At 71.7% G+C, this 170,681-nt stretch carries 143 protein-coding genes and 2 pseudogenes (1 of these 145 only partly in view); 39 read left to right on the top strand and 106 right to left on the bottom strand.

Annotation, left to right across the window (positions count from 1 at the left end):
- Positions 1–271 precede the first annotated feature (271 nt).
- Positions 272–790: a hypothetical protein gene (locus IFY26_RS05080; protein ID WP_232547900.1), complete on the top strand. Its 519-nt coding sequence runs from the start codon at positions 272–274 to the stop codon at positions 788–790.
- 68 nt (positions 791–858) lie between these two features.
- On the opposite strand, the gene IFY26_RS05075 is transcribed toward IFY26_RS05080, so the two are convergent.
- The 6 genes from IFY26_RS05075 to IFY26_RS05050 all read right to left on the bottom strand — a co-directional run bounded on the left by IFY26_RS05075 (position 859) and on the right by IFY26_RS05050 (position 6,627).
- Complete coding sequence (locus tag IFY26_RS05075) at positions 859–1,911, bottom strand: alanine racemase (protein WP_232547899.1); 1,053 nt, start codon at positions 1,909–1,911, stop codon at positions 859–861.
- Positions 1,908–3,227, bottom strand: a complete 1,320-nt coding sequence (gene der / locus IFY26_RS05070; protein WP_232547898.1) for a ribosome biogenesis GTPase Der — start codon at positions 3,225–3,227, stop codon at positions 1,908–1,910. The genes IFY26_RS05075 and der overlap by 4 nt, the downstream gene beginning before the upstream one ends.
- On the bottom strand, positions 3,224–3,895 hold the full coding sequence (cmk, locus tag IFY26_RS05065; RefSeq protein ID WP_232547897.1) for a (d)CMP kinase: 672 nt from the start codon (positions 3,893–3,895) through the stop codon (positions 3,224–3,226). The genes der and cmk overlap by 4 nt, the downstream gene beginning before the upstream one ends.
- 70 nt (positions 3,896–3,965) lie before the next feature.
- Positions 3,966–5,030, bottom strand: a complete 1,065-nt coding sequence (locus IFY26_RS05060) for a prephenate dehydrogenase (protein ID WP_232547896.1) — start codon at positions 5,028–5,030, stop codon at positions 3,966–3,968.
- Positions 5,027–5,212, bottom strand: a complete 186-nt coding sequence (locus tag IFY26_RS18095) for a ubiquitin-like protein Pup (RefSeq protein WP_232547895.1) — start codon at positions 5,210–5,212, stop codon at positions 5,027–5,029. The genes IFY26_RS05060 and IFY26_RS18095 overlap by 4 nt, the downstream gene beginning before the upstream one ends.
- Positions 5,209–6,627 (bottom strand): proteasome accessory factor PafA2 family protein, encoded by a 1,419-nt coding sequence (locus IFY26_RS05050; protein WP_232547894.1) that lies wholly within the window; start codon positions 6,625–6,627, stop codon positions 5,209–5,211. Before IFY26_RS05050 ends, IFY26_RS18095 begins: the two co-directional genes overlap by 4 nt.
- A 427-nt stretch (positions 6,628–7,054) precedes the next feature.
- On the opposite strand from IFY26_RS05050, the gene IFY26_RS05045 reads away from it, so the two are divergent.
- On the top strand, positions 7,055–7,420 hold the full coding sequence (locus IFY26_RS05045; protein ID WP_232547893.1) for a DUF3054 domain-containing protein: 366 nt from the start codon (positions 7,055–7,057) through the stop codon (positions 7,418–7,420).
- A gap of 107 nt (positions 7,421–7,527) precedes the next feature.
- On the opposite strand, the gene IFY26_RS05040 is transcribed toward IFY26_RS05045, so the two are convergent.
- The 6 genes and pseudogenes from IFY26_RS05040 to metH all read right to left on the bottom strand — a co-directional run bounded on the left by IFY26_RS05040 (position 7,528) and on the right by metH (position 16,759).
- Positions 7,528–8,493, bottom strand: coding sequence for an L-lactate dehydrogenase (locus IFY26_RS05040; protein ID WP_232547892.1), 966 nt, complete (start codon positions 8,491–8,493; stop codon positions 7,528–7,530).
- Positions 8,494–8,532: 39 nt separating this feature from the next.
- Positions 8,533–10,113, bottom strand: a complete 1,581-nt coding sequence (gene arc / locus IFY26_RS05035) for a proteasome ATPase (RefSeq protein ID WP_232547891.1) — start codon at positions 10,111–10,113, stop codon at positions 8,533–8,535.
- A gap of 9 nt (positions 10,114–10,122) precedes the next feature.
- Positions 10,123–11,034: pseudogene (locus IFY26_RS05030) on the bottom strand (tRNA (adenine-N1)-methyltransferase); the annotation flags it as partial.
- A gap of 23 nt (positions 11,035–11,057) precedes the next feature.
- Complete coding sequence (locus tag IFY26_RS05025) at positions 11,058–12,545, bottom strand: ABC transporter substrate-binding protein (RefSeq protein ID WP_232547889.1); 1,488 nt, start codon at positions 12,543–12,545, stop codon at positions 11,058–11,060.
- Complete coding sequence (locus IFY26_RS05020) at positions 12,538–13,218, bottom strand: HAD family hydrolase (RefSeq protein ID WP_232547888.1); 681 nt, start codon at positions 13,216–13,218, stop codon at positions 12,538–12,540. Before IFY26_RS05020 ends, IFY26_RS05025 begins: the two co-directional genes overlap by 8 nt.
- A complete protein-coding gene (gene metH / locus IFY26_RS05015; RefSeq protein WP_332836145.1) occupies positions 13,208–16,759 on the bottom strand; it encodes a methionine synthase in 3,552 nt (1,183 codons plus the stop codon). The genes IFY26_RS05020 and metH overlap by 11 nt, the downstream gene beginning before the upstream one ends.
- A gap of 56 nt (positions 16,760–16,815) precedes the next feature.
- On the opposite strand from metH, the gene IFY26_RS05010 reads away from it, so the two are divergent.
- Positions 16,816–17,601, top strand: coding sequence for a PAC2 family protein (locus IFY26_RS05010; protein WP_232547887.1), 786 nt, complete (start codon positions 16,816–16,818; stop codon positions 17,599–17,601).
- Positions 17,602–17,673: 72 nt separating this feature from the next.
- On the opposite strand, the gene IFY26_RS05005 is transcribed toward IFY26_RS05010, so the two are convergent.
- On the bottom strand, positions 17,674–18,207 hold the full coding sequence (locus IFY26_RS05005) for a DUF1707 SHOCT-like domain-containing protein (protein WP_232547886.1): 534 nt from the start codon (positions 18,205–18,207) through the stop codon (positions 17,674–17,676).
- 676 nt (positions 18,208–18,883) lie between these two features.
- Between IFY26_RS05005 and IFY26_RS05000 the strand changes: the two genes are divergently transcribed.
- Positions 18,884–19,402, top strand: coding sequence for a barstar family protein (locus IFY26_RS05000; RefSeq protein ID WP_232547885.1), 519 nt, complete (start codon positions 18,884–18,886; stop codon positions 19,400–19,402).
- A 545-nt stretch (positions 19,403–19,947) separates the two neighbouring features.
- Here IFY26_RS05000 and IFY26_RS04995 read toward each other — a convergent pair.
- From IFY26_RS04995 to IFY26_RS04970, 6 genes are all read right to left on the bottom strand, one after another.
- Positions 19,948–20,760, bottom strand: coding sequence for a lysophospholipid acyltransferase family protein (locus tag IFY26_RS04995; protein WP_232547884.1), 813 nt, complete (start codon positions 20,758–20,760; stop codon positions 19,948–19,950).
- Positions 20,745–21,416, bottom strand: a complete 672-nt coding sequence (gene rpe, locus IFY26_RS04990; protein WP_232547883.1) for a ribulose-phosphate 3-epimerase — start codon at positions 21,414–21,416, stop codon at positions 20,745–20,747. The genes IFY26_RS04995 and rpe overlap by 16 nt, the downstream gene beginning before the upstream one ends.
- 26 nt (positions 21,417–21,442) lie before the next feature.
- Positions 21,443–22,891 carry an alanine/glycine:cation symporter family protein gene (locus IFY26_RS04985; protein WP_232547882.1) on the bottom strand — a complete coding sequence of 483 codons (1,449 nt, stop codon included), beginning with the start codon at positions 22,889–22,891 and terminating at the stop codon, positions 21,443–21,445.
- Between the two features lie 622 nt (positions 22,892–23,513).
- A complete protein-coding gene (locus IFY26_RS04980; protein WP_232547881.1) occupies positions 23,514–24,854 on the bottom strand; it encodes an RsmB/NOP family class I SAM-dependent RNA methyltransferase in 1,341 nt (446 codons plus the stop codon).
- A complete protein-coding gene (fmt, locus tag IFY26_RS04975; protein ID WP_232547880.1) occupies positions 24,854–25,807 on the bottom strand; it encodes a methionyl-tRNA formyltransferase in 954 nt (317 codons plus the stop codon). The genes IFY26_RS04980 and fmt overlap by 1 nt, the downstream gene beginning before the upstream one ends.
- 10 nt (positions 25,808–25,817) lie before the next feature.
- On the bottom strand, positions 25,818–26,639 hold the full coding sequence (locus IFY26_RS04970) for an HAD-IIA family hydrolase (RefSeq protein WP_232547879.1): 822 nt from the start codon (positions 26,637–26,639) through the stop codon (positions 25,818–25,820).
- Between the two features lie 70 nt (positions 26,640–26,709).
- Here IFY26_RS04970 and IFY26_RS04965 point away from each other — a divergent pair, with 70 nt between their 5' ends.
- Together IFY26_RS04965 and IFY26_RS04960 are read left to right on the top strand one after the other, a co-directional pair.
- Entirely contained in the window at positions 26,710–27,090 is a 381-nt protein-coding gene (locus tag IFY26_RS04965) for a PTS glucitol/sorbitol transporter subunit IIA (RefSeq protein WP_232547878.1), read from the top strand.
- Positions 27,083–28,408, top strand: a complete 1,326-nt coding sequence (locus tag IFY26_RS04960; protein WP_232547877.1) for a sn-glycerol-1-phosphate dehydrogenase — start codon at positions 27,083–27,085, stop codon at positions 28,406–28,408. The genes IFY26_RS04965 and IFY26_RS04960 overlap by 8 nt, the downstream gene beginning before the upstream one ends.
- A gap of 29 nt (positions 28,409–28,437) precedes the next feature.
- On the opposite strand, the gene IFY26_RS04955 is transcribed toward IFY26_RS04960, so the two are convergent.
- The 15 genes from IFY26_RS04955 to IFY26_RS04885 all read right to left on the bottom strand — a co-directional run bounded on the left by IFY26_RS04955 (position 28,438) and on the right by IFY26_RS04885 (position 44,941).
- Complete coding sequence (locus IFY26_RS04955; protein WP_232547876.1) at positions 28,438–30,405, bottom strand: primosomal protein N'; 1,968 nt, start codon at positions 30,403–30,405, stop codon at positions 28,438–28,440.
- 60 nt (positions 30,406–30,465) lie between these two features.
- Complete coding sequence (metK, locus tag IFY26_RS04950; RefSeq protein ID WP_232547875.1) at positions 30,466–31,656, bottom strand: methionine adenosyltransferase; 1,191 nt, start codon at positions 31,654–31,656, stop codon at positions 30,466–30,468.
- Positions 31,653–32,879 carry a bifunctional phosphopantothenoylcysteine decarboxylase/phosphopantothenate--cysteine ligase CoaBC gene (gene coaBC / locus IFY26_RS04945; protein ID WP_232547874.1) on the bottom strand — a complete coding sequence of 409 codons (1,227 nt, stop codon included), beginning with the start codon at positions 32,877–32,879 and terminating at the stop codon, positions 31,653–31,655. The genes metK and coaBC overlap by 4 nt, the downstream gene beginning before the upstream one ends.
- A 22-nt stretch (positions 32,880–32,901) precedes the next feature.
- The gene (rpoZ, locus tag IFY26_RS04940) at positions 32,902–33,240 is read right to left on the bottom strand and encodes a DNA-directed RNA polymerase subunit omega (RefSeq protein WP_269779066.1); all 339 of its coding nucleotides are present in this window, start codon (positions 33,238–33,240) and stop codon (positions 32,902–32,904) included.
- A 37-nt stretch (positions 33,241–33,277) separates the two neighbouring features.
- Entirely contained in the window at positions 33,278–33,835 is a 558-nt protein-coding gene (gene gmk / locus IFY26_RS04935; RefSeq protein ID WP_416046556.1) for a guanylate kinase, read from the bottom strand.
- Positions 33,826–34,137 carry an integration host factor, actinobacterial type gene (gene mihF / locus IFY26_RS04930; protein WP_232547872.1) on the bottom strand — a complete coding sequence of 104 codons (312 nt, stop codon included), beginning with the start codon at positions 34,135–34,137 and terminating at the stop codon, positions 33,826–33,828. Before mihF ends, gmk begins: the two co-directional genes overlap by 10 nt.
- Positions 34,138–34,213: 76 nt before the next feature.
- Complete coding sequence (gene pyrF / locus IFY26_RS04925) at positions 34,214–35,020, bottom strand: orotidine-5'-phosphate decarboxylase (RefSeq protein WP_232547871.1); 807 nt, start codon at positions 35,018–35,020, stop codon at positions 34,214–34,216.
- Positions 35,021–35,025: 5 nt separating this feature from the next.
- Positions 35,026–36,684, bottom strand: coding sequence for a quinone-dependent dihydroorotate dehydrogenase (locus IFY26_RS04920; protein ID WP_232547870.1), 1,659 nt, complete (start codon positions 36,682–36,684; stop codon positions 35,026–35,028).
- A 76-nt stretch (positions 36,685–36,760) separates the two neighbouring features.
- Positions 36,761–37,546 carry a type I 3-dehydroquinate dehydratase gene (gene aroD / locus IFY26_RS04915; protein ID WP_232547869.1) on the bottom strand — a complete coding sequence of 262 codons (786 nt, stop codon included), beginning with the start codon at positions 37,544–37,546 and terminating at the stop codon, positions 36,761–36,763.
- A gap of 2 nt (positions 37,547–37,548) precedes the next feature.
- Positions 37,549–40,932, bottom strand: coding sequence for a carbamoyl-phosphate synthase large subunit (gene carB, locus IFY26_RS04910; RefSeq protein ID WP_232547868.1), 3,384 nt, complete (start codon positions 40,930–40,932; stop codon positions 37,549–37,551).
- A gap of 1 nt (position 40,933) precedes the next feature.
- The gene (carA, locus tag IFY26_RS04905; RefSeq protein ID WP_232547867.1) at positions 40,934–42,088 is read right to left on the bottom strand and encodes a glutamine-hydrolyzing carbamoyl-phosphate synthase small subunit; all 1,155 of its coding nucleotides are present in this window, start codon (positions 42,086–42,088) and stop codon (positions 40,934–40,936) included.
- A 23-nt stretch (positions 42,089–42,111) separates the two neighbouring features.
- The gene (gene nusB / locus IFY26_RS04900) at positions 42,112–42,645 is read right to left on the bottom strand and encodes a transcription antitermination factor NusB (protein WP_232547866.1); all 534 of its coding nucleotides are present in this window, start codon (positions 42,643–42,645) and stop codon (positions 42,112–42,114) included.
- Positions 42,642–43,211 (bottom strand): elongation factor P, encoded by a 570-nt coding sequence (gene efp / locus IFY26_RS04895; RefSeq protein ID WP_232547865.1) that lies wholly within the window; start codon positions 43,209–43,211, stop codon positions 42,642–42,644. The genes nusB and efp overlap by 4 nt, the downstream gene beginning before the upstream one ends.
- A 128-nt stretch (positions 43,212–43,339) precedes the next feature.
- Positions 43,340–43,858 (bottom strand): phosphoribosyltransferase, encoded by a 519-nt coding sequence (locus IFY26_RS04890; protein ID WP_232547864.1) that lies wholly within the window; start codon positions 43,856–43,858, stop codon positions 43,340–43,342.
- A gap of 9 nt (positions 43,859–43,867) precedes the next feature.
- Entirely contained in the window at positions 43,868–44,941 is a 1,074-nt protein-coding gene (locus IFY26_RS04885; RefSeq protein ID WP_232547863.1) for a zinc-binding metallopeptidase family protein, read from the bottom strand.
- Between the two features lie 595 nt (positions 44,942–45,536).
- Between IFY26_RS04885 and IFY26_RS04875 the strand changes: the two genes are divergently transcribed.
- Positions 45,537–46,202 carry a hypothetical protein gene (locus IFY26_RS04875; RefSeq protein WP_232547862.1) on the top strand — a complete coding sequence of 222 codons (666 nt, stop codon included), beginning with the start codon at positions 45,537–45,539 and terminating at the stop codon, positions 46,200–46,202.
- Between the two features lie 264 nt (positions 46,203–46,466).
- On the opposite strand, the gene IFY26_RS04870 is transcribed toward IFY26_RS04875, so the two are convergent.
- From IFY26_RS04870 to IFY26_RS04820, 11 genes are all read right to left on the bottom strand, one after another.
- Positions 46,467–46,763 carry an addiction module antidote protein gene (locus IFY26_RS04870; RefSeq protein WP_232547861.1) on the bottom strand — a complete coding sequence of 99 codons (297 nt, stop codon included), beginning with the start codon at positions 46,761–46,763 and terminating at the stop codon, positions 46,467–46,469.
- Positions 46,760–47,071: a type II toxin-antitoxin system RelE/ParE family toxin gene (locus tag IFY26_RS04865; RefSeq protein ID WP_232547860.1), complete on the bottom strand. Its 312-nt coding sequence runs from the start codon at positions 47,069–47,071 to the stop codon at positions 46,760–46,762. Before IFY26_RS04865 ends, IFY26_RS04870 begins: the two co-directional genes overlap by 4 nt.
- A 242-nt stretch (positions 47,072–47,313) precedes the next feature.
- Positions 47,314–47,991 (bottom strand): FMN-binding negative transcriptional regulator, encoded by a 678-nt coding sequence (locus IFY26_RS04860; protein ID WP_232547859.1) that lies wholly within the window; start codon positions 47,989–47,991, stop codon positions 47,314–47,316.
- Positions 47,991–49,067: a 3-dehydroquinate synthase gene (aroB, locus tag IFY26_RS04855; protein WP_232547858.1), complete on the bottom strand. Its 1,077-nt coding sequence runs from the start codon at positions 49,065–49,067 to the stop codon at positions 47,991–47,993. Before aroB ends, IFY26_RS04860 begins: the two co-directional genes overlap by 1 nt.
- Positions 49,064–49,573 (bottom strand): shikimate kinase, encoded by a 510-nt coding sequence (locus IFY26_RS04850; protein ID WP_232547857.1) that lies wholly within the window; start codon positions 49,571–49,573, stop codon positions 49,064–49,066. Before IFY26_RS04850 ends, aroB begins: the two co-directional genes overlap by 4 nt.
- A complete protein-coding gene (gene aroC, locus IFY26_RS04845; protein WP_232547856.1) occupies positions 49,570–50,757 on the bottom strand; it encodes a chorismate synthase in 1,188 nt (395 codons plus the stop codon). The genes IFY26_RS04850 and aroC overlap by 4 nt, the downstream gene beginning before the upstream one ends.
- Positions 50,758–50,779: 22 nt before the next feature.
- On the bottom strand, positions 50,780–51,940 hold the full coding sequence (gene mltG / locus IFY26_RS04840) for an endolytic transglycosylase MltG (RefSeq protein WP_232547855.1): 1,161 nt from the start codon (positions 51,938–51,940) through the stop codon (positions 50,780–50,782).
- Positions 51,937–52,446, bottom strand: a complete 510-nt coding sequence (gene ruvX, locus IFY26_RS04835) for a Holliday junction resolvase RuvX (protein WP_232547854.1) — start codon at positions 52,444–52,446, stop codon at positions 51,937–51,939. The genes mltG and ruvX overlap by 4 nt, the downstream gene beginning before the upstream one ends.
- Positions 52,443–55,118 carry an alanine--tRNA ligase gene (gene alaS, locus IFY26_RS04830; RefSeq protein WP_232547853.1) on the bottom strand — a complete coding sequence of 892 codons (2,676 nt, stop codon included), beginning with the start codon at positions 55,116–55,118 and terminating at the stop codon, positions 52,443–52,445. The genes ruvX and alaS overlap by 4 nt, the downstream gene beginning before the upstream one ends.
- Complete coding sequence (locus IFY26_RS04825; protein WP_232547852.1) at positions 55,115–55,267, bottom strand: hypothetical protein; 153 nt, start codon at positions 55,265–55,267, stop codon at positions 55,115–55,117. Before IFY26_RS04825 ends, alaS begins: the two co-directional genes overlap by 4 nt.
- A gap of 25 nt (positions 55,268–55,292) precedes the next feature.
- On the bottom strand, positions 55,293–56,672 hold the full coding sequence (locus IFY26_RS04820) for a replication-associated recombination protein A (protein WP_416046550.1): 1,380 nt from the start codon (positions 56,670–56,672) through the stop codon (positions 55,293–55,295).
- Positions 56,673–56,718: 46 nt separating this feature from the next.
- Between IFY26_RS04820 and IFY26_RS04815 the strand changes: the two genes are divergently transcribed.
- Entirely contained in the window at positions 56,719–57,309 is a 591-nt protein-coding gene (locus IFY26_RS04815; RefSeq protein WP_232547851.1) for a PepSY domain-containing protein, read from the top strand.
- 43 nt (positions 57,310–57,352) lie between these two features.
- Here IFY26_RS04815 and IFY26_RS04810 read toward each other — a convergent pair whose 3' ends face one another.
- Positions 57,353–58,438 carry an alcohol dehydrogenase catalytic domain-containing protein gene (locus IFY26_RS04810; protein WP_232547850.1) on the bottom strand — a complete coding sequence of 362 codons (1,086 nt, stop codon included), beginning with the start codon at positions 58,436–58,438 and terminating at the stop codon, positions 57,353–57,355.
- A 64-nt stretch (positions 58,439–58,502) separates the two neighbouring features.
- Here IFY26_RS04810 and IFY26_RS04805 point away from each other — a divergent pair, with 64 nt between their 5' ends.
- The gene (locus tag IFY26_RS04805) at positions 58,503–59,354 is read left to right on the top strand and encodes a PadR family transcriptional regulator (protein ID WP_232547849.1); all 852 of its coding nucleotides are present in this window, start codon (positions 58,503–58,505) and stop codon (positions 59,352–59,354) included.
- Between the two features lie 97 nt (positions 59,355–59,451).
- Here the strand turns inward: IFY26_RS04805 and aspS are convergent, their stop codons facing one another.
- The 6 genes from aspS to IFY26_RS04775 all read right to left on the bottom strand — a co-directional run bounded on the left by aspS (position 59,452) and on the right by IFY26_RS04775 (position 66,051).
- Positions 59,452–61,254 (bottom strand): aspartate--tRNA ligase, encoded by a 1,803-nt coding sequence (aspS, locus tag IFY26_RS04800; protein ID WP_232547848.1) that lies wholly within the window; start codon positions 61,252–61,254, stop codon positions 59,452–59,454.
- Between the two features lie 227 nt (positions 61,255–61,481).
- On the bottom strand, positions 61,482–61,991 hold the full coding sequence (locus IFY26_RS04795; protein WP_232547847.1) for a universal stress protein: 510 nt from the start codon (positions 61,989–61,991) through the stop codon (positions 61,482–61,484).
- A 3-nt stretch (positions 61,992–61,994) separates the two neighbouring features.
- Positions 61,995–63,374 (bottom strand): MFS transporter, encoded by a 1,380-nt coding sequence (locus IFY26_RS04790; RefSeq protein ID WP_232547846.1) that lies wholly within the window; start codon positions 63,372–63,374, stop codon positions 61,995–61,997.
- Positions 63,371–63,838, bottom strand: a complete 468-nt coding sequence (locus tag IFY26_RS04785) for an SRPBCC family protein (RefSeq protein WP_232547845.1) — start codon at positions 63,836–63,838, stop codon at positions 63,371–63,373. Before IFY26_RS04785 ends, IFY26_RS04790 begins: the two co-directional genes overlap by 4 nt.
- 207 nt (positions 63,839–64,045) lie before the next feature.
- Positions 64,046–65,365, bottom strand: coding sequence for a histidine--tRNA ligase (gene hisS, locus IFY26_RS04780; RefSeq protein ID WP_232547844.1), 1,320 nt, complete (start codon positions 65,363–65,365; stop codon positions 64,046–64,048).
- An 8-nt stretch (positions 65,366–65,373) separates the two neighbouring features.
- Positions 65,374–66,051, bottom strand: a complete 678-nt coding sequence (locus IFY26_RS04775; RefSeq protein WP_232547843.1) for an MBL fold metallo-hydrolase — start codon at positions 66,049–66,051, stop codon at positions 65,374–65,376.
- A 65-nt stretch (positions 66,052–66,116) separates the two neighbouring features.
- On the opposite strand from IFY26_RS04775, the gene IFY26_RS04770 reads away from it, so the two are divergent.
- Positions 66,117–67,361 carry a DUF349 domain-containing protein gene (locus IFY26_RS04770; protein WP_232547842.1) on the top strand — a complete coding sequence of 415 codons (1,245 nt, stop codon included), beginning with the start codon at positions 66,117–66,119 and terminating at the stop codon, positions 67,359–67,361.
- Positions 67,362–68,337: 976 nt separating this feature from the next.
- Here the strand turns inward: IFY26_RS04770 and IFY26_RS04765 are convergent.
- The 12 genes from IFY26_RS04765 to IFY26_RS04710 form a co-directional block, all read right to left on the bottom strand.
- Entirely contained in the window at positions 68,338–70,620 is a 2,283-nt protein-coding gene (locus IFY26_RS04765; protein WP_416046555.1) for a RelA/SpoT family protein, read from the bottom strand.
- Positions 70,621–70,707: 87 nt separating this feature from the next.
- Positions 70,708–71,784, bottom strand: a complete 1,077-nt coding sequence (locus IFY26_RS04760; RefSeq protein ID WP_232547841.1) for a potassium channel family protein — start codon at positions 71,782–71,784, stop codon at positions 70,708–70,710.
- 3 nt (positions 71,785–71,787) lie between these two features.
- Positions 71,788–72,342 carry an adenine phosphoribosyltransferase gene (locus IFY26_RS04755; protein ID WP_232547840.1) on the bottom strand — a complete coding sequence of 185 codons (555 nt, stop codon included), beginning with the start codon at positions 72,340–72,342 and terminating at the stop codon, positions 71,788–71,790.
- Positions 72,339–73,535 carry a protein translocase subunit SecF gene (gene secF / locus IFY26_RS04750; RefSeq protein ID WP_232547839.1) on the bottom strand — a complete coding sequence of 399 codons (1,197 nt, stop codon included), beginning with the start codon at positions 73,533–73,535 and terminating at the stop codon, positions 72,339–72,341. The genes IFY26_RS04755 and secF overlap by 4 nt, the downstream gene beginning before the upstream one ends.
- A complete protein-coding gene (secD, locus tag IFY26_RS04745) occupies positions 73,535–75,220 on the bottom strand; it encodes a protein translocase subunit SecD (RefSeq protein WP_232547838.1) in 1,686 nt (561 codons plus the stop codon). Before secD ends, secF begins: the two co-directional genes overlap by 1 nt.
- A 37-nt stretch (positions 75,221–75,257) precedes the next feature.
- Positions 75,258–75,692, bottom strand: coding sequence for a preprotein translocase subunit YajC (gene yajC, locus IFY26_RS04740; protein WP_232547837.1), 435 nt, complete (start codon positions 75,690–75,692; stop codon positions 75,258–75,260).
- Positions 75,693–75,758: 66 nt separating this feature from the next.
- Positions 75,759–76,790: a Holliday junction branch migration DNA helicase RuvB gene (gene ruvB / locus IFY26_RS04735; RefSeq protein WP_232547922.1), complete on the bottom strand. Its 1,032-nt coding sequence runs from the start codon at positions 76,788–76,790 to the stop codon at positions 75,759–75,761.
- Between the two features lie 10 nt (positions 76,791–76,800).
- Entirely contained in the window at positions 76,801–77,409 is a 609-nt protein-coding gene (gene ruvA, locus IFY26_RS04730) for a Holliday junction branch migration protein RuvA (RefSeq protein ID WP_232547836.1), read from the bottom strand.
- On the bottom strand, positions 77,406–77,966 hold the full coding sequence (gene ruvC, locus IFY26_RS04725) for a crossover junction endodeoxyribonuclease RuvC (RefSeq protein WP_232547921.1): 561 nt from the start codon (positions 77,964–77,966) through the stop codon (positions 77,406–77,408). Before ruvC ends, ruvA begins: the two co-directional genes overlap by 4 nt.
- Positions 77,967–78,065: 99 nt before the next feature.
- Positions 78,066–78,830, bottom strand: a complete 765-nt coding sequence (locus IFY26_RS04720; protein ID WP_232547835.1) for a YebC/PmpR family DNA-binding transcriptional regulator — start codon at positions 78,828–78,830, stop codon at positions 78,066–78,068.
- Positions 78,831–79,610: 780 nt separating this feature from the next.
- On the bottom strand, positions 79,611–80,336 hold the full coding sequence (priA, locus tag IFY26_RS04715; protein ID WP_232547834.1) for a bifunctional 1-(5-phosphoribosyl)-5-((5-phosphoribosylamino)methylideneamino)imidazole-4-carboxamide isomerase/phosphoribosylanthranilate isomerase PriA: 726 nt from the start codon (positions 80,334–80,336) through the stop codon (positions 79,611–79,613).
- A gap of 213 nt (positions 80,337–80,549) precedes the next feature.
- Positions 80,550–82,634, bottom strand: a complete 2,085-nt coding sequence (locus tag IFY26_RS04710; protein WP_269779065.1) for a catalase — start codon at positions 82,632–82,634, stop codon at positions 80,550–80,552.
- Positions 82,635–82,836: 202 nt separating this feature from the next.
- Between IFY26_RS04710 and IFY26_RS04705 the strand changes: the two genes are divergently transcribed.
- Complete coding sequence (locus tag IFY26_RS04705) at positions 82,837–83,097, top strand: hypothetical protein (RefSeq protein WP_232547833.1); 261 nt, start codon at positions 82,837–82,839, stop codon at positions 83,095–83,097.
- Here IFY26_RS04705 and IFY26_RS04700 read toward each other — a convergent pair.
- The 5 genes from IFY26_RS04700 to hisD form a co-directional block, all read right to left on the bottom strand.
- Entirely contained in the window at positions 83,037–83,492 is a 456-nt protein-coding gene (locus tag IFY26_RS04700; RefSeq protein ID WP_232547832.1) for a hypothetical protein, read from the bottom strand. The two genes, IFY26_RS04705 and IFY26_RS04700, sit on opposite strands and share 61 nt — an antisense overlap.
- Before the next feature lie 428 nt (positions 83,493–83,920).
- Positions 83,921–84,541: an imidazole glycerol phosphate synthase subunit HisH gene (hisH, locus tag IFY26_RS04695; RefSeq protein WP_232547831.1), complete on the bottom strand. Its 621-nt coding sequence runs from the start codon at positions 84,539–84,541 to the stop codon at positions 83,921–83,923.
- Positions 84,538–85,149 (bottom strand): imidazoleglycerol-phosphate dehydratase HisB, encoded by a 612-nt coding sequence (hisB, locus tag IFY26_RS04690; protein ID WP_269779064.1) that lies wholly within the window; start codon positions 85,147–85,149, stop codon positions 84,538–84,540. Before hisB ends, hisH begins: the two co-directional genes overlap by 4 nt.
- The gene (locus tag IFY26_RS04685) at positions 85,149–86,267 is read right to left on the bottom strand and encodes a histidinol-phosphate transaminase (RefSeq protein WP_232547829.1); all 1,119 of its coding nucleotides are present in this window, start codon (positions 86,265–86,267) and stop codon (positions 85,149–85,151) included. The genes hisB and IFY26_RS04685 overlap by 1 nt, the downstream gene beginning before the upstream one ends.
- A complete protein-coding gene (hisD, locus tag IFY26_RS04680) occupies positions 86,264–87,571 on the bottom strand; it encodes a histidinol dehydrogenase (RefSeq protein WP_232547920.1) in 1,308 nt (435 codons plus the stop codon). The genes IFY26_RS04685 and hisD overlap by 4 nt, the downstream gene beginning before the upstream one ends.
- Before the next feature lie 24 nt (positions 87,572–87,595).
- On the opposite strand from hisD, the gene IFY26_RS04675 reads away from it, so the two are divergent.
- From IFY26_RS04675 to IFY26_RS04665, 3 genes are all read left to right on the top strand, one after another.
- Complete coding sequence (locus IFY26_RS04675) at positions 87,596–88,336, top strand: DUF554 domain-containing protein (RefSeq protein ID WP_232547828.1); 741 nt, start codon at positions 87,596–87,598, stop codon at positions 88,334–88,336.
- Between the two features lie 39 nt (positions 88,337–88,375).
- On the top strand, positions 88,376–88,885 hold the full coding sequence (gene ybaK, locus IFY26_RS04670) for a Cys-tRNA(Pro) deacylase (RefSeq protein WP_232547827.1): 510 nt from the start codon (positions 88,376–88,378) through the stop codon (positions 88,883–88,885).
- A 108-nt stretch (positions 88,886–88,993) separates the two neighbouring features.
- Positions 88,994–90,190: a calcium/sodium antiporter gene (locus tag IFY26_RS04665; protein ID WP_232547826.1), complete on the top strand. Its 1,197-nt coding sequence runs from the start codon at positions 88,994–88,996 to the stop codon at positions 90,188–90,190.
- Between the two features lie 127 nt (positions 90,191–90,317).
- Here the strand turns inward: IFY26_RS04665 and IFY26_RS04660 are convergent, their stop codons facing one another.
- Genes IFY26_RS04660 through dnaE form a run of 3 tightly spaced genes read right to left on the bottom strand, consistent with a single transcriptional unit; the run spans position 90,318 to position 95,843 of the window.
- Positions 90,318–91,745, bottom strand: a complete 1,428-nt coding sequence (locus tag IFY26_RS04660) for a CYTH and CHAD domain-containing protein (RefSeq protein ID WP_232547825.1) — start codon at positions 91,743–91,745, stop codon at positions 90,318–90,320.
- A complete protein-coding gene (locus IFY26_RS04655; protein WP_232547824.1) occupies positions 91,745–92,299 on the bottom strand; it encodes a hypothetical protein in 555 nt (184 codons plus the stop codon). The genes IFY26_RS04660 and IFY26_RS04655 overlap by 1 nt, the downstream gene beginning before the upstream one ends.
- 10 nt (positions 92,300–92,309) lie before the next feature.
- Entirely contained in the window at positions 92,310–95,843 is a 3,534-nt protein-coding gene (gene dnaE / locus IFY26_RS04650) for a DNA polymerase III subunit alpha (protein WP_232547823.1), read from the bottom strand.
- Positions 95,844–96,048: 205 nt separating this feature from the next.
- Here dnaE and rocF point away from each other — a divergent pair, with 205 nt between their 5' ends.
- Positions 96,049–96,984, top strand: coding sequence for an arginase (gene rocF / locus IFY26_RS04645; RefSeq protein ID WP_232547822.1), 936 nt, complete (start codon positions 96,049–96,051; stop codon positions 96,982–96,984).
- Between the two features lie 187 nt (positions 96,985–97,171).
- On the opposite strand, the gene IFY26_RS04640 is transcribed toward rocF, so the two are convergent.
- Together IFY26_RS04640 and IFY26_RS04635 are read right to left on the bottom strand one after the other, a co-directional pair.
- A complete protein-coding gene (locus IFY26_RS04640; RefSeq protein WP_232547821.1) occupies positions 97,172–97,399 on the bottom strand; it encodes an RNA-binding S4 domain-containing protein in 228 nt (75 codons plus the stop codon).
- 59 nt (positions 97,400–97,458) lie between these two features.
- A complete protein-coding gene (locus IFY26_RS04635; protein ID WP_232547820.1) occupies positions 97,459–98,880 on the bottom strand; it encodes an NAD(P)-binding protein in 1,422 nt (473 codons plus the stop codon).
- A 900-nt stretch (positions 98,881–99,780) separates the two neighbouring features.
- Between IFY26_RS04635 and IFY26_RS04630 the strand changes: the two genes are divergently transcribed.
- Both IFY26_RS04630 and IFY26_RS04625 read left to right on the top strand, forming a co-directional pair.
- A complete protein-coding gene (locus tag IFY26_RS04630; RefSeq protein WP_232547819.1) occupies positions 99,781–100,125 on the top strand; it encodes a hypothetical protein in 345 nt (114 codons plus the stop codon).
- Between the two features lie 13 nt (positions 100,126–100,138).
- Positions 100,139–100,417 (top strand): hypothetical protein, encoded by a 279-nt coding sequence (locus tag IFY26_RS04625; protein WP_232547818.1) that lies wholly within the window; start codon positions 100,139–100,141, stop codon positions 100,415–100,417.
- Between the two features lie 19 nt (positions 100,418–100,436).
- On the opposite strand, the gene IFY26_RS04620 is transcribed toward IFY26_RS04625, so the two are convergent.
- The 3 genes from IFY26_RS04620 to lgt form a co-directional block, all read right to left on the bottom strand.
- Positions 100,437–101,903, bottom strand: a complete 1,467-nt coding sequence (locus IFY26_RS04620) for a glutamate synthase subunit beta (protein ID WP_232547817.1) — start codon at positions 101,901–101,903, stop codon at positions 100,437–100,439.
- Positions 101,896–106,413 carry a glutamate synthase large subunit gene (gene gltB / locus IFY26_RS04615; protein ID WP_232547816.1) on the bottom strand — a complete coding sequence of 1,506 codons (4,518 nt, stop codon included), beginning with the start codon at positions 106,411–106,413 and terminating at the stop codon, positions 101,896–101,898. The genes IFY26_RS04620 and gltB overlap by 8 nt, the downstream gene beginning before the upstream one ends.
- 1,327 nt (positions 106,414–107,740) lie before the next feature.
- Positions 107,741–108,703: a prolipoprotein diacylglyceryl transferase gene (lgt, locus tag IFY26_RS04610; protein ID WP_416046554.1), complete on the bottom strand. Its 963-nt coding sequence runs from the start codon at positions 108,701–108,703 to the stop codon at positions 107,741–107,743.
- A gap of 132 nt (positions 108,704–108,835) precedes the next feature.
- Between lgt and IFY26_RS04605 the strand changes: the two genes are divergently transcribed.
- On the top strand, positions 108,836–110,065 hold the full coding sequence (locus IFY26_RS04605) for an MFS transporter (protein ID WP_232547814.1): 1,230 nt from the start codon (positions 108,836–108,838) through the stop codon (positions 110,063–110,065).
- On the opposite strand, the gene trpA is transcribed toward IFY26_RS04605, so the two are convergent.
- The 7 genes from trpA to hisI all read right to left on the bottom strand — a co-directional run bounded on the left by trpA (position 110,062) and on the right by hisI (position 115,864).
- Positions 110,062–110,901, bottom strand: a complete 840-nt coding sequence (gene trpA, locus IFY26_RS04600; RefSeq protein WP_232547813.1) for a tryptophan synthase subunit alpha — start codon at positions 110,899–110,901, stop codon at positions 110,062–110,064. The two genes, IFY26_RS04605 and trpA, sit on opposite strands and share 4 nt — an antisense overlap.
- A complete protein-coding gene (gene trpB / locus IFY26_RS04595; RefSeq protein ID WP_232547919.1) occupies positions 110,901–112,100 on the bottom strand; it encodes a tryptophan synthase subunit beta in 1,200 nt (399 codons plus the stop codon). The genes trpA and trpB overlap by 1 nt, the downstream gene beginning before the upstream one ends.
- A 194-nt stretch (positions 112,101–112,294) precedes the next feature.
- A complete protein-coding gene (trpC, locus tag IFY26_RS04590) occupies positions 112,295–113,092 on the bottom strand; it encodes an indole-3-glycerol phosphate synthase TrpC (RefSeq protein WP_232547812.1) in 798 nt (265 codons plus the stop codon).
- A gap of 49 nt (positions 113,093–113,141) precedes the next feature.
- A complete protein-coding gene (locus IFY26_RS04585) occupies positions 113,142–113,408 on the bottom strand; it encodes an HGxxPAAW family protein (RefSeq protein WP_232547811.1) in 267 nt (88 codons plus the stop codon).
- Complete coding sequence (locus IFY26_RS04580) at positions 113,405–113,962, bottom strand: Trp biosynthesis-associated membrane protein (RefSeq protein ID WP_232547810.1); 558 nt, start codon at positions 113,960–113,962, stop codon at positions 113,405–113,407. The genes IFY26_RS04585 and IFY26_RS04580 overlap by 4 nt, the downstream gene beginning before the upstream one ends.
- Before the next feature lie 4 nt (positions 113,963–113,966).
- Positions 113,967–115,490 (bottom strand): anthranilate synthase component I, encoded by a 1,524-nt coding sequence (locus IFY26_RS04575; protein ID WP_232547809.1) that lies wholly within the window; start codon positions 115,488–115,490, stop codon positions 113,967–113,969.
- Positions 115,487–115,864 (bottom strand): phosphoribosyl-AMP cyclohydrolase, encoded by a 378-nt coding sequence (hisI, locus tag IFY26_RS04570; RefSeq protein ID WP_232547918.1) that lies wholly within the window; start codon positions 115,862–115,864, stop codon positions 115,487–115,489. Before hisI ends, IFY26_RS04575 begins: the two co-directional genes overlap by 4 nt.
- A 27-nt stretch (positions 115,865–115,891) precedes the next feature.
- On the opposite strand from hisI, the gene IFY26_RS04565 reads away from it, so the two are divergent.
- The 3 genes from IFY26_RS04565 to IFY26_RS04555 all read left to right on the top strand — a co-directional run bounded on the left by IFY26_RS04565 (position 115,892) and on the right by IFY26_RS04555 (position 119,232).
- Complete coding sequence (locus IFY26_RS04565; RefSeq protein ID WP_232547808.1) at positions 115,892–116,524, top strand: TIGR03085 family metal-binding protein; 633 nt, start codon at positions 115,892–115,894, stop codon at positions 116,522–116,524.
- A 195-nt stretch (positions 116,525–116,719) separates the two neighbouring features.
- A complete protein-coding gene (locus IFY26_RS04560; protein ID WP_232547807.1) occupies positions 116,720–118,108 on the top strand; it encodes an ATP-binding protein in 1,389 nt (462 codons plus the stop codon).
- Entirely contained in the window at positions 118,105–119,232 is a 1,128-nt protein-coding gene (locus IFY26_RS04555) for a tetratricopeptide repeat protein (protein WP_232547806.1), read from the top strand. The genes IFY26_RS04560 and IFY26_RS04555 overlap by 4 nt, the downstream gene beginning before the upstream one ends.
- A 2-nt stretch (positions 119,233–119,234) precedes the next feature.
- On the opposite strand, the gene IFY26_RS04550 is transcribed toward IFY26_RS04555, so the two are convergent.
- The gene (locus IFY26_RS04550; RefSeq protein ID WP_232547805.1) at positions 119,235–120,527 is read right to left on the bottom strand and encodes an NRAMP family divalent metal transporter; all 1,293 of its coding nucleotides are present in this window, start codon (positions 120,525–120,527) and stop codon (positions 119,235–119,237) included.
- Between the two features lie 109 nt (positions 120,528–120,636).
- Entirely contained in the window at positions 120,637–121,710 is a 1,074-nt protein-coding gene (locus tag IFY26_RS04545; protein WP_232547804.1) for a PfkB family carbohydrate kinase, read from the bottom strand.
- Positions 121,711–122,111: 401 nt separating this feature from the next.
- Here IFY26_RS04545 and IFY26_RS04540 point away from each other — a divergent pair, with 401 nt between their 5' ends.
- Positions 122,112–122,774, top strand: a complete 663-nt coding sequence (locus IFY26_RS04540; protein ID WP_232547803.1) for a hypothetical protein — start codon at positions 122,112–122,114, stop codon at positions 122,772–122,774.
- Positions 122,775–123,084: 310 nt separating this feature from the next.
- On the opposite strand, the gene IFY26_RS04535 is transcribed toward IFY26_RS04540, so the two are convergent.
- The 7 genes from IFY26_RS04535 to IFY26_RS04505 all read right to left on the bottom strand — a co-directional run bounded on the left by IFY26_RS04535 (position 123,085) and on the right by IFY26_RS04505 (position 135,690).
- A complete protein-coding gene (locus tag IFY26_RS04535) occupies positions 123,085–123,468 on the bottom strand; it encodes a VanZ family protein (protein ID WP_232547802.1) in 384 nt (127 codons plus the stop codon).
- Positions 123,465–124,958: an Asp-tRNA(Asn)/Glu-tRNA(Gln) amidotransferase subunit GatB gene (gatB, locus tag IFY26_RS04530; RefSeq protein ID WP_232547801.1), complete on the bottom strand. Its 1,494-nt coding sequence runs from the start codon at positions 124,956–124,958 to the stop codon at positions 123,465–123,467. Before gatB ends, IFY26_RS04535 begins: the two co-directional genes overlap by 4 nt.
- Position 124,959: 1 nt before the next feature.
- Complete coding sequence (gene gatA, locus IFY26_RS04525; RefSeq protein WP_232547800.1) at positions 124,960–126,516, bottom strand: Asp-tRNA(Asn)/Glu-tRNA(Gln) amidotransferase subunit GatA; 1,557 nt, start codon at positions 126,514–126,516, stop codon at positions 124,960–124,962.
- Positions 126,513–126,809: an Asp-tRNA(Asn)/Glu-tRNA(Gln) amidotransferase subunit GatC gene (gene gatC, locus IFY26_RS04520; protein ID WP_232547917.1), complete on the bottom strand. Its 297-nt coding sequence runs from the start codon at positions 126,807–126,809 to the stop codon at positions 126,513–126,515. The genes gatA and gatC overlap by 4 nt, the downstream gene beginning before the upstream one ends.
- 108 nt (positions 126,810–126,917) lie before the next feature.
- Positions 126,918–127,346 (bottom strand): OsmC family peroxiredoxin, encoded by a 429-nt coding sequence (locus IFY26_RS04515; protein ID WP_232547799.1) that lies wholly within the window; start codon positions 127,344–127,346, stop codon positions 126,918–126,920.
- A gap of 126 nt (positions 127,347–127,472) precedes the next feature.
- Positions 127,473–133,136 carry an S-layer homology domain-containing protein gene (locus tag IFY26_RS04510; protein WP_232547798.1) on the bottom strand — a complete coding sequence of 1,888 codons (5,664 nt, stop codon included), beginning with the start codon at positions 133,134–133,136 and terminating at the stop codon, positions 127,473–127,475.
- Between the two features lie 85 nt (positions 133,137–133,221).
- Positions 133,222–135,690, bottom strand: coding sequence for a glycoside hydrolase family 2 TIM barrel-domain containing protein (locus IFY26_RS04505; protein ID WP_232547797.1), 2,469 nt, complete (start codon positions 135,688–135,690; stop codon positions 133,222–133,224).
- 170 nt (positions 135,691–135,860) lie between these two features.
- Between IFY26_RS04505 and IFY26_RS04500 the strand changes: the two genes are divergently transcribed.
- Together IFY26_RS04500 and IFY26_RS04495 are read left to right on the top strand one after the other, a co-directional pair.
- The gene (locus IFY26_RS04500; protein WP_232547796.1) at positions 135,861–136,496 is read left to right on the top strand and encodes an ACT domain-containing protein; all 636 of its coding nucleotides are present in this window, start codon (positions 135,861–135,863) and stop codon (positions 136,494–136,496) included.
- A gap of 563 nt (positions 136,497–137,059) precedes the next feature.
- Positions 137,060–137,587 carry a DUF2231 domain-containing protein gene (locus IFY26_RS04495; protein WP_232547795.1) on the top strand — a complete coding sequence of 176 codons (528 nt, stop codon included), beginning with the start codon at positions 137,060–137,062 and terminating at the stop codon, positions 137,585–137,587.
- A gap of 121 nt (positions 137,588–137,708) precedes the next feature.
- Here the strand turns inward: IFY26_RS04495 and IFY26_RS04490 are convergent, their stop codons facing one another.
- Both IFY26_RS04490 and ligA read right to left on the bottom strand, forming a co-directional pair.
- The gene (locus IFY26_RS04490) at positions 137,709–137,915 is read right to left on the bottom strand and encodes a hypothetical protein (protein WP_232547794.1); all 207 of its coding nucleotides are present in this window, start codon (positions 137,913–137,915) and stop codon (positions 137,709–137,711) included.
- Between the two features lie 28 nt (positions 137,916–137,943).
- On the bottom strand, positions 137,944–139,983 hold the full coding sequence (gene ligA / locus IFY26_RS04485; protein WP_232547793.1) for an NAD-dependent DNA ligase LigA: 2,040 nt from the start codon (positions 139,981–139,983) through the stop codon (positions 137,944–137,946).
- A 119-nt stretch (positions 139,984–140,102) separates the two neighbouring features.
- On the opposite strand from ligA, the gene IFY26_RS04480 reads away from it, so the two are divergent.
- From IFY26_RS04480 to IFY26_RS04460, 5 genes are all read left to right on the top strand, one after another.
- Positions 140,103–142,064, top strand: coding sequence for a M6 family metalloprotease domain-containing protein (locus IFY26_RS04480; protein WP_232547792.1), 1,962 nt, complete (start codon positions 140,103–140,105; stop codon positions 142,062–142,064).
- Between the two features lie 5 nt (positions 142,065–142,069).
- Complete coding sequence (locus IFY26_RS04475) at positions 142,070–142,786, top strand: hypothetical protein (RefSeq protein ID WP_232547791.1); 717 nt, start codon at positions 142,070–142,072, stop codon at positions 142,784–142,786.
- Positions 142,783–143,688, top strand: a complete 906-nt coding sequence (locus IFY26_RS04470; protein ID WP_232547790.1) for an ATP-grasp domain-containing protein — start codon at positions 142,783–142,785, stop codon at positions 143,686–143,688. Before IFY26_RS04475 ends, IFY26_RS04470 begins: the two co-directional genes overlap by 4 nt.
- A gap of 25 nt (positions 143,689–143,713) precedes the next feature.
- A complete protein-coding gene (locus IFY26_RS04465; RefSeq protein WP_232547789.1) occupies positions 143,714–144,040 on the top strand; it encodes a hypothetical protein in 327 nt (108 codons plus the stop codon).
- 102 nt (positions 144,041–144,142) lie between these two features.
- Positions 144,143–145,405: an S-layer homology domain-containing protein gene (locus tag IFY26_RS04460; RefSeq protein ID WP_232547788.1), complete on the top strand. Its 1,263-nt coding sequence runs from the start codon at positions 144,143–144,145 to the stop codon at positions 145,403–145,405.
- A gap of 51 nt (positions 145,406–145,456) precedes the next feature.
- Here IFY26_RS04460 and IFY26_RS04455 read toward each other — a convergent pair whose 3' ends face one another.
- Genes IFY26_RS04455 through IFY26_RS04445 form a run of 3 tightly spaced genes read right to left on the bottom strand, consistent with a single transcriptional unit; the run spans position 145,457 to position 148,668 of the window.
- Positions 145,457–146,425 carry a uroporphyrinogen decarboxylase/cobalamine-independent methonine synthase family protein gene (locus IFY26_RS04455; RefSeq protein ID WP_232547787.1) on the bottom strand — a complete coding sequence of 323 codons (969 nt, stop codon included), beginning with the start codon at positions 146,423–146,425 and terminating at the stop codon, positions 145,457–145,459.
- On the bottom strand, positions 146,425–147,498 hold the full coding sequence (mnmA, locus tag IFY26_RS04450; RefSeq protein ID WP_332836144.1) for a tRNA 2-thiouridine(34) synthase MnmA: 1,074 nt from the start codon (positions 147,496–147,498) through the stop codon (positions 146,425–146,427). Before mnmA ends, IFY26_RS04455 begins: the two co-directional genes overlap by 1 nt.
- Before the next feature lie 39 nt (positions 147,499–147,537).
- The gene (locus tag IFY26_RS04445) at positions 147,538–148,668 is read right to left on the bottom strand and encodes a cysteine desulfurase family protein (protein ID WP_232547786.1); all 1,131 of its coding nucleotides are present in this window, start codon (positions 148,666–148,668) and stop codon (positions 147,538–147,540) included.
- 118 nt (positions 148,669–148,786) lie between these two features.
- Between IFY26_RS04445 and glgX the strand changes: the two genes are divergently transcribed.
- From glgX to IFY26_RS04415, 6 genes and pseudogenes are all read left to right on the top strand, one after another.
- Positions 148,787–150,910 (top strand): glycogen debranching protein GlgX, encoded by a 2,124-nt coding sequence (glgX, locus tag IFY26_RS04440; RefSeq protein ID WP_232547785.1) that lies wholly within the window; start codon positions 148,787–148,789, stop codon positions 150,908–150,910.
- Between the two features lie 60 nt (positions 150,911–150,970).
- A complete protein-coding gene (locus IFY26_RS04435; RefSeq protein ID WP_416046548.1) occupies positions 150,971–153,031 on the top strand; it encodes a maltotransferase domain-containing protein in 2,061 nt (686 codons plus the stop codon).
- 23 nt (positions 153,032–153,054) lie between these two features.
- Complete coding sequence (locus tag IFY26_RS04430; protein ID WP_232547784.1) at positions 153,055–154,356, top strand: maltokinase N-terminal cap-like domain-containing protein; 1,302 nt, start codon at positions 153,055–153,057, stop codon at positions 154,354–154,356.
- Positions 154,356–156,248, top strand: a pseudogene (gene glgB / locus IFY26_RS04425) (1,4-alpha-glucan branching protein GlgB); the annotation flags it as partial. The gene IFY26_RS04430 and the pseudogene glgB, both read left to right, overlap by 1 nt.
- A 180-nt stretch (positions 156,249–156,428) precedes the next feature.
- Entirely contained in the window at positions 156,429–157,226 is a 798-nt protein-coding gene (locus IFY26_RS18090; RefSeq protein WP_232547782.1) for an NUDIX hydrolase, read from the top strand.
- A gap of 159 nt (positions 157,227–157,385) precedes the next feature.
- Positions 157,386–158,453 (top strand): glycosyltransferase, encoded by a 1,068-nt coding sequence (locus tag IFY26_RS04415; protein WP_232547781.1) that lies wholly within the window; start codon positions 157,386–157,388, stop codon positions 158,451–158,453.
- Here the strand turns inward: IFY26_RS04415 and IFY26_RS04410 are convergent.
- From IFY26_RS04410 to IFY26_RS04380, 7 genes are read right to left on the bottom strand one after another with little or no spacing between them, the layout of a single operon-like run.
- A complete protein-coding gene (locus IFY26_RS04410) occupies positions 158,450–159,568 on the bottom strand; it encodes a right-handed parallel beta-helix repeat-containing protein (RefSeq protein WP_232547780.1) in 1,119 nt (372 codons plus the stop codon). The genes IFY26_RS04415 and IFY26_RS04410 overlap by 4 nt on opposite strands.
- A gap of 35 nt (positions 159,569–159,603) precedes the next feature.
- The gene (locus tag IFY26_RS04405; protein WP_232547779.1) at positions 159,604–161,070 is read right to left on the bottom strand and encodes a lipopolysaccharide biosynthesis protein; all 1,467 of its coding nucleotides are present in this window, start codon (positions 161,068–161,070) and stop codon (positions 159,604–159,606) included.
- Between the two features lie 38 nt (positions 161,071–161,108).
- Positions 161,109–161,996 carry a glycosyltransferase family 2 protein gene (locus IFY26_RS04400; protein WP_232547778.1) on the bottom strand — a complete coding sequence of 296 codons (888 nt, stop codon included), beginning with the start codon at positions 161,994–161,996 and terminating at the stop codon, positions 161,109–161,111.
- Positions 161,993–162,436: a hypothetical protein gene (locus IFY26_RS04395; RefSeq protein WP_232547777.1), complete on the bottom strand. Its 444-nt coding sequence runs from the start codon at positions 162,434–162,436 to the stop codon at positions 161,993–161,995. The genes IFY26_RS04400 and IFY26_RS04395 overlap by 4 nt, the downstream gene beginning before the upstream one ends.
- A complete protein-coding gene (locus IFY26_RS04390; RefSeq protein ID WP_232547776.1) occupies positions 162,429–163,514 on the bottom strand; it encodes a glycosyltransferase family 4 protein in 1,086 nt (361 codons plus the stop codon). Before IFY26_RS04390 ends, IFY26_RS04395 begins: the two co-directional genes overlap by 8 nt.
- On the bottom strand, positions 163,511–164,824 hold the full coding sequence (locus tag IFY26_RS04385) for an O-antigen polymerase (RefSeq protein ID WP_232547775.1): 1,314 nt from the start codon (positions 164,822–164,824) through the stop codon (positions 163,511–163,513). The genes IFY26_RS04390 and IFY26_RS04385 overlap by 4 nt, the downstream gene beginning before the upstream one ends.
- A gap of 13 nt (positions 164,825–164,837) precedes the next feature.
- The gene (locus tag IFY26_RS04380) at positions 164,838–165,980 is read right to left on the bottom strand and encodes a hypothetical protein (RefSeq protein WP_232547774.1); all 1,143 of its coding nucleotides are present in this window, start codon (positions 165,978–165,980) and stop codon (positions 164,838–164,840) included.
- 502 nt (positions 165,981–166,482) lie between these two features.
- Between IFY26_RS04380 and IFY26_RS04375 the strand changes: the two genes are divergently transcribed.
- Positions 166,483–167,349 (top strand): hypothetical protein, encoded by an 867-nt coding sequence (locus tag IFY26_RS04375; protein ID WP_232547773.1) that lies wholly within the window; start codon positions 166,483–166,485, stop codon positions 167,347–167,349.
- A 31-nt stretch (positions 167,350–167,380) separates the two neighbouring features.
- On the opposite strand, the gene IFY26_RS04370 is transcribed toward IFY26_RS04375, so the two are convergent.
- A complete protein-coding gene (locus IFY26_RS04370; RefSeq protein WP_232547772.1) occupies positions 167,381–168,364 on the bottom strand; it encodes a glycosyltransferase family 2 protein in 984 nt (327 codons plus the stop codon).
- A gap of 380 nt (positions 168,365–168,744) precedes the next feature.
- Between IFY26_RS04370 and rfbF the strand changes: the two genes are divergently transcribed.
- The 3 genes in view from rfbF to rfbC are tightly spaced (each overlapping or abutting the next) and all read left to right on the top strand, a layout consistent with a single transcriptional unit that may run on beyond the window.
- Positions 168,745–169,527 carry a glucose-1-phosphate cytidylyltransferase gene (gene rfbF, locus IFY26_RS04365; protein WP_232547771.1) on the top strand — a complete coding sequence of 261 codons (783 nt, stop codon included), beginning with the start codon at positions 168,745–168,747 and terminating at the stop codon, positions 169,525–169,527.
- Positions 169,524–170,552 carry an NAD-dependent epimerase/dehydratase family protein gene (locus tag IFY26_RS04360; RefSeq protein ID WP_232547770.1) on the top strand — a complete coding sequence of 343 codons (1,029 nt, stop codon included), beginning with the start codon at positions 169,524–169,526 and terminating at the stop codon, positions 170,550–170,552. Before rfbF ends, IFY26_RS04360 begins: the two co-directional genes overlap by 4 nt.
- Positions 170,549–170,681 carry the 5' end (the start) of a dTDP-4-dehydrorhamnose 3,5-epimerase gene (gene rfbC, locus IFY26_RS04355; RefSeq protein WP_232547769.1) on the top strand. Its footprint extends 410 nt past the window's final position, so only the first 133 of its 543 coding nucleotides appear in the window; its start codon is at positions 170,549–170,551; its stop codon lies off the right edge, out of view. Before IFY26_RS04360 ends, rfbC begins: the two co-directional genes overlap by 4 nt.

Here is a 170,681-nt window from a genome sequence, read left to right as displayed (position 1 = left end):
CTGACAGGATTTGAACCTGCGACCCCTTGACCCCCAGTCAAGTGCGCTACCAAGCTGCGCTACAGCCCGCCTGGCGAAACCCGGAGGTCTCACCGGCGTCCTACCTTAGCGGCTGGTGCGTCGGTTGTCGCATCGAGATGGCGTCCGCCCCGGGCACGGTCACCGCGACCGCGACGGACGGCGTCCGATGCCGGCCAGGTTCCACCCTTGACAAGGGCCGACGACTTGGAAAGGCTGGCCATCCAGTGCACACGATGCCAAGGGAGGCACCATGACCGGAAACCATCCTGAGAGCGACGCCCTGGCCGCCGGGGTTGCGGCCAACCGCCGCGACACCCGTGATGACGGCCTCATCGACGACGGTCGCCGTGATGACGCCGTCCGCGACGACCGCGGGGTGATCGACGGGGACACAGGCTTCCTCAACACCGACGACACCGTGGCGGACGACCGCGTCGACCGCGACGTGGAACCCGGCGAGGACGCCGACCTGGTGGCGCGCGACCGTCCCGATCCCTCCGAGGGTGCCGTGGTGGACGGCGTCGCCAGCGATCCGCTGCTCAACGTGGTGGACGGCCGCCCGGAGACGGTCGGCGTCGACCCGATCGACGACCACAGGGGCACGACCACCACGACGCGGACCACCGACCGTGACGTCACGACGAACCCCGACCTCGTCGCCGCCGATCCCGACCTCGCCGCGAACGGACGCGACCTGCGCGCCACCGATCGAGGCAACGACGGAGGCGCCACGGCCGCCGGGTACAACCAGGAGCAGCCGCGCCGCTGAGCGACAGCCCTGACCCGCAGCGCCCCCGCAATGCCGCCCCCACGGCCTTGCGGGGGCGTTGTGCGTGCTCAGGAGTTCATGCCCCGGGCGGAGACCGCCCAGGTGTCGACGGGTTCTCCGCCGTGCACGATCACGAACTCCTCGGCCAGATTCGCCGCGTTGCAGGCGTGGTTGGGCACCAGGCGCACCGTCGACCCCAGCGCCGGCAACGCCGCCCCACCGAGGTCAGCCACCGCGTGGTGCTCCGAGAGCAACACGATTCGGGCGTCCGGGAAGTCCAGCAAGCGCCCGAACCCGGACGCCCACGCCGCCCGATCCGCGCCCAGCGCCTTCGAGCCGGCGTCCAGCACGAGGCGTCCGCCGGCATGGCTCACCACCGTGGCGTGACAGGTCAGCGCGATCTGTTCGGGCGCGCAGGCACCCAACTCCCACTGCTGGGCGTCGTTGAACACGTACACCCCGGGCCGCAGCTCGGTCGCCCCCTCCCCCGCTGCCGCCAGGCTGGGCGTTGAGCCGCCGCTGATCACGTCCGGCTCCACCCCCGCAGCCCGCAACGACGCGGCGGCGGACGCCAGCGCCTCGGCCTCCTGCGCCGCAGCGGCCTCCCGGGCCCCCAAGCCATAGGAGTGTCCCGGAAACGTGAACACCCCGGCCACGGTCAAGCCCGCGTCCTGCGCCCGCGCCGCCAGCTCGCCCGCGGCGTCCGGCGCCACACCGGTGCGGTGATGACCGGAGTCGATCTCGACGACGCCGATCGCCCCCGTCCCGGCGAGGCGGCGTGCGGCGTCCAGCGAATCGAAACCGACGCGCACGGCCGCGCGCTCGCACAGCCGCACCAACCGCCGACGCCGATCGTCGTCCACCCACAGCGGGTAGGCGACGAAGAGGTCGTCGAAGCCGTCCTGGACGAACACCTCGGCCTCCCCCAGCGTCGCCACCGTGATGCCGTGCGCACCGGCCTCCACCTGGCGGTGGGCGATCTCGGGCGACTTGTGCGTCTTCACGTGCGGGCGCAGCGCGACCGCTCGGGCGTCCGCCCAGGCCGCCACGCGCTCGACGTTGGCGTCCAACACGTCGACGTCCACCGCGAGGAACGGCGTCGCCGGCCAGCGGCCACTCACCGCTTGCGCTTCTCCCGCGCGCGGAGCTGCACCACCACGGGGCTGCCGACGAAGCCGAATTCCTCACGCAGCCGGCGCTCGACGAACCGCAGGTACTGCGGGTCCATCTGGCCGGAGGTGAACAGCACGAAGGTGGGCGGGCAGTTCTGCGCCTGCGTGCCGAACAGGATGCGCGGCTGCTTGCCGCTGCGCACCGGGTGCGGGTGCGCCGCGGCGATGCGGCCGAGGAAGGCGTTGAGCTGGCCGGTGGTGACGCGCGTCTCCCACCCGGCGAGCGAGGCGTCGATCGCCTTCTTGAGCTTGTCGACGTTGCGTCCCGTCAGTGCTGAAATGTTCACCGTCGGTGCCCAGGCGAACGCCTGCACGTCCCGCTCGATCTCGCGGGTGAGGTAGCGGCGGCGCTCGTCGTCGGTCAGATCCCACTTGTTGTAGGCCACGACCATCGCCTTGCCGGCCTCCTCGGCCATGGTCAAGATCTTGAGGTCCTGGTCGGAGATCGACTCGGCGGCGTCGATGACGACGACGCACACCTCGGCCCGCTCGATCGCCTGCTGGGTGCGCAACGACGCGTAGTACTCGTGGCCGGACGCCTCCTTGACGCGGCGGCGCAGCCCGGCCGTGTCGATGAAGCGGTAGACCTCGCCGCCCAGCTCGACCAGCTCGTCCACCGGGTCGACCGTCGTGCCCGCGACGTTGTCGACCACCGAGCGCTGCTGCCCGGTGAGCTTGTTCAGCAGCGAGCTCTTGCCCACGTTTGGCTTGCCGACGATGGCGATGCGGCGCGGCCCGCCGGTCTCCTCGAACGTCTCCGCCGGTGCCTCGGGCAGGGCGGCGATGACGGCGTCCAGCAGGTCACCCGACCCGCGGCCGTGCAGCGCCGAGACGGCGAACGGCTCCCCCAGCCCCAGGTTCCACAGCCCGGACGCCTCGGCCTCGAGCCGCTGGTCGTCCACCTTGTTGGCGGCGAGCACCACCGGCTTCTTCGAGCGGCGCAGCACGCGGACGACGGCTTCGTCCTCGTCGGTGGTGCCCACGGTGGCGTCCACCACGAAGAGCACGGCGTCGGCGGCACCGATGGCCAGCTCGGCCTGCTCGGCGATCTGCGCGGCCATGCCCTCCGCGTCGGACGCCCAGCCTCCGGTGTCCACGATGACGAATTCGCGACCGTTCCAGTTGGCGTCGTAGGAGACCCGGTCGCGCGTGACGCCGGGCAGGTCCTGCACCACCGCCTCGCGGCGGCCGAGGATGCGGTTGACCAGTTGCGACTTGCCCACGTTGGGGCGGCCGACGACGGCCAGGACGGGTTTGAGGCTCACGAGGTGGACTCCTTGACGAGAGTGAGGATGGCCTCCACGACCTGGTCGAACGTCAGGTCGGAGGTGTCGAGCAGCAGGACGCCGTCGGCGGCGGTCTGGAATTCCACGAGGGCCGAGTCGTCGCGGTCGCGGCGCAGCACCTGGTCGCGCAGCTCGCTGGCGCTGAGGCGTCCGCCGAGCTCGGTGCCGCGGCGGGCCAGGCGGGCCTCCTCGGACGCGGTGAGCAACAGGCGCACGTCGGCGTCCGGGTAGACGACGGTGGTGATGTCGCGGCCCTCGGCGACGACACCGCTGGGGGCGGCGTCCATCAGGGCGCGCTGGCGGGCGACGAGATCGGCGCGGCACTGCGGGATGCGGGCGACGGTGGAGACGACGGCCGAGGTGCGGGGTTCGCGGATCTCGGCGGTGACGTCGCGGCCGTTGACGCGGACCCAGCTCTCGTCGGGGTCGAGGGACAGCTCGATGTCGGCGCCCGTGGTGGCCGCGATGACGGCGTCGGTGTCGGCAGGGTCGACGCCGGCGTCCAGAAACGCCACGGCCACCGCGCGGTACATGGCGCCGGTGTCGAGGTAGGCCAGGCCGAGCCGGCGCGCAATCTCCCGGGAGGTCGACGACTTGCCGGACCCACTGGGCCCGTCGATGGCGATGACGAGTCGATCGGACGGCACCGGAGCAGTCTACTGGGGCGGCGCACCGGGGCGGCACGCCGCCCTGGGCGGCGACGTGCGTCGGCCGGTGTCAGGGGCGCACGGACCAGCCCGCGTCGGTGAGCGCGCGGCTGAGGCGGGTGGCGGCCGTCGGCTCGACGTGGACGGCCAACCAGCCGACGCGGCGGTCGACGTCGTGGTCGATCGTCACGTCCTCGACGTTGACGCCGGTCTCCTCGATGTCGGTGAACAGCTTGGCGAGCGCACCGGGGGCGTCCGGAATCTCGACGACCACCTGCACCCAGGCCGTCGCCGCACCCTGCTTGCCGGGCAGCGCGCGCACGCCGCGGCGTCCGCGATCGAGAAAGGCGTGGACGGCGTCCGGGTCGTCCAGCACCTCGATGAGCTCGCCCAGCGAGGCGTGGATCTCTTGCAGCTCGATGCGCACGGCGCCCGCGTTGGCGGCGATGATCTGCTGCCACAGATGGGGGTCGGAGCCGGCGATGCGGGTGACGTCGCGCAGCCCCTGACCCGCGAGGCGGAGGTGCTCGGGGGGCAGGTCGAGCAACCCGCCGCCGACCAGCGCGCTCACCAGCTGCGGCACGTGGGACACCTGCCCGACCGCCTCGTCGTGGTGCTGGGCGCCCATCGTCACCATGCGGGCGCCGCACAGCTCGGCGATGCGCTCCACCGTCAGCACGGACTGGGCGGCCGAGGTGTCGTGCGGGGTGATCACCCAGGTGCGGTCGACGAACAGATCGGCCCGCGCCGTGAGGGGGCCAGCCTTGTGGGAGCCCGCCATGGGGTGCGAGCCGCAGTAGCGGGCGAGGTCGAGACCGGTGGCGCGCAGGGCAGCCAGCACCACGCCTTTCACCGAGCCGACGTCGGTGACGGTGGCGTGCGGGTAGCGCTCGAGGGCGTCGGCGATGACGGACGCGAGCGATCCGGGGGGCACGGCGACGACGACGAGCCGGCAGGCCTCGGGGTCGATGGGCTCGATCGTGCCGGCGCCGCGGGAGGCGGCGACGAGCGCGTGGCTGGCCCGGGCGTCCGTGAGGTGGACCTCGACCCCGGCGTCGGTGAGCGCGTGGGCGACGGACGCGCCCACCAGGCCGGTCCCGATGACCAGGGCGGGCGAAAGGGTGACCTCGATCACTGGCCGCCCTTCTGCACGAAGGAACGGACGTATTCCTCCGCGTCGCTCTCGAGCACGGTGTCGATCTCGGCGAGCAGGGCGTCGAGTCCGGCGGCGTCGCCGGTGGACGTGAGCGGTTGGGGGATCTCCTGCTCGGACGCCCGTGCCGTCGCCCGGCGCTCGCGCTGGATGCGTTCGCTCACCTGGATCCTCCCTGTGCGAGGGCCTGCTGTTCGGCCCGGATCAGTGTAGCGATGGACGCCGACGCCGCCCGGTCGGTGGGTTCCGGTGAGCTGACCCCGGCGGCGAACGGGTCGGGCAGGTCGAGGGTGTGCAGCGCGCCGCGGTCGTCGCGCAGGAGCAGCGAATCCCAGGTGGCGGCGAGGACGGCTTCGGGGTGCTGGCCGATCCACCGGCCGCGGACGGCGGCGCGGGTGTCGCGGGGTGGGTGGGCGGTGGCGTGGCGGACGGCTTCGGCGTCCGGCGGAGGCACGAGGCGTCCGGCCCTGCGGACCGTGTCGACGATGCCACCGGGGGTGAGAGACGCCCAGGCGAGGTCGAGGGCGGTGAGTTTGGGATCGCTCCAGTCGAGCTGGTCGCGGGCGCGGAGGGCGTCCAGCAGGGTGCGCTTGGCGATCCAGTCGATGCGGTCGGCGAGCGTGGCGGGATCGCGCCGGAGGGCGTCCAGGACGCCGATCCAGGCGTGGAGCAGGGCCTCGCCCTCGGTGAATTCCCGGCGGTGGAGCAGGCGTTCCGCTGCGTCGGCCAGGCGCTCCTGGACGTCGATTGCGGTCGCCGAACCGTCGGTGAGCGGGAGCGGGGCCGTGCAGGTGGGGTCGCGGGAGACCGTCCTGAAGGCTTCGACGGGGTTGCGCAGGGTGAGGGTGGGCAGCAGGCCCTCTTCGAGGGCGGCGACGCACAGGCCGAGGGTGCCGACCGACAGCCACGTCGCGAAGGCGCTGCGGCGCGCGTCGCCGGTGATGACGTGCAGGCGGCGCCAGCGGCTCGGGCGGGCGTGGGGTTCGTCGCGGGTGTTGACCAGGCCGCGGTCACGCGTGGTGTCGAGGCTGGTGGTGCGGACGAAGAAGTCGGCGCGCTGGCTGAGCTGGAAGCCGGCGTCCTCGCTGCGCTGGCCGAGCCCGACGCGTCCGGCACCGGCGAACAGGGTGCGCGTGACGAGCACCGCGGGCAGGGCAGCCTCGAGGGCGGACCATGCCACGGCGCGGCTGACCAGCAGGTTCTCGTGGTAGCCGTAGCTGTGGCCCTTGCCATCGGTGTTGTTGCGGTAGAGCGTGACGGGGGCGCCCAAGGCGGCGGACGCCGACGCCGCGGCCTCGGCGAGCAGGGCGTCCCCGGCCGCCTCGTAGAGAACGATGTCGGACGCGGAGCGCACCTCGGGCGTCGCGTACTCGGGGTGACCGTGGTCGACGTAGAGGCGTCCGCCGTTGCCGAGCGTGCGGTTGTGGGTGTCGCTGACGGGCGTCGTGGCGGGGACGGCGGCGTGGTCGACGACGAGGGCGGCCAGCGCGTCGGCGTCGAGGTCGGGGCGTCCGGGGGCGGCGATGCCGTACTCGAGCTCGGTGCCGAGCAGCGGACGCGGCTCGCTCGGCTGGGGCATGGGTCCAGTGTGCCGCAGGGGTGCGCGCGCTGGAGCGGGCGCGGGGTCTCGCGGGTGGCACATCGCTCCCCGGCCATAGCGGTGCTCTCCGGACTGAACCACATCGCTCCCCGGCCATCGCGGCGCTCTGCCTGCACGAAGGGCGGCGCTACGCACGGGGAGCGAGGCGACCCACGCCGGCCCCCGCCAAGCTGGTCACTGCAGCAAACTGATCGCCGCCACCTGCCAAGTCAGCACACGGGATCCGGCCACGATCGTCACCGAGCCTTGGCGCCCTGCGGGGCAGCCCTTCCCGCGCCGCCAGCTCGAACTCCACTTTGGGCATCAAACGCCGTCACCGGAACCGGAGTTTGAGACCGGAGCGTGCGTGTCGCGGCCCTGCCGGGGGCGACTAGCATGGCCGGGCCCCCGAGGAGAGGAGTCCCGCATGGGACGCGTGACCGCCGCCGCCCTGGACGCCGTGTGCGTCGTTGCCTTCGCCGCGCTCGGACGAGCGTCCCACGGCGAAGCGCTCGACCTGGTGGGGGTGACGACCACGGCGTTCCCGTTCCTCATCGCGGCCGCGGTGGGCTGGGCGCTGGTGCTCCTCCGCAAGCGCGACGGGGTGGCCCCCACCGACGGTGTCTGGATCTGGCTGGTCACCCTGGCCGGCGGCATGGTGCTGCGCCGCCTGCTCGGCGACGGGACGGCCTTGGCCTTCGTGATCGTGGCCGCGCTCGCCCTCGCGCTGCTGCTGATCGGGTGGCGCGGCGTCGCGCGCCTAGTGCGGCGGACGCCGGCCCCCCGGGCCTGAAGCCCGGCAGCGCCGGCGCCCAAACACTCAGCACGCAAGCCAAGCACTCACGAGCCCAGCACTCACGAGCCCAGCACTCACGAGCCAAGCCCCCACGTGCCCAGCGCTCAGAAGCCCAGTTCCTTCAGCGACGCCCGCAGGGTCGTGGCGGAGTGGCGGAACCGCTCCAGCTCGCCGTCGGTCATCGGCACGTCCAGCACGCGCTCGACGCCCTTGTTCGACACGATCGAGGTCACCGACAGCGCCACGTCCGAGACGCCCTTGTAGTCGTTGAGCACGCTGGAGACCGGCAGCAGCCGCCGCGTCGGGCTGTGCAGCGCCTCGGTGAGGCGGGCACCGGTGAGGCCGATCGCGTAGTTGGTCGCGCCCTTGCCCTCGATGACCTTGTAGGCCGCGTGCATGGCCTCGTCGGCCAGCTCGTCCAGCAGCGCGTCGTTGAACACCTGGTTGCCGTGGTCGTCGGTCCACTCACGGATCGGGATCTGCCCGATCCGGGCCGTCGACCAGACGGGGAACTCGCTGTCTCCGTGCTCGCCCAGGATGTTGGCGTGCACGTTGGACTGGTGGATGCCACAGGTGCGCGCGATGCCCCACCGCAGCCGGGACGTGTCGAGCATCGTCCCGGTCGAGAAGCAGCGCCCGGCCGGGAGGCCGGAGATCTTCTGGGCCACGACGGTCAACACATCGCACGGGTTGGTCACGAGCACGTAGATCGCGTCGGGCGCCTGCTCGAGCAGCTGGGGCATCAGCGAGGAGAGGATCTTGACGTTCGTGGCCGCCAGCTCCAGCCGCGTCTGGCCGGGCTTCTGCGCGGCGCCGGCGGTGATGATGACGACCGAGCTGTTCTTGACGACGGAGATGTCCGCGCCGCCCATCATGGCGTTCGTGGGGGTGAACTGGGTGCCGTGCTGCAGGTCGGCGACCTCGGCGTTCACCTTGGCCTCGTTGATGTCGTAGAGGGCGATCTCACGGGCCGAGCCGCGGGTCAGTGCCGCGTAGGCGAGGGAGGAGCCGACCGCCCCCGCGCCGATCACGGAGAGCTTGGAGGGCTTCGACGACAGTTCAGGACTCATGGCTTCAGGCTAACGACGATTCCGCGCCCGCGCGGCCCCTCAGGTCACCTGTGGCGAACTCTGCGGGTCGCCCAGCGTCCGCAGGTGGACGACGCGCTCGCCGCGCCGCCCCGACAGCCGCGCCCACGCGTCCGGGTGGGACGTGTTCGGCAGGTCCTCCCCCGCCACCACCTCGGCCCGCACCCCCGCGAGCACGTGGGCCACCCTGAGGCCGTGGCCACCGGAGGTCAACTCCTCCTTGATCGCCGCCAGACGCGCCCGCCGGGCCACGTTGGCGAGCAGCGCCCCGGAGACGAAGTCGCCGGCGTACAGGGTCTCGGTCGCGCCCGAGGCGTAGGTCACCTCCACGAAGGCGTTGCGCGCGTCGCGGGCGAACAGCTCGGCCACCGCCTCGCTCACCGCCCGGTTCCGCAGCGCCTCCGCACCGCCGGCGTCCGCCGCCTCGCCCGCGTGCCACGGCCCGTCAGCGCCAAGGTGGCGCGCCAGGATCGCCGCCGCACCCGCCGGGGACGGCCGGTCGAGGCGGATCTTCACGTCGAGGCGTCCGGGGCGCAGGATGGCGGGGTCGATGAGGTCCTCGCGGTTCGTGGCGCCGATCACCATGACGTTCGGCAGCGCTTCGACGCCGTCGATCTCGGCGAGGAACTGCGGCACCACGGTCGACTCCACGTCCGAACTCACCCCCGAGCCGCGGGTGCGGAACAGCGCGTCCATCTCGTCGAAGAACACGATGACGCCGCGGCCGGCGTCCGCCAGCTCCCGCGCCCGGGCGAACGTGAGCCGTATCAGCCGCTCGGTCTCCCCCACGTACTTCGTGAGCAGCTCGGGGCCCTTCACGTTCAGGAACGCCGAGCCCACCGCGCGGGCCACCGCCTTGGCCACCATGGTCTTGCCGCACCCGGGCGGCCCGTAGAGCAGGACGCCCCGCGGCGCTCCCAGCCCGTAGGCGTCGAACAGGTCGCGGTGGGTGAACGGCAGCTCGACGGCGTCGCGCACCTGGGCGATCTGCGCATCGAGCCCGCCGATGTCATCCCACGTGACGTCGGGCACCTCCTCCAGCGTGAGCTCGGCCACCGGCGTCCGCTCGACCCGCCCGTGCGCCACCAGGGCGCGGGCGTCGACGAGCAGCGAATCCCCGGCCTCCACCGGGACCAGGCCGTCGGCCAGCACGACCACCAGCTCCTGGTCGGACGCCCCCAGCACCAGCGCGCGCCCGGCGTCCAGCACCTCGCGCACAACGGCGACCTCGCCGCCCGCCGGGGTGTCTGGCACTCCCACGACCGTCAGCGCCTCGTTGACCAGCACCGTCGCGCCCCGGACGAGCCCCGAGACACCCGGCCCACCGGCCGCCTCCACCAGATCCGCGGCCACTGGCACCCGCACCAGCCGGCCGCCGACGAACACGTCCATCAGGCCATCGCCCGGCACACCCACCACGCGCCCGAATTGCTGCGGCGGGCTCGCCAGCGCGTCCAGTTGCTCGCGCAGCGCCACGATCGTCGAGCGCGCCTCGCGCAGCGTCACCCCCAGCCGGTCGTTCGCGGATGCCAGCGCCCGGGCGTCCGACCGCGCCTCGGCGAGCCGGCGCTCGACCTGTTCGATGGCGGCGTCGGGGGTCATGGCGTCATGCTAACCCGCGTCCGGCTCCACCTCGGGAGCGGCCACGGGCTCCGGCAGGGGGTCCACCCACGGCGGACGCGGGCCGTGATAGTCCGGCCCGTAGGCCCCGGGTGCCGGACGCCGCCGCTTGCGCGGAGCCGTGACGCCGGGCGCCAGCCGCCGCGCGAAGATGAGGAAGCCGGTGTGGCCGCTGGTGGAGTGCCCGGGGCGGATCGCCAGCCCCTCGGCGTGCCAGTCGCGCGCCGAGTACTCCCGGCTCTCGGGCTCGGTGAAGCCGCCGTGGGTGCGCAACGTCTCGACCGTGCGCCCCAGCTGGGTCGCCGTGGCGACGTAGCAGGTCAGGACGCCGCCGGGCACCAGCCGCTCGGCGACCGCGGTCACGCACTCCCATGGCGCCAGCATGTCGAGGATCGCCCGGTCGATCTCCTCGGGCCCAATCGTCTCGACCAGGTCACCCAGGCGCACCTCCCAGGCCGGGTGGGGCGCGCCGTAGAAGTTCTCCACGTTGGTGCGCGCCACGGCGGCGAACTCCTCGCGCCGCTCATAGGAATACAGGTGTCCTCCCGCGCCGATCATGCGGAGCAGCGCGATCGAGAGCGCCCCCGACCCGACGCCGGCCTCGAGCACCCGCGCGCCGGGGAAGATGTCGGCCTGCATGAGGATGTGCGCGGCGTCCTTGGGGTAGATGACGGCGGCCTCGCGGGGCATCGACACCATGAAGTCGTGCATCAGCGGCCGGAACGCGAGGAACTCCGCGCCCCCCACCGAGGTCACCACGGTGCCCTCCGGCTGCCCGAGCAGGTCGGCGTGCGGAATGCCGCCCTTGGTGGTGTGGAACACCCCCTCCTCGCGCAGCCGCACCGAGTGGCGACGCCCCTTGGCGTCGGACAACGTGATGCGCTCGTCGGCCACGAACGGGCCGGTGCGCACTCCTGAGAACTCATTCATCGGCGAAAACTCCACAATCCCAACTGCCACCCGGGGCCGAACGGGCTGCCCTCCACGGACACGCCCTCGGCCATGAACACCACCTCGTCGCCCACCGCGATCGGCACCACCGTGAGGTCGACCGCGGCCTGCGCCTGCACCTCACCGAGCAGCGCCTCGCGCTCCAGCGGATCGGTGGTCGCGCGCGCCGCCTGCAGCAGGGTCGCGACCTTCTCCGCGCTGCCAGGCAGTGGGGCGTCCACGTAGGGCTGCAGCCAGCCGAAGGCGGTGTTCACCCAAGCCGAACCGTCCGCCAGCACCAGATCGGCGGACGCCGCGTCGGTCACCAGCTGCACCGACATGCCGCCCCGGGCCTCCAGGCGATCCCGGACCAGCCCCGCGAGATCACGCTGGTCCGGCGCCGCCGGGTCGTAGGCCAGCGTCAGCACGAGCCGCTGCCCCGGGATCTGCGGCACCTCGGGCGTCCCGCCCACCGCGAACGTGGCCGCGGAACCGGTCACAGCCGGGGGCACGAGCGATCCGACCGTCCGATCCGGCTGCAGCGCCGTGGCGACCGCCGCGCGCAGCGTCGGGTCGTCCCTCCGGGCACCGGCCGGGTTGAACGCCAGGGTCTGCAGGCGCGCCTGCTCCAGCGTCAGCCGGGTGACCCCCGGTTCGGACGCCGACGCGGCGGCCAGCCGGTCCCGCGCCGCCGCGTTCAGGCTCCGCCAGGCGACGTCGACCTCGTCGTCGACCAGCAGCGCCTCGGCCGCCGCGGAATCGGCGACCATGCGCAGCTCGACCGTGTCGATCACCCCGGTGGTCGCCCCCCGGTACTCCTCGTAGCGCTGGAAGACGAGGCGGTCGGCCGCCGTCGTCACCAACTGGTAGGGCCCCGAGCCAACGGCCTGGCCCTCGTTGGGCCGCACGGCGTCGGGGTCGTAGAGCTCCTCGTCGACGATGCTCGCCGCCGGGGTCGCCAGCGCGTAGCCGAACTGGGTGTCGGCCCACTTGAGCACGAAGTCGATTGTCTCGTCGTCCACGGCCTCCACGCGCTCCAGCGCGTCGAGCAGCCGCACCGACGACGCCGGCGCACCGAGGCGGTAGGCGCGCTCGATGCTGAACTTCACATCCGAGCTCGTCAGGGCGTGCCCGTTGTGGAACGTCAGGTCTTCGGGGAGCTGGCAGCGGTAGGTGGTGGGCGAGGTGTAGAGGCAGTCGGTGGCCAGGTCGGGCTTCAGGTCGGACGCCTCGGGGTGCACCACCATGAGCCGGCTGAAGACGTTGAGTGCCACGATCGCGTCCGCCGCCGTGGTGGCCGCGGCGGGGTCGAACGTCGCCGGGGCCTGGGTCGTGACCACGGTGAACGGTCGTTCTGCGGACGCCGTGGGGCTCGGCTCGGGGGACGGTTCGGGCGCGGGCGCCGGCTGCGTGCACGCGCCCAGCGCCACGGACGCCAGGGCCGCCAGCGCCACGGCCCGGCCGGTCGCGCGCGCCTCACGCATCGGTCAGCTCCCGCCACAGGGCGGACGCCTCGGCGAACCCCACGCCGTCGAGGGTGCGCACGATCCGTTGCCGCTCCCCCGGCGCCAGTTCCTGGGCGAACGGGATGCCGAGGCTCGGCACGCCCGCCGCCTCGGCGGACGCCAGGCCCGGTCGGGAATCCTCCAGCGCCAGGCAGGCACCCGGCTCCACCCCGAGCGCGGCGGCACCACGCAGGTAGGGCTCGGGGTGCGGCTTGCCATGGGTCACCGTGTCGCCGCCGATCACGGCGTCGAAGCTGCCCTCCGGCAGCTCCCGGGTGGCGCGCCGCAGGATGCGGGTGGACGAGGCGCTGACCAGCGCGCACGGCACGCCGGCCGCCCGCGCGTCTGCCAGCAGCTCGCGCGCGCCGGGCCGGAAGGGCACGAGTTCGGAGGAGATGACCTCGAACGCGTACCCCTCGACAAGCGCTCCCGCCGCGACCGGGTCGAAGTCGTCGCGTCCGGCCCAACCCAGCATGCGCGCCGCGCTCGCCTCGGTGCTCAGGCCGATCAGCTCGGTCTGTCGCACGGGGTCGACCTCGACGCCCAGCTCGGCCAGGAATCGGCGCTCGGCGATGCGCCAGCTCGGCTCGGTGTCGGCCAGGGTGCCGTCGAAGTCCCAGAGCAGGGCGGCGGGGGCGGCGTCAACGGGCATTGAAGTACTTCGCCTCAAGGTGGTGGACGACGAGCGCGTCCGTCGACTGCTCGGGGTGCAGCTGCAGCTCCTCGGAGAGCTCGACGCCGATGCGTCCCGGCTCGAGCAGCGCCACGAGCTTCGCCCGGTCCGCCAGGTCGGGGCAGGCGGGGTAGCCGAAGCTGTAGCGCGAGCCGCGGTAGGCCTGGTCGCGGATCATCGCCTCCACGTCGTCGTCGCCGGCCCCCAGCCCGAGGTCGGCCCGGACGCGGGCGTGCCAACGCTCGGCCAGCGCCTCGGTGAGCTGGACCGACAGCCCGTGCAGCTCCAGGTAGTCGCGGTACGCGTCGCCGGCGAACAGCCGTGCCGTCTCCTCGGCGACCCGGCTCCCCATCGTGACGAGCTGGAACGCGATGACGTCCGGGCCGTGGGCTGCGGCCTCGTCGGCGTCGCGGAAGAAGTCGGCCAAGCACAGGCGCCGCTCGCGGGACTGGCGCGGGAAGGTGAAGCGGGTGAGCTCGCGCCACGGCTGCCCGAGCGCCTCCCCGGGCATGGGCGCGTGGGTCGCCGGATCCTCCGCGAGCTCGTGCACCACCAGGTCGTTGCCCTCGCTGTGGCAGGGCCAGTAGCCGTACACCACGGCGAATTGGGCGATCTGGTCGGTCGCGATCCGGTTCAGCCACGAGCGCAGCCGCGGGACGCCCTCGGTCTCGACGAGCTCCTCATAGCTCGGCCCGCCGCGCGTGCCGCGCAGCCCCCACTGACCCATGAACGTCGCGCGGTGGTCCAGCCACCCCGCCACCTCCGCGAGCGGAATGCCCTTGACCACCCGGCTGCCCCAAAACGGCGGGGTCGGCACGTCGATGCCGCGCGCCACGTCCGAGCGGACGCCCTCGGCGTCGGCCCCGCTGTCGCCCCCCGCCGCGTCGGCGTCGGCTGCCCGGGCGGACGCCGCCCGCACCCGCCGCTCGCGCGGCGCCGGCAGGGCCTCGGCCTCGCCGCGCTTGACGGCCATGACGGCGTCCATGAGCGAGAGCCCCTCGAAGGCGTCGCGGGCGTAGCGGACCTCGCCGGCGAACAGGCCGTTGAGGTCCTGCTCCACGTAGGCGCGGGTCAACGCGGCGCCACCGAGCAGCACGGGCGTCTGCACGAGGCCGCGGGATTGCAACTCGAGAAGGTTGTCCTTCATCACGACGGTCGACTTCACGAGCAACCCGGACATGCCGATGGCGTCGGCGTTGTGGGCCACGGCGGCCTCGATGATCGTGCCCACCGGCTGCTTGATGCCGAGGTTGACCACCGTGTAGCCGTTGTTGGTGAGGATGATGTCGACGAGGTTCTTGCCGATGTCGTGCACGTCGCCCTTCACCGTGGCCAGCACGATGGTGCCCTTGCCGGACTCACCGGAGGACTCCATGTGCGGCTCCAGGTGCGCCACGGACTTCTTCATCACCTCGGCGGACGCCAGCACGAACGGCAACTGCATCTGGCCCGAGCCGAACAGTTCACCGACCGTCTTCATGCCGGCTAACAGGTCCTCATTCACGATCTCTAGCGCGGGCTTCTCGGCCAGGGCCGCGTCCAGGTCGTCGGTGAGACCCTTGTCGTCGGCGTCCACGATGCGCCGCTGCAGGCGCTCGGCCAGCGGCAGGGCGGCCAGCTCGGCGGCCCGCGCCTCCTTGGTCGCGGTGGTGGTGACGCCCTCGAACAGCTCCAGGAACCGGGCGAGCGGGTCGTAGCCCTCGCGGCGCCGGTCGTACACCATGTCGAGCGCGACCTCGCGCTGCTCGTCCGGGATCCGCGCCATGGGCAGGATGCGGCTGGGGTGGACGATCGCCGACGTCAGCCCGGCCTCGACGCACTCGTGCAGGAACACCGAGTTCAGCACCGCGCGCGCCGCCGGGTTGAGCCCGAAGCTCACGTTCGAGACGCCCAACGTCGTCTGGACGTCGGGGTACAGCCGGCGGATCTCCCGGATCGCCTCGATGGTCTCGATGGCGTCGCGCCGGGTCTCCTCCTGGCCCGTCGCGATCGGGAAGGTCAGGCAGTCGACGATGATGTCGGGCACCGCGAGGCCGTAGTCGTCGACGAGGGTGTCGATCAGCCGCTTCGCGACCCGCACCTTCCATTCGGCGGTGCGCGCCTGCCCCTCCTCGTCAATCGTGAGGGCCACCACCGCGGCGCCGTGCTCGACCACGAGCGGCATCACGGTGCGGAACCGCGAGCCCTCGCCGTCGCCGTCCTCGAAGTTGACCGAGTTGATGACGCAGCGGCCGCCCAGCGACTCCAGGCCGGCCTCGATGACGGGCGGCTCGGTGGAGTCGAGCACGACCGGCAGCGGGACGGCCGTGTTCACCCGGGACGCGAGCTCACGCATGTCGGCGACGCCATCGCGGCCGACGTAGTCGACGCACAGGTCGAGCAGGTGGGCACCCTCGCGGGACTGGCCCTTGGCGATGTCGAGGCAGGCGTTCCAGTCCTCGGCGAGCATGGCCTCGCGGAACGCCTTCGACCCGTTCGCGTTGGTGCGCTCGCCGACGCTGAGGTAGCTCGTGTCCTGCCGCAGCGGCACGTCGGCGTACAGCGACGCGACGTTGCCCCCGGCCGGGCGCGCGGCGGCGTCCGCCTTCCGGGTGAGCGGACGCCCGCCCACGGAGGCCACCAGCTGGCGGATGTGCTCCGGCGTCGTGCCGCAGCAGCCGCCGACCACGCTGAGACCGAACGCGTCCACGTAGTCGGTGAGGGCCGTGGTGAATCCCTCCGGGCCCAGCGGGTAAACCGCGCCGTCGGCGGTCAGCTCGGGCAGACCGGCATTCGGCATGCAGCCCACGCCGGTGCGGGCGAAGCGGGCGAGGTGGCGCAGGTGTTCGCTCATCTCGGCGGGGCCGGTGGAGCAGTTGAGGCCGATCACGTCGATGCCGAGCGGCTCCAGCGCCGTGAGCGCCGCGCCGATCTCGGAGCCGAGCAGCATGGTGCCGTTGGTCTCGACGCTGACATTCACCATCACCGGAATCTCGCGCCCCACCGCGCGCTGGGCCCGGCGGGCGCCCTGGACGGCGGCCTTGGCCTGCAACAGGTCTTGGCACGTCTCGATCTGGACGCCGTCGATGCCGCCGGCCAGCATGGCCTCGACCTGGCGCTGGTAGGCGTCCCGGAGCGCCGCGAACCCGATGTGCCCCAAGCTGGGCAGCTTCGTGCCCGGCCCGACTGAGCCGACGGCCCAGCGCGTCCGCTCGGGGGTGGACGCCGCGTCCGCCGCCCGCTTCGCGATGGCCGCGCCGGCCTCGGCAAGCTCGGCCAGCCGGTCGACGATGTCGTACTCCCCCAGCGCGGACAGGTTGGTGCCGAACGTGTTGGCGGTGACGAAATCGGCGCCGGCGTCGAGGTAGGCGGTGTGGATCGCCTCAACCACGTCGGGGCGCGTCACGTTGAGGATCTCGTTGCAGCCCTCCAGCCCGGCGAAGTCGTCCAGGGAGAGGTCGTGGCCCTGCAGCATCGTGCCCATGCCCCCGTCGGCCACGACGACACGGCTCGAGAGGGCTTCACGCAGCGGCTGGGTCACCGGGCAAGGATAGGCGATCCGGCCGTGCGCTGGGCACCGGCGATAGAGTGGCGCGCATGGTTCCGGTTGACCTCCGACACCTCCGCCGCCCCGTGGTGCTCGCCGCCTTCAGCGGCTGGAACGACGCCGGCGACGCTGCGACCGGTGCCGTCGACCACCTGTCGGGCCTGGGCGACACCGAGCTGGCGTTCGCGCTCGACCCGGAGGACCACTACGACTTCACCGAGACCCGGCCCGTGCTCGTCCGCGACGAGAGCGGCGAGCGCACCCTGCAGTGGGCGACCACCGAGGTGCTCGTCGTGCACCTGGAGGAGCGCGACCTCGTGCTGATCAACGGGCCCGAGCCAAACTTCCGGTGGAAGGCGTTCTGCTCCTCGTTGGTGTCGCTGGTGCGCTCGGTCAACCCCGAGCGCGTGATCGCGATGGGGGCCATGCTGGCGGACGCCCCCCACTCGCGTCCCACGCCGGTCTCGGAGAACGGCACCGACTACGAGGGGCCCACCGGCATCGTCGGCATCTTCGCGAGCGCCTGCCGCGACGCCGGGTTCGACGTGACGTCGCTGTGGGCGTCCGTGCCACACTACGTCTCCGACCCGCCGAACCCGAAGGCCACCGTCGCGCTGCTCAGCCGGGTCGAGGACCTCATCGACCAGACGATCGAGCTGGGCGACCTGCCCGAGCACGCGACGGTCTGGGAGGGCCGGGTCAACGAGCTCGTGGCCGAGGACCCGGACATCGCCGAGTACGTCACCGATCTCGAGGAGCGCTACGACACCGCCGAGGCCACCGGCGACGAGATCGCGCTGCAGTTCGAGCGCTACCTGCGGCGTCGGGAACGCTGAGCCGTCACGGGGACGCCCCCGGACGTTCGGCCACCGAGAGAAGCCACGGGCCACGGCCCAACCCGTACGGCTTCAGAGGATTGCTTGTCCCGGGTGATTGGAAGTCAGCCCTGGGAGCGGCTTGGGTGTGGGACGGGACCGACCGGATTCGATCTGGCCACCTTGGGTGCCGATCCATGCTGCGGGAATTGCAGTGAGCAGCATGGCCCACAGTGGCCAGTACTCGACTGCGGTGGGTGTGCCTTGGCCGAACCAGCTTGCGGTCCACAGCACGTTGAAGACCACCGCCGCGGCGACCCAAGCTGCGATGGCACGCCCTCGGACAGTTGACGGCCGGAGCCCAAGGTTGCGGCGAGGAGAACGGTGAGGCGGGTGGCTGAGGACCGCGACGTCGTCGAGCAGGGGCAAGAACTCACCCACCGTCTTGGCTGCCATCACGGCGGTGAGTCGCTGATCGTACTCGTCGTGATCGAGGCGACCCTCGGCGAACGCGGCCGCCAAGATCTGCGCGGCGGCATCTCGATCAATGTCACCGGCCCTGACTGTCGGATGGACGTGAGGGTCCACGGTGAACGACGACCACGGGTACCCAGCTTCACTCGTCATGAACGTTCCTTCCTCAGGTGCGCAGCATAGAGCACTGAGGTATGGAACCCGAGTGGACCCAGGAAGTGCTGGACGATCCCGACTGGCGTCGCTGGAGCCAGATCCCAAGTCGCGGATGAGGGCTATTTGCTTCATCGGCTACTCAGCCACGATAGGGCGGGTGTTGACGGTGATCGCCCCCCGCGACGGGGACGGAGATCTCCACCTGACCAATGCCTGGCCGGCCACCGGCGCAGACGAACCGCTGTGTCGAGAGGAGACCAATCAGGGCGAAGACGATGGATGGTGACCTTGCTGCTCGTCTGCGGGAGGAGTCCGAAGCCAGCCGCGAGCACGACTATCCGGCGGTTCGACGCCGGACCGCCCGAACCGGTCGAAGGTGTACGTGGGCTGCGTCGACGGATCGCTGAGCGCACTGTCATGCCGAAAGTCGGATGTTCGCAGATGCCGATGAGCGGGCGCGAGGAGACTCAGAGGCGAGAGGGCTGGGTCATGGTCCAAGCGACCAAGTCATGGTCGACGAGTGGTACGGGCATGGCCGTCGGCATACGGACGGGTGCGCGGGCAGCCTGAGGTAGGTGAATGCCCGTGTGGGGCGTGTCGTCGGCGACGACAGGTCTGCCCACTATTGTGGCAATCACCACGACTGGCGCCTGAAGTTCCGAGGTCCAACAGGATGATCGATGCACTTGCCCTGATGACGGTCGATGACGAGTTTCACCCGTTGCCGATGGAGGGCGACGCTCAAGTCGTCGGCTCGGCGGTGATGCGCTGGGTCGATTCCGGTTTGACCGCGCGCATCGTACGTGGCCGCAAGATGCGCAAGCGTGCTGGCGTCTTCGATGAGTTCGCATCCGCCCTCCAGTTCCCGCTGTACTTCGGCGAGAACGGGGATGCCTTCGATGAGTGCATCGCGGACTTGGGGACCTTACCCGCTGGTGCCGGTTACGTCGTGCTCATCACCGAGCCCGACCAAGTGCTCGCCGACGAGAGAGCTGGTTGCTTGGAGTGGTTCGCGTCCTCGCTCAAGTCGGCGGCGCATGGCTGGGCCCGACCAGTCGAGCTCGGTGAGTGGTGGGATCGCCCGGCAGTACCCTTCCACGTCGTGCTTGCGGGGAGTGGCGACGATCTCGAAGTTGCCATCCGCCGATGGTCAGATGCTGGCGCCACCCCGGCGCCGCTCGATCAGCCTTGAGTCAGCTGGCGCGGCGGGTGAGCAGGCGAAGGCTTAGCCTAGAGGATGCAGTCCCCTGCCCTCCCAATCCGACCAAGCTTGCATCCCCGGAGATCGGGGATACCAAACCTCCCCCGCGGTGGCTTCCTAACCGCGCAGGCAGACCTTCACTGCCTGGTCGTAGTGGCCAAGAGGTAGTCGGTACGTCCCCGCCCCGCGCGGAATGAGGGACAGCAGTGGGAGGCATCCGACGCCGACCACTCTCAGCCCGTGGTACCCATCACGACGCCATCTTCGCGCGCGACCTCCCGCCCGCGCTGCCGAACGCGCGCATCTGCCGCACTGCGGTTGTAGTCGGCGAAGCGGCAGTCGGGTGTCCAGCAGGGTTTACTCGGTCCGCCTCAGTTCGCATGAGCAGGCCCGGGTCGAGGCGGTCGCCGAGGCGCGGCACCTGCCCGCCTCAACGCTGGTGCGCTCATGGATCCTGGACCGGCTGGATTCGGAGAGAATCGCCTGAGCGCCAAGTGACGTGGCCGCGCGCCTCGAGGGGGGCATGTCACCCGGCGTCAGGACGGAGAGTGCCGGCGGCCTTTGGTGCCATCCCAGACACCGGCGGCGGGGCGGACCTCACGGCGCAGATCCTCTACGAGCGCCGTGATCGCCTCCATGATGCGGTCGGTGGCCTCGCGCAGGGCGGCGGCATCGTCCTGGCGTCCGATGAGGTCGTCGAGCGGAACCGGATCGCCCATCACGACGCGGACCTTGCGCTTCGGGACGATGCGCGGCACGGTGAGCCGGCGTCCGGGCATGACCTCATGGGTGCCCCAGTGGCCGACCGGGATCACGGGGACGCCGGTCGCGAGCGCCAGGCGCGCCACGCCGGTGCGGCCCCGCTGGGGCCACAGCTCGGGATCGCGCGTGCGCCCGCCCTCGGGATAGATCGCGACGCACTCCCCCGCCTCCAGCGCGGCGCGCGCGTTCGCGAGGCCGTCCTTGGCGCGCGAGGTGTAGCGGTCGATCGGGATCTGCCGGCAGCGGCGTCCGAGCCAGCCGATGGGCCATACGTTCCACAGCTCAGCCTTGCCGAGGTAGCGCGGCCAGCGGCCCGACCAGATCAGGTAGCGGCCGACGGCCAGCACGTCGAGATAGCTGACATGGTTGGCCACGACGAGGACGCCCTCGCCCTGGGGCGGCAGCGCGGCCGCGTCGTCCCACACCTCGCGCGTACCGAGGCGCATCACGAAGCCGACCAGTTGGCCGAGGTGGCGATAGGTGGGGCCCTCCCCCGGCGGGGTGGGCGTGCGGAGCGGCTCCCGGCTGCGGGCGACGCCGGACGCGTCCGCTGCGGCGTCGCGCCGCCGGCTCAGTGGGCTGCGCACCGGGCGTCCGCGATCTCGGTGAGGTGACGCACCATGGCGTCCGGGTCGTCGGCGCGGAAGACGGCGGAGCCGGCGACGAACACGTCGGCGCCGGCGTCCACGCACCGCTCGATGGTGGACTCGGACACGCCGCCGTCCACCTGGATCCAGATCTCCTGCCCGGACGCCCGCACCAGGTCGCGCGTGCGGCGGATCTTGCCGAGTTGGTTGTCGAGGAACGACTGGCCGCCGAAGCCGGGGTCGACGGTCATGACGAGCACCATGTCGAACTCGGTGAGCAGATCGGCCAGCGGCTCGACCGGGGTCTGCGGACGCAGCGCGATGGCCGCGCGCGACCCCAGCTGCCGGATCTGCCGGGCCGTCCGGATCGGCGCCGCCGACGCCTCGAGGTGGAACGTGACCGACTCACACCCCGCCTCGGCGTAACCCGGGGCCCACCGGTCGGCCTCTTCGATCATGAGGTGGATGTCGAGGAAGAGCTCCGGGTGGTTGGCCCGGATGCTCTCCACGACGGGTAGCCCGAGGGTGAGGTTGGGCACGAAGTGGTTGTCCATGACGTCCACGTGGATGCCGTGGGCGCTCGGGATGCGCGCCAGCTCGCCGTCGATGCCGGCGAGGTTGGCGTTGAGGATGCTCGGGTGGATGCGATTGGCCACCCGAGCAGCCTAGCGATCGCCGCGGGTCAGGAGGTCACCCTGGTGGGCGACGCCTCGCGCCACATGTCACCGGGGACCGCCTTGTCCAGCTTGCTGCCCGGTTCGATGACCAGCGTGCGCTCCATCGGGGGAAGACCCTTCTGGGCGTCGAAGTCCTTCAGCGCCTCGACGGCGCGCACGCCCAGGAAGGCGAGCGCGGTCAGGTTGATGACGGCCATGACGGACATGGCGACGTCGGCCAGCGACCACACGGTGCCGAGCTCCTGCAGCGCGCCCCAGAACACCGCGCCCACGGCCAGGGCCCGCGTCGCGTAGTTCGCCACGCGGCCGCCGCCGATGAAGTCCTGGTTGACCTCGGCGTAGGTGTAGTTGCCCAGCACCGAGCTGAAAGCGAACACAAAAATCAGCACGGCCATGACCGGCGCGACCCACGTGCCCAGCTCGGACGCCAGCGCCGTCTGCGTCAACGTGGCCGAAACGTCGCGCTGCGTGACACCGGGGGTGTAGACGTCCGGTGCCGACAGCAGGATCATCAGCGCGGTCGCGGTGCAGATGATGATCGTGTCGACGAACACGCCCGCGGATTGGATGAGGCCCTGCTGCACCGGGTGGGACGCGTTGGCGGTGGCCGCCGCGTTGGGTGCGGAGCCCATGCCGGCCTCGTTGGAGAACATGCCGCGGCGCACGCCGTTCAGCAGCGCGGCGAGGATGCCGCCGGCCGTGCCGGCGAGCGCCTGGTCCAGCCCGAACGCCCCGGCGAAGATCTGGCCCACGGCCTCGGGGATGTCACCGGCGCGGACGACGAGGACGGCCACGGCCAGCAGCACGTACACCAGCGCCATGCCCGGCGCGAGGAACTCAGCGACGCGGGCGACCGACTTGATGCCACCGAAAATGATGACGCCGGCCAGCAGGGTGAGCACGATGGCCGTCCAGAGGGGCTCGATGCCCCACGTGCCCTGCACCACGCCGGCGATCGTGTTGGCCTGCACCATGTTGAAGGCGAAGCCGAACGTGAAGATGAGCGCCACCGCGAAGACGATGCCGAGCCAACGAACGCCCATGCCCGCCTGGATGTAGTAGGCCGGGCCGCCGCGGAAGGTGTGGTCCTCCCCGTGGCGGATCTTGTAGAGCTGCGCCAGGGTCGCCTCGATGAACGCGGTCGCCATGCCGAACAGGGCCATGACCCACATCCAGAAGATGGCACCCGGGCCGCCGAGGGTCAGCGCGACGGCGACGCCGACGATGTTGCCGGTGCCGACGCGGGAGGCCAGCGAGATGGCGAAGGCCTGGAAGCTGGAAACTCCCTGGCCGGCATTGCCACGGGAGGAGAAGATCGTGCGCCACATCGTGCCGAAGTGGCGGAACTGCACGCCACGGGTGAGGACGGTGAAGAGCACACCGGCGGTCAGCAGGGTGACAATGAGCACCCAGCCAAGCGATTCGTTGAGCCAGGCGATGATCTCGTCGATCATGAGGGCACCCCCTTTCAGGAAATCGTGGGCCGGACGTCGGACCGTGGAGAAACGTTAGACAGACCGTGTTCCGCTCATGTTTCAGTCCGCAGGGTGAGCATCGACGCTTTCCGTGGCCTTTCTCCCGGGGTGCCGTCCCGTCATCGCTGGTCCGAGGCTGCCGTGCCGTGGCCACAGAGCCCTGTGGTGTGGTGGGGACACCCTCCCAGACTCACCCGGCGCACGCCACCCCCACGTGGCGCACCTGGGGATCATCTGGCGCAGTGGAGCTCACGTGGAGGGCCTTGGACGGGCCGCCACGTGAGCTCCACTGCGCCAGGTGGCTCCGAGGTGCGCCACGTGATCCCCAGGTGCGCCACGTGATGGGGTCGTGGGGCGCGTCCGGGACGCCTCCTTGCACGCTGGTGCCGGTCGAATCGCCCCAGATACAAGGCAACGGCGACGAAAAGGCTGCACTCGATCACACGAGCGGGCCACCAACATCAGTCCCACTGATGTGGTGCAAAATCGAGTGCCGCCTTTTCGTCGCGCGGCCGTGTCGCCGCACCCGACGGGGCGACGAGGTGAGCTGACGGCGGCGCTCCCGGGCGGGGTCGACGCCGACGGACGTGCGGCACCAGCGTCAGCGCGCGTCCTTGCGCAGCATCGCCAGGAACATCGCATCGGTGCCGTGCCGGTGGGGCCACAGTTGCACGAACGGCCCCGACGCGGTGTGGGCGACACCGGGCAGCAGGGCGGGGGCGTCAAGAATCGTCACGTCCTCCCGGGACGCCGTGACCGCCGCGACCACCTCGCTGGTCTCGGCTCGGTGCGGCGAGCAGGTCGCGTACGCCACCACACCGCCGGGGGCGGCGGCGTCCAGCGCCGAGCCGAGCAGGGCGCGTTGCAGCGGAACGAGATCAGCCAGGTCGGCGGGGCTGCGCCGCCACCGCGACTCCGGGCGCCGGCGCAGCGCTCCGAGCCCGGTGCAGGGGACGTCGGCGATCACCCGGGCGAAGGTGGCCGGACGCCACGCCGGCCGCGTGCCGTCGGCGGCGAGCACCACCGGCACGTTCGGCTCCGGGTAGGCGCGCAGCGCCTGGGCGACGAGCTGGGCGCGGTGCGGGAGCCGCTCGGCGGCCAGCAGCAGCTCGTCGCGCTCGCGGGCGAGGCCGGTGAGCAGCGCCGCCTTGCCGCCCGGCCCGGCGCACAGGTCGAGCCACGGGCCGGCGGGGGCGTCCGCCTGGGCCAGCGCCCACGCCACCAACTGGCTCCCCTCGTCCTGGACGCCGGCGCGGCCCTCGCGAACGGCGGGGACGTCCGCGGGGTTGCCGGCGCGGCGGGCGCCGAAGGGTGAGTACGTGGTGGGCTCGCCGTCGAGTTCGTCGACCCGGGCCAGACCGGGCCGCACCACGAGATGCGGCACGGGGGTGACGTTGTTGGCGGCCAACGCGGCCTCGGCCTCCTCCCCCAGGAGATCGACGTGGGCGTCGACGATCCAGCGGGGGTGGTGGGTCCGCAGGGCGAGGGCGTCCAGGGGGTCGAGGCCCACGGAGAGGTGGTCGATCCACCCCGGCAGGTCGCGGGCGGCGACCTTGCGGAGCACCGCGTTGGTCAGGCCCGCCACGCGCTCGCCGACCTCGGCCGCGGCAAGGTCGACCGTCGCGGCGAGAGCGGCGTGGCTCGGCACGCGCATGCCGAGCAGCTGGTGGGCGCCGAGGCGCAGGGCGTCGCGCAGCGGGGGGTCGAAGGTGTCGCGTCCCGAGGCGGCGGTGAGGATGCGGTCGTAGGTTCCCTGCAGCCGGCACGTGCCGAACACCAGCTCGGTGACGAAGGCGGCGTCGCGAACCGGCAGGCGCGCCTCCCCCAGCACCTTGGCGGTCTCGAGGTTGGCGTAGGCGCCCTCGCTCACTGCGCGGAGGGCGGTGAACGCGGCCCGGCGCGCGGCGTCCGGACGCCGGCGGCGCAACGTGCGGTTCGGCATCAGGCCCTCGCTTCTGCCGGGCCCGCTGAACCGGGTGCGATGTCGAAGCCGCGCCCGGATCCGTGCAGGCCGCGGCCCCAGTCGGCTCCGGCCATCTCCTTGCGGCCCTGGGGCTGGACGCGGAGCAGCTCCAGCGCGCCCGCGCCGGTGCCGGCGAGCACGCGGCGCTTCTCGGCGCGGATCTCCCCCGGCGCGAGATCACCGACGTCGACGGGCCGAGCCAGCGCCACGGTGAACCGCTGGCCGTCCAGGGTCGTCCAGGCCATCGGCTCGGGTGAGCAACCGCGGATCAGCCGGTCGAGATCGATGGCCGGACGCCGCCAGTCAAGCTCTGCCTCCTCGACGCTCAGCTTGGGGGCGACGGTGACGCCGGCGTCTTCCTGCGGACGCGGCTCGGCGTCCCCGAGGGCGTCGATGGTCTGCAGCAGCAGGCGGGCCCCGGAATCGGCCAGGGTGGCGAGCACGTCGCCGGCCGTCTCCGTGCCGGCCAGCGGAAGCTCGAGGGTGTGGTGGACGGGGCCGGCGTCCAGCTCGCGCACGAGTCGGAACGTCGTGGCACCGGTGACGGTGTCGCCGGCCATGATGGCCCGTTGCACGGGGGCCGCGCCCCGCCAGCGGGGCAGCAGGGAGAAGTGCAGGTTGATCCAGCCGTGGGCCGGGATGTCGAGGACGTGTTGCGGCACGAGCGCGCCGTAGGCGACGACGGGGCAGGCGTCCGGCGCGAGGTCGCGGAGCGTGGCGACGAAGTCGGCATCCTTGGGATGCACGGGCTTGAGCACGGGCAATCCCTGATCGGCGGCCCATTGCGCGACGTCGCTGGGCACGGGACGGCGGGACCGGCCGCGGGGGGCGTCCGGCCGGGTGACGACGGCGACCACCTCGTGTTCGGAGGCGAGGAGGGCCGCCAGCGACGGCACAGCGACGGCCGGGGTACCGGCGAAGACGAGACGCACGGCGTCCACCCTAGCTGCGCTGGTTCGTTCTCCCCTCCGGGAGCAGGTGGTCGATGCGTTCCACGACCCAGGTGGGGCGCTGGTCGGGCGGCCGGGCCGCGACGTCGTCGCGGGTGGACTCGCCGGTGAGCACGAGGGCGGAATCCATGCCGGCGTCCAGCGCCATCTGGATGTCGGTGTGCAGCCGATCGCCCACCATGAGGCAGCGCGACGGGTCGAGGTCGTGGCCCCGGAGCGCCTCGGCGAGCATGAGCGGCGACGGCTTGCCGAGGCTCACCGCGCAGGTGACGCCGGTGCAGGCCTCGATGGCGGCCGTGATGGCCGCGCAATCGGGCTCGCCGCGTCCGCCGGGAAAGGGGCAGAACCGGTCGGGGTTCGTCTGGATCAACACCGCCCGGCGATGGAACCACAGCGCGTCGAATGCGATCTGGAGCTTGCGGTAGTCGAACGTGCGGTCGTAGGACGCGACGACGACGTCGATCTCGGCCGGATCCTCCGACAGCCGGAAGCCCGCCTCGCGCAGCGCCCGGCACAGCGGCTCCTCGCCGAGGACGAACAGGACGGCGTCCGGGTGGTGCTCACCGAGCCACCGCGTGGTGGTGACGAGGGTGTTGGCGATGTCGGCCACCGGCGTGGGCAGGCCCAAGCGGGCCAGCTTGTCGGCGTACATCGCCGGATCGCGGGTCGGGTTGTTCGACAGGAAGCGGACCAGCTTGCCCCGCTCCCGGAGCGTCTGCACCAGATCGGACGCGCCGGGCAGCAGCTCGTCACCGAGGTAGATCGTGCCGTCCAGGTCGAAGACGTAGGCGTCGTAGAAGGTGGTGGGTCGCATGGGTCCTCCGTTCGGGCACCAGCCTGCCAGCCGCACCGCCGCGGGCCCACCACTGGCTAGGCTGACCCCGATGAGAAGGGAGCCGCCGATGGCCTACGTCACGACTGTCATCGAGGTCGGTCACGACGCCGATGCCACGCTCGACGAGGGCCTCGCGCTGACGTTCGGAGCAGATGTTCCCGACGCGTTGCGGCCGTTCTGCTTCATCGTCGAGAACGCCGCGATGGAGGGGGATCTCGTCGCCGGCCAGCAGGTGCTGATCGGCGACCAGGCCTGGACGCTGACCGCGGTCGGCTCCGTGGCCCGCAAGAACCTGGCCGACCTGGGGCACGTCACGATGGTGTTCGACGGCAAGGAGTCTCCTCGCCTGCCCGGCGCCCTGCACCTCGGGGGGGTGGACGAGACACCCGCGCTGGGTCTCGGCGTCACGGTGGTGTTCGGTCATGAGTGACGCCCTGGACGCTGCGTTGGCGCGGGCGACCGACACCCGGGACGTGGTGGTCGGCCGCGGCGTCCTGACGGAGGCGGGACGCCGGATCGCCGACGTCCTCGGGCAGGGGCCCTACGTGGTGGTCGCCGACGAGAACACCTGGGCCGTCGCCGGCGAGGCGCTCACCGCCTCGCTGCGCGCGGCAGGGTGCGCGCTGGCCGAGCCCCTGGTGTTCCCGGGCCGCCCGGCGCTGTACGCCTCCTACGACAACTGCCTCACCGTGGGCGAGCGGCTGGGGGACGCCACAGCGATCGCGCTCGGGGCGGGAACGCTCAACGACCTGAGCAAGCTGGCCTCGCACGAGCACGGCCGGCCCTACGCCGTGGTCGGCACGGCGGCGTCCATGGACGGGTACACCGGTTTCGGTGCGCCGATGGAGGCGGACGGCGTCAAGATCACCCGGCCCTGCCCCGCTCCGGCGGTGGCGGTGCTGGATCTGGACGTGGTGGCGGCCGCGCCGGGCTTCCTGACGGCGTCGGGGTATGGGGACCTGGCGGCGAAGATCCCCGGCGGCGCCGACTGGATCCTCGCCGACGTCACGGAGGTGGAGCCCATCGACACCGCCGTGTGGGGCATGGTGCAAGGTGGTGTCGCCATGGCGTTGGCCCGGCCGAGCGATCTGGCGGCCGGCGATCCGGACGCCTTCGCCGGCCTGGTCGAGGGGCTCGCGCTCTCGGGTCTGGCGATGCAGGCCTACGCCGGAACGCGACCGGCGTCCGGTGCGGAGCACTACTTCAGCCACCTGTGGGAGCTGGATCACCTGGGCGCCGACCTCGACCCGCCGCTGTCGCACGGGTTCAAGGTGGGTATCGGGTCGCTGGCGATGTGCGCGTTCCACGAGGTGCTGGTGGAGCGCGATTTCGCTGCCATCGATCTGGAGGCTGCCGCCGCAGCGCGGACGCCGTGGGACCGGATCGAGGCCGACATCCGCGACACGTTCACCGGGGCCCTGGCCGACAATGCGGTGAAGGAGACGCGGGCCAAGTACGTGACCGGCGATGATCTGGTGGCGCGGCTGCGCCCGCTGGTGGATGACTGGCCCTCGGTGCGCGAGCGGCTCCGGACCCAGCTCGTGACCAGCGCCGAACTCGCCGGCATGCTGGCCGCCGCCGGAGCCCCGTCGCGTCCGGAGGACATCGGCCTGACGGCGGCCGACGTCCGGGCGACGTTCCCACGCGCCATGTACTACCGCTCCCGGTACACCGCGCTCGACGTGGCCTGGGAGCTGGGGTTGTTCCAGGAGTTGGTGGACGACACCTTCACGCGCCTCTGGGTCTGAGCCCACCACCCTGCTGACCCGATCTCGGATCAGCCGATCGCCGCCGGATCGACGCGGAGCCGGACGGACCCCGGGGCCTTGCGCGACGAGCGCTCGGCCAGGTAGCCCTTCAGGGCGCCAACCAGCTCGGACGCCTCGGCCACCGGGGCCCGCAACGTCAGCCGCCAGGCGTCGTCCTCCGGCAAGGGCACGGGGCCGAAATGCTCCACCCCCGTCACCGGACGCCATGCCGCCTCCGCGTCGGTGAGCGCGGCCTGCGGACCGTCCAGCGTCACCAACCGCGCCGCGGGCGGAAAATGCGTCTCAAAGCGCTCGGCAAGCTCGCGCTCGGCGAACCCGGCCGGATCCAGGCGCACCAGCGCCTGCACGGCGCGGGCCTCCGGCTCCCCGACCACCGTCACGGTGCCGCCCTCGGCCGCCGGCCGCACCAGCGCGCACACCGCCAACCAGCGCCGCAACGCCTCCTCTGCGGCCCGCAGGTCGGGACGCCCCAGCATGAGCCCGGCGTCCATCAGCACCGCCGCCGCGTACCCCGCCGACGGGAACGGCTCGGCGCCCGGTGTCGCCAGCACCAGCGCCGGGGCGTCGTCCACCGCGTCCACCAGGTGCCCCGACCACGACGTCACCACCCGCACCTGCGGGAACGCCCGGCCCAGTTCTTCGGCCGTCCGCGTCACCCCGACCCGTGGCGCCCGCAGCCGCCCGTCACCGCACTCCGGGCACGCCCACACCCCCTCCAGTGGCCCGCACAGCGCGCACGCCACCGCGAATCCGTCCCGAGCCCGGTCACCCCGCAGCGGCTGGGAGCAGTTCGGGCACCGCGCCAGCGTCCGGCAGCGCTGGCACGCCAGCGCCGGGGCATACCCCGCCCGCGGCACCTGCAGCAGCACGGGTCCGGACGCCAACCCGGCACGGATCACGCCGAACACGTCCCTCGGCAATCGGGCGGCGTGGGCATCCGGATCGCGCTCCAGCGCACGGTCGGTGTCCGCGGCGACGCGCACCGCCGGGCCCAGCCGGCGCGCCTCCTGCGCCGGCACCCCCAGCGGCACCAGCCAGCCGCGCTCCACGAGGGCCTGCACCTCCGCCGTCCGCCCGAACCCCGCGAGCAACAGCGCGCACCGCTCCCGGGACGCCCGCAGCACGGCCACCTCTCGGGCGTGCGGGTAGGGCGCGCGCGGCTCGGCCAAGGAGTCGTTGCCCTCGTCCCACACCACCACCAGCCCCAGGTCGTGCACCGGCGCGAACACGGCCGCGCGCGTCCCGATCACCAGCCGGACATCCCCGCGCGCCACCGCCAGGAAGTTCCGGTACCGGGCCGCCGGGCCGGCGTCCGCAGCCAGCGTCGCGAAACTCCCCGCCCCCAACACGTCGGTCAACCGCGCCGACAGCCGGGCCAACGCGTCGGCGTCCGGCACCACGACGATCACGCCGCGCCCGGACGCCAGCGCCGCCCCCACCGCGTCGGTCAGCCCCCCGGCCCAGTCCCCCGGCCCCCCGAAGACGCCGACCGGGTTCCACACCGCGCGCAGCGGCTCGCCGCGCCGCACCCCGGCGAGATACCGCTCCCCCGCGGCCGAGCCACCCAGCACCCCCGGCAGCACCTCCCACCGGGGTTGCGGACGCTCCGGCGGCTCAGCCTTCTCGGTGGCGGCGTGCCGGGGCGGCACGGCCAGCCGCACGACGTCGGAGAACGTGCCGCCCCAGTGGTCGGCGACGGCTCGCACCAACCCCGCCACCGCCGGGCTCAGCACCGGCTCCGGTGACGTCACCCGCTCCAACGGCGCCAGCTTCGCGTCCACCTCGGTGGTGTCGGCGACCTCCAGCACCCAGCCGTCGCGCAGGCGTCCGGCGAACTTCACGCGCACCCGCACGCCAGGCGTCACGTCGGCGGCCATCGCCTCCGGCACGAGATAGTCGAACGGACGGTCCAAGTGGGCCAACGGCACGTCCACGGCCACGCGCGCGATGCGCAGGTGGTCGGGTTCGGTGGGCATGCACGCGATCCTAGGCTCAGACTCCGACAATCGGACGCCGGCGCCGATCCGCCCGCGGGCTCAGCCCCGGACGGCCGCGGCGAGGGCGTCCGCGCGGTCGGTCCGCTCCCAGGTGAACTCGGGCAACTCGCGGCCGAAGTGGCCGTAGTTGGTCGTCTTCGAATAGATCGGCCGCAGCAGGTCGAGGTCCCGGATGATCGCGGCCGGGCGCAGGTCGAAGGTCGCCAGCACGGCGTCGTTGATCTGCTCCACCGGCACCTGCTCGGTGCCGAAGCACTGCGTGTAGAAACCCACCGGGTGGGCGCGGCCGATGGCATAGGCCACCTGCACCTCGCACCGCTCGGCGAGCCCCGCGGCCACCACGTTCTTCGCCACCCAGCGCATCGCATAGGACGCCGAGCGGTCCACCTTCGACGGGTCCTTGCCCGAGAACGCCCCGCCCCCGTGGCGGGCCATGCCGCCGTAGGTGTCGACGATGATCTTGCGGCCCGTGAGCCCCGCGTCGCCCATGGGGCCGCCGATGATGAACTTGCCCGTCGGGTTGACGAACGTCTTCTTGTCACCAGAGGCGATCGCGTAGTCGGCCAGCACCGGGTTCACGACATTCTCGACGAGGGCCGACTTGATGATGCCGTCACGCCACGCGTCCTCGGTGTGCTGGGTCGACACGACGACCGTGTCCACCCGCACCGCCTGGTCGCCGTCGTACTCGATCGTCACCTGCGTCTTGCCGTCGGGCAGCACCCAGGGCAGAATCCCCTCGCGACGCACGAGGGCGAGCCGCTCCGACAGCCGGTGGGCGATGTCGATCGGCAGCGGCATCAGCGACGGCGTGTCGGTGCACGCGTAGCCGAACATGAGGCCCTGGTCACCGGCACCCTGCAGGTCGAGATCCTCCACCCCGGTGCCGTCGCGCGACTCCTCCGCCCGGTCGACGCCCTGCGCGATGTCGGGGCTCTGGTTGCCCAGCGACACCAGCACGCCGCACGACTTGCCGTCGAATGACGCCCCGGCGTGGTCGTAACCCGTCGCCAGGATCCGCTGCCGCGCGATGCCCGCGATGTCGGCGTACGTCTCGGTCGACACCTCACCGGCGACCACCACGGTGCCCGTCGTCACCAGCGTCTCCACCGCGACCCGCGACCGCGGGTCGTCGGCGAGCAGCGCGTCGAGGACGGCATCGCTCACGGAGTCGGCCAGTTTGTCGGGGTGGCCTTCGGTCACCGATTCCGACGTGAACAGACGGCTCAACGGTCCTTCTCCTTCTCCGACGCCACGACGGCGTCCCAGATGCGGTGGGCGATCACGGACTTGTCGCCGGCGGCCTCGCCCACGACGCCCTCGGCGGACACGATGACCACGCTGTTCTCCGCCCGGCCGAACACCGCGCCCCCGCTCACGTCGTTGCAGACGAGCAGGTCGCAGCCCTTGCGCGCCAGCTTGGCGCGGCCGAGCGCGACCAACGCGTCGGCCGACGCCGCGGTCTCCGCCGCGAAGCCCACGATCGTCTGCGGACGCGGCCGGTGACGGCTCAGCGTGGCGAGCACGTCGGTGGTCTGCACCAGGTCGATGCTCAGCCCGGCGTCGCCGTCCTTCTTGATCTTCCCCTCGCTCGGCCGCGCGGGGGTGAAGTCGGCCGGCGCGGCAGCCATGACGAGGGCGTCCGCCTCGCCGGCCAGGCCGGTCATGGTGTCTGCCAGGTCGGCGGTCGACGACACCCGCTGCACCTGCACCCCCGCGGGCAGCGCGGCGGTGACGTGCGCGGCCACCAGCGTCACCGTCGCGCCGCGCAGCGCCGCGGCGCGCGCCAGGGCGACGCCCTGCAAGCCGCTCGCGGCGTTGCCGAGAAAGCGGACGGGGTCGAGAGCCTCGTGGGTGCCGCCGGCGCTGACCACCACATGGCGGCCGTCCAGGTCGCGGCGCCGCACGGCGTCCACCGTGGCCGGGTCGTCCAGCAGCGAGGTCGCCACCGCGACGATGTCCACCGGCTCGGGCAGCCGCCCCGGGCCGGAATCGGCGCCGGTCAGGCGTCCGTCGGCCGGATTCATGACGATGACACCCCGCTCCCGCAGCGTCGCCACGTTGGCCCGGGTCGCCGGGTGCAGCCACATCTCGGTGTGCATCGCCGGCACCATGAGCACCGGGCAGGACGCGGTGAGCAGGGTGTTCGTCAGCAGGTCGTCGGCCCGTCCGGACGCCGCCCGCGCGAGCAGGTCGGCGGTCGCCGGCGCCACGACCACCAGCTCGGCCTGCCGGCCCAGCCGCACGTGGGGCACCTCGTGGACGTGCTCGAAGACCCCGGTCGCCACCGGACGCCCCGACAGGGCCGCCCACGTGGCCTCGCCCACGAACATCAGCGCGTTCGGCGTCGGCACGACCGTGACCTCGTGGCCGCCCTCGGACAGCCGACGGAGCACCTCGCACGCCTTGTAGGCGGCGATTCCCCCGGAGACCCCGAGGACGATGCGGCTCACGCTGGCGTCAGACGGCCGGCGCTCAGGCCAGGTCGTCGGGGTCGAACGGGTCGAACGAGAACTCGGGGTCGCTCTCGGCCGCGGCGCGGGCCTGCGCCTCGGCCTCGGGGTCGATGTCGCCGCACTCCAGCAGGTCGGAGTTGATCTCGCGCAGCGCGATCGTCAGCGGCTTCTCCTGCACGGTGGTGTCGACCAGCGGGCCAACGTTCTCCAGCAGGCCCTCACCGAGCTGGCTGTAGTACGCGTTGATCTGCCGCGCGCGCTTGGCGGCGAACAGCACCAGGCGGTACTTGGAGTCGACCTTGGTCAGGAGCTCATCGATCGGGGGATTCGTGATCCCCTCGGGAACATGCGTGCTCATTCAACCTTCTCGCAAATGTGGGATGGGGGGCTTGTGACTACAAGCCCAGCAAGCTTACCAGCTGCCCGACGGTGCCCTCGACATCGTCGTTGACGACCACGTGGTCGAACTCCTGGGCCGCGTCCAACTCCACCTTGGCGGTCTGCAACCGGCGCTCCACCTGTTCGCTGGTCTCCGTGCCCCGGCCGGCGAGGCGCCCCACCAGGGTGTCCCAGTCCGGCGGAGCCAGGAACACCGAACGCGCCTCCGGGAGCGCCTTGCGCACCTGGCGGGCCCCGGCCAGGTCGATCTCCAACACCACGACGCGGCCGGCGTCCGCCGCGCGACGCACCGGCTCCGCCGGCGTCCCGTAGCGGTGGCGGCCGTGCACGACGGCCCACTCGAGCAGGCCGTCGCCGGCGACGAGCGCATCGAAGTCGCTCTCGCTGACGAAGTGGTAGTGGCGGCCCTCGACCTCACCGGGGCGCGGCGGGCGCGTCGTCGCCGACACCGACACCCAGATCTCGGGGTGCGCGGCGACGAGGTGTGACACCACGGTTCCCTTGCCCACACCGGCGGGCCCGGAGATGACCGTGATGCCGGAACTCACTTGAATTCGGCCTTCAGGCCGGCCACCTGGTGGCGGCCGAGCCCGCGGACGCGACGGTTCGACGCGATGTCGAGCCGCTCCATGACCGCCGCGGCACGCTTCTCCCCCACGTGCGGCAGCGACTTCAGCAGGTCGACGACCTTGACGTGGGCGAGCACCTCGTCGCCGCCCGCGACGTCGAGCGCCTCGGACAGCGACAGGGCGCCGGTGCGCACCTTCGCCTTCAGGTCCGCTCGGACGCGGCGCGCCTGCGTCGCGGCCGCACGGGCAGCCTGGAGTTGTTCAGTGGTGAGCTGCGGAATGGACACGTCGGGCTCCGTCATGGTCGTTCTGGGGCTGTTCTGGCATCCCACCCGAAAGGGCGGGTACCCGAAAGGGTAGCAATCACTGTGCCCCGAAGGCGCGCGCCCGTGCCACGAGCGCCGACGTGTCGGGCCCGGCACCGAGGATGCCGCGCCCCACCATCGGCAAAACGTTTGCATACGCCGGCCCGAACAGGTCGGGCAGGTCCGCCACGGCACCGCCCTGCGCCCCGATGCCGGGCACCAGGATCGAGCCGTTGAAGTCGCCGACGTCGCACCCCAGCGAGTCGTGCGTCCCGCCCACCACCAGGCCGATCGCGCGCGTCCGAGCCGAGGTGTTGAGGGCCTTGGCGGCGTCGATGATCTCCTGGACCACCGACCCCTCCTGCCCCAGGGCGAGCTGGACGCCGGCCCCCTCCGGGTTCGACGTCCGGGCCAGCACGTACACACCCCGGTCGGACGCGATCGCCGCCTCGAACGCCGGCATGAGGGAGGCGAACCCCAGGTAGGGCGACAGGGTCACCGCGTCGCCGGCCAGCGGGGAGTCGTCGGTCAGGTAGGCCTGCGCGTAGGCGCGCATGGTGGAGCCGATGTCGCCGCGCTTGGCGTCCACGATCGAGAGCGCCCCGGCGGTGCGGATGTCGGCCAGCACACGCTCCAGCACGGCCACGCCTGCCGAACCGTACGCCTCGAAGAAAGCCGACTGCGGCTTGAACACGGCCACCGACTCCCCGAGCGCCGCGACCACGCCCCGGGCGCACTGCTCCAGGCCGGCCACCGACACGGGCAGCCCCCACGCCTGCAACACCCCGGGGTGGGGGTCGATGCCGACGCACAGGTTGCCCCGTTGGGCCGTGATCTCCTTCAACCGCTGCCGATACGTGGGCACGTGTGTCACCTCCTGGCGTTGATGCCGGCGATGAGCGCCGGCCCGGCGTAGACGAAGCCAGTGTAGAGCTGCACCAACGACGCGCCGGCGTCCAGCAGGGCGACGGCGTCGTCGGGCGTCATCACTCCGCCCGAGCCCATCACGGGCAGGTCGGTGTGCGCGGCCACGTGCCGCACCACGGCGCGGGCACGCTGCGTCAGGGGGGCACCCGAGAGCCCCCCGGCCTCGTGGGCGAGCGCCGCATCGGCCGGCGCCAGCCCGTCGCGCGACAGGGTCGTGTTGGTCGCGATGATGCCGGACGCCCCCGCGTCGGTGGCGGTGGCGAGCACCTCGTCGACCTGGCTCCAGCTCAGATCCGGGGCGATCTTCACGAACACCGGCACCGGCCGGGCGGCGTCGAGGGTGCGGGTCTCGGCGACCAGTGCCCCCAACAGCTCGGCGAGCGCGCCGCCGTCCTGCAGCGAGCGCAGCCCGGGCGTGTTGGGGCTGGACACGTTGATCGCCACGTAGTCGGCGTGCGGGGCGACCGCGCGCAGGGAGAACAGATAATCGCCGACCGCGTCGTCCAGCGCGGTGTCCTTCGACTTGCCGATGGAGATGCCGAGCGGGATGCCGGCCGGGCCGTTCTCCCGGCTGCTGTTCCGCACGATCCCGACCGACGCCAGTCGGGCGGCGAGGGCGGCGGCGCCGCCGTTGTTGAAGCCCATGCGGTTGACGAGGCCACCGGACGCCGGCGCCCGGAACATCCGCGGGCGTGGGTTGCCGGGCTGCGGCCGTGCCGTGACGGTGCCGAGCTCGGCGAACGCGAAGCCGAGGTGCTGCCAGGCGAGCGCGGCGCGGCCGTCCTTGTCCATGCCCGCGGCCAGGCCCACCCGACCGCCGAAGGTGATGCCGGCCACCTCGACCGGGTCGGACGCCGTGCGCGTCAGCGCGCCCACCGCGGCGCGGACGCCGGGGGTGTCCCCCAACCGGGCCAGGCCGGCAATCATGTCCTCGTGGATGCGCTCGGGATCCCCGCCGCGGGCGCGGAACAATACCGGCCGCAGCACCCGCCGGTACCCGTGGGCCACGACCGCGGCCCGGACGCCGGCGCTTCGGCCGGCGCGGCCGACGTCACCCGCTGAACCACCGACGTGCTCGGGGGAAGCCGGGGTCGCGGCTCGGAAGGACTCCGCGTGCGCGGCGATCGTCTCCACCAGCACGGCGGGATCGGCGTCGGCGGTGTCCACGGCGAGGGTGGCGAGGAGGGCGTAGGTGGCGCCGCGCTCGGCGAGCATGGCCTCGAGCCGCGCGACGGCGTCCGAACCGCTGAGCAACGGCCGGTTCGGGTCGTCGCCGACGCGGCGGGCGGCGGTGGCCGGGTCGGCCTGCAGCCACACCACCGGGTGGCCGGCGAGGGCGTCCGCGACGGCCGGCGTCATGGGGGCGCCCCCGCCCAGGCTCACCACGGCGTCGCCGGCGAGCGACTCCCGCGTGAGATCGCGCTCCAGCGCCCGGAAGTGGGCCTCGCCGTCGGTGTCGAAGATGGCGCGGATGCTGCGGGCCTCGCGGCGCTCGATCGCGGCGTCCACGTCGATGTGGGGCACCCCGAGGCGCTGCGCGAGCAGGGGGCCGAGCGTGGACTTGCCCGACCCGGAGAGCCCGATCAGCGCGACGGCGACCATGAGTGATGACTCCTTCTCACCGGGGGACGGGCGCACGCACCACACGTGCGCGAGCCTGGGGGAAACGCCGGAAAGCCTAGTCCATCGACAGGCGGGCCAAGATCGGCTTCAGCTCCGCGAGCGGCAGCTGCCCCGGCGCGGACGCCCGGCCGAGCATCGCGAACGTCGCGCACGAGCCGACCACCGGCGCCGCCATGCGCGAGAGGGCGCCGAGCTCCCCCATCGCCATCGTGATCACCGGGGTGGCGCGGTGCGCACTGGCCATCGTCCAGGTCGCGTCGAGCAGGGCCAGCACGTCGCCCGGGTCATGCGGCATCACGGCCGCCTTGACCACGTCGAAACCCCGGTGCTGCATCGCCGTCAACAGCGCGACGAGCGCGTCGGCGTCCGGCGTGGCGGCGAAGTCGTGCGCGCTGCCGATCACCGCGACGCCGGCCGCGCGGGCGGCGGCCAGCACGGCGTCGCCGGCCGCGACGTCGAACCGGTGCTCGACGTCGACCGCTTCCACCAGGCCCGCGGCGATCACGGCGGCGTGCAGCGCCACGTAGGCCTCGGGCGCGATGACCCGCGCGCCCCCCTCGGCCGCGGTGCGGAACGTGAACAGCAGCGGACGCCCGCCGAGCACGTCCACCACCGCCGCCGCCGCGGCCAGCACGGCGTCCGGCTGCGCGGAGCCGAAGCCGTCGACCCGCCACTCCACGATGTCGGGCCCGGCCGCGGCGGCCGCAGCGGCGGCGTCCACCAACTCGGCGGTGGTCTCGCCCACGATCGGAACGATCACCTTCACCGGGCCGCGCCCCAGCGTGACATCGCGCAGCGTCACCGGGGCGTCGGTCTCCGGCGCCCAGGACGCCCCGGCCACGCTCACCCCTCGGTCGCGCCGGTGAGGGCGGCGTTCCAGGACTGCAGTGAGCGGACGCCGATGCCGCCGGACTGCGCGGCCTCGATGCCCTGCACCGTCGCCGCCAGCCCCTGCACGGTGGTGATGCACGGGATGTCGCGCAGCACGGCCGCCGAGCGGATCGCCCAGCCGTCGCGGCGCGGCTCACCGCCCGCCCCGGCGCCCTGCGGGGTGTTGAAGATCAGGTCGATCTCGCCGCCAAGGATCGCCTCGAGCACGCTCTTGCGACCGTCCTCGGCCTCGCCGGCGTTGGCCTTGCGCAGCTCGGTGACCTCGATGCCGTTGCGTCGCAGCACCTGCGCCGTGCCGGCGGTCGCGACGATGGTGAAGCCGAGGTCGGAGAGCCGCTTGACCGGGAAGATGGCGTGCCGCTTGTCGCGGTTCGCGACCGACACGAACGCGGTGCCGCTCATCGGCAGCCCGCCGTAGGAGCCGGTCTGGCTCTTCGCGAAGGCCACGCCGAAGTTGCCGTCCAGCCCCATCACCTCGCCGGTCGACTTCATCTCGGGCCCCAGCAGCGACTCGACCGACGCGCCATCGGCCGTCCGGAAGCGGTTGAAGGGCATGACCGCCTCCTTCACCGCGATCGGCGCCCCCGCCAGCTCGGTCGCGCCGTCGCCGACGGCCCGCAGCACGCCGGCGGCGCGGAGGTCGTCGATCGACTCCCCCAGCATGAGCCGGGCGCAGGCCTTCGCCAGCGGCGTGGCCGTCGCCTTCGACACGAACGGCACGGTACGCGACGCCCGCGGGTTCGCCTCGAGCACGTAGAGCACGTCGGACTGCAGCGCGAACTGGATGTTGATGAGCCCCCGGACGCCCACGCCGCGCGCGATCGCCTCGGTGGACTGGCGGATCCGGTCGATCACGTCGGCGCCGAGCGTGATGGGCGGCAGCGAGCACGCGGAGTCGCCGGAGTGGATGCCGGCCTCCTCGATGTGCTCCATCACGCCGCCGAGGTACAGCTCGGTGCCGTCGTAGAGCGCGTCGACGTCGATCTCGATCGCATCGTCGAGGAACCGGTCGACCAGCACGGGCGCCTGCGGGGTGATGAACGTGGCCCGCTCGATGTACTCGGTCAGGCTCGCGTCGTCGTAGACGATCTCCATGCCGCGCCCACCGAGCACGTAGGAGGGGCGGACGAGCACCGGGTAGCCGACGCCGTTGGCGATCTCGATCGCCTCGGCGGCCGACTGCGCCATGCCGTACTTCGGCGCCGGCAGCCCGGCGGCGGTGAGCACGTCGCCGAACGCGCCGCGCTCCTCGGCCAGGTTGATCGCCTCCGGCGGGGTGCCGACGATCGTCACGCCGTTGTCCTTGAGCGCCTGGGCGAGCTTGAGCGGCGTCTGCCCGCCGAGCTGCACCAGGACGCCCGCGATCGGGCCCGCGGCCTGCTCGGCGTGGTACACCTCGAGCACGTCCTCCAGGGTGAGCGGCTCGAAGTACAGCCGGTCGGAGGTGTCGTAGTCGGTCGAGACCGTCTCGGGGTTGCAGTTCACCATCACCGTCTCGTAGCCGGCCTCACGCAGCGCGAGCGCCGCGTGCACGCACGAGTAGTCGAACTCGATGCCCTGGCCGATGCGGTTGGGCCCCGAACCGAGGATCAGCACGGCCGGCTTGGTGCGCGGCGCGACCTCGGTCTCCTCGTCGTAGGAGGAGTAGTGGTAGGGCGTCTTCGCCGCGAACTCGGCGGCGCAGGTGTCGACGGTCTTGAACACCGGCGTGATGCCGAGCGCCCAGCGGACGCCGCGGATCACGTCCTCGCTGCTGTGGCGCAGGGCGGCCAGTTGGGCGTCCGACAGGCCGGTCCGCTTGGCGCGGCGCAGCAGCTCCGGCGTCAGGGCGGGCGCCTCGGCGACGGCGTTGGCGACCTCGCCGATGAGCTGCAGCTGGTCGCAGAACCACGGGTCGATGCCGGTGGCCTCGTGGAGCTGTTCGGTCGTGGCGCCCAGGCGGATGGCCTGCATGAGCAGTGAGAGGCGGCCGTCCTGCGGGCGGGCCGCGGCGTCCAGCACGTGGTCCAGGCTGTCGGGCAGGTCACCGGTGAAGTCGAACGGCGCCTTCGGGTCCTCCAGCGAGCGCAGCGCCTTGTTGAGGGCCTCGGTGAAGTTGCGGCCGATCGCCATGGCCTCGCCGACCGACTTCATGTGCGTGGTGAGCGTGTCCTCCGCGCCGGGGAACTTCTCGAACGCGAACCGCGGCACCTTGACCACCACGTAGTCCAGCGTCGGCTCGAAGGAGGCGGGATAGAACAGGGGGGTGTCGGCGGGGGGTGTCCCCCCTCCGTGGGTGTCCGCGGGGGTCACCCCGCGTGACGTGATGTCATTGGGGATCTCGTCGAGGGTGTACCCGACGGCCACCTTCGCGGCGATCTTCGCGATCGGGAAGCCCGTGGCCTTGGACGCCAGCGCGGAGCTCCGGCTCACGCGCGGGTTCATCTCGATGACGACCATGCGGCCGTCGTCGGGATTGATGGCGAACTGGATGTTGCAGCCGCCGGTGTCGACGCCCACCTCGCGGATGACCGCGATCGCGACGTCGCGCATCGCCTGGTACTCACGGTCGGTCAGCGTCATCGCCGGCGCGACGGTGATCGAGTCGCCGGTGTGGACGCCCATCGGGTCGAAGTTCTCGATCGAGCAGATGATGACGACGTTGTCGGACCGGTCGCGCATCACCTCCAGCTCGTACTCCTTCCAGCCCAGGATCGACTCCTCCGCCAACACCTCCGTCACCGGGGACGCCGCGAGGCCGGTCGTGGCCATGGCGCGCAGCTCGTCCTCGTCGTGGGCGAAGCCCGAGCCCACACCCCCCATTGTGAAGCTCGGCCGCAGCACCAGCGGGTAGCCCAGCTCGCCGGCGGCGGCCAGCACCTCGTCGAGGGTGTGGCAGATGAACGAGCGCGCCGACTCCGGGTGGGCGCCCGGCACGTCGAGGCCGTTGACGATTTCCTTGAACTTCTCCCGGTCCTCGCCCTTGTGGATCGCCTCGAAGTTTGCGCCGATCATCTCGACGCCGTACTTGGCGAGCGTCCCGTCCTCGTGGAGCGCGACCGCGGTGTTCAGCGCCGTCTGCCCGCCCAGGGTCGCGAGGATCGCGTCCGGCCGCTCGGCCTCGATGACCTTCGCGACCATCGCGGGGGTGATGGGCTCGATGTAGGTGGCGTCGGCGAACTCGGGGTCCGTCATGATCGTGGCCGGGTTGGAGTTCACCAGGATGACCCGGAACCCCTCCTCGCGCAGCACGCGGCACGCCTGGGTGCCCGAATAGTCGAACTCGCAGGCCTGGCCGATGACGATCGGACCGGAGCCGATGACGAGGATGGACTCGATGTCGGTGCGACGGGGCATGTCAGTTCGTCTCCTGGTCGTCTGCACGGTGGTCGGCCATCACGGCGAGGAAGCGGTCGAACAGGTAGGCCGAGTCGTGCGGGCCGGCGGCGGCCTCGGGGTGGTACTGCACGCTGAAGCCTCGGACGCGCCCGCTCGCGTCGCGCAGTTCGAGGCCCTCCACCACGTCGTCGTTGAGGCAGACGTGGCTGACCCACGCCTCGCCCCAGCGGGTCGGCGTCCCGACGCCGGCCGGGGCGTCCACCGCGAAGCCATGGTTCTGCGAGGTGATCTCGACGCGTCCGGTGCGCAGATCCATCACGGGCTGGTTGATGCCGCGGTGGCCGTACTTGAGCTTGTACGTGCCGAAACCCAGCGCGCGGCCGAAAATCTGGTTGCCGAAGCAGATGCCGAAATAGGGCAGGTCGGCGTCCAGCACGTCGGTCAGCAGGGCGACCGCCTCGTCGGCCGCCGCCGGGTCGCCCGGGCCGTTGCTGAAGAAGACCCCGTCGGCGCCCAGCGCCGTGATGTCGGCCAGGGTGCTGCTCGCCGGCAGCACGTGCACCTCGATGCCGCGCCGGCTCATCTGCTCGGGGGTCATGGACTTGATGCCCAGATCCACCGCCGCGACGGTGAAGCGCTTCTCCCCCTGCGCCTCCCACACCACCGGCTCGTCGACGGTGACGTCGGAGACGAGGTTGGCCCCGGCCATCGGCGGCTGCTCGCGCACGCGCTCGAGCAGGGCGTCGGCGTCCAGATCGGTCGTGGAGATGCCGACGCGCATGGCGCCGCGCTCGCGGAGATGGCGGGTGAGCGCGCGAGTGTCGATCTCGGCGATGCCGACGACGTCCTGGGCGCGCAACACCTCGTCCAGGCTGCGGTTGCTGCGCCAGTTCGACCGGACGCGGCTCACGTCGCGCACGACGTAGCCGGCGACCCAGATGCGGCTCGACTCGTCGTCCTCGTCATTCCAGCCGGTGTTGCCGATGTGGGGGGCGGTCGCGACGACCACCTGACGGCGGTAGCTCGGGTCGGTCAGCGTCTCCTGGTAGCCCGACATGCCGGTGGCGAACACCGCCTCGCCGAACGTCTCGCCGGTGGCCCCGAAGGAAACCCCTCGGAACGCCCGGCCGTCCTCCAACACGAGGAGGGCGGGGGTGTCACTGTGGCTCGCCATGAGGGTGATCCTTCCCTATCGGGTCACGGGGCGGGTGCGTCTCCCGCCCCTTGGGCCGCCACCGGGGGCGTCCCGGCCTCGGCCGCGGGTGCGTCGTCGTCGGCGGCGGGTGCGTCGGCCACCGCAGGGGTGGCCTCGGCACCCTCGCGGTCGCGCGCCACGCGGGCGAGGAGCGCGTTGAGGAATCCGGGCGAGGTGGGGGTCGAGTACTCAGCGGCCAGGTCGACGGCCTCGTTCACCACGATGGCGGCCGGGGTGTCGGTGTGGGCCAGCTCGAACAACCCGATGCGGGCGAGGCAGCGATCCACCGACGGCATGCGTTCCACCGACCAGCCCTCGGCGAGGGCGTCCCGCAGGGTGGCGTCCAGCGCCTCCCCGTGATCGGTGACGCCCTGGACGATCTCGATCGTGAACGGCCGGACGGTCCGCTCGCCGAGCGCGATGCGGTCGGCGAGCATCTCGCGGGGGTCGGCACCGCGCACGTCCGCCTCGTACAGGATGTCGAGGGCGTGCTTGCGGGCCTTCCCGCGCGTGGTGTTCTGGCGGTTCTCGGTCACCCGCTGATCCGGCCGAGGTAGCTGCCGTCGCGGGTGTCGACCTTCACGCGGGTGCCCTGCTCCATGAACAGCGGCACCTGGATCTGCTTGCCTGTCTCGAGGGTGGCGGGCTTGGTGCCGGCGGAGCTGCGGTCGCCCTGCAGGCCCGGCTCGGTGTAGGTGATCTCGAGCTCCACGGACGCCGGCAGCTCGATGTAGAGCGGGTCGCCGTCGTGGGTCGCGACCGTGGCCATCTGGTTCTCGAGCATGTAGTCGGACGCGTCGCCCACCACCTCGTCGGCGATGGGGAGCTGCTCGTAGGTGCTCGTGTCCATGAACACATAGGCGTGGCCGTCGTGGTAGAGGTACTGCATCTCACGCTTGTCGACGTTCGCGCTCTCGACCTTGGTGTCGGAGTTGAACGTGCGGTCGACGACCTTGCCGCTCAGCACGTGCTTCAGCTTGCTGCGGACCACGGTGTTGCCCTTGCCCGGCTTGTGGTGCTGGAACCAGATGACCTGCCAAAGCTGGCCGTCCAGGTCGAGAACGGTGCCGTTCTTGAGATCGTTGGTGGAGATCGTGGGCATGCGGCGTCCCTTTCGACGTGCGTGTGGGTTCGGCGGACCATGCTACCCGGGCCAGCCCCCGGGCACGAAACGCCCTGCGGTACCGCGCCGCGATGCCGGACGACCCGCCCCGGGCGGCCCAGCCCGGCTCAGGCCTCGCCGCGCGTGGCGGTGACCGGCGGCTCGGCGCTCCAGGGGAAGGCGATCCACCGGTCGGTGTGCGCCCAGACATAGTCGGGGTGGCAGATCGTGGTCGGCTTGGCGTACAGCACCGCGCTGCGGGCCTCGGCCCCGACCTCGCGCAGCAGGTCGAGCACCAGCTCGAGCGTGCGGCCGGAGTCGACCACGTCGTCCACCACGAGCAGCCGCTTGCCGCGGATGTTCTCGGTGTCGAGCATCGGAGCCAGCAGCACCGGGTCGGGCAACGTCTCGTGCACGTCGGTGTAGAACTCGACGTTGATGGCGTCGGACAGCTTGCAGCCCAGCGCGTAGGACAGGCCGCCACCCGGCAGCAGTCCGCCGCGCGCCACGGCGATGATGACCTCCGGCGCGAAGCCCGAGTCGGCCACCTGGTGGGCCAGCTCGCGGCAGGCGCTGCCGAAGCGCTCCCAGGTCAGGACCTCCTTCTCGGGCAGGTCGGTCGAGTCCGCGTGGAAGGCCGTGGTCATGGATGAACGTTACTCGGCCGCGCCGATCAGGATCGGCCGGTCCGTGACCCGTCCGGTCGCGCCCACCACCCGGTGCACGAAGTCGAGCTTGCGGACGACCGGCTCCGGCAGCGTGAACGGGTAGAGGTCACGGCGTCCCATGGCGCGGCTGGCCCGGTTCAGCAGCAAGGAGAGCCAGTGCCAGTCGTCCACCATCTCCTCGGTGGACGCCTCCGCGTAGCTCACGCGGGGCACGACGTCGCGCTCCAGGACGCCGTCGGAGCGCTCCCCCTGCAGCACCACGCCGCCCAGCGCCACCGTCGACAGCGTGTCGGTGATGTGGAGGTAGTGGGCGAACGTCTCCGCGAAGTCCTCCCAGGGGTGCATCGTGGCGTATTCGGAGATGAACGACTCGTGCCAGTCCTCCGGGGCGCCCTGCGCGTAGTGCCGGTCGAGCGCGTCGCTGTAGGAGGCGCGCTCGTCACCGAACAGCGCGCGGCTCTCGCCGATGAAGTCGGTCTGTTCCACCAGCTTCCACTGGTAGTAGTGCCCCACCTCATGGCGGAAGTGGCCGAGCATCGTGCGGTAGGGCTCACCCAGCTGGACACGCAGCTTCTCCCGGTGGTCGTCGAGGCTCTCGGCGAGGTCGATCGTGATGACGCCGTTGGAGTGCCCGATCGTCACGTTCTCGCCGCTGGACTTCGACGACAGCAGGTCGAACGCCAGCCCGCCCTTCTGGTCGCGGAACGTCTCGACGGGCAACCCCAGCACCGCCAGCTGGACCAGCAGCCGCCGCTTGGGGCTGGACGCCTGCGCGAGCTTCTCCCAGGCGGAGTCCTGGTCGGCCTCCGGACGCCGGCGCACGACATGGCAGGCGAAGCACTCCTCGGTGTCGAGCGCCAGGTCGCGCAGCCAGTTGCAGTCCAGCCGGTCGCGCTGCGAGCACCACACCCAGCGGCCGTCGTCGGTCGTGGTGCCGGTGGGGCCGCACGTCACCATCGTGAGGCTCGGCGGGTGGAACCCCAGCTCGGCGCCGCACTGGCAGCACATCAGATCGTCGAGTTCGGCCACCTGGTCGCACCGGGGGCAGCGAAGGAGGATCATGCGGGCAACCGTAGCGCCAGGGGGGCTGCGAACGCAGCCTGACTAGGGCGGTTTGACCAGGGCAACGCCATTTCGCCGATCTCTGGGGACGGTCTGAGGGACGACGTCGACCCGGTGGACTGACCGGGAACGTTGATCAATCGTGGCGAGGACGGCCACGTGCCACAAGTCGTGTGCGGACGATGCCGGTTGTACTGGTGAAGCCAGGCCTGCATGGCGTCGCGGCGATCCTGCTCACTGCGGTGGCAGCGGGCGTAGGCCCACCGGCCACACACCACCCCAACGACGTCACCCTCGCCAACGGCATGCTCGCAAGCTCAGCGCCCTACCACCGGCCATCCACGCCTCCTGACCCAGAGACATGCGATCTCGTGCAGGGCTGGTCGAGGGGCCCGCGGCCTGGGCGTCGGCACGTGCCTCACCTATTTCCCCCGGGAGGTACTGCAAGAAGAGTTCCGGCCCGGGATTCTGAGGCGCCAACAACGTTCGACTCGGTGGCCTCAGTGCTTGTCCAGCGCGACGGCAGCGGTATCAGTGGACGCTTCCCGGGGGCAGGTAGAACGAAGGACGCGCAAACTCCGGTTACGCTGGTGGCGTGGATGACGCAGCCCAGCGACCAAGAGCGCCGTATGGGGGCCGAACACGAGAAGAGTACGCCGACTTACTTTGCGAGAAGCTGACCCCTCCGAGCTTGCGGTTCACCCTGGCTTTTGCGGGCTTGTTTCAGCTAACGCATGAGTTGCTGAAGTCAGCGATCTTGGACAAAGTTCGTGAGTACTATTGGAGGGGCTTCGACGGGTCCACGCAGCTCTACGATGAGGATGCATACACACGCGACGTGCTTGAGCCGTCGCTTCAGGGCGGACGACCGAACCGCTTCCGCGGATCGGTGGCGTGGCTCGTCAGAGCTGAGGCCATCACCTCAACTGAGGCAGACCGGCTGCAATCCATCTACTCGCATCGTCACGAGCTCACCCACGAGCTGGGCAAGTACCTCGTCGACATCGACAAGAATCCTGACCTTGACCTCTACGTTGAGGCCCTAGCCCTGCTTCGCAAGATCCAGAATTTCTGGGCCCAGATGGAGATCGACACGGGTGGGCTGATCACTTTGGAGGGGGAGGATATCGACGCAACTGCAGATGCAGCGGTACCCCTGAGTGCCTACCTCTTGGAGCTGTGTATCGAAGCAATTGACGAGAGCCGTGTATCCGCGCCAAACGCGCCTGATCCCTCAGGCACGCAAGAGAGACGGTCCTGAAGCTCCACCGGCAGGCACGGTCCACCATCAATAGGACCGGGTCCATGCGCGGCAGTTTCGGTTGTGCGCCTCCTTGTCGTGCGAAGTCGGGTGTGCGTTCGTGGCCCGCGACCGTGCCGCTGGCGATCAGGTAGGCGACCCGGTGGTAGCCGTGCCGAGCGATCGAGACGACGGCGTGGCTGTCGACGAAGCAGGAGCCGACATTTCCGGCATCGTCACCAGGGGCCATGGGGACGCGCACCCTCACCGCGGCAGTTTGAGGCGTTACGCGACGGCGTGGAAGGTGAGCTTGAGTCCAAGAGCTTCGCAGACCTTGAGGACGGTGGACCAGGTGGGGTTGCCGTTGTCGGACAGTGCTTTGTAGAGACCGTCACGGCTCATTCCGACTGTGCGGGCCAGTTCGCTCATGTTGCCCGAGCGGGCGATGACACCCAGGGCGCGGGGCACTGCGCTGGGGTCGTCGGCCGAGTCCTCCAGGGCGATCTGCAGGTATGCGGCGACGTCCTCGATGTTCTCCAGGTAGTCGGCCGGGTCGAAGCGGCGGAACTGCTCGGTGGTCATGATCCCTCCTCCTTGGTGTGCCATTCGGTCGCGAGCCGCTGTGCTGTGGCGATGTCGTTCGGCTGCGTGGACTTGTCGCCTCCGCACAGCAGGAGCACGACGCGGTTGCCGCGTTGTGCGTAGTAGACCCGATAGCCCGGTCCATAGGTCAGGCGAAGCTCCCAGACCCCGCGACCCACGCCCTTGACGTCGCCAGGATTGCCGTGGGTCAGACGGTCGATCCTGGACAGGATCCGCAGCCGACCTTCGCGGTCTTTCAGCTTGCGCAGCCACCTGTCGAAGTCATCGGTGCTGTAGACCTCGACCATGTGTCGATTTTAGTCGACACATGGTCCAACTGCAAGACTCAGGGCACATCCGGCCACCGGCACGATCGACCCGCGGCAAATGTGCGTGCGGGTGGCCGCCCGTCCGCGTGTTCGCGTTGTCAGTGCGGCCCACAAGCGAGTGTCTATGCGTGCACATTGTGCTGGATGGTGGCGACGCCTCCCCGGTCAGGGAGACCTTCGGGACCTGTCGCCGGCGTCAACCGGTCTGCCGGTCAGCGGCACTAGCTCGGGCACCCGGGGTCTCCACGCCGGGCGCGGACGTCGGCCACGAGGGTCTCCCGCGCCCGCGCGTGCGGCAGGCTGATCTCCTCCATCTGTGCGGCCAGCTCGGCACCACCGACGGTCCGCAGCCCGGCCACCGCGCCCTCGATGTCGGCGGGCGTCCGGTTCTGGTTCAACTTCGCCTTGGCCTCGATCCGGCTGATCGGCAGCTCCAGCCCGACGATGGCCCGCAGCATGCGCTCGAACGCGCCCGCTTCGACACGGCCAGCGTCATAATCAAAGCGCTCCGACATCTCCTCCACCGCCGCGCGCACCCACGCGGGGTCGTCGTGCACCACCAACCGCCCGTAGGCGTGCACGGTCACGTAGTTCCAGGTCGGGACGCCCGGGCTGGCCGCGTTCGAGGCGTACCAGTCGGCGTCGATGTACCCGTGGGGTCCCGCCAGGATCGCGAGCGCATCCCCCAGGCCGACGTCGCGCCACACCGGGTTCACCCGGGTCACGTGGAAGATCAGCGAGCCGAACCCCACCCCGTCCGGATCCGGCCGGTGCGTGAGCGGTAGCAGGGTGGCCACCGGCCCCGTCGGGTGCGCCGTCACCAGCTCCGCGGTCTCGGCGGAGGCGAGCAGGGCGCGGGTGCCGGCGTCGTCGAGCGCGAAGTGCTTCGGCGTGTACATCAGGCGGTGAGGTCGGCGTAGGCCGCCTCGAGCACCCGCTCATCCGGCGCCTCGGCGATGAAGGGCGCGGCCACGGCGTCCAACAGCACGAAGCGCAGCGCGGCGCCGCGGGTCTTCTTGTCGAGGTTCATCGTGGCGCGCAGTTCGGCGAAGGCGTCCGGCGCGTAGGTCAGCGGCAGCCCCACCGAGGCGAGGATGTCGGTGTGCCGGGCGACGAAGCCGTCGTCGGCGTGGCCCAGCCGCGCCGAGAGCAACGCGGCGTAGCGGACGCCGACGCTCACGGCGTACCCGTGGCGCCAGCGGTAGTGCTCGCGCCGCTCGATGGCGTGGCCGAGGGTGTGACCGTAGTTGAGCAGCTCGCGGCCCACCCGGCCCCCGACCGACGTCGCCTCCCGCAGGTCGCCGCTGACCACGGCCGCCTTCACCGCGATCGAACGCGTCACGGCCTCGGCCAACGCGTCGGACGCCGGGTCGCGCATCGCCGCCGGGTCGGCCTCGAAGAGCTCCAGGGTGCGCTCGTCGGCGATGAAGCCGTGCTTGACCATCTCGGCCAGGCCGCCGCGCAGGTCATCGGCCGGCAGCGTGCCCAAGAAGTCGAGGTCGCAGAACACCGCTGCCGGCTCCCAGAACGCGCCCACGAGGTTCTTGCCGTGCGGCAGATTGATGCCGGTCTTGCCGCCGACCGCGGCGTCCACCATGGCCAGCAGGGTCGTGGGAACGCTCACGTAGCGGACGCCGCGCAGCCAGCTGGACGCGACGAACCCGGCGAGGTCGGTGGTCGCTCCCCCGCCGAAGCCGACGATCGCGTCGCCCCGGGTGAAGCCCGCCTCGGCGAGCCGGCCCCAGAGGTCGGCCAGCACGGCGGCGGTCTTGGCGTCCTCCCCCGCGGGCACCTCCAGCAGGCTGACCTGCGCCGGAACGTCGGCGGTCAGCCGGCGCGCGGCGTCGGCCAGCACGGGCGGGTGCACGACGGCGACGCGGGTCGCCCCACCGAGGGCAGCGGGCAGGCCGGCGACGATGCCCCGGCCCACGGTCACGTCGTAGGGACGCTCGGCGTTGACCTGGACGACCGTCACGCCGCCACCCCCAGCAGCGCCACGATGTCGTCCACCACGGCGTCGGGGGTGCGGGCCGAGGTGTCGACGGTGTGGGTCGCGAGCGACCGGTAGACCGGCGTCCGCTCGTTGAGCAGGGCAATCAGGCGGCCGCGCAGCCCCACGGGGGCGCGCAACTCACTGCCGCCGTCGTCGACGCCGATGCGCTGCAGGGCGTGGCGGGCGTCCACCTGCAACCACACCACGGTGTGGGACGCCAGCGCCTCGGCCACCGCCGGGGTCAGCGGCGCACCGCCGCCCAGGCTCACGACGCCGGGACGGGCGAGCAGCGTGAGGGTGGCGTCGCGCTCGATCGCGCGGAACGCCGCCTCGCCGTCGGCGGCGAACAGGTCGCGGACGCGGCGTCCCTGCGCCGCCTCGATCCACTGGTCGACGTCGACGAAGTCCAGTCCCAGCCGGGCCGCCAGCAGGGGCCCGACCGTGCTCTTGCCCGCGCCGGGCGCGCCGATGAGGGCGAGCGTGCTCACGCCAGGCCCCGCTCGGCGAGCCGGGCGAGGTAGGCGGCGTGGTTGCGGGCGGTCTCGGCCACCGAGTCGCCGCCGAACTTCTCCAGGCACAGCTCGGCCAGCACCAGGGCGACCATGGCCTCCGCCACCACCCCGGCGGCCGGCACCGCGCACACGTCGGAGCGCTGGTGGTGGGCCTGCGCGGCCTCGCCGGTGGCGACGTCGACGGTGCGCAGCGCGCGCGGCACAGTGGCGATCGGCTTCATCGCGGCCCGGACGCGCACCATTTCACCGGTGCTCATGCCGCCCTCGGTGCCGCCGGAACGGTGCGACAGTCGCCGGATGCGTCCGTCGTCGGTGGCCATCTCGTCGTGGGCCAGGCTGCCGCGGGTGCGGGCCAGCTCGAACCCGTCACCCACCTCGACACCCTTGATGGCCTGGATGCCCATGAGCGCGCCGGCCAGGCGGGCGTCCAACCGCCGATCCCCCGACGCGTGGGAGCCGATGCCCACGGGTAGCCCGTGCACCACCACCTCGACGACGCCGCCGATGGTGTCCCCCTCGGCCTTGGCCGCGTCGATCTCGGCGAGCATGCGGGCCGAACTGGCTGCGTCGAAGCAGCGCACCGGGTCGGCGTCGATGGCGTCACGGTCGGCCGCCGTCGGCAGGTGTTCCCCGTCGGACGCGACCGGCCCGATCTCGACGACGTGGCTCACCAGGGTCACCCCGAGCGCCTGCTCGAGGAAGTTCGAGGCGACCCGCCCGATCGCGACGCGGGCCGCCGTCTCCCGCGCCGAGGCACGCTCCAGGATCGGCCGAGCCTCGTCCCAGTCGTACTTCTGCATGCCGGCCAGGTCGGCGTGGCCGGGCCGCGGCCGAGTCAGCGCCGCGTTGCGGGCCTGGGCGGCGAGCACGTCGGCGTCCACCGGATCGGACGCCATCACCGTCTCCCACTTGGGCCACTCGGTGTTGTCGACCATGATCGCGATCGGCGAGCCCAGCGTCTCCCCGTGCCGGACGCCGGCGAGCAGCGTCACGGCGTCCGCCTCGAACTTCATGCGCGCACCCCGGCCGACGCCGAGCCGGCGCCGCGCCAGGGCCTCGGCGACGTCGTCGGACCTCAGCCGGACGTGGGCGGGGATTCCCTCGATGGTCGCGACGAGCGCGCGGCCATGGGATTCCCCGGCCGTCAGGTATCGGAGCATGGGATTCAGCCTTTCCGGGGGCTCACTGGCAACGGCCGGGTGCCTGCGTCTGGCACCACTCCTGCAACTTGTTTACCGAGGCCTGGTGCGCCTCGTAGGTGTCGTTGAACTCGGTCTCCCCCGTGTCGAGGTTCACGACCACGAAGTACAACCAGTTGCCCTCGGCCGGGTGCAGCGCCGCGTCCAGGGCGTTGCGCGACGGGGACGTGACCGGCCCCGGCGGCAGGCCGGTGTTGAGGTAGGTGTTGTAGGGCGAGTCGATCGCCCGCTCCGCGTCGGTGGTGAACACGCGCCCGGTGATGTTGTTGGCGTAGGCGATGGTCGCGTCGGACTGCAACGGCATGCCTTCGGCCAGGCGGTTGTAGAACACGCGCGCGACGCGGTAGCGATCCTCCTGCCGGTTGGCCTCCCGCTCCAAAACGCTGGCCATGATCAGCGCCGTGTAGGGATTCTCAGCGGGCGACGCCGCAGCCTGGTTGGCGAAGTCGAGCTCGTTCGCGACCGTGGAGAAGTGGGTGGTCGCCAGCCGCGTCACCGACAGGGCCGTCCGGTCCGTCGGCAGCTCGTAGGTGTCGGGGAACAGGAATCCCTCCGCATTGTCGGCCGGCGCCCACTCGGGCAGGCCGAGCTCGGCGATGCGGTTCGTGACCACCTCGGTGAACTCCTCGGCGGGGATGCCGGTGGCCTCCGCCATGAGCGCCACCTGCTCGGTGAGCCGCTGCCCCTCGCGGAACTGGATCATGTCGCGCACCTGGAAGGCCGGATCGAGCAAGCGCTCGAAGGCAGCCGCCGCAGGCATCCGGGTCAGCATGCTGTACGTGCCGGCCTGGACGCGGGCCGCGTCCTCCGAACGGGAGTTCGCGACGCGAACGAACGTGTCGGCCGAGCTGACGACGTCCGCCTCCGCGAGCAGATCGCCGATCTGACGCATGGTGGCGCCGGTGGGGATCTGGATCTGGACCTGCTCGGCGCCCTCGCCCTCGTAGTCCTCCGCGGTGCGGAACTCCTGCCAGGCGTCCCACGCCCGGGTTCCGACGAACCAGAGCCCGCCGAAGACCACCGCCAGCGCGACGGCCACGGCCACCCACCCCCGCAGGTAGTGCCAGATCTCCTTGCGGTTCCACTCGCCCGTCTCCGGGTCGCGCAGGCGACCCGGCTCGACCCGACGTTGGCGCTCGGTCATTCCGGCGTCCTTTCGTTGATGGGCTCCCCGGCGCGACGTCCGGTGGCGCGCTCAGTGTCCAGGGCTGCGTTCAAGATTGCCACGGCGGCCGCCTGATCGATGACACCGCGCTGCTGGCGCGCCGTCCGTCCCGCCGCGCGCAGCTGGGCGCTCGCGGTCACCGTGGTCAGGCGCTCGTCCACGAGCCGGACGTCCACCTCCGGGAACTGCGCGGCCAGCCACGCCGCGCTGTCGCGCACGAGCCTGGCGTTGACGCCCTCATGTCCGTTCAGATGTCGCGGCAGCCCGAGCACGAAGCCGGTGGGCTCGTACTCGGCCACCAAGGCCCGCAGCCGCGCCAACACCTGGCCGCGGTCGCGCGCGTTGAGCGTCTCGACGGGGTGCGCCAGGGTGCCGCGCGCGTCGCACGCGGCCACGCCGATGCGCGCCTGCCCCCAGTCCAGCGCCAGACGGACGCCCTGGATCGGGGGCGCGGCGTCGGGCCGGGCCGCGTCGGCGTCGCTCATGCGGTCAGAGCGGTGCGGACGGCCGCGAGCGCACGTTCGGCGCCGGAGGCGTCCGTGCCGCCACCCTGGGCTAGGTCATCCGAGCCGCCGCCGCGGCCCCCGAGCTCGGCCGCGGCCGTGCCCACGAGCCGGCCGGCCTTGGCGCCCCGCTCCCGCGCCGCCGCGGTGGTCGCCACCGTGACGACCGGCTTCGCGTCGCCGCCGACGAGCGCCACGACGCCCGCGGCGTCGCCCAGTCGGGCGCGCAGGTCGACCGCGAGGGTGCGCAGGTCGCCGCCGGCCGTGCCGGGCAGGTGCCGGGCGACGAGCCGGTACCCGCCGGCGTCCGTCGCGGCGGCCAGCATCGCGTCGGCGTTGCCGAGCAGTTCCTTGGCGCGCAGGTCGGCGATCGTCTTCTCCGCGGCCTTGAGCTGGGCCAGCAGCTTCTCGACGCGATCCTCCAGCTGGTCGGGCTGGGTCTTGAGGGTGTCGCTCAGGGTCGCGACGAGGGCGCGCTCGGCGGCGAAGGACGCGAAGGCGTCCGCGCTCACCAGCGCCTCGACGCGGCGGATGCCGGAGCCGACCGAGCCCTCGCCCACCAGGTTGACCAGCCCGATCTGCGCGGTGGAGGCCACGTGCGTGCCGCCACACAGCTCGCGCGACCACGGGCCCGCCAGCTCGACCATGCGGACGACGGCGCCGTACTTCTCGCCGAACATCGCCTGCGCGCCGAGCGCGCGCGCCTCGTCGAGGGCCATCTCCTGCGCGGTGACGGCGAAGTCGTCGCGGATCGCCGCGTTGACGATGCTCTCCAACTCGTTGCGCGCGCCGGCCGAGAGGCCCTGGGCGGCGTTGAAGTCGAACCGCAGGTAGCCCGGCTTGTTGTAGGAACCGGCCTGGTGCGTGCCCTGGCCCAGCATCTGGCGCAGCGCCGCGTTCACGACGTGCGTGGCGGTGTGGGCCTGGCAGGCGCCGAAGCGCGCGGCGGCATCCACCTGCGCGAACACCTCCGCGCCCGCCTCGAGCTCGCCCTCGTTCACCCGCGCGGTGTGGACGACCAGCCCCGGCACGGGCCGCTGGACGTCGAGCACCTCCAGCTCGACGCCGTGGGCGGTGAGGAGGCCGCTGTCGGCGTCCTGGCCACCCGCCTCGGCGTAGAACGGCGTCTCGTCGAGGACGACCTCGACCAGCTCGCCGGGCCGCGCCGCGGCCACGAGCTGCCCCTCACGGACGATGCCGCGCACCGTCGAGGCCACCCCGAGCTCGGTGTAGCCCAGGAACGGCGTCTCGCCGGCCTCGCGCAGGCCCCGGTACGCCTCGGTGTTGACCGCGCCGCCCTTCTTCGCCTTGGCGTCCGCCTTCGCGCGCGCCTTCTGCTCACCCATGAGGCGGCGGAACTCCGCGGCGTCCACGGCCAGGCCCGCCTCGGACGCCATCTCCAGCGTCAGGTCGATGGGGAAGCCGTAGGTGTCGTGCAGCTGGAACGCCTTGGCGCCGGCCAGCGTCGTCTGGTGGGCTGCCTTCGCGTCCGCCACCGCGACATCGAAGATCTGGGTGCCGGAGGCGAGCGTCCGGCGGAAGCTCTCCTCCTCCGCGTAGGCGGACGCCGACACGCGCTCCCACTGCTCGCGCACCTCGGGGTAGCTGGTGGCCATCAGGTCACGGCTCACCGGCAGCAGGGTGGGCAGCACCGGATCGGCCACCCCCAACAGCCGCATCGAGCGCACCGAGCGGCGCAGGAGGCGTCGCAGCACGTAGCCGCGCGCCTCGTTGCCGGGCGTGACACCGTCGGTCATCAGCATCAGGGCGCTGCGCACGTGGTCTCCCACGACGCGGAGCCGGACGTCGGCGTCCGCGTCGTCGCCGTACCGGATGCCGGCCAGCTCGGCCGCCCGCTCGATGACGGGGAAGATCTCGTCGATCTCGTACATGTTCGCGCGGCCCTGCAGCAGGTAGGCGATGCGCTCCAGACCAGCGCCGGTGTCGATGTTGCGGCTCGGCAGCGGGCTGGCGATGTCGAAGTCGTCCTTGGCGCGCACCTCGGCCAGGTCCTCGGTCTGGAACACCAGGTTCCAGATCTCCAGGAACCGGTCCTCGTCCACCACCGGGCCGCCATCGGGGCCGAACTCCGGCCCGCGATCGATGTAGATCTCCGAGCAGGGGCCGCCGGGGCCGGGGACGCCCATGTGCCAGTAGTTGTCCTTGAGGTTGCGCCCCTGGATGCGCTCGTCGGGGATGCCGACCGAGCGCCACAGCTCGCGCGCCTCGACGTCGCCGTCGGGGTAGTCCGGGTGGTGGCCCGGCCCGAGCACCGTCACCCAGACCTTCTCGGGGTCGAAGCCGAGCCCGCCCTCGTCCTGGGAACCCGTGACGAGCGACCACGCCATCTCGATGGCGCCGGCCTTGAAGTAGTCGCCGAAGGAGAAGTTGCCGAGCATCTGGAAGAACGTGCCGTGGCGGGTGGTCTTGCCGACGTCCTCGATGTCGAGGGTGCGGACGCACTTCTGGCACGACACGGCGCGCGGCGCGGGCGCGGGCTCGTCGCCGACGAAGTAGGGCTTGAACGGCACCATGCCGGCGTTGACGAACAGCAGCGTCGGGTCGGGGTAGACCAGGGACGCCGAGGGGATCAACAGGTGCTCCCGGGCGACGAAATGGTCGAGGAAGCGGCGCCGGATCTCCGCGGTCTTCATTCGAGGCGTCCTCTTTCGGTGGTGGTCAACAGACCCATCAGTTCGGTGTGCTTCGCGCGGCGGGCGCGGGCGTCGGTGGTGGCGAAGTCAGCCACCCAGGCGCGGGGGCGGACGGCTGCGACCAACCCGGCGATCTCCCCGACACTCATGGCACGCAAGCCTAGTGCACCGGCCTCAGTCGTCGACCGCACGCCCGAGCAGGGCGCGGATCGCCCCCAGCCGCTCGGCGATCAGCGCCTCGTTGCCGTGATCGGTGGGCGTGTAGTAGCGGGCGGACGCGAGGTCGTCCGGCAGGTACTGCTGCGATGCCACGCCGTGAGGAAAGTCATGGGCGTACCGGTAGCCCTGCCCGTGGCCGTGCTGCTTGGCGCCCGCGTAGTGCGCGTCGCGCAGGTGCGCCGGCACTGCGCCGCCGCGGCCGGCCTGCACGTCGGCGCTGGCCGCGCCGATGGCGGTGGTGACCGCGTTCGACTTGGGTGCGGTGGCGCACGCGACCACCGCGTGGGCGAGCGTGAGGCGTCCCTCGGGCATGCCGATGAGCTGGACGGCCTGCGCTGCGGCCACGCACGTGGTGAGCACCGAGGGGGCTGCCATGCCGATGTCCTCGCTGGCGAGGATGATGAGGCGGCGGGCGATGAAGCGGGGGTCCTCGCCGCCCTCGAGCATGCGGGCCAGGTAGTGCAGCCCGGCGTCCACGTCGGAGCCGCGGATGGACTTGATGAAGGCGCTGATGACGTCGTAGTGCTGGTCGCCGTCGCGGTCGTAGCGCAGGGCGGCGCGGTCGACGGCCAGCTCGACGGCCTCGCCCGTGATCGTCGTGCTGCCCAGGGCGGACGCCGACGCCGCGGCCTCCTCGAGGTACGTCAGGGAGCGCCGGGCGTCGCCGCCGGCCAGGCGGACGAGGGTGGCGCGGGCGTCCGTTGCCAGCGTGTAGGGGTCGCCCTCGGGCGTGCGGAGGCCCCGCTCGTCGGTCAGGGCCCGCTCCAGCAGCCCGGTGATGTCGTCGTCGGTGAGCGGCTTGAGGGTGAGCAGCAGCGAGCGGGAGAGCAGCGGGGAGATGACGGAGAACGACGGGTTCTCCGTGGTGGCGGCGATGAGCGTGACGAGGCGGTTCTCGACGGCCGGCAGCAGGACGTCCTGCTGGGCCTTGTTGAAGCGGTGCACCTCGTCGACGAACAAGACGGTGCCGCGGCCGCGGGCCAGCTCGCGCTTGGCGGCGTCCAACTCGGCCCGCACCTCCTTGACGCCGGCGGTGACACCCGAGAGCTCCACGAACCGTCGGTTGGTGGCGCGGGAGACCACCGAGGCGATCGTCGTCTTGCCCACCCCCGGGGGGCCCCAGAGAAAGACGCTCATCGGCTGGCCGTCCGCGAGGCGGCGCAGCGGCGAGCCGGGCCCGAGGAGGTGCTGCTGGCCGACGATCTCCTCCAGGGTGCGCGGGCGCAGGCGCACCGCCAGCGGGAGGTGCTCGTGGGCCGCGCCGGACAGTGATCCCCCCGTGCGCCCCGCGACGCCGGCGGGTTCCGGATCAGGGTTGCCGAAGAGGTCGCTCACCTCCCCGACGCTACCCTGCCTTGTCGGGGCACCTACGGTGGAAGGCATGAACAAGAAGTCACTCGCAGCAGCGACCATTGTCCTCGGCATGGCCGTCACCGGCTGCGCCTCCTCAACCTCCGACACCGCTCCCGCGGCCAGCACCCAGCCGGTCGTCACGGATGCCGCCACCACCCCGGCCACGACGCCGACCGCCGATTCCACGGCCGGCGCCACCGACGCCGACGCGCACAACGCGGCCGCCACGGCCGCCATCGAGACCGCTGAGGCCCAGCTCGACGGCCGCGTGGTCGACCTCGAGTGGGACGACGCGCTGGTGACGGACGACGCCCACTGGGAGCTGGACGTGCTCGTGGGTGACCAGCTCCACGAACTCCAGGTCTCCGGTGACGGCACCGCCGTCACGCGCACCGACGACGACCCCGACACCATCGACGCCGGCGACGTCGCGTCGTACGAGGCCGCCTCGGTGACCATCACGCAAGCCATCGAGACCGCCCTGGCCGAGCGCCCCGGCACCGTCACTGACGTCGAGTTCGACGAGTCCGACGTCGAATGGGAGGTCGAGATCGACGGCGACGGCCTGACCGACGACGACATCGTCGTGGACGCCCAGACCGGCCAGATCGTGCCCTGACCCACGCGCGCTGACGGGCCGAGCCCATGGGGCGGCTCGGCCCTCAGCGGCGGGGATCGACCAGCACCACGCCGCGCGAGGCAGCGTTGCCCAGGCGCGGCAACGCCGCGGCGGCTTCGGCCAGCGTGAGCGGCTCCCCCGGTGCCACCAGGGCGCCGAGGTCGAGCCGGCCGTCCGCCACCCAGGCCAGCAACTCGGCGTACGCGGACGCCGCCATGCCGTGGCTGCCCAGCACATCCAGCTCCCGGGCGATGACCGGACCCATCGGCACCGGCGTCGTCGCGTCGGGCAGCAACCCGATCTGCACGTGACGCCCCCGCCGCCGCAGGGACGCCAGCGAGCCGGCCAGCGCCTCGGGCGAGCCGAGGGCGTCCACCCCCACGTGCGCACCACCGCCGGTGAGCTCGGGGGCACAGGCGAGTTCGGCCGGTGAGAGCGTGATCTCGGCGCCCAGCTCGCGGGCCCGCGTCCGTGAGGCGTCCGCGACGTCGACGGCCACGACCCGCGCGCCCGCGGCCACCCCGATCGCGACGGCCGCGAGCCCCACACCCCCGCAGCCGATCACCAGGAGCCACTCCCCGGGGCAGACCCTGCCGCGGTGCACCACCCCGCGGAACGCCGTCGCCACCCGGCAGCCCAACCCCGCGGCCTCCCGGACGCCCACCGCGTCCGGCAGGCGCACGAGGTTGGTCTCCGCGGCGTGGACGACCACGCGCTCGGCGAAGCAGCCCGGATCGCTGAAGCCCGGCTGACGCTGGTGCGGGCAGACCTGGCCGTCGCCGGCGGCGCACGTGGGGCAGTCCCCGCACGCCTGGACGAACGGCGCGGTCACCCGCTCGCCGAGCGCGAAGCCGGTGACGCCGTCGCCCAGCGCGGCGATCCGGCCGGCAAACTCGTGGCCGGGCACGTGGGGGAAGGCGGCGATGTCGGCGTCGTGGCCCTGCCAGCCGTGCCAGTCGCTGCGGCAGAGCCCGGCCGCCTCCACCGCCACGACGACCCCGCGTGGCGGCGGCGTCGGCTCGGCGATGTCGGAGACGATGATGCTGCCGCCGAAGCGGTCATAGGTGAGCGCGCGCACGCGTCCATCCTGCCGCGCGTCCACCGGTGGCGCGGTGGTGCTGAGGTGCATGGACTTGCTTTAGAGCTATCTTCGATATATCGTTAGTGACATCTCCTGACGAAAGGACATCCCCATGGAGTACGCAATGAACCAGCCCTGGTGGCTGGGCATGACCGATGATGACGGCCGCGAGCGCGGCCGCGACGGACGCCGCGGCAAGCGGCGTGGCCGGGGCGAGCGCCCCGACGACGAAGGACGCCCGCGCGGGCGCCGCTGGGGCTTCGGCCCCCAGGCGAACATGGGCCACGAAGGTCCCGAGGGTCACGGACGCCGCCCCGGCGGGTTCGGCCCCGGCGGGCCGGGCGGGCCCGGCGGACACGGGCCGATGGGGCCGGGTGGCCCTGGCGGGTTCGGCCCGGGAGGCCCCGGTGGGCCCGGTGGGTTCGGCCCGGGCGAGCACGGCCCGATGGGCCCCGGCGGGCCAGGACGCGGCGGCCGTGGCCGAGGACGGGGCCGGGGTGGCCGCGCCCGGCGCGGCGACGTCCGCCAGGCCATCTTGGCGCTGCTCACCGAGCAGCCCATGAACGGCTACCAGATCATCACCACCCTCGCTGAGCGGACCCAGGGGCTCTGGAAGCCCAGCCCGGGCGCGGTCTACCCCGCCCTGGCCCAGCTCGTCGACGAGGGCCTCATCACCGAGACCGAGGTGGACGGCCAGCGCGCCTTCACCCTCACCGAGGCCGGCCGCGAGCCCGCCGAGAACGCCGACAAGCCGTGGGAAGCGGTCAACGCCGAGGCCCAGGCTGCCGAGGCCGCGTTCGACCCGACCGCCTGGCAGGCCTACCAGACCCTCGCCACCGCGGTGCAAGCCGTCTCCCAGACCGGCACGCCCGAGCAGGTCGCGCGCGCCGCGTCCGCGCTGGGCGAGGCCGAGAAGGCGATCTACCGCCTGCTCGGTGAGCCCGAGGACGCCCCGACCGAGTGACGCAACGCACCAAGGCCGCCCCGGGGCATTCCCGGGGCGGCCTTGATGCTGGGTGCGGCCTTGATGCTGGGTGCGCCCTCGCCGAGCGCGGCCCAGCTCAGCTGGCGGGAGCCTCGGCGTCCGCCTGCTTCTTCTTGTCCGCGGGACGGGCGTCCACACCGGCCTCACGCCGCTGCTGCGGCGTGATCGGCGCGGGCGCCTGGGTGAGCGGGTCGTAGCCGTTGCCGGTCTTCGGGAACGCGATGACCTCGCGGATCGACTCCGCACCCGCGAGCAGGGCGACGATGCGGTCCCACCCGAACGCGATGCCGCCGTGGGGCGGCGCGCCGAACTTGAAGGCGTCGAGGAGGAAGCCGAACTTCTCCTGCGCCTGCTCCTCGTCGATGCCCATGATCGCGAACACGCGCTCCTGGACGTCGCGGCGGTGGATACGGATCGACCCGCCGCCGATCTCGTTGCCGTTGCACACCATGTCATAGGCCCACGCCAGCGCGTTGCCGGGGTCGGTGTCGAAGGTGTCGACCTCCTGCGGCGCGGTGAACGCGTGGTGGACGGCCGTCCACGCGCCCTCACCGACCGCGACGTCACCCTCCGCCGTCGCCTCGTTCGCGGGCTTGAACAGCGGGGCGTCCACCACCCACAGGAAGCTCCAGCTGCCGGGCTCGATGAGGCCGCACCGCTCGGCGATCTCGTTGCGGGCCGCCCCGAGCAGGTTCTGCGACGCGGTGCGCGCACCGGCGGCGAAGAAGATGCAGTCGCCGGGCTTCGCACCGGTGGCCGCCGCGAGACCGGCGCGTTCGGCGTCCGTGATGTTCTTGGCGACCGGCCCGCCGAGCTCGCCGTCCTCGCCGACCGTGACGTAGGCCAACCCGCGGGCGCCGCGCTGCTTGGCCCACTCCTGCCACGCGTCGAACGTGCGGCGCGGCTGGGACGCCCCACCCGGCATGACGACCGCGCCGACGTAGGGCGCCTGGAACACCCGGAACGGCGTGTCGGCGAAATACTCCGTGAGCTCGGTGAGCTCGAGGTCGAAGCGCAGATCGGGCTTGTCGGAGCCGTAGCGGTTCATCGCGTCGGCGAACGTCAGGCGCGGGAACGGCGTCGTCAGCTCGACGCCGATGAGCGACCACACCTCGGCGGCGATGGCCTCGCCGAGCGCGATGACGTCGTCCTGGTCGACGAAGCTCATCTCGATGTCGAGCTGGGTGAACTCCGGCTGGCGATCGGCGCGGAAGTCTTCGTCGCGGTAGCAGCGCGCGATCTGGTAGTACCGCTCCATGCCGGCCACCATGAGCAGCTGCTTGAACAGCTGGGGGCTCTGCGGCAAGGCGTACCAGCTGCCCGGCGCGAGCCGCGCGGGCACGATGAAGTCGCGCGCACCCTCGGGCGTCGAGCGCGTCATGGTGGGCGTCTCGATCTCGACGAAGTCGCGCTCGCCCAGCACGCGGCGGGCGGCGGCGTTGACCTGGCTGCGCAGCCGGATCGCCGCGGCGGGGGCCGGACGCCGCAGGTCCAGGTAGCGGTAGCGCAGCCGCGCCTCCTCGCCGACGTTGATGCGCTCGTCGATCTGGAACGGCAGCGGCGCGGACGGGTTGAGCACCTCGAGCTCGCTGATCGCCACCTCGATCTCGCCGGAGGGCAGATCGGGGTTCGCGTTGCCCTCGGGGCGGGCCTCGACGACGCCGGTGACCCGGATGCAGAACTCGTTGCGCAGGTCGTGCGCGCCCGAAGAATCGAGGATCTCGTCCCGCACCACCACCTGGGCGACGCCCGAGGCGTCCCGCAGATCGATGAAGGCGACCCCGCCATGGTCGCGGCGCCGGCCCACCCAGCCGGCGAGGGTGACGGTCTGTCCGACATCGGTGGCGCGCAGGGTGCCCGCCTCGTGGGTCCGCAGCATGACGCAGTCTTCCTTTCTCAGCCCCGCATAGACGGTGCGGGCGCAACGCCGACCATCCTAGCCCGGACGCCGGCGTCCACCCCGCACGCCCTGCCCCGCCGTCCGCCCCAGCCGGAGTGCCCCGCCGAGCGCCCGGACCGTGTGCGGGGGTTGCCACTGGGCATTTGGACCCGAGGAAATGGCGCCATGGCGCCATTTCCTCGGGTCCAAATGCCGTGTGCGGGGCGTCAGGCGTCGTCCTGGGGCACCGCGAACTCCTCGGGCTCCCCCAGCTCGGCCGGGGGCCGCACCACCAGCACGTCGCACCCCGCCGTGCGGACGACGTCGGTCGCCACGTCGCCCAGCACGCGATTGGCGATACTGCGGTCGCGAATCGCCCCGATCACGATCAGCGCGGCCCCGCGCGCCTCGGCCGTGCGCACGAGTCCCGCGGCCGGCTCACCCTCCACGAGCAGGGTGGACGCCACCCGCGCGCCGAGCCCCTGCGCGATGGCCGCCCCGGCGGCGAGGGCGTCCGTGGCGGCCTGCCGGCCGAGGACGGCCCCGCGGCGGGCGTCGCTCGGGCCCTGGACGCCGCGCGCCTCGTCCCGCTGCGACAGCTCCGAGAACGCGCAGACGATCAGCAGGTCGGCGTCCGAGTCCGCCGCCAAAACGGCTGCGCGCGCGATGGTCGGGCCCGCCAGCGGCGAGCCGTCCGTGCCGACGACGATGCGGCCGTAGTGGGTCATGCTCGCCATGGCTCAGCCCTCCCGCGACAGCGAATCGGGAACGGTGACGGAGACCTCGTCCATGTCCTTGACGATGGGCGGCTCCTTGATCCACAGCATCGCCACCGCGGCGAGCCCCAACAGGATCGCGGCGAAGGTGATCGCGTTGCCGGGGACGCCGCCGAGCAGGTTGTACACCCAGCCGAAGGTCAGCGTCTGGATCAGCATGGGGATCACGATCATCATGTTGATGACGCCCATGTACACGCCGTAGCGCGACGACGGCACCATGCGGACGGCCATGATGTAGGGCACCCCCATGATGGACGCCCACGCGATGCCGAGGCCGATGATCGGCACGAACAGCAGGAACCGGTCGGTGATGTGCGGGAAGACGAGCAGGCCCACCGTGGCGCACAGCAGCGCACCGATGTGCACCCACTTCGCGCCGTAGCGGCGCGCCATCGCGACCAGCGCGAACGCCACGCTGAAGGTGACGATGTTGTAGGCGCCGTTGACCAGGCCCGTCCAGGCGACGGCGTCCTGGTACTCGGCCGAGTGCGTGTCCGTCGTCCCGAACACCGAGTCGGCGACGGTGAGCGCCACGTACTGCCAGTAGCAGTTCATGGCGTACCACTGGAAGAGGTAGACGAGCGCCAGCTTCCGCAGCTCGACGGGCATCTCCACGATGGCCTCCCCGATCTCGCGGAAGGTGCCGACCACCGGGTTGCCCGCCTCGCGCTTGCGCTTCAGCTCCGCCAGCTCCGACGGGCTGGGCGGCAGCTCCGGGGTGGAGATCACGGAGACCAGCACGGTCGAGATGGAGCAGACGGCGCCGAGCATGAACGAGCCGAACACCCAATACGGGATGCCCGCCGCGGTGCCGCCGGCGATGAGCGCCTGGAAGACCGCGAGCGACAGATTGGCCAGCGTGATGCCCAGGCCGGTGAAGAACGACTGGGCGAGGAAGCCCTTGCCGACCTGCGAGGGCGGCAGCCGGTCGGCGATGAAGGCGCGGTAGGGCTCCATGGCGGTGTTGTTGCTGATGTCGAGCAGCCACAACAGCACCACGGCCATCCACACCGCGGCGACGAACGGGAAGAGGAACAGGCAGATCGAGCAGCCGATGGCGCCGATGATGAAGAAGGCCTTGCGGCGTCCCCACTTCTCGCTCCACACCCTGTCCGACCATGCGCCGATGATGGGCTGGATCAGCAGGCCGGTGATCGGACCCGCCATGTTGAGCAGCGGCAGGTCGTGCGGGTTCGCGCCGAGGAAGCTGTAGATCGGCGTCACCGCCGTCTGCTGCATGCCGAAGCTGTACTGGATGCCGAAGAAGCCGAGGTTCATGAGCAGGATCTGCTTCATGTTCATCAACGGCTTGGTGCGCACCACGGTCGTGGCGGCGGTCATCGTGCCTCCTCCCGTGCCAGGTACGCGTCGAGGCGTCCGAGTTCGGCCTCCCAGCCGTCGGCGTGGTACTGCGCCACGGCCGGGGCGTAGGGGCCCTGGATGATGCGTACCAGGGTGGCCTGCTTGCCCTGGGCGGTGAACTCGACGCGGAGTTCCAGCGGGGTGTCGGGGTCGATGTCGGCGTCCCCGGTGATGCGCTGCTTGGCGACGAAGACGTCGGGGTCGAAGAACTCCGTGAAGACGGCGTCGGTGGTGACGCGGACGCTCGGGTCGTCGTCGCGCACCTTCACGTGATGGTGGCGCCCACCGAGCGTGAGGTCGGACGTCACCGTCTCGGCCTCCACGTGCCAGCCGGGGCTGCCGCGCCACTGCGCCAATTCTTCGGGGGCCGTCCACGCGCGGAACACGCGGGGTCGGGGATGATCCAGCCTTCGCTCGACCACCACGATCACGTTCGCGGTCATCGAGAGCCTCCTCTCTGGGGCGGGGTGCGTCGGAGGGCCGAGGCGGTCACGACGCGCGGGATTGCCGCAGGGGAAGCGTGCCACACCTGTCCATCGCTGGACAGGGTTTTCTGAAGATTTGGACCCGAGGAAATGGCGCCATGGCGCCATTTCCTCGGGTCCAAACGCCCAGCCCCGGTCGTCCGGAGCCGCGCGGCAGCGGGGGCGTCAGCCCGCGGTGACCGTGGGGCGCAGGTCGGACGCCGGCGGCGTCCACGTCTGCGGGTCGGCCGGGACCTGCTCACCGGAGCGGATGTCCTTCACCGAGTTGTCGCTGAACCACACGTAGGGGATGCCGCGGCGGTCGGCGTAGCGGATCTGCTTGCCGAACTTGTCCGCCTTCGGCGCCACCTCGGTCGGGATGCCCCGCGCCCGCAACTGCGCCGCCACGGCGGACGCCTGCCCGCGCGTCTCCTCCGCGTCCACCGCCACCAGCACGCACGAGGGCACCGAGCGCGACGCCGTCAGTGCCCCGCGGGCCACGAGCGGCGCAACGATCCGGCTCACCCCCAGCGAGATGCCCACCCCGGGCCACGTCCGCTTCCCGTCCGAGGCGAGCGCGTCGTAGCGTCCCCCCGAGCAGATCGAACCCAGCGACTCCAACCCGGTCATCTGCGTCTCGTAGACGGTGCCGGTGTAGTAGTCCAGGCCGCGGGCGATCCGCAGGTCGGCGACCAGCCGCCCGGGAACAGCCTCTGCCGCCGCGGTCACCACCTCTGCCAGGGACGCCAGCCCCTCGTCCAGCAAGGGGTGCTGCACGCCGAGGGCGCGGACGCGCTCCACGAACGAGGTGTCGGCGGTGCGAATCTCGGCCAGGTCGAGGCACGTGGCCGCGACGCCGGCGTCCAGCGCCAATTCATCGACGAGCAACCTCTGGACGCCGTCGCGTCCGATCTTGTCGAACTTGTCGACGCGCTGCAGGACGGCAAGATGGTCCTCGATGCCCAGCCCCGCGTAGAACCCCTCGGCGAGCTTGCGGTTGTTCACGGCCATCACGACGGGGGGCACGCCGAAGCGCTCGTGGAGCCGCTCCAGCGCCTCGAGCATCACCAGAACGACCTCGACGTCGTGGTGCTCGGCGAGGGTGTTCTCGCCCACGATGTCGATGTCGGCCTGGCAGAACTCGCGGTAGCGGCCCTCCTGGGGTCGCTCGCCGCGCCACGCCTTCTGGATCTGGTAGCGGCGGAACGGGAACGTCAGGTGACCCGAATTCTCCAGCACGTAGCGCGCAAACGGCACGGTGAGGTCGTAGTGCAGGCCCAGCTCGGCGACGTCGTCGGACGCCGCGTGCAGCCGCCGGACGACATACACCTCCTTGGTGATCTCGCCCTTGCGCGTCAGGGAGTCCATCGTCTCGAGCGCGCGGGTCTCGATGGACGCGAAGCCGTGCAGCTCGAAGGTCTCGCGCAGCGTGTCGAGCACGGCCTGCTCGACGATGCGTCCGGACGGCAGGAACTCGGGGAAGCCGGAGAGCGGCTTGGGTCGCATGGTCACCTTCAGTGGGATCGGAGGAACGGGTTCGTGGCCCGCTCGTGGGCCAGGGTGGTCTCTGGGCCGTGACCGGGCAGCAGGGCCGCGGTGTCCGGCAGGGCCAGCACCACGTCGGCGAGCGTGGTGAGCATGGTGGCGTGGTCGCCGCCGGGCAGGTCGGTACGTCCGATGGCGCCGGCGAACACCACGTCGCCGGTGAAGACGAGCTCGGTCAGCTCGGGAGCCTGCGCGAAGCGCTCGGGCAGCTCCACGCGCCACAGCAGCGATCCGGGCGTGTGCCCCGGCGCGGCGACCGTGGTGAACCGGGCGCCCGCGGCGTCCACCGTTTCACCGCCGGCGAGCAGGCGCAGGTCGGCCGGTGCGGTGTGGTTCACACCGAAACGCTCGACGATCTCGCGAGCCCAGTCCGGCAGCGTGGCCGGGTCGAGCATGGGGGCGTCCGCCGCGTGCAGATAGGCGGGGACGCCGTGGCGATCGGCCACGTCCGCGGCGGCCCCGACGTGGTCGGGGTGGCCGTGGGTGAGGAGGACGGCGTCCAGGGTGAGGCCCTGTTCGGTGAGGATGCCGTGGACGCCGTCGGCCGCGTTGACGCCCGGGTCGACGACGACCGCGTGGGCGTCGTCGGCGGACCAGACGTAGCAGTTGGCCTGCAACGGGCCCGCCGGGAAGGACGTCAGGAACATGGCTCCCACCCTAGCGATTGGGACTCGGCGCGACCGCGCGCGCGTTATGGGGCAAGATGGGGCGCATGACTGATGCACAGGGTCCGGCGAGCTTCGGTCGGGTCGATTCCGACGGCACCGTCCACGTGACGACGGCGGACGGCGAACGCGCCGTCGGCCAGGTGCCCGGCGTCTCGCCCGAGGAAGCGCTGGCCTTCTTCGTCCGCCGGTACGAGGCACTCGAGCTCGAGGTGACGCTGCTGGAGCAGCGGTTGAACTCGGGGCTCGTCTCCCCCGACGACGCCCGCAAGGCGATCACGTCGGTCACGAAGTCGGTGACGGGGGCCAACGCGGTGGGCGATTTGGCGTCGCTGACGGCACGGCTGGACGCCCTGGCGCCGAAGCTGACCGAGGCGACGGAGGCCCGCAAGGCCGAACGGGCCAAGCAGAACGAGGCGACCCGCGCCGCCAAGGAGGGCATGGTCGCCGAGGCCGAGAAGATCGCCCAGGGCAACGACTGGCGCGGCGGCGTCAACCGATTCCGCGCCCTGCTGGACGAGTGGAAGGCCCTCCCCCGCATCGACCGCGCCACCGATGACGCCCTGTGGCACCGCTTCAGCTCCGCGCGCACCACGTACACGCGCCGGCGCAAGGCGCAGTTCGCCGAGCAATCGGTCAAGTGGGACGCCGCGAAGGCCACGAAGCAGGAGATCATCGCCGAGGCCCGCGAGCTGGCCGACTCCACCGACTGGGGGCCGACGGCCGGCGCGTTCCGCGAACTGATGAACCGCTGGCGTGCCGCCGGCTCCGCCCAGCGCGACGCCGACGAGAAGCTGTGGGCCGAGTTCCGCGGGCTGCAGGACCAGTTCTTCAACGCCCGCACCTCGGCCCAGTCGGTGCAGGACGAGGAGTTCGCCGGCAACCAGACTGCCAAGGAGGAGCTGCTCACGAAGGCGGAGGCGGATCTGCTGCCCGTCACCGATCCCGTCGCGGCGCGCACGGCGTACCGAGCGTTCCTGGAGGAGTACAACGCGCTCGGCAAGGTGCCGCGCGACGCGATCCGCCCGCTCGACCAGCGGCTCCGCAAGCTGGAGAGTGCCGTCAAGGAGGCCGAGGACGCCGAGTGGAAGCGCACCGATCCCGAAGCGCGTCAGCGCGCCGAGGAGACGGTGAACATGCTCAGCGCCGAGATCGAGAAGCTGCAGGAGCGGATTGCCAAGGCCGAGGCCCGCGGGGACGCGTCCGCGGTCAAGAAGGCCCAGGACTCCGTCGCGGCCTACACCACCTGGCTCGATCAGGCCAAGGCCACCCTGGCGGACTTCACCCGCTGAGCGGACGCCCGTCCGCGCGCTGCGCGCTGGGGCGTCCGGCGTTGCCGGGACGCAAGCAACGGGCGTCCGGCCTTGCCGGCATGCGTGCGGCTGACGTCAGGCATTGCCGGGACGCGTGCGGCCGGCGTCAGGCATTGCCGGTACGCGTGCGGTCGGCCGCTCGGTCTGGATGCCGCCGAGTCCCTCGTTGGGGGCGTTCCCTGGGGTTCTGGGCCACCGTTGGGGGCGCCACCCTGTCGAGAGGTCCCACCACCCTGTCGTTGCGACGGCGTCCTTGGCGGTAGGGCCCGCCACCCTGTCATTGCGACGGCCACCCTGTGGCTGGCCCCGCCACCCTGTCGTTGCGACGGCCACCCTGTCGCTGGGCCCGCCACCCTGTCCTTACGTCCGCCGCCCTGCCAGAATCCCACCACCCTGCCTTCGCAACAGGCTTCTGGTCGTCTTCGGGCAGGGCGGCGGCGTCAAGGACAGGGAGGTGTGTCCCCGGCCAGGCACGAGGACGCCGGGGGTCACCTCGTCGGAGCCCACGTGGCGCGCGTCCGGGGCACGTGGCGCAGTGCAGCTCACGTGGCGGCCCGTCCAAGGCCCTCCAGGTGAGTTGCACTGCGCCACGTGCATTCGAAGTGCGCCACCTGCCTCCGAGGTGCGCCAGGTACCTCCGCTTCGGGCCACGAGCAGGCCAGGCATCGAGCGTCCGCCACCCCGGGGCCGCTCCCCTGCCTGCGCGGCGCTCAAACGGGGGTGATCACGCGCCCTAGAGGAGGGTTTGAGACCGAAGTGTGCGTGTCGGCGCCGATCACGGCCGCGGGGGCGCAACCGCCACCACCGAGGATCCCGACCCGGATCAGCCCCAACCAGTCCGACCAGCCCCCACCAGCCCCGAGCAGTCCCGATCATCCCCGGATCAGCCCCGAGCAGCCCCAACCAGCCCCGGAGCAGCCCCGGATCAGCCCCGACCAACCCCGACCAGCCCCCATCAGCCTGGCTTCACCCGGTTGACCTCGTAGACACCCGGGAGGCGCCGCAGGCCGGTCATGACGGTCTCCAACAGGCTGGGGTCGGCCACCTGGAACGTGAGCTGCATGGTGAACACGTGGTCCGGGGTGGCGTTCGCGCTCACCGAGGCGATGGAGGTGTGCAGCTCCGAGAGCACCCGGGTGACGTCGGAGAGCATGCCCTGCCGGTCGATCCCCTCCAGTTGGACGGCCACGGTGAATGCCGCGTCCGTGGTGGGCGCCCAGGAGACGTCGACCATCCGGTCCGACATCCGCCGCAGGGCGGTGACGTTCGTGCAGTCCTCGCGGTGCACCGAGATGCCGTCCCCGCGGGTCACGAAACCCACGATCGGATCCCCCGGCACCGGCAGGCAACACTTCGCCAGCTTGGTCTGCAGGCCGGCGTCCCCCTGCACGACGACGCCGGTGTGCCCGCGCGGCAGCTTGCGTCCGGGCTGCAGGAGCAGCGCCTCGTCCACCAGGGACGCCTCCGCCGCGGCCACGCCCCCGCCCATCGACTCCACGAGCTGCGCGATCACCGCTTGCGCGCCGATGGTGCCCTCCCCGACGGCGGCGAGCAGCGACTGGCTGTCGGACACATGGAAGTGCTGCGCCAGCCCGACGAGCACCTCGCTCGTCAAGAGCCGGGACGCCAACTGCTGACGCCGCATCTGTCGCGCCAAGGCGTCCTTGCCCGTCTCGATCGCCTCGTCGCGCCGCTCCCGGCTGAAGTGCTGCCGAATCTTCGATCGCGCGCGAGGCGTCTTGACGAACCCCAGCCAGTCCCGGCTCGGCCCGGCCGTGGGCGCCTTCGACGTGATGATGTCGACGCTCATCCCCATGTCGAGCGTCGAGTCCAGCGGCACCAGGCGACCGTCCACGCGCGCGCCGATGCAACGGTGACCGACCTCGGTGTGGATCGCGTAGGCGAAGTCCACCGGCGTCGACCCCGCCGGCAGCGAGATGACGTCGCCCTTGGGCGAGAACACGAACACCTCGTTCTTGACGATCTCCTCGGTGAACGTGTCGAGGAATTCTCCGGAGTCCTCGGTCTCCTTCTGCCACTCCGAGATCGACTGCACCCACGTGATCTCGTTGCCGGCGCTCTTGCCCTCCTTGTAGCGCCAGTGCGCCGCGACGCCGTGCTCGGCCTGCCGGTGCATGTCGTGGGTGCGGATCTGGAGCTCGACCGGCTTGCCGCCCGGGCCCAGCACGGTCGTGTGCAACGACTGGTACAGGTTGAACTTCGGCATCGCGATGTAGTCCTTGAACCGGCCCGGCACCGGCTTCCACCGGTTGTGCAGGATGCCGAGGACGTCGTAGCAGTCGCGCTTGTCGTCCACCAGGATGCGCAGGGCCACGAGGTCGTAGATGTCGTAGAAGTCCCGACCCCGCACCATCATCTTCTGGTAGATCGAGTAGTAGTGCTTCGGCCGGCCGTACACCACCGCCTTGATCCGGTTCGCCGCGAGATCGGCGTTCACCTGGTCGATGACCGTGCGCAGGTACTGCTCGCGCAGGGGCGCGCGCTCGGCGACGAGCTTCACGATCTCGGAGTACACCTTCGGCTCGATCACCGAGAACGCCAAGTCCTCCAGCTCCCACTTGATCGCGCTCATGCCGAGCCGGTGGGCCAGCGGCGCATAGATCTCGAGGGTGTCGTTGGCGATGCGGATCTGCTTGTCCTGCCGCAGCGAACCCAGCGTGCGCATGTTGTGCAGCCGGTCGGCCAGCTTGATCACGAGGACGCGGATGTCGCGGCTCATCGCCACAACCATCTTGCGGATCGTCTCCGCCTTGGCCGTCTCGCCGTACTTGACCTTGTCGAGCTTCGTGACGCCGTCGACCATGCGGGCGATCTCCGGGCCGAAGTCGGCGCCCAGCTGTTCCAGTGAGTAGTCCGTGTCCTCCACAGTGTCGTGCAGCAGGGCCGCGCACACGGTCGCCTCGTTCATCCCGAGCGTCGCCAGAATGGACGCCACCGCCAGCGGGTGGGTGATGTAGGGGTCGCCGCTCTTGCGGAGCTGGCCGTCGTGGTACTGCTCGGCCACCCGGTAGGCGCGCTCGATGAGGGCGGCGTCCGCCTTCGGGTGGTGCTGGCGCATGGCGGCGAGCAACGGCTCGAGCTGCACCGCGCCCACCGGCTTGGCCGAGCCGAGGCGCGCGAGCACCTTGCGCATGCTCAGGCGTTCGGGTGCCCGGTCCGGCGGCGGGGGCGCGGCGGCCGCGGACGTGGCCTCGCCGAGGGCCTGGTCACCCGGCATGGTCTCACTCATCGCCCCACCTCCCGCTCGTGGCCCGAGTCTAGGCCCTGCCCGGCCCCCACGAGCGCCCGGACGCCGCCGGTGCGCCTAGTCGCTGTCGGCACGCTCCGAACGCCCCGCCTGCGCCCGCGCGCGCGAGGGGCGGACCACGATGAGCTGGTCACCCGTCTTGAGGGTCGAACAGCTCGGGTCGTAGAAGCGCCGCAGCAGCCCACCGCGCACCACGCCGAGCACCTGCTCGCCGGTGATGGTTTCCGCGCCGGCGCCCACCTCGTCGGGAGCCACGTTGCGCTGGGAGATCTCCAGCCCCTCGCCGTGGGTCAGCAGGTCGTCCATGAGGTTGCCCATGTCGGGGCTCAGGGTGGCCAGCCCGACGAGGCGACCGACGGCGTCCGAGGACGTCACGACCCCGTCGGCGCCGGACTGCCGCAGCAGGGAGATGTTCTCGGCCTGGCGCACCGACGCCACGATGTGCGCGTGCGGGTTGAGTTGGCGGGCGGTCAGCGTGGCGAGGATCGCCGTGTCGTCCCGGTTGACCGTGATGATGATGTGCTTGGCCTTCGGCAGCTCGGCGCGCCGCAGCAGATCTCGTGACGTCGCGTCGCCGTGGAAGGCCGCGATGCCGTCGTGGTTCGCGGCGTCCACCGCGATGGGGTTGGCGTCCACCACGACCACGCGGTCGCGCTGCGCCCCGCTGCGCAGCAGCGTCTGCAGCGCGCTGCGCCCCATGGTCCCGTAACCCAGCAGCACGGTGTGATTGCGCATCTTCCTCCTCCAGCGGGCGTCCAGGATCGACTGCCGGCCCTGGTTGGCCAGCACCTCCAGCGTCGTGCCGACCAACAACACCAGGAACGCGATGCGCAGCGGCGTCACGACGATGGCGTTCAGCAGGCGGGCGTGGTCGGACACGGGCGTGATGTCACCGTAGCCCGTGGTGGTCACGGTGACGGTGGCGTAGTACACCGCATCGATCAGGCTGATGCCGTCCTGGTTGATGTTGTCGGCATAGCTGGCGCGGTCGAACCACACCACCGCGGTGTTGAGGGCCATGATCAACACCACCAGCCCGATGCGCCGGGCGATCTCGCGGAAGGGGTCCTCGCGCAGCCGCGGCAGCCGGACGAGGGCCTCCGCGGGCCCACGCGCAGGGGCGGGCGCGGCCACGCCTCAGACCGTCACAACCGCGGACACCGCATCGATGCCCGTCTGCGCGAGCGCCTCGCGACCGTTCAGGAAGCCCAGCTCCATCAACACCGCCACGTGCACCAGCTCGGCCCCCTGCCGCTTGATGAGGGACGCCGTGGCCCCGACGGTGCCGCCGGTGGCGAGGATGTCGTCGACGACGAGGACGCGCGCCCCCGGCCACAGGGCGTCGGTGTGCATGGCGAGGGTGGCGTGACCGTACTCGAGCGCGAAGCTCTCCTCGATGGACGCCGACGGCAGCTTGCCCGGCTTGCGCACCGGGACGAAACCGGCCCCCAAACTCAACGCCACCGGCGCGGCGAAGAGGAAGCCCCGCGCCTCCATCCCCACCACGATGTCGATCGGGGTGGGGGCCAGCGCGGTGATCTGGTCGACCGCGAGCCGGAACCCCTCGGCATCGGCCAGGAGCGGCGTGATGTCCTTGAAGACGACGCCGGGCTTGGGCCAGTCGGGGACGTCGCGGATCAGCGCCTCGATCCGAGCGACCGGGTCAGGACCCAGCGGCAGCGGCGCGCTCACGGCTGGTCCTGGCGTCGCTGGGATCGGGTGGTGCGCTTCGGCTGGGTCCGCGGGCCCATCTGCTCGGGTCGCAGCTCGTCGGGACGAACCGCCCCCAGCGTGCGCGGGTCGACGGCGGACGCCCCACTGAGCGCCGTGGCGTAGCCCACCGGCTGCTGCGTGGCCGGCTCGTCCGCGTCGGCGCCCACCCGGGACGCCCGCTCGGACTTCCGCGCCCGGCGGCGCTCGAGGCGGGCCTCGTGCTCCACCATGTCGGCGTCGCGCTGGCGCAACTCCACGAACAGCGGGGCGGCCAGGAAGATCGAGCTGTACGCGCCGGCGATCATGCCGACGAAGAGGGCGAGACCCAGATCCATGAGCGGGCCGGTCCCCAGGATGAACGTGCCGGTGAACAGCAGCGCGGCCACCGGGAGGACGCCGATGATCGTCGTGTTCAGCGAGCGGATCAACACCTGGTTGACGGCCAGGTTGACCCACTGGGCGAGCGTGCGGTCGGAGCCCTTCACCTCGCGGAGGTTGTCCCGCACCCGATCGAACACCACCACGGTGTCGTACAGGGAGTACCCGAGGATGGTCAGGGTGCCGATGAGGCTGGCCGGGCTGAACGTGAACTGCAGCAGGGCGTAGACACCGATCACCACGATCAGGTCGTGCGCCAGGGCGATGAGTGCTGCGACCGACATCTTCCAGTTGCGGAAGTAGGCCCAGATCATCAACGCCACGAGCACGAGGAACACCACCAGGGCGATCAGCCCCTGCTGGGTGATCTGCTGGCCCCAGGATGACCCGATGAGGTTGTTGGTCACCTCGGTGGTGTCCACGCCCGCGTGCTCGGCCAGCGCGGCCGTCATCTGGTTGATCTCCTCGGCGTTCAGGGCGCGCGTCTGGACGCGGACCTGGTCGTCGCCGATCGTGTTCACCCGCACCTCACCCAGGTCGGGCAGATCCGTGTCCTGCGCCACGGTGCGGTACTCGTCCACCGTCGTCGCCGTCACCGGGGTGGGCACGTTGAACTCCGAGCCGCCGGTGAAGTCGATGGACAGGTTCAGGCCGCGCAACCCGATGAAGGCCAGGCAGGCCACCAACAGGACCGCCGAGATCAGGTACCAGCGCTTGCGGTGACCCACGAAGTCGTAGCTGACCTCGCCGGAGTAGAGCCGGTGGGCCAGGCTCGAGCGGGCGTTCTTCGCCATCACGCCTCCTTCGGGGTGGCGAGCGCACGCCGGCGGGAGAGGCCGCGTCCGCGTTGGGTGGCACCGAGGTGCTCCGGCTCGAAGCCCGAGAAGCGGCGTCCCTCGCCGAAGTAGCGGGTGCGGCCGAGCAGCGTCATGAGCGGCTTGGTGAACCAGAAGACCACGGCGATGTCGATCAGGGTCGTGAGCCCGAGGGTGAAGGCGAAGCCGCGCACCGATCCGATGGCCAAGATGAACAGCACCACCGCCGACAGCAGCGACACGGCGTCCGCGATCAGGATCGTCTTGCGCGAGCCCACCCAGCCGGTCTCGATCGCGCTGCGCAGGCTGCGGCCCTCCCGCACCTCGTCGCGGATCCGTTCGAAGAAGATGATGAACGAGTCGGCCGTCATGCCGATGGCGACGATGACGCCGGCGATGCCGGGCAGGTTGAGCGCGAAGCCCATGCCCTCACCCAGCAGCACCATGAACTGGTAGGTCAGCACGGCCGCCACCGCCAGGGAGCCGATGACCACGGCGCTGAGAGCGCGGTAGTAGAAGACGGCGTACCCGATGACGAGGATCAGACCGATCGCGCCGGCGATGAGGCCGGCGCTCAGCTGCTCGCCGCCCAGGGTCGGCGACACGTTCGAGACCTCGGACAGGTCGAAGGCCAGCGGCAGCGCGCCGTAGCGCAGCACGTTCGCCAAGTCGTTCGCCGTCTGCTGGGTGAAGTCGCCCGAGATCTGCGCCTGCCCGTTCGGGATCGGCTCGTTCATCCGCGGCGCGGAGATGACCTGGGAGTCCAGCACGATCGCGAACTGGTTCTGCGGCTCGGTGCGAGCCGCCAGATCCGACGACACCGTGCTGAAGATGCCGGTGCCCACGTCGTTGAACTGCAGGTTGACGATCCAGCTGACCTGGCCCTGCGGGATGCCGGCCTGGGCGTTGGTGAGCATGTCACCGGTCAGCAGCGCCGGCCCGAGCAGGAACTTCGTGGTGCCCTCCCGGTCGCAGGTGATCAGCGGCTGGTCGGTCACGTCCGGGAAGTCGTCGCCGCACTGGTAGGCGGCGAAGTCGGAGAGGTCGCGGCTCGACGGCTGCCAGGCCAACGCCTCCTCGGTGGTGGGCTGGACGGCCGCCGGTTCGGTCGGGCGCGGGGTGGCGGCGGGCGTCGGGAGGCCGGGCGCCGGCCGGGGGTCGACCGCGGCGGGCGACTCGGTCGACGTCGGCTCCGCAGACGCGTCGGGGGCCGCCGGCGCCGCGGTGGCGTCGCCGGAGGCGTCCACGCTGGGCTCGGTGGGCGCCACGGCCGCCTGGACGGCCTCCATGCTGTGGACGCCCCGGAAGTACAGCTGGGCGGTCTGGCCGACCATCTCCTGGAGCTGGGCAGGGGCGACGTTCGGCACCGAGACCTGGATCTGGTTGTTGCCGACCGTCGCGACCTCGGACTCACCGACGCCGACGGCGTCCACGCGCTGCTGGATGATCGTGCGCGCCTGCTCGAGGCTCGCCTGGTCCACACCCCCGCCGCCCGTGATGTTGCGCGCGGTGAGCGTGATCGTCGTGCCGCCCCGCAGGTCGAGGCCCAGCTTGGGCGCCCACGCCCCGCTCAGGGCCATGATGCCGAACAGCACCGCAATGAATGCGAAGAAGATGATCAGGGTGCGCAGCGGTCGCTGCCGATGCCTGGTCTCGGTGGCCACGGGTGAACGTCCTCGGAGGCGATGGGGAAGAAAGGGGTTACTGCTGTTGGGGGCGCTCGTACGTCGTCGGCTCGTCGCGGGCCAGCGTGGGGTCGGCGTACCCGTCGAGGGGCTGCACCGTCTCGTCGAGGAGCACCTCGTCGGTGAGCGCCGCGTCGTCGGCGTCGACCGCGTCGACCTCGTCGTAGACGAACTCGTCGTCGGCCGGGTCGACGGCCTTCATGATGGCCTGCTTCAGCACGGTCATCTCCACGCCCGGGGCGATCTCGATGACGGCCTGGCGGTCACCGAGCTGCGCGATCGTGCCGTAGACGCCCGACGTCGTCATGACGCGCGAGCCCGGGCCCAACTGGCTCACCATCTCCTGCTGCTGGCGCTGCTTGCGCTGCGCGGGGCGGATCAGCAGGAAGTAGAAGGCGGCGACCATCAGCGCGAGCATCAGGAGCGTCGACATCAATTGTGGGTCAGGCATGATTCCTTCGAGCTTTCGATCGGCTGCACCCCCGGCCGGGGGCTGAACACCGGGCAAGACTACCTTCTACTCCTGCCCGGTGCTGAACAGGTCCGTGTGCGTCGCGGGAACGGCGAGCCCCAGGTGGTTCCAGGCCCGCCGGGTGGCGACGCGGCCGCGCGGCGTCCGCATGAGGAACCCCTGCCGGATGAGGTAGGGCTCGGCAACCTCCTCCACCGTCTCGGTCTCCTCCCCCACGCTCATGGCCAGCGTGGAGAGCCCGACGGGGCCGCCGCCGAAGCGCACACAGATTGCGTCGAGCACCGCGCGGTCGAGCCGGTCGAGGCCCAGTTCGTCGACCTCGTAGAGCTCCAGGGCGGCGGCCGCGACCCCGGGGGTGATGCGGCCGGACGCCTTCACGAGCGCATAGTCGCGGACGCGGCGCAGCAGGCGGTTCGCGATGCGGGGCGTCCCGCGGCTGCGGGATGCGATGACCTCGGCGCTCGGCGTGTCGAGCTCCACCTGGAGCAGGGTTGCGCTGCGCGCGACGATGCCGACGAGCGCGCCGGCCTCGTAGTAGTCGAGTTGGCCGGTGAAGCCGAAACGGTCGCGCAGCGGGCCGGGCAGCAGACCGGCGCGCGTCGTGGCGCCCACCAGGGTGAACCGCGGGATCTCGAGCGGGATCTCGGTGGCGCCCGGGCCCTTGCCGACGATCACGTCGACGCGGAAGTCCTCCATCGCGAGGTACAACATCTCCTCGGCTGGCCGGCTCATGCGGTGGATCTCGTCGAGGAAGAACACCTCCCCCTCGGTCAGCCCGCTGAGGATCGCGGCGAGGTCCCCCGCGTGCTGGATCGCCGGGCCCGAGCTGATGCGCAGGGGTTGGCCGAGCTCGTGGGCGATGATCATGGCCAGCGTCGTCTTGCCCAGCCCGGGCGGGCCGGACAGCAACACGTGGTCGGGCACCTGACCGCGGGCGCGGGCGGCGTCCAGCACGAGGCCGAGTTGCTCGGAAACCCGTGGCTGGCCGCGGAACTCGGCCAGCGAGGGGGGCCGCAGCGCACCCTCGGCGGCGGAGTCGTCGAGGTGGGCGTGCGGGTCCAGCGGATCCTCCGACAGCGTGGCCACCTCAGCGCGCCAGACTCTTCAGCGCCGCCCGCATGAGCTCCCCGATGCCGACGCCCGGGTCCTCCTCCTGCAGCGGCGCGACGCGCTCGACCGCGGCGGCGGCGTCCTTGGCCGACCAGCCGAGCGACTCCAACCCGGACGCCACCTGCTCGCGCCACACCTCGGACGGCGCCGGCACCGGCCCGGACGACAGGTCCGGCGTGGCACCGAGGGCGTTGACCTTGTCCTTGAGTTCGATGACCATCTTCTTGGCGCCCTTGGGGCCGATGCCGGGCACCTTGGTGAGCGCCACGACGTTCTCAGCAAGGATCGCGGCGCGGAACTCCCCCGGAGGCAGCACCGAGACCACCGCCTGGGCGATCTTCGGTCCGACCCCGGACGCCGACTGCACGAGCTCGAACGCGTCCCGCTCCTCGGGTTCGGCGAAGCCGTAGAGGGTGAGGGAGTCCTCGCGGACGATGAGCGAGGTGTACAGCGTGGTCGCCTCCCCCACCCGGACGGACGCGACCGTCGCCGGGGAGCACAGGGCGCGCACGCCGAAACCGGAGAGATCGAGCACCACCCAGGTGCCCCCCACGGAGACGACGGTGCCGGTCAGCTGGGCGATCATGCGGGCTTTCTCCGTTCGGCGGCGAGGGCACGGGCTCGGGCGCGCCCCTCGGCGAGGTCGCGGCGCTGCTGCGCCTGGGCGATGCGGGCGATGGCGGGCGCGCGCCACAGGTGGCAGACGGCCAGCGCGACGGCGTCCGCGGCGTCTGCCGGCTTGGGGGGTGCGTCGAGGGCGAGGATCCGCATGACCATCTGCCCCACCTGCGCCTTGTCGGCGCGGCCATTGCCGGTGATGGCGGCCTTCACCTCGGTCGGCGTGTGCTGGGCGACAGCCAGCCCGGCCCGCGTGCCCACGAGGAGCACGACGCCGGACGCCTGCGCCGTCCCGATGATCGAGCTCACGTCCCGGCGCGCGAAGACCCGCTCGACGGCGAGGGCGTCCGGGCGGTACTCCGCCACGTACCGCACGAGCGAGCGTTCGACGGCGGCGAGCCGCTGACCGGTCTCCATGGCGGCCGGGGTGCGGATCACGTCGGCCAGGAGCAGCGCAGGCTTGCGCCCGGGCTGGCCCTCGATCACCCCGATGCCGCACCGGGTGAGGCCGGGGTCGATCCCCAGAACGCGCATGAATCCCCTTCGCCGAAGGTCACACCCACCGGGATGCTCCCGGGGGCACGACCGTCCGTCTGCTGCCGAACGTCTGTTCGGATCCTAGGCTCAGGCGTCGAGGGATTCGAGGATTTCCTCCGGCACGTCCTCATTGGAGTAGACGTTCTGCACGTCGTCGACGTCCTCGATGGCGTCCAGCAGCTTGAACAGCTTGGCCGCGCCGTCGGCGTCCGACACCGCCTGGTCGTACTGGGGGCGGAACTCCACCTCGGCGGCGTCGTAGTCGAGCCCCGCGTCCTGGACGGCCTTGCGCACCTCGACCAGGTTGGTCGGGTCGCAGACGATCTGGAAGGACTCGCCGCCGTCGACGATGTCCTCCGGCTCGGCCTCGAGGGTGGCCTCGAGCAGGTCATCCTCGCTGACGGGCTTCGCCTGCTGCTTGGCGACCGTGACGACGCCCTTGCGGTCGTAGATGCGGCTCACCGAGCCGACGTCGGCCTGCGTGCCGCCGTTGCGCGTGATCGCGACCTTCACATCGGACGCCGAGCGGTTGCGATTGTCGGTGAGGCACTCGATGAGGATCGCGACGCCCCCGGGGCCGTACGCCTCGTACATGATCTCGACGTAGTCGACCGCCTCGCCGCCGACGCCCGAACCGCGCTTGACGGCGCGATCGATGTTGTCGTTGGGAACGGAGTTCTTCTTCGCCTTCTGGATGGCGTCGTACAGCGTCGGGTTGCCCCCGGGGTCACCACCACCGGTGCGCGCCGCGACCTCGATCTTCTTGATGAGGTTCGCGAACAGCTTGCCGCGCTTGGCGTCGATCGCCGCCTTCTTGTGCTTCGTGGTGGCCCACTTGGAGTGACCGCTCATGCTTCTCCCGTTGGTTCTGGGTTCTCAACTTTCCCGATTCTAGTGCGCTCGGCGCGTTCCGCTGCGCGCGGGCGTCCGGCGCGCGGGCGCCGTAGGGTCTCGGTTGCTGACGCCCCGGCGTCGACGAGGCGTGCATGTGCATGGGTTCTCGACGTGCGCGGGCCGTCCAGCGTCGACAAGGCGTGCATGTGCATGGATTCTCGACGTGCGCGGTCCGTCAGGCGTCGACAAGGCGTGCATGTGCATGGGTTCTCGACACCACCGACCGTCCGGCGTCGACAGGACGCAGGTGCCTCCCGGCGGATGGCGTCCACGGGTGCCGGCCGTGGGAGCCGCTCCGACGGCGCCCATTCCTGCGATCAAGCCGGGTCCACCGATGGGTCACCCCCATCCCCGCCACCCTGCCGGTAGCCCCGCCACCCTGCCGGTAGCCCCGCTCCCCTGCCGCCGCCCGCGCCTCCCTACCGGTACCGTCGCCTCCCTACCACCACCGTCGCGACCCTGCCCGCAACCCACCTCCCCAGCGTTGCAGCGGCAGGGTCGTGGGTTTGGGATGGGGCGGCGACGCGTCCGACAGGGACGCGACGCGTCCGACAGGGAGGCGAGGCGTGCGACAGGGAGGCGACGCGTGCGACAGGGAGGCGACGCGTCCGACAGGGACGCGACACCAGCGGAAGGGAGGCGCCCCCCGGGGGCAGGCAGGCGACGCCAGCGCCAGAGGGGCGACGCGGGGCACCCCAGCGGGAGACCACTCCCGGATGGCAGCGAGGAGTCAGGACCTCAGTCGCCGGCGACAACCAGGGCGTCGGTGAGGGTGAAGTTGCCGACGTAGAGCGCCGTGCCGATGATCGCACCGGTGATGCCAAGCGGCACCAGCTCCCGGAGTGCCCGGAGGTCATCGAGCTGGGCGATGCCGCCCGACGCGATGACCTCGGCGCCGGTGCGAGCCGCGACCTGCTGCAGGAGATCGATGTTCGGGCCGGTGAGCATGCCGTCCGAGGCCACGTCGGTCACCACGAAGGTGGAACAGCCGGCGGCCGTCAGCTCGTCCACGGCCTGCGCCCAGTCTCCCCCCTCACGCACCCAGCCGCGCGCCGCCAGCTTGGTGCCCTTCACGTCGATCGCAATGCCGATCCGGTCGCCGTGCTCGCCGATGATCTTGGCGCACCACTCCGGGTTCTCCAGCGCCGCGGTGCCGATGTTGACCCGGCGGCAGCCGGTGGCCAACGTACGCTCGAGGGAGGCGTCGTCACGAATGCCACCCGACAGCTCCACGTTCAGCTCCATCGCGGCGGTGATCTCGGCGATGACGTCCGCATTCGAGCCGCGTCCGAAGGCCGCGTCCAGGTCGACGAGGTGCAGCCACTCGGCGCCGGCGTCCTGCCAGCGGCGGGCGGCGGCCAGCGGATCCCCGAAGGTCTTCTCCGACCCGGCGATGCCCTGGGTGAGCTGGACGGCCTGGCCGGACTGGACGTCGACGGCGGGCAGCAAGGTGAGCGACTTCACCTGAGGCAGGTTACCGGCTGGCCCCGGTTTCCGGCCGGACCGCCCGCCTCGCCGCCGACTCGGCAGACAGAGCAGCGCTCTCGGCAAACAGAATCACCAGCTCGGCAAACAGAGTCACCGGACGCGCTGGCGAACTGATCCGCGAACGGATCAGTTCGCCAGCGACCGATGCGCACTCTCCCACCCCGCGGTCAGCGGAGAGGAGAACCACCGTCAGGGCTTGACGTCGCGATCCCAGAACCGCAGCTCGCCGCAGCGGGTGAGGAACGTCTCGGCGGCGCCGGCGTCCAGCGGCAGGACGCCGTCGTCCGGGTCCACACCCGCGGCCACCAGCAGCGGGCCGGCGTCCGCCCCCAGGCCGATGAACTTGCGGTGGGCGAAGGCGTCCGCGACGAAGTCCCGGGCCGTGGAACGGCCGACCAGCTGCGTGGCGCCGTCGGCGCTGGGCAGGAGCGCCACCGCGTCGAACAGCACCGACGGGCCGCCGTCGACGGCGTGGTCGGCCGTCACGGGGGTGCCGTCACTCAGCGTGATCGGGCCACGCGTGGGGGCGATGAGCTCCACGGTGGCGCCCGCCGCGGTGAAGGCGTCCCGCACCGCGGCGACCACGGCCCCGTCGGCGCCCTTGGTCAGCAGGATGCCGAGCTTGCGGCCCGCGAACGACTCCGGACCGTTCTTCAGGATGCTCAGCGCGTCCGAGGCCGGCAGGTCGGTGCGGGGCTCCAGCGCGGCGTCGGCCGGCTCGGGCAGCTCCATGCCCAGACCGTCGGCCACACCCTGGGCCAGATCGGGGTGCACGTTGCGCAGGTGGGCGACGATGCGCTCGCGCACCGACTCCTCGTCGCACTTGCTGAGCTCGAAGGTGTAGGCGTTGACGATGTGCTCCTGCTCGACGTCGGTCTGGGAGATCCAGAACTGCCGAGCCTGGCTGTAGTGGTCGGCGAAGGTCTCCGAGCGCTCGCGCACCGTGGCCCCCTCGAGCGGGGTCGCGTGCGAGGTGAAGCCGGACGCCGCGTCCGCACGGGGGCCGCGCTCGGCCCCGGACCAGCCGTTGGGCTCGTAGTTGGCCCGACCGACCGGCACATGGCCCTGCATGTGACCGTCGCGCTGGAAGTGCGCGACCGGGCACCGCGGCGCGTTCACCGGGAGCTGGGTGAAGTTCGTGCTCCCCAGCCGCGAGAGCTGCGTGTCGAGGTAGGAGAAGTTGCGGCCCTGCAGCAGCGGATCCTCGCTGAAGTCGATGCCGGGCGGCACGTTGCCGGTGTGGAAGGCCACCTGCTCGGTCTCGGCGAAGTCGTTGTCGACGACCCGGTCGAGCGTGAGGCGTCCGACGATGCGCACCGGCACCTGCTCCTCGGGGATGAGCTTCGTCGCGTCGAGCACGTCGAACTCGAAGCTGTCGGCGAACTCCTCGTCGAACAGCTGGACACCAAGATCCCAGCTGGGGAAGTCACCGGAGGTGATGGCGTCCCAGAGGTCGCGGCGGTGGAAGTCCGGGTCGGCGCCGTTGATCTTCACGGCCTCGTTCCAGACCACCGACTGCAGACCCTGGACGGGCTTCCAGTGGAACTTCACGAACGTCGCCTTGCCGCTGGCATCCAGGAAGCGGAACGTGTGGACGCCGAAGCCCTCCATGAACCGGAACGACCGCGGGATGGCGCGATCCGACATCTGCCACAGCGTCATGTGAATGGCCTCGGGCATCCAGGAGACGAAGTCCCAGAAGTTGTCGTGGGCCGACTGCGCCTGCGGGAACGCGCGGTCGGGTGCCTCCTTGACCGCGTGGACGAGGTCGGGGAACTTGATGGCGTCCTGGATGAAGAAGACCGGGATGTTGTTGCCGACGATGTCCCAGTTGCCCTGCCGGGTGTAGAGCTTCACAGCGAAACCGCGGACGTCGCGCGCCAGGTCGAACGATCCCTTGGCACCGGCCACGGTGGAGAACCGCACGAACGCCTCGGTTTCGCGCCCGACCTCCGCGAAGATGTCGGCCGTCGTCACGTCCGCGAGGCTCTCGGTGGTCGTGAACGTGCCGTGGGCGCCGTAGCCCCGGGCGTGGACGACGCGCTCCGGGATGCGCTCGTGGTCGAAGTGGAAGATCTTCTCCCGCATCGCCATGTCCTCGAGCAGCGTCGGACCGCGGCGGCCCGCGCGCAACGAGTTCTGGTTGTCGGAGACCGGAATGCCCTGGGCCGTGGTCAGCGCAACTTCGCCCCGCACCTCTTGGTGGAGTTCGCCCCCGGTGCCACGGGTGCCGGCCGCGCCGGCGTCGTCGTGCTGCTGCTGCTGCTCTGCCATGGTGAAACCCTCTCGCTGTCGGATGGTGCCGCTGTCGGATGGTGCCGCTGTCGGTTGGTCATGACGCTACGCGCCCGGCAGGCCGTCCAACAGGCGTCCGCCGCAGTCGTACCCCAAAGGGTGCCTTCAGACGCCGCCGCCCCCACCGCCGGACGCGCTGCGCGGTGCCGTGGCGCACCCTGCTGACAGGTGGCGCACCTCGATGACACGTGGCGCAGTGCAGCTCGCCGGCCTGCATGATCTTGAGCGTCACAGGGAAGGTGGCCGCCTGGCCGGAAGCGCCCGAAGCGCCGGAAGCGAGCGGACCGGCGCCACGGTCGCGGCGCTGAGCGCGCAGGAGGCCACCGACATCGAGGTGAACGACTTCGCGTCCCACCCCGACGTGCTGGAGCTGGGACGGTCTCAGTCCGGGCTGCTGGCGTTGATCCCGCTCACGGTCGCGATGACCTCCTCGCGCGCCTGAGCCGTCACGGGCGTCCCATCGAAGTGCAGCACCAGAGGATCGATCCGGTGCCCGTCAGGTCCGAGTGAGTCGGCGTACCGGCGTGCTTGGTCCACGTCGTCGAACTTCAGCAGGGTGAGGTACTCGTTGCCCACCGCCTGAACGCAGTCGACTGGTGCGGCACAGACCTGCGCGGTGCGATCCTCGGTGTCGAGGTACGGCCAATCGGGGTTGGGCTCGCTGTTCACGAACTCTGCCACTAGGTCGAGCTTGCCCCGATTCGAGGCGTCCGACCACGTCACCAGCGCGGAGGACAACCGGACGATGCCGAATCCGCCCACCATGATGACCGCCACCAGGGCGAGGGGCAACACCCAACGCCGCTTCGGATGCTGACCCAGCTGCTCCTCAGACACGTATCGGCCCACTCGTCAGTTCCCGTTGCATCGGTGGTCTGAGACGTTCGTCCTGTTCCAGACGCCGCATGGACTCGTGAGTCGCGGAATCCAAGGCCTGTTCGCAGGGATGCGCCCCGCACTGGGTCCGGTCCGGACAACGAAAGCCGCGGTAGGAGCAGGGAATGAGGCAAGGGAACTGGGGGCCAGTGTGAGGACGCCGGCCGGACGGGCTGGGCGGAGTCCGGACATGGTGTCTCCTGTGCATCGTGCGCGAAGTGAACGTTGGGGGGCAAGGCGGATCGAATGCTACGCCCTCTGAGGAAAGTCCCGCGCCCTTCGAAAGTCTGGATCCTCTTCTCATCCCTCGGTGCCTACCGCAGGTCTTCTCGGGAAAGGTGTGGAGGCCCCTTGGGCGGGCAGCGGAACGCCGGGGGCCAGGACGTGACTCAGAGCGTCGCGAGCCAGTTGCGCAGCAGGGCGGCCCCGGCGGCACCCGACTTCTCCGGGTGGAACTGGGTGGAGCTCAGTGCGCCGTGCTCCACCGCCGCGACGAACCGGTCTCCGCCGTGCTCGGCCCAGGTCACCGCGACATCGTCTGGCCAGCCCGACACGGACGCGGCACGCACGCCGTAGCTGTGCACGAAGTAGAACCGCTCCGCCGCGATCCCGGCGAACAACGCCGACCCGCCGGGGGGCGACACCGTGTTCCAGCCCATGTGCGGCAACCGGGTGGACGCCAGCGCCTCCACGACGCCGGGCAGGACGCCGACGCCGTCGGCCTCCACCCCGTGTTCGACCCCGCGCGCGAACATCACCTGGTGCCCCACGCAGATGCCCAGCACGGGGCGTCCGGACGCCAACCGCTCGCGAATGACGCGGGGGCCGTCCACCGCCCGCAGGCCCGCCACGCATGCGGCGAACGCCCCGACCCCGGGCACGACGAGCCCGTCGGCGTCCCGGCAGACGTCGGCGTCCGCCGTCAGCACCACGTCGGCACCCGCCGCCGTCAGCGCCCGCGTCGCCGAGTGCAGGTTGCCCGACCCGTAGTCGAGCACCGCCACCCTCACAGGGCGCCCTTCGTGGAGGGCACGACACCCTCGATGCGTGGGTCGGGCTCGATCGCGAACCGCAGCGCTCGGGCCAGGGCCTTGAACTGCGCCTCGACGATGTGGTGGGGGTCGCGTCCGCACACCAGCTCCAGGTGCACGCACAGCCCCGCGTTCAACGCCAGGGACTCCACGACGTGCCGGGTCATCGACCCCGCGTACGGGACGCCCGAGCCGCCGATCAGCGCGTACACCTGCCCCTCCGGCTCACCGGTGCACACGACGTACGGACGCCCCGCCACGTCCACGACGCAGCGGGCGAGCGCCTCGTCCAGCGGCACCAGCGCATCGGCGAAGCGGCGGATGCCCTTCTTGTCCCCCAGCGCCTCGCGCAGCGCCTGGCCGATCACGATGGCCGTGTCCTCCACCACGTGGTGCCCGTCGATGTGGACATCGCCGACGGCGTCCACCGTCAGGTCGATCAGCGAGTGCTTCGCCAGCGCCGTCAGCATGTGGTCGTAGAACCCCACACCGGTGCTGATCGTCGACGCCCCCGTCCCGTCGAGGTCCAGCTCGACGGTGATCGTGGATTCGCTGGTGGATCGCTCGATGCGCGCGGTGCGCCCCATCACTGCTCCGTTCTCGGCGCGTCGACCCGGGCCAACGCGGCGTGGAAGGCTGCCATCTCCTCCGGCGTCCCGGCGCTCACGCGCAGGAACCCGGCCGGGCCAGTCTCCCGCACGAGGACGCCTGCGTCGAGCAACTGCTGCCACGCGAGATGGCGGTCGGCCCACCGTCCGACGAGTACGAAGTTCGCGTCGGACTCCACCACCTCGTAGCCCAGCTCCGGCAGCGTCCGCAGCAGCGCGTCGCGCTCGTCACGCAGGTCGGCGACGCGCGCGAGCATCTCGTCGGCGTGCCGCAGGGCCACGGACGCCACCGCCTGGGTCTGGGCCGAGAGATGGTAGGGCAAGCGAATGATGCGGCAGGCGTCCACCACCGCGGGGTGCGCGGCGAGGTAGCCGAGGCGTCCGCCGGCGAACGCGAACGCCTTGCTCATCGTGCGGCTGACGATGAGGTTGCCGTGCTCGGCCAACAGCGTCAGCGCGGTGGCCTCCGGTGTTGAGCTGAACTCCTGGTAGGCCTCGTCGATCACCACCAGCGCGTCGGTGCCGGCGAGCACCTCCTCGATCACCGCCAGCGGGGTCGAGGTGCCGGTCGGGTTGTTCGGCGTGGTGATGAGCACGACGGTGGGCGCGTGCGCGGCGACGGCGTCCAACACGGTGGCCGCGTCGAGGGAGAAATCGGCCCGGCGCGGCACCGTGACGTAGTCGGTGTGGGTGTTGCGGGCGTACTCGGGGTACATCGAGTAGGTCGGCGTGAACGTGAGCAGGCGGCGTCCGGGGCCGCCGAACGCGCCGAGCACGTGTGTCATCACCTCGTTGGAGCCGTTGGCCGCCCAGACGTGGTCCGGCGTCAGGCCGTGGCCGAGGTAGGCCGCGAGCTGGGCGCGCAGGCCGCGAAACTCCCGGTCGGGGTAGCGGTTGAAGGACGCCGCCACCACGGCCTCGGCCATCTCCGCGGCCACGGCCGGCGAGGGCGGATAGGGGTTCTCGTTGACGTTGAGGCAGACGGGGACGTCGAGCTGCGGCGCGCCGTAGGGCTCCTCCCCCACCAGCTCCGGGCGCAGCGGCAGGTCGGCCAGGGTGAGGACGGGTTGGGTGAGATCGGCCCGAGCGAGATTCACCACCGGTCCCCCCGCGGCTCCTCGGTGCGGATCGTGATGGCCGCGCGGTGGCCGGGAAGGTGCTCGGCCGTGGCGAAGGCCGCCACCGTGGGCCCCACCTCGCGCAGCGCCGCCTCGTCGTAGTGGATGAGGTGCACGGTCTTCGTGAACGAACGCACCGTCAGGCCCGAGCTGTGGCGTGCCGCGCCCGCGGTCGGCAACACGTGGGTGGAGCCGGCGGAGTAGTCCCCGAGCGGCACCGGCGACCACGGCCCCACGAAGATCGCCCCCGCGTTGCGGACGCGGTGGGCCACGGCGTAGGCGTCCCGGGTGTGGATCTCGAGGTGCTCGGCGGCGTAGGCGTCCACCACCGCCAATCCCTGCTCGAGGTCGTCGGTCAGCACGATGGCTGACTGCGGGCCGGTGAGCGCGGTCTCGATGCGTTCGGTGTTGGCCAGCGCCCTGACCTGCCCGGCGAGCAGCGCGTTCACCGACGCCGCCAGCTCGGGTGAGTCCGTGACGAGGACCGATCCGGCCAGGGGGTCGTGCTCGGCCTGGCTGATGAGGTCGGCGGCGACGAACGCCGGGTCGGCCGAATCGTCGGCCAGCACGGCGATCTCGGTGGGGCCGGCCTCGGAGTCGATGCCCACCACCCCGCGCAGCAGCCGCTTCGCGGCGACGACGTAGATGTTCCCGGGGCCGGTCACCAGGTCGACCGGCGCGCACAGCCCGTCCACGCCGTGGGCGAACAGGGCGATCGCCTGCGCGCCACCGACGGCGTACACCTCCTCGACGCCGAGCAGGTGGCACAGCCCGAGGATCGACGGGTGCGGCCAGCCGCCGTGCTCGGCGCTCGGCGGGGACGCCACGGCCAGGCTCTCGACGCCGGCCACCTGGGCCGGCACCACATTCATCAACACGCTGGACGCCAACGGCGCGAGCCCGCCGGGCACGTACAACCCGACGCGCGCGACCGGGACCGTCTTGGTCTCCACCACGGCCCCGGGGGCGACCTTGGCCGAGGTCAGCGGCGCGGCGCCCTCGGTCTCGGCGACGGCCCGGCGGCGGCGGATCGACTCGACGAACGCGGCTCGGACGTCGGCGTCCAGCTCGTCGGCGCACCGTTCCAGCACGTCGGCCGGCACACGGAACGAGGGCGGCGTCACGCGGTCGAACCGCTCGGAGAACTCGGCGAGGGCGTCCGCACCGCGCTCGGCGACGGCGTCACAGATGGGCCGGACGACGGCGACGGCGTGCTCGACGTCGACGGCACCGCGGGGCACCACGGTGCGGTAGTCGGGGGACGTGCCTCGGACGTCGATCATGCGCAGTTCCACGAACGTGATTGTATGGGCGCCATGTTCATCGGCTTCGGCACGGTCGCGAACGTGGTCACGGTCGCCGTCGGCGCCCTGCTGGGGCTGGTGGTGGGGCACCGCATCCCCGAGCGCACCCGGACCACGGTCACCGACGTGCTCGGGCTCGTGACGATCGTGCTCGGCGTCCAGTCGGCCCTCACGGTCGCCTCCCCGGCGCTGGCCGCCGAGGTCGGGTCCGCCGGCGTCCTGATCGTGCTGGGATCTCTGCTGCTGGGCGCCCTGACCGGCTCGACCCTGCGCATTGAGGACCGGCTGGAGGCGGTGGCCGACCGGTTGCGCACCCGCTTCGCCGCCGAGGAGGACGCCGGCACCTTCGTTGCCGCCGTGGTCACGCCGACGCTGCTGTTCTGCGTCGGGCCCCTGACCATCCTGGGATCGCTGTCGGACGGTCTCGGCCGCGGGGCCGACCAGTTGCTCGTCAAGGCCGTGCTGGACGGCTTCGCCGCGATCGCGTTGGCGACCACGCTGGGCTGGGGCGTCCTGCTCTCGGCAGTGGCGGTTGGCGTCATTCAGGGCGCGCTGACCCTGGCGGGCTTCTGGTTCGGCGACCTGTTCACCGCCGGTCAGATCGACGCGCTCACCGCGACGGGCGGCGTGATCCTCCTCGGGCTCGGGCTGCGGCTGCTCCGCATCCGGCAGATCCCCGTCGGAGACCTGCTCCCCGCGCTCGTGTTCGCCCCGCTGCTGGTCGCCCTCGTGGCCGCACTCTGAACCTGGGCGGACGCCCCGCGCGCGGCTAGGGTCGAACGCGTGAGCCGCACCAGCCCCTCTTCGCACACCCCGCCAACCGGCGGTACACCCGCCACCGAGGCCCTGACGGCTGCCGGGGTCGCGTTCACCGCGGTGGCCTACACCCACCACGACGACGCCACCGACTTCGGGGCCGAGGTGATCCGCGAGACCGGCCGCGACCCCGAGCAGGTGTTCAAGACCCTCGTCGTCGCCACCGGGCCGCGCAGCCTGGCCGTGGGTGTGGTCCCGGTGTCGGGACGCCTCGACCTGAAGGCCCTCGCGTCGGCGCTCGGGGTGAAGAAGGTGGAGCTGGCCCCGCCCGCGGCGGCCGAGCGGAGTTCCGGCTACGTGGTAGGCGGCGTCTCCCCCCTCGGCCAGCGGACGCCCCTGCCCACCGTGATCGACGAGACCGCCCAGCTCTTCGACACCGTGCTCGTCTCCGGCGGCAAGCGCGGGCTGCAGGTCGAACTGGCGCCGGACGATCTCGCCGCCGTCACCGGGGCCACCTTCGCCCCCATCGCGCGCTGACGCCCGCTCACGCCACCTCGCACTGACCACCACGCACTGAACACCGCACACTGAGCCATCACCGGTGCGTCGGGGGACGCGCCGCGGCCCCGGCCCTAAGCTGCGCGGGTGAACGTCCTCGACATCGTGCGCGTCATCGGTGGTCTGGTGTTGCTCGTGGGCGGCGGTGAGGCCCTCGTGCGTGGCGCGTCCGCGCTGGCCACCCGTCTCGGGCTGTCTCCCCTCGTGGTCGGCCTGACGGTCGTCTCCGTGGCCACGTCCGCCCCCGAGCTGGCGGTCACCCTGGGCGCCGTGCTCCGGGGAGAGCCGGAGATCGCGGTCGGCAACGTGGTGGGCAGCAACATCGCCAACGTACTGCTGGTGCTGGGAATCACCGCGGCCGTCGGGTCGGTGCTCGTCAAGCGCGACATGCTTCGCTTCGACCTACCGTTCCTCGCCGGGCTCAGCATCCTCGTCCTGGTCTTCAGCGTGGACGGCCGGGTCGGCCCCGTCGAAGGCACCTTGCTGCTCGTGCTGTTCGTGGGCCACATGGCGTGGTCGGTGTGGCGCGGCCGGCGGGCAGGCCACGACGGAGCGGACCTCAACGGGGCAGCTCAGGACGGGGCAGCTCAGGACGGGGCAGCTCAGGACGGGGCAGCTCAAGACGCTCCCGATCCGGACACCTCGGGCCCCCGCCCGTCCGCCCTGGTCGCGGCGCTCCTCGTGGCGGCCGGGGTGGGGCTGCTCGTGCTCGGCGCCAACTTCTTGGTGGACGGCGCGACCGCCATCGCCACGGCCTTCGGGGTCAGCCAGCTCGTCATCGGCCTCACGGTGGTCGCGGTCGGCACCTCGCTGCCGGAGCTGGCGGCGTCCGTCATCGCGGTGCGTCGCGGCGAACGCGACATCGCGTTCGGCAACGTCGTCGGCTCCAACATCGCCAACATCGGCCTGGTGCTCGGCCTGCCCTCGCTGCTGAGCGGCGGCATCGGCGTCCCCGAGAGCGCCGTGGCGTTCGACATTCCGGTGATGGTGGCCGTGGCCCTGTTGTTGCTGCCGGTGGCGTTCACGGGTTCGCTGATCCACCGCTCCGAGGGGTTTCTGTTCGCCGGGTTCTACGTGGCGTACACCGTGTACGTCCTGCTGCTGGCCACCGACCACGACGCCCTGCGCGGCTTCACCATCACGATGGTGGCCTACGTGCTGCCGATGTTCGGCATCCTCCTGGCGGGCCACGTCCTGCTGGATCTCTGGGACCGCCGCCACCCCGCCCCGTCACCCCCCGAGGCCCACCATGACAGAAGCCGGCCCGGGGCACCCCCGGGGTGAGCCCCTCCGCGCGGCCCCCGAGTCGGCATTTGGACCCGAGGAAATGGTGCCATGGCGCCATTTCCTCGGGTCCAAATGCCAACAGGGGGGGCAGAGCGACCCAGCGAAGTTGCGAAAGCGGGGGCCCTCAGCGGGTGGGGGTGAGCGCTGCGTCCAGCGCTGCCCGGCCCTCGGCGAGAGCGGCCGTGCGCCGGTCGGTCTGGATGTCGGCCAGCACCGCCCAGTCTTCGGTGGCGTCGGTGGCGTCGGCCAGTTCCTCGATCAGTTCCGCGGCCACCACGGCGTCCTGCAACGTGCCGAACGCCTCGGTGACGGCCTCCCACCGCGCGGCCCGCGCGGAGCCGTCCGACCCCAACACCTCAGCCAGCGCCTCGGTGCAATAGCGCACGGCCTTGGCCGCCTTGCGCACCCGGTGCCACCGCTCGAGCTCCCCTGGTCTGCGCCGGGCCTTCTGTGCCAGCCGCTCGGTGCGTGCCTCGGCCGCCTCGAGGCCGGCGAGCAGGTCGGACGCCGGCCCCGCCGCCCGCGCGTCCAGCGGCGGCTCCGCCAGCAGGAGCGCCAGGGCGGCCCGCAGCGCGCGAGCCCGCCGCGTGTCCCAGGCCGCGACCAGCGCGGCGTGGCCCCAGCGGTGACGATCGGCAAGGTGCCCCAGCACCGCGCTCCGCACCCCGTCCGCCACCGTGCCAGGGCCCAGTTCGGCGAACAGGTCGCCGAACTCCTCGGCCAGCACCTCGGCGTCCCGGGGCTCACCCAGCAACGCGGCGAGCCAGCGCAGTTCCTCGCGCAGCGGCTCGGTGCGTTCGGCGTCCCAGAACGGGGCGAACGTGGTCAGCAAGCTGCGCAGCCGCCGCGTCGCGACGCGCGCCTTGTGCACCGCGTCGGGGGCGTCGACCCGGACGCCGGCGTCCATCGCCTGCAGCATGCCCACCTGCCGGCCCGCATAGTCGAGCAGCGCGGCCGCCGCGCTCCCCTCGGTGGGGGTCGGCCGGGTCGCGAGGATGCGGCTCGCCTTGGACGCGTGCGCCGCCGGCCGGGCCCCCTCGGCCAGCATCGCCGCCGTCACCTCACTCAGCAGGGCCGGATCCGCGCCCGTCACGAGCTCCACCTCGAGCTCGCGCCACGTCTCGGTGCGGGCACCGGCGCGGGCGGTCACCCGGTCGAGGGCCACCAGCGCCCGCGGCACCCCGTCGACCACCAGCGGCGTCTCGGTGCGCTCCGTACGCACGGTGGCCAGCGGCACCAGCGGCGCCGCGCCGATGATCGGGGACGCCTCCGCGCGCAGCGCGGCGGGCAGCTCATCGGCCAGCGGGAGGCGCAGCTCGAGGCGTCCCGGCTCGGACCCGCGGGGTCGCTTGAGGTGCCACCCCTCGTCCGACCCGCCCTCGCGCCGGCGCAGCGACCAGCCGGCGGCGGCGAGGGCATGCTCGGGCGTGTCGAGGTAGGTCGCCGTCAGCGTGAACGTGCGCGGCTCGCCCCAGGTGCCCACCGTGGCCAGCGAGGGGGTGAAGCCGGGGTCAATCTCGAACTTCTGCTCGATCTCGGCCTCGCGCTCCATCACGCCTCCTCGACCACCGGCTCGGACGCCCCCGCCTCGACCGCCTGGCGACGCCGCCGCGTCCGCTCGCCGACCTCCGGCCCCAGGGCGGAGGCGAACAGGCAGACAGCCACGGCGGAGAACGGCCACAGGGCGAGGGCGGAGAGGGCGTGCAACCGCAGGGCGACGGGCACCGCCTCGCCGGCGGTGGCGGCGGCCATCCGCGCCGCGAACGGGGTGGGGCCGAGGGTCTCCCCCACCAGCCAACAGGTCACGGCCGCGATGGCGGCGGCACCCACGGCGACGAACGCCACGGGCCAGCCCCACTGCCGCAGGCTGGCCCATACCCCGACCCCCAGGCCCAGCCCGCCCACCACCGCGAGCACGGAAAACCACCAGTCAGCCGAGGCAACCTGCGCCATGGCACGCTCGGCGATCGTGGCCTGGCCGTCGGCCCCCACCACGAACGCCGGCAGCTGCGTGAGCGCCACCCAGAGAAGCGCGGCCAGGGCGCCGACGAGCAACGCCACGGCCACCACGAGGCCGACGCGGTTCACGAGTTGGCGTCCACCCACGGGGTTGATGCTAGGCGCTGACACAGGACGGCCCCAACAGTGCCTTGAGATCGGCGACCAGCGAGTTGGACGGCCGGACGCGCAGCTGGTCGTCCAACCGCCACACCGTGGCGCGCTGCGGGCTGATGAGCCGGACGCGGACCTCCGCCAACCCGGGGTGCTGCCGCAGCGTGAACTTCAGCTGGTCCACCACTTCGGGCGTACACCGCGTGGTGGGCAGGGAGATCGTCACCGGGCCGTCCTCACGCTGCGTCACGTCGGGGAACGCCACGTCCTGTGCCGTGATCTCGACGCCGTCGTCCTTCTCGCGCAGACGGCCGCGGATGCGCACCACCACGTCGGTGCCGAGCGAGAGCGCCACCGGCATGTAGGCCTTGTTGAAGACGAGCACCTCGATGGACGCCTCCAGGTCCTCCACCGTCAGGATCGCCCAGGCCTTCCCGTCCTTGGTCTGCTTGCGTTGGATGCCGGTGATCATGCCGCAGATCGTCACCATGCCCTCGCGGGGACGCTCGTCACCCGCCAGCGCGGCGATGCTCAGGTCGCGGTTGGCGGCCAGCACGTGCTCCAACCCCTGCAGCGGGTGGTCGCTGACGTAGAGGCCGAGCATCTCGCGCTCGAACGCCAGCCGCGTCATCTTCTCCCACTCGGGCAGCTCCGGCACCGGGCTGGCCACGAGCGAACCGCCGGCGTCGGCGTCCGCCCCGCCGAAGAAGTCGGCGAACAGGTCGTCCTGGCCATTGGCCTGGTTGCGCTTGAGATCCACCACCTCGTCGATCTTGGTCTCGAAGCACTCCATCAGCCCGCGCCGGGTGTGACCCATGGAGTCGAACGCGCCCGCCTTGATCAGCGACTCGATGACGCGCTTGTTGCACACCACCGCCGGCACCTGGTCGAGGAACGCGTTGAAGTCGGACGCCGACCCGTGCTCAGTGCGGGCGGCGATGATGCCGTTCACGACGTTGTCGCCGACGTTGCGGATCGCGCCGAGCCCGAAGCGGATGTGGTCCCCCACCGGCGTGAACCGGCCCTGGGAGGTGTTGACGTCCGGCGGCAGCACCTGGATGCCCATGCGGCGGCACTCCGACAGGTAGATCGCCATCTTGTCCTTGTCGTCGCGCACCGACTCCAGCAGCGCCGCCATGTACTCGGCCGGGTAGTGGGCCTTCAGGTAGGCCGTCCAGTACGACACCAGACCGTACGCCGCGGCGTGGGACTTGTTGAAGCCGTACGCCGAGAACGGCACCATCGTCTCCCACAGCGCGGCGATCGCGGCGTCGGAGTAGCCCTGGGCCTTCATGCCCGCCTCGAAGTTGACGAACTCGGCCTCCAGCACCTCTTTCTTCTTCTTGCCCATCGCCCGGCGCAGCAGATCGGCCGCGCCGAGGGTGTAGCCGGCGAGCTGCTGGGCGATCTGCATGACCTGCTCCTGGTACACCAGCAGGCCGTAGGTCTCGCCGAGAATCTGGTCGAGCACCTCGGCCAGTTCGGGGTGGATGTGCGTGACCGGCTGCTGCCCGTTCTTGCGCATCGCGTAGTTGACGTGGGTGTTCGTCCCCATCGGGCCGGGGCGGTACAGCGCGCCGAGCGCCGTGATGTCGGCGAACTGGTCGGGTCGCATCAGGCGGCACAGCGAGCGGTAGCCCGAGCCGTCGAACTGGAACACCCCGAGCGTGTCGCCGCGGGCCAGCAGGTCGTAGGTCGCGGCGTCCGTGGTGTCCTTGGCCAAGGCGTCCAGGTCGAGTTCCAGCTCGCGGTTGATCTGCACGTTCTTCACGGCGTCGTCGAGGATCGTCAGGTTGCGCAGGCCGAGGAAGTCCATCTTGACCAGGCCGAGGTTCTCACAGCTCGGGTAGTCGAACTGCGTGATGATCTGGCCGTCCTGCTCCCGCTTCATGACGGGGATGACGTCGAGCAGCGGCTCGCTGCTCATGATGACGCCGGCCGCGTGGACGCCCCACTGGCGCTTGAGTCCCTCGATGCCGCGCGCGGTGTCGACGACCTGCTGGACCTCGGGGTCCTCTTCATAGAGCTGGCGGAACTCGGTGCCCTCGCCGTAGCGATCGTGACCGGGGTCGAAGACCTGCTTGAGTGTGACGCCCTTGCCCTGCACGTCGGGGGTGTAGGCCTTGGTCAGCTTCTCGCCCAGGCCGAACGGCTTGCCGAGGACGCGGCCGGCGTCCTTGATCGCCTGCTTGGCCTTGATCGTGCCGTAGGTGACGATCTGGCAGACCCGGTCGTCGCCGTACTTGTCGGTGACGTACTTGATGACCTCACCACGGCGGCGCTCGTCGAAGTCCACGTCGAAGTCGGGCATCGACGGGCGTTCGGGGTTCAGGAACCGCTCGAAGAACAGGCCGTGGGGCACCGGGTCGAGATCGGTGATGCGCATGGCGTAGGCGCACATCGAGCCGGCGCCCGAGCCACGCCCGGGGCCGACGCGGATGCCGTTCGCCTTCGACCACGTGATGAAGTCGGCAACCACGAGGAAGTACCCCGCGTAGCCCTTGTTGATGATGATCTCGGCCTCGTAGTCGGCCTGCTTGGTCGCATAGTCGGGCACCGCGCCGTCGAACCGGTCCTCCAGCCCGCGGCGCACCTCGGCGACGAACCAGCTCTCCTCCGTGTGCCCGGCCGGCACGTCGAAGCGCGGCATGTACGTGCCGGTGCCCTCGTGGAAGTCGACCTCGCAGCGCTCGGCGATCGCGAGGGTGTTGTCGCAGGCGTCCGGCAGGTTCGAGAACAGCTGCCGCATCTCGGCGGGGCTCTTGAGGTAGTAGCCGTTGCCGTCGAACTTGAAGCGGCCCGGGGTGTCCTTGTTGGAGCCCGCGGACACGCACAGCAGCGTGTCGTGCGCCTCGGCGTCCTCGGCGCGCGCGTAGTGGAGGTCGTTGGTCGCCACCAGCGGGAGGTTGAGTTTCTTGGCCAGGCGCAGCAGGTCGTCGCGCACCCGGGTCTCGATGTCGAGGCCGTGGTCCATCAGCTCGACGAAGAAGTTGCCCTCGCCGAACAGGTCGCGGAACTCCGCGGCCGAGCGAACGGCCTCGTCGAACTGGCCCAGCCGCAGGTACGTCTGCACCTCACCGGAGGGACACCCCGTCGTTGCGATCAGGCCGGGGGCGTAGCGCTGGAGCAACTCCCGGTCGGCCCGCGGCTTGTAGAAGAAGCCCTCGATGGAGCTGAGCGAGGCCAGGCGGAACAGGTTGTGCATGCCCTCGGTGGTGGACGCCCACATCGTCATGTGCGTGTAGGCGCCCTTGGACGCCACGTCGTCACCCGTGCCGTCGCCGAACTGGACCCGCTTGCGCTCGCTGCGGTGGGTCTTGGGGGTCAGGTACGCCTCGAGGCCGATGATCGGCTTCACCGGGCTGCCCTGGGCCGTCTTGTACCACTCGTAGGCGCCGAACACGTTGCCGTGGTCGGTCACCGCGAGGGCCGGCATGCCCATCTGTTCGCAGCCGGTCACGAGATCTTTCAGGCGCGCCGCGCCGTCGAGCATCGAGTACTCGGAGTGGCAGTGCAGGTGTACGAATGCGTCGCTCATCAGTGGTGGTCAACCTCCCGGAGGCACCACCCTAGTCGCTGCCCCCGACAGTGCTGCGTCGCCCCGCCGGGTCGGCATTTGGACCCGAGATTGTGCTGCCATGGCGCCACAATCTCGGGTCCAAATGAGCTGCCACGGCAGGATTTGCACCCAGCTCGCCGCATGGCGACACTGATCATCGAACGTGGTCGACGAGGAGGAACCCATGGAGCTGTCCCTGATCGGTGCACCCACCGACATCGGTGCCGGCGTCGCCGGATGCCGGCTCGGCCCGGGCGCCCTCCGCGTGGCCGGTATCGGACGCGGCCTGCGCGGCCTGGGCCGCGACGTGGTCGACACCGGCGACATCGACGGCCCGCCCAACCCCATGACGCCCCCCGTCGACGGCTACCGGCACCTGCCCGAGGTCATCGCCTGGAACGTCGCGCTGCGCGACGCCGTCGCCGCCGAGCTGGCGTCCGGACGCCTGCCCGTCGTGCTGGGCGGCGACCACAGCCTCGCGATCGGCTCGATCAGCGCCGTCGCCGCCCACTGCCGCGCGGTGGGCAAGAAGCTCCTCATCATCTGGGTGGACGCCCACGCCGACATCAACACCTCCGCCATGACGCCCACCGGCAACATCCACGGCATGCCGGTCGCCTGCCTGCTGGGCCACGGTCCCGACGAACTCACCGGCCTGTCGGACCAGCGGCCGGCGATCACGCACGACCAGATCCACCAAGTGGGCCTGCGCAGCGTGGACGCCGGCGAGAAGCGATTCCTGGCTGAGCTGGGGATCAGCGTGTACGACATGCGCTACCTCGACGAGGCCGGCATGCGGCGCGCGATGCGCCGGGTGCTCGCAAGCGTGGACGCCGACACCCACCTCCACCTCTCCCTCGACCTCGACTTCGTCGACCCGGCGGTGGCACCCGGAGTGGGCACGCCCGTCGTCGGCGGGCCGACGTACCGCGAGGCGCAGCTCTGCATGGAGATGATCGCCGACACCGGACGCCTCGGCTCGCTCGACCTCGTGGAGGTGAACCCGGCCCTCGACGTCCGCAACACCACCGCCGAGCTGGCCGTCGACCTCGTGGAGAGCCTCTTCGGCAAGTCGACCCTGCTGCGCGTGACCGATCTGGCCAACCCACCGCTGGGCTGATCTGGGACGCACCCGTCTGGGATGCACCCGTCTGGGATGCACCCGTCTGGATTGTCCCGTGAGGAGCCGCGTCGAGAACCCATGCGCATGCGCGCCTCGTCGACCCGCCTCTTGGTGCGCCTCGGAGGTGAGCTGGGTGATCACGAACCGGTGCTGCCCAGCCACTCGGCGCGACTGAGATGAAAGTTCACCGGTCCGACGCATCCTCCTCGACGCCGACGCGGACGCTGCGTCCGTTCAGTTCGACGACCTCGCCACCGTGGAGCTGACGCCCGCGGCGGGTCTCCGGCTCGCCGTCGACCCGCACCTCACCGGTCAGGATCACCTCCCGGGCGTCCGCGCCGGTGTCCACCAGGCCCGCGACCTGGAGGAACTGACCCAGACGAATCGTGCCCCGCACCTCGACCGACTCCATGACCTCTCCTGCCTGACGACGACATTGTGGGAACCAGTCTTCCCGACACCGGGCCGATCTCAGGAAAGATCGTCACCGGCGAGCCCCGCCTCAGCAGCCGGAGCCGCCTCCCCCTCGTGCTCCCGCTCCAGCGGGCCGCCGCCGCGGCCGTGCCGGACGAGGTCAGTGAGCTGGCTCCAGGACGCCACCTTCACCCGCGACCGGCCGGACGCCTCACCCCGCGCCCGTTCCTCGGCGTCGATGGCCTCCCAATCCGCGAAGCTGGACGCCTCCAACCCGTGGGAGGCCAGCAGGGCGTCCACCTCCGGCCCCCGCGCCGCGTCTTTGACGCCAGTCTCAGCGGCGAGGTCGTCCAGCAGCAGGGCCACCGTCTCGGCGGCGTCGGACTTGTTGGTGCCGATGACGCCGACCGGGCCGCGCTTGATCCACCCCACCACGTACTCCCCCGGGCTCGGCGTGCCGTCGGGACGCACCACACGGCCACCCCGGTTCGGGATCACGCCGGCCTCGTCGTCGAAGGCCACTCCGGCCAGCGGACGCCCCCGGTACCCGATGGCGCGCAGCACCAACTGGCATGCGATGGTCTCCCGCTCCCCCGTCCCCACCACGGACGTCCCGCCGGCGGGCAGCGTGCGTTCGAGGACGACGCCGCTCACGGCGTCCTCGCCCATGACGGAGACCGGGCGCCGCCAGAACCGCAGGTGGAGGCGCGCGTGGGCGTCCGGCACCGAGCGGCCCGCCGCCTCCCGCAGCGCGGCGAGATTGCCCCGCACGCGCCGGTCGAGGTCGGTCTCGTCGATACCCGCCACGTCTGTGGGGTCAATCACGGGCTGGACGCCGTCGAGCCCCAGCAGCTCGCGCAGCTCCGGGGTGGTGAAGCTCGCGTGCTGCGGCCCGCGGCGTCCGACCACCCACACGTCGCGGACCGACGCCCGGCGCAGTTCGGCGAGCACGTCCCCGGGCATGTCGGTGCCCGCCAACCGGGCGGGCGAGGCGGCCAGCACGCGAGCGACGTCCACGGCCACGTTGCCGACGCCGAACGTGACCGCCGCCTCGACGCCGGCGAGCTGCTGCGCCTCGGCGTCCGGATGGCCGCAGTACCAGGCCACGAACTCCCGCGCGGAGCGGCTACCCGGCAGTTCCTCGCCGGGGACGTGGAGCCGGCGATCCTCCGACGCACCAGCCGCATAGATCACCGCGTCGTAGCCGGCCACCAGCTCGTCGCGGGTGATGCTGCGGCCCAGCTCGACCAGCCCGAAGAAGCGGACGCGCTCGGACGTGAACGGTGCCACCAACGCACGCTGGATGCCCTGCATGCTGGCATGGTCGGGGGCCACCCCGTAGCGCAGCAGCCCGAAGGGCGCCGGTAGCCGGTCGAGGATGTCGATGCGGACGCTCTCGTGAGCCCGGAGCAGCGCCTGCGCGGCGAACAGCCCGGACGGCCCGGCACCGACGATGGCGACGTGCGGCGTGTGCGTCATGGGTGGCATCTTCGCATGGCGGGTCTGCCGACATGCGGCGCGCACAGAGACAAGCCCACGGCGAGGAGGCCCTCTGAGCCTCCAGTCGAGAGGCTGAGAGCATGGACGATCCTGTGAAGGCGCTCACTTGCGAGGGGTCGCCACGTGCAAGGCGTCAAGGCTTGCCACGATGGGCAAGCACATCGCTGTCTGCTTCCCCCGAGCGTGACCGCTGAGTGCCAAGCGCTCGGAGTTCCAAATCTTGAATGAATGTGCGCATCCTGACCCCAATGGGCCCCAAGCCTAAGTGCACGGCAGGGCGGGGACTGCCACTATCCGGTGGACCTGTCTGTGCCGAATCGATGCCGTACCGTGCGTGCCTGGCAAGCCCTGCTGAGAGCAGGGTAGAGTCACCACCGTCCTGGCCGACCTGTCGGTAAGGGGCCACTCGGGTCGCCTACGCGACAGCGGAAGTGAGAAGGGCAGGAAGTAGACCCCGGTGGTACGCCAGGTCCCAACGCACGTTTGGCGCTTTCCAGGTCGGAGTTGCGTGGGGTGGGGGCGAGTTCGGTTTCGCTCGAAACGGGCAGCTTGTATTGGTTTGTAAGCACATCACAATCCACGGTGCAGTCGGGGTCTGAACTGTGGGTGGCCGCGTGTGGCTGCGCCCACACGCTCGCACTCACGACCGAAGGCCTGCTGGTGGTTGGCCCCTCCCCAACTCGGCTTCCCTCTCCTGAGGTGCGTCCGAATCCCGCCGGACATCAGTGAGCGGGAGGCGTCCGGATGGCCGCAGTACCAGGCCACGAACTCCGGGCGGCCCCGCGGGGACGAGGACGGACGTAGAACCTTGGCTCCCCTTGACAGCTCGACGCGGGTCGGGCACCGTCGAGACACCCCTCGAGGAATGGACGACACCCCATGACAGACCTCCGGATGTCCGACCTCTGGCCTGCTGTGGCCATCCTGGCCCTGTGCATCCCGGTGGGTGTCCTCTACGCCCACGCGGCGCTTCCGCGCGTGCGCCCCATCCTTTACGCGGCCGCGATCGCGGGCAATGCACTGCTCGTCTGGGCGGCCTTCACCCTCGTCGCTCGGCCGTCCTGGGTGGGGCTGCCCGCCTTCGCGACGCTCATGGGTGCCTACCTGCTGGCGGGTGCGCATCTGCTCGGCGACCATCCGGCGCTCAGCTCTGCGTCGCTGCGCCAGCGCGTCGCTGTGCTCCTCCGGAATCCCCGGCTGCGGGGCCTCGACGCGGACGCGTGACGGCCGCCATCTGATGACCGACAACGACACGAGCACACCCAAACAGTTCGCTCTCGCGTCGGCGGTCTACCTCTGCTGCGGATTGCTCGTCACGCTCGTCGGTCTGATGGTCGCCCGGGACCTCAGGAGCGCGCTGCTGGGCGGTGTCCCCCTGTGTGCAGCAGCCGTGGCCGTGCTGACGCAGGCGGCACGTACCAGGGCAGGCCCCCGGACACCGTCGGCCTGGCCGTCGATCGCCGTCTTTGCCCTCGCCCTGATCGCTGGTCTCGGGGGGCTCGCTCTCCTCCCGTAGGTGCACCTGGAGGTGCGGCTCAGACCACCAGCGGACGCTCGGTCGGGTTGATCGGACGCGGCAGCGCGGAGCTCCCCTGCAGGTAGGCGTCCACTCCCTGGGCGGCGGACCGGCCCTCGGCGATGGCCCACACGATCAGCGACTGGCCGCGCCCCGCGTCCCCGGCCACGAACACGCCGGGCACGTTGGTGGCGTAGGAGTCGTCGCGCGCGATGTTGCCGCGGGCGTCCAGCTCGAGCCCCAGCTCCTCGACCAGGCCGGTCTGCTGCGGGCCGGTGAAGCCCATGGCGAGCAGCACCAGATCGGCCGGGATCTCCCGCTCGGTGCCCTCCACCGGCACGAACCTGCCGGCGTCGAAGGTGACCTCCGACAACCTCAGCGACGTGATGCGCCCGTCGGTGCCGACGAACTCCGAGGTGGACACGGCGTACTCGCGCGCCACGTCGCCCTCCTCGTGGGAGGTGCTGACGCGGAACAGCATCGGGTACGTCGGCCAGGGCTGGTTGCCCGGGCGATCCGACGTCGGGGTCGGCATGATCTCGAGCTGGGTGACCGAGGCGGCCTCCTGCCGCAGGCTCGTGCCGATGCAGTCGCTGCCCGTGTCGCCGCCGCCGATCACCACGACGTGCTTGCCCGTGGCGGTGATCTGGCCGTCCACCTGCTGGCCCACCGCGACGCGGTTGGCCTGCGGCAGGAACTCCATGGCCTGGTGGACACCGTCCAGCTCCCGGCCCGGAATGGGCAGCTCGCGCGGCAGCGTGGACCCGATGGTGAGCACCACGGCGTCGAAGCGGTCCAGCAGTTCCTCGCCCGTGATGTCCACACCGATGTTCGTGCTCGGCTTGAAGACCGTGCCCTCCTGGCGCATCTGCTTCAGCCGCCGGTTGAGGACCTTCTTCTCCATCTTGAACTCGGGGATGCCGAAGCGCAGCAGGCCGCCGATGTCGTCGGCGCGCTCGTACACCACCACGGTGTGCCCCGCGCGCGTCAGCTGCTGCGCGGTGGCCAAACCCGCCGGGCCGGAGCCCACGACCGCGACCGTCTTTCCGGTGTGCCACTCGGGCACGACCGGGACGACGCGCCGGTCGTCCCACGCCTTGTCGGCGATGGCGACCTCAATGTTCTTGATGGTCACCGGCTCGCGGTTGATGCCCACGACGCAGGCCGTCTCGCAGGGAGCCGGGCAGAGGCGTCCGGTGAACTCGGGGAAGTTGTTGGTCGCGTGCAGCCGGTCGGTCGCCGAGCGCCACAGGTCGTGGTAGATGAGATCGTTCCACTCGGGGATGAGGTTGCCCAGCGGGCACCCCTGGTGGCAGAACGGGATGCCGCAGTCCATGCAGCGGCTCGCCTGCTGCCGGATGATCGGCAGCACGGCGCGTCCGGGGCTGCCGGGGTAAACCTCGTCCCAGTCGTGGACGCGCTCGGACGCCGGCCGCCGCTCGGCGACCTGGCGCTCGACCTTCATGAAGCCCTTGGGATCAGCCATGAGCAGCCTCCATCATCTTCGTCACGGTCTCTTCCTCACTGAGCCCCTCGGCCTCGGCCGAGGCACGGGCGGCCAGCACCCGGGCGTAATCACGCGGCACCACCTTGGTGAACCGGCCCCGCCATGCCTCCGGACCCTCGTCGAGCAGCCCGCGGGCCACGGCCGAGTCGGTCTCGGCGGCGTGACGCCCCAGCAGTTCGGTGATGCGCGCCACGTCGTCGTCGTCCAGCTCCCAGGCGTCCACCATCTCGGTGTTGAGCCGGCCCTCGTCCAGGCCGAGCACCCACGCGACGCCGCCGGACATGCCGGCCGCGAAGTTGCGGCCCGTCGCGCCGAGCACCAACGCCTCACCGCCGGTCATGTACTCACACCCGTGGTCCCCGACGCCCTCGACCACCGCGGTGGCGCCGGAGTTGCGCACGCAGAAGCGCTCGCCGACCCGGCCGCGGATGTAGAGCTCACCCGAGGTGGCGCCGTAGCCGATGACGTTGCCCGCCACGATCTGCTCCTCGGCCGCGAAGGACGCCTCGGGGTGCGGCCGCACGGACAGGCGTCCGCCCGACAGCCCCTTGCCGAAGTAGTCGTTCGTGTCGCCGATGAGCTTCAGCGTGACGCCCCGGGGCACGAACGCCCCGAAGCTCTGCCCGCCCGTGCCGGTGAACGTGATCTCGATGGTGTCGTCGTTGAAGCCCTCGCCGCCGCTGACCTTGGTCACCTCGTGGCCGAGCATGGTGCCCACCGTGCGGTCCACGTTGCGGACGTCGACCGCGAAGCGCACCTTCTCGCCGCGCTCCAGCGCCGGACGCGAGCGCTCGATCAGCTCGACGTCCAGCTTCGCCTCCAGCCCGTGATCCTGCGTCGTGACGCGGTGCAGCGGGCCGTCGACGGCCACCTGGTGCAGCACCGGCGCGAGGTCCAGACCCTGGGCCTTCCAGTGGTCAACGGCCGCCTTGGTGCGCAGCACCTCGACGTGGCCGACGGCCTCCTCGATCGACCGGAAGCCCAGCGCGGCCAAATGCTCGCGCACCTCCTCGGCGATGTACTCGAAGAAGGTCACGACGAAGTCGGCGTGGCCCGAGTACTTGGCCCGCAGCTCCGGGTTCTGCGTCGCGACGCCGACCGGGCAAGTGTCCAGGTGACACACGCGCATCATGATGCAGCCGCTGACGACCAGCGGCGCGGTCGCGAAGCCGAACTCCTCGGCACCGAGCAGGGCGCCGATCACGACGTCGCGGCCGGTCTTGAGCTGGCCGTCCACCTGCACGACGATCCGGTCGCGCAGGCCGTTGAGGAGCAGCGTCTGCTGGGTCTCGGCGAGGCCGAGCTCCCACGGGCCGCCGGCGTGCTTGAGCGACGTCAGCGGAGCCGCACCGGTGCCGCCGTCGTGGCCGGAGATCAGCACGACGTCGGCCTTCGCCTTCGAGACGCCGGCCGCGACCGTGCCCACGCCCACCTCGGCGACCAGCTTGACGTGCACCCGGGCCACCGGGTTCGCGCACTTCAGGTCGTGGATGAGCTGCTTGAGATCCTCGATCGAGTAGATGTCGTGGTGCGGCGGCGGGCTGATCAACCCCACGCCCGGCGTCGAGTGCCGCGTCTTGGCCACCCACGGGTAGACCTTCTGGCCGGGCAGCTGGCCGCCCTCGCCGGGCTTGGCGCCCTGGGCCATCTTGATCTGGAGGTCGTCGGCGTTCGTCAGGTAGTCACTCGTCACGCCGAACCGGCCGGACGCCACCTGCTTGATCGCCGAGCGACGCCGCGGGTCGTGGAGCCGCTCGTGGTCCTCCCCGCCCTCGCCGGTGTTCGACTTGCCGCCGAGCCGGTTCATGGCGATCGCGAGGGTCTCGTGCGCCTCTTGGGAGATCGAGCCGTAGCTCATCGCGCCGGTGGAGAACCGCTTGACGATCTCGCTGACCGGCTCGACCTCGTCGATGCTGATCGGCTCGCGGGCGTCCGTGTCGAACTCCAACAGGCCGCGCAGCGTCATCAGCCGCTTGGCCTGGTCGTCCACCCGGCTCGTGTACTGCTTGAAAATGTCGTAGCGCTTCTCGCGGGTGGCGTGCTGCAGGCGAAACACCGTCTCGGGGTCGAACAGGTGCGGCGGGCCCTCGCGGCGCCACTTGTACTCCCCACCCACGTCGATGGTGCGGTGCGGCAGCGTCCGCCGGTCGACGGGGTAGCCGACGTCGTGGCGCGCCTGGATCTCCCTGGCGATCTCCGGCAGGCCGATGCCCTCGATGCGGCTGGTGGTGCCGGTGAAGTAGCGCTCGACGAATGTGCTGTTCAGGCCGAGCGCCTCGTAGATCTGGGCCCCGGTGTAGGAGGCGATGGTCGAGACGCCCATCTTGCTCATGACCTTCAGGACGCCCTTGCCGAGCGCCTTGCGGACGTTCTTGACGGCCTTCTCGGGGTCGACGGTGACGAGCACCTCGCGGCGCGCCAGATCCTCCGCCGACTCGAACACCAGGTACGGGTTCACGGCCGCGGCGCCGTACCCGATGAGCAGCGCGACGTGGTGCACCTCGCGCACGTCACCGGCCTCGACCACGAGCCCCACCTGGGTGCGCGTCTTCTCCCGCACGAGGTGGTGGTGGACCGCCGCGGTGAGCAGCAACGAGGGGATCGGCGCGTAGTCGATGTTGCTGTGCCGGTCGGACAAGATGATGATGTGCGCGCCCCGCTCGATGGCCCCGCTCACCTCGGCGCAGATCTCCTCGAGCCGGCGCGCCAGCTCATCGGGCCCGCCGAGCAGTCGGTACAACCCGCGGACCACGTGGGCGTCCAGCTGCGGCATCGAGCCGTCCCGGTTGATCCGCACCAGCTTGGCCAGCTCGTCGGAGTCGAGCACCGGGTACCCCACCACGACCTGCTGGCACGACTGCGGGCCGGCCTCCAGGAGGTTCGCCTCCGGGCCGAGCGAGGACGCCAACGAGGTGACGAGCTCCTCGCGGATCGCGTCCAGCGGCGGGTTCGTGACCTGGGCGAACAGCTGGCTGAAGTAGTCGAAGAGCAACCGCGGGCGGTCCGACAACACGGCCACCGGCGTGTCGGAGCCCATCGAGCCGATGGGCTCGGCACCCGTCTGCGCCATGGGCGCGACGATCTGCTTGAGCTCCTCATGCGTGAAGCCGAACACCTGCTGCCGCCGGACCACCGACGCGTGGCTGTGGACGACGTGCTGGCGCTCGGGGAGATCCTCCAGATCGACGCGCTGCTCCAGCCACTCCGCGTACGGGTGCTCGGCGGCGAGGCCGGCCTTGATCTCGTCGTCGTTGATGAGGCGGTGCTCCTCGAGGTCGACCAGCAGCATGCGGCCGGGCTGGAGGCGTCCCTTCTCGACCACGCGCTCGGGCTCGATGGGCAGCACGCCCGCCTCGGACGCGAACACCACCAGCCCGTCGTCGGTCACCCAGTAACGCCCCGGACGCAAGCCGTTGCGGTCGAGCGTGGCGCCGATGAGGGCACCGTCGGTGAAGCAGACCGCGGCGGGGCCATCCCAGGGCTCCATCACGGAGCTGTGGAAGGAGTAGAACGCGCGGCGTGCGGCGTCCATCTCGGTGTGGTTCTGCCAGGCTTCGGGAATCATCATGAGCACGGCATGCGGCAGCGAGCGTCCGCCAAGGTGGAGCAGCTCGAGCACCTCGTCGAAGGACGCCGAGTCGGAGAATTCCGCCGAGCAGATCGGGAAGAGCCGATCCAGGTCGCCGGGGATCAGGTCGCTCTGGAGCAGCGCCTCGCGGGCCCGCATCCAGTTGCGGTTGCCCTTGACCGTGTTGATCTCGCCGTTGTGGGCGATGAAGCCGAAGGGGTGGGCGAGCTGCCAGCTCGGGAACGTGTTGGTCGAGAACCGGCTGTGCACCAGCGACAGGGCGGACTCGGTGCGCTCGTCGAGCAGGTCGGGGAACGTCTCGGCAAGCTGCTGGGTGGTGAGCATCCCCTTGTAGACCGTGGTGCGGGCGCTGAGCGACGCGAAGTACACCGACGCCTCGTTGCGCACCCGCTTGCGCAGCGGGTAGACGAGCCGGTCGAGGTCGATGCCGGCGGCACCGCGTCCGGTGACGAAGAGCTGCTCCATGTGCGGCATGACGGCCAGCGTGATCGGGCTGAGCGTGTCGGAACTCATCGGCACCTCGCGCCAGCCGAGGACGCGCAGACCCTCCTCGATCGCGATGTACTCGATCGAGCGCTTCGCCGTGGCGCGCTCCACCGCATCCTGCGGCAGGAACGCCATGCCCACGGCATAGCTGCCCGCCGGGGGGAGGTCGAAGTCGACGGTGTCGCGGAACAGCCGGTCGGGGATCTGCAGCAGCATGCCCGCCCCGTCGCCGGCCGCCTCGTCGGCACCGGTGGCGCCGCGGTGGTCGAGGTTCTCCAGGGCGAGCAGTCCCTGCGCAATGATGTCGTGGGACGCCTCGCCGCTCAGTCGGGCGACAAAGGCGACACCGCAGGCGTCGTGCTCGAAGTCATGGCGGTACAGGCCCTCATCGGGCCGGTGGGTGCGTGCGTTCACTTGTTCTCCTGCTCCAACGGGCTCTGTGGCAGCCATCCAACGGACAACCTTCCTGGCCACACCGCATGGTGCGCAGTGGCAGCCTAGCGACGGGTCCCCCACGCGGGCGACCATCGCCGCGCCGGTCCGCCATCCGGACGCCCGCGCCGTCCGCGTCCACCGCCACCCCATTCACGGATCGCCACCCTGCCGTGCTCAGCCCGCCCGGTGCCGCAGCGCCCCGCCCATGCCGACCTACCGCGTTCAGCCCACCCGGTGCCGCCGCGCCCCGCCCTGGCCGCAGCTTCCCCGCCCTGGCCGCCGCAACCTTGTTGCCTCCGCCGCGCCCCTGTCGCGTCCGCCGCGCCCTGTGGCGTCCGCCATGACCCTGCCCTTGCCGCCGCGACCCTGTTGCGTCCGCCGCGCCCCTGTTGCGTCCGCCATGACCCTGCCCTTGCCGCCGCGACCCTGTTGCGTCCGCCGCGCCCCTGTTGCGTCCGCCATGACCCTGCCCTTGCCGCCGCGACCCTGTTGCGTCCGCCGCGCCCCTGTTGCGTCCGCCATGACCCTGCCCTTGCCGCCGCGACCCTGCCGGTACCGTCGCCTCGCTACCCCAACGACCGCCGCCCTGCCAAGAGCACACCTCCCTGCCGTTGCAACGGCAGGGGGGACGGCGCCGGACAGGGGGGCGGCTCCAGCGGCAGGGAGGCGACGCCAAGGACAGGGAGGCGGGCCGGCGCCGGCTGCTGCTGGCGGGACCGTTGGCTGTGGTGGACGCGATCAGCGGCCCCTCTGCGGGCCACCGGTCGGCGATGGTGCTCCCTGCGCCGCTCCCATGCGGCCTTGCGCAGCCCGACGGGGCGCACCTTGACTCCACGTTGCGCACCCCGACTCCACGTTGCGCACCCCGACTCCACGTGGCGCAGCTTCTCTCCACGAGGCGCAGCAGAACTGCACGTGGCGCAGCGCAGCCCACCTGGCGGGCCTTGCACGGGCCTCCACGTGAGCCCCACTGCGCCACGTGACACCAAGGTCCGCCACGTGGGCCCAGAGTGCGCCAGGTGAACATCGCCACGGGACCGCCACCGCGCCACGTGTGCCCAGATTGCGCCAGGTGAACATCGCCACCGGGACCCCCACCGCGCCACGTGACGTCAAGGTGCGCCACGTGTCCGAGGGTGCGCCAGGTGAGCATCGCACCGGCCACGACGCTGCACCGAGTGCTCCTCGGCGTGCCCAGAAGTCGTTGAGCGAGAACCAGCGCCGCGTCGACCGGGTCCCGAGGCCGGGTCCCGAGGGCGTCCCCCGGGGGCGTCCGGCCGACCGTAACAGTCGCCGGAGGTCCTGCTCAGGAGGCGGCGGTCGCGCCCCCACCGGTGCCAGTGTCGGCATCGGCATCGGCATCAACGCCGGAATCGGCGTCGGCGTCGACATCCGGATCGGCATCGGCCTCCGCATCCGGGCCGCCGATGCCGCGGCGCTCCACCCACGGTTCGCGTCCGGGGCGCAACCGGGTGAGGGTCACGAACAGCAGCGCGCCACCCAGCAGCACCAGCAGGGCCGTCACCTGGTTGGTGCGCAGCGGGCCGAGCTGGTAGCTGACGTCGGTCCGCAGCCCTTCGATGAAGAACCGCCCCGTGCCGTAGATCACCATGTACAGCGCGAACACCTTGCCCCAGCCCAGCTTGAAGCGCCGATCGAGCCACAGCAGCAGCAGGCCACCGCTGATGTTCCACGTCATCTCGTAGAGGAACGTCGGTTGGAACGTGGCGACGTCGGCGTACTCCGCGGGACGGTACTGCGGGTCGATCTCCAGGCCCAGCGGTCCGTCGTCCGGCCCGCCGAACAGCTCTTGGTTGAACCAGTTGCCGAGGCGTCCGATGCCCTGGGCGATGATCAGGCCGGGGGCGAGGGCGTCCGCGAAGGCGCCGTAGCGCGCCCCGAGGTGGCGGCACACGAGGAACGCGGCCAGCGCCCCGCCGATCAGTGAGCCGAAGATGGCGATGCCGCCCTCCCAGATGTAGAGCGCGCTCCACGGGTTGCGGCCGGGGCCGAAGTAGTCGCCCCAATGGGTCAGCACGTGGTAGATCCGGGCGAAGACGATGCCGATCAGGATCGACCACAGCGCGATGGTCTCGAACGTCTCCGGACGCCCCCCGCGCGCGACCCAGCGGCGCGAGCCGATCCACCACGCCGCGGCCATGCCGGCCATGAGACACAGCGCGTAGATGTGGATGGTCAGCGGCCCGAGGGAGAAGGACCGGATGTCGGGGCTCGGGATGGACAGCAGCACGCCGCCATCTTGCCCCATACCGGTTCGCACGCGCCCCACGTTGATGGGCGTGGACACGGGGCGGGCGACGAGCGGTAGGCGGCGGGCAGCAGGCGGCGAGCGGCGCCAGCGTCAAGGGACGGTGATCGCGAACGGCGATACCCTCGGGCGGTGAGCTCCCGGACACCCCTGCTGCGCCTCGACCACCGCGCCACCCTCGCCGGGTCGTACGTCGGCTTCGTCACCCAGGCGATCGTGAACAACCTGGGCCCGCTGCTCTTCATCATCTGGCACGACGCGTTCGGCATCGGCTTCGGCGCGATCGGGCTGATCGTGAGCGTGAACTTCGGGGTGCAACTGCTCACCGACGCCGTCTCTCCCCCGCTGATCGACAAGGTGGGCTATCGGGCGGCGATGGTGGCCGCGCACGTGGTGGCCGCGGCCGGGCTCGTCGCGCTGGGCACGCTGCCCTTCCTGCTGCCCAGCCCCTACCTCGGGCTGGTGCTGGCGATGGTGATCAGCGCGGTGGGCGGCGGCCTGCTGGAGGTGCTGGTGAGCCCCGTCGTCGAGGCGCTCCCCACGCAGAACAAGGCCTTGCACATGAGCCTGCTGCACTCGTTCTACTGCTGGGGCCTCGTGGCCGTCGTTGCCCTCTCCACGGTGGGCTTCCTCACCCTCGGCGAGGATCGCTGGCCGTTGCTGTGCTTCGCCTGGGCCGCCGTGCCGGCGCTCAACGCGGTGCTGCTGTGGTTCGTGCCCTACCACCGGCTCGTCGAGGAGGGGGCTGCCATGGGGTACCGCCACCTGCTGCGCGAGCCCGTGTTCTGGCTGCTCGTGCTGCTCATGGCCGCGGCGGGGGCGTCCGAGTTGTCGATGAGCCAGTGGGCGTCGGCCTACGCCCAGGCCGGGCTGGGGCTCGACAAGACCACCGGCGACCTCATGGGCCCCATGGCGTTCGCCATCACGATGGGCCTGGCCCGGGTGCTGTTCGGCGCGCGGGTCAGCGTCAAGAACGTGCGCCACATCATCACCGGCTGCCTCGTGCTGTGCATCGCGTCCTACCTGGTGGCGGCCTACGGGCCGTGGCCGTGGCTCGGGTTGGCCGGGGTGATCGCCTGCGGCTTCAGCGTCGGCATCCTGTGGCCGGGCACGTTCACGCTGGGCTCGTCGGTGTTCCGGCGCGGTGGGACGGTGCTGTTCGCCCTCCTGGCGCTCGGTGGGGACGCCGGCGCCGCGCTGGGGCCGGCGGTGGTGGGTCAGGTCGCCGAGCTGACGGGGTCCTTGGCCGACGGCATCGCGGTCGGCACCGTGTTCCCCGTCGTCATGCTCGCGGCAGTGCTCGTGCTGGGACGCCGCCTCTCACGTGGGCCCGCCGCGGCGTCCCGCCACCCCGGAGCCTAGGAGCGGACCCCGGCGGCGAGATCGGCCACCACGCTCCGCAGCCCCGCCAGATCGGCCGGGTTCCCGGCGTCCTCGGCGGCCAGGAGCGTCTTGACCAACGCAGATCCCACGATCACCCCGTCCGCGAACGTGCCCACCTCGCGCGCCTGCTCACCGTCGCTCACGCCGAGGCCGACGCCCACCAGCGTGTCCGGCGCCAACCGACGCAGCCGCTCCACCAGCGCGGGCGCGGCCGAGGACGTCTGCTGCCGCGCGCCGGTCACGCCCATGACCGCCGTGGCGTACACCCAGCCGCGGCACGCCGCGGTGGTGGCGATGATCCGTTCGTCGGTCGAGCTGGGCGCGACGAGGAAGATCCGGTCGAGGTCGTGCTCCTCCGAGGCGACGAACCACTCCTCGGCCTCGTCGGGCGTCAGGTCGGGCGTGATCAGCCCGGCGCCCCCGGCGTTGGCGAAGTCGCGGGCGAAGGCGTCCACCCCGTAGCGGTCGACGAGCGCCCAGTAGGTCATCGCCACCGCAGTCCCCCCGGCAGACGCCACGGCCTCGACCGCCGCGAACACGTCGCGGGTGCGGACGCCGCGGGCCAGCGCCGTGGTGCCCGCGCGCTGGATCACCGGGCCGTCCATCATCGGGTCGGAGTAGGGCAGGCCCACCTCGACCAGGTCGACGCCCGGGTGGTCGCCGTCGCCGCACAAGGCGCGCAGGGCGTCCAGGGACGTGGGCACGTCGGGGTAGCCGACCGGTAAGTAACCCACCAGCGCGGCGCGGCCCTCGGCCTTGGCGCGCAGGTACACCTGCCCGGAGCGGCCGGCGTTGCGGGCGCGGACGTCCGACATCAGAAACCCCCCACCGTTTCGTTGGGGACGCCGGTGAGACCGAACCAGTCCAGGGCGGTCGGCACGTCCTTGTCCCCGCGCCCCGACAGGCAGATGCAGATCAGCGGCTCGCGGTCGGGTTGCTCCTCGGCGAGCCGACGGCCCAGCCGCAACGCCCCGGCGATCCCGTGCGCGGACTCGATGGCCGGCATGATGCCCTCCAGCCGGGTGATGAGGCCGAACGCCTCCATCGCCTCGGCATCGGTCACGGGCTCGTAGTGACCGCGCCCGGTGTGGGCCAGAAACGCGTGCTCCGGGCCGACGCCCGGGTAGTCCAGCCCCGCCGAGATCGAGTGCGACTCGATGGTCTGGCCGTCCTCGTCGGCCAGCACGTAGGTGCGCATGCCGTGCAGCACCCCCACCGCCCCGCCGGTGATGGACGCGGCGTGCCGGCCCGTGTCGATGCCGTCGCCCTCGGCCTCGAAACCGTAGAGCTCCACCTCGGGGTCGTTGATGAAGTCGGCGAACATACCCATCGCATTGCTGCCCCCGCCCACGCACGCGGCGACGGCGTCGGGCAACTGGCCGTGGCTCTCGAGGAGCTGCGCGCGCGCCTCGGTGGAAATGATGCGCTGGAACTCCTTGACCATGAGCGGGAACGGGTGGGGCCCGGCCACCGTGCCGATCAGGTAGTGCGTGGTGTCAACCGTCGACACCCAGTCGCGCATGGCCTCGTTCATGGCGTCCTTGAGCGTTGCGGAGCCCGACTCCACGGCGATCACCTCGGCGCCGAGCAGCTGCATGCGGGCCACGTTGAGGGCCTGCCGGTCGGTGTCGACCTTGCCCATGTAGACGCGGCACTCCAGCCCGAGCAGGGCTGCGGCCGTCGCGGTGGCGACGCCGTGCTGGCCGGCGCCGGTCTCGGCGATGACGCGCGTCTTGCCCATGCGCTTGGTCAGCAGCGCCTGCCCGAGCACGTTGTTGATCTTGTGCGAGCCGGTGTGGTTGAGATCCTCCCGCTTGGCGACCAGCCGCGCCCGGCCGGCGTGCTCGCTCAACCGCGGCAGGGGGGTGATGGGGCTGGGCCGACCCGCGTAGTCGCGGTGCAACCGGGAGAGCTCGGCGCGGAAGTCGTCGTCGCGCAGCGCGGCGACGAACTCGTTCTCCAGCTGCACGAGCGCCGCATTGAGTGCCTCGGGCACGAACTGGCCGCCGAAGATGCCGTAGTGGCCGTGCTTGTCACCCCCGCTCCCCTCGCCCGCGACACCGGGGTGCGGATCCGCCGGGCCCGTCGGGTCGGGGGTCGTCGTCGCCAGACCGGCCAGCTCCCCGGCGGGCTCCGTGGGGGCGGCCTGGGTGGAGGCGGGTTGGGTGGGATCGCTCACGCGTGTCCTTCCTCGGGCGGTGACGTGCGTCACCGCGGTTGCGCGGCGGTGCCCGCCGCGATGAAGTCGGCAACCGATGCCGCCGGGTCGCCGTGGCGCACCAGGGCCTCGCCGACGAGAATCACGTCGGCACCCGCGGCGGCCACGCGCTCGACGTCCGCGACGTTGCCGATGCCGGATTCGGCCACCTTCACGCGGTCGTCGGGGATGAGGCCGGCGAGCCGCTCGAACTGCGCGAGGTCGACGTCCAGCGTCTGCAGGTTGCGGTTGTTGACACCGATCAGCGGGGCGCCGGACGCGACGGCGCGGCGCGTCTCCTCCTCGGTGTGCACCTCCACCAGGGTGGTCAGGCCCAGCTCGGACGCCAGCGCCGACAGCTCGGCCAGCTCGGCGTCGGTCAGCGCGGCAACGATGAGCAGCACCAGGTCGGCGCCGGCGGCCCGGGCCTCCCAGAGCTGGTAGGGGGTCACGATGAAGTCCTTGCGCAGCAGCGGGGTGGGCACCGCGGCACGGACGGCGACGAGATCCTCCAGCGAGCCACCGAAGCGACGCCGCTCCGTGAGCACGCTGATCGCGCTGGCTCCCCCGGCCGCGTAGGCGCGGGCCAGGGCAGCGGGATCGGGAATGTCGGCCAGCGCCCCCTTGGACGGCGAGCTGCGCTTCACCTCGGCGATGACGCCGAGCCCGGGCGCGCGGAACACCGGCAGCACCGGCTGCGTCGGCGGCAGCGCCGCCACCACGTCGGTCAACTCGCCGAGCGGACGCACGGCCTGCCGTGCGGCAAGGTCCTCGCGCACGCCCACCACGATGTCGTCGAGGACACCCATGTGTTCTGTCTCTCCTACCCCCGCGCGCGCCGTGGCGGCGCGCGACGCGTCAGATGCGCTGCCCGTAGCCCATCGAGCGCAGGATCGCGCCGACGATGGGCGCGACCAGCATGAGGGCGAGTCCGGCGCCGATGACCCACCAGTTGATGCCGGGCAGCACGAATCCCACGGCAGCCACGATGGCACCGACGGCGGCGATCGCCGAGCCGGTCCACGCCGCAGGCGTCTTGCCGTGGTGGCCGTACTCGACCCGCTCGTCCAGGTCCCCGTTCGCGGCCTGGCGACGGTCGGCGGCCTTCTGGTCGGTGTCGCTCATGAGTGCTCCTGTCCGGGTCCATCCTGGGTCGGGTCGATCCCTGAGTCCATAGCTTTCCAAGAAGCCTGCGAATCCGCCACCTCCAGCGACGGCGCTTCGTGATCCGGACGCCGCCGCGCGGCCATCGGGCGGGCGACGAGCCACCCCGCCGCCACCACGCCGAACACCCCGAGGGCGGCGGCGACTCCCGGCCAGACGGTGGCCGTGGCGGTGACGTCGGTGGCCAGGGTCGCGGCCGGTTGGGTCGCGGCCAAGCGGGCGGCGTCCGGGCTGAACGCCGCGATCCCGACCGCGGCGATCCCGGCGCACAACAGCCCGAGCAGGACGCCGACCACGCGGCGACCGGCCTGGCGCAGCGTGAGCGTGAGCAACAGGCCGCCGGCCGCCGCGACGACGAGCACCTGGGCCAGGCCGCCGGTGCCGGTCGCCCCGTCGATGGCGGCCGTCCCCGAGCCGACGGCCCCCTGCCACTCCAGGGTCCACCACGGGGCGAGCGCGACGCCGAACGCGGCCACCAGGCAGAGCGCCAGGGCCGGACGCGGCGTAAACCTCATCGCGTCACCGCGCCAGCCGCCGCAGGCCGGACGCCACCGTGACGGCCCGGAGCGCGGCGGCGGCCTTGTTGCGGGACTCGAGATCTTCGGACGCCGGCACCGAGTCGGCCACGATGCCGCCGCCCGCCTGGACGTAGGCCCGCCCGTCCTTGAGCACGGCGGTGCGGATCGCGATCGCGACATCGGAGTTGCCCGCGAAGTCGAAGTAGCCGACGACGCCGCCGTAGAGCCCCCGCCGGGAGACCTCCAGCCGGTCGATGATCTCCATGGCGCGCACCTTCGGCGCCCCGGAGAGCGTGCCGGCCGGGAAGCAGGCGAGGGTGGCGTCCAGCGCCGTCCGCTCGGGGGCCAGGGTGCCCACGACGGTCGACTCGAGGTGCTGGATGTGGCTGTACTTGCGCACCTTCATGAACTCCACCACCGTGACCGTGCCCGGCACGCAGACCCGGCCGAGGTCGTTGCGGCCGAGGTCGACGAGCATGAGGTGCTCGGCGCGCTCCTTGGGGTCGGCGAGCAGGTGGGCCTCCAGCGCGGCGTCCTTCTCAGGCGTGGCTCCGCGGGGCTGGCTGCCGGCGATGGGATGGGTGAGGACGTGGGCGTCCGAGACCGTGACGAGGGCCTCGGGGCTGGAGCCGACGATCGCGAGGGCGTCCAGGCGCAGGAGATACAGGTAGGGGCTGGGGTTGGTGACGCGCAGGACGCGGTAGACGTCGAGCGGGTCGGCGTCGCAGGGCGCCTCGAAGCGCTGGCTCACGACGATCTGGAACGCCTCGCCGGCCTTGATGTCCTCCACCGCCGCGCGCACGGCCGCCTCGAACTCGGGCTGGGTGCGTTGCCGTTCGACGGCGTGCCCGGACGCCTCCGGCGCCGGCAGCGATGCCAGGGTCGCCATCGGCTCGGCGAGCCGGGCCGCCATCGCCTCGACGCGCGCGACGGCGTCCGCATAGGCCTCGTCGATGCGCTCGCCGGTGTCGTCGTAGTTGACCGCGTTGGCGATGAGCCACACCTCGCCGGTGTGGTGGTCGAGCACCGCCACGTCGGCCGCCAGCATCATCACCATCTCAGGGATGCCGAGGTCGTCGGGGTTGGCGTCCGGCAGCTTCTCCAGGCGGCGGACGACGTCGTAGCCGAGGTAGCCCACCATGCCGGACGCGATCGGCGGCAGGGCCTCGTCGCGGGGGGTGTGGAGGTGCGCCAGGGTCGCGGCCAAGGCCTCCAGCGGGTCGCCGCCCGCGGGCAAGTGGGCGAGCGCGCGGCCGTCCCAGTGGGCGCGCCCGTCCCGCTCGGAGAGCACCGAGGTCGCGTTGACCCCGACGATCGACCAGCGCGCCCACACGCCGGCCTCGGCCGACTCGAACAAGAAGGTGTTGGTCCGCGTGCCGCACAGGTGGTGGTAGAGGCCGACGGGGGTGATGTCGTCGGCGAGCAGCTTGGCCCAGACGCTGACGACGCGCCGACCTTCCTGGGCCGCCGCGGCCGCGAAGCCGGCGGCGTCCGGGGTGATCGCGAGCTCGGGCGTGGTGGTCATGCGTCGTCTCCCAGGAGCAGGTCGGCGTCGAAACAGGTGGCGTCACCGGTGTGGCACGCGCCGCCGAGCTGGTCGACGACGAGCAGCACGGTGTCGCCGTCGCAGTCGAGCCGGACGCTGCGCACGTGCTGGGTGTGGCCGCTGGTGGCGCCCTTCACCCACAGCTCCTGCCGCGAGCGCGACCAGTAGGTCGCCTCGCGCGTGGCCAGGGTGCGGGCCAGCGCCTCGTCGTCCATCCAGGCCTGCATCAGGACGGCGCCGCTGCCGGCGTCCTGAACGACCGCGGCGACGAGCCCGTCGCCGTTGCGCTTGAGGCGCCCAGCGATGGCGGGGGCGAGGGTCATGGGCATGGTCTGCATTGTTCCACGCCGCACTGACACGGCTGCGACTAGGCTGCCGTCATGGGATTCGCCAAGGACGAACGCAAGGCACTGTGTGACGCGCTGCTCGAGGCGGGGCCGGAATCGCCCACCCTGTGCGAAGGCTGGGACGCCCACGACCTGGCGGTGCACGTGTGGATCCGCGAGAACGACCCCCTGGCCGTCTCCGGCGCGTTCATCAAGCCGCTCGCGGGGGTGACCGAGGCGCGCAGCGACGCCGTCCGCTCGCGCTGGACGTTCGCCGAACTCGTCGAGCGCATCCGCCGCGGCCCGGGGCTGGCGTCGGTGTTCGCGATTCCGGGGCTGGACGAGCTGGCGAACACCGGGGAGTTCTTCGTGCACACCGAGGACGTCCGCCGACCCGCCGGGCTGCCCCCGCGCGACCTGGGGTCGGAGTTCGAGGGGTACGTCGCCGCCTCCCTGGAGAAGATGGCCAAGCCCCTGATGCGGGACGCCACCTGCGGCATCGTCTTCGAGCGCACCGATGTGCCGGAGACCCTGCGCGTGAAGCCCGGTTCCAGCACCGTCACCGTGGCCGGCAAGCCGTCGGAGCTGCTGCTGTTCGCCTTCGGGCGCATGGCGGACGCCGACGTCGAGCTCATCGGCGAACCCGCGACGGTCGCCAAGCTGACCTCGACGCACCAGGGCTTCTGAGCCGGACGGGCCAGCGCGGCGCCACGCGCCGTCGTCGACAACCCATGCACACGAAGCCCTTCTCGACGCAGAACGGCCCGTCGGCGTCGACAACCCATGCACAACCCCGCGTTCTCGACGGCCCGGGAGGAAGGCGGCGGCCTTGGTGCGGGGCGGACCGCTGACGATGTCAGAGCGTCCCCCTAGTATGCTCGCGTGACGAACCCGCTGATCGAATCGCTCCTGCGCGCGCTGGCCGCAGCCCCGGACGATCTACCCCTCCGGCTGCATGTGGCTGAGCTGCTCGTGATGGACGGCCGTGGCGGCGAGGCGGTCAGCCACTGCGCCGTGGCGCTGCAGGCCGACCCGGGCAACGAGCAGGCCCGCGCCCTCATGGGACGGGCCCTGGGCGCCCAGCCGGGGCCTGCCCCCCACCCGTCCCCCGACACCTCCAGCACTCCGCCATCGGATGCTCAGCCGCAGCCCTCAACCCCGTCGGGTTTGCCCACGGCCCCCACGACGCCGCCGGGTGCGCCGGTGCCCCCGGCCGGGGCCGAATCGGCGGACTCGTCGCAGCCTGACGACGAGCCGGCCCCGGCGTCCGGCTTCGACTGGTCGCAGGCCGAGGAACAGTTCCGGCGGCCCACGCCGCCGGGCTTCATCGACAGCGACGAGGACGACGACGACCCCATCCTCACCGACGAGGGCGAGCCCGAGGCGTCCGACCTCTGGGAGATCGAGAACCCTGGGGTGACGCTGGACGACGTGGGTGGCCTGACCGACGTGAAGGAACGCCTGCAGGTGTCGTTCCTCGCGCCGATGCGCAACCCGGAGATGCGCGCGCTCTACGGCAAGAGCCTGCGCGGCGGCATGCTGCTGTACGGGCCGCCGGGGTGCGGCAAGACGTTCATCGCGCGCGCGATCGCCGGTGAGATGCGTGCGCGCTTCCTGAACGTGACGCTCACCGACGTGCTCGACATGTACGTCGGAAACTCCGAGGGCAACCTGCACGGGCTCTTCGAGGCGGCCCGGTTGCGGACGCCCTGCGTGGTGTTCCTCGATGAGCTGGACGCGATCGGCGCCAAGCGCAGCCTCACGCGCAACACCGCGACGCGGGGTGTGGTGAACCAGTTGCTGCAGGAGATGGACGGTATCGGCAGCGACAACGAGGGCCTGTACGTGTTGGCCGCCACCAACACCCCGTGGGATGTGGACCCGGCGCTGCGGCGTCCCGGACGCCTCGATCGCACGCTGTTGGTGTTGCCCCCGGACGAACCGGCCCGGATGGCGATCCTGACCAACCTGCTCGCGAAGCGCCCGATCGAGAACATCGACGCCCGCAAGCTCGCCCGGCTCACCGAGGGCTTCACGGGCGCCGATCTCGCCCACCTGTGCGAGAGCGCCGCGGAGACGGTGATGATGGACAGCGTGCGCCGGGGCACGGCGCGGCCCATCACGATGCGCGACCTGGAGGCCGCGCGCAAGCAGGTGCGGCCGTCCTCCGGCCCGTGGTTCGACATCGCCCGCAACGTCGTCGAGTATTCCGACCGCAGCGGCGAGTACGACGACCTGCGCGCCTACATGAAGAAGAACCGGCTGCTGTGAGCGACACCTACGAGCGGGATCTCGAGAAGGCCCAAGAACTGATCGCGCTGAAGCGCGACGCCCAGGCGATGGAACTGCTCATCCGGCTGCTCGGCGAACACCCGGACGCCGCCGCGCCCGTCCACCTGCTGCTCGCCTCGGCGCACGCCAGTGCCGGACGCCGCCAGGAGGCGATCGAGGCCGCGCGGTCGGCCGTGCAGGAGGAGCCTGCCTGGCCGGCCGCGCTGTTCATGCTCGGCTCGACGCTGCGCGAGGCCGGCCGCGGCCGCGAGGCCCTGCCCTACCTCGAGGCGGCGGCGGAGGCCGACCCTGCGTGGAGCGACCCGCACCAGCAGCGGGCCCAGAGCCTCATCGATCTCCGCCGGGGCAAGGAGGCCTTGGCGGCGGCGCAGCAGGGTCTCAACCTGGCCCCCGACGACCCCGATGCGCACTTCTCATACGGGTACGTGCTCCACGAGCAGAATCCGGCGGCGGCGGCCGAGGCCTACCGCGCGGCGTTGGAGCTCGATCCGCAGCACATCGAGGCGCTGAACAACCTGTCGTCACTGTCGTTGCAGCGGGGGAACTGGGACGAGGGGGTGCGCGGCATGGCGAACGTCCTGGCCGGCGCCCCGCAGGCACGGCTCCCCCTGACCGTGCTCGACCAGGCGCTGACCACGGCGGTCCAACGCGTCCACCTGTTGACGTTCGGCGCGCTGTGGGTGCTCGGTGCCGTGTCATCGCTGTTCCTGCGCGACGCTGGCTCGCCATGGCTGGCGGTGGTGCTGCTGGCGGTGGCGTTCGCGGCCCTGCTCGCGTGGGCGGTCTCGATCCTGCGGAAGCGGCTGCGCCCCATCCGGCAGCAGTTCCCCCACCAGGGCGAGCGCTACCTGCGCCAATACGCGCGGCGCGACCCGCTGGGTGCCGCGTGGGCCGCGCTGTTGCTGCTCGTGTGGATCGGCCTGGGTGTCGGGCTGGTGATGAGCGTGATCCTGGCCGTCGGAGGGCTGTCGGGCTCGGGCACACCGCCGAGTCTCGTGGCCGTGACGGCGGGGTTCCTCCTCCTGTTCGCGGCCGTGGTCGTCAGCTGGGTCCGCGTCCCCCTGGTGAAGCGGCGGCTCCGGCGGCAGCAGTTCTTGGAGTGACCTCAGCCCACCAGCCCGAGAAGATTGGCGCCAAAGAGCAGGGTGAAGCCGATGAGGAACGCCAGCCCGGCCCAGGCCAGGACGCGCATGGCCACGGAGAGCCGACCGCGGCGCACCAGGGAGAAGTTGAGCCACGCAAACACCGGGGCGGTGACGAACGCGCTGATCATCGCGAAGTTCAGCATGGCCGCGAGCGAGGACGCCATGAAGAGCACGATGACCAGGCCGACCAGGGCGATGCCGACCGTCCAGGCGCTGAGTTCGCCGCGCGACATGGCCGGGCGCCCGCGCAGCAGGCGCACCGCTTCGGCGTTGGCGCGGGCGTAGCCGTCGACGACGGTGATGGTGGTGCCGTACATGACGAAGAAGGCGAGCAGCGTCATCATGGGGGCAGCCCAGGGCCCGATGGTGGCGGCGTACATGGCGATGAGCTGGGCGATGTAGGCGCCGCTGGCGGTCGAGATCTCGGTGCCGCGGCCGTACTGGACGAGCGCGCCGAGCGCGACGAAGAACAGCGCGAGAACGGCGGAGGTCACGAAGCCGACGTTGAAGTCGAACAGGATGTCCTTGGGGTTGGCGTCCCGGTCGCGGACCTTGGCCTTGATCCACAAGGAGTTGAGGGCAGACACCTCGATGGGCGCCGGCATCCACCCCATCAGGGCGATGAGGAAGCCCAGCGTGGCGAAGTTCCACGGTGACGGCTCGACGAAGCCGGGTTGCATCTGCGAACCGGCCATGGCGGCGAAGACGACCGCCACGACCGTCACCAGCGCCAGGACGGTCACGATCAGCTTGCTGATCCAGTCGAGCGCGCGGTAGCGGCCGGTGAGGAGCAGCACGAGCGTCGAGCCGATGACGACGACGGCGAGGACCGGCACGCCCAGGCCCCAGCTCGCCGGCACGGCGAAGGCGAGGATGGACGCGGCCAGCAGCGCCACGCCGGCGGTGGACACGACCGACGACACGGCGCACAGCGCAAAGAACACCCACAGATAGGCGCGGCCTTTGTCGGCGTAGCCCTCCACGAGGCTCTTGCCGGTCTCGGCCGTGTACTGCGGTCCGAACCGAAAGAACGGGTACTTCATCACGTTGGCGATGATGACCAGCCCAAAGAGCTGCCAGCCGAAGTTCGCGCCGGCCTGCGTCGACGACACCAGGTGCGAGCCACCGATCGCGGCCGAGGCCATGAGGATGCCGGGACCGAGGGTCGCAAGGCGGTGCCGGGCGGGCGGTGGCGTGGTGGAGGCGTTGGGAGCGGTGTCGGCCGCGCCGGAGCTGCGTCGCTGGGTGGGCATGGTCCTCAGGCTAGGACGGCCGCCGGGCGTCCCGCGAACCGGGACGCCGGCGTCCGCATGCCGGATCACCCCTCCGGGGACACGGCTGGCCCCCGAGGGCGCGTCTAGGTCAGCGCTGGACGCGCGCGTTCCCCTTCCACAAATCCCAGACCTGCTTCTCGTCGGCCGGCTGGCCGTAGTCGTAGAGCGAGGTGGCGGCCAGCGCCCCGGTGGCCCAGCCGAACTGGGCGCACTTCTCGACGTCCCAGCCCTGCAGGATTCCGTAGAGCACGCCGCCCACCGAGCCGTCGCCGCCCCCGATGCGGTCCAGCACATCGATGTCGCGCAGCGGCGCCAGGTAGAACTCGCCGTCGTTCCACAGCAGGATGCCCCACGTGTGGCGGTTGGCGGAGACGACCTCGCGCAGGGACGTGCCGATCCAGTGGGCGTTCGGGTACTTCTCCTGGATGCGCCCGATCATCGCCTTGAACTCGTCGATCTCGGAGTCGATCGACTCACCGCCGGCCTGCGGACCTTCGATGCCGAGGCAGAGCTGGAAGTCCTCCTCGTTGCCGTAGAGGATGTCGCAGTTCTCGGCGATGGTGTGGAACGCCGCGGACAGCTCCTCCTCGCGACCCTTCCAGAAGGTGGCGCGGTAGTTGAGGTCCATGGCCACGACCGTGCCGTGAGCCTTGGCCGCCTTGGCCAGTTCGACGCAGAACTGCGAGGTCGACGGGCTGAGCGCGGCGATGAGACCCGACAGGTGCAGGATCTTGACCCCCTCGTCGCCGAACAGGCGGTCGAGGTCGAACTGGTCGACGCTGAGCTCGCGGCCCACCTCACCGGCGCGGTCGTTCCACACGCGCGGGGCGCGGCCGCCGAAGCCCGAGTCCGCGATGTTGAACTGGTGGCGGTAGCCCCAGGCGTCGCCCTGCGGGATCTCCGGACCCTCGTACGCCATCCCCCGCTTGCGCAGGTCGGCCTTGATCAGCGCCGCGATGGGCGACCCCTCGACGAAGGCCGTGAGCACCTTGGCGGGCTCCCCCAGGTAGGAGACGACGCTCGCCACGTTGGTCTCGGCACTCGTGGCCTGCAGGAAGAACCGGTCGGCGCTGTGCACGCCCGCCCGGTTCTCGGGGGTGATGCGGACACCCATCGACGTGGGCACGACCAGGGACCACTGTGCGTCGTTGCGGAGTTCCATGGCTTCTTCTCCAGGGATCGGGGACGGATGGCGCTTACCATCCTAGGGGTGGTCGAGGTGGCCGCGCCGGGAGTTGCCGTCGGGTGCCACGGAGCTTGGGCAGGGTCCTCCCGGCGGCCCTCACGAGCTCCTCTCCGGAGCACCGCGACGAAAACACGACACTCGATTTCACACCGGCGGTGCATGCACGCTCAGCGCGCGAATGAGCGCGCACTCACTGTCGCCTTTTCGTCGGTCTAGCGCCGGCAACTCGCTGCTTGGCCTGGGAGCAGCCCCCTGCGTGGCCGGGCGGGCATGCCTCGTGGCGGCCCAAGCGAGGGCCGCATGACAGGCCCGGCCTAATGTGAAGAGAGTGTGAAGAAGCACTGACCCTGGCCCTGCATGCCGGGCACGGCCTGATCGTGAGGCGCGATCATCCGCGGCTCGCCAGCCAGATCGACCGAGCGCTGCACGCCGGCACCCTACAGCGGGTCGCCTCAGGCATCTACGCGCCCCCAGGCGAGATCAGCACTGCACTGCTGGGTCGCGCGGTGGCGCACCTGGCACCGACTGCCGTCATCACGGGGCGGGCGGCGGCCGCGCTGACGTGGTGGCCGGAGCTGCCGGCACCTCTGGTCCACATCGCCTGCGCCAAGCACCGCACCGACGCGGGCGTCCTGCGCTGGGAGCGGCGGGAAGTCCCAGCGGAACTGGTGTGGGAGCGCAAGGGAATCCGGGTCACCAGCCCCCCGCTGACGGTGCTGGACCTTCTCTCCGAGCTGGGCGGCACAGTCATCGACGAGGCCCTGCGCCGTGGGGCGGTCCGGCTGGAACAGGTGAACGCCGTCTTCGCCGGACTCCCTGCGCGCCGCGGCGATGCCGAACGGCGACGGCTGCTGGTGGATTCACGCGACGAACCATGGTCCGAAGCCGAGCGGGAGCTGCAACGGCGGTTCCGCTCACTCGACTGCGGCTATGCCCACCGCACGAACCACCGCGTCGTGCTGCCTGACGGCAGCGTGCGCTACTTCGACCTCGCCCTCCCGGATCTGTTGCTCGGTTTCGAGGCTGACGGCTACACCTAATACGGCGGACGCATCCCGTTTGTCGCGGACAGGCTCAGCGATGCCGCCGCTGCAGCCCTGTCATGGCAGCGCATCCGGTTCGCCGCGGTCTCGGTGCTGGCCCCCGACGACACGGTCACCGAACTGATGTGGGCGGCCATCACCGCGCGGGCTGCTCTGCTCCGCGGCACGCGCCCGGTCACCGGACGGGTACGGCGCGCCACCCGGCGCACGAGCTGATCGTGGGGGCAACTCGCCTCGCCGACGAAAACACGACACTCGATTCACAAACGGGCGCGCAAGCACGCTCAACGCGCGAATGAGTGCACACTCACAGTCGCTTTTCCATCACTCCACGCGCCACAGCCACCGCTTCGTCGATGGCGCGACGTTGAGTCCAGCGCCACAGCGCCCAGCCCAGCGCGATGCCGACCAGGTCGGCCACGGCGTCCCACACATCGGCGGAGCGGTGCGGCAGCAGCGCGCCCTGCACGAGTTCGCTCGCCACCACCTGCACGGCCATCAACCCGAGCGCGCCCCATGCGGGCAGCACGCGCAGCAGCGCCCACGTCGCGAGGAGGAAGATCCCGACGTGCACCACCTTGTCGGCGTGCGGAAGGGCCAGACCGTCGGGCGCCTCCACCGGATCGGGCCAGTAGAGCGCCAGCGTCTGGGCGACCACGGCCAGCACCGCGACCGCCCAGCGCCAGCTCACGACAGGCGCTCCAGCAGCAGCTCGCGCACACGGGCCGCGTCGGCCTTGCCCTTCATCTGCTTCATCACGGCCCCGATGAGTGCCCCGGCGGCCTGCACCTTGCCGGCGCGGATCTTGTCGGCCACGTCGGGGTTCGCCGCGATGGCCGCATCCACGGCCTCGCCCAGCGCCCCGTCGTCGGAGACCACCGCGAGGCCCCGGGACGCCACGACCTCCTCCGGCGATCCCTCACCGGCCAGCACGCCGTCGAACACGGAGCGGGCCAGCTTGTCGTTCACCGTCCCCGCGTCGACGAGCCCCTGCACTTGGGCCACCTGCTCCGGCGTGACGCCGACGGCGCCGAGCTCGACGCCGGCCTCGTTCGCGCGCCGCGCCAGCTCGCCCAGCCACCACTTGCGCGCCGCGGCCGGCGGCGCACCGGCGGCCACGGTGGCCTCGATCAGGTCCAGCGAGCCCTCGTTGCCGAGCACGTCGCGCATCTCCAGGTCGGAGAAGCCCCACGCCTCCTGCAGCCGGGCCCGACGCCGGGCGGGCAGCTCCGGCAGCGAGGCCCGCAGCTCCTCCACCCAGGCCGGGTCGGGCGCGATCGGCACGAGATCGGGCTCGGGGAAGTACCGGTAGTCCTCGGCCTGCTCCTTGTTGCGGCCCGGGGAGGTGTACTCCCCATCCTCGTGCCAGTGCCGGGTCTCCTGCACCACGCGGCCCCCCTCGGCCAGGATCGCCCCCTGCCTGCGCATCTCGTAGGTCAAGGCCGCCTCCACCGAGCGCAGCGAGTTGACGTTCTTCGTCTCGGTCCGGGTGCCGAGCTCCGCGGTGCCGGTGGGCATCAGCGACACGTTCGCGTCGCAGCGCATGTTGCCGGCCTCCATGCGCGCATCGGACACCCCGAGGGCCCGCATCAGGTCGCGCAGCATCGCCATGTACGCCCGCCCCACGGCCGGGGCCTTCGCGCCGAGCCCGCGCACCGGGCGGGTCACGATCTCCATGAGCGGCGTGCCGGCCCGGTTGTAGTCCACCAGCGAGTACTCCGCTCCCACGATCCGGCCCGTGCCCCCGCCGACGTGGCTGAGCTTGCCGGCGTCCTCCTCCATGTGGACGCGCTCGATCTCGATGCGGAAGGTCTCCCCCTCCACCTCGACGTCGACCCAGCCATCGAAACAGATCGGCTCGTCGTACTGCGAGGTCTGGAAGTCCTTGGTCATGTCGGGGTAGAAGTAGTTCTTGCGCGCGAAGCGGCACCACGGCGCCACCTGGCAGTTCAGCGCCAGCCCGATCCGGATCGCCGACTCCACCGCGTGGGCGTTCACCACGGGCAATGACCCCGGCAGGCCGAGGCACACCGGGCAGGTCGTCGTGTTCGGCTCACCCCCGGGGGTGTTGTCGCAGCCGCAGAACATCTTGGACGCGGTGTTCAGCTCCACGTGCACCTCGAGCCCGAGCACCGGGTCGAACCGCGCGAGGACGGCGTCGTAGGTCAGCAGGTCGTCCATCTCAGGCCTCCTCGGCGCGGTCACGCGCGGTGTCGTCCGGTGCGGAGCCGTCGGGCGCCGCGCCCGCCGTCCACCGCTCGGCGATCCGATCGGTCAGGACGCCGCCGCCCAGTGCGCGCTCCAGCGCGGCCCCGACGCGATACACGCGGTCGTCGGCCAGCGGCGGGGCCATCACCTGGAACCCGACGGGCAGGCCGTCCTCGGGGGCGAGACCGCACGGGAACGACCCCGACGCGTTGCCCGCCATGTTGGACGGAATGGTGCACAGGTCGGAGGCATACATCGCCAGCGGATCGGCGGTGCGCTCCCCCAGGCGGAAGGCGGTCGTCGGCGTCGAGGGGCTCACCAGTACGTCGACCTGCTCGAAGGCCGCGTCGAAGTCGGACGCGATGAGCCGCCGCACCTTCTGCGCCGAGCCGTAGTAGGCGTCGTAGTAGCCCGAGCTCAGCGCGTACGTGCCGATGATGACGCGGCGCTTCACCTCGTCGCCGAAGCCCTCGCCGCGCGTCAGGTTCATGACCTCCTCGGCCGAGCGGGTGCCGTCGTCGCCGGCGCGCAGCCCGTAGCGCATCGCGTCGTAGCGGGCGAGGTTGCTGGACACCTCCGACGGCATGATCAGGTAGTAGGCGCCCAGCGCGTACCCGAAGTGCGGGCAGCTCACCTCGACGATCTCGGCGCCGGCCTGCGCCAGCAACGCCACCGCCTCGCCGAAGCGCTGCTCGACCCCGGGGGCATACCCCTCGCCGGAGAGCTCGCGGACCACGCCGACCCGCAGGCCTCGGACGTCGCCGGAGCGGGCGGCGTCCACCACCGGCGGCACCGGGGCGTCGATCGAGGTCGAGTCCATCGGGTCGTGGCCGGCGATCACCGCGTGGAGGAGGGCGGCGTCCAGCACCGTGCGCGCGCACGGGCCGGGCTGGTCGAGCGAGGACGCCATCGCGATGACGCCGTAGCGCGACGTGCCGCCGTAGGTGGGCTTGACGCCGACGGTGCCGGTCACCGATGCGGGCTGGCGGATCGAGCCGCCGGTGTCGGTGCCGATTGCCAGCGGCGCCTCGAACGCGGCCAGCGCCGCCGACGAACCGCCCCCCGAACCGCCGGGGATCCGGTCGAGGTCCCAGGGGTTGTGCGTGGCGCCGAACGCGGAGTTCTCCGTTGAGGAGCCCATCGCGAACTCGTCGAGGTTGGTCTTGCCGAGGATGACGATGCCCGCGTCCAGCAACCGCTGGGTCACGGTGGCCGAGTACGGCGGCCGCCACCCGGCCAAGATCTGCGAGCCCGCCGTCGTCGGGACGCCCTCCTGGCAGAACAGGTCCTTCAGCGCGAGGGGGACGCCGGCGAGCGGCCCCAGCTCCTCCCCCGCGTCCAGCCGGGCGTCCACCGCCGCGGCCTGCGCGAGCGCACCCTCGGCGTCCACGTGCAGGAACGCGTGGACGTCGGCGTCCACCCGTTTGATCTGGCCGAGGAACACCCGCGTGACCTCGACCGACGTCAGCTCGCGCGCGGCGATGCGGCGCCCCAGGTCGGACGCTGTCGCTGTCAGGATCGCCGCGCTCACGCGCCCTCCCCCAGGATGCGCGGCACGCGGAAGCGGCCGTCCTCCACCGAGGGGGCACCCGCGAGCACCGCTGCGGCGGGCAGACTGGGCGTCACCACGTCGTCGCGGAACACGTTCGTCAGCGGCAGCGCGTGCGACATCGGCTCGGTGTCGGCGGTGGCCACCTCAGAGACGGACGCGACGGCGTCCAGGATGACGTCGAGCTGCGGCGCCAGGCGCTCCAGCTCCTCGGGTGTGAGAGCGATGCGGGCCAGCTCGGCGAGCCGGGCCACATCGGCGGTGGTCAACGCCACGATCGGGAGCTCCTGGTGTCGGACGGTCACGGACCCGCCCATCCTACGGGTGGGGACGGGCGGGTCCGTGCCGGTGTCTCGGCCGGGTGTCTCGGCCGGTTGGTGGCCTCAGCCCTGGAACTGGATGGTGAGGGTCTTGTCGACCGCCGACAGTGCGGCGCTCACAGGGCAGTTGGCTTTCGTGTCCTCGGCGAAGCGGCGGAACTCCTCCTCCGACAGGCCGGGCACCGTCGCGGAGACCGCGATCGCGGCGCCGGTGATGCCGGTGCCGGGCACGAAGTCGATGCCGACCTCGGTGTCGATGCGCTCCGGCGGGGTGTCGTTGCCGGCGAGCGCGTGGGAGAGCGCCATCGAGTAGCACGTCGCGAGCGCCGCCGCGATGAGCTCCTCGGGGTTGGTCGTGCCCTCGCCCGACTCGGCCCGCTTGCCCCACGACACGTCGAAGCTGGTGACGCCGGAGGTGACCAGCTCGGTCGTGCCCGAACCCTCGGTCAGGCTGCCTTCCCAGTGCGTCTTCGCGGTGCTCGTGGTTGCCATGAATCCTCCTCGGTTCCGCGCCGGCTTCGGACGCCGGCGCACCGCCTCCCATCCTTGCCCACGCCCGGGCGCCAGCCAACCCCCTCCCCGCCCGGGCCCTCGCCGCAGCGTTGGCCCGCGGCACACTCACCGCAGCTCGGCGGCGTCGTAGCGCTGCAGGAACGCGGCCATGGCGTCGCGGTTCACCGGGTTCACCGGGCGGAACTGTCGGCGCGGGCCGTCCACCCAGCCGGTGGTGATGCCGTGGTGGGCCAGCCAGGTGATCTCGGAATAGAACGCCGTGCTCGGGGTCAGGTCGGCGAACGGGGACGCCGCGGGTGGCGTCCACACCGGGGAGCCGGCAAACCGGTAGAGGAAGGCCGCCATCGCGTCCCGGTTCACGGGCGTCAGCGGACGGTAGTAGCGGCGGCCCCCGGTCTCCCAGCCGGTCGTGATGCCCTGTTCGGCGAGCCACGCGATCTCCTTGTAGAACTGCGCCGTCGTCGGCACGTCGGCAAACGGCGAGATCGCGGGCGGGGTGTAGGCGGGGCTGCCGGCGTACCGGTAGAGGAAGGCCGCCATGGCGTCGCGGTTCACCGGCGACACGGGCTGGTAGGTCAGCCGCGGCGGCGTCCCGTAGCCCGTGGTGAGGCCACGGACGTACATCCAGCAGATCGACTCCAGGTGCTCGGTGCCCACGGGCACGTCGTCGAACACGCTGCCGGCCGCGAAGCTGGCGGCCCAGCGGGTCGTGCCCGTGAGCACGTACCCGGGCAGGGCCCGCGCCTCCACGATGACCTGCCCCCGCGCGGGGTGGACGCCGGCCGCGGCGGTTTGGCCACCGATGAGGTAGCCGACGCCGGGCGTCGCCGGGATGGTCACGGTGTCGGACCCGGTGCCGCAGCGTTCGGCGAACACCGGCGGCACCGCGGTGACGGCCGTGGTTCCGGACCCCACCCGGGTGGTGGCCTGCGGCGCGGTGGGCGTCGCCGAGCGGAGCCCGGCGGCGTCCGTGGCGATCGCGTAGAACCCGTAGGCGTGCCCCGGGGCGCCAGTGAACGGGCGCGAACCGGTCGCGTCGGTGACCGTGGCCCACGGCGTCGGCGCGCCACCGTCGACGGTCACGAACAGCTCCACCTGCCGGACGCCGGCGTGGGCGTCGCTGGCCTGCCAGGACACCGGGAAGGTCGGATTCGGGGAGTTTGGCGGCAGCGGCGCGAGCCCCGCCTGCGGCGCGACCCCGTCGATCAGGTTGCTCCACGTGTTCGTGCGGATGGCCGGGTTGAGGTCGAACACGATGTCGGAGATGCTCGAGGTCGCCGTCCCGCTCGCGACGTCGCGGAGCGGCACGTCGAACCACACGACGCCCTGGCCGCGCGTCCCGTCGGTGTTGGGCGGCAGGAAGCCGCGCAGTGGATCCTCGGGCAGCTCGCCGGTGAGGGGGTCGATGGTGATGAGCGACCAGGTGATCGTGCCGGCCGCCGCGTCCACGGTGGCATCCACGTCCACCACCAGCGCGTCGGGGATCGTGAGGCGCTCGTCGACCTGGCCGCTCGGTGAGACGGGTGTCCAGTGGGTGGCGCCGAACTGCACGTCGGAGAACCGGACGTCGCCCAGGTCGTAGTGGGCCGGGTCGATGTGGTGGGTGATCCGCACCTCCTGGGCGGGGGCCGTCGCGGTGGCGAGGTTCTCGAAGTAGATGCAGAACCGGTGGCGTCCACCGGGCGTCAGCGCGTGCGCCGTTCCGCCGCCGCGGGGCCCGACCAACTCGTTCGGATCGAACGAGGCGACCGGCACCATCGTCGCCGAATCCTGCTCGGGCCAGCATTTCTCGAGGGCCGTGAACATGGTGTTGGCCTCCCCCAGCGCGCCGAGGACGGCCGCCAGTCCCTGCCCTCCCGGGATCACGGAGGACACGCAGGCCACCGAGCCCAGGCCGGACCAGAACAGGTCCGACGCCGAGGCGGCGCTGAACGGCGGCGCTTCGTTGGCGACGTTCCGGGCGATCGCGGCGGCAGCGTCCGCGGCCAGACCGGCGCACGCACCGCCCGGCACGGCGTCCATCACGATCTGCTTGAACAGGTCGAGCAGCGCGTCACCGCACCCACCGGCCCCGAACCAGCCCCAGGCGTCCGGCTGGGCGCTCCCGGCAGAGCGGCCCGATTCGGCAACGCCGGCCCCGGGGCCACCGGGCGGCTCGGTGACGAGGCAACGCCCAGCCGACACGCTGAGCGTGAACGGGGCCGGCTGCGGCACCTCCAGGTTGAACTCGTAGGAGCGGGTGCTCCCGGCGGGCAGACTGCTGAGGTAGAGCGGGATGCCGCGGACGCCGTCACGCACGAACGTGTCACGCTCCTGCGACCAGTCCGATCGCCCGGTGACGGGGAGCCTGGGATCGACCAGACTGAACCGCGGGCTGACGTTGCTGGCCGCGGGCAGACCGGTGACCATCAGCAGCACGCCCCCCGCGTCGACATTGCCGTGGTTGGTCACCTCAACCGTGAACCTGGTGGAGCGGCCCCAGCGGAAGGCCCCCCGCGTCAGGAGCCGGGCGTTGACGATCGGCTGTTCGGGCGCCTGGACCGTCAGCCCGGCCAAGAGGCGGGCCGTTCCCTCAGTCGCAGAGTGCGCCACCACGTCGTAGGATCCCAGCGCTGCGGACGCAAGGTCGAACCGCACGGTGGCCGAGCGCGCGTCGGCGGACCACGAGGTCACGGTGCCCGGCACGGTGGTACCACCACGCACGAGCGACACGGTCGTCCCGGGCAGGAGCACCCTTCCGCTCACCTCGACGCTGGTCGTGGCTCCCGCGCCGACCACGGCTGGCGTCACGCGCGCCAAGGAGAAGGCTGCCGGACCGCACACCGGGTTCCAGCAGGCGAGCCCGAACGTCACGCGCCCCAGCGGCACGGTGCTGCGCGCCCAGAGGACGGCGGTGAGGTCGCCGCCGGCCCTCACCGCGCAGTTGGGGTCCGTCCTGTCCGTGCGGTGTTTGCAGGCATCGGTTCCGTCCGCCTGGAAGATGCCGTACGGGAGAGTGGCCGGCGCGTCCGGGTTGGACGCCGTGGCATCCAGCTGGTCCCCCGCGCCCGCCACGAAGCGGACGCAGCGGGCGGCGTCCACGGCATCCAGGCGGGTGGCCCAGCTGGCACCGGTGACCAGCGAGTCCAGGCGTTCGCAGCCGACCGGCGCGTTGATGCGGCGCACCGCCACCTGCCACGACCCGACCGCGCCGGGTCGGCTGGCCGTGACCACGGCGCGGAAGGGTGCCCGCCCCCGGAGGCGACACACACTCGCGTTGGCCGCGGTGCTGCACTGCTCCTCGCCTGCGGCGTCCACGATGTAGCCCGCCAGCGCCGCGACATCGGCCCCCGCCAGGGAGAACAGGGCCGTGTCGCCCGTGCTCAGGCCCAGGGTGAGGCAGCGGACGCCGGCGGTCGCCGGGGCGGGGAAGCTGGCCGCGGGTTCGGCGAATGACATGGTGCGGGACGCGTCCGCGCAGGCCTGCCTGGACGCCATTGACGCCCAGGAGGTCGTGCCCCGCGCCTGCTGCTCGTTCGCCGACTGGGCAAGGACGCGGAAGGGCGCAACGCCGGTGAGCCGGCACGCGCCCGTGCGGAAGGACCCCACCGAGAAGCGCGTCCGGGTCCTGCAGACCTGGCTACCCACAGCGTCCACCACCGTGAAGACGGGGCTGCCGGTCAGGTCCAGGTGGGACCACCACAGCGTGCTCCCGGCCGGTGAGGTGAGTTCTCGACAGTCCCAGAGATCGCCCGGATCGAGGGCGGCGGTCCACGGCGCGGTGTCCCACCGGTCGGAGTCCAGCACCGGGCAACCGGTTGATTCCATGACCGGAACCACCCCCACCCGATAGGTGGTGTCGGCCGCTGCGGCGGGGCTGGTGACGACGACCAGATGGGAAGCGTTGACCGCGAGCCCGACCACCGCCGAAGGTTCGTCGACGCCGTCCGTGGCGAAGGCCGCCACCCGCGCTCCCCGCGAATCGTGCACGGTGACGGACAACCGTGCCGCCCCGGTGGTGCGATGGATCCGCAGCGCGTGCGCTCCGCTCGCCGTGGGCGTGTACACGAAGCACTCCGGCGGTCCGGTGCGCACCGCGGAGGTGGGCAGGGGGGTCCGCCACGCGGCGGTGCCGAGCGGCGCACATCCGGTCGGTGCGGCCAGGTCGCCGATCCACACGGTGGTCTCACCCGCCGCCGGGGTGCCACGCATGAGCAGGAGCCGACGCGGCCCGAGGTCGGCTGCGCCGCAGGTCATGGGCTCGTTCGTCGTCACCTCGCAGATCTGCCCACCGTCCGGGCCGAAACCCAGCGCCACGAAACCGAGCGCGCCGAGGGACACCAGGAGAGGGCCGGCACGCTCGGCCGTGGGCTGCAGGCAGTCGACCTCGGCACCGGTCGCGGCGACGAACGGCCGGGCGGGGGCGTCCCATCGGCCCAGGCCGCTCTCACACCCCGGGGTGCCCATGATGTCGAGGAGCCCGATCTGGTAGGTCTGGGGGGTTGCATCCACGGGGCCGACGGTCACCACCGTGTGGGTGGTCCCGCCCTGGAGACGGAGCACCGCGTACGCGTCGGGGCCGAGGTCGCTGGTGTCGTGCTCACCCACGAGGGTGCGCGCCGTGTCGAAGACATACGTCTGCAGCCGCCGGGCGCCCGGCTGCAGACGCATGACGTAGGGCCCGGTCGAGGTGGTCGTGACGAGGCGGCACTCGGCCAGCCGCGTGCGCGTGGTGGCGGCCGGCAGCGGCGAGCGCCAGGAGCCGAGCGGCGCCGTGACGCAGCCGCGATCGTCGGACAGCGACCGCACGCTGATGGTGCTCGTCGCGTGGTCGTCCGACGCGGGCTGCAGGATGACGACATGGCGCCCCGCGGCGGCGAGACGGCACGCGAAGCCGGTGATGCTGGCGTAGCACTGCTGCGCGCCGAAGGCGTCGTAGACCAGCGCGTCGACCGGGTGACCGGTGGCGCTCAGCCACAGGGTGTCCGGGCCGGCTGCGGTGAGCTGGCGGCAGTCGAGCTGGCCGCGGGCGGTGGACGTGATGGTTTCGTCCGGGGCGTCCCAGGCGGTCGAGATGGAGCGACAGGCGGTGCCGAGGAGGTCGAACACCCCGACGGTGTAGGCCGGGTCGGGGGCCACGGCGCCCCCGCCGACGATGAGCCGGTAGGTCACCGCCGCGGTGAGCGGGGCGACCGCGCCGCGGTTCCATGAGTCGAACCGACGCACGAGCGTGCCGGCCGGATCGTAGACGGACAGTTCGGTGGGCATGCCTGCACCCGGCCGGCCGTAGCGCACCTGGTGCGGGCCGGTGGTGCGCGTGGTGAACGTGAAGCATTCCGGGAGTCCGGTCCGCACTGCCGCCACCGGCAGGGGCGCTGCCCATGCCGCCAGCGGCATCGCGATGCAGGCGTCGGTCTCGGGAAGCGCGTTCGGGGCCCCGGCGTCCGGGGATTCTGCCACCGGGCCAGCCGGGTTCGCGGCATTCTCCGGGGCAGGCTCCGGCGCGACCTCAGGTGCCGGGTCGGGTGCCGGTTCCGCCGGCGGGACGGGGGTGGGTGAGGGGTCGGCGGACGGCTCCGGCCGCAAGAGGGGAGTGGGTTCGGGCGTGGGGTCGGGCGACCGTTCCGGCGTCGCGGCGGGTGGCGCCTCGGGCGTGGCGGTGACGGTGGGCGTCGGCGTGGCCGGGGCGACGGCCGGGTCCCCCACCTCGGCGCGGGCCGCGGGACCGAGGCCGAACACGAGCGCCCACGCGAGAACCAGCGTGACCAACCAACGGAGCGGACGAGCCATGGGAGCACCCCCTGCCGAGGTCCCGCTCTGCCACGGGACGCATCGGTGCAAGGAGTCCGGTTGCCGCCGGCCTGATACGCGGGCGTCAGCGCACGGTGAACTCCGCGACGGCGTCCGGAAGGCCCTCGGCGGTGATGCGGACGCGCACCGTCCCCGGCCCGGTGGTGCGCACGATCGCCTGGGCCCGGCCGTCGTGCGGCGTGCACGTCGTGGCGTCGAACCGTTCCTCGGTGCGCCAGGCACCGGTGCCGAACCCGGCCAGCTCGGCCGGCCCCTCCACGGCGACCGACACGGGACGCCGATCGGTCACGACCACCTCGCCCTGCGCATCGGTGAGCGCGACGGCGACGTAACCGAGGTCATCGGTCCCGTGGAGCTCCGCGCGTTCGGCGTCCGCACGGACCTCCGCCACCGGCCCGGCCGAGCGCAGGGTCGTGCGCCCCACCTCCTGGCCGTCGGTGTGAGCCACCGCCGTCAGCTCCCCGGGCCGCCACACGGTGTCGAAGGACGCCACCAGGGCCCGCTTCTCCCCCACGGCCGCGCGGCCGAGCGATTCACCGTCGAGCAGCAGCTCCACCTCGTCGGCCCGCGCGTACACCTCGACGCGGACGGGCGCGTCCTCGAACCCCGGCCACGACCAGCTCGCCACCGTGTCGCTCCACTGCCAGGCGTTGGGCTGGGGCCGCGTGTGGTGGTAGCGCTCCGGGCGCTGCACCGCCAGGAACGGGCCGTCGGCCAGGCCGAACGCGATCTCGCGGTAGTGCGACACGGTCTTGCGGTACCCCGTGATGTCGATGTCGCCGCACCCGGCCAGCAGGTTCGGGTAGCCCAGCCCGTAGGGGGCGACGGCGCCGTCCTCGGCGTAGGCGTGCCCACCAATGCCGGCCTCGCCCAGGTAGTCCCAGCCGGTCCAGGTGAAATCGCCGATCACCTGGTCGTGGGCCATCACCTGGTCCCAGTTGTGGGCGATCCGGGTCGGGAAGGTCTCCGAGCCGACGCTCACCCGCTGCGGGTGGTGTTCGGCATCGTAGGCGTAGCGGTCCTCGGCGTAGTTGTAGCCCATCACGTCGAGCACGGCCGCCGCCTCGTGGACGGCCGCGTCAGCGTCCGGCGTCGTGGCCGCGGCGTTCTGGCCGGCGGCGAAGTTCTGGCCGTCCTCCCCCGTGCGGTCGGTGAGCCCGCCCATGAACTCGTTCAGCCCGCCCGCCTTGGCGATGAGATCGGCGACGTCGACGAGGAACAGCATCTGGATGCCGTTGGTGACGGGCCGCGTCGGGTCGAGCGCGCGCGTCCGCTCGGCCAGGGCGCGGCCGAGCAGGCGGCCGTCGCGGCGTCCGAGCTCGAGGATCTCGTTGCCGATCGAGTACATCACCACGCTGGGGTGGTTGACCGAGCCCTCGACCATCGATGCCAGATCACGCTCCCACCACGTCGCGAAGTCGCGGCTGGCGTCGAACGGCGTCTTCTCCACCGCCCACATGTCGAACGCCTCGTTCATGACCAGCATGCCGACCTCGTCGCAGGCGTCCAGCAGCACCTGGGACGCCGGGTTGTGCGCGCTGCGGATCGCGTTGAACCCCGCCTCCTTCAGCAGCCGGACGCGGCGCCGCTCGGCCGCGGGGTGGGACGCTGCGCCGAGCAGCCCGTTGTCGTGGTGCAGGCAGGTGCCGTGCAGCTTGAGCGCCTCCCCGTTGAGGCGGAAGCCGCGGTAGGGGTCCACCGACACCGTGCGAACGCCGAACCGCACGGCGAGTTCGTCGGAAACGGCGGCCTGCTCCTCGAGTTCGTCGTCGAGGACGCGGACGATCGCGGTGTGCAGGGCCGGGTCGTCGAGGGACCAGCGGTGCGGATCGCGGATCCACTGGCGCCGGCGCACGACGGCGGGGGTGCCGGGAGCGACCGTGACGGGCTCGGTGACTTCGACCAGAACCGCACCGTCGGGGCCCCGCAGCTCGGTGTGCAGCCGCACCTCGCGGACGGAGCGGGTGTCGTTCACCACGCGCGCGACGACCTCCACCGCGGCCAGGTCGTCGTCCACCTCGGGGGTGGTCACGGTGACCCCGTCCGGGGCGAGGTGGACGCCGCCGGCCACGGTCAGGTGCACCTGGCGGAACAACCCGGCCCCGCTGTACCACCGGCTGTCGAGATGGGTCCGGACGTCGACGCGGAGTTCCTGGGTGTGGCCCGGGCGCAGGTGCGGCGTCAGATCGACGTGGAAGCGCGCGTAGCCGCTCGGCCGGTGGGCCAGCTGGACGTCGTCGAGGTAGACGCGGGCCCCCGCGTAGGCGCCGTCGAAGGTGACGTTGATGAAGCGATCGGCCCAGTCACCGGGCACGTCCAGGCTGCGCAGGTACCGCCACACCCCACCCGGGTAATAGCCGGATGACCCGCCGGAGGGGGCGTCCGGGGTGCGGTCGGCGTCGCGCATGGCATCGTGCGGCAGGCGCACGTCCCGCACCTCGGGTTGCTCGCCGGTGAAGCGGGCGAATGGCCCGGCCGGCGTCGTGACTCGCCAGCCGTCGTTGAGCGGGACGCGGGAGACGGGGTCAGCCATGGTTGCTCCAAGGAGGATCGGCGACGGTGCGGACCACCCGATTCTAGGTGCGAGAGCCGCTGTCGTGAGGTGTCCGGCGACACGCACCGCCGTGTTCCAATCGCGCTACAGGTGCTCGCCGGCACGCCGGGCCGCGGGCGGCGTTGGGATTCATCGGCCACACTGGCGGGGTGTTCCTGCTCCGCGTGATGCTGCCCGACCGCCCCGGTTCGCTGGGGGCGGTCGCCACCGCGCTCGGCGAGGCGCACGCCGACATCAACGCCGTCGAGATCATCGAGAAGGGCGCCGGCCACGTCATCGACGACTTCATGCTGACGCTGCCTCCCGATGCGCGCCCGGAGGCGCTGATCACCGCATGCGCGGGGCTGGCCGATGTCGAGGTGATGTGGGTCTCCTCCTACCCCGACAACTGGGGACTCACGGCCGACACCGACGTCCTGGAGGACATGGTGGCCGAGCCGGACCGCGCCGAGCACGTCCTGCTGCACGCGGCACCCGTGGTGTTCCATGCCACGTGGGCGGTGCTGGTGGAGCGCTCGGGGGCCGTGGTGGAGGCCACTGCGCTGGCCCCGCCCGAGGCGGTGTTCGACCACGCGCACCTCGGCGACCTGCGGACGCCGCACGTCGCCACCCTGCCCACCGCGTGGATCCCGAACTGGGGGGAGCACACGGTGGCGGTCACCCCGTTTAGAGGCAGTGAGCACTCCATCCTGCTCGGACGCCCCGGGCCGGAGTTCCGGCAGTCCGAGCTGGTCCGGCTGCGTCACCTCGCGATGCTCTCCGACCTGCGGCTGCCCGCCCCCTGACCCGGGGGGGTGGCCGGGGGGTGGGCGCCGACACGCTCACTTGTGGCTCAAACTCCGGCTTGGGAGCCGGAGTTTGAGCCACGAGTGAGCGTGTCGTGCCGGGTTCCACGGCCGGTGTGCTGCCAGGGACGCGGACCCCGACCGGGCATCTTCCCAGACGCCGAGGGTCCTCGGCGCCTCAGGACAGCTCAGGTCACGTGCGCACTCTGGTGCCTCCTGACGCAGCCTGGAGGCACGTGGCCGCCCATGGCATCACGTGGCTCGCCTTCGCTCCACCTGGCGCAGCGCAGCTCACGTGGCGGGGTGTGCACGGCCCTCCAGGTGAGCCGCGCTGCGCCACGTGATCCCGGCGTGCGCCACGTGGCCCTGGACCACCTCCGCGGGTCGGTCGATTCACCAACCCTCGCAGTAGAGCGTTCCGAAACCGCAGTGTGAGCCACATGTGTGCATGTCACCGCCGTCGGGGTGATTGATCCCCGGAGGAACCTGACTCCCCACAGGACACCCCAAGGGGGGTTGTCTCAAGGTCCGGCTTGGGCAAGGCTGCCCCGAGGAGGAATGCAATGAATGACACCCTGTTGGGCCGGGCCGCAGCCGCCGTCGAGGACGCCGAGGGCCTGGACGCCCCGGCAACCATCCTGAGAGATGTGGCCCCCAAGCTGCCCCGCCCCCTGCTCGACGTACTCACCGGACGCGCCGTGGGCAGCCCCCTGCACCCCGCCCTGGTGCACTTGCCGATCGGCGCCGCGATCAGCGCGCTGGTCGTGGAACTCGTGGGCGGTGAGACACAGGCGTCGTCGGCGCGCCTCCTGGCGGGGTTGACTGTCGCGTCCGCCGTACCGGCGGCGTGGACAGGGCTCGCCGACTACGCCTCGGCGTACGGCGCGGGTGCGAGACGCGTCGGCGCGGCCCATGCCCTGCTCAACGCGGCGGGCACCACGTTGGCTCTCGCCGCTGTTGCCACCGGCGGGGCAACACGACGCCCCATCCCCACATTGCTGATCGCCGGCAGCGTGGGCGCCTACCTCGCCGGCGGGTTCCTGGGCGGCCACCTCGTGCATGCCCGAGAGCAGACGGCTCCCGGGGCCTGAGCCGACGCGCCGCAGCGCCGGCCCCGGGCTGACACGCACACTTCGGCCCCAAACTCCGGCTCCCAAGCCGGAGTTTGGGGCCGAAGTGTGCGTGTCGCGCTTCTCCCCGGCGCCGCAGCGCTCAGAAGCCGCGCAGCTGGAGGTAGGCGTAGTACCCGAACGCGACGACGGCGGCCAGCACCAGCACCGCGACGAGGATCGCCCACCAACGCTGCCGCTTCTTCTGCCGCGTCGTGGGGACGTCGGCCGGACCCCAGTCGCCGATCCGTGGCATCGCCCGCGGGGAGACGCGGCCGTTGAGGTTCAGGTTGCTATTCAGGCCCTCCACGGCGCCCAGCCTACGCGTCGTCCCACCCTCACGACGCGACGGCGTCCGCGCCGCGGGTGAGCAGGTCGTCGAACTGCTCGGCGGGCAGGATCGGCACCCCGAGAGTCTCGGCCTTGGCGTACTTCGACCCGGTGGTCTCCCCCGCCACCAACACCGACGTCTTCTTCGACACCGACCCCGCGGCCTTCCCGCCGCGGGCGGTGATCGCCTCCTGCGCGGTCTCGCGGGTGTAGCCGGGCACCGCCCCGGTGACCACCACCGTCAGCCCGGCGAGCGTCTGCTCCACTGCTTCCTCCACCGCCACGGTTTCGCTCGCCATCACGCACCCGGCCGCCTGCCACTTGTCGACGATGGCCCGGTGCCAGTCCTCGGCAAACCACTCGGTGATGGACGCGGCGAGCGTCGGCCCGATGCCGTCGACGGCCGACAGCTCCTCGGCGGACGCGGCGCGCAGGGCGTCCACGCTCGGGAAGGCGCGCGCCACGTCGGGTGCCACCCCCTTGCCGATGTGGCGGATCGACAGCGCGACCAGGAACTTCGGCCAGGGCCGCGTCCGGGCCGCCGCGAGGTTCTCCAGCAGCTTGGTGCCGTTGGCGGTCAGCGCGCCGCCCTTGGTGCGGAAGAAGTCCGACCGCAGCAGGTCGTCGGAGGTCAGCGAGAACAGGTCGCCCTCGTCGGCCACCAGCTCGGCCGCGAGGAGGGCGTCCGCCGCCTGCCAGCCGAGGGTCTCGATGTCGAGCGCGGCGCGCGAGGCCACGTGGAACAGGCGCTCGCGCAGCTGGCTGGGGCACGAACGCGTGTTGGGGCAGCGGAGGTCCTTGTCCCCCTCCTTCTCCTCCCGCAGCTCGGTGCCGCAGCTTGGGCAGTGCGTCGGCATGACCCACGCGGGCAGTCCCTCGGGGCGCAGGGGCAGCACGGGGCCGAGGATCTCGGGGATCACGTCGCCGGCCTTGCGCAGGATCACCGTGTCGCCGGGACGCACGTCCTTGCGCTCCACCTCGTGGGCGTTGTGCAGCGTCGCCATCTCCACCGTCGAGCCCGCCACGACCACGGGCTCCATCACCCCGTAGGGCGTGACGCGTCCGGTGCGGCCGGTGTTCACTTCGATGCGGAGCAGCCGGGTGTTGACCTCCTCCGGGGGGTACTTGAACGCGATCGCCCACCGCGGGGCCCGCGAGGTGAACCCCAGCTCCCGCTGGCGGGCGATGTCGTTGACCTTGAGCACCACGCCGTCCATCTCGTGCTCGAGGTCGTGCCGGCGGTGCTCGTAGGTCTCGATGTAGCCCAAGGCCTCGGGCAGGCCGGCGACGACCTCGTTGTGGGGGCTCACGGGCAACCCGTAGCGGCGCAGCAGGTCGTAGCCGTCGGACTGGCGCGGCACGTCAGGCCCCGAGTGCGCACCCAGGCCGTGGCAGTAGAACCGCAGCCGCCGCGACGCCGTGACGCGCGGGTCCTTCTGCCGCAACGACCCAGCGGAGGAGTTCCGCGGGTTGGCGAACGGCGCCCGCCCAGCCTCGAGCAGCGAGGCATTGAGCGCCTCGAAGTCATCGGGCCGCATGTAGACCTCGCCGCGCACCTCGACGAGGTCGGGCGCCTCGTCGCTGAGCCGCGCCGGGATGGCATCGATCGTGCGGGCGTTGGCCGTCACGTCCTCACCAAAGCGCCCGTCACCACGCGTCGCCGCGGTGACCAGCCGGCGGTCGCGGTAGACCAGGTCGAGCGCGAGCCCGTCGATCTTCACCTCGCACAGCAGCTCGGTCGCTCCCCCGAGCCGGCCGTACCAGCGCTCGAGCTCCTCGACCGAGAGGGCGTTGTCCAGACTCATCATCGGCGCCAGGTGCTCCACGGGCGCGAACGTGGCCGACACCGCCCCGCCCACCTGCTGGGTGGGCGAGTCGGGCGTCCGCAGCTCGGGGTGGGCCTCCTCCAGGGCCCCGAGCTCGGCGAAGAGCTGGTCGAACGCGGCGTCGGTGAGCGTGGGACGGTCCAGCACGTAGTACTGGAAGCGCGCCTCGCCGATCTGCTGGGCGAGGTCGGCGTGGCGGGTCCGGAGGGTCGCATCGGTCACGCTGGGCAACCTACCGTGCGCCCCCGACGTTTCGGCGCGGCCACGTATCACCGCGGGGCCCACCGCCTCCTTCGTCACGTCCACCGGAGCACCCGCCCCGGACCCCCGAAGGAGCCACCATGACCGTCCCGCCCACCCCCAGCCGCACCGACACCACCGCCTGGACACCCGACCAGCGCGCCGGCACGTGCGCCATCGCCCCCAGCCCCGAGCTGCGGGAGCGCTGGACGCGCGAGCTCGGCAACCGCGTCCGCCGCCAGCGCGACGACGCCGTCCCGATCGCCTTCGAGGGTGACCCGCACCGCGTCGGCTTCAACGACGGCGTCATCATCCCGCCCGACGCGTTCCCGGCCGGCACCCCCGAGACCACCATCCGCAACGCCGCGGCCGATCGCGCTCCGCTGCGCGGCAGCGTGCGGGCCGCCGTCGTCCTGGTCGACTTCTCCGACAAGCCCATGCAGGCCTCCACCGGTCAGCTCAACGACCTGTTCTTCTCGACCGGCGTGCTGCCCCACGGCAGCGTCACCGAGTACTTCACCGAGGTCACCGGCGGCCTGGTGTCGCTGACCGGTCAGGTCGTCGGGCCCTACCGCATGCCCCACACCCTCGCCTGGTACGCCAACGGCGGCGCCGGCATCGGCCGCAACGGCACCGACTTCCGTTCGCCGATCCTCGCCCAGGACGCCGCCGCGGCGGCGACGGCCGACCTCAACTTCGCGCCGTACGACAACGACGGCAACGGCTACGTGGACGCCTTCGTGGTCGTCCACGCCGGCCGCGGCGCCGAGGAGACGGGCAGCATGGGCGACATTTGGTCGCACAAGTCGACGCTGCCCGCCGAGTACGCCACCGACGGCACCCGCATCTACGGCTACCTCACCATCGGGGAGGACGCCAAGATCGGCGTCTCGGCCCACGAGCTGGGCCACCTGCTGTTCGGTTTTCCCGATCTGTACGACACCGACGGCTCCTCCGAGGGCGTCGGCGAGTGGTGCCTCATGGGTTCGGGCAGCTGGGGCGGCGGTGGCGACATCCCGACCCACCCGGGCGCGTGGTGCAAGGCGCAGCAGGGCTGGGCGCCGGTCACCAACGTCACCACCAACGGCACGCTCACCATCGCATCCGTCGGGTCCGGCGGCGGGGTGTTCCGGTTGTGGCGCGACGGCGCCCCCGGGCAGGAGTACTTTCTCGTCGAGAATCGGCAGCGCACCGGGTACGACCAGAGCCTGCCCGGCGACGGGCTCGTGCTGTGGCACGTCGACGACGCCAAGTCGACCAACCGTGACGAGAACCACTACAAGGTCGGCGTCCTGCAGGCCGACGGGGCCCGCCACCTCGAGACCGGGGCGAACCGTGGCGACGCCGGCGATCCTTTCCCGGGCTCGTCGGGCACGACCACGGTGACCAAGGACAGCTCCCCCGGCACCCGCTCCCACGCCGGGGCGGACACGCTGGTGTCGCTCGCGAACGTCAGCGCCTCCGGCGCCACCATGACCGTCGACGTGACGGTTCGGGAGTTCGTCAAAAACGCCAAGGAGATCCAGAAGGAGGTGAAGGAGTCCCTGAAGGACGGGAAGGAACTCCGCAAGGATGTACTGCCCGACGGCAAGAGCCGCGCGAAGGACATCAAAGATGCCCTCAAGGACGCCAAGGAGGTCGCCAAGGACGCCAAGGACGGCCGCAAGGATCTCAAGGAGATCGCCAAGGATGCCAAGGACCTCCACAAGGACGTCAAGGAGGCCGCCAAGGACGCCAAGGACGGCCGCAAGGAGATCAAGGAGGCCGTCAAGGACATCAAGGAGGCCCGCAAGGAGTTCCGCGAGCTTCCCCCGATCGGCCGACCCCTCGCGGTGAGCGGTGCCGACGACGGCGGCGACCTGGCCGGCCGCGTGGCCGCGCTGGAGGAGGCTGTCGCCACGCTGCTCGGTGAGCTGGCTCCCGAGCCCTGGGAGCCGTTCATCGGCGCGGACCTGCGGCCCGATCTCATCGGCTCCGGCTCACCAGCGGATCCGTCGCTGGAGCAGCGCCTGGCGGCCGGGGACGCCGGCGCCAAGCGCGAGTTCGACGGCGCGGCGGGCTGATCGCCATGCCGACGACGCGACGGCCCCTCGTGACCATCGTGGCGGACGCCGACGACACCGGCGCCAGGGCCACCGCGCAGGCGGTGGCCCTGGCCGCCGGGTGCGGCACGCGTCACACCGTGTGGCTGGTGCCCACCGACGCCCTGGCCCGGGGGCGCTGGCACCACACCGTCGACCCCGACGGCACCCCGCGCACCCACGTCGAGCCCTGGCCGCACCGCCGATCGCTGGCCGACGACCAGGTCGGCGTCGTGTGGTTCCGGTCGCGGTGCCCCGCAGTCACGCCGAGCCACGGCGCCGGAACCGCCGCCGACCGGGCGTACGCGGCGACCGAGCTGGCCGCGCTGTTCAGCAGTTGGCTGCTGGGCCTGGGTGACCGGGTGGTCACCCGGCCCGAGGGCACCAGCCCGGCGGGGGCCGCGTGGGATGCCACGGTGTGGCGCGCCCTGGCCGCCGCCCGGGGCGCGGCCGTGTCCACCGATCCCGCGAGCCGGCGGGTGCTCGTGGCCGGCGACCGAGTCGTGGGCGCGGCCACGGACGCCGAGGCGACCCTCGCGCGCGACCTCGCTGAGCAGGCCGCGTCACGCTGCTTCGAGCTGACGCTCGACGCCCACGGGCGCGTCGTGGACGCCGGCGTCACCCCCGCCCTGACGGGGCCGGGGCACGTGGCGGCGGCGGCGGGCCTGCTGCTCCGACTGGCCGCCCGGGGGGTGGCGGCATGATCTGCTTCCACGGCTATGGCGACGACCCGGCGCTGGCCCGCGCCGTGGCGGCGGCCGAGCGGGCCGGCGTCCACCACGTGGTCGTCGACCAACAGCAGCTCACCGGCGTCGAATTCGAGCTCGCCGACGACGGCACCCACGGCCAGGTGCGCCTGCCGGGCCGGCGCGTCGCCCTGACCGACCTGACCGGGTGCTATGCCCGCCCGCTGGCCCCCCTACCGTCCCCGGACGCCGCGACCGCGGCCCGCGAGGCCGAGCTCGCCGGCCGGATGGTCGCGTGGCTGGACGCCGCCCCGATCACCGTGTTGAACCGGCCCCGCGCCATGCACTCCAACGGCAGCAAGCCGTACCAGGCCCAGCTGATCGCGGCGGCGGGGTTCGCCGTGCCCCGTACCCTGGTGACGACCGACCCCGACGCCGTGCGGGCGTTCGTCGCCGAGGTCGGCCCGGTGGTGTTCAAGTCGGTCAGCGGGGTGCGGTCGGTGGTCCGGGTGCTGGACGAGGCGGCGGCCGAGCGGCTGGAGCAGGTGCGCCACCTGCCCACCCAGTTCCAAGCGCGCGTGCCGGGCGTGGACGTCCGCGTGCACGTCGTGGGTGAGCGCTGCTTCGCGACCCGCATCGAGAGCCCGGCCGTCGACTACCGCTACGCCGAACGGGACGGCCTGACCGCCGAGCTGACGGCCTGCGAGCTGTCGGACGAGCTCGCCGAGCGCTGCGTGCGCCTGGCCGCCGCGTTGGGCCTCGTCCTCGCCGGCATCGACCTCAAGCTGGCCCCGGAGGGTCACGCGACCTGCTTCGAGGTCAACCCCATGCCCGGTTACAGTTTCTTCGAGGCGCACACCGGGCAACCGATCAGCGAGGCCATCGTGCAGCACCTCGCTGACGTCCCGGCCCTGGTCTGATGCGGCGCCCAACCCGGGAGGATCGATGACAGCTCCGATCGAGAACCGCACCCGCCTCCGCGGCACCGTGCTCGGGCGACGGCCGCACCCCGACGTGGCGCGCTGGGACGTCCTCACCCTCGACGCCGCCGCGGCCGAGCCCGTCGACGGCTGGACGGATCTCCTGAGCGGTGCGCGCGGGCAGGTCGAGGTCAACGTCGACGCGTCCGACCTGCCCGAGGGCGATCTCGTGGGCTGGATCTTCGTGGGCGTCGTGCGGGTCGTGGGGAGCGGTGCGATCGCCGCGCTGCCCGCGGCGGCTCCCGGCGCGTCGACCACGCTCTCGCCACCGGACGGACCAATTCTCCACTGATCGGTCGCCCCGAGCACAGCAAGTGAAAATGTAAGCCTTTCTGAGGCCGGGGCGGTGCTGTTAGCGTCAGCAGGATCATCCCGCCGGTGAAGGATTCCTGCTGTGCCCCTGCTGCGTCCGGTCGCCCTCGTCCTGGCCACCGTGGCGAGCCTCACGCTCGCCACCTCCACCGCCGCGGCGGCGCCCGCGACCACCCACCCCAGCGCCCCCGCGGACACCGTCACCTTCACCTGGGGAGCCAAGAACGAGCTCACGGTCACCGTGCCCACCCGCAGCACCGACGGGTGCACCGACGTCGTCACCGTTGAGATCCACCCCGCAGGCGGCGGCGACCCCGTCGTGGCCCAGCCGGTCGACACCGACCCGCGCGCGACCGCCTTCACCGGCGCTGTCGGGGCGTGGACGGGCCGGGAGCCGGCCTACGTGGCGGTCGATCGCGCGGCGACGTGCGGCACATCCCACGGCACCCACCCGGGCGCGGCTGCCGAACGCCCCGGCCCGTGGTGGTTCGGTGGCCTGGACGCCAACCCGCGCCTGTCCTCGGCCAAGCTGGCCTGCCCGTCGGGCCTCGAACGGTCGCCGATCCTGCAGACACACGCCGCCTCCCACTTCCACGACTACGTCCTCCCCACGGTCGACCCCCACACGCCGATGCTGGTCGACCACGGCGAGCTGGGCGTCGCCGTGGAGAGTTCCACGAGCCGTGACGGATGGAGTGTCACGCTCGCCACGGCACCCCCCAAGGATTTCTGCGGCAACACTGTTCGCGGGCCTGACCCGTACGTGCCGCCGGCCACCAGCGCCTTCATCGACGTCCGCGCACCGCAGCAGTTCGCCAAGGAGATCGCCTGGATGGCCTCGGCCGGCATCTCGACGGGGTACCGATCCGGCAGCAGCGCGCGCTACCTCCCCCTGGAACCGGTGGAGCGCGGCGCGATGGCCGCCTTCCTCTACCGCGCCGCGGGCAGCCCGGCCTTCACCCCACCGGCCGCGACGCCGTTCGCCGACGTCGCCCCGAACCACCCCTTCTATCGCGAGATCACCTGGCTGTACGCCGAGGGCATCTCCACCGGCTGGGTCGAGAACCGTCGTCGGACCTTCCGCCCCGACGCCTCGATCAAGCGGGACGCCATGGCCGTCTTTCTCTACCGCTGGGCCGGCCGTCCGGCGTTCGACGTGCCGGTGCGCTCCCCGTTCACCGACCTGTCACCCCGCCAGGACTTCTACGCGGAGATGACGTGGCTGGCGTCCACCGGCGTCTCCACGGGCTGGGCCGAGGCCAACGGCACCAGCATGTTCCGCGCCCTGGAGCCCATCCGGCGCGACGCCATGGCGGCCTTCCTCTTCCGCGTCAACGCTCGCTGAACCGTCCAACGACGGACGCGGGCCGCCCAGTGTTCGCGCGACCGCGACGCCTCACCCCCGCAACTCATCGTCGACCCGCCCCGCGGTGACAGCGAGGGCTGAGAACAGCGCCGGCACCTCGCTGGGCGGCCAGCCGGCCAGCCCGCACGAGGGGGTCAGCACGATCCGCTCGGCGGCCACCGGCCCCAGTTCGAGCGGTCGCAGCACCTGCAGCACCCGGCGCGTGAGGGCGTCCGCCGCGGGCGCGACCGGCGGATGCGTCGGCGCGCAGCCGAGCCACAGGTCATGCCCGGCCTCGAGGTGGGGGGCGACGGCGTCCCACGTCGCCGGCGTCAGGTGATTCTGGTCGAGGGCGACGCCGCTGAAACCGGCCCCGCCCGCGCCGAGCACCAGCTCCACGTCGAGACCGGGGGCGCAGCAGTGCAGCACGTCGCCCCCCACCTCGCGCAGCAGCTCGGCGGCCTCGGACCGTTCGACGGACCGGTGGCGGAAGTAGCCCCCCTCCGTGGGCACGGCACCGGCGAGCACGGCCGGCAGCGAGGGCTCGTCCACCTGCAGCACGACCGCCACGCCGGGCAGGCGCCGCTCGATGTCGGCCCGCAGGTCCGCCACACCGGCCGCGAGGGCCTGGGCCACGTCGCGGCGCGCCACCCGATCCCCCAACACCCGCCCGCCGTGGGGCAGCAGCACGGACGCGGCCAGCGTCCACGGCCCCGCGACGGCCACCTTGAGGGGGCCGGTCAGCCCCTGGGCGTTCTCCTCCAGCAGGTCGAGGTCGTCGCGCAGCGCGGCCCGCGCGCGGCGCAGGTCGAGACCGGGCGCTGCGGTGAGGTGCCACGCGCCGGCGACCACGTCGGCGCCGAGGCCGACCGCGATCCCGAGACCCCGCCCGATCATGCCCGCCCACGGCCCACGCGCGGGGAACTCCGGCAGCCACGGCACGCTCACGGACTCCAGCGCGAGCCGGACGCCCGCACCCACATCCACCCCGGGCAGCGACCCGATCGCCGAGGTGCGCATCAGGCCGCCGCCGCGATCGTGGCGGCGCCCACGACGAGATCCCCGTCGTACGTGACGGCGGCCTGGCCGGGAGCGATGCCGAAGGCAGGCTCGTCCAACGTGATCCGGACGCGGTCGGCGTCCGCCTCGATGGTGGCGGCCATGGGCTCGCCGTGCGCGCGCACCTGCACCAGGCCGCGCCACGCGCCCAGCCGGGGCTCGGCCACCGCCCACGTGGGGCGGATGGCCTCGATGTGAGCCACGGCCAGCGCGTCGTGCGGCCCCACGGTGACGGTGTTGGTCACCGGGCTGATGCCCAGCACGTAGCGCGGACGCCCGTCGGGCGCCGGTGTGCCGAGGCGCAGGCCCTTGCGCTGGCCGACGGTGAACTGGTGGTGGCCGTCGTGGCCGCCGACGACCGCGCCGGCGGTGTCAACGATCTGCCCGGGTCGCTCCCCGAGCTCGCGCCGCAGGAATCCGGCGGTGTCGCCGTCGGCGATGAAACAGATGTCGTGGCTGTCGGGCTTCGCGGCCACGCGCAGCCCCAGCGCGGCGGCCTCGGCCCGCACGTCGGCCTTCACCGACCCGTACAGCGGGAACAACGACCGGGCGAGCTGCGCCTGGGTGAGGACGCCGAGCACGTAGCTCTGGTCCTTCGCGGCGTCGGCGGCCCGGTACAGGCGAGTCTCACCACCGGTCGTCTCGAGGCGGGCGTAGTGCCCGGTGGCCACGGCGTCGAAGCCCAGCGCCAGCCCGCGGTCGAGGACGGCGGCGAACTTGATGCGCTCGTTGCAGCGCAGGCAGGGGTTCGGCGTCCGTCCCGCCGCGTACTCGGCGACGAAGTCGGCCACGACGTCGGCGGCGAAGCGCTCCGAGAGGTCCCAGACGTGAAAGGGGATGCCGAGGGTGTCGGCGACCCGCAGCGCGTCGTTGCTGTCCTCCAGCGAGCAGCAGCCCCGGGCGCCGGAGCGATACGTCTGCGGATTGCGGTTCAGGGCCAGGTGGACGCCGGTCACCTCGTGCCCGTCCCCCACGAGACGCGCCGCCGCCACGGAGCTGTCCACCCCGCCCGACATCGCCACCAGTACCTTCACGGTCAGCCAGTGTAGGGACGCCCCGAAGCCGCGCCGCGCTCAGCCCGCGGCGGCGCGGGCGCGGGGAACGAGGTCGCCCAGCGCGGCGAGCAGAGCGGTGACGTCATCGGCCGTGGTCGACGGGCCGAAGGAGAAGCGGAGCGAGGCGGCGGCGTCCGCCTCGGAACGTCCCATGGCCAACAGCACGTCGCTGGGTTGGTGGACGCCGGCCGCGCACGCCGAGCCGGTGGAGCAGTCGAAGCCCTCGGCGTCCAGGAGCAGGAGCAGGTCGTCGGCCCGGCAGCCGGTGACAGTGGCATGGCAGATGGCCGGGCTCACCCGATCCCCACCGTTGACCACGACGCCGTCCAGCGCGGTCAGGCCTCCCACGAGGTCGGCGCGCAGCCGGCCCAGGCGCTCGGCCTCGCCCTGTTGCTCGGCCACCGCCTCCGCCGCCGCCGCCGCGAACCCGGCGGCCAGCGCGACCGGGACGGTTCCCGAGCGCAGTCGCGCCTCCTGGCCCCCGCCGAACGTCACCGGTGCCAGGCGGACGCCGCGCCGCACCACGAGCGCCCCGACGCCGACCGGCCCGCCGATCTTGTGGGCCGAGAGACTCATCGCGTCCAACCCCGACGCCGCGAACACCAGCGGCACGTGGCCCAGCGCCTGCACCGCATCGCTGTGCACCAGCGCTCCGGCGCGGCGTCCGGCGGCCAGGACGGCGTCCAGTGGCTGGAGCGTGCCGGTCTCGTTGTTCACCGCCACGACGGAGACGACGGCCACCGAGGCGTCGAGGGTGGCCAGCGCGCGGGGAGTCACGACGCCGTCGGCGTCCACCGCGAGCCAGTGCGCGCGGTCTGCGCCCAGGGACGCCACGGCCTGCGCCACCGCCGGATGCTCCACCGTGCTGGCCGCCACGCGCGGCCGCCCCAGGGCGGCGCCCGCCGCGGCGCCGCCGAGCACCGCGAGGTTGTCGGCCTCGGTGCCGCCGGAGGTGAACACCACCTCGGTCGGGTGGGCGCCCACCGCGTCGGCGAGCTGCTCGCGGGCGTCCTCGAGCCGCGCACGGGCGCGTCGGCCGGACGCGTGGGTCGAGCTGGGGTTGCCGACGAGCGATGCCGCCGCGGCCCACGCCGCCTCGGCAACCGGCCGCAGGGGGGCGGTCGCGGCGTGATCGAGGTGGCGGCGCATGAGGGGCAGCCTACGGTGCGGCCAGGGCACCGACGTTTCGCTGTGCGGCCCTCCTTTGGCACTATGGATGCCCCGCCCCCGGTCTCCCGCCGAACCGTCGAACCGTCGAAAGAAGTCCATGTCGCGGCCCACGCTGCCCCGCCCGGTCGATTCCGGCACCCTTGGTGCGCACGTCAACGCCGAGGGAACCCGATTCAGCCTGTGGGCACCCCGCGCCCACCGGGTCGAGCTCGTGCTCGTGGACGACCGGCTCCGCCAGGCCAACCTCGATCTCGAGCACGCCGACGACGGCGTGTGGAGCACGTTCGTGCCCGGTGTCGGCGACGGCCAGCGCTACGGCTACCGGGTCCACGGCCCGTGGAGCCCAGAAGACGGCGAGCGCTTCAACCCGGCCAAGCTGCTCCTCGACCCCTACGCCCGCGCGATCACCGGCGGCGTCGACTACTCCGGGCCGATCCTCGACCACACCGCCGAATCCGACTACCTGCCCGACCCGACCGACTCGTTCGGTGCGGTGCCGCTGAGTGTGGTCGTGGCGCCCTCGCCCGCCCCGACGCCGCTGGAGCGGCCCCTGCGCCCCGACGAGCTCGTGGTCTACGAGACCCACCTGAAGGGCTTCACGCAGCTGCACCCCGCCGTCCCCGAGCACCTGCGCGGCACGTACGCCGGGTTCGCCTACCCCGCCGTCGTCGCGCACCTGGTGGAGCTGGGCGTCACCGCCGTGGAGTTCCTGCCGCTGCACCACTTCGTCTCCGAGCCGTTCGCCGTCGGACGCGGGCTGGTGAACTACTGGGGCTACAACACGCTGGGGTTCTTCGCCCCCCACGGCCAGTACTCGAGCTCCGGCACGCTGGGCCAGCAGGTCGCCGAGTTCAAGCAGATGGTCTCCGCCCTGCACGGGGCGGGCATCGCGGTGATCCTCGACGTGGTGTACAACCACACCGCCGAGGGTGGCCACGAGGGGCCGACGCTGTCGTTCCGCGGCATCGACCACGCCGGCTACTACCGCCTCACCGACGACCTGCGCAATGACTACGACGTCACCGGCTGCGGCAATGCCGTCGACACCTCGGTGGGCGGGGTGCTCGACCTGGTGCACGACTCGCTGCGGTACTGGGTGACCGAGATGGGCGTGGACGGCTTCCGGTTCGACCTCTGCACCACGCTGATCCGCGACGAGCTGCACCACGTGCGTCAGGACCACGCGTTCAAGCAGACGTTGGCCGACGACCCGGTCTTCGCCGACACGATCATGCTGTCCGAGCCGTGGGACCTCGGCCCGTACGGCTACCAGGTCGGCCGCTGGGGGCGCGGCTGGGGCGAGTGGAACGACCGGTTCCGCGGCTTCACCCGCGACTTCTGGCGCGGAGCCGTCGGTGGCGTCGAGGAACTCGCCACCCGGCTCGCCGGCTCCGCCGACATCTTCGACCACGACGGACGCCCCGGCACCAGCAGCGTCAACTTCGTGACGGCCCACGACGGCTTCACGATGCGCGACGTGGTCACCTACGACCTCAAGCACAACGAGGCCAACGGCGAGCGCAACCGCGACGGCACCGACGACAACCGCTCGTGGAACCACGGCTACGAGGGCGAGACCGACGACCGCGCGATCATCGCCGCGCGGCACCGCACCGCCCGCAACCTGATGGCCACCCTGGTGCTGAGCGTCGGCACGCCGATGGTGCTGGCCGGTGACGAGATGGGCCGCACCCAGGGCGGCAACAACAACGCGTACTGCCAAGACACCCCGGTCTCGTGGGTGAACTGGCGCTCGGCCGGTGAGTGGGCCGACCAGACCGAGCTGACGGCGACCCTGCTGCGGCTGCGCGCAGCGCACCCGGTGCTGCGCCCGGCGGCGTTCCGCCGGCGCAGTGAGGTGACCGACGCCGAGGGCCACGGCCTGGGCCGGTGGGAGTCGGCCTGGTTCTCCGAACACGGCACGGAGATGTCCATCGAGCAGTGGCACGACCATGGCCGGCGCTGCCTCGGCATGTATGTGAGCGACGCCCACGAGGCGTTCTTCATCTTCTTCCACGCCGGCCACGAGCCCGTCCCGGTGACGCTCCCGGGCGCACCGTGGGCGTCCGGCTATCGCGTGGAGGCCCACACCGGCGAGCCGGGAGAGCTGCCGACGACCCGCCTCTCCCCGGGCCGCACCGTCGAGGTGCCGGGCCGCACCGTGGTCGTCTTCAACGCCACCGTGCCCCGCCGCGCCCGCCGCGCCACGCGAGCCGGCTGAGCTGGGCCCGGACGCGGCCGCGGCTGCGCGCGGACAGGTGGGTGCAGTAGTTTGGCCCCTGTGACGCAGACCCCTCAGCCCCAGCCCGCACCGGCTCGCGCCGGCTCCCCGAAGGCCGCTCACCCCGGGCGTGTCGCTGTCGACCTGACCCCCACCCGCACCGTCCCCCGCGGGTTCGGCCGCATCCCGGTGACGAAGGTGTCCCCCGTCATCGAGGGGGGTGCCTACCCCGCCAAGGCGGTGGTCGGCGAGGCCGTCCCCATCCGCGCCAAGGTGTTCCGCGAGGGCCACGACGCCGTCAACGCCTCGGTGGTGCTCACCGACCCGGACGGCAACGAGACCCGCCACCCCATGAAGCCCGTGGCGCCCCGCGGCCTCGATCCGTGGGAGGCCTGGGTGCGCTTCGACACCGAGGGGCCCTGGACGTTCCGCGTCGAGGGCTGGTCGGACCCGTGGGGAACGTGGCTGCACAACGCCGAGACCAAGCTGCCCGCCGGCGTGGACGTCGAGCTGGTGTGCCTCGAGGGCCGCGACCTGATGGAGCGCACCGCCCGGGCCGCCGAGCAGGCCGGGGAACCGGTGGAGGCGTCCATCCTGCGGGCCACCGCCCAGCTCATGATTCCCCAGCGACCCGTCGCGGACCTGCTGGACGTCGCCGCGGGCTCCGGCCTCGCCCGCGCCATGGAACTGCACGGGCCGCGTGAGCTCGTCTCCCCCACCGCCGACTTCCCGGTGTTCGTCGATCGCAAGCGGGCCCTGTTCTCCTCGTGGTATGAGTTCTTCCCCCGCTCGGAGGGAGCGACGTGGGATGCCGACAGCGGTACGTGGACCTCGGGCACCTTCGACAGCTGCCACGCCCGCCTCGAAGAAATCGCCGCGATGGGGTTCGACGTCGTGTATTTCCCGCCCATCCACCCCATCGGTGAGGCGTTCAGGAAGGGCAGGAACAACACCCTCGAACCCACGGACGTCGACCCGGGCTCGCCCTGGGCGGTCGGTGGCGCGGCGGGGGGCCACGACGCGATCCACCCCGACCTCGGCGACTTCGAGAGCTTCGACCGCCTCGTGGCGAAGGCGAACGAGCTGGGCCTCGAGATCGCCCTCGACTTCGCCCTGCAGGCCTCGCCCGACCACCCGTGGGTGACGGAGCACCCCGAGTGGTTCACCACACGGCTGGACGGCACGATCGCGTACGCGGAGAACCCGCCGAAGAAGTACCAGGACATCTACCCCATCAACTTCGACAACGACCCCGAGGGCATCTACAACGAGGTCCTGCGGATCCTGAAGCTGTGGATGGGCCACGGCGTCCGGATCTTCCGCGTCGACAACCCGCACACCAAGCCGGTCGAGTTCTGGGGTTGGGTGTTCGAACAGATCCGGGCCACCGACCCCGATGTGCTGTTCTTCGCGGAAGCCTTCACCAAGCCCGAGATGATGCACGCCCTCGGCAAGGTCGGGTTCCACATGAGCTACACCTACTTCACCTGGCGCGTGACGAAGGAGGAGCTCGAGGAGTATCTCGGTGAGCTGAGCCGGGACATGGACGCCTTCTACCGGCCCAACTTCTTCGTCAACACCCCCGACATCAACCCGTTCCACCTGCAGACGGGCAACCCGGCGATCTTCGCCATCCGGGCCATCCTCGCCGCCACGCTGTCCCCGTCGTGGGGTGTGTACTCCGGCTTCGAGCTCTTCGAGCACGCCGCGCTCGCGCCCGGGCGCGAGGAGTACCTCGACTCGGAGAAGTTCGAGTACCGCCCGCGCGACTACGCGGCCGAGCCGAACCTCAACATGCTCCTGGGGACGCTCAACGCCATTCGGCGGGCCCACCCCGCGCTGCAGCAGCTGCGGCAGATCGACTTCCACTTCGCGCCCCACGAACGGCTGCTCGTGTTCAGCAAGACCGACGGCGACGACCGGGTCATCGTGCTCGTCTCGCTGGACCCGGACAACACCGTGGAGTCGGAGGTGCAGCTCGACCTGACGACGCTGGGTCTGGCGGCCGACGCGCCGTTGCGCGTCCGCGACGAGCTCACCGGGGCGACGTTCACCTGGGGGGCGCGCAACTACGTGCGCCTGACGCCGGCGCAGCCGGCCCACATCCTGGCCGTGCTCTGAGCACCGCCCGTCGGAGAGGAACCATGACCGCGCTTCACGACGCCTGGACCGCCCACCTCGAGACCGTCCGCTGGTTCGGCGGCAAGGGCTCGGGAGCACGGGTGGTCCACCTCGAGCCGCTGGCGTGGTGGACGCCGCCGGACGCCGACCCCGCCGTCCGCAGCGAGATCGCCACGCTGGAGGATCCCCGGGGCCGCACGGAGCACTACCAGTTCCTCGTCGCCCACCACGGCGGGGCCGCTCCCGACGGTGCGACCGTGCTGGGCGCCGACCCCGACACCGGGGCGGCCATCACCGACGCGACGACCGACCTCGTCGCGCTGGCCGCGTTCGTGGCCGCCACGGCCCCCGACTTCGCGGGTGTGCCCGTCGGCGTGTGGGCCGGGGAACAGTCCAACACCACGCTCACGCTCGGCGACACCGACCTGTACAAGCTGTTCCGCAAGGTCGAGCCCGGGCCGAACCTCGACACCGAGGTGCTGGTCGCGCTCAGCGGCGGGGCCGTGCCGGAGGTCCGCCACCGCCTCGTCGGTGACTGGCCGGCCGGCACCCTCACCGACCTCGGGAACATCTGCGAGCGCATCGCGGGCGCCACGGATGGCTGGGTGCTCGCCACCCGCGCCTGCGCCGACGAGCGGGACTTCGCCGACGAGGCCCATGCCCTGGGCGTCGCCCTGCGGGCGGTCCACGAGCAGTTGCGCGACGCGTTCGGTGAGCAGACGGCCTCCGGGGACGCGCTGGCCGACGTCATGGCGCACCGTCTCGCAGCGGCGCTCGACCAGGCACCGGCGCTCACCGACCATGCCGACGCCTTGCGCGCACGCTTCGACGCGCTGCGCGGCAGCGAACTGCACACGCAGCGCGTCCACGGCGACTTCCACCTCGGGCAGACGCTGGCCAGCCCCGCCGGCTGGACGATCATCGACTTCGAGGGCGAACCGGCGAAGACCGCGGCCGAGCGTCGCGCCTTCGACTCGGTGTGGCGCGACGTGGCCGGCATGACCCGGTCCTTCGACTACGCCCGCTCCGCCCACGCCAACCCGTCCGGGCCAGGTGCCACACGATGGGCAGATCGGGCCCGGGAGGGGTTCCTCCAGGGCTACTGTGAGGGCACCACCCAGGCGGCGGTGCTCACGGCGTACGAGACGGACAAGGCGGTCTACGAAGTGCTGTACGAACTGCGCAATCGACCCGACTGGGTCGGCATCCCCCTGCGCGCCGTCCGCGACACGGGCTCCGGCCACCACCCGGCCACCCACCACCCGAGCACGACCGACCAGAGCAACACTGAGCACAGCAACACCGAGCAGAGCAAGGAGCGATGATGGCGCACGATCCCTTCGGCGGATTGACCGGCCGGGACCTGGAGGGGTTCCACAACGGCGGCGACACGGAGCTCTGGAGGCGGCTCGGCGCGCACGTCGTGACGCTCCACGACGACGAGCGCGGTGAGGTCACCGGCACGCGTTTCGCCGTGTGGGCGCCGAACGCGCGCGAGGTGCGCATCAACGCGGACTTCAACTGGTGGACCGGCGATGCCATGCAGCTCGTGCCCGGCTCCGGCGTGTGGTCGCTGTTCGTCGAGGGCGTCGGTGAGGGGACGCTGTACAAATACAACATCCTCGGTGCCGACGGTCAGTGGCACGAGAAGGTCGACCCGATGGCGTTCTTCGCCGAACAGGCGCCGGCGAACTCCTCCATCGTCTACGCCTCCCGATTCGGGTGGGGTGACGACGCCTGGATGGACGAGCGTCGTGCGAAGAACCAGCAGCACGAGCCGATGAGCATCTACGAGGTGCACCTGGGCGGCTGGCGCAAGGGCAAGACGTACCTGGAGCTCGCCGAGGAACTCGTGGAGTACGTCCAGTGGCAGGGCTTCACCCACGTGGAGTTCCTGCCGGTCACCGAGCACCCGTTCGAGCCCAGCTGGGGCTACCAGGTGACGAACTACTTCGCGCCGCAGAGCCGCCTCGGCAAGCCCGACGAGTTCCGCTACCTGGTCGACCGGCTCCACCAGGCGGGCATCGGCGTCATCCTCGACTGGGTGCCCGGCCACTTCCCCAAGGACGCCTGGGCGCTCGGCCGCTTCGACGGCACCGCCCTGTACGAGCACGCCGACCCGCGCCAGGGCGAGCACAAGGACTGGGGCACCTACATCTTCAACTACGGCCGCAACGAGGTGAAGAGCTTCCTGGTCTCCAACGCGCTCTACTGGGTGCAGGAGTTCCACATCGACGCCCTGCGGGTCGACGCCGTGGCGTCCATGCTGTACCTCGACTACAGCCGCGAGGCCGACGAGTGGGTGCCGAACGAGTTCGGCGGCAACCACAACCTCGACGCCATCGACTTCCTGCGCTACACCAACCGCCACCTGTACGAGCGCGTCCCGGGCGTCCAGCTGATCGCCGAGGAGTCCACGAGCTTCGGCGGCGTCACCCAGCCCACCAACCTCGGCGGCCTCGGCTTCGGCTTCAAGTGGAACATGGGCTGGATGAACGACTCGCTGCGCTACCTGGCGCTCGAGCCGATCTACCGGCAGTGGCACCACCACGAGATGACGTTCGCCATGGTCTACCAGTACAGCGAGAACTTCATCCTGCCGATCAGCCACGACGAGGTCGTCCACGGCAAGGGCTCCATGATCAACAAGATCCCCCAGGACGCCTGGCGGCAGTTCGCCACGCTGCGCGCCTTCTACTCCTACATGTGGGGCTTCCCCGGCAAGCAGCTGCTGTTCATGGGCCAGGAGTTCGGCCAGCGCAGCGAGTTCAACGAGGCCGTCAGTCTCGAGTGGTGGGTCTCGGATCTGTGGGGTCACAAGGGGCTGCAGCGCCTCATCAAGGACCTCAACGAGGTCTACGTCAGCCACCCGGCCCTGTGGAAGCTGGACGCCGACCCCGCCGGTTTCCAGTGGATCAACGCCGACGACGCGGGCCGCAACACCTACAGCTGGATCCGGCGCGACGGCGAGGGCCAGCAGATCGCGGTCATCGTGAACTTCAGCTCGGAGCCCTGGTACGACTACGAGATCGGCCTGCCGGAGCTCGGCTGCTGGACGGAGATCCACAACTCCGACGCGACCGTCTACGACGGCTCGGGCATCGGCAACATGGGCGGCGTGGTCGCCACCGAGGGCCAGTGGGACGGCTTCCCGGCCGCCGCGCGCGTGCAGGTCCCCCCGTTCGGCGCGCTGTTCCTGCGCTACGACGGGCCGGCCGAGGAGGACGGCGAGGGTGGCGAGGCCGACGAGGCCGGCGAGGCGCCGGTCATCGAGACCACCACCCCGGTCGCGGACTCGGTCGACGGCAGCACCGGCGAGGTGTCGGAGGTCGACGCGCTGGCCGAGTCCGGCCCGCAGACGCCGACCCACAACGCCGACGTCGAGGCCTCCGAGTAGGTGGAGCCACCCGAGTTCGCCGTCTGGCTCCTGCGCGAGGGTTCCGAGGGGATCCTCACGTGGGAGCCGACCGATGACCTGGCGAGCCTCGAGCGCGGCCTGGCGAAGGCCGTCCACGAGGCCTTCGGCGTGGGCCAGTTGCACCGGCTGAGCGCCCGGGTCGACCCGTCGGACGCCGTCGCGCGGCGCGCGCTGCACCGGCAGGGGTTCCGCTACGAGGGCTTGCTGCGCGGCGCACAGCCCCTGCCCGGCGACACGTTCGGCGACCTGCGGCTCTATGCGCGGCTCGTCACCGACGTGACGGACGGACGCGAGGGCTTCACGTCGGTGATGAACACGGTGACGCCGCGCAAGCGGCTGATCGCGCACGCCCTCGTCACCGACGTGGCCGGCCGCGTGCTGCTCTGCGAGACGTCGTTCAAGCCCGACTGGGAGCTGCCGGGCGGCATCGTCGAACCGCGGGAGTCCCCCGCCGACGGGTTGGTCCGCGAGATGACCGAGGAGATGGGCTGGGCGCCGGCCGTCCAGCGGCCGCTGGTCGTCGACTGGCTGCGCCCCTACCTCGGCTGGGACGACGCGGTCGAGTTGGTGTTCGCGACACAGCAGGTGTCGGACGCCGACCGCGCCCGCCTCGCCCCGGACGGCCTCGAGATTCTCGGCCTGCACTGGGTGGAGCCGGAGGAATTCGTCGCGCGCATGACGCCCTTCGGTGCCGCGCGGGCCTCCTCCGCCCTGCGGGCGCTCGCCGAGGGCGTCACGCTGTACACCGAGGGCGGCCGCACGACACCCCACCGGTGACGCTGACCAGCACCGGCGTCGGGGGCCCCCGCGGCCGTCCCGCTGCGATACCCTGATGCCACCGGCGGTGCAGGAGGGGCCGGGGCTCGCATGCCGTCGCCCGATGTCCTGAAGGAGTGTCACGTCGGCCACACACGTGGCTCGGGGGGAGCGATGGCGATGAAAATCCTGCACGTGGCCGAGAGCTTCGGCGGGGGCGTCGTCACGGCGCTCGGCGAGTACGTCCGGTCCTCCCCGGAGCACGAGCACTGGTTGCTCCGCGGCCGCAGGAACGAGGTGGACGCCGCCGTGCTCTCCCTGTTCGAGGGGACGGTGACGCTGCGTGAGGGTGCGCGGTTCGCGGTGCCCCAGATCCGTCGGGTGGTCGCCGAACTCGCGCCCGACGTGCTGCACGCGCACTCGAGCTTCGCCGGCGCCTATGTGCGGGCCGCGGTGTCGGCGCGGCGGGTACCGATCGTCTACACGCCCCACTGCTTCGGGTTCGAACGCAAGGACGTCTCGGCCCTGCACCGGGTGGCCTACCACGTCATCGAACGTGCCCTCGCCCTCAACACCACGGTCATCGCCGGCTGTTCGCCCTACGAGGCCGAGATCGGCCGCGCCTGGCTGACGGATCGCCGGGCCTTCTACGTCCCCAACATCGCCCGGGTCGACGAGGTCCGCGACCAGCCGGCGTCCCCCGATCCCGCGCTGCCCCAGGTGGTGGGGGTGGGGAGGCTGTGCCCCCAGAAGGATCCTGCGTGGTTCCTCGACGTGGTGCAGCACCTGTCTGCGGAGGTGGCCCCCGTGTGGGTCGGGGGTGGCGACGCCGATCAGGAGGCAGCGCTGGTGGCTGCGGGCGTGCGGGTCACGGGATGGACGGACCGCGCGACGGCGCTCGGGGTGGTCCGGGAGTCGGCGTGCTTCGTGCTCTCCTCGCAATGGGAGGGGTTCCCGATGGCCGTCCTGGAGGCATCCGGCCTCGGGGTCCCCGTCGTGGCCCGCGAGCTCGCCTGCCTGCCCGACACACCGGCTGAGGTCACGGCGCACTCACCCGAGGAGGCTGCCGAGCAGGTGTCGGCGATCCTCGGCGATCCGTCGGTCGCCGACGACAACGTCCGTGTCTGGACCAGGTACCTGCGCGAGAACACGCCGTCGGTGCAGCGCGAGCGGTTGCTGGCCTGCTACGAGCGGGCGGCCAGTCGGAAGGCGCGCGCTCGCCGGCACCCGTCGACGGCCCCGCGTTAGCAGGTGCTCCACTCCCGGCGCAGATCCGTGTTGCGGATCGTGATGTTCTCATACACGACGCCCGAGACCCGTTCGGCCTCGCAGATCTCGCCCAGCACGCGCCCGGCATGGTCACCCACCGCATCCACCACGACGTTCGCCACGCGCACGTCGGCAACGGGCTCCCCCGCGTTGCCGGCGTAGACGAGCACCGCACCCTGCGGCAGATCCGCCCGCTGGTTCGCCTGCTCGATGACCGCGCCGTCCACGACGACGTGGGACGTGCCGCGGGTGTCGTTGGGCGGGCCCTCCGAGGCGAAGTAGAGGGCGGCACCCGCCGACCGTCGAATGGTCACGTCACGAAAGACGATGTCTCGTCCGCCCACCACCGTCATGCCCCTGCCCCAGCGCTGACCGTCCACGCTCGCGGCGGTGACGGTGACGTTCTCCACCAGGGGTTGGTCGCGGTACGTCACGACCGAGATCCCGTCATCCCCGGAGTTCGTGACGGCCACCCCCGTCACGGAACCGTCGCGGGACCCGTCGGTCATGTAGAGGCCGTCGGCGCGGCTGTTCGCGATGCTGACGTCGCGGATGACGAAGCGGGCCGTGCCGCCCACGTAGATGCCGGCCGCGGCCGACCCCTCGATCGTGGTGTGCTCCACCGTCGCATCGGTGACGTCCAGCAGGGCCAGCTTCATGTGCGGCAGATCGGTGAGACGACGGGGCGCCTCGGTCCGGAACACCACCCCTGAGACGGTGACACCGTCGGCCCGCACCTGGACGGAGGATCGCTCGGGGTCGGTGGCGACCAGGGCGCCGCCACCGGTCAGGACGGTGCCGGCCACCCTCACCTCCAGCACGTCGGAGTGGAGATAGGTGGCACCCTCGCGCAGGCACACGGTTCCGTGCTCCGGCACGCGGTCGAACGACTCCTGCAACGCAGGCGTGTCGTCCGCCCGCCCGTCCCCCACGGCGCCATGGTCTTCCGGCCTCACCACGGCCGTCCCCGAGCAGGAGGTGCCAGCGGACGGCTGCCCGCTCGGCTCGGCGGATGATCGGGACGCCGAGCCGGCGACGAAGCCGACCGCGCCGCCGACCACCACGAGGAGGAGCACGCCCACGGCAGCGCGCACCCACCGGAGGATGGGGACACGCCCCTCGTGCGCGCTCACGGCATCGGGGCCCGGGACGCGAAGCGGAGCAGCAGCGGCCCCATCCGCGACGGCAGGATGGCCGCCAGCCACTCCGCGTCCTCGACCTCGAGGGGGCGCAGGACCAGCAGACTGACGGCGAGCCCCACCGCGACCACCACGGCAGCCACCAGCAGCCCCACGACGGGCGACATCCCCACCACCAGGTAATGGGCAACGATCCCCGTCGTGGTGCAGGCGGCGAGAAGGCGGACCCAGCCCCAGGTGAGGAACCGCAACCTGCCGTGCGCGTGCCACGTGTACCCCACCAGCAATACCGCCATGAGGAACTGGCTGACGAGTTTGGCGGCCACCGCCCCGGCCGCGCCGAAGTGAGGGGCGAGGACGATGGCGACCGCGATGCCCACGGCGCCGCTGAAGGCCCCGGTCACGAGCACCGGACGCAGCATGCCGCGTCCCGTCCAGTAGTCACTGCACAGCTGCCAGGCGGGGACCGCGAGAAGGCCGAGGGCCGAGAGGACCGTCAGCTCCCCGGCCCGCCGGAACTGCTCGCCGTAGACGATGACCACCGCGTCCAACCCCAGCGCCGCGACGCCGAGGGCCATGACGACCCCACCCTGCAGCATGACGCGCAGCGCTCGCGCGAGATTGTCCCGCAGCCGGTCGAGGTGACCGGCCGCCGCCGCCCGGGCGATCTCGGGCATCACCGCCGACGTCAACGCGGCCGGAATCGAGACGGCCACGGTCACCAGCATGAAGGCGATGGAGTACATGGCGATCTCATCCTTGCTGCTGAACCAGTCGAGAACCAGGAACTCCGACCGTTGCACCGCCACCTGGGCGATCAGCTGGGAGAGCGCCGCCATGCCGTAGAAGGGCCAGAATCGTGCCGTGGGACGGTAGGAGCGGGCACGCGGGATGCCCCGGCTGGCCCGGCGCAGGGTCCAGGCGAGCCAGAGCGAGGCGACGATGTTGGCCGCGAAGATCCACTCGATGCCTCCGCCGAGCAGGATCGCCCCGATGGCGAGGACGGCCGCGGCCAACTGCGAGACGAGCCGCCGCTGCCCGATGGCCTTCCACCCGCGCGCGGCCACGATGATCGCGCCCCACGCCCAGCCTGCCGACGTGGCGAGGATCGACACCGCAGCCAGGCCCCACGAGAGCTCGCCGTCGTGGCGGAGCAGCGAGTAGCCGAAGAGGAGCAGCCCTCCGAAGGCACCGACGACGAGGTGGAAGCGGATGGTCCACCACGACATCGCGATCTGCCCGGCCTCGTCCTCGGCCCCGTACCGATCGCCGAGCGCTCGGATGCAACTCGTGGTGGCGGACTGCACGATGACGGCGAACAGCGCGGCCTCCATGTAGGCGATGAGGCTCTGCAGACCCAACCGTTCGGCACCCAACATGCGCCCTGCCACGACCGACAGCGCGGCGGTGCCGAGGAAGGGGACGAACTGGGAAGCCGCGTACCACAGGCCACCCACGAAGGCCGCGCGCCTCCTGCCCGCGGGCGGTGTCGGCGTCACGGGCGGCCCCCGTAGCGCCAACCCTCCACGATGCCGACCACGAAGCTTGCCTGGCTCTTCGCGCGGACGGTCCGCCGCAGGGCGAGCATGATCGGGACCGCCAGCAGCTTGCGCCCCATGAGGGCGAGGAGCGCCGGGATGGACAGCCGGTGCCTTCTCACCAGATAGCCCTGCCCCCGACCGTAGAGCCGCATCTTCCGCACGTAGCTCGGGTCAGGTTCGTCAGCGGGGTCGGGCTGGACGACCCGGATGCTGGGGTCGTAGGCGATCTCGCCGCCGGCCTGGAGGATGCGCAGCAGGAGGTCCGACTCCTCCCCCGCGCCCACGTAGCCGCCCGATCCCGTGCCGATGTCCTCGGCGAAGCCACCGACCACGTCGAGGACGTCCCTGCGGATGAACATGGTGCTCGCGATGGCCGTCCTCGTCCAGTTGTCCCTGGTCAGCGGGGTGGGGTGGCGCAGCCAGCGGAGCATGGAGTCACGGCCGTCGGCGGTGACCTGGCGACCGGTCACGGCGGCCAGGGTGGGCCGCGCCTCCAGCAGCGCGAGCACCGTGGCCAGGGCGTCGGGCGCATAGGTGATGTTGTCGTCCGGGAACGCGACGATCCGGCCACGCGCCAGGGCGAGCGCTGCGTTCCTGCCGCGGGACACCCCTAGGGGCGAGGTGGTGTACCTCACGTCGATGCCCGGCGTGGCCACGGCCTTCAGACGTTCCGACGCCGCCCTCCCGGCGCTCTGGTCGGCGAGCACGACCTCCACCCGCGCGTCTCCCCGCCCGCGGCGCACGCTGTCGAGCAGAGCTGCGAGGTCATCGTCGCGACCGATGGTCGAGATCGCCAGCGTGATGTCGGGCCCGGACGCGTCCCGTCGGCTCCCGTTGCTCATCGGCCCTCGATCACGTGGCCGAACGCGTGGGCGCGCCAGACCCAGCGCGCCAGCGCGTCGCGTGACCCCTCGTGGGACGCCAGCGGGAGGGTGACGCCCGCCCGGCGCACCACACCGCAGGCCGCGTAGGTGGGCAGGATCGCGAGGTTGACCGGCGTCCGCCCGGTCAACAGGCGTGCCCGCAGACGGAGGCGTCCCACCCTCGTGAGGTCGTCCGCGTCCGGCATCAGCACCACCGGATGGGTTGCGGCGTCGGGGGGCAGGTCGGGCAGACTCGCGCCGCCGAGCACGACGGTCACCCGGATGTCGCCCACCGGTTCTCCGAGTTCGTCAGCAGCGCCGAGCGCCCGCCTCACCTGGGCCGCGAGCAACGGTCGGCGCAGCGCCCCGACCAGGCGGACCACACCCCGCGATCCCCGCAGCAGCGACACGTCAGCCATGGTTCACCGCCTGCACCGTTTCGGACGCGACGTCGTCCCACGTCCGGCCCGTGGGCGGCAGCGGGCCGGCGACCCGCGGCTGGCGCAGGAGCCTGACCATCTCGGGGACCCAGGCCCGGGGATCGTAGGAGTCCACGTGGGGGACGTGGGCACCGCTCACCTCCTCGAGCGCCTCGTCGTCGGAGGTGATCAAAGGGGCGCCGTGGGCCAGCGCCTCGGCGGCCGGCAGCCCGAAACCCTCCAGCAGAGCAGGGCAGCACACCACGTTCGCGTGGAGGTAACACCAGCGGAGCTCAGCCTCGGACACGAACCCCAGCTGCACCGCCTTGCCCTCGCGCGTGAGCGCATCGAGGGCGTCGGCGTCGTGTGCCACCCCCCAGTCGGGAGGCCCGGCGATCGCCAGCACCGCGTCGGGCACCTGGTCCGCCACCTCGCGCATCGCGCGCACGATGAGCCCGAGGTTCTTGCGGGGCGACGGATCGCCGACCACCAGCGCGAAGGGTCGCCCCTGCAGCGCGGCCACGGGGGCCACCGGGTCGGCGTCGTCGGGGCGGTGGGCGGCCAACGGAACAACCACGGTCTTCTCCAGGGCCGACGGGACGTAGGCGGCAGCCCGCCGGGCCGTCGCGGCGCTGACCGCAACGACGGAATCCGCGGCCGACAACGCCGCAAGGTAGGGGACACGCAGCAGCGTCCGCTTCGCCCACGGGAAGTCTCCGGGACGGTCGAAGGGCAACATGTCGTGGCAGGTCAACACCTGTCGCTGGCCCCTCACGCGCCGCGGCAGGAGGTGCTTCGTGCCGTGCACCACGTCGAATCCCCCCAGGCGGCGCGACAGCAGCTGGGTCTCGTACGCCGACAGCACGGGGACGGGTGCGTTCGGCACGGTGAGCACGTGGCGAGGGCCGCCCAGGAGGTCGGCGAAGAAATCCACCGCCTCGGCTCTCGCGACGACCGAGTAGTCGAGGTCGTCCCGCCGGGCCATCGCCCGCGAGAACTCCACCACGTAGCGGATCATCCCCCCGCCCGTGCCCGAGGCCGGGACGTGGGTGGCCAGCGTGACCCAGCGCAACCTCATGCGACAACTCCTTCTCTGGGGGCAACAGCACGGAACGGGGCGGGGGTGTTGCGTCGGACGCGGTCGGCCAGCAGCCCGAGAACCAGCAGCCCGGCAGCAGCGGGAAAGGCCCGGCCCTGGCAGATCCACAGGTAGCGGGGCAGCTCGACGATGGTGAGGACCAAGAGGGGGTAGGACAGCGTGGCCGTCATGCCGGAGGTGGCGCGCGCGTGGAGGCGTCCGATCACCAGGCCGGCCACGAGGAAGAAGAGCACGCCTCCGACGGGCCCCAGGTCGAGGAACGGGAGCCCGACACCACCGGGGTTGTTGAACTCGGGGTTCCCGTGGTGCACGAGGAGGAGCCGATACGCCTCCGACTCCGGATCGACTCCGGTGAGGAGCGGGTAGAGCCCCACCTGCGACACCCCCGGAAGCTGCCACACGAACTCGAGGAGACTGTAGGGCACGGGCGGGTGGGGCCCGTGGGCGAGGTAGATGGCGGAGTTGTTGTAGGCGGTGACGTAGTAGGCGGCGAAGCGTTCCACGATGAAGGTACCGAAGTCGACGTCCCGCACCGTGGAGTAGTACTGCCACGACCGTCCGAACTCGAACAGGGCGAAGATGCCGAACACCCCTGGGACGAGCGCCAGGGGCGCGAGGCTGAGGACCCGGCGTTCGCGGGAGCGCGGCCGGCTCGTCAAGCAGAGCACGACGAGGGCGGGAATGACGACCTCCAGGGTCGCGAGCCGTTCGGCGTTGAGCGCGGCACGCACCAGCGACAGCACGATGAGCGCCACGATGCCGCCGAGGAGCACCCGGCGCCGTGAGGTGCGCAGCGACGCCGTCCGAAGGAGGTAGGTGGCCACGACGACGTTGGCGATGCCGAATTGGGTCAGCGTGGTGACCCCCGGCACCGTGGGCACCTTCTCACCTCCGCGCTGACCCGTGAGCGCCTCCAGGGTCAGCATGCCGCTCGCAGCAGCGGAGGCGAGCAGGAACACATTGCCGAGCAGGGCGAGCACGAGGAAGACCACCGCGCCCCGGTGGAGCAGGGTGGTGACGTCGCCCCCGGCCGGCGCCCGCACGGTGCCAGCCGCCCTCACCTGCGCCACCAGCACCCCCGCGATGCACGCCAGCAGCCCCGTCGCCATCAGTGCCACGAGCGACGGTTCCAGCACCCGGGGCGTGCCCCACAGACGCCGGTAGTCCTGGTCGCTGAACATGATGGACAGGGCCAAGGTGAGCCCGGGCAACCCCAGGAGCAGCACCGCGGGGTGCAGCCACCACACCGTTCCTCGTCCGTCCACGTCCGAGGTGGGCCCCATCGTCACCGGGAGACCTTCCTCACCGGGAGGCCGGAGGCGTGACGCACACCACGTGCACCGGGCCGTGACCGTGGCGTCCCACGTCCAGCAGCGCCCGGTCCAGCGCACCGCGCGTCGCCAACTGGAGCATGACGGCCAGGACCGTCGTCCTTCCTCCGCGCTGCACGCGCGCGACGCCGGCCTCGTCCGGGGAGGCGACCTCGGCGGCGACCGGGTCGGGCCCCCCGGCCAGGGCGAACCTCACACAGTCGGCGGCCGAGGAGCCACCGACGCCGACCACCACGACCCCCGATGCCGGCACGTCCTTCAGGGCCGCCCGAATGGGCGCCGCGGTCGCGATCAGGTGGGGATCCTCGGACGACAGCACGGGGAACAGCACCCTCACCCCCTCACCCTCGGCCTGGGCCGGTGTGCGGAGGGGACGCAGGCTCGCCAGGGAAGCGAGCGCGAGGAGGACTGCCGCCGTCAGCGCCGCACCCCCGAAGAACCCCAGGGCCGCGTAGAGCAGCGGTGCGGGCAATCCGGATCCCGGCACGATCGCGGGCGGCGACACCACGGGGACCAGCGACGGGACGCGATCCAGGGCGAGGGAGAGCTGAGCCTCCTGCTGCCGGAGGAACTGGGCCTGGGAGCTGGCCGCGTCGGTGGCCGACACGAGGGCTCTCACCGACTCCAGGTCACGGCCGATGGACTCGGTGGCGGCAGCCTGTCTCTCACTGCGGTAGGTCTCGATCGCCGCGGTCAGGCGCGCCAGGGCGTCGTCCACCACCGGATCCGAGACCGACACGTCGACCAGCGTGGACGTCCCCACCTGCGTGGCGTCCACGGCCCGCCGCGGGAGTCCGGACGCCGCCGCCACCCGATCGGTGAACGCATCGCCGGTGAGCAGCCCCACCTGGCCCGACACGTACACCGACGGGGAGGTCGAGGAGCCGGTGGATCCCGACGTCAGCGACTGCAGCGCGTCGGCGTCCGGCTCCACCTGAATGGTCGCCTGCGCCGTGGCCCACTCACCGCGAGCCAGCCCCAGGAGGGCGCCAACACCACCGAGCAACAGACCGGCCAGGAGGATGGGAACCAGCGCCCACGGCCACCGCAGCCATCTCGCTGCGCCATCGACCCGGTCGCCCCGGGTCGGTCGTCTCGTCTGGGTGCTCGCCACGCGACCCAAATCTAGCGAAATTCTGGCGTCCCGCCGACATGTCCACCGTTTCCACGCGCCGCGCCGACGCGTGCCCCGACGCGCGACGCCTCGGACGAGGGAGCGCGCGGGCGCGGGTCGCCGCAGACGCACGGCCCGGCACCACCAGACGGCACGGCAACAACCGTGCTGAGTTTCTGGTGGGCCGCGGCGGACGGGTACCGTGGAGGTCCCCCACCGACCCTTGCCACCACGAGAACCCTAGGGGACCATCATTCGCGCCACGACCGGCATTCGCGCCTGCTCGATCGCCCTCGCTCTCGCGCTCGCCGGGTGCACGACGCCCGCACCCGACCCCACGCCGCCGTCCTCCCCGACCTCGGAGCCCACGGCCACCTCGTCGCCCAGCGCGTCGGGCGAGCCGCTGCCCGAGGGCGCCTTCCCGACCCGCATCTTCGCCGACGACTCGCCGTTCTACCAGACGCTGCCCGACGACACTCCCGTCGCCGAGTACTCGGCCGAGATGATCACCGACCTCGTCGGCATGACGCAGGAGTACTACGGCACGCCCGAGCAGCCGACGGTCGACATGAACTACCAGCGCTACGCGCTGCCGATGTACCTGGCCAGCAACAGCGACCCGGTGGCCACCTTCCACGGCTACAACTGCCAGGACAAGTCCGACGGGTGGGACGACGAGCTGATCGGCACCCACCTCGCCGACGTCCACATCCCGGCCGACGCGCTCCCCGACGACTCGACCGACCGGTCGATGGTCATCTACAACGTCGACACCGACCGCCTCACCGAGACGTGGGTGACGGCGAAGGAGGACGACGGCACCTGGTCGGCCTGCTGGGGTGGCAGCATCGAGAACGCCAGCAGCTCGATCGGGCAGTTCGAGCGCCCCTTCGGCGTGGCCGCGGCGGGCGTCTCGTACGCGGCCTTCCAGATCCGCCCCGAGGAGCTGCGGCGCGGGTACATCGACCACGTCATCGGCATCGCGCTGCCCGAGGTGAAGGCCGACGTGTACTCGTGGCCGGCCAACCGCACCGACGGCACCGTGCACGGGCTGGCGATCGCCGAGGGTCAGCTGCTGCGGCTGCCGGCCGACCTCGACCTCGACTCCTACAACCTCTCCCCCACCGCCCGCACGATCGCGCGGGCAGCACAGGAGTACGGGATCATGGTCGTCGACGTCGCGGGTTCGGTGACGTTCATGGCGCAGCACGAGATCTCGACCGTGCCGGGCGCCTACGACGACCTCTTCCGGGGCAGCTCACCCCGCTCCGAACTGGCCGGGCAGGAGGGCGAGGACGCCTTCCCGATCGACAAGCTGGAGGTCCTCCCCCGCGACTACCGGGCGCCGGGCGCCCGCGCCGAGGGCTGAGGCCCCTCGCCTCGCCGACGCCGGGGAGCCGTCAGGCGACGCGCTGGCCCCGGACGTCGGGGTGGGTGCGGCGGTAGCGCTGGCCGCGCACCGCGACGATGCGCCGGGCGACCACGCCGGGGAGGTGGGCCAGCACGACCAGACGCGCCGCCTCGAGGCTCGGACGGTCGCGCAGCGCCTCGCGCGACGCCTTGCGGGCGATGTCGCGCTCCTGCGAGGCGATGGCCGCGCGGGCGAGCCGCACGTTGAGGACGGCGCGCGCCGATTCGACGTCGGCCACGCCCTCGTAGGCGCCGGACGCCAGCGCGTGGGCCAGGGCGGAACTGGAGCCGCACAGCTGGCGCACCAGGCCGGTCGAGGTGTCGGCGTCCGGGTGAAGGCGGTAGTCGACGAGACGCTCGGCGACGTGGTGGCCGGCGGCGTCGTGGCCGCACAGCTCCAGGACGATGTGCAGGTCGAACGCCGTCGCGGTGTCCTCCGGCACGGCATTCCAGTCGACGAGATCGCGGCGGAAGACGGTGGCGTTGAGCGGGACGACGCCACGGATGGCGTACGGCGCGAGCGGCCGGATCAGACCGGCGGGCACGTGGGCCAACTGCTTGGAGGCGTCGATGCGCTCCTGGGCGCCGTCGAGGTGCTCCCCCGCGGGCCCCACGAAGCGCATGTCGGAGAACGCGAGCACCAGCTGGTCGTCGGCCAGCAGCGGCGGCATGACGCGCGCGAGGAACTCGGGGTGCCAGGTGTCGTCGTCGTCGAGCTTGGCGGCGAACGGCGTCCGTGCCGCGCCGAAGCCCTCGACCGCGTTGCGCATGAGCCCGATGTTCTCCGGACGCCCCACGTAGGTGAACCGCGAGTCCTCCAATTCACCGACCAATCTCTTCACCTCAGAGTCATTGGCGTTGTCACAGACCAGGACGACGAAGTCCGTGTAGGTCTGCGCGCAGAGCGAGCCCAGCGCGATCCGGAGCAGATCGGGCCGGCGGTAGGTGGGAACCACGACGGTGAGCTGAGGCATGGCGACTTCCTGTCCAAAAGATGGTGACCCCGCCATCGTAACCCGCAATAGCGTCGCGGAACCGGAATGGCCACGACATTTTCACCTCCGTCACCCCCGTGGGTGACAAGGGCGCGACCCACCCCCGGGCGGGTGACATCCCCAGCCCATTGCTCGAGGATTCCGCATCCTTTCCCGAGTCCCCCGAGGGGGTGACTTTGCCGCGCAACCACGCTCCAACCATGGTCCAGACGCCTCTTTGATGTGGAAATGGCACCCCGGTGGGAGTAGTGTCCGTGATGAGATCGAATGCGACGACGAGCCGCCGCAAATGACAGTTTCTGGGGGGAAACAATGGTCCACAACACCCATCCTGCGCGCCCGGACGCCGAGGGGGCGTCGTGAAGGCCGTGATCCTCGCCGGGGGCCTCGGGACCCGGCTGAGCGAGGAAACCGGCACGCGCCCCAAGCCCATGGTCGAGGTGGGCGGCCTGCCCATCCTCTTCCACATCATGTCCACCTATGCCAGCCACGGCATCGAGGACTTCATCGTGTGCGCCGGCTACCGCCGCGAAGTCATCACCGATTGGTTCTCCAACTACCAGATGCGGTGCTCGGACGTGACGTTCGACCTGCAGACCGGGGAGCGCACCGTGCACCGCACGCACGCCCTCCCGTGGCGGGTGACGGTGGTCGACACCGGCCCGGCCACCATGACGGGCGGGCGCCTGAAGCGCGTCCGCGACCACATCGGCGACGAGACGTTCTGTTTCACCTACGGTGACGGCGTCAGTGACGTGGACGTCACCGCGACGATCGCCTCCCACCGTGAGCGGGGCGGGCTGGCGACGATGACCGTCGTCCAGCCGCCCGGGCGCTTCGGGGCGATTGCGCTTGCCGAGGGCGAGACCCGCATCGACAGCTTCCGCGAGAAGCCGGACGGTGACGGCGCGTGGGTGAACGGCGGCTACTTCGTCTGCGAGCCCGGGGTCATCGACTACATCGACGGCGACGCCACCGTCTGGGAGGCCGAGCCGCTGCAGCGCCTCGCGTCCGACGGGCAGCTCAACGCCTACCGCCACCGGGGCTTCTGGCAGCCGATGGACACCCTGCACGACCGCACCAAACTCGAAACGCTCTGGAACGAGGGCCGCGCGCCCTGGAAGGTGGAACTCGCCTCATGAAGATTCTCGTCACCGGCACCGATGGTTACCTCGGCTGCCTGCTGGCCCCGCTGCTGGCCGCCGACGGCCACGAGGTGGTCGCCGTCGACACCGGCTTCTACCGCAACGGCTGGCTCTACAACGGCCTCGACTCGATCCCGCAGACGCTGTCGAAGGACATGCGCCACCTGACCGAGGCCGACTTCGAGGGCGTCGACGCCGTCGTCGCCATGGCCGAGCTGTCCAACGACCCCGTGGGTGACCTGGTGGGGCCGATCACCTTCGACATCAACCACAAGGGGTCGGTGCACGTCGCCGAGACCGCCAAGCGAGCCGGCGTCGAGCGCTTCGTCTACATGAGCTCCTGCTCGGTGTACGGCGTGGCCGACGGGGAGGTCGACGAGACCTCGGCCGTCAACCCGCAGACCGCGTACGGCGAGTGCAAGCACCTCACCGAGCTGGACCTCTGGAAGCTGGCCGACGACTCCTTCCACCCGACCGCAATGCGCAACGCGACGGCCTTCGGCGCCTCGCCCCGCCAGCGCTTCGACATCGTGCTCAACAACCTCTCCGGCCTCGCGTGGGTCGAGAAGAAGATCGCCATGACGTCGGACGGGACGCCGTGGCGTCCGATGGTGCACGCCCTCGACATCGCCAAGGCCATCCGGCTGGCCCTGGCCGCGCCCGTGGAGAAGGTGCACGCGGAGGCCTTCAACGTGGGCAGTTTCGCCAACAACTACACGGTGCGCCAGATCGCCGAGACCGTGGCGGACGAGTTCCCCGGCTGCGACCTCAGCTTCGGGGCTTCGGGCCAGGACAACCGCAGCTACAAGGTGCGCTTCGACAAGATCGAGGAGACCCTCGGCTTCTCGTGCGACTGGGATCTGGCGCGTGGCGCGAAGCAGCTGCACCAGGTCTTCGAGGCGATCCAGCTGGACGCCGACACGTTCTACGGCCGCGGACACACCCGGCTGAAGCAGATCCGCTGGCTGCTCGAGACCGGCCAGGTGGACGCCCAACTCTTCTGGAAGCAGGTTTCCGCATGAAGTTCACCCCCACCGAGGTCGAGGGCTGCTGGATCATCGATCTGGAGCCCCACTCCGACGACCGCGGGTTCTTCGCCCGCTCCTACTGCGCCGACGAGTTCGCCGAGCACGGCATCCACGACACGCCCG

It is taken from the genome of Propioniciclava soli, assembly GCF_014858005.1.
In the GTDB taxonomy this organism is placed as follows: Bacteria; Actinomycetota; Actinomycetes; order Propionibacteriales; family Propionibacteriaceae; genus Propioniciclava; species Propioniciclava soli.
This window is presented reverse-complemented; position numbering and strand designations above follow the sequence as displayed.

Coding starts and splice junctions, on each gene's coding strand:
- IFY26_RS04825 (WP_232547852.1), bottom strand. CDS start 55,267: ATGAGTGTCGGGGAGATCGCCGGGTTGGTCGCAGCCGTCCGCCCCCGC.
- IFY26_RS04955 (WP_232547876.1), bottom strand. CDS start 30,405: ATGCCCACCGAACCCGACCACCTGCGCATCGCGCGCGTGGCCGTGGAC.
- IFY26_RS05025 (WP_232547889.1), bottom strand. CDS start 12,545: ATGCGTGAGGCGCGCGCGACCGGCCGGGCCGTGGCGCTGGCGGCCCTG.
- IFY26_RS04980 (WP_232547881.1), bottom strand. CDS start 24,854: ATGCCGAACCGCACGTTGCGCCGCCGGCGTCCGGACGCCGCGCGCCGG.
- IFY26_RS04620 (WP_232547817.1), bottom strand. CDS start 101,903: ATGGCTGATCCCAAGGGCTTCATGAAGGTCGAGCGCCAGGTCGCCGAG.
- IFY26_RS04370 (WP_232547772.1), bottom strand. CDS start 168,364: ATGCCTCAGCTCACCGTCGTGGTTCCCACCTACCGCCGGCCCGATCTG.
- IFY26_RS04660 (WP_232547825.1), bottom strand. CDS start 91,745: ATGGAGCGCGAGGCCGAGATCGAGCAGAAGTTCGAGATTGACCCCGGC.
- IFY26_RS04705 (WP_232547833.1), top strand. CDS start 82,837: ATGACACGTGGCGCAGTGCAGCTCGCCGGCCTGCATGATCTTGAGCGT.
- IFY26_RS04375 (WP_232547773.1), top strand. CDS start 166,483: ATGATCACCGACCTCGTCGGCATGACGCAGGAGTACTACGGCACGCCC.
- IFY26_RS04890 (WP_232547864.1), bottom strand. CDS start 43,858: ATGACCACGGCCTTCCACGCGGACTCGACCGACCTGCCCGAGAAGGAG.
- IFY26_RS04790 (WP_232547846.1), bottom strand. CDS start 63,374: ATGACCGCCGCCACGACCGTGGTGCGCACCAAGCCGTTGATGAACATG.
- IFY26_RS04630 (WP_232547819.1), top strand. CDS start 99,781: ATGACAGACCTCCGGATGTCCGACCTCTGGCCTGCTGTGGCCATCCTG.
- IFY26_RS04510 (WP_232547798.1), bottom strand. CDS start 133,136: ATGGCTCGTCCGCTCCGTTGGTTGGTCACGCTGGTTCTCGCGTGGGCG.
- IFY26_RS05045 (WP_232547893.1), top strand. CDS start 7,055: ATGGGACGCGTGACCGCCGCCGCCCTGGACGCCGTGTGCGTCGTTGCC.
- IFY26_RS04625 (WP_232547818.1), top strand. CDS start 100,139: ATGACCGACAACGACACGAGCACACCCAAACAGTTCGCTCTCGCGTCG.
- dnaE (WP_232547823.1), bottom strand. CDS start 95,843: ATGAGCGACGCATTCGTACACCTGCACTGCCACTCCGAGTACTCGATG.
- IFY26_RS04515 (WP_232547799.1), bottom strand. CDS start 127,346: ATGGCAACCACGAGCACCGCGAAGACGCACTGGGAAGGCAGCCTGACC.
- IFY26_RS04920 (WP_232547870.1), bottom strand. CDS start 36,684: ATGGTCGCCGTCGCGCTGATCGGGCTCTCCGGGTCGGGCAAGTCCACG.
- glgX (WP_232547785.1), top strand. CDS start 148,787: ATGTCGCGGCCCACGCTGCCCCGCCCGGTCGATTCCGGCACCCTTGGT.
- efp (WP_232547865.1), bottom strand. CDS start 43,211: ATGCCCACGATCTCCACCAACGATCTCAAGAACGGCACCGTTCTCGAC.
- IFY26_RS04455 (WP_232547787.1), bottom strand. CDS start 146,425: ATGCGCACCTCGGCGATCGGGTCGCTGCCCGGGGTGGATGTGGGTGCG.
- IFY26_RS04810 (WP_232547850.1), bottom strand. CDS start 58,438: ATGCACCTCAGCACCACCGCGCCACCGGTGGACGCGCGGCAGGATGGA.
- IFY26_RS04395 (WP_232547777.1), bottom strand. CDS start 162,436: ATGGCTGACGTGTCGCTGCTGCGGGGATCGCGGGGTGTGGTCCGCCTG.
- IFY26_RS04585 (WP_232547811.1), bottom strand. CDS start 113,408: ATGAGCGACACCGACCAGAAGGCCGCCGACCGTCGCCAGGCCGCGAAC.
- IFY26_RS05005 (WP_232547886.1), bottom strand. CDS start 18,207: ATGACGAGTGAAGCTGGGTACCCGTGGTCGTCGTTCACCGTGGACCCT.
- IFY26_RS04480 (WP_232547792.1), top strand. CDS start 140,103: ATGACCGTCCCGCCCACCCCCAGCCGCACCGACACCACCGCCTGGACA.
- carB (WP_232547868.1), bottom strand. CDS start 40,932: ATGCCCCGTCGCACCGACATCGAGTCCATCCTCGTCATCGGCTCCGGT.
- lgt (WP_416046554.1), bottom strand. CDS start 108,703: ATGGGGCAAGATGGCGGCGTGCTGCTGTCCATCCCGAGCCCCGACATC.
- trpA (WP_232547813.1), bottom strand. CDS start 110,901: ATGTCGGACGTCCGCGCCCGCAACGCCGGCCGCTCCGGGCAGGTGTAC.
- IFY26_RS04960 (WP_232547877.1), top strand. CDS start 27,083: ATGAGTGACGCCCTGGACGCTGCGTTGGCGCGGGCGACCGACACCCGG.
- gatB (WP_232547801.1), bottom strand. CDS start 124,958: ATGGACGACCTGCTGACCTACGACGCCGTCCTCGCGCGGTTCGACCCG.
- IFY26_RS04765 (WP_416046555.1), bottom strand. CDS start 70,620: ATGCCGGGTGACCAGGCCCTCGGCGAGGCCACGTCCGCGGCCGCCGCG.
- IFY26_RS04860 (WP_232547859.1), bottom strand. CDS start 47,991: ATGTACACGCCGAAGCACTTCGCGCTCGACGACGCCGGCACCCGCGCC.
- hisB (WP_269779064.1), bottom strand. CDS start 85,149: ATGGGGCGCACCGCGCGCATCGAGCGATCCACCAGCGAATCCACGATC.
- IFY26_RS05010 (WP_232547887.1), top strand. CDS start 16,816: ATGGTTCCGGTTGACCTCCGACACCTCCGCCGCCCCGTGGTGCTCGCC.
- IFY26_RS04785 (WP_232547845.1), bottom strand. CDS start 63,838: ATGACCGCGAACGTGATCGTGGTGGTCGAGCGAAGGCTGGATCATCCC.
- IFY26_RS05050 (WP_232547894.1), bottom strand. CDS start 6,627: ATGCCCCAGCCGAGCGAGCCGCGTCCGCTGCTCGGCACCGAGCTCGAG.
- IFY26_RS04465 (WP_232547789.1), top strand. CDS start 143,714: ATGACAGCTCCGATCGAGAACCGCACCCGCCTCCGCGGCACCGTGCTC.
- aroC (WP_232547856.1), bottom strand. CDS start 50,757: ATGCTCCGATACCTGACGGCCGGGGAATCCCATGGCCGCGCGCTCGTC.
- IFY26_RS05000 (WP_232547885.1), top strand. CDS start 18,884: ATGATCGATGCACTTGCCCTGATGACGGTCGATGACGAGTTTCACCCG.
- IFY26_RS05080 (WP_232547900.1), top strand. CDS start 272: ATGACCGGAAACCATCCTGAGAGCGACGCCCTGGCCGCCGGGGTTGCG.
- IFY26_RS04970 (WP_232547879.1), bottom strand. CDS start 26,639: ATGCGACCCACCACCTTCTACGACGCCTACGTCTTCGACCTGGACGGC.
- IFY26_RS04430 (WP_232547784.1), top strand. CDS start 153,055: ATGACCGCGCTTCACGACGCCTGGACCGCCCACCTCGAGACCGTCCGC.
- IFY26_RS04640 (WP_232547821.1), bottom strand. CDS start 97,399: ATGGAGTCGGTCGAGGTGCGGGGCACGATTCGTCTGGGTCAGTTCCTC.
- yajC (WP_232547837.1), bottom strand. CDS start 75,692: ATGCCTGACCCACAATTGATGTCGACGCTCCTGATGCTCGCGCTGATG.
- hisS (WP_232547844.1), bottom strand. CDS start 65,365: ATGCGACCCAAGCCGCTCTCCGGCTTCCCCGAGTTCCTGCCGTCCGGA.
- IFY26_RS04505 (WP_232547797.1), bottom strand. CDS start 135,690: ATGGCTGACCCCGTCTCCCGCGTCCCGCTCAACGACGGCTGGCGAGTC.
- aspS (WP_232547848.1), bottom strand. CDS start 61,254: ATGCTGCGGACCCACGAGGCGGGCACCCTGCGCGCCACCGATGTCGGA.
- trpC (WP_232547812.1), bottom strand. CDS start 113,092: ATGGGTGTCCTCGACGACATCGTGGTGGGCGTGCGCGAGGACCTTGCC.
- IFY26_RS04415 (WP_232547781.1), top strand. CDS start 157,386: ATGAAAATCCTGCACGTGGCCGAGAGCTTCGGCGGGGGCGTCGTCACG.
- IFY26_RS04870 (WP_232547861.1), bottom strand. CDS start 46,763: ATGACCACCGAGCAGTTCCGCCGCTTCGACCCGGCCGACTACCTGGAG.
- IFY26_RS04815 (WP_232547851.1), top strand. CDS start 56,719: ATGAACAAGAAGTCACTCGCAGCAGCGACCATTGTCCTCGGCATGGCC.
- IFY26_RS04675 (WP_232547828.1), top strand. CDS start 87,596: ATGGGCGCCATGTTCATCGGCTTCGGCACGGTCGCGAACGTGGTCACG.
- IFY26_RS04805 (WP_232547849.1), top strand. CDS start 58,503: ATGGAGTACGCAATGAACCAGCCCTGGTGGCTGGGCATGACCGATGAT.
- IFY26_RS04360 (WP_232547770.1), top strand. CDS start 169,524: ATGAAGATTCTCGTCACCGGCACCGATGGTTACCTCGGCTGCCTGCTG.
- IFY26_RS04770 (WP_232547842.1), top strand. CDS start 66,117: ATGACTGATGCACAGGGTCCGGCGAGCTTCGGTCGGGTCGATTCCGAC.
- carA (WP_232547867.1), bottom strand. CDS start 42,088: ATGGCGAGCCACAGTGACACCCCCGCCCTCCTCGTGTTGGAGGACGGC.
- alaS (WP_232547853.1), bottom strand. CDS start 55,118: ATGAAGACCGCGGAGATCCGGCGCCGCTTCCTCGACCATTTCGTCGCC.
- rocF (WP_232547822.1), top strand. CDS start 96,049: ATGGAGCTGTCCCTGATCGGTGCACCCACCGACATCGGTGCCGGCGTC.
- IFY26_RS04495 (WP_232547795.1), top strand. CDS start 137,060: ATGAATGACACCCTGTTGGGCCGGGCCGCAGCCGCCGTCGAGGACGCC.
- rpoZ (WP_269779066.1), bottom strand. CDS start 33,240: ATGAGCACGCATGTTCCCGAGGGGATCACGAATCCCCCGATCGATGAG.
- ruvX (WP_232547854.1), bottom strand. CDS start 52,446: ATGAGCGACGCCGACGCGGCCCGGCCCGACGCCGCGCCCCCGATCCAG.
- IFY26_RS04550 (WP_232547805.1), bottom strand. CDS start 120,527: ATGCCCACCCAGCGACGCAGCTCCGGCGCGGCCGACACCGCTCCCAAC.
- IFY26_RS04575 (WP_232547809.1), bottom strand. CDS start 115,490: ATGACCACCACGCCCGAGCTCGCGATCACCCCGGACGCCGCCGGCTTC.
- IFY26_RS04470 (WP_232547790.1), top strand. CDS start 142,783: ATGATCTGCTTCCACGGCTATGGCGACGACCCGGCGCTGGCCCGCGCC.
- secF (WP_232547839.1), bottom strand. CDS start 73,535: ATGGCGAAGAACGCCCGCTCGAGCCTGGCCCACCGGCTCTACTCCGGC.
- IFY26_RS04400 (WP_232547778.1), bottom strand. CDS start 161,996: ATGAGCAACGGGAGCCGACGGGACGCGTCCGGGCCCGACATCACGCTG.
- IFY26_RS04775 (WP_232547843.1), bottom strand. CDS start 66,051: ATGTTCCTGACGTCCTTCCCGGCGGGCCCGTTGCAGGCCAACTGCTAC.
- IFY26_RS04565 (WP_232547808.1), top strand. CDS start 115,892: ATGGGATTCGCCAAGGACGAACGCAAGGCACTGTGTGACGCGCTGCTC.
- IFY26_RS04390 (WP_232547776.1), bottom strand. CDS start 163,514: ATGAGGTTGCGCTGGGTCACGCTGGCCACCCACGTCCCGGCCTCGGGC.
- hisD (WP_232547920.1), bottom strand. CDS start 87,571: ATGATCGACGTCCGAGGCACGTCCCCCGACTACCGCACCGTGGTGCCC.
- IFY26_RS05020 (WP_232547888.1), bottom strand. CDS start 13,218: ATGCCCGTTGACGCCGCCCCCGCCGCCCTGCTCTGGGACTTCGACGGC.
- IFY26_RS04635 (WP_232547820.1), bottom strand. CDS start 98,880: ATGACGCACACGCCGCACGTCGCCATCGTCGGTGCCGGGCCGTCCGGG.
- IFY26_RS04580 (WP_232547810.1), bottom strand. CDS start 113,962: ATGAGGTTTACGCCGCGTCCGGCCCTGGCGCTCTGCCTGGTGGCCGCG.
- ruvA (WP_232547836.1), bottom strand. CDS start 77,409: ATGATCGCCCAGCTGACCGGCACCGTCGTCTCCGTGGGGGGCACCTGG.
- IFY26_RS05040 (WP_232547892.1), bottom strand. CDS start 8,493: ATGAGTCCTGAACTGTCGTCGAAGCCCTCCAAGCTCTCCGTGATCGGC.
- mltG (WP_232547855.1), bottom strand. CDS start 51,940: ATGACCGAGCGCCAACGTCGGGTCGAGCCGGGTCGCCTGCGCGACCCG.
- IFY26_RS04720 (WP_232547835.1), bottom strand. CDS start 78,830: ATGAGCGGTCACTCCAAGTGGGCCACCACGAAGCACAAGAAGGCGGCG.
- IFY26_RS04985 (WP_232547882.1), bottom strand. CDS start 22,891: ATGATCGACGAGATCATCGCCTGGCTCAACGAATCGCTTGGCTGGGTG.
- IFY26_RS04475 (WP_232547791.1), top strand. CDS start 142,070: ATGCCGACGACGCGACGGCCCCTCGTGACCATCGTGGCGGACGCCGAC.
- IFY26_RS04795 (WP_232547847.1), bottom strand. CDS start 61,991: ATGGCGAGCATGACCCACTACGGCCGCATCGTCGTCGGCACGGACGGC.
- IFY26_RS04545 (WP_232547804.1), bottom strand. CDS start 121,710: ATGGAACTCCGCAACGACGCACAGTGGTCCCTGGTCGTGCCCACGTCG.
- IFY26_RS04865 (WP_232547860.1), bottom strand. CDS start 47,071: ATGGTCGAGGTCTACAGCACCGATGACTTCGACAGGTGGCTGCGCAAG.
- arc (WP_232547891.1), bottom strand. CDS start 10,113: ATGACCCCCGACGCCGCCATCGAACAGGTCGAGCGCCGGCTCGCCGAG.
- IFY26_RS04885 (WP_232547863.1), bottom strand. CDS start 44,941: ATGATCCTCCTTCGCTGCCCCCGGTGCGACCAGGTGGCCGAACTCGAC.
- IFY26_RS04965 (WP_232547878.1), top strand. CDS start 26,710: ATGAGAAGGGAGCCGCCGATGGCCTACGTCACGACTGTCATCGAGGTC.
- IFY26_RS04710 (WP_269779065.1), bottom strand. CDS start 82,634: ATGGCAGAGCAGCAGCAGCAGCACGACGACGCCGGCGCGGCCGGCACC.
- IFY26_RS04445 (WP_232547786.1), bottom strand. CDS start 148,668: ATGCGCCGCCACCTCGATCACGCCGCGACCGCCCCCCTGCGGCCGGTT.